The following is a 227,380-nucleotide window of genomic DNA, read 5'->3' as shown; positions in this document are numbered from 1 at the left end:
CCGGCGAAGACAGGCTGAGGGCGATGCCAGGCATCAAGGCCGTCTACGAGGGGCCCCTCAAGACCCTGGACCAGCTGGGCCAGCAGCTGTCCTTCTACCTGCGCGCGCTGGCGTGGACGCCGCGCGCGGTGCGGCGTTACTTCAAGGAGATCCTGCGGATCCTCGCCGAGGTCACCCTCGGCTCGGGCTCGCTCGCCGTCATCGGCGGCACGGTGGGCGTGATCACCGCGATGACGTTCTTCACCGGCACCGAGGTCGGCCTGCAGGGGTACGCCGCGCTCAACCAGCTCGGGACCGCCGCCTTCTCCGGCTTCGTCTCGGCCTACTTCAACACCCGCGAGATCGCCCCGCTGGTCGCCGGCATCGCGCTGGCGGCGACGGTCGGCTGCGGTTTCACCGCCCAGCTCGGCGCGATGCGGATCTCGGAGGAGGTCGACGCGCTCGAGGTGATGGCGATCCCGTCCCTGCCCTACCTCGTCACGACCCGGATCGTCGGCGGCCTGATCGCGATCGTGCCGCTCTATGTGCTCGGCCTGCTGTCCTCCTACTTCGCGACGCGCTTGACGGTGACCCTCTCCTACGGCCAGTCCACCGGCACCTACGACCACTACTTCAACGAGTTCCTGCCTCCCGCCGACGTGCTGTGGTCCTTCGGCAAGGTGCTGATCTTCGCGATCGTGGTGATCCTGATCCACTGCTACTACGGCTACAACGCCTCGGGCGGCCCGGCGGGCGTGGGCACCGCCGTCGGCAAGGCCGTGCGCACCAGCATCGTCGCCGTCAGCGTCATCGACCTGTTCCTGTCGATGGCGATCTGGGGCGCCTCCACATCGGTCAGGCTGGCGGGCTGATGGCGAGTGTGCTCGGCCGGCAGAAGTACCGGGCCCTCGGGATCGCGTTCCTGGCGCTGATCCTGGTCGCCCTGTACCTGGTCTACGCCGTCTTCACCCAGAAGTTCACCCACTTCGACAAGGTCACCCTGCAGACCGACACCATCGGCCTGGAGCTGCCGCAGCGAGCCGACGTGAAGATCCGCGGCGTGCTGGTCGGTCAGGTGCTCGACTTCAAGGCCACGGCCGCGGGCGCGGAGGTGACGCTGGGGATCAACCCGAAGGACATCGACACCATCCCGGCCAACGTCACCGGCGCGATCCTGCCCAAGACGCTCTTCGGGGAGAAGTACGTCGCCCTCGACGTGCCGACCCAGGCCGCCAACCAGCACCTGCGCAGCGGCGCGGTGATCACCCGCACCGCCGTCGCGACCGAGGTGGAGAAGGTGCTCAGCGACGTCTACCCGCTGCTGCAGACGATCCAGCCGGCCCAGCTCAACACCACCCTCAACGCGCTGGCGACCGCACTCGACGGCCGCGGTGAGCAGCTCGGCGAGACCCTGACCACGCTCGACGGCTACCTGAAGAAGATCAACCCGCAGCTGCCGCTGCTGATCACCGACCTCGAGCAGACAGCGCAGGTCGCCGGCACCTACAACGACGTCCTGCCGCAGGTCGCCGACATCCTGCGCAACACCATCACCACCACGACGACGCTGGAGAACCGCTCCACCCAGGTGCACGAGCTGCTCACCAACGTGACCTCCTTCTCCAACACCGCCAACGCGTTCCTGGCGGCCAACGGCGACAACCTGATCCAGCTCGGCAAGGTCAGCGAGCCGGTCGTGGGGACCCTCGCGCGCTACGCGCCGGAGTTCCCCTGCCTGCTCGGCGGGATGGACAACCTCAGCAAGCGCGTCTCCAGCGCGTTCCGCAACTACACACTGCACATCGACCTGATCACGCTGCCGCGCCAGCCGCGCGGTTACACGGCGAAGGACGCGCCGACGTTCAACGAGGACCGCGGCCCGGCCTGCGGCCACCTGCCGAGCCCGCCGTGGAGCCCCAGCAAGCCGCTCAAGCTCGTCCCGAACCTCGCCGACGGCGTGAACACCCCGACCGGCAAGGGCACCGACCGCTCCGCGGTCGGGTTCGGCAGCAGCGCCTCGACGGCGTCGACCGGTGGCAGCGCCCTCGGGTACGCCGGAAGCCCCGCCGAGACCAAGGTCCTCGACTCGCTGATCGCGCCCGCGCTGGGCACGACGGCCGCCGACGTACCGGACCTGGGCGGTCTGCTCGTCGGACCGATGGCCAGGGGAGCGACGGTGAGCCTGCAGTGAAGCTCTTCGACAAGCGCACCACCGGTGACCTGGTCAAGCTGTTGGTCTTCGTGGCCGTCACCACCCTGTGCACCGGCCTGCTGGTGCTGATCATCGGCAACGTCTCCTTCGGCGGCTCGAAGCAGTACAAGGCCGAGTTCTCCGACGCCACCGGGGTCAACAAGGGCGACGACGTCCGGATCGCCGGCGTCCGGGTCGGCACCGTGAAGAACGTGCAGATCGTGCACCGCACCCACGCGTTGATCTCGTTCACGGTGGCCGACGGGACCTCGCTGGACAAGGCGACCCATGCCACGATCAAGTACCGCAACCTGGTCGGGCAGCGCTACCTGGCGCTCAGCGACGAGATCGGCGACGGGGGCCTGCTCAGGCCCGGCGCCACCATCCCTACCTCGCAGACCACGCCGGCCTTGGACCTGACGGTGCTGTTCAACGGCTTCAAGCCGCTCTTCGAAGCGCTCTCGCCCAACGACATCAACGCGCTCTCCTACGAGATCGTGCAGGTGTTCCAGGGTGAGGGCGGCACCCTGGACGACCTGCTGGCGCACACCGCGTCGCTCACCCAGACGCTCGCGGACCGGGACCAGGTGATCGACTCGCTGATCGACAACCTCAACGACGTCCTCGTGCACGTCGGCAGCCGCGACACGCAGCTGTCGCAGCTGATCGAGACCTACAAGACCTTCGTGCACGGCCTGGACCAGGACAAGCAGCCGATCCTGGACTCGCTGGACCACATCTCCGCACTCTCCGAGCAGACCTCCGACCTGGTCTCGGGGATCCGCTCCCCGTTCGTGGAGGACATCAAGCAGTTGCGCACCTTCGCCGGCCAGCTCGCCAGCCAGCGACAGGGCCTCGACGCCGACCTGCAGATCGAGCCGCAGAAGCTCAACAAGATCGGCGCCACCGCCACCTACGGCTCGTGGTTCAACTTCTTCCTCTGCGGCCTCAACGGCAGCGTCACGCTGCCCGGCAAGGTGAAGATCCCGGTCGGCCTCAACGTCACGGCAGCGAGGTGCAACCTAGGATGATCCCCTTCCGCGAGCGCAACCCCGTCAGGGTCGGTGCCGTGAGCATCGCCGTGCTGGCCCTGATCGTTCTGGCCGCCTTCAAGGCCGACAGCCTGCCGCTGATCGGTGGCGGCACCACCTACTCGGCCGACTTCTCCGAGGCCGGCGGACTCAAGGCCGGCGACGCCGTGCGCATCGCCGGTGTCCGGGTCGGCAAGGTCTCCAAGGTCGGGCTCGCCGACGGCCACGTGAAGGTCGACTTCAAGGTCAAGACCGACTCGGCCTTCGGCACCCGGACCGGTGCAGCGATCAAGGTGCAGACGCTGCTGGGCCAGATGTTCCTGGACCTGCAGCCCGCGGGGTCGGGCCAGCTGGCCAAGGGTGCCGAGATCCCTGTCGCCCGGACGACCTCGCCGTACGACGTCGTCAAGGCGTTCTCCGGCCTGGCCGACACGGCGGGCAAGATCGACACCGACCAGCTCGCCTCGGCGCTGACCACCCTCTCGGACCTGACCCGGACGACGCCCAAGTCGTTCCAGGCCGCGTTGACCGGGGTGGCCGCGCTGTCGAAGAACATCGCCGCCAAGGACGAGCGGATCAACACCCTGCTGCAGAACCTCGACAAGGTCACCGGCGTGCTGGACCAGCGCGACCAGGACATCGTCGACCTGATGAAGGACTCCGCCTCGCTGTTCACCGCCCTGGAGGCCAAGAAGCAGGCCATCCACACGCTGCTGACCTCCACCACGACGCTGTCCCAGCAGCTGTCGAAGCTGATCGACCAGAGCAGCGCCGACCTCAAGCCGACGCTCGCCAGCCTGCAGACGGTGATCGACGTCTTCACCAAGAACGACGACAACCTCGACTCCACGCTGCGGCTGATGGCGCCGTTCTACCGGGACTTCTCGCAGGTGCTCGGCAACGGTCCGTGGTTCGACAGCTACATCCAGAACCTGCCCCCCGTCCCGTCGTTGGGAGGCTGACATGGCTGCCGGGATGAATGCCACCATGCGCCGCTGGGCGGTGCCGCTCGTCATCGCGCTGCTCGTGCTGGCGACGGGCATCACGCTGCTCTCCCGCGGCAGCGGCGACCGCACCCTGACCGCTCACTTCCCGCGGACCATCTCCATCTACACGGGCAGCGACGTGCGCGTGCTCGGAGTGCCGGTGGGCAAGGTCGACAAGGTGACCCCCGACGGGACCGACGTGATCGTGACGATGCACTACGACAAGGACGTCAAGGTGCCGCAGGACGCCCAGGCGGTCATCGTCGCGCCGTCGGTCGTCGGCGACCGCTACGTCCAGCTCACGCCGGTCTACACCTCCGGGCCGACGCTCAAGGACGGCGCGGTGCTCCAGACCGACCGCACCGCCGTACCGCTGGAGCTCGACCAGATCTACGGCAGTCTCGACCAGCTGGTCACCGCGCTGGGCCCCAACGGTGCCAACAAGGAGGGCGCCCTGACCGACCTGCTGCAGCAGACCGCCGCCAACTTCGGTGGACAGGGCGAGCAGGTGCACCAGACCATCGGGGACCTCTCCCAGCTGACCAAGACCCTCGACGACAACAAGGACGCGCTGTTCGGCTCCGCGAGCCAGCTGGAGACGTTCGTCAACAAGCTGGCGCAGAACGACGGCACCGTGCGTGACTTCAACACCGCCCTGTCCGGCGTGTCCTCGACGCTGGCCGACGAGCGCACGGACCTGGCCGCGTCGCTGCACAACCTCCAGGTGGCGCTGGGCAAGGTCGCCGACTTCGTCAAGACGAACAAGGATGCGCTGGGCAGCAACCTCAAGGGTCTCAACCAGGTCCTCGGGACCGTGGTGAAGAACCGCGACAACCTCAACGAGATCCTCAAGGCGGCGCCGGTCGCGCTGTCGAACCTCTACCTCGCCTACAACCCCGACGTCGGCACCCTCGACACCAACGCCAACCTCGGCGAGCTCGCCCACCAGCTGACCACCAACCCGGCGCAGGTGCTGTGCACCCTCACCGACCAGCTCCCCAGCGGCAAGAGCCTGTGCAGCCTTGTCGACAAGATCCTGCCGCGCAGCGCCGCCCTCGGGAACGGGCTGAGCGGAGCAGGCACCGGCTCGTCGTACGGCGTGAAGTCGGACCCGACCCTGGGCGGCCTCGTGACCGCGGCGGGGGGTTCCCGATGAGCCGACTCCTCAAGACCCTGGTCGTCCTCCTCGTCGGCTGCGTCGCGCTGTCGGGCTGCAGCTTCTCGGTCTACGACCTTCCCCTGCCCGGCGGTGCCTCCACCGGCAAGGATCCGATGACGCTGCACGTGCAGTTCCGCGACGTGCTCGACCTGGTGCCCGACTCCACGGTCAAGCTCAACGACGTCACCGTGGGCAAGGTGGAGAAGATCCAGCTGACCCGGGGCATCGCGGACGTCACGCTGAAGGTCCGCAAGGACACCAAGCTGCCGGACAACGCCACCGCGGAGATCCAGCAGACCAGCCTGCTGGGGGAGAAGTTCGTCGCCCTGCAGTCGCCCTCCGAGCCCAGCGGCACCCTGATGAAGAGCGGTGACACCATCCCGCTCGCCCGCTCCGGCGACAACCCGGAGGTGGAGCAGGTCCTCGGCGCGCTCAGCCTGATCCTCAACGGCGGCGGCGTGGCGCAGTTGCACACGATCTCCACCGAGCTCAACAAGGCGCTGTCCGGGCATGAGGACGCCGCCCGCTCCGTGCTGACCCAGGTCGATGTCTTCGCCAAGAACCTGGACGAGCACAAGCAGGCCATCACCGACGCGCTGGACGCGGTCGCCAAGCTCTCGGCCAGCGCGAAGGCGCAGGAGAAGACCATCGACTCCACGCTGCAGGAGCTGCCCGGTGCCTTGAGCAGCCTCGACTCACAGCGTCAGGACCTGGTCACGATGCTCCAGGCGCTGAGCAAGCTCGGCGACACAGGCGTCCGGGTGATCAACGCCTCCAAGCAGGGCACGATCGACATCGTCCGCAACCTGCAGCCGGTGCTGACATCGCTGGCCAAGTCGGGCGACCACTTCGTCAACGCGTTCAACACGCTGCTGACCTACCCCTTCGTCGACGCCGCTGTCGGCGGGACGCCTCAGGCGGCCCGCAACCTGCACATGGGTGACTTCGTCAACCTGAACATCACGCTCAACCTGGACTTCTCCGACATCCTCTCCGGCGGCCTGAACAACCTGGTGCCCAGCGACATCGCACCGGGTCACGTGGTCGGCGAGGTGGTCAAGTGCCTGACCTCGGGGAGCCTGACCAGCCAGGCCTGCATCAACGTGCTCGCCTCGGTCAAGGCGCTCACCCAGCTCAAGAGCGAGTGTCTCAAGACAGCGAACTCCGGCACCGCCGTGTGCAAGGTGCTCAACATGATCCCGGGGCTGCCGAACCTCTCCACCATCCTGCCCAGCCAGCTGGCCGGCCTCCTGGGCGGCATCCTCGGCCAGGGCAGCAGCGGCTCCGGTTCCGCCACCCAGCCGAGCTCGGGCTCCAGCGGCCTGCTCGGCCTGGGGACGTTGGGCCTGCGCCAGCAGGCGGGCTCGGCGGCCGACCCGGCCGCCCAGGGTGCCGAGCGCGCCTCGCTCCAGCTCCAGACCGGCCCGAAGGGCCCGACGTACGGCGAGCTTGCGGCGCTCTACGATCCGGACCTGGTGAGTCTGCTGGTTCCGGGGCTCGACACCTCGACCGGTACGAAGGGAGGAGCCAAGTGATCACCCGGCGTACCCAGATCCAACTGGCGGTCTTCGCACTGATCACCCTGCTCGGGGTGAGCTTCACCGGCGCGCGCTACGCGCACCTGGACCGGCTCGTGCACGCGACCACCTACACCGTCGTCGCCCACTTCCCGGACTCCGGCGGCATCTACCAGGGCGGTGAGGTCTCCTACCGCGGCGTGAAGATCGGCCAGGTCGGCAAGCTGAAGCTGACCAGCGCGGGCGTCGACGTCTACCTCGACATCGACAAGTCGCAGAAGAACATCCCGGCCGACACCCTCGCGGTGGTCGGCAACCGCTCGGCCGTGGGGGAGCAGTACGTCGAGCTGCAACCCCAGACCAAGACGGCGCCGTACCTGAAGAACGGCTCCACGATCGCCCAGCGCGACACCAGCATCCCGATCCCGACCGACAAGCTGCTCGGGGACGTCACCACCACGGTCGACTCGGTGGACCAGAAGGCCCTGCAGACCACGCTCACCGAGCTCGGCACCGCGTTCGCCGGCACCGGGCAGGAGCTGCAGACGATCCTGGACAGCGGGACGGCGTTCATCGACACCGCCGACAAGAACTTCGACGTCACCACGGCGCTGCTCAAGGACGGCAACACCGTGCTGAAGACGCAGACCGACACCGAGAGCTCGATCCGGTCGTTCGCGAAGAACCTGTCGCTGGTCAGCGACACCCTGGCAGCGTCCAACCAGGATCTGGTCAAGCTGCTGGCCAACGGCTCCGCCGGCGCCAGCGAGCTGCGCGACTTCCTCGACCGCAGTGGCGTGGACCTCGGGCAGGTCATCTCCGAGGCGCTCACCACCGGGCGGATCGTCCAGTCCAACCTGCCCGGTGTGCGGTACGTGCTGGTGGTCTATCCCTACGTCACCGAGGGCGGCTTCAGCGTCCTGGCGAAGAACGACGCCGGTCAGTACGACGCCCGATTCGGCCTGATCCTCACCACCCAGGCGGTCTGCCACGACGGCTACCAGTCGACGAAGCAGCGGGCGCCGCAGGACACCACGCCGCGGGACATGAACACCGCGGCCCAGTGCACCGAACCGATCACCAAGAGCAACGCGCGTGGAGTGCAGAACTACCATCAGCGGGCAGCGGCCGCCTACCGGGCGCCGGTCGTCGCGTCGTACGACGAGAAGACCGGCAAGCTCGCCTGGGGCGACCCGACCGCCGCTGAGACCCCCGCGCCTGGGAAGGACACCTGGAAGTGGCTCTACCAGTAGCCCCTGACAGCGACGAGCGCGACGGCGCCGAGGACCCGGACACCCCGACGGGTCGCGAGGCCACCGGCGCGCGCCCCCTCGACGAGAGCGACGGACCCGGGTCCGCCGGCCGCGGCACCGGCGCGCCCCGCGCCTCGGCGGCGGTCAGGTGGGGCGTGCTGGGACTGCTGATCGTGGTCATCCTCGGCTCACTCGGCTACCTGGGCGCCCGCGTGGTCGGCGACGGCACCGGCTCCGGCTGGGGCAGGGTCACCAGCGCCTTCTCGGGCAGCGACAGCCTCCAGTCCGAACGCGACGACGCCATGTCCCAGGCGCGTCAGTTCGCGCTGCGCGTCAACGCCTACGGGCCGGACCTGCTGGATGCGAAGACCGGCCAGATGCCGAAGTACCGCCAGCTCGTCGAGGCAGTGGTCACCGCAAAGTTCCGCACCGACTTCGAGAACAACGGCGTGCCGTTCGCGGAGGCGAGCGTCTCCCAGACCGGCGTCAAGCGGACCACCGAGGTCTACTCGACCGGAGTGGCGACGATCGACTCCGACACCGCGACGGTGCTCGTCGCCGGTTCCTTCACCAACTCCTACCCGAAGAAGAAGGGCTCGACGACCTACGTGACCGGCACGCCCGAGCCGTACCGCTTCGAGGTGAGCATGGTGAAGACCGGGGGGAAGTGGCTGGTGGACGCGTTCACGCCGGCTGAGGCCTCCGACACGGGCAGCTCGGGCAGCTCGGGTAGCTCGGGCAGCACCGGTGGGACGACGGGAGGCACGCCGTGAGCATGCCCAGCCCGACCTGGTACGACCTGCTCGGCGTCGAGCCGAGTGCCGACGCCGCGCAGATCCGTACGGCGTGGCGCAACGCGATCGCCGACCTGGATCCGACCGAGCGCCGCTTCGCCACCCTGAACGAGGCAGCCGCGGTGCTGCTCGATCCCGCCCGGCGCTCGGCGTACGACGAGCAGCTCGGCCTCACGCCCGAGCCTGCCGTCGAGCGGACCGAGGAGCCTGCTGCCGAGCGTGTCGAGCCAACCGAGCCGGCGGACGAGTCCACGCCCGGTCCGGTGGACGAGGAGACGAGCGACGGCACCTCGACAGGCTCGGCACGCTCGGCGCCGTTCCTCGTGCCGGGGTGGGTGCTCGCCGTGGTCGCCGTCGTCGCGCTCGCCACCGCCGTGCTCGCCGGGGTGCTGTCCACCCGTCACCCCGCCGACCGCATCGTGCAGGCCGACACCCAGCTCTCCGGCGGCTCGAAGGTGACGCAGATCGAGGACCGGGCGGTGGCGGCGCAGGCGGCCGCGAAGGAGGCGATCGTGCCGGTGCTCTCCTACGACTACCGCAAGCTCGACGCGGATCAGAAGACGGCCGAGAGCTACCTGACCGACTCCTACCGGAAGACCTACGACAAGACCTTCGCCCTGATCAAGAAGAGCGCCCCCGGGGTGCAGACGGTGGTCACGACGAAGGTCGTGGACACCGGCATCATCCGCGTCGACGACGACCGGGTCCAGGTGCTGCTCTTCGTCGACCGGCCGACGACCAACAAGGCGACGACCACCGCCATCCCCTACCAGGACCAGGTCACCGCCACCATGGAGAAGGTGGGCGGCGACTGGCTGATCGACAACCTGGTGACGACGCCGATCGCGCCCTGACCGGCGAGGTCGGACCGGCCGGGACGTCCCGGATCGCGGGGAACTTGCCGCGCGTTGCTTGACCTGGGCGCCGCGGAGGCGCATGATCGTCGCGACGCAGCCGCCTGACCGCGTCCGGGTATTGTGGCGGCCGCCTTTCTGCGCTATCGTTGCTCTTTGCGCATGCCCTCATATGCCCTTCTGCCTGCCCGGTGGTCGAAGGATGGTGGGCAGCGACTTCAGCCAGCGATACCCGCAAGAAGGATTCCTCTTGGCCGCGCGCAGCACCACCGCCTCCGGTAACCCTCGCCGCATCTCGTTCGCAAAGATCCAGGAGCCGCTCGAGCTCCCGCAGCTCCTCTCCCTCCAGACCGACAGCTTCGACTGGCTCGTCGGCAACGACGTCCACAAGGAGCGCATCGCCGCCCGCAAGGCCGCCGGCGACGATGTGTCGGAGAAGTCGGGGCTGGAGGAGATCTTCGAGGAGATCTCCCCGATCGAGGACTTCTCCGAGACGATGTCTCTCTCGTTCGACAACCCGGTCTTCTACGACCCCAAGTACACCGTCGACGAGTGCAAGGAGAAGGACTTCACCTACTCCGCTCCGCTCTACGTCTCCGCCGAGTTCACCAACAACGACACCGGTGAGATCAAGGGCCAGACGGTCTTCATGGGCGACTTCCCGCTCATGACCGACAAGGGCACGTTCGTCATCAACGGCACCGAGCGTGTCGTCGTCTCGCAGCTGGTCCGCTCGCCCGGTGTCTACTTCGAGCGCACCGCCGACAAGACGTCCGACAAGGACATCTTCACCGCCAAGCTGATCCCGAGCCGCGGCGCTTGGCTCGAGTTCGAGATCGACAAGCGCGACCTGGTCGGCGTGCGTCTGGACCGCAAGCGCAAGCAGAACGTCACCGTCCTGCTCAAGGCGCTCGGCTGGACCAACGAGCAGATCCGCGAGGAGTTCGGCGAGTACGAGTCGATGATGCTGACCTTGGAGAAGGACAACATCGCCGACCAGGACGCCGCGCTGCTCGACATCTACCGCAAGCTCCGTCCGGGCGAGCCGCCGACGCGCGAGGCCGCGCAGACGCTGCTGAACAACTACTACTTCAACCCCAAGCGCTACGACCTGGCCAAGGTCGGTCGCTACAAGGTGAACAAGAAGCTCGGTCTGACCGAGGCGTTCGATCAGCAGACGTTGACCGTTGACGACATCGTCGCCGCGATCCGCTACATCGTCGCGCTGCACGACGGCCGCGAGCAGGTCGAGGCGCCGATCGGCGCGCTCGACATCGCCGCCGACGACATCGACCACTTCGGCAACCGCCGCATGCGCACCGTGGGCGAGCTGATCCAGAACCAGCTCCGCACCGGCCTGGCCCGGATGGAGCGCGTGGTCCGCGAGCGGATGACCACCCAGGACGTCGAGGCGATCACGCCGCAGTCGCTGATCAACATCCGCCCGGTCGTCGCGGCGCTGAAGGAGTTCTTCGGCACCTCGCAGCTCTCGCAGTTCATGGACCAGACCAACCCCATCGCGGGCCTGACCCACAAGCGCCGTCTCTCGGCGCTGGGTCCGGGCGGTCTGTCCCGTGACCGTGCCGGCATGGAGGTCCGTGACGTCCACCCGTCGCACTACGGCCGGATGTGCCCGATCGAGACCCCCGAGGGTCCGAACATCGGTCTGATCGGCTCGCTGGCCTCCTTCGGCCGGATCAACCCGTTCGGCTTCGTCGAGACGCCCTACCGCAAGGTCGTCGAGGGCAAGGTCACCGACAAGATCGACTACCTCACCGCCGACGACGAGGACCGCTACGTCATCGCGCAGGCCAACGCTGCCCTGACCGCCGACAACACCTTCGCCGACGAGCGCGTGCTGGTCCGCCAGCGCGACGGCGAGGTCGGCGAGGTCCCGGCCGCCGAGGTGGACTACATGGACGTCTCGCCGCGCCAGATGGTCTCGGTCGCCACCGCCCTGATCCCGTTCCTCGAGCACGACGACGCCAACCGGGCCCTGATGGGTGCCAACATGCAGCGCCAGGCGGTTCCGCTGGTCCGCAGCATGGCGCCGCTGGTCGGCACCGGGATCGAGTACCGCGCTGCCGTGGACGCCGGTGACGTGGTCACCGCGACCAAGGCCGGTGTGGTCAAGGAGGTCTCCGCCGACCTCATCGAGTCGATGAACGACGACGGCACGTACACGACGTACAAGCTCGCCAAGTTCCAGCGCTCGAACCAGGGCACGTGCATCAACCAGCGCCCGCTGGTCAGCGAGGGCGACCGGCTCGAGGTCGGTACGCCGATCGCCGACGGCCCGTGCACCGACGACGCCGAGATGGCCCTGGGCCAGAACCTGCTCGTCGCGTTCATGCCCTGGCAGGGTCACAACTACGAGGACGCGATCATCCTCTCCCAGCGCCTGGTGCAGGAGGACTACCTCACCTCGATCCACATCGAGGAGCACGAGGTCGACGCCCGCGACACCAAGCTGGGTCCGGAGGAGATCACCCGGGACATCCCGAACGTCTCCGAGGAGATGCTGGCCGACCTCGACGAGCGGGGCATCATCCGCATCGGCGCCGAGGTCACCACCGGTGACATCCTGGTCGGCAAGGTCACCCCGAAGGGCGAGACCGAGCTGACCCCCGAGGAGCGCCTGCTGCGCGCCATCTTCGGTGAGAAGGCCCGCGAGGTCCGCGACACCTCCATGAAGGTGCCGCACGGCGAGGAGGGCACCGTCATCGGTGTCCGCGTCTTCGACCGCGAGGACGGCGACGAGCTGCCGCCGGGTGTCAACCAGCTGGTCCGCGTCTACGTCGCCCAGAAGCGCAAGATCTCCGTCGGTGACAAGCTCGCCGGCCGACACGGCAACAAGGGCGTCATCGCCAAGATCCTGCCGATCGAGGACATGCCGTTCATGGAGGACGGCACCCCTGTCGACGTGATCCTCAACCCGCTCGGCGTTCCGCGCCGGATGAACATCGGTCAGATCCTCGAGCTCCACCTCGGCTGGCTCGCCCAGCAGGGTTGGGACCTCAACCTCACCGGCGACAAGCTCGACACCGAGTGGGCCCAGCGGCTCATCTCGATCGGTGTCGACAAGGCCGCGCCGGGCACGAAGGTCGCCACGCCGGTCTTCGACGGTGCCCGCGAGGACGAGATCACCGGTCTGCTCGGCGCCACCATGCCGAACCGCGACGGCGTCCGCCTCGTCGGCGAGGACGGCAAGGCGCGGCTCTTCGACGGTCGCTCCGGCGAGCCGTTCCCCGAGCCGGTGGCCGTGGGCTACAAGTACATCCTGAAGCTGCACCACCTCGTGGACGACAAGATCCACGCCCGCAGCACCGGCCCGTACTCGATGATCACGCAGCAGCCGCTGGGTGGTAAGGCGCAGTTCGGTGGCCAGCGCTTCGGCGAGATGGAGGTCTGGGCGATGGAGGCGTACGGCGCCGCCTACGCCCTGCAGGAGCTGCTCACGATCAAGTCCGACGACGTCCCCGGCCGGGTGAAGGTCTACGAGGCGATCGTCAAGGGCGAGAACATCCCCGACTCGGGCATCCCGGAGTCGTTCAAGGTTCTCGTCAAGGAGATGCAGTCGCTGTGCCTCAACGTCGAGGTGCTCAGCCAGGACGGGTCCAGCATCGAGCTGCGCGACGCGGAGGAAGACGTCTTCCGTGCCGCCGAGGAGCTCGGCATCGACCTGTCCCGGCGCGAGCCCAACTCGGTCGAAGAAGTCTGAGCGTGAGGGCAGTACGCCGGGATCCCGGCGTACTGCCCCCGCTCGGTCCCTCAAGCCACACAGAATTCGAAAAGTACGAGGAAAGCAGCCAAAGTGCTCGACGTTAACTTCTTCGACCAGCTTCGGATCGGCCTGGCCACCGCGGACGACATCCGCACCTGGAGCCACGGCGAGGTCAAGAAGCCGGAGACGATCAACTACCGCACGCTCAAGCCCGAGCGTGACGGCCTCTTCTGCGAGAAGATCTTCGGTCCCACCCGGGACTGGGAGTGCTACTGCGGCAAGTACAAGCGCGTGCGCTTCAAGGGCATCATCTGCGAGCGCTGTGGCGTCGAGGTCACCCGCTCCAAGGTGCGCCGCGAGCGGATGGGCCACATCGAGCTCGCCGCCCCCGTGACCCACATCTGGTACTTCAAGGGTGTGCCGTCGCGGCTGGGCTACCTGCTCGACCTCGCCCCGAAGGACCTGGAGAAGGTCATCTACTTCGCGGCGTACATGATCACCTCGGTCGACGAGGACGCGCGTCACCGCGACCTGTCCTCGCTCGAGGCGAAGGTCGACCAGCAGCGCAAGATGCTGACGAACCGGATGGACGTGGCGATCAACGACCGCGCCAAGAAGCTCGAGGAGGACCTCGCGGCCCTCGAGGCCGAGGGTGCCAAGGCCGACGCCAAGCGCAAGGTCCGCGACGGCGCGGAGCGGGAGATGAAGCAGCTGCGTGACCGCAGCGAGCGCGAGATCGCCCGTCTCGACGAGGTCTGGGACACGTTCAAGAGCCTCAAGGTGCAGGACCTCATGGGCGATGAGCTCCTCTACCGCGAGATGAAGAACTGGTTCGGCAAGTACTTCGAGGGCCACATGGGCGCCACGGCGATCCAGAAGCGCCTGCAGACCTTCGACATCGAGGCCGAGGTCGAGAACCTGCGCGAGACCATCGCCACCGGCAAGGGTCAGCGCAAGGTCCGCGCCCTCAAGCGGCTCAAGGTGGTCGACGCGTTCCGCAAGACCGGCAACAGCCCGCAGGGCATGGTGCTCGACGCCGTCCCGGTCATCCCGCCGGACCTGCGTCCGATGGTGCAGCTGGACGGTGGCCGCTTCGCGACCTCCGACCTCAACGACCTGTACCGCCGCGTGATCAACCGCAACAACCGCCTCAAGCGCCTGCTCGACCTCGGTGCCCCCGAGATCATCGTGAACAACGAGAAGCGCATGCTGCAGGAGGCCGTCGACTCGCTGTTCGACAACGGCCGCCGTGGTCGTCCGGTGACCGGGCCGGGCAACCGTCCGCTGAAGTCGCTCTCCGACATGCTCAAGGGCAAGCAGGGCCGCTTCCGTCAGAACCTGCTCGGCAAGCGCGTCGACTACTCGGGCCGTTCGGTCATCGTGTCGGGGCCGCAGCTCAAGCTGCACCAGTGCGGTCTGCCCAAGCAGATGGCGCTGGAGCTGTTCAAGCCGTTCGTGATGAAGCGCCTCGTCGACCTGTCGCACGCGCAGAACATCAAGTCGGCCAAGCGGATGGTCGAGCGTGCTCGCCCGGTCGTGTGGGACGTCCTCGAAGAGGTCATCACCGAGCACCCCGTGCTGCTCAACCGCGCGCCCACCCTGCACCGTCTCGGCATCCAGGCGTTCGAGCCGCAGCTGATCGAGGGCAAGGCCATCCAGCTGCACCCGCTGGTCTGTGGCGCCTTCAACGCCGACTTCGACGGCGACCAGATGGCTGTCCACCTGCCGCTGTCGGCGGAGGCCCAGGCCGAGGCTCGCATCCTGATGCTCTCGACCAACAACATCCTCAAGCCGTCGGACGGTCGTCCGGTGACCATGCCGTCGCAGGACATGATCATCGGTCTGTTCTTCCTGACCGCCGACCGTGACGAGCAGCCGGGTGAGGGCCGCGCCTTCGCCTCGCAGGCCGAGGCCGTGATGGCCTTCGACCGCCGCGAGATCACGCTGCAGTCGAAGATCAAGATCCGGCTCGACACCGGCGAGGTGCTCGACACCACGCTGGGCCGCACGATCTTCAACGACACCCTGCCGGCCGACTACCCCTTCGTGAACTACGAGGTGGGCAAGAAGCAGCTCGGTGCGATCGTCAACGACCTGGCCGAGCGCTACACCAAGGTCGAGGTCGCGGCGTCGCTGGACGCGCTGAAGGACAACGGCTTCCACTGGGCGACCCGTTCGGGCGTCACGGTCTCGATCGACGACGTCACCACGCCGGCGAACAAGGCCGAGATCCTGGGCGAGTTCGAGTCCAAGGCCGCCAAGATCCAGAAGCAGTTCGAGCGCGGTCTGGTCACCGACGAGGAGCGGCGTCAGGAGCTCGTGGAGATCTGGACCGAGGCCGCCAAGGTGGTCGGCCAGGCCATGGAGGACGCGTTCGACAAGAAGAACCCGATCTTCATGCAGGTCACCTCCGGTGCCTCGGGTAACTTCAACCAGATCCGTCAGGTCGGCGCCATGCGAGGCCTGGTGGCCAACCCCAAGGGCGAGATCATCCCGCGTCCGATCAAGGCCAACTTCCGCGAGGGCCTCTCCGTGCTCGAGTACTTCATCTCGACCCACGGTGCCCGCAAGGGTCTGGCCGACACCGCGCTGCGTACCGCCGACTCGGGTTACCTGACCCGTCGTCTGGTGGACGTCTCGCAGGACGTCATCATCCGCGAGGAGGACTGCGGGACCGAGCGTGGCCACCTGGTCGACATCACGTCCGAGGACGTGGAGACCACCGCCTACGCCCGCACCGCCGCCGAGGACGTCGTCCACCCGACCAGCGGCGAGGTTCTCGCCCCGGCCGGCTCGGACATCGGTGACGTCAAGATCGCGGAGCTGCTCGAGGCCGGTGTCACCGAGGTCAAGGTCCGTTCGGTCCTGACCTGCGAGGCGAAGACGGGTACCTGCGCCAAGTGCTACGGCCGCTCGCTGGCCACCGGCAAGCTCGTCGACATCGGCGAGGCCGTCGGCATCATCGCGGCCCAGTCGATCGGTGAGCCGGGCACGCAGCTGACGATGCGTACCTTCCACACCGGTGGTGTGGCTTCGGCGGACGACATCACGCAGGGTCTGCCCCGCGTGGTGGAGCTCTTCGAGGCCCGTACGCCGAAGGGCGTCGCCCCGATCTCGGAGGCCGCGGGCCGGATCGAGATCGAGGAGACCGACAAGGCCCGCAAGGTCCTGGTCAAGCCCGACGACGGCTCCGACGTCATCGAGTACGTCGTGTCCCGCCGCTCGCGACTCAACGTCGCCGACGGCGAGCACATCGAGGTCGGTCGCACCCTCACGGTCGGTACTCCCGACCCCAAGGAGGTCCTGCGCATCCTCGGCGTCCGCGCCACCCAGCAGCACCTGGTGGACGAGGTCCAGTCGGTCTACAAGAGCCAGGGTGTGTCGATCCACGCCAAGCACATCGAGATCATCGTGCGGCAGATGCTGCGCCGGATCACGGTGCTGGAGTCCGGTGAGACCAACCTGCTCCCGTCCGACCTGGTGGACCGGGTCAAGTTCGAGACCGAGAACCGTCGCGTCGTCTCCGAGGGCGGCAAGCCGGCCTCGGGTCGTCCGGAGCTGATGGGCATCACCAAGGCCTCGCTCGCCACCGAGTCGTGGCTCTCGGCGGCCTCCTTCCAGGAGACCACCCGGGTGCTCACCGACGCGGCGATCAACGGTCGTTCCGACAGCCTGCGTGGCCTGAAGGAGAACGTGATCATCGGTAAGCTCATCCCGGCCGGCACCGGCCTCGAGCGCTACCGCAACATCCGGGTCGAGCCGACCGAGGAGGCCCGCGCCGCGGCCTACTCGGTCACCGGCTACGACAGCTACGACTACGACTTCAGCAACACCGGGTCGGGTCAGGCCGTCGCACTGGACGACTTCGACTTCGGCTCCTACCAGAGCTGAGCGAAGCGAGGCTTTGGCCTCGCTCCGGATCTGTCGAGACGACGCCCCCTCCGCGCCCGCGCGGAGGGGGCGTCGTCGCCTATCCGCACCGGTGGCGCAGGGTGGCGCGCCGAGCTCGCGCCGTGTGAACGTCGCAGAGCGGGTACCGGGCCGACGTCAGTCTCGTCGCTGGAGGGGGTAGGACCATGAGCCCGAGCAGGATGATCCTCGGTGCCGCGCTCGCCGGAGGGATCGCCTCCGGCGTACTGACGGCGCTTCCGGGCACGCCCGCGGGAGCCGCCGTACCGGAGTGCTCCAACGCGGACCTCGCGATCACGTTCCGCGTGCACGGCGCCGCGGCCGGCAGCATGTTCGGCACGATGCGCTACAAGAACACCTCCGACCACTCCTGCCGCACCGGTGGGTATGGCGGGCTCTCCTTCGTCGGTCACGGCAACGGCACCCAGGTCGGAGCGGCCGCGACCCGGGCGCCGGGCACGCCGGTGCGCTCCTTCGTGCTGCGGCCCGGTCAGCGCGCCACGAGCCGCGTCCAGATCGCGCAGACCGCCAACTACGACCGCTCGCTGTGCAGGCCCAGGAAGGTCGACGGCTTCCGGGTCTTCGTCCCCGACTCCTACGCCGGCACCTTCGTGCCCTACCGGACCCGAGCCTGCTCGCGGAAGGTGATCGCCAGCTTCAGCCCGCAGCTGAGTCACCAGGCCTTGCGGAAGAAGGGCTGAGCGAGCCCGGGTAGCCTTCCGGTCATGACCGCTGCCGTCCCGAGTGCCGTCCCGCGGTCGACCGACGTGCTCGTCGTGGGTGCTGGTCCGGCGGGATCGGCCGCGGCGGCCTGGCTGGCCCGCGCCGGTGTCGACGTCGTCCTGGTCGACGCGGCGGTGTTCCCGCGCGACAAGACCTGTGGCGACGGGCTGACCCCGCGCGCGGTCGCGGAGCTCAGCCGGCTCGGCCTGGCGGACTGGCTCCGCGCCCACACCGTCAACCACGGGCTGCGAGCGCACGGCTTCGGCCAGACGCTGGAGCTGCGCTGGCCCGGGGGCTCGCTCCCAGACTGGGGCTCGGCGGTGCCGCGCACCGAGCTGGACGACCACCTGCGCACCACCGCCATCAAGGCGGGTGCGACGGCGGTCGACGGGTTGCGTGCCGTCGACGTACGGATGCGTGGTGGCAGGGTCGAGGCGGTCTCGTTCACGCGTGTCGGGTCCGAGGAACCGGTCGAGATCGCCTGCCGCCGGGTCGTGGTCGCCGACGGGGTGCGCTCGCCGTTGGGCAAGGTGCTGGGCCGGGAATGGCACCGCGACACCGTGTACGGCGTGGCGGGCCGCTCCTACGTCACCTCCGAGCGCAGCGACGACCCGTGGATCAGCTCCCACCTCGAGCTGCGCGATGCCGAGGGAGCCGTGCTCTCCGGCTACGGCTGGGTCTTCCCCCTCGGCAGCGGCGAGGTGAACCTCGGGGCGGGCACGCTGGCCACCGCCAAGCGACCGGCCGAGGTCGCGATCAAGCCGCTGATGCGGCACTACGCCGAGACCATCCGCGCCGAGTTCGCTCTCACCGGCGAGCTGCGGGCCCAGGCCTCGGCGCTGCTGCCCATGGGGGGAGCCGTCTCGGGAGTCGCCGGACCCAACTGGGCGCTGATCGGCGACGCGGCCGGCTGCGTCAACCCGCTCAACGGCGAGGGCATCGACTACGGCCTGGAGACCGGCCGGCTCGTCGCCGACGTCCTGGCCTCGACGCGGCACGCGAGCCTGGAGGCGCTCTGGCCCGAGCTGCTGCGCGCGCACTACGGCGACGCGTTCGCTATCGCGCGCCGGCTGGCGGAGGTGGCCACGAACCCGCGGGTCGTCGCCGCGCTCGGTCCCCTCGGCATGAGGTCGACGCTGCTGATGCGGCTCGCGCTGCGCTGGATGGGCAACCTGGTCACCGACGAGGACACCGACCTGGCCGCGCGCATCTGGCGCCGGGCAGGCCGGATCACCGCGCACCGCGACGAGCGGCCACTCTTCGCCCCAACGGTCTAGACCAGGCGGCGCCTGACCGGCGATCGGCTGGACGAGGGTGCCCGGAACCGATGTACTGAGTAAAGAGCTCGCCACCGTGCGGGAGTGTTGCTGGGGGTCGACTTTCGGGAGTGCCCTGTGAAGATCAGTACCGTCCTCGCCACCTGCACGCTGCCGATCGCACTCGCGCTCGCGGGTGCGCCGGCGTTCCTGGCCCCCGCGGCAGCGGTGTCCCTGCCGGCCGGCTGCACCGACAGCGCTGGCGAGGTGACCTGCGTGTTCACGGCGACCGGAGCGGAGCAGACCTTCTCGGTCCCGGCCGGTGTCGCCACCGTGGACGTCACAGCGACGGGCCAGGCGGGCGGAGCAGGCGGGATGTTCGGCTCCCCCGGAGGCCACGGCGGGACCGCCACCAGAACCCTGACGGTACGGCCCGGCGACACGCTCTACGTCGAGGTGGCCTCGGGCGGTGGCGCCGGGGGTAGCACGAGCGACGCGGCCTCCGGCGGCAACGGCGGCGGCGCCTCCGACGTACGGACCGTCCCGGCGGCGACCCCCGGCTCGCTGGCCTCGCGACTGCTGGTCGCCGCGGGTGGCGGCGGCGGTGGCGGCTCCAACGGCGGTGTCGCCGCCGGTGTCGGGGGTGACGCCGGCTCGGCAGGGGTGACGGGCGGCTGTGCAGCGGCCGGCGGTCAGCCCGGCGGAGCGACGACGGGCGGGGCGGCCGGCACGGGCGGTTGCTACGCGACGGCGACGGCGGCCACCGACGGCGCGCTCGGCACCGGCGGCGCTGGCGGCAGCATCTTCGGCGCGGTCAACATGGGCGGTGGGGGCGGCGGGGGAGCGGGTTACTACGGCGGCGGTGGCGGAGCGGCGAGCGCCGACGGCGGTGGTGGCGGCGGCGGTTCGAGCTACGCGCCCGGCGGCACCGTCGGTCTCAACACCGCCGATGCCTCACCGTCGGTGGCGATCAGCTACGCCGCCGCGCCGCCGACGATCGTCACGGCCGCGACCACCACGTTCGGGGTGGGCCAGGCCGGATCCTTCACCATCAGGTCCACGGCCGTTCCCACCGCTGTCGTGACCGAGGCCGGTGCGCTACCGGCCGGCGTCACGTTCACCGACAACGGTGACGGGACCGCGACGCTGGCGGGGGTTCCCGGCGCCGGTGCGATCGGGAGCTATCCGCTCGACATCACTGCTTCCAACGGCGTCTCGCCCGACGCCACCCAGGCGTTCACGCTGGTGGTCGCCACGCCCGCGGCGCCGACGGTGACGGTGCGGTTCGACTCCGCCGGCGGGACGCCGGTGGCCGCCGAGACCGTGCCCGAGGGGTCGCCGGCGCCGGCCCCGTCGTCGCCGGAGCGGGTGGGCTACACGTTCGGGGGCTGGACCCTGAACGGTGCCCCCTACGACTTCGGGCACGCGGTCACCAGCGACATCACCCTGACGGCGCGATGGGTCGCGCCGCTGTGCGACGGCCGTCGGGCCACCATCGTCGGCACGCCCGGCGACGACCAGCTGCGGGGGACCTCCGGTCCCGACGTCATCGTGGGACTCGGCGGTGACGACACCATCCGTGGCGGCGGCGGTGCCGACCTGATCTGCACCGGCTCCGGGGACGACCGCATCTACGGGGGCGGTGGCGACGACCACGTGGTCGCCGGCGGTGGCGACGACCACGTGTGGGGCGGCGCGGGCAATGACGTGGTCGACGGCGCCGGCAGCCGGGCGCTGCTGCACGCTCGAGCGCACGGCGTGCGGACCAACGACGTCCTGCGCGGCGGCGCAGGCGACGACGACCTGTACGGCGGGCCGGCCCGCGACCGTATCTACGGCGGCCCGGGCGACGACCGGCTCTGGGGTGAGGGCGCCCCCGACCTGCTGGTCGGCGGCTCCGGGCACGACCAGCTGCACGGCGGATCGGGCGCCGACGTCCTGCGTCCCTGAGGAGGCGGCGAGGTCCGCCGCGCGTCTGGGGTGATCTGGGAGACTGCTGGGGTGCTCCCTTCGTCCCCGCTCGGCCGCCGTCGATGAGCAAGCCCGCCCGACGGCTCCCGCGGCGCCAGCGGGTGGCGGCGTACGCGATCATCCAGCGCGTCGCGGCTTCGGGTGACCCGGAGATCCTGCTCAGCCGGCTCTCCGAGCTCGTCACCGACGAGGAGGTCTGGAGCCTGCCGGGCGGCGGCCTCGACCACGGCGAGGACCCGCGCGCGGCTGTCGTGCGCGAGGTGCGCGAGGAGACCGGTCTGGAGGCGTCGGTGGGGGAGACCGCCCGGGTGTTCAGCCACCACGGCGAGCGGCGCTGGCGCGGTCATGCCGTCGACACGCACGCGCTCCGCATCGTCTACGACGGCTGGGTGGCGGCCGACGCGCCCGAGCCGCGCACGCTCGAGGTCGGCGGCAGTACGGCGGAGGCCGCGTGGCGGCCACTCGCGGCGGTGCTGGACGGCACCGTCCCGACGGCGCCGCTGGTGCTGGACGCGCTGGCCGCGCACCGTCCGGTGCAGGTGCAGCGGATCTCGGCCTACGCGCTGATCGGTCGGGAGACAGCCGACGGCACCGAGGTGCTGCTGTGCCGCAACTCCCCGCGCGCGCCCCACGCGGGGCAGTGGAACCTGCCGGGCGGCGGCATCGACTTCGGCGAGTCCCCGGTCGACGCGCTCGTGCGCGAGGTCCGCGAGGAGACCGGCCTGACGTGTGTGCCGGGCGCCCTGCTGACCGCCGACGACATCGCCTTCACCGGCACCGCGCCGAGCGGCCGGCACGAGGAGTTCCACGGGATCCACCTGATCTACACCGCGACCGTCGACGTCGACGCCGAGCCGCGCGTCGTCGAGGTGGACGGGACGGTGGACGCGGTGGCATGGGTGCCGGTTCGTGGGATCTCGGACGGCTCGGTGGCGGTACGGGACGTCGTGCTGGCCGCCCTCGCCCGGCGCGGAGCCTGAGGGGCGAGGGCCGGCAAGGGTGCGGGCGCTAGGTTGGCGGGGTGACTGAGACCGTCTTCACCTATGCCGCGCCGGCGCTGAAGTTCGGGGCCGGAGCCTCGGCCGAGATCGGGTACGACCTGAGCCGGTACGGCGTCGCCCGGGTGCTGCTGGTGACCGACGCCGGTGTCGCCGCGACGGGGCACCCGCAGCGGATCGCGGAGCAGATCTCCGGCGTCGGCATGAGCGTCACGCTCTACGACCGGGTGCGGGTCGAGCCGACCGACGCCTCCTTCGCCGACGCCATCGACTTCGCCCGCAGCGAGGGGCCGTTCGATGCGATCGTCGCGGTCGGGGGCGGATCCTCGATCGACACCGCGAAGGCGGTCAACCTGCTGCTGACCAACCCCGGCGAGCTGATGGACTACGTGAACGCGCCGGTGGGCAGGGCGTTGGCGCCGAGCAAGCCGCTGCTGCCGCTGGTCGCCGTACCGACGACGACCGGGACCGGCGCCGAGTCGACGACCGTCTGCGTGCTCGACGTGCTGGCGCTGAAGGTCAAGACCGGGATCTCGCACGCTGCGCTGCGGCCGACGCTGGCGGTCGTCGACCCGACGCTGACGCTGACGCAGCCGAGCATGGTCACCGCGAGTGCCGGGATGGACATCCTGTGCCACGCGCTGGAGTCCTACACCGCCCGGCCCTACGACGCGTTCGACAAGAAGTCGCCCGAGCAGCGCGTCCCGTACTGCGGCGCGAACCCGATCGCCGACATGTGGTCGGAGCGGGCGCTGGGCCTGCTGGCGAGCTCCTTCCGCAGGGCGGTGGCCGAGGGGTCCGACGTACGCGCCCGGGAGGAGATGGCGACGGCCGCCACCTTCGCCGGACTCGGCTTCGGCAACGCCGGGGTGCACATCCCGCACGCCGACGCCTACCCGATCGCGGGTCGGGTGCGCGACTACGTGCCGGCCGGCTACCCGGAAGGACATCCGGTCGTCCCGCACGGGATGTCGGTCGCGCTGACGGCGGCCGAGGCCTTCCGCTTCACCTTCGACGCCGCTCCGGAACGCCACCTGCGCGCCGCCCGCCTGCTGGACCCGGACGCGACGGGTGCGGACGCCGACACCCTGCCGCGCGTGCTCACCGCGCTGATGCGCGACATCGGCATCCCCAGCGGCCTGGCCGAGGTCGGCTACACCGCCGGCGACGTCGACGACCTGGTCCAGGGCGCGCTCAAGCAGGAACGCCTGCTCTCGATCGCGCCGAAGCGTCCCACCGAGGAGGACCTGGCGAGGATCTTCCGCCGCTCGATGGGAGAATGAGGCGGTGACGCTGACCGCTGGTGACCTGGCCGCTGCCGATCTGGCGGCCGAGCTGCGGGGGCGAGGTCTGCGCGGGGTCGACGACTCCACCCTGGCCCGCGCCCTCTACTCCTCCGACGCCTCCCTGTACCGGGTCGTCCCGCAGGCGGTCGTCAAGGCCACCCACGTCGAGGACCTGCTCGCCGTGCACGAGGCCTCCCGGGCGCTGGGCGTTCCGGTCACCCTGCGCGGCGCCGGCACCTCGATCGCCGGCAACGCGGTCGGTCCCGGCATCGTGGTCGACACCCGCGGGTTCAACCGCGTGCTCGAGATCGACCCGGACGCGCGGACGGCGCGGGTGGAGCCCGGTGTGGTGCACGCCGACCTGCAGCGGGCTGCCGCGCCGTACGGGCTGCGGTTCGGTCCCGACCCGTCGACGCACACCCGCTGCACCATCGGCGGGATGATCGGCAACAACGCCTGCGGCTCCCGGGCGCTGGGGTACGGCCGCACGGTGGACAACGTCGAGTCGCTGGACGTGGTGTTCGGGAACGGGGAGCGGGCGCTGCTCGACGTATCCACGAGGTCCGGGGCGGACGGCGTGCACCGATCGACCGCAGCGCAGTTGGGCGACATCGCGGATCGCCACCTGGCACACGTCAGGACCGAGTTCGGCCGGTTCGGCCGCCAGGTCAGCGGCTACAGCCTGGAGCACCTGTTGCCGGAGCGACGCCGGGTCGACAGGTTCCTGGTCGGCACCGAGGGCTCGCTGGCCACGGTGCTGGAGGCCACGGTCCGGCTGGTGACCGACGAGCCCGGCCGGCTGTTGCTGGTGCTGGGCTACCCGAGCATGGCCGAGGCCGCCGACGCCGTACCGGCGTTGCTCGCGGCCGCTCCCGGGCGGCTGATCGCGTGCGAGGGCATGGACGCACGGATCGTGGACCTGGTCCGCTCCCGGAGTGGTGCCGTGCCGGACCTGCCCAAGGGCGGCGGCTGGCTGTTCGCCGAGGTCGCCGGAGCCGACGCCCGCGAGGTGACGGATCGGCTCGCGGCGGTCGGCGGCGCGCTCGCGACCCGGCTGGTGACCGACGCCGGCGAGGCGGCCGCGCTGTGGCGCATCCGGGAGGACGGCGCCGGCCTGGCCGGTCGCTCGCTGGAGACGCCGGCCTACAGCGGCTGGGAGGACGCGGCGGTTCCCCCCGAGCACCTGGGGGCGTGGCTGCGCGACTTCGACGCGCTGATGGGCGAGTTCGGGCTGCACGGCTTCCCCTACGGGCACTTCGGCGACGGCTGCATCCACTGCCGCATCGACTTCCCGTTCGAGGCCGGCCGGCCGGAGAGCGCACAGCTGTTCCGGGAGTTCATGACCGCTTGCGCGCACAAGCTGCGCGACTACCGCGGCACGCTGTCCGGCGAGCACGGGGACGGCCGGGTGCGCGGCGAGATGCTGCCGTTCATGTACGACGAGACGTCCCTGGACCTGTTCCGGCAGGTCAAGGCCGTCTGCGACCCCGAGAACCTGATGAACCCGGGCATCATCACCGCACCCGACGGCGGTCCGCGCAACGGCGCGGCGAGCATCACCGACGACCTGCGCCCGGTCCGGCCGCGCGCCACCCCGCGCCCGGCGCTGCGACTGATCCACGACGAGGGCGACCTCGGAGCGGCGGTGCACCGCTGCACCGGCGTGGGCAAGTGCGTCGCACCGCGGACCAACGGCGTGATGTGCCCGTCCTACCTGGCGACCAAGGACGAGAAGGACTCCACCCGCGGCCGCTCCCGGGTGCTGCAGGAGGCGCTGGACGGCGGCCTGGTCAAGGGGCTCGCCGACCCGGCGGTGGGGGAGGCGCTCGACCTCTGCCTGGCCTGCAAGGGCTGCTCCTCGGACTGCCCCAGCGGCATCGACATGGCGACCTACAAGTCCGAGGCGCTCTACCAGAAGCACAGCGTCGAGAAGATCCGTCGCCCGCGCTCGCACTTCGTCCTGGGCCAGCTGCCGAGATGGGCACGGCTGGCGGCGCCGTTCGCGGTGCTCCTCAACGTGCTGGTGAAGCTGCCGCCGTTCGGGGCTCTCGCGAAGTGGATGGCCGGCATCGACCAGCGGCGCTCGGTGCCGACGTTCGCCACCCGGACGCTGCGCAGCGCCGCCGACGCCCCCCGACAGGGCCGGGGACCGCTCGGGGCCACGCCGGCCGAGCCCGTCGACGTGCAGCCCGACGTGTGGATCTGGGCCGACTCCTTCACCGACCACTTCTTCCCGCGCTCGGGTCTGGCCGCGATCCGCTACCTGGAGGCGCAGGGCCTGCGGGTCAGGGTGATCCAGGACGACGCCTGCTGCGGCCTCACCTGGATCACCACCGGCCAGCTGGACAAGGCCAAGGCGATCGTGGGCCGCACCGTCCGCACGCTGGCGCCGTACGTCGCCAGCGGCGTGCCGGTGATCGGCCTCGAGCCGTCGTGCACCGCCACCCTGCGCAGCGATGCGCTCGAGCTCAGCGACGCTCCCGAGGCGCAGCTGGTCGCCGACGGGCTGCTGACCTTCGCCGAGCTCGTCACCCGGCTCGACCTGGAGCTGCCCGACCTGCGGGGGATCGAGGTCGTCGCGCAGCCGCACTGCCACCAGAGCGCCGTGCTCGGCTGGAGCGCCGACCAGCGACTGCTCGAGCGCGCCGGGGCGACGGTGACCAAGGTCGCCGGCTGCTGCGGTCTGGCCGGGAACTTCGGCGTCGAGCAGGGGCACTACGAGGTGTCGGTGGCCGTCGCCGAGACGCACCTGCTGCCGGCGGTGCGGTCGCAGCCGGACGCCGTGGTCCTCGCCGACGGCATGTCGTGCCGGGTGCAGCTCGACGACCTGGCGCACGTGCCCACGATGCATCTCGCGGAGTTGTTCGCTTCTAAGATCGAGGGGTGAACCCCCGCCACCGCCGACTCGTCATCCCGGCGGCCCTGGTGGTCCTGCTGCTCATCGTGCTGATCACCCAGCTGGTCAAGGGATGAGCGAGCCGACCACGACCAGCGAGCCGCTCCTGCGCGCGCTGAACCGGATGCGCTCGGTGCTGCTGGACCCGGAACGGCTGGTCAAGGCGGTCGCCAGCGGCCGGCAGCGCGGCACCCAGCCCGCCTGGCGCCGGGCCGAGCTGCGCTACGTCGACCTCAAGAGCGGCACGCACCTGCAGATCACGACCTACGACGAGACCCAGGCCTTCACCTCCAACCACCTCCTGGGCGATCCGACAGCGCTCGACGACCTGCTCGAGGTGCCGTTCGCGAACTGGCACGTCGACACCGTGGCGGAGCGCTACGAGCTGCTGGTCACCAAGCCGACCACCGCGCGGGTCAGAACCACCCCTCTCGCCCTGCCCGCCGAAGGCGGGGGAACGAAGGCTGACGCGCCCGCGACCACGTTCCCCCACGACCAGGCCAAGCAGCGACTGCTGCCCGAGGACGATCCGGTCTTCGTCGCGCTCGGCCTCTCCGACAAGGACGGCCGGCTCAAGCCGAGCCGGCAGGCGAAGTACCGCCAGGTCGAGGAGTTCCTGCGTCACCTGGCCACCGCCATCGACGACGCCCGCACCAAGGGCCGGCTGCGCACCCCGACCGCCGAGGAGCCGCTGCGGATCGTCGACCTGGGCTGCGGCAACGGCTACCTGACCTTCGCCGCGCAGCGCTACCTCACCGAGGTCCGTGGGCTGCCGGTCGTCGTCACCGGCGTGGACGTCAAGGAGCAGTCGGCCCGGCACAACACCGAGGTCGCCTCGCGGCTCGCCGAGACGATCGGACACTGCGACGCCGCGTTCGTGGTCGGCACCATCGACGGCGTCGAGCTGGAAACGCCGCCGGACGTGGTGCTCGCCCTGCACGCCTGCGACACCGCCACCGACGACGCGCTCGCGCGGGCGATCGCCTGGGAGGCACCGCTGGTGCTCGCCGCCCCGTGCTGCCACCATGACATCGCCGCCCAGCTGCGCAGGACGCCGACGCCCTCGCCGTACGCGATGATCACCCGGCACGGCATCCTGCGCGAGCGGTTCGCCGACACGATGACCGATGCGGTGCGCGCGTCGCTGTTGCGGCTCAGCGGCTACAAGGTCGACGTGGTGCAGTTCGTGGAGAGCCAGCACACGCCGCGCAACACGCTGCTGCGCGCTGTCCGCGCCAGCGGGCCCGTCACCGGCGGGAGCGTGAAGAAGGAGTACGACGAGCTGGTCGCCACCTGGGGGATCCGGCCCAAGCTGGGCGAGCTGCTCGGGCTGTGAGGGCGTCGTCCGGGAACGCCCGCGTCCGCGCCGTGCTGACGGCGACTGCGTTCCTGGTCGCGGGCGTGGCCGGGGGTGTGGTGGCGGGGCCGGCGCATGCCGATGGCGACGGGCAGCAGGTCTTCTCCTTCGCCGACAGCCGGATCGACGAGGCCTCGGCGCTGGTCGTCCTCCCGGGTGGTCTGTTCGCGACGACCAACGACAGCGGTGACACCGGCCGGGTCTTCGTGGTCGACGGAGGTGGCCGAACCGTCGGGGTGACCAACTGGGAGCGGTCCCCGCGCGACGTCGAGGCACTGGCGCCCGCTCCCGACGGCGAGGTCTGGGTGGGCGACATCGGGGACAACGCCGCCTCCCGCCCGCACATCCAGGTCGCCGAGGTGCCGGTCGGGCCGACCGACCGGACCGTGCACCCCACGGTCTACACCCTGGTCTACCCCGACGGCGCCCACGACGCCGAGACGCTGCTGTGCGACCCCAGTACCGGTCGGCTCTACGTCGCCACCAAGGGATGGCTCGGTGGCCGGTTGTACGCCGCGCCCGAGCACCTCTCGACGACAGGCGAGAACCGGCTGACCGCTGTCGGCGCCGTGATGCCGATGGCGACCGACGGCGTCTTCCTGCCGGGCGGGCACGCGGTGCTGATCCGCGGCTACTTCGGCGCGACCACCTACGCCTGGCCCTCGATGGACAAGATCGCCTCCTTCCGGCTGCCCGACCAGCCGCAGGGCGAGGGCGTCGGCGTCCGTCCCGACGGGACCGCCTACCTGTCGAGCGAGGGCCTGCACGCACAGGTGCTGAGGTTCGAGCTGCCGGCGGCAGCGCTCGCCGGGCCGAGTGCGTCCGGGCCGGGTGCGTCCGGGCCGGGTGCCTCTGGGTCGAGCGCACCCGCGCCCGTCGAGGCGCATCGAGCCGGGCCTGACGCCTCCGGCCGGCAGTGGTGGCCCTGGGCCGTGGGCGGTGTGATCGGCCTCGCTGCCCTCGGCGTACTGGTGCGGTCATTGCGCCGGCGCTGACGGGGTACCGCCGCTCATGGTCCGACTGCGACGCACCTCTCCCGAGCAGCCGGGCTGGTCGCGCAAGCGCACCGGCCGCGGATTCGCCTACCTCGACGCGAACGGCGAGCGGCTGGGCGCCGAAGAGATCGCGCGGGTCAAGGCGCTGGTGATCCCGCCCGCGTGGGAGGACGTGTGGATCACGCCCTACCCCAACGGGCACCTGCAGGCCGTCGGCACCGACGCGGCCGGGCGGCGGCAGTACCTCTACCACCCGGACTGGCGCACCCGCCGCGACGCGGAGAAGTTCGACCGCGTGCTCGAGTTCGGCCGGGCGCTGGGCGAGGCGAGGGCGCACGTCCTCACCGACCTGCAGCGCGAGGGGATGCCGCGGGAGCGGGCGTGCGCCGCGGCGGTCCGGCTGCTCGACCTCGGCTACTTCCGGATCGGCAACGACGTCTATGCCGACACCAACGGCTCCTTCGGGCTGACCACGCTGCAGCGGCGGCACGTACGCCGCATGCAGGACCGGCTGGTCTTCACCTTCACCGGGAAGTCCGGTGTCGACCACCGCATCGAGATCGACGACGCGATGGTGCGCGAGGCGCTGGACGTGATGCGGCGCCGGCGCGGGGGTCAGGAGCTGCTGGCCTACCTGGAGAGCCGGCGGTGGAGGGCGATGCTGCCGCAGCTGGTCAACGATTACGTGCGAGCGGTGACCGGCGTCGATGCGACAGCCAAGGACTTCCGCACCTGGCACGCCACCGTGCTGGCCGCGGCGGCGCTGGCCGAGGCCCCCGCTGTCAGCTCCGCGACGGCCCGCCGCCGCGTCGTCGCCGCGGCGATGCGCGAGGTCTCGGAGTTCCTCGGCAACACCCCGACGCTGGCGCGCAAGTCCTACGTCGACCCGCGCGTGGTCAGTGCCTACGAGGAGGGCAGGACGATCGCCGCCGCCACCGGGCGGACGTATGCGACGCCCGATGAGCGGCAGCTGGCACTGGAGCTGGCGACGCTGGATCTGATCGCTGGCGAGTAGACGTTCATTCGGGCCTCCGTCCGGGTTGAGTGGGGCCTGCGTCTGGGTTGAGTGGGGCCTGCGTCCGGGTTGAGTGGGGCCTCCGTCTGGGTTGAGTGGGGCCTCCGTCCGCTTCAACGGGGACGCAGGCCCGGTTCAACGGGGACGCGGGCCCGGTTCAACGGGGACGCAGGCCCGGTTCAACGGGGACGCGGGCCCGGTTCAACGGGGACGCAGGCCCGGTTCAACGGGGACGGAGGCCCGATTCAACGGGGACGGAGGCCCGATTCAACGAGTCCCTGGCGACGGGCGATGGCGGCGGCCTCGGTGCGACTCGAGGCGCCCAGCTTGGCGAGGATGTTGGAGACGTGGACCGAGACGGTCTTGGTGCTGATGAACAGCTGCTTGCCGATCTCGCCGTTGCTCCGGCCGTCGGCGACCAGGGCCAGGATCTCGCGCTCGCGGGTGGTGAGCGCCACGACGCTCGCGGCGTCGCTCGGGGCCGCCGCACCCGACACCTCGCCCAGGGTCGTCAGCAGCGGCCGGGCGCCCAGGGCGCGCGCGGCCGACCGCGCCTGGTCGGCCAGGGCACGGGCGGCGTCGAGGTCACCGGTCGCGCGCAGCATGTCGGCGTACGTCGCACGCACCAGGGCCAGCTCGTGCACGTGGCCGAAGGTGGTGAACGCCCGCTCCGCCGCCCGCCAGGCCTCGATCAGCTCGGTGTCGGCCACGGCCGCGGGATCGAGCAGCCGGCGCAGCCGAAGCTCCTCGGCGCGAAGTCGAGCCTCCCAGGCCTGCCCCTCCGGACCCCACTGCTCGGGCTGGTGTCGTACGGCGTGGACGGCGTCCGCGACCAGACGGTCGATCACGGCGGCGAGCCAGTCGCGCTCGACCGGACCGGTGATCACCTCGGCCAGCCGGCCGAGCGTCGTCGCGGCGATCCGCAGCCCGGCGGCGAAGCCCGGGTTCCAGGCGCGGTTCAGCGCATCCATGACGTCGTCGTACGCTTGGAGCACCGCTGCCGGGGTCGACGAGCCGCGGATCTCGGTGGCGGCGGCGAAGACGGCGACGATCCCGTCGACCTCCCACTGCGAGCGGTGGATCCGTAGCGGCACCGTCTCGCCGCGCGCCTGCCGGATCGAGAGTCGGATCGAGTCCAGCGCGGCGTAGGGGAGGGCCGGCGCGCCGGGGACGGCGATCTCCAGCAGCGCCAGCGCCTCGGACCAGCGGCCCGCGACGTAGTACACCCAGGCGAGCTGGTGACGGGCCTCGAAGGCGTACGGCGCCCACGGCCGCCCCAGCTGCGCACCGCGTGTCACCACCTCGGTGAAGGCGCGCTCGGCGGCCGGCCAGTCCGCCTCGTCCTGGTAGGACCGCGCCAGGATGAAACGGGCCTGCAGCTCGGCGCCGATGTTGCCGCTGGCGACAGCGCGCTTGATCGCGGCGGGCATCATCGCGCGGAACCGCTCCGGCGAGGTCCGGCTGCGGTCGGCCGAGCTGAGCGTGGTGACGACGGCCGAGGCGATCCGCGGCAGGTTGTGCCGCTCGGCCATGGCGAGCGCCTCGAGGCCGAACTGCTCGGCCTCCTCCTGCCGGTCGACCCAGGACAGGATCTGGGTGTGGTTCGCCAGCACGCGTGCCCGCAGAGCGGGCTCGGCCTGCTCGCTGGTGGCCACCGCCTCGGTGGAGACGCTGACCGCGTCGTACTGGGTGTGGTCGAGGATGCCGAGGCTGACGGCCTGGGCGGTGAGCAGCCGGGCGCGCTCGCTCGCGGAGCCGTCGGGCAGCCGTTCCAACGCCTCCTGCGCCACGCGTACGGCGCGCTCGGTGTGCCCGGCGGCGAGCAGGGCCTCGACCGTCGCCTCGGCGACCCGCACCGGCGACTCGCCGTCGGGCAGCGGGCGCTGCGGGTCGGCGAGCAGCTGCAGCGCGTACTCCAGGTGCATCGCCGCCTCCTCGGGGCCGCCGATCGCCGCAGCCTCGTCACCGGCGCGGATGCTGGCGCTCAGGGCGGTGTCGAGGTCGTGCGCGAGACGGGCGTGCCGGGCGAGCTCGGCGGCGGTCCCGGGCGCGCTGCCCGAGCCGAGCGCCGCCACGTAGCGGGCGTGCAACCGCACCCGCTGCCCGGGCAGCAGGTCGTCGTAGACCGCCTCGCCGAGGAGCGCGTGCCGGAACCAGTAGTCGCCGTCGCCGGCCACCAGCACGTGCGACTCGACGGCCTGGCGCAGCGCCGCGTCGAGGGCGTCGTCGGACAGCTCGGTGACGGCGGCGAGCAGGGGGTGGGTGACCTTGCGCCCCGCGGCGCTCGCGGTGCGGACCAGGTCGCGCACCGACTCGTCGAGCCGGTCGAGCCGGACCAGCAGGACGTCGGCGAGCTCGTCGGGCACCCACCGGTCGGGCCCGCTGACGGCGCCGACCAGCTCCTCGACGAAGAACGCGTTGCCCTCGGCGCGCGCCACGATGTCGACGGTCTCCTGCTCGGTCGCGGCCGGGTCGAGCGCCGCCACCAGGGTCCGTACGTCGTCGTCGCCGAGCGGACCGATCCCGACGCGGGAGACCCACTGCAGCCGCGACCACTCCGCTACCTGGCGACGCAGCGGGTGACGGCGGTGGAGGTCGTCGGTGCGGTAGGAGGCCACGATCGCCACCGGCCCGCTGAGCGGCCGGGTGAACAGGAACGTCAGCAGGTCGCGGGTGGACTGGTCGGCCCAGTGCACGTCCTCGACGATCAGCAGCAGCGGGGTCTGCGCGGCGACCGCCTCCAGCAGCGCGTGGACGCCTTCGAAGAGCTGGATCCTGTCCGCGTCGCCGGTCTCGGGCGCGGTGGCGCCGAGCACCCGGCGGACCGGCTGCAGGCGGCCCAGGTCGGGGTAGGCGCGGCCGACCTGCTCGACCAGCTCGGGCAGGTCCGAGGCGAGCCGGTCGAGGAGCTCGGAGAAGGGCAGGTAGGGCAGCGCGCTCTCGCCGAGGTCGAGGCAGTGACCGACGTACACCTGCCACCCGGCGCTCTCGACGCGGTCGGTCAGCTCGAGCAGGAGCCGGGTCTTGCCGACGCCGGCGTCACCGGAGAGCAGGACGTGCACGCCGGAGGTGGGCCGGCCGCCCGGATGCGCAGCGACGCCGAGCAGGGAGGAGAGCTCCTCCAGCTCGGCGTCGCGTCCGACCAGGATCCGACTCGTGTGCGCCACATCCGACATGATTCCCGGTGGCGTCGCGGGCCGCATCACGATTCCCAGGTGGTGATCCCCTTCCTGAGCCTGCTGCGCTGCCTGCGCAACCGACTCGCCTCGCGCCGGCCGACGATCTGCTCGCGCAGCTGCGCCGCCCGGTAGGCCTGCTCCGCCTTGATGTAGCTGGTGTCGTGGTAGCTCATGACCACGACTCTGGGCCTCTGAGGTAGGCCGGGACATCGGGAGTCCTCCCGAACTGCTACCTCAGATCGGCGGCGTGACGCTCACCGTGACCGGGGGATCACGGTGAGCATCACACGGCTCAGAGGCGCTCGACGACGTAGTCGATGCAGCGCGTGAGGGCGGTGACGTCGGCGGCATCGACGGAGGGATACATGGCGATCCGCAGCTGGTTGACGCCCACGCCGCGGTAGGCGTCGACGTCGACGATGCCGTTCTCGCGGAGGTGGTCCATGACCGCCACCCGGTCGATGGCCGGGTCGAGCTCGACGGTGCCCACGACCAGCGACCGATGGGCGGGGTCGGCCACGAACGGCGCGGCGTACGGCGAGGCCTCCGCCCAGGTGTAGAGGGCCTCGGCGCTGGCGGCGGTGCGCTGCACCATCCCGGTCAGGCCGCCGGCGGCGTTCATCCAGTCCAGCTGCTCGGCCATGAGGTAGAGCGTGGCGACGGCGGGCGTGTTGACGGTCTGGTCGAGGCGCGACTGCTTGATCGCGTCGACCAGGTTGAAGAACGCGGGGATGTGCCGATCGCCGGCGAGCTCCTCGGCGCGGGCGATCGCGGCCGGGGACATCAGCGCGATCCACAGGCCGCCGTCGGAGGCGAAGGACTTCTGCGGCGCGAAGTAGTAGACGTCGCTCTCCCGCACGTCCAGGGGCAGACCGCCGGCCGCGGAGGTGGCATCCACCAGCACCAGCTGGTCCGGCGTCGCGCCCTCGGGCCGCAACACGGGCGACATCACGCCGGTCGAGGTCTCGTTGTGCGTCCAGGCGTAGACGTCGACGTCCGCCTCGAACGACGCCAGCGCCCGCGCGCCGTGCGGTGCGCCCACGATGGTCGGGTCGCGGAGCCACGGCGCCGCTGTCGCCTCGGCGGCGAACTTCTTGGCGAACTCGCCGTACACGACGTGCTGGCTGCGCTCCCGGATCAGGGCGTAGGTCGCGAGCGAGAAGAATCCGATCGAGCCGCCGTTGCCGAGCACGACCTCGTAGCCCTCGGGCAGGTCGAAGAGGGCTGCCAGGCCGTCGCGGACCCGGCGGACCAGCTGCTTGACCGGAGCCTGCCGGTGCGAGGTGCCCATCAGGCCGGCACCGGTGGCGGCCAGTGCCTCGAGGCGGCCGGCGGGGACCTTGGAGGGGCCCGACCCGAAGCGGCCGTCGGCGGGGAGAAGGTCGGCGGGGATCGCGAGGCGCATGGTCCCTATCCTCTCAGTTGCCCACCCGATCCCTGCCCGGAGTTCCGCATGCTCGAGATCCGCCCCGTCCCGCTCGACCACCCCGACGCCCAGCGGCTGGTCGGCCGCGCCCTGGCGTTCTACGTCGAGCTCTACGGTGGCGAGGGTGACACCGACCCGATGGACACCGGTGCGTTCGCGGCGCCGAACGGCGCGTTCTACGTCGGCTATCTCGACGGCGTCCCGGTCGTGACCGGTGGATGGCGCTCGGTGGACGTCGAGCGGCTCGGCGCGACCCGTGCGGCCGAGATCAAGCGGATGTACGTCGCCGACGAGGCCCGCGGGCTCGGCCTGGCCCGCACCATGCTGGCCCACCTCGAGACGACGGCGCGAGCGGCGGGCTGCGACGTCCTGGTGCTCTCGACCGGGGCGCCCCAGGTTGCTGCCGTCGGGCTGTACGCCTCGGCGGGCTATGAGCCGATCGAGCCGTTCGGCTACTACGCCGACTCACCGAACGTGCGGTGCTTCGGCAAGCGCCTCTGAGGCCCAGGGTGCTCGGGCGGTCGCGGTCGGGGGCCGCGAAGTGTCACCGTGACACTTCGCGGCCCTGACGTCATGGCGCCGACTACTTCCCCCAGGCGGCGTTCCAGCCCTCCACGGAGTCGGCCGGCCGCGGGGAGGGGCCGGTGTAGACGGCGGAGGGCCGGATCAGTCGTCCGGTCCTGACCTGCTCGAGGATGTGGGCCGACCACCCGCCGGTGCGCGCGCAGGTGAACATCGAGGTGAACATGTGCGAGGGGATCTGCGCGAAGTCCAGCACGATGGCGGCCCAGAACTCCACGTTCGTCTCCAGGACGCGGTCGGGGCGGCGCTCGCGGAGCTCGGCGAGGGCTGCCTTCTCCAGCGCCTCGGCCACCTCGAAGCGGGGTGCGGCGAGCTCCTTGGCCGTACGTCGCAGCACGCGTGCGCGCGGGTCCTCGGCACGGTAGACGCGGTGACCGAAGCCCATCAGCCGCTCACCGGAGTCGAGCAGACCCTTGACGTAGGCGGTCGCGTCGCCGCTCTTCTCGACGTCCTCGATCATGCCGAGCACGCGCGAGGGCGCGCCACCGTGCAGCGGACCGCTCATCGCGCCGATCGCGCCGGAGAAGGCCGCCGCCACGTCCGCGCCTGTCGAGGTGATCACCCGGGCGGTGAACGTCGAGGCGTTCATGCCGTGCTCGGCCGCGGAGGACCAGTAGGCGTCGATCGCGTGGGCGTGCTTCGGGTCGGCCTCGCCGCGCCAGCGGATCAGGAACTTCTCGGCCAGCGTGCGGCCCTCGTCGACGAGCTTCTGAGGCACCACCGGCAGGTGGATGTCGCGCGCCGACTGGCCGGCGTAGGAGAGCACCATCACCGCGACCCGGGCGAGGTCCTCGCGGGCCTGCTCGGGGGTGATGTCGTAGGTCTGCCGGAAGCCGAACGCCGGCGCCAGCATCGCGATCGCCGCCTGGACGTCGACGCGGACGTCGCCGGTGTGGACAGGCAGGTTGTACGCCTCCGCGGGCGGCAGACCCGGCGTGTACACGCCGTCGATCAGCAGGCCCCAGACGTTCTCGAACGGCACCCGTCCGACCAGGTCCTCGATGTCGACGCCGCGGTAGCGCAGCGCGGAGCCTTCCTTGTCGGGCTCGGCGATCTCCGTCTCGAACGCGATCACGCCCTCGAGCCCGTGGTGTACCTCGGTCATCTCTGCTCCTTATCTCCGTCCGGCATTGTGCCCGACATGCGGCTCGAGCAGCAGGGGCCGACGATGCCGGATATCTCACGTGCCGGGGGTGGTTAGGCTCGGAGCCATGGATCTGGCGGCGGCGCGCGAGGAGTACAGCAGGGGCGGTCTGAGCGAGTCGGACCTTGCTCCGGACCCGGTCGGGATGTTCGAGCGCTGGTACGTCGAGGCGCGTGACGCCGGCGTCCGCGAGCCGAACGCGATGGTGGTGGCGACCACCGACCCCGACGGCGCGCCCTCGGCCCGGTTCGTGCTGCTGAAGGGGTTCGACGAGCGCGGGTTCGTCTTCTACACCAACCAGGCCTCCCGCAAGGGGCAGGCGCTGGCGGCGGAGCCGCGGATCGCGCTGCTCTTCCCCTGGCACGACCTGGAGCGGCAGGTCCGGGTGGAGGGCGTGGCCGAGTCGCTGTCCCGTGCCGAGGTCGAGGCGTACTTCGCCGTACGGCCGCGCGGATCGCAGCTCGGAGCCTGGGCCTCCCACCAGTCGCGGCCGGTGGCCGGGCGCGAGGAGCTGGAGCAGGCGTACGCCGACGTCGAGCGCCGGTTCGCCGGTGTCGATCGGCTGCCGGTGCCCGAGGAGTGGGGCGGCTACCGCGTCGTTCCCGCGACGGTCGAGTTCTGGCAGGGCCGGATCGGCCGGATGCACGACCGGCTCGTCTACACGCGCGCCGGCGACACCTGGGCCACCTGCCGCCTGGCGCCGTAAATCGACTTGTGAGTGAGTGCTCACTCATTTACCGTAGGTGACATGGTCCGTGCTGCCCCGATGACGCCCGAGGAACGCCGCGAAGCGCTCGTCCGGGCCACCGTGCCCCTGCTCTACCAGCACGGGCGCAACGTCACCACCAAGCTCATCGCCGAGGCGGCAGGGGTCGCCGAGGGCACGATCTTCCGAGTCTTCGACTCCAAGGACGCGCTGGTCGACGCGGCGATCGCCCGGGCGTTCGAGCCGGGCCAGGTCCTGGCGCGGCTCGACGACGTGGACCCGGCATGGCCGCTGGAGCAGCGCCTGGTGAAGATGGTGAGCATCCTGCAGCAGCGCCTGCTGGCCGTCTTCGGTCTGATGCGGGCCTGCGGCATGGTCGCGCCGCCGACCGACCATGACCACCACCGCGAGGAGCACCTCGCCGCCCGAGAGGTGCTGGTGAGCCGCATGCTCGCGCTGGTGGAGCCGGACGCGGAGAGGCTGTCGGTGCCGCCGGGCAGACTCCTGCACCTGCTCCGCCTGCTCACCTTCTCGGCGAGCCACCGCGACATCGCCGAGCAGGACCTGCTCAGCCCCGAGGAGATCGTCGGCGTCGTGCTCCACGGCGTCCTGAAGAGGGAGACCGCCTGATGCTGCTTCGCATCCTGCGCACCTACCTGCGCCCCTACCGGCGCTGGCTGACCGGTGTCGTGGTGCTGCAGTTCGTCAGCACCGTGATGGCGCTGCTGCTGCCGAGCATCAACGCCGACATCATCGACAACGGCGTGCTGGTCAACGACAACGGCTACATCCTGCGCCTCGGCGGCGTGATGCTCCTGGTCTCGCTGCTCCAGATCTCCTGCTCCATCGGGGCGGTCTACTTCGGCGCCCGTACGGCGATGGCGTTCGGCCGGGACCTGCGTCGCGACCTGTTCCACCGGGTCGGCGGCTTCAGCGGTCGCGAGGTCAGCGGCTTCGGCGCGCCCTCGCTGATCACCCGCAACACCAACGACGTGCAGCAGGTGCAGATGCTGGGCCTGATGACCTGCACCATGGCCGTGACCGTCCCGATCATGATGATCGGCGGCGTGCTGATGGCGATGCGCCAGGATCTGGAGCTGTCCTGGCTGCTGGCCGTCGTCGTACCGGTGCTCTTCCTCGCCGTCGGTCTGGTGGTCAGCCGGATGGTGCCCAACTTCCGTCAGGTCCAGGTCCGCATCGACGGTGTCAACCGGGTGCTGCGCGAGCAGATCACCGGCATCCGGGTGGTGCGCGCCTTCGTGCGGGAGCCGCTGGAGACGGCGCGCTTCGCTGAGGCCAACGACGGGCTGACCTCGGTCTCGCTCGCCGCCGGTCGCTGGCTGGCGATGATGTTCCCGCTGGTGATGCTGATCATCAACGGCGCCAGCGTCGCGGTGATGTGGTTCGGCGGCCACCGGGTCGCCGACGGCATGCAGGTGGGCCCGCTGACGGCGTTCCTGTCCTACCTCATGCAGATCCTGATGTCGGTCATGATGGGGACGTTCATGCTGATGCAGATCCCGCGATCGGCCGTCTGTGCCGACCGGATCGCCGAGGTGCTCGACACCGTCTCGTCGGTGGTGCCGCCGACCGACGGCGTCACCGAGGTGCACGGCCGTGGGCGGCTCGACCTGGAGAATGTGTCCTTCACCTACCCGGGCGCCGAGGCGCCGGTGCTCTCCGACGTGGGCTTCCAGGCGCGCGCCGGGCAGACGGTTGCGGTGATCGGCTCGACAGGTGCGGGCAAGTCCACCCTGCTCAACCTGGTGCCACGGCTCTTCGACACGACCGCCGGCCGGGTGATGGTCGACGGCGTCGACGTTCGGCTGCTCGACCCGGGCACGCTGCACAGCCGGCTGGGCCTGGTGCCGCAGCGCGCGTTCCTGTTCACCGGCACGATCCGCTCCAACCTGCTGCACGGCAAGCCGGACGCAAGCGAGGACGAGCTGTGGCACGCCCTCGAGGTGGCCCAGGCGCGCGCCTTCGTGGAGGAGCTCGGCGAGGACGGCCGCAGTGGGCTGGATGCCCCGGTCGTCCAGGGCGGTACGAACTTCTCCGGCGGTCAACGCCAGCGGCTCGCGATCGCGCGGGCGCTGGTGCGCCGACCCGAGATCTACCTGTTCGACGACTCCTTCAGCGCCCTCGACCTGGCCACGGACGCCCGCCTGCGGGCGGCGCTGGAGCCGGAGACGCGCGACGCGACGGTGGTGATCGTGGCCCAGCGGGTCTCCACCATCCGCGACGCCGACCTGATCCTGGTCCTGGAGGACGGCCGGGTGGTCGGTCGCGGGACCCACCACGAGCTGCTGGCCACGTGCGAGACCTACCAGGAGATCGTCTCCTCCCAGCTGAGCGCCGAGGAGGCGGCCTGATGAGCGAGCAGAATCCCTCGACCGGCTCGAGGACAGGCACGCCCAAGGGGCAGCTGCAGGTCACCGAGCGGGTGGTGCGGCAGCACGGACCGGGCCCGATGGGCGGGGGCATGGTCGGCCAGAAGGCGCACGACTTCACCTCGTCGTCGCGCCGCCTCGTCCGCCGCCTCACCCCGCAGCGCAACGCCGTCCTCGGTGTGCTCGCGCTGGCGATCGTCTCGGTCTTCCTGATGTCGCTGGGTCCGCGGCTGCTCGGCCACGCCACGAATGTGATCGTCGCCGGCTGGGTCAGCATGCGTGCCGGCGGCCCCGGCATCGACTTCACCGCGCTGGCGCACAAGCTCGAGCTGGTCTTCGCCGTCTACGTCCTCGGCAGCCTGCTGTCGGCCTCCCAGGGATGGCTGCTCAACGGCGTGGTGCAGCGCACCGTCTGGCAGCTGCGCGCCGACGTCGAGGACAAGGTCAACCGGCTGCCGCTGGAGTACTTCGACCGGCAGCCGCGCGGCGAGCTCCTAAGCCGGGTCACCAACGACATCGACAACGTCAGCCAGACCCTGCAGCAGACGATGTCGCAGCTGCTCACCTCGCTGTTGACGGTCGTCTTCGTGCTGGTCCAGATGTTCTGGATCAGCCCGCTGCTCGCCCTGGTGGCCCTGGTGTGCGTGCCGATCGCGATGCTGGTGACCGGCAACGTCATGAAGCGCTCGCAGGGCCAGTTCATCGCCCAGTGGCGGCGGACGGGCGCGCTCAACGCCCACATCGAGGAGACCTTCTCCGGGCACGACCTGGTCACCGTCTTCGGTCGGCAGGAGGAGGTGGAGGAGACCTTCCGGGAGCAGAACGAGGGGCTCTACGAGGCGTCGTTCAAGGCGCAGTTCGTCAGCGGGCTGATCATGCCGCTGATGATGTTCGTGGGGAACCTGCAGTTCGTCGTGGTCGCCGTCGTCGGCGGCCTGCGGGTCTCCAGCGGTCACATCACGGTCGGCGACCTGCAGGCGTTCATCCAGTACTCCCGGCAGTTCACCCAGCCGCTGACCACCGTCGCCTCGATGACCAATCTGCTGCAGTCCGGAGTGGCGTCCGCCGAGCGGGTCTTCGAGCTGCTCGACGCCGAGGAGCAGCTGCCGGACGTGGCCGGTAGTCCGGGCGAGGGTTCGGCATGGTCCGCGATCCAGGTCGCGTCCGGCGTGGGGGAGCCCTCGGTTCGGGGCGCCACCGGGGACGGTGAGGTCCGCTTCGAGCACGTCGGCTTCCGCTACGACGAGGACAAGCCGCTGATCGAGGATCTCTCCCTGGTGGCCAGCCCGGGGCAGACGGTGGCCATCGTCGGCCCGACCGGTGCCGGCAAGACCACCCTGGTCAACCTGATCATGCGGTTCTACGAGCTGCGCGGGGGCCGGATCACGCTGGACGGCGTCGACATCACCGCGATGCCGCGCGCCGCCCTGCGCAGCAGGATCGGGATGGTGCTGCAGGACACGTGGCTCTTCGAGGGCACCATCCGCGACAACATCGTCTACGGCCGGCCCGACGCGACCGAGGAGGAGATGCTCGCCGCCGCACGGGCGACGTTCGTGGATCGGTTCGTGCACTCGCTGCCCGACGGCTACGACACGATGATCGAGGGCGACGGCGGCAAGCTGTCCGCCGGCGAGCGCCAGCTGCTCACCATCGCGCGCGCCTTCCTCGCCCAGCCCGACCTGCTGATCCTGGACGAGGCCACCTCCAGTGTCGACACCCGCACCGAACTGCTGCTGCAGCAGGCGATGGCCGCGCTGCGCACCGATCGGACGAGCTTCGTGATCGCCCACCGGCTGAGCACCATTCGCGATGCCGACCTCATCCTGGTGATGGAGGACGGTTCGATCGTGGAGCAGGGCGATCACGAGTCGCTGCTGGCCGCGGGTGGCGCCTACGCCCGGCTCTACCGGTCGCAGTTCGCCGGTGCGGTCGGCGAGGAGGTCGTGGCCTGACGGCGCGTCCCGGCCGCCCGCGAAAAATCGCTTGGCCGGGGCGCCGTCGCGACGTACGGTCGTCGTACACGGGAAAGGAGGTGATCCGAAGAATGAATTCTTCTTGGACGCGTGAGGTGGCTGTCCGCTAGGCAGTCCGTCATCTTGTGACGTCGACTGTTCGGCGAATACCCCACAGTCACCCGATCCGCAGGCGCCCGGCCACGTCCCCGGGGCGGTCCTTCAAGGGCCACGCCTGCGGATCGCTCATTTCTCGACGTGTGGTGCAGTGCACACACCTACAAAGTTGTCGTGGTCAACCATCTTGGAATATAGTTGATCTTAACAACCTTCTAGGTACGTAACCAGACACCGTCCGCACGAAAGATTCGAGATCCGAGAAGCATGTCCCAGGACGCAACCCTCGCCCAGGCTCCGGCCCAGGCACCCATGACCCACAAGGAGATCCTCGAGGCACTCTCGGGTCTCCTCATCGCGATGTTCGTCGCGATCCTGTCGAGCACCGTCGTGACCAACGCGCTGCCGACCATCGTCTCCGACCTGCACGGCACCCAGACCGGCTACACCTGGGTACTCGTCGCCACCATGCTGGCGATGACGGCGACGACCCCGATCTGGGGCAAGCTCGCCGACCAGTTCAGCAAGAAGCTGCTGATGCAGATCTCGCTGGTCGTCTACGTGTCCGGCTCCGCTCTCGCGGGCCTGGCGCAGTCGATGACCTGGCTGATCGGAGCGCGCGTCATCACCGGTCTCGGTGTCGGCGGCGTCATGGCCCTGATCCAGATCATCATCGGCTCGATGGTCTCCCCGCGTGAGCGTGGGCGCTACTCCGGTTACATCGGCGCGACCTACGGCCTGGCCACCCTGCTCGGCCCGCTCGTCGGCGGCGTCATCGTGGACAGCACGCTCGGCTGGCGCGGCTGTTTCTACGTCAGCCTGCCGTTCGCGATCCTCTCGCTGATCGTGCTGCAGGCGAAGCTGCACCTGCCGACGGTCAAGCAGGAGGTCAAGATCGACTTCCTCGGCGCGACCCTGCTCATGGGCGGCGTCAGCATCCTGCTCATCTGGGTCTCGCTCGGTGGCCAGCAGTTCGCCTGGGCCTCGGCCACCACCGTCTACATGGTCGCCGGCGGTCTGATCGTCCTCGCCCTGGCCGCACTGGTCGAGGGCAAGGTCGCCGCCCAGCCGATCATCCCGCTGCAGCTGTTCAAGGACCGCACGATCGCGCTGGCGACCATCGCCGCCATCTTCGTGGGCGTGGCCCTGCTGACAGCGACCACCTTCCTCTCCGAGTACTTCCAGGACTCGCGCGGCATGAGCCCGACCAACGCCGGCCTGATGTCGCTGTCGATGGTCGCCGGCCTGATGGGCACCAGCATCATCTCGGGCCGGATGATCAGCTCGACCGGTCGCTGGAAGGTCTGGCTGTCCTGGGGCATGCTCGCTGTCGTCGTCGGTACGGCGCTCCTGGCGACCATGGACCACAGCACGCCGCTGTGGCTGATCGGGCTCTTCATGTTCATCCTCGGCGGCGGTCTCGGCGCGACCCAGCAGAACCTGGTGCTCTCGGTGCAGAACAACGTCGACCAGGCCAACATCGGCGCGGCCAGCTCCGTGGTGGCGTTCTTCCGGACCCTCGGCGGCGCGATCGGCGTCAGCGCCTTCGGCGCGGTGCTCTCCCACCGGGTCGCGGCCCAGGTCGCCGACGGCATCGCCCCGCTGGTCCGGACCGGCCAGGTCACCCTGCAGCAGGCCAAGGCGCTCGGTGGCGGCGACGTGCCGGCGCTCTCCAGCCTGCCGGCCCCGCTGCGCAACCTCTACGAGGTCGCCTTCGGCGGCGCCACCGGTCACATCTTCCTGTTCGCGGTGCCGTGCACGGTGGTGGCCCTGATCGCGGTGCTGTTCATCCGTGAGACCCGGCTGCGCACCACGCTCGACAAGATCGAGGAGCCGGAGGTCGCCCTGGACCTGGCCGCGGAGCTGCAGGTCGGTGGCGCCCTGGAGGGTGCCAAGTGACCGAGCGCGCCGACGCGTTTGAGGAGATCGCGGCGCAGATGCGGGTGCTGGGTCGTCGGTTCAAGACGATGATCGCCGAGCGGGCTGCCGAGGTGCACCCGCAGCTGCAGCCGTCCTCCTACCACATCCTCGTCTTCCTGATCGAGAACGGACCGACCCGCGGCAGCGCCCTGGCCTGTCAGTTCGACATCGACAAGGGCGCTATCAGTCGCCAGATCCAGCATCTCCTCGACCTGGGCCTGGCGGAGCGGACCGCCGATCCCGACGACGGCCGGGCCCAGCTCGTCTCGGCGAGTGCCCGGGCGCGGGAGGTGCTCGACAGGGCCCACGTCCAGCAGCAGCTCAACTGGCAGCGCCGGCTGGAGGGATGGTCGGCCGAGGAGCTGCGGAGCTTCGCCGACCAGCTCGGGCGGTTCAACGGCGATCTCACCTGAGGTTCGTGGGAGCAGCTCGTCCGGCCGGTCGACCGCGGGTCGCCGGCCGGACGAAGCTGTCGGTGAATCACCGTAGGATGGTGCTGTGAGCGATCTGATCGACACCACGGAGATGTACCTGCGCACCATCTACGAGTTGGTGGAGGAGGGCATCGTGCCCCTGCGTGCCCGGATCGCCGAGCGACTGCACCAGTCCGGCCCCACCGTCTCGCAGACGGTCGCCCGGATGGAGCGCGACGGCCTGCTGACCGTCGAGGGTGACCGCCACCTGCAGCTGACCTCCGAGGGCAACCGGCTCGCGATCCGGGTGATGCGCAAGCACCGGCTCGCCGAGCGCCTGCTGACCGACGTGATCGGTCTGGACTGGGAGCTCGTGCACGAGGAGGCGTGTCGCTGGGAGCACGTGATGTCCGAGAACGTCGAGAAGCGCCTCCTGGAGCTGCTCGGCAGCCCGACCTCCTCGCCGTACGGGAATCCGATCCCGGGGCTGGACGAGCTCGGCTCCGTCGCGATCGGCGAGGAGTTCATGTCCGACGTCGAGCCTCTCTCCAAGGTCGCGGCCGACGAGAAGGGCACCGTGCTCGTCCGGCGCATCTCCGAGGAGATGCAGAAGGACGAGACCCTGATGTCGGCACTGCGTCGCGTCGGCGCCATCCCCGACCACACCGTCACCGTCGTCGCCACGTCGGAGGGCATTCTCGTGGGTTCGGGTGGCGAGAGTGCAGAGATCGTGCCCGAGGCTGCCGATCACATCTTCGTCAAGAGGATGTAGCGAGGGCTACATACATCGCCACCGGCCTCGCGGTGGACAGCAGGTAGATAGAGGGGCATCCGTTGGAGCTGGTGCACGTCCGCCTCACCATGGCGGACCTGGTGAGTCCGGGTCGCGTCGTGCTTCCGCACACGCGCACCGGCCTCTCCCAGCCCCTCGACGTCGGGGACGAGCTGGTCGTCACCGACCAGGACGGCGAGTTCCACGGCGCGACCGTGATCGCGGTGGGCGGTGACGGCGCCGACCCGCAGTACCACCTCAAGATCGGGTCGCGACTACCGCTCGACCTCGCCGCCCAGCGGATGACCGACGTCGACCTGGAGCCTGAGAACGCCGGCCTGCACGAGGTCGTCGACCTGCTGGGCGAGCTGCGCGGCATGTTGCGTCACATCGACAGGACCTGAGAGCCCGTCTCCTCGTCGGTCTGAGCCCGGCGCCTCGCCAGAGCGGTGAGGAACTCGCTGGTGCCGGTGTCGACCCGGTACGTCGCCAGCGGGTCGCCGCGGGTGACGCCACGGTTGACGATCACGACCGGTGTACCCGCCTTGGCCGCGCGCCGCACGAACCGCAGCCCGCTCATGACCGTCAGGCTGCTGCCGGCCACCAGCAGCGCACCGTCCTGCTCGGCGAGCGCGTCCACCGCTGCCATGCACCGCTCGACCCGCTGGCGGGGGACGTTCTCACCGAAGAAGACGACATCCGGCTTCAGGACGCCGCCACACACCTCGCAGGCCGGCACCACGAAGCCGTCGGTGTCCTCCAGGTCGACGTCGCCGTCCGGCCGCACGGTCACCTCGGCGTGCCGCTCGGCCCAGCCCGGATTGAGCTCCTCCAGCCGGCGCTGCAGGTCGGCGCGCTGGCTGATCGTGCCGCAGGAGAGGCAGACGACCTGGGAGATGCGGCCGTGCAGCGCCACCACGTTGCGACTGCCGGCGGCCTCGTGCAGACCGTCGACGTTCTGGGTGATGAGCAGCTCGGGATCGATCGCCGCCAGGGCACGATGGCCCGCGTTGGGCTCGGCGACCTTCATCCGGGACCAGCCGAGGGCCGAGCGTGCCCAGTACCGCTGCTGCGCGGTCGGGCCGGAGACGAACTCGCCGTACGTCATCGGCATCCGCGCCGGCGCGTTCGGGCCGCGGTAGTCGGGGATGCCGGAGTCGGTGGAGAGACCGGCACCCGTCAGGGCCACCAGCGGGCGGCCGGCCAGCAGGGCCAGCGCCTGCCCGCTGTCGGTCTCCCGGGTCGGCTCGGGGTGCGTCACCGTGCGTACCGGGTGGCGGCGCGCGCCTTCGCCTTGGCAGCCTCGACCTCGCGGTCGCGCTTGGGTGCGTGCGTGACGAGGTCGTCGAGAAGGTGCTGGGTGGCGTGCGCGATCGTCGCCACGGCCCGGTCGAACGCCTCCTGGTTGGCCTGCGAGGGCCGCACCGTGCCGCTCACCTTGCGGACGTACTGCAGGGCGGCGGCGCTCACCTCGTCGGAGGAGGCGGGCGGCTCGAAGTTGTGCAGGGGTCGGATGTTGCGGCACATGTCTCCAGCGTAGGTCGCCGCGGCCAGGAACGGGGCCGAGGGCCGTCGGAGGACCGGCCCGATCGGACCACGGAATCGCCGACCCCCAGCCCGGGCGAAGCGGGTGTGGAGACCCGGGACGGTCACTACCATGGTCCCTCGTGGTCACCGCAGCGGAAGGGCGCCACCGCGCGCCGCAGCCCGGCTCGCCGGGTGATGCTGCCGACCCCTCGGCGAGGTTCTCCGCGCCGGTCGAGCTCCTGATCGAGGCGCTCCTGGCTGTCTCCGCCGACCTGGAGCTCGACGGCGTGCTGCGCAGGACGCTCGAGGCCGCCTGCGTCCTGACCGGCGCGCCGCACGGCATGGCGGCGATCTCGGGCGAGCGCGCGATCCTGTACGGCGAGAGCGCTTCCGCCGAGCCGCTGAGCGCCGGACGCGCCGGTCTGATCACCACCGTGCTGGTCGGGCGCGTGCCGTACGCGCGCCTGCACCTGGCCGCACGCGCCGACGGCAGCGACTTCGACTCCTGCGACGAGCTGATGCTCGGCCGGCTGGTGGCCGCCGCGGGTCAGGCGATCGGCAACGCCCTGGAGTACCAGCACGCCGGGGCCGCTGAGGCTGCTGTCAGCGCCGAGCGCGATCGGATCGCGCGCGACCTGCACGACACCGTGATCCAGCAGCTGTTCGCGACCGGGCTGCAGCTGCAGGCGCTGCGCCGTACGCTCGGCGAGGAGGCGGGCGCCGGCGTCACCGCGGCGATCCGTGACCTCGACACCACCATGAAGGACCTGCGGGTCACCATCTACGGTCTGCGTCGCCCGCGACGCGCCACCATGCTGGGTCAGGTGGAGGCGCTGGTGGAGGAGTACGCCGCCGGTCTGGGCTTCCGGCCGCAGCTGCAGCACAGCGGCCCCGTCGAAGCGCTGCTGGAGGGGGACCTCGGCGACCACGTCCTGGCGACACTGCGCGAGGCGCTGTCGAACATCGTCAAGCACGCCGGAGCGAGCGCCGCAGACGTGGAGCTGCACGTCTCGCCGGCGTGGACGATGCTGCGCGTCCGCGACAACGGCGTCGGCATCCCGCCGGGGGAGAGCGGCGTGCTCGGCAGTGGGCTGGCCAACCTGCGCACCCGCGCGGAGCGGCTGGGCGGGTTGCTGCGGATCTGCGGCACCCGCCTGGACTGGATCGTCCCGACCGGACAGTGACCCGGCCGTTGCCGGGTCCGGCCCTGCGAAGCTCAGACCGGGTCGGCGAACGGATCGGCGTCGAGGTCCAGCGGGGCCAGGTCGCCGAGGTCGTCGAGACTGCCGAAGTCCGCGAGCCCGGCGTCGAGCCCGGCATTCAGCCCGGTGTTCAGCCCGGAGTCGAACCCGCCGGGTGTCTCCGGGTCGCCGCCGAAGGGCGCGTCGAGCGCCAGCGGTGACTCCGCAGCACTGGGTGCGTCGTACTCCGCGAAGCCGTTGCCGAAGTCGTCGTCGGCGGTGCTCGTGCCGTACCCGGCAGCGCGCATGGTGGTCGCCCGGCTGGAGGCCGGGGCGGCGGCACTGGCGCCGTCGGCGAGCGTCGGCACGGCGCCGAGCGCCCCGCCCTCGCCCAGCCGTCGGACGAGCTCGGCGAGCAGAGCGCAGGTCAGCAGCACGATCAGGAAGCGCTCCAGGAGCACGCCGGCCGGAAGGGCGCGCTCGACGAGAGCCGTCCAGACGGCCGGCATGCTGAGCAGCGCGCTGACGGTGACGACCTCGGGGGTGAGGCCCGCCGTCGACGGCGCGGCATGGTTGACGCTCGGCAGTGGCATCGTCGTCACGCACCCACCACCGAGAGATTGGCTCCGCCGTCGACGCGGCTACCGGCGACGACGCCGATCGAGTGGACGCTCGAGGCGCCGCTGATCTCGGTGTAGGACAGGATCGGGAGGCGCGGCAGCGCCGGAGCCATGAGACGGCGTACGGCGGCGCGCAGCTGCGGCGCGCAGACCAGCACCGCCCGGACGTTGTTGTCCTCCCCGACCTGGACGAGCTGGGCTGCGCGGGTCAGGACGTTCTGGGCGGTATCGGGATCGAGCGCGAGCACCGCTCCCTGCTCGGTCGCCCGCAGCGCCTCGAGCATTCCCTGCTCGAGCATCGGCTCGAGACTGATCGCGGAGACCGCGCCGTCGGTGAGGTACGGCGCGACGATCGCCGGGCCGAGCGCGGCGCGCGCAGCCTCGACTAGCCCGTCGAGATCCTTCGAGACCGGTGCGCGCAGCGAGAGCGCCTCGAAGATGCGCACCAGGTCGCGGACCGAGACGTTCTCCTCGAGGAGTGCCCGCAGCACCCGCTGGATCTCGCCGAGCGAGAGCTGGGCGGGTGTGAGCTCCTCGATCACGACCGGATGCGTGCGCTTGACCACGTCGGTGAGCAGGCGGACGTCCTCGCGGCCGAGCAGGCGACCGGCGTGGGCGGTGACCACCTCGGAGAGGTGGGTGGTGACGACCGAGGCCCGGTCGACGACCGTCGCCCCGCCCATCTCGGCCTGGTGGCGCAGTTCGGCCGGGATCCACTTCGCATCCAGGCCGAAGACCGGCTCGCGGGTGGCCTGACCCGGCAGCGAGCCGAGGAAGTCGCCGATCGCGAGGACGCAGCCCCGCGGCGCCTCGCCGCGGGCCACCTCGACGCCGAACAGCGTGATCGCGTAGAAGCGCAGCGGCAGGTCGAGGTTGTCGCGGGTGCGCACCGGCGGGATGACGATGCCCAGGTCGGTGGCGATCTTGCGGCGCAGCGCCTTGACCCGGTCGAGCAGGTCGCCGCCGGCGGCGGGGTCGACGAGATCGATGAGGTCGGCGGAGAGCTCGAGGCCGAGCGGGTCGACCAGGATGTCCGCGGCGAGCTGCTCGGGGGCGTCCGGGTTCTTCGGCGGCGGCGCGTCCAGCAGCGGGTCGAGCGCGGCGGCCGCCGGCGCCTCCTGCACCCGGGTGGAGGCCAGCAGCAGGGCCCCACCGGCGATGATGAACGGGATCTTGGGCAGCCCGGGAATGATGCAGATGGCGAGGGCGGCGAAGCCCGCGACGCGCAGCGGCGTACGGCGTGCGCCGAGCTGGCGCAGGATGTCCGAGCCCATGTCCTCGTTGCCCGCGGCGCGGGTGACGATCAGACCGGTGGCCACCGAGAGCAGCAGGGCCGGGATCTGCGAGACCAGGCCGTCACCGATAGAGAGCAGCGAGTAGGTGTTGATCGCCTCGCTGAAGCTGAGGTGGTTCTGCACCATGCCGATCGCGAACCCGCCCAGCAGGTTGACCAGCGTGATGATGATGGCGGCGACCGCGTCACCCTGGACGAACTTGGACGCACCGTCCATGGCGCCGTGGAAGTCGGCCTCGGCGTGCACCTCGGCGCGGCGCTGCTTGGCCTCCTCATCGTCGATCAGGCCGGAGTTCAGGTCGGCGTCGATCGACATCTGCTTGCCGGGCATGGCGTCGAGGGTGAAGCGGGCACCGACCTCGGCGACGCGGCCCGCGCCCTTGGTGATCACCACGAACTGGATGATCAGCAGGATCGCGAAGACGATGAGGCCGACGATGAGCGAGCCACCGACGACGAAGTGGCCGAACGTGTCGATGACCTTCCCGGCGTACCCGTGCAGCAGCACGAGCCGGGTGGCGGAGACGTTGAGCGCGAGCCGGAACAGGGTCATCACCAAGATGACCGAGGGGAAGGATGCGAAGTCGAGCGCGCGGGTGATGAACATCGTGGTGAGCAGCACGAGCAGCGCACCGGTGATGTTGGCGGCGATCAGCAGGTCCAGCGCCGCGGCCGGAAGCGGCACGACCAGCATGACCACGATCAGCACGATGCCGATGGGCACGCCGAGCTTGGCGTAGGACTTCACAATCAGGTGCCTCTCGAGGCGATCTGGCTCGTGCCGTCCGTGGCACCACAGGGGTGGCACCGTCCTGGTACCGGTGGGCCTATCGGCCGTGGTGGCGCGTGGGTGAGGGTTCTCGTTGAGTCGGGCCTGCGTCCGGGTTGAGTCGGGCCTGCGTCCGGGTTGAGTCGGGCCTGCGTCCGGGTTGAGTCGGGCCTCCAGCGCGACTTGGTGTTCGGGGTCGGTGCAAGGAAAAACGAAAGGCGTGGGCCAGTCCCAGCGTGGCCCGGTGTCTTGGCTGGGTCGGGAGCCTTCCCTACGGTTGCGTCGGGCCACCATGGCTGTGATCCAGTACGACGAGATCTCACGCTGGTCCGGTTGTGAGAAGAGGGTTGACCACACACATCCGACCCCCTAGGCTTCGAACATGCGTTCGAACTGATCTCTCTCGGTGGTGGTCCTCATGCATCAGATCCAGACGGCACTCGCCACGATCACTGCTGCCCTCGACCAGGCCACGGACGCGAACCCGGTCTTCCTGGGAACGAATGACAAGAAGGACGTGCTCGCCGCGCTGATGCGGTCCCGGACGCGGCTCGAGGAACTGTACCTGCGGGTGGTCGCCTCCGCCGACGATGTCGCCGCCGAGCTCGGTGCCCGCGATGTCGCGGCCTGGCTGACCGCGCAACACCGGGTCGAGAGTCCCGCCGCGCACACCACCCTTCGGTTGGCCCGGGAATTAGAGGCCCGGCCGGTGGTCCGGGCGAGGCTCGCGCAGGGTCGGTTCAGTCTCGAGCACGCCCGCGTGATCCTCCGTGGCTTGGACGACCTCCCCGACGACCTACCCGCCGAGGTGCTGGCGCGGGCGGAGGTCACCCTGTGCGACCTCGCGAACGAGCACCGCCCCAAGGACCTGCGCCGCGTCGCCAGCCATCTGTTGGAGGTCATCGCCCCCGACATTGCGGAAGCCGCCGAAGCCGCAGCGATCCAGCGGCTCGAGGAACAGGCCCACGCGAGAGCGACGCTGTCGATCACCGACCTCGGTGACGGGACGACCCGCATCCACGGCATCGTGCCCGAGGTCGTGGGTCATCGGTTGCGGACCTACCTGCAGGCCTACACCCAACCCCGCATCGCCGCCCTGGAGGCCGACGGCAGGGTCCAGCCCAGGAGCCGGCTCCTCGCCCATGCGTTCGCCCAACTCCTGGAGAACACCGACCCCACCCGACTCCCCGCCCACGGGGGTGATGCGACCACGGTGGTGGTGACCATGACCCTGGACCAGCTACGGGCCGGTCTCGGTGTTGGGTGGCTCGACGACGGCACCCCCATCAGCACCGGGGAGACCCGCCGACTCGCGTGCACCGCCGGGATCATCCCCGCCGTCCTCGGCGGCAACTCCGAACCCCTCGATCTGGGCCGCACCCGACGACTCTTCACCCCAACCCAGCGCAAGGCACTTGCGCTACGGGACAAGCACTGCCGCACCGAGGGCTGCACCGTTCCCGCCGCGTGGTGCGACGCCCACCACGACCAACCCTGGTCAACCGGCGGCCACACCGACCTGAATCACGGCTCCCTCCTCTGCGGCCACCACCACAGACGCGCCCACGACCCCACCTACCAAACCACCCGACTACCCGACGGCCGATACCGCTTCCAACACCGAACCGGGACCGTCCTGCGCCGGTGAGACGGCTACTCCTCGTCGAGCAGCTGCTCCGCCGCGCTGAGCGGCACGTTGGCGGCGCGCGCCGGACGCGCCGCGCGTTCGGCGCGGCGACGCCTGCTCGCTGTCGGCACCTCGGGCAGCGCTTCGAGGACGGTGCGCGGGGTGGTGTGCTCGCCACCCTGGTGCCCGTGGCCCCGCCGCGAGATCACGAAGGCGAGGACCTGTGCGACGGCGGCGAACAGCTCGCGCGGGATCTCCTGCCCCACCTCGCAGGAGCGGTAGAGGGCACGAGCGAGCGGGACGTCCTGCACCAGCGGCACCTGCGACTCCGCCGCCTTGGCGCGGATCCGGGCGGCGATCGCGCCGGCACCGCGGGCGATGACGCGGGGGGCACCCTGCTCCGGGTCGTACTTGAGGGCGACGGCCACGTGGGTCGGGTTCACCAGCAGGACGTCGGCGTCAGCGACGCTGTTGATCATCCGGGAGCGGGCCATGGCCAGCTGGCGCGAGCGGATCGCGCCCTTGACCTTCGGGTCGCCCTCGGCCTGCTTGTGCTCGTCCTTGACCTCGTCCTTGGTCATCTTCATCTGCTTGTCCATGCGGCGCTTGGCCATCATGTAGTCCGCGGCGGCGAGGACGAGGCCGACCACGGCGACTGTGCGCAGCAGGTTGATCGCCTTGCCCTGCACGGTCCCGATCACGGTGCTCATCGGCATCAGGCCGCCGATGAGCGGCATGATCGAACGGATCGCCAGATAGCCGATCAAGGCCACCACGGCGCTCTTGAGCAGGATCTTGGCGCCCTGCCACAGCGTCTGCGGCCCGAAGAGTCGCTTGAAGCCGCTGATCGGGTCGAGCTTCTTCAGGCTGGGCTTGGCCGCCTTGGGGGCGAACACCATCCCGCCCTGCGCGACGGCGGTGACCACCCCGATGACCAGCACGATGCTGCCCAGGGTGATGATCGCCATGAACGCGTGCCGCATCGCCGAGCCCATCAGATCCAGCGCCTTGGCCGGCTCGGGATCGGAGATCGAGCGCAGCGAGGCCTCGAAGATGTCCTGCCAGGTGCGCAGCTCCCGCGTGAGCAGTGGCCCGACGAGCGCCGAGACCACCAGGATGGTGAGCCACTGGCCGAACTCGGGCGTGCGAGCGACCTGCCCCTTCTTGCGCGTCTCGCGGCGGCGTTTGGCTGTCGGCTTCTCGGTCTTCTCCCCGGCCATCAGGAACCGCCGGCCATCGTGCTCATCGCCTGGTTGATCAACGTCGTCAGCCGGTCGAGCGCCTCGGGCAGCACCGGGAAGGACAGCCCGACCAACAACAGGGTCAGCCCGATCTTCGCGGGGAGCATCACGTTCATCGCGTTCAGCCCCGGGGCCACCTTCGTCAGCAGCGCCAGCGCCAGGTCGGCGATGAACAGCACCGCGACCATCGGCAGCGCGATCTGGATGGCGATCGAGAAGAACATCCCGAACGCGGTGGTCAGGACGTTCGCCCAGGTCGAGACGTCCGGCGCCGACATGAGCGGCAGGTAGTGGAAGGTGTTGAGCAGGCCGCCGACGATCAGGAGGTCACCGCCGGAGGCGAACAGCAGCATCACCGCGAGCATCTCGTGGAAGCGGCCGAAGACGCTGTTGTTGTTCATCGACAACGGGTCGTACGCCGCGGCGATCTGGAAGCTGCCGAAGAGGTCGATCAGCGACCCTGCTGCCTGGAGCGCCGAGAACAGCAGCTGGCAGGCGAACCCCATCGCCGCCCCGATCAGCACCTGCGTGCCGGTGACCAGCAGCAGCTCCGGCGTCGTACGGGGCAGCGCAGATGCCGCCAGCGTCGGCGAGATCGCGAACGCGAGACCCATCCCCAGCACGCCCTTGGCCATGGGCGGGATGGAGCGGTTGTTGAACGGCGGGGCGAAGGAGAGCCAGGCGATGATGCGCACCGAGGCCAACAGGTACGCCGTCAGCGCGGTGCCGTCGATCGAGATGGTCATCGTCGGCTCAGTTGAGGAGCGAGGGGACCTGCTCGAACAGGTGCTGGGTGAAGCTGATCAGGGTGTGCAGCATCCAGTTGCCACTGATCAGGAGCACGATCCCGACTCCGACCACCTTCGGCACGAAGGCGAGCGTGACCTCCTGGATCTGTGTCATCGACTGGAACAGCGAGATCACGAAGCCGATCGCCAGCGAGGTGAGCAGGATCGGCGCCGACAGCTTGAGGCACACCAGCATCACCTGGAGCGCGAGGTGCATGACCTGGGTGTCGGTGATCAGTGGGAGGGCGTCAATGCGCATAGCTGCTCACCAACGATCTGATGATCAGCGCCCAGCCGTCCACGAGCACGAACAGCAACAACTTGAACGGGAGGGACACCATCACCGGTGGCATCATCATCATGCCCAACGCCATCAACGCCCCGCTGACCACCACGTCGATGATCAGGAACGGGATGAAGATGATGAACCCGATGATGAAGGCATCCTTCAGCTCCGAGAGCACGAAGGCCGGGACGAGGGTCGCCAGTGAGACGTCGTCGCGGTTCTTCGGCAGGTCGCGGTTGGCGACGCTGGTGAGCAGCTCGAGCTCGTGGTCGTCGGTGTTCTTCAGCATGAACGTGCGCAGCGGCTTGATGCCGGCGTCCCACGCCTGCGCAGCCGTCTTGTGGCCGTGCAGGTAGGGCTGCACTCCCGCGTCGTTCACCTGCGAGACGACCGGCGCCATGATGAACAGGCTCAGGAAGAGGGCGAGCCCGGCGAGGACCTGGTTCGGCGGGGTGGTCTGCAGGCCCATCGCGTTGCGGGTCAGGCCGAGGACGACGAGGATCTTGGTGAAGCTCGTGCAGGTCAGCAGGATCGCCGGGGCGACGCTCAGCAGCGTCAGCGCCAGGATGGTGACCAGCGACGTGGACGGCTTGTTGGCCAGGCCGCTGAGGTCGACGTTCACGGTGCTGTTGGAGGGGCCGCCCGGTCCGGTCGGGCCGGTGGGGGCCGCGAGCGCTCCGGTGACGGTGGTCAGCACGACGATCGTGGTCAGGGTGACCAGGGTCGCCGTACGCCGCAGAAGCGTGCGGGCGCTCATGAGGCGTCGCGCGAGGTCCCGCGGGCGACCCTGAGCGCTTGGCGCCAGGTCTCCGGGGACAACACCGAGCCGGCCAGCGGACCATCCTTGGTCTGCTGCGAGGCGGCGCGGTGGGTCGGCACGGCACGGACGCGCGGTTCCTCCGCGGCCGTGGCGTGCTCGAGGTGCTGCGTGAAGCCGTGCGGCTCGAGCTCTTCGGGCTCGAGCTCGGTGAGCAGGGTGACCTGGTGCTCGGTGGTCCCGAGCACCAGCACCCGATCGGCGATCGTCACGACCGCCACGCCCGATCCACGGGAGAGCGGCTGACGATGCACGACCTGGATGGCCGCGCCGGCCTTGCCCTGGAACCGTCGTCCGGCGAACCGCGCGAGCAGCAGCAGCAGGCCGACGACGATGGCCAGGGAGAAGACCAGTCGGATGAGCAGTTCAGTCACGTGAGGATCTCTCGCTGCCTCAGGCGATCGCGGCGTCGTCGAGGATCTCGGTGACGCGCAGGCCGAAGTCCTCGTCCACCACGACGACCTCACCGCGAGCGATCAGGCGACCGTTGACCAGCAGGTCCGCGGGGCTGCCGGCGGCCCGGTCAAGCTCCAGGACGGCGCCGGGGGAGAGGGCGAGCAGGTCGCGCACGGTCATCCGGGTGCGACCGAGCTCGACCGTCACCTCCATGTCGACGCCGTGCAGCATCTCGATGCCGCGCGCGGCGGTGCCCAGCGCGCCGGGGTTGACCACGCCGCCCTGGGGCGGGAGGGGCTGACGCTGCTGCGGGACCGTGCGGGTGCCGGTCGGCGCACCGCTTCCCGGGGGTGCCTGGAGCGGGGTGTCGAAGCTGACCGGCGCGGCGACCGACGCCGCCGTGGCGCCGGCCGGACCGCCGATGGGGGCAGCGGCCGGAGCGGGCGTCTGGATCGGAGCGCGCTCGAGGTTCGGGCGGGCCTGCTGGAGGGTGCTCACCGGGACCAGTACGGCGGCGGCGATCCCGGCGCCGATCAGCGGCACGGTGGTGAACTCACCGCCCAGGTCGCCCACGACCAGGGAGAGGTCGACCTGGGTGGCGGGACGCGCCCAGCCGCCGAGCACGTTGGCGGTGGCCTCCAGGGCGGGCTGAGCCGCTGCCGCCAGGTCGAGACCGCCCAGCGGCGACTCGGCCAGCGCGTCGACCAGGTCCTTGCCGACCAGCACCGCGACGCGACCGGGGACCGGGCCGTCGAGCTCGGCGACAGCTGCGCCCGCGAAGGCGGCGGTCACGTGTACCGAACCCGGCTGGGCGGGGCCGGCCGTCAGCGGGGTCGCGGAGGGCAGCACCTCGGCGGCAGCCTCGGCGGCGGCCGCGGCGAGGTCGTCCAGGGTGAGGTCGCCGAGCGACGAGGTCATGAGTTCTCCTTGGGGGTGTCCACGATCAGAGCGGCGAGCCGCTGGCCGCGAGCGCCGGGTGTGGCGTGCGCGAAGGTGCTGCCGTCGACGGTGACGTCGAGCGGCGCGGAGGCGGGGTGGGAGAGCCGCAGCACGTCGCCGACCTGCAGCTGGCTCAGGTCGATGGGGCCGACCTGGGTCGTGCGGAAGCGGATCGCGACAGCGACCGGCACGTGGTCCATCTGCTGCCGCAGCAGGTCGGCGGCCTGGACGCGGGCGGCGCGCTCACGGTCGGAGACAGGCCCGGGGTGCGAGGCGTTGCTCAGGTACGGGTGCAGGCCGCTGAAGGGCAGGCAGATCGTCATCCGGTGCGGGCGGTCCGCGATCCGCAGCTCGAAGTCGGCAACCACCATGACGTCCGCCGGGCTCGCCGCCTGGGCGAACTGCGGGCTGTACTCCACCGCCGCAGCGACCGGCTCCAGCGGCAGGATGGTGGCCATCGAGTAGCGCATCTCGCCGAGGAGGCGGTCGATGAAGCCCTTCACCACGCCGCCCTCGATCTCGGTCAGGGGCCGGTCGGGCTGGTCGTTGCTGCCGGGGCCGCCGAGCATGTGGTCGACGCACGACATGATCGCCGGGATCGGCATCTCCAGGACGCCGAGGCCCGGCATCGGGTCGGCGGCGAACAGCGTCATGTAGGTCTGGCTGCCCAGCGACTCCACGTACTCGTTGTAGGTGCGCTGCTCGATGGTCTGCAGCGTCACCTGGCACACGGTCCGCAGCGACGAGGTGAAGACGGTCGTGGCCTGCCGTGCGAAACCGTCGAACCCCAGCATCAGGATGCGCTGGTGCTCGCGCGAGAGCTGGATCGGCCGACGGAAGTCGTACGGCACCGGCTCCGTGTTGCGGGCGCGTCGGCGCGAGCGGGATCCGGCGTGGCCCGGACGCAGGCTCGGCGGAGGGGGAGCGATGGTCACGATCCCGGGATCGGCGCTGCGCCGGGTCACCTGAGACGTTCGGCCTTGGCCGAAGGTCCTGACCTGCTAGTCAGAACGGGCCAGGGGTGGGCGCTTCGCGGAGGCTCGCCGGACGTACGCCGTCAGGTCACTGCGTGACGAACTCCGTGAAGTAGACGCCCATCACGTCGCCGTCGTACAGCTCGGTCAGCTTCTGGCTCAACTTCGTCTTGAGGTTGTTGCGCGGCTGGCCCTGGTCGAGGTTGGTCATCGACTGACCGCTGAACAGGTTGATCGCCGCGTCGAGGGCCTTGCTGCCGTCGATCTCCTCGCCGGCGCCCTTGCGCAGTTGCAGAGCGATACCGAGGCGCAGGTAGTGGCCGCCGGCCAGGTTGATCTGGATCGAGTCGAGCGCCTCGACGGTGCCCGGCTCGGGCTTGGTCGGGCCGGACGGCTTGAGCACGAAGAAGTAGGCGCCGCCGGCGAGCAGGAGCACGACCACCAGCGCGATGATGATGGTGCGGCCGCGACGGCGCGGCTTCTTCTCCTCGGCCTCGGTGGTGGGCATGGCGGTGACGGTCACGGCTGCACTCCGGTCTGGTTCTGGGTCTTCTGCAGGTCCTGCTGGACCTGCTGGTAGAGCGCCCGGGTCTCGGCCGGGGCCTGGGAGAGGACGACGATGTCGACCCGCTTGTTGATCTGCTGGGAGCCCTTGATCGAGGGGTCCTCGAGGGGCTTGGTGTGGCCGAAGCCGGACGCCTGGAGCCGCTTGGCAGGGATCTTGTCGACGTCGGCCAGGCGCCGCAGTGCCGAGAGCGCACGGGCGGTGGACAGGCCCCAGTCGTCGGGGTAGTACTTCGGCTTGACCTTCACCTGGTTGGTGTGACCGTCGACGTCGATCGGCTCGGTGATGCCCCTGAGCACGGGGGCGACCGTGTCGATGATCTCGTCACCGCGCGGGGTGAGGTCGGCGAGGTTGGCACGGAAGACGACGTGGCGCGAGACCAGCGAGACGACCAGCCCGCGCTCGTCCACCGTCGCCTGTACGTCGTCGGCGAGCCCCTTCTTGGCCAGGGCCTGCTGCATCTTCTTCCACAGCCCGAGCAGCGACTTCACCTGGGCCTCGGCGTCGGCGTACGCGCGCTGCTTGGCCTGCATCTGGGCCTTGTCGACCTGATCCTTGATCGCCTTGGTCTCCTGCGCCGGCATGTTGGTGATCAGGCTGTTGTCCATCACCTCCGAGCCGCTCGAGGTCGGGCCCTGGTCGTCCAGCAGCGGGCTCGAGCCGGAGAGGATCTGGGCCGAGCGACCGAAGCCGTTCGCGAGACCGTCCTTGAGCTGGGCGTACTTGGTCGAGTCGACGGTGGACATGGCGAACATGACGATGAACAGCACCATCAACAGGGTCACCATGTCGGCGTAGGTGACCAGCCAGCGCTCCGAGCCGCCCTCGTGCTCCTCGTGCTCGTCGTCGCCCTTCGGACGCCGTCGTACCGGCTGCGGGCGACCCTTGCCGCTCATCAGGCGGCCTCTTCGACGGTCTGCTGGTCGGAGGGCAGGAGCGAGCGGAGCTTCTCGGCGACCAGGCGCGGGTTCGAGCCGGACTGGATCGCGGAGACGCCCTCGATCGTGAGCTCCATCCGGGCCGCCTCCAGCGCACCGAGGCGGCGCAGCCGGTTGCTCAGCGGCAGCCACATCACGTTCGCGGACAGGACGCCCCACAGGGTCGCCACGAACGCGCCGGCGATGAGCGGACCGAGCTTCTCGGGCGTGGACAGGTTCTCCAGCACGTGCACCAGGCCCATCACGGTGCCGATGATGCCGATGGTGGGGGCGTAGCCGCCGGCGTCGGCGAAGAACTTGGCCGCCTGCCGGTCCTCGCCCTTCTTCGCGTGCACCTCGGCCTCGAGGATCTCGCGCAGCTCCTCGGGGTCGGTGCCGTCGATGGCCATCGTGACGCCCTTGACCAGGAACGGGTCGTCGATCTCGCGCAGGCCGTCCTCGAGGGCCAGGAGGCCCTCGCGGCGGGCGCGCTCGGCGAGGCTGACGATCGCGGGGACCAGGTCGGAGGCGGGCTGGACCTTGCCGGTGAAGGCGCGCTTGATGGACTTCACCGCGGTCTTGGCGTCGACCATGGTGCCGCCGGCGACCGTGACCAGGAGCGTGGTGCCGAACACCAGCAACATCGGCGGCAGGAGGAACAGGCTCATCGGGTGGCCGCCCTCCATGATGTTGGCGACGATGATGACGATGAAGCCCAGGACGATCCCGATCGGGGTTGCGGCGTCCATCAGTCCTCGTTTCCGGTACGGCGGGGATGGGGCGAGGCGAACTCGGACACGGTCGCCAGCTTCGGCTGGCCCTGCTCGGGCACGTCGGTGACCTTGCGGTGCAGGTAGGGGTGGACGGCGTCGAGCAGCGAGCCCAGGGCGACGACCTCGCCGCGGAAGGCGACGACGGCGTCGAGCACCTCGGACATGGTCTCGGCGACGACGTACTTCTTGCCGTCGACGAGGGTGATGATCGTGTCCGGGGTGCTGTCGACGCGCTCGATCAGGTCGGCGTTGAGCAGGAACACCGAACCCGAGAGGCGGGTGAGCGTGATCATTCGGTCGCACCGTCCTTGTGCGGGATTTTTCGCGGTCTGCGGCCGGCCATCCGTGGCCGGTCACAGTGCCTGATCGGCGTGGGTGCCCGGGACCTGAGACAGTCCTGATGCCATGCCCCGGACGAAACGGCGAGCGACACGCCGTACGGCGCGCGCACTTGTCGGGGGCGAACGACGTCGGCGGGCCGCCCCGCGAGGGTGCGGCCCGCCGACGTGCGGGGCGCTGGGTCAGCGCTTCATGTTGATGAGGTCGTCGAGGATCTGGTCGGAGGTCGTGATGATCTTCGAGCTGGCCTCGAAGCCGCGCTGGGCCAGGATCAGGTTGGTGAACTCGGTGGAGAGGTCGACGTTCGACATCTCCAGCGCGCCGGTGGTGATCTTGGCGTTCTGGCCGTAGTCGGTGACCTCGCCGGCGGCGGCGTACTCGATCAGGCCGGAGTTGGCGCTGGCGACGTACTCGGAGTCGCCGGACTTCTCCAGGCCCTGGGGGTTCTGCACGTTGGCCACGGCGATCTTGCCGATCGCCAGCTTGTCGCCGCTGGAGTAGGTACCGGTGATGGTGCCGTCGCTGCCGATCTCGTAGGACTGCAGGCTCGGGTAGGCCACCGAGCCGGCCGGCGTGCCGGGCGTGGTGCTGTAGACGACCGCCGGCGTCGCGGCGGCGCCCTTGGTGTCGAAGTACTTCTGCAGCGCGCTCTTGGTCGCCGGCGCGACGACGGCGTCGTTCATCTGCTGGGTGATCGTCTCCAGGCCCGTGCCGGTGGTGTCGGTCGTGGCCGGCTTCTTGCCGTAGGTCGGCGTGCCGTCGGCCGCGTAGCCGGTGACCGCGTAGCCCTGCACGAGCTTGCCGTCGGGGGCGGTCAGGTTGCCGTCCTGGTCGAAGGAGAACGCGCCGGCGCGGGTGAGATACTTGTTCGATCCGTCGCCGACCACGAAGAAGCCGTCGCCGCTCAGCATCATGTCGGTGGGCACGCCGGTGGTCTCGTTGGCGCCCTGGGTGAAGTTGGTCTTGACCGCGGCGAGCTGGGTGCCGAGGCCGATCTGGATGGCGTTGGTGCCACCGAGGCTGCCGTTGCTGGCCGGGGCGGACGCGGCGGTCAGCATCTGCGACAGCGTGTCGGAGAAGACGGTCTGCGAGCTCTTGAAGCCGACCGTGTTGGCGTTGGCGATGTTGTTGCCGGTCACGTCGAGCATGGTCTGGTTGACGCGCAGGCCGCTGATGCCGGCGAAGAGTGAACGAAGCATCGCGTTGTCCTTTGTTCGGTGGTGGAGGGGATCAGGCGGTGGTGCCGGAGGTGGAGCCGGTGCTGTTGCTGGTACTGCCGGTGTCGGACCCGGAGCTGGTGCCGGCGCTGCCGGAGATGTCACCCACGGCGCCGATCGAGTTGAGCGAGACCTGCTGGTCACCGACGGTGACGACGGGTCCCGAGGTGGTGTAGGAGACACCCGAGACGGTGCCGGACTGGGTCTTGCCGTTGGCGTCGACCCAGCTGACGTTCTTCCCGATCATCGCCGCGGAGCCGAACGCGAGCTGGCTGGAGAGCACCATGCCCATCTCGCTCTGCATCTCCTGGATCGCCTGGACCTCGGTGAAGGTGGCGTTCTGGGTGAGCATGGTGGAGGTGTCCGTCGGGTTCATCGGGTCCTGGTACTTCATCTGCGCCACCATCAGCTGGAGGAACATGTCCGAGTCCTCGCTGGTGGAGCTGCTGCCGCTCGCCGACGAGGCGGCGTTGGCAGCGAAGATGCCGTTGTCGCTGCTGATCGGGGTCACGCTCACGGGATGTCTCCTCTGGTCAGATCAGCTGGTCCACGCCGGAGCTGGCGCGACGAGCGGTCGGGACGGACGGGTCGGACGGGTCGGACTCGAGTGCGGCGGGGGCGTCGCGCACGACGGGCTGGTCGGAGGAGCCGTACGACGCCGCGCGGCCGCGGCCGCCGCCGCTCGTGTCGGCCTGGGCCTGGGCCTGGGCCTGCGCTTGGGCCTGGGCGAAGGACTGCTGCCGGCCGCCGTCGGTGGCACTGCCGGTACCACCGTTGCCGGTGTTGGTGAGCGTCGCGCTGGTGCCGAGGTCGCGGAACCGCACGTCGGCGTCGGTGCCCACCGCCTCCAGCAGCCGGCGCAGCTCGGGTGCGCCGTGCTCCAGGGCGGTGCGGGCAGCGCCGTTGATGGGGTCGGTGGCGACGTCGACCTGGACAGAGCCCGCCCGGACGACGACGGTGACCCGCACCTCGCCGAGCTCCTCGGGGTGCAGGGTGATGGCGAGTCGGTGGGTGCCCGGGCTGCCGCCGGCGACCCGGGTCACCTCGGGGAAGACCTGGCGAAGCACGGCAGCGGTCTGCTCGGGCTGGGGGTCCGCCACCGAGCCGGCGGTTCCGGCGGCGGCGAGAGCGTCGGCGCCGGCCGCGGTCGCCGCGATGGAGGCGAGGGCATCGGCGGACACCGCCGTGGCCGCCGGACCGACGGTGAGCGACGCCGGGTCGGTCGCCGAGGTCGCCGAGGTCGTCGTTGCGTCGGCCGACCCCGACGACGCGGTCGACCCGCTCGACAGCGCGTCGGCGGCGTCGCCGGTCTTCGCCGAGCCGGTCGCCGTCACCGCCTGAGCGCCGTGGCGATGCGATGTCGTCTGTGGGGCAGTGGTGGTCAGCTCGCCGGTCAGCTGGGCGGCCAGCTGGGCGGTCAGGGTGCCGGCATCGCTCGCGGGGGTCTGAGTGGGCGTCGCCGAGGTGGTCGTCGCGGCACCGTTGGCAGGGGCGGCCGCGTCGTCGGAGCCTGATCCTGTCGCACCGGACTGCGCGGGAAGGCCGCCGGTCAGCCGGGTCAGCATCGACGCACCGGCCTGCTGAAGCGCCCCGGTGGTCATGCCGGTGGTGATGCCGGTGGTGATGCCTGGCGTGCCGCCGGCCTGGGCCGACGTCGGGTCGCCGGACGCGGGCGGCGCGGCCTGCGGGCTGCCGGTCGGGGTCTGCGCGACGGCGAGGGCCGCCGCGCTCGCCGTACCCGCTCCAGTACCGGTCGCGCCGGGGACGCCCGTGGGCATGCCGGGGACGGCGAGGTTCTGTCCCAGCGGGCCGACGCTGCCGACGGCGGCGGCGAGCTGCGCCAGGAAGCCGAGCGCGCTGTCGGCGCCGGCGGGGGAGCCCTGGCCGTTCTGGCCGCCCTGGCCGTGCTTGCCGAGGGCACCGGCGGCCTTGTGACCCGTCGAACCCGTCGAACCCGTCGACCCCGTCGACGTGGTCAGGAAGGGGGTGATGCTCACGTGGCCTCCGTCAGGGCGAGGACGTTGCGGACGTAGCTCTGCGTCTCGGCGTACGGCGGGACGCCGCCGTACTTGAGCACGGCGCCGGGACCGGCGTTGTAGGCCGCCACCGCCAGCGTGGTGCTGCCGCCGAAACGCTTCAGCAGGCTGGCCAGGTAGTCGGCGCCGCCGTTGATCGACTGGGTGGCGTCGAGCGGGTCGGTGACACCGAGCCCCTTCGCGGTGGCCGGCATCAGCTGCATGATGCCCTCGGCTCCGGCCCGGCTGACAGCGCTGGCGTTGAAGCCCGACTCCTGCTTGGCGACGGCGGCGATGAGGTCGGCCGGCACGCCGGTGCGCGCCGCGGCGGCGTTGATCACCGACGCGTACGGCGTCGCGCTGCCGACGCCGCTCGAGCCACCGGCCGTAGCCGTTGCGCCGAGCGCCGGGACCCGGGCTGAGGTGTCGGCGGAGGTGCCGAGCACGCGCTGGATCTTCGAGACCGGCTCGCCGAAGTCGGCGACCTTGATCTCCTTGACGCTCTGGCCGGTGTGCGGGGCCTCGATCATCATCCCGTCACCCTCGTAGATGGCGACGTGGTAGATCGGGGAGCCGAAGAAGAGCAGGTCGCCGGGCTGGGCGTCGGCGAGGCTGCCGACCGACGTACCGACTCCTGCCTGGTCGCGCGAGACGCGGGGGAGGTCGATGCCGAGGTCGCCGTAGACCTGCTGGACCAGGCCGCTGCAGTCGAGCCCCTTGCTCGGGTCCGTCCCGCCCCACAGGTAGGGCACACCGAGGTAGCGGCGGGCGTCGGTGACGACGTCGCTGCCGGTGGCACCGCTGGAGGTGCCGTAGCCCGGGGGCGGGGCGATGCTGGTGCCGTCGTTGGTCGCGACCAGACCGGTGCTGGCGGTGCCGGTGCTCGTGGTCGCCGCACGCAGCGCGGTGGAGAAGTCGGAGGAGGTCGTATCGGTGGTGGCGGCGGTCGTGGTCGTGCCGCTCAGGGCCGCGAGCTGGCTCTGGATCTGCTCGATCCGGCTGCTGATCTCGCTCAGGCCGCTGGCTTCGACGGTCATGCTGCTCATCGCCGTGCCTCCCGGGCCCAGCGCACCGACGCGAGGTCGTCGAGCTCCTTGGCCTCCGCCTTGGCCCGCTCGGCGCGGCGGCGGGCGGCCCGGCGCTCCAACAGGTTCTCCACCGCCGAGAGCTGGGCCTTGTCGGCGTGCCAGCGGTCGCGGGCACCCTCGACCACCGCGTGGTGGGAGGTGGCCTCGTCGCGGGCATCGCGCAGGTGGGCACCGAGCGCGGAGGCGCCGGACCGGAGGACCAGCAGCTCGGCCGGCGTGCGTGCGCCGTCGCCCGGAAGTGCGGCCAGTCGGTCGTGCAGCGTGCTCACGCGCTCCTCGAGCGCCTGCTGCTCGGCCAGCGCCAGCTGCAGACCCAGCCGGCTGTCGTGCTCCCGCACGCCGCGCACCCGCGCGACGGCGCGCAGGCCGCGATCGGCCGCGGAACGGGTAGCACTCAAGGCACGGGACTTTCTGGTGATGACACTGTGCCGATCCGTCGGCTCCGGTCTTGAGCGTTCCTTGCTCACCGGCTCCATCGGCGGACCGCCGGGGGACCTGAGCCGGTGTGCGAAGGAACGGAGAAATCCCCCTCAGCCGGAGCGGCACGGTGACGGTGCCGGCAGCTGCACAGCAGCCCAGAGGCCCCCGATCTCCGTGAGATCGAGGGCCCCTGGGGTCGTCTTCGCCGCTCAGGCCTCCAGCGCGGAGGCCGGCGTCGGCCGCTGCAGGTTGGCCAGCACCTCCGGCCGCAGCACCTCGGCCAGCTGTCCGGCATCCATCAGGCCGCGCTCGACGACCAGCTCGGCGACACCGCGGCCGGTGACGAGCGCCTCCTGGGCGATCTCGGTCGCGGCGCGGTAGCCGATGTAGGGGTTGAGCGCGGTCACCAGGCCGATCGAGTTCTCCACCGCCAGGCGGAGCACCTCCCGGTTGGCGGTGATGCCGTCCACGCACTTCTCCGCCAGCACGATCATCGCCTGCCGCATCCGCCACAACCCGGCGGAGAGCGAGTAGCCGATCACCGGCTCGAAGGCGTTGAGCTGGAGCTGGCCGGCCTCGGCCGCCATCGAGACGGTGACGTCGAAGCCGATCACCTCGAAGGCCACCTGGTTGACCACCTCGGGGATCACCGGGTTGACCTTGCCCGGCATGATGCTGGACCCGGCCTGGCGGGCCGGCAGGTTGATCTCGCCCAGACCGGCGCGCGGACCGGAGGAGAGCAGCCGCAGGTCGTTGCAGACCTTGCTGATCTTCACCGCGACCCGCTTGAGCACGCCGGAGAGGTGGACGAAGGCACCGCAGTCCTGGGTGGCCTCCACCAGGTCGGCGGCCGTCACGAGCGGAAGCTCGGTGATGCGGGCGAGGTGGGCGCGGGCCGCCTCGACGTACCCGGCGGGGGCGTTGAGCTGGGTGCCGATCGCCGTCGCGCCGAGGTTGATCTCGTAGAGCATCGCGACGGCCTCGGCCAACCGGGCGCGGTCCTCGCCGAGCATGACGGCATAGGCGTTGAACTCCTGGCCGAGCGTCATCGGTACGGCGTCCTGCAGCTGGGTGCGACCCATCTTCAAGACGTCGTGGAACTCCTCGGCCTTGCGGGCGAAGCTGGCCTCGAGCTGTGCCATCGCCTCGAGCAGCGCGTAGGTCGCCTTGACGATCGCGATCTTGACGGCGGTCGGGTAGACGTCGTTCGTCGACTGGCTGAGGTTGACGTGCTCGTTGGGGTGCAGCACGTCGTAGCTGCCCTTGGGGTGACCCAGCAGTTCGAGCGCCCGGTTGGCGATGACCTCGTTGGCGTTCATGTTGGTCGAGGTGCCGGCTCCGCCCTGGATGACGTCCACGACGAACTGGGAGGCCAGCGCCCCGCCGCGGATCTCCGCGCACGCCGTCTGGATCGCCGCGAACCGCTCGTCGTCGAGCAGGCCGAGGTCGTGGTTGGCGCACGCGGCCGCCTCCTTCACCGAGGCGAGTGCCTCGGTCAGGTAGGGGCTGGAGCCGATCGCGATGCCGGTGATGGGGAAGTTCTCCAGGGCCCGCAGGGTGTGCACGCCCCAGTAGACCTCCGCGGGAACTTCCCGATCGCCGAGCAGGTCGTGCTCGATGCGGGCTGCCTGCGTCTCCGTGTCGGTCATCGGCTCAGCTCCAGTCCACGCTGAGGTACTGCGTCTCGGTGAAGGCGAGCAGGCCCTCGCGGGCACCCTCGCGACCCAGGCCGCTCTGCTTCACGCCGCCGAACGGCGCGGCCGGGTCGGAGACCAGGCCGCGATTGACGCCGACCATGCCCGCGTCGAAGCGCTCGGCGAGGCTGATCGCCCGCTTGAGGTCGCCGGAGAAGACGTACGCCGCCAGGCCGTACTCGCTGCCGTTGACGTAGGCCAGCAGCTGCTCGTCGTCCTCCCAGGTCACCACCGGGGCGATCGGGGCGAAGAGCTCGTCGTTGACCACCGCGGCAGCGGGGTCGACCTCGGTGAGCAGCGTCGGTGCGAGGAAGTGGCCGGGCAGGTCCGGCAGCTGGGCCTGGGCGGCGATCCGGGCGCCGGCGTCGACGGCGGCGTCCAGGGTCGCGGTGGTCCGCTGCAGCGCCCGGGCCGTGATCAGCGGGCCGATCTCGGCGCCGTCCATCGCGCTGCCGACGGCGAGCTTCTCGATCGCGGCGCCGAGCCGGGCGGAGAACTCCTCGGCGACGGCGCTGTGCACGTAGAGCCGGTTGGCGGCGGTGCAGGCCTGCCCGCCGTTGCGGAACTTGGCGATCATCGCGCCCGCCACCGCAGCATCGAGGTCGGCGTCCTCGGCGACCACGAACGGGGCGTTACCGCCGAGCTCCATCGAGGCGTTGACGACGCGCTCGGCGGCCTGCTTGAGCAGCTGCCGGCCGACCCCGGTCGAGCCGGTGAAGGAGATCTTGCGCACCCGGGCGTCGTTCAGCCAGGCGCCCACGACGTCGGGGGCGTTGGTGGTCGGGACGATCTGCAGCGCGCCCTCGGGCAGACCCGCCTCGATCAGCAGCTCGCCGATGGCGAGCGCCGTCAACGGGGTCTCCTCGGCCGGCTTGAGCACGGCGGTGCAGCCGGCGGCGAGCGCCGGACCGATCTTGCGGGTCGCCATGGCGGCCGGGAAGTTCCACGGGGTCACCAGCGCCGCCACCCCGACGGGACGGTGGGTGACGATGGTGCGGGTGCCGCCGGCGGGGGACTCGCCGTAGTCGCCGCCAGGACGGACCGCCTCCTCGCTGAACCAGCGGAAGAACTCGGCGGCGTAGGTGACCTCGGCGCCTGCGTCGGCGAGCGACTTGCCGTTCTCCCGCGAGATCAGGGTCGCGAGCCGGTCCCGATCGCGCAGCATGAGCTCGAACGTCTTGCGCAGCACGTCGCTGCGCCGGCGGGGTGCCGTGGCGGCCCACTCGCCGAAGGCGGCGTGGGCGACGTCGACGGCTCTGACGGCGTCCTCGACGCCCAGGTCGGGGACCTCCTCGATCGGCTCGAGCGTTGCCGGGTCCTCGACGGTGAAACGCTTGCTCACGCGAGGTCACCCACGATCTGCTCGAGGATGTCGAACGCCTCGTGGAGCAGGGCGTCACTGATGCTCAGCGGCGGCAGGAACCGGAAGACGTTGCCGTAGGTGCCGCAGGTCAGCACGATGACGCCGGCCTGGTGGGCGGCCGAGGCGATCGCCTTGGTGAGCTCGGCGTCGGGCTCGGTGGTGCCGGGCTTGCACAGCTCGACGGCGACCATGGCGCCGCGCCCGCGGATGTCGGCGAGGGCGGGGTGCTCGGACTGCAGCTTGGCGAGGCGGCTGGTGAGGATCTCCTCGATCTCGCGCGCCCGGGCGTTGAGGTCGTGCTCCTTCATCTCGGCGATGGCGCCGAGGGCCGCCGCCGCCGCGACGGGGTTCCCGCCGTACGTGCCGCCCAGGCCGCCGCCGTGGACGGAGTCCATGATCTCGGCGCGGCCGGTGACCGCCGCCAGCGGCAGGCCGCCGGCGATGCCCTTGGCGGTGGTGATCAGGTCGGGGACGACGCCCTCGTGCTGCACGGCGAACCACTCGCCGGTGCGGCAGAAGCCGGCCTGGATCTCGTCGGCGACGAAGACGACGCCGTTCGCGGTGCACCAGGCGGCGATGGCCGTCAGGAAGCCGTCGGCGGGGACGATGAAGCCGCCCTCGCCCTGGATCGGCTCGATCACGACGCAGGCGACCTGGTCGCCGCCGACCTGCTTCTCGATCACGTCGATGGCGCGGGCCGCGGCCTCGGCGCCGGACAGGCCGCCGTCGCGCAGCGGGTAGGACATCGGGGCGCGGTAGACCTCGCCGGCGAAGGGACCGAAGCCGTGCTTGTAGGGCATCTGCTTGGCCGTCATCGCCATCGTGAGGTTGGTCCGGCCGTGGTAGGCGTGGTCGAAGACGACGACCGCGTCGCGCTTGGTGTAGGCGCGGGCGATCTTGACGGCGTTCTCGACGGCCTCGGCGCCGGAGTTGAACAGCGCCGACTTCTTCGCGTGGGTGCCGGGCGTCAGCTCGGACAGTGCCTCGCAGACCTCCACGTAGGCGTCGTACGGCGTCACCATGAAGCAGGTGTGGGTGAAGGCGTCGAGCTGCGCCTTCGCGCGCTCCACGACGGCGGGCGCCGAGCTGCCCACGGTCGTGACGGCGATGCCCGAGCCCAGGTCGATGAGGTGGTTGCCGTCGACGTCGACGACGATGCCGCCGGCCGCACGCTCGGCGAAGACCGGCATGGTGGTGCCGACGCCGGCGGCCACGGCCGCCTGCTTGCGGGCCATCAGCTCGGTCGAGCGCGGACCCGGGAGGTCGGTGACGAGGCGGCGCTCCTGGGCCACCCCGTTGAGGGTGCTGGTGTCGGTGGAGGTGGTCATACCGCCAGTCTGCGCCGGGCCTCCTATGCTGTCCAATACTTCTTCCGACTCCTTCCCATGCCCAGGAGGCATGATGCAGCTGCGCCACCTGCACTACCTGGTCGCCGTCGCCGACGCGGGCAGCGTCAGCGCGGCGGCGGAGCGGGTGCACGTGACCCAACCGGCGCTGTCCCGCCAGCTTCGCCAGCTGGAGGACGAGCTCGGCGTCGAGCTCTTCGAGCGGGGCGCGGGGCGGCTGCGGCTGAGCAGGACCGGTCGCGAGCTGCTGCCCGCCGTACGCCGTCTGCTCGCCGACGCCGCGGCGCTCGAGGCGACGGCGGCCTACCACGCGCAGGGTCGGATCTCGCGGCTCCGGGTGGCGGCGCCGATGGTGACGATGACCGACGTGGTCTCGCCCTTCGTGGCGACGATGGCGCCCGACGAGCCGGTCGTCGACGTGGTCGCGGGCGACGGGCTCTCCACCACCTCGATGCTGGAGGCGGGCGCCGACCTGGCGATCGGCACCGATCGGCCGGGCCGGCCCTACCGCTGGCTGCCGCTGGCGGTCCTGCCGGTGCTGGCCTACGTCCGCGCCGAGGACCCCTGGGCGACCCGCGTCCGGGTCCCGCTCGAGGAACTCGTCCAGCGCCCGCTGATCGGATTGCCTTCGACGTTCACCGCGCGGGAGTCGCTCGACGCGGCCTTGGTCTCCTCAGGTCTCTCGGCGCCGGACTTCGCCGAGGTCGCCAACGGCACCGTCGCCCAGGCGCTCGCCGCCTCGGGGCGCGGGGTGGCAGTGGTCTCCGACGACGCCCGGTTCGGGCTGGTGCCTCTCGCCATCGGGCTGCGCGGGCAGCAGGCGGCGGACCTCAGCGTGCGGCTGGTGGCGGCCTGGGACGGGCGCAGCGTGGCGACGTACTCGCTGCAGGCCATCGCCGTACGGCTGAGCGGCTGGGCGACCGCGCACTACGGCGTGCCGCGCGAATAGCTCGAGACGTCAGGAACGGCGGGTCGAGACGTCAGGAATGGCGGGTCGAGACGTCAGGAACGGCGGGTCGAGTGCCCACTCGACCCGCCATTCCTGACGTTTGAACCCGCCGAAAGTGACCTCTCGCGGGATCAGCTGACCAAGTCGGCCATCGCGTCGGCGTTCTCGGTGCTCCGGCGCAGGGCGCCGACGACCAGGCCGACGACCAGGCTGATCGCGGGCAGCAGGACCAGGAACCAGCCGAGCGTGCTCAGACCGAAGGACTGGGTGGTCGGGTCGACGCCCTTGGCGACGGTGCCGGCGAGCAGGCCGAATCGGGCCATCACGAGGTAGAACGCCATGCCCAGCCCGATGATCGAGAGGACCGGCGCGAGGATCGTCTTCCACCAGTGCGGCGCGTTGCGGAAATAGACGATCACCGAGAGCGAGACCAGGGCCTCGACCAGCAGGATCGCCAGGACCGTCATCGAGCTGAACCAGCTGAACATGTTCAGGAACGGGTCCTTGTGGGCCGCGGCGAAGATCACGATCACCGCGCCCGCGACGACCGAGGTGGCGACGGCGCCGTAGACCGGGGCACCGTGCCGGTTGACCCGGTCGAGCGCGCGCGGGAGGACCCGGGCGCGGCCGAGGGCGAAGAAGTAGCGTGCGGCGCTGTTCTGGAACGCGAGCAGCCCGGCGAAGAGCGAGCTGAGCACCAGCCAGCTCATCAAGGTGGCCATCCAGCCGCCGACGAACTCGCGGGCCACGGAGTAGACCACCTCGGCCGGGTTGGCCAGGCCGTCGGAGATCTTCATGACGTTGTCGACCGGGTGGTCGCTGCCGATGCCGCTGACGATCGCCCACGAGGTCAGGGCGAAGAGCGCGGCGATGAGCACGATCGCGGTGTAGGTGGCGATCGGGACCGCCCGCTTGGGATCCTTCGTCTCCTCGGCGTAGATGGCTGTCGCCTCGAACCCGATGAAGGAGGCGAAGGCGAAGGCCAGCGCGATCCCGGCGCCGCCGTTGAGCCCGCCGGCGAAGACGTGGCTCGGGGCGAACGAGGCGGCGAGGTCGAGGCCGTCGGGGCCGCCGCCCTGGAAGATCACGGCAAGCGCCGTGACGAAGAGGGAGAGCACCTCCAGGCCCATCAGCAGCCCCAGCACCTTGGCGCCGATGTCGACCTGCAGGATCGAGAGGGCCGTGACGACGGCCCAGGCGATGAGGCACCACACCCACCAGTGGAAGTTGGTGCCGAGCTTGTCGTTGAGCTGCGTGGCGGCGACGGAGCCGAAGAACCCGTAGATGGCCAGTTGCACGGCGAGATAGGCGACCAGCGAGACGAAGGCCGAGCCGACGCCTGCGACGCTGCCGAGTCCGCGGCCGACGTAGGCGTAGAACGCGCCGGCGTTGCTGACCTCGTGGCTCATCGTCGAGTAGCCGACGCTGAAGAGGAGGAGCACGATGCCGGCCACCAGGTAGGCGCCCGGAGCGCCGGCGCCGTTGCCGAGGCCGATGGCCACCGGTACCGCGCCGGTCATGCCGACGAGCGGTGCTGCGGCGGCGACCACGAAGAAGACGATGCCGGCGATGCCGAGGCGGTTGGCGGCCAGGCTCTCGCCGGTGTCGGAGCCGGGAGCGGCAGGCTCAGTGGGTGCGGTCATCGGGAACCTCCTGGGGCGGTGACGCACGGGTTTGTGATGTAGCGCACGCACAGTAGTTTGCTTCCAAACGACCTGTCGAGAGGTTCTGGGAAAAATGTTTGTTGCCAAACGATTGCCTTGACCACCGCGGTCCCGAGCAATACGTTTGGATCCAAACGATCGTGGGGGCGCAGTGCCGCGCCGCTGATGGAGGAGCCATGGACCTGCCCAGGAATGAGCACATCGCCACCGTCGAGGGTGTCGATGTCGATGTCCGCCACTGGATCGGCGGCGAGCGCGTCGCCTCGGACCGGACCTTCGACGACATCTCCCCGATCGACGAGACGGTCATCGCGCGGGTGCACGCCGCCGGCGCCGACGAGGTGGACCGGGCCGTGGCGGCCGCTCGGGCTGCCTTCCCGACCTGGGCCGCGCTCGGCGTCGCGGGGCGCGCGGCGATCCTGCGACGCGTCGCCGAGGGCATCGAGGCGCGGATCGAGGATCTCGCCCGGGTGGAGACGCGTGACAACGGCTCGCTCATCCGCAGCCACCGCCGCGGCGTCATGCCGCGGGTGGCGATGAACTTCCGCGCCTTCGCCGACTTCGCCGAGCACAAGCTCTCCCACCCGGACATGGAGGTGCCGGGTCGCGGCCACCGCCAGCGGATCAGCTACGACCCCGCCGGGGTGGTAGCGATCATCACGCCGTGGAACGCACCGCTGATGCTCGCCACCTGGCGGATCGGCCCGGCGCTCGCTGCGGGCAACACCGTCGTCGTCAAGCCGCCGGAGTGGGCGCCGCTGACCGCCAGCCTGCTGGCCGACATCATGCACGAGGCGGGCGTCCCCGACGGTGTGTTCAACGTCGTGCAGGGCACCGGCGCCGAGGCTGGTGCACCGCTCACCGCGCACCCCGGCATCAACCGGCTCGCGTTCACCGGCTCGGTGCCGACCGCCGGCGTGATCGCCAAGGCTGCGGCGGAGAACATCGTGCCCCTCTCCTACGAGCTCGGCGGCAAGTCGCCGCTGGTCGTGCTCGAGGACGCCGACCTCGACCTCGCCGTCGAGATCGCCGTGGAGCAGTTCGACAACGCCGGCCAGGTCTGCCTCAAGGCGGCTCGGATGCTGGTGCACTCCTCGCTGGTCGAGGAGTTCACCGCCCGGGTCGTGGCCGGTGCCGAGAAGCTGGTCCAGGGTGATCCCCGCGAGGAGGGCACCGACGTCTCCGCGCTCATCTCGCGCCGGCACTTCGACCAGATCAGCGGCTTCGTGGACCGGGCCCTGGCCGACGGTGCCACGGCGCTGCTGGGCGGCGGCCCGAACGAGGATCTCGGCGGCCTGTACTTCCGGCCCACGATCCTGGTCGGCGCGCCCGAGGACGCCGAGATCATGACCGAGGAGGTCTTCGGGCCGGTCGTCACGATCCAGTCCTTCGAGACCGAGGAGGAGGCAGTGGCCAAGGCGAACGACACCCGCTTCGGGCTGGCCGCCACGCTCGTCACCGGGAGCAAGGAGGCGGCGGAGCGGGTCTCGGCCCAGCTCGACGCCGGGACGGTCTGGGTCAACTGCTTCTTCGTCCGCGACCTGGAGGCCCCCTTCGGCGGCAACGGCAAGTCCGGCATCGGTCGGGAGGGCGGCCTGTGGTCCTTCGACTTCTACACCGACATCAAGAACAGCGTGTTCAGCCCCGGCGGCTGGAAGGAGTGAGTCATGGGTGAGGTGGTGGGCGCCGGTCTGCTGGCGCACGTCCCGACGATCGTCCTGCCCGAGGAGATCCGTCGCGAGCTCAACAACGGTGAGGACAGCACCCTGGTCTCGGGCCTGCACGAGCTGCGCCGCGAGGTGTTCGACACGCTCGACTACGACACCGTCGTCGTCCTCGACTCGCACTGGGCCACGACCGTGGAGTTCGTGGTGACAGCACAGGACCGGCGCAGCGGCCTGTTCACCTCCGAGGAGCTGCCGCGGGGGATGGAGCGGCGGCACTACGACTTCGCGGGCGACCCGGAGCTGGCCAAGGCGATCGCTGCCAAGGCGCCGGAGAACTCGACGTGGATCACGGCGATCGAGGACCACTCGCTGCCGATCTTCTACGCCACCACCAACCTGTGGGAGTTCCTGGGCCGAGGCCTGCCGGAGAAGCGGTGGATCTCGATCGGCGTGTGCCAGACCGCCGACGCCGAGGACTGCTACCGGCTGGGCCGCGCCCTCGGCCAGGCCATCGCGGAATCGGACCGCAAGGTCCTGCTGATCGCCTCCGGTGCGCTCTCACACACGTTCTGGCCGCTGCGCAAGCTGCGCGACCACGAGGCTGCCGGGCACGAGCACATCTTCAGTCCCGAGGCGCTGGCGGCCGACCTCGAACGGATCGAGTGGTTCAAGGCCGGCGACCACGAGCGTGTGCTCGACACGATGGACGAGTTCTACCGCTACAGGCCCGAGGCGAAGTTCATGCACTACCTGATGATGGCTGGGGCGTTGGGCGAGGAGGCCTGCACCGCCCCCGCGCGCCAGTACGGCGAGTACGAGAACTCGGTCGGCACCGGCCAGGTGCACCTGTGGTTCGACCGGCCCGAGGGTGGCTTCCCTGCACCCAAGCGGACCCCGCCGGACCCCGAGTTCGCTCGTCAGACCGGCCTTGCGGGCGCCGACGTGCCCGCCGCGGGCTGACCTCCTCACGACCACCCGAGAAGAAAGAGACCTCCCGATGACCCTGCGCGAGACCCGCCGCATCCTGCTCGACGGCAACGCCGTCGACGTCGTCCGTGACGGCGAGGACCTGGTCGCGGGCGACGGCCGCGTCGTCGCCATCGCCGACGCGATCCACCTGCCGCCGGTCACCCCGCAGAAGATCATCTGCGTGCACCTGAACTACTCCAGTCGGGTCGAGGAGTTCGGCACCACGCTGCCGCCGGCGCCGACGTACTTCCACAAGCCGGTGACAGCGCTCAACGCTCACGACGCCGCCGTGGTGCGCCCCGAGGGCTGCCAGTGGCTCAACTACGAGGGCGAGATCGCGATCGTGATCGGCAGGACCGCTCGCAACATCTCTCCGGCAGAGGCGGGGGACTACATCCGCGGCTACACCGTCGCCAACGACTACGGCCTGCACGACTTCCGCGACACCGACTCCGGGTCGATGCTGCGGGTCAAGGGCGCCGACACGCTGTGCCCGGTCGGGCCCGGCGTGATCGAGGGCTGGGACTTCCGCGGCAAGCGGATCCGCACGCTGGTCAACGGCGAGGTCAAGCAGGACGGCACCACCGACGAGATGGAGTGGGACATGCACTACCTCGTCGCCGACATCGCGCGCACGATCACCCTGCACCCCGGTGACCTGCTGCTGTCGGGCACGCCGGCGATCTCTCGCACCGTCTACCCCGGCGACGTCGTCGAGGTCGAGGTCGAGGGTCTGGGCACGCTGCGCAACCACATCGTGTCCGGACCCACCCCGATCCGCACCGACGTGGGCGCCCAGCCGACCGAGTCCGAGGAGGTCCTCTCCACGGCCAAGGGCGGCGACTGGGAGTTCCGCGGGATCCGCAAGCCGCAGCCGCCGACGCATTGAGCAGGGGCAGCGATGAGCACCGCTGAGACGATCGGCCGCCGGCCGAGGATCGTGATCCCGGCTCGGTTCTCGCAGAGCGCCTCGGCGCTGCGGTACGGCGCCGAGGTGACCTCGCGCAACCTCCTCGAGGGGGTCTGGGCCGCGGGAGGTGAGCCGCTGGTGCTGCACCCGCACGCGCCCGGCGGCGTCGCCGACCTCGACGAGGTGGCGGCGCGACTCGAGCTGGCCGACGGCGTACTGCTGCCCGGTGGCGGGGACCTCGCCGCCCACTGGACGGGCCAGCAGCCGCACCCGACCCTCTACGACGTCGACGAGGAGCAGGACGCCTTCGACCTCGCGCTCGCGCGCGTCGCGCTCGAGCGGGGGATCCCGCTGCTCGCGATCTGCCGGGGGCTGCAGGTGGTCAACGCCGCCCTCGGCGGCACCGTCGTGCAGGACATGGACGGCGCGTACGGCGAGGGTCGCCACCACCGTCATCGCGTGCACGCGACGGCCGTCGACCCCGACTCCGCCCTCGCCGGCGCGCTGGGGGAGAAGCTGGACGTCAGCTGCTACCACCACCAGTGCCTGGCCACCCTCGGCGCCGGCCTGCGGGTGGTGGCGCGGGCCGCCGACGAGGTGATCGAGGCGGTCGAGCTGGACGGTGCCCGGGGCTGGTTCCTGGGGGTGCAGTGGCATCCCGAGGACACCTGGGCGCAGAACGACGCCCAGCTGGGGGTGCTGCGGGCGCTGGTCGACGCCGCGCGCTGATCGTGGAGGGTGGAGCGCACCAGGTGCGCACAACCCTCCACGCTAGGGGACGCCGACCGCGCAAGCCGGTCCGCACGCCAGCGGCGTGCCGCGCCAGCCGCGCTGTTGCAGCACCGTAGCGACACGCTGAGCAGTCGCACATGGGGTGCCGAAGACCTGGCGCCAGCGCAGCCTCAGGGTGACGATCGCCGCTGCCGCGTCGGCCAGATCACGGTCGGCGTCGCGGTTCTGTGCCTCCCACGAGGAGTGCCCCAGGACCCCGTCGAGCTCCACCACGACGGCGTAGTCGAGGTACTCGACATCGCGGTACTGGTTGCCTCCGGGCGTTCGTCGCTGCACCTGTCGCGTCGAGGATGGCAGACCATGCGCACGTTCGACGCGGGTGAGGTAGCCGTGCTCGAGGACCGAGTGCACACCCGAGGCGACATCCTCCAGGAGCGCCGCGACGAAGGCGCGCCGCCGCAGCCGCCGACGTCTGCCCAGGGCTGACACGAGCCGGTCGACACCGATCTCCCGCGAGCGGGCGGCATCGGTGAGGAGACGGACGACGTCCAGCTCGGTGGCCGCGACGTCGACGAGCATCAGCACAGCATCTTCGCGGCGCATCCGCGGCGGTTCAGCCTTCCACTGCGCCACCGCGTCCAACCCGCGCACCCGATGCACTCGCACTCCATCGGGGGCGGCGACCCGGCGCGATGCGTCGATTGCGACGTCGACGAGCTCGGCCGCTGGATCCGGCGCGATCAGGGTCCGTCCGCACACGACCGCAGGCGCGATGGCGAGCACCGCCGCCCAGACTCGTTGGTCGAAGGTCAGCTCACCGGTGTGATCGACGTACACCGTGCGGTGGATCTGTCGCAGGCTGCGGCGACGCACCAGGCGGTCGATGTCGGAGCGGTCCAGCCCCGCCGCGCGCAACTCTCCTCGGGTGACCACGCCGTGGCGGTGGAGCATCGTGAGCCCGATCCGGGTGGCGGCGAAGTCCGCGGCGCGACGCTCGGCGGCGTCAGTGAGACGGGACGCCTTGGTGCGAGCGAGCTCCTCGGGAGTCATGCCGGGAGGATCCCCGCGCGACGACCTCGCGAACCCGCCGTTCAGGCGCCTGTGGAAATCATCGTGGAGGGATGCGCGCACCAGGTGCGCACAACGCTCCACGATGAGCCGAGCGATGGCGTCAGTACCGCTCCGAGGACTCCACCAGCGTCCGCAGCGCGTCGGTCATCGTGTCGAGCTGTGCCTGGTCCAGGTCGGCGACCACCGTCGACTCGGTCTTGTTGAACTCCGGATAGATCTGCTCCATCAGCCGCACCCCCTCGGGGCTCAGCTTGAGGGTGACCAGCCGCCTGTCCACCGTGCTCGGGATGCGCTCGAGCAGGCCGCGGGAGATCAGCGTCTTGGAGACGCCGGTCAGGGTGCCCTTGCTGATGCCGACCGACTCGGCGACCTCGCGGGTCTCCATCGAGTCCCAGATCCACAGCGTCCACAGCACCAGGAACCCGGTCCAGGTCAGGTCGTTGGGCCGCAGCACGGCGTTGGTCAGCCGGCCCCGTACGGCGTTGGCGGCGCGATAGAGACTCAGCAGGGCGTGCGACGCGGTGAAGTCCAGCGGCAGGTGCTGGACTCGTTCGCGCGTCGCGCGCTCGACCTCGGCGAGCGAGTGCTGATCAGGCATGCACGCACCTTAGTTCGCTGGCACCCAGGAGCCGTCGGCGGTCTGCCGTGCCAGCGTGTTGCCGCCGTCCCAGATGACGCCGACCTGCCGGTAGTAGCCGCCGATGATCTCCTCGACGTGCAGGTCGGCGAGCTCCTCGGTCGGTGACTCGAACAGCTTGAGATCGACGTCGCCCGACCAGGCCGGGCCGGCCTCGAAGGAGGAGGCGCCCGAGGAGATGAGCTCGGCGTACGCGTCGCCGCCTCCGGCGATCGCCGGCAGGACCCGGTGGTGCGCCATCGGGTGCCCGTTGACGAAGCCGTTGGTCTCGGACTCCTCGCGCAGGGTCAGCACGACCTCCGCGAGCCGCCGGTCACCGGCGGCCAGCGAGGCGCCGAAGACCCCGCCGGGGCCGATCTGCGGGGCCGCCTGGCTGAAGGGGTGCGGGCGGGTCTGCCACATCGAGCCGAGCTTCTTGGGGTAGCCCTGGTGCAGGCCGCGGCCGATGGCGAAGTCCTTGTCGACCCAGATGTAGACGCAGCGCGAGTAGGTCACGCCGCCGAACGAGCACCGTACGACGACGAAGGCCTCCTTGTACTGCGAGCGGATCGGGTCGAGGAGCTCCTCGCGGCTGCTGGAGCAGGACTGCCAGTCGGCCCAGATCAGTGCGACGGCGCCCGGGTCCTCGGGGGCCAGTTCGAGCGGCTCGGGAAGCAGCGCCCTCACCTTGGCCGGATCGGTGCGGTACTCGACCGTGAGGAGGTCGCCGGAGTACTGCCACGGGGGCCGGGGGATCAGGGTCGCGCGGCCGGTCTCGGTGCGCGGGAAGAGGAAGCCGTTGAGCTCGGGCACAGTGCACTCCTGAGGATCGTTTGGATCCGTACGATACGAGAAGGCCGCTTCCCCCACAAGGGCGGAAGAGGGGGTTGTGTGGGCCGGGCCACACGATTATTGTTCGGACCCAAACGATTGGAAGGACATCTCGTGAGCCACTTCGACACGTCCGGTCTCCCGGGTACGCAGGACAAGCTGGCGACGGACGGCATCGACGTCGTACGTCTCGGCTACTCCGACATCATCGGCGTCGACCGTGGCCGCGACGTCCTGGCCAGTCACTTCGCCCGGACCGTCGGCGGCGGGGTGGCGTTCTGCAAGTCGGTCTACGCCACCACCCCACTCGGTGGCGTCGTCGACTTCGACGGTGGCATCTCGGCCGGCCTGCCCGACATCATCGCCTTCCCGGATCTGGCCACGCTCCAGCCGGTGCCGTGGGAGCCGGGCGTGGCGCACTGCATCGCCGACCTCTACAACGCCGACGGGACCCCGTCGCAGGAGAGCCCGCGCACCGTCCTGCGCCAGGTGGTGGCCCGGTTCGGCGAGCTCGGCCTGACGCCGATCGTGGGGCCGGAGCTGGAGTTCTACGTCCTGGAGCGCGACGCGGCGGCGGCCTCGGGATGGAAGCGGTACGGCGAGAGCTTCGGCCACGTCTACACCACCGGCCGCAAGGGCGACCCGGAGAACACCCTGCTGGAGTCGCTGCGCCACCTGGGCAACTACGGGCTGGACGTGGTGGCGGCCAACCACGAGTTCAGCTCGGGCCAGTACGAGATCAACATGTGGCACTCCGAGGCGCTCGATGCCGGCGACCGCGCGCATCGGTTCAAGGACGCGGTCAAGGAGCTGGCGCGACGTCGCGGCCAGCTGGCCACCTTCATGCCCAAGCCGTTCGACGACGAGGGCGGCTCGGGCTTCCACCTGCACTTCTCCGCCGTCGACGCGGACGGCGCATCGCTGTTCCACGACCCGAGCGCGCCCGACGGCCTCTCCGAGCTGTGCCGCCACGCCATCGGCGGCATCCTCGCGCATGCGCCGGCGATCGCCGCCGTGGCCAACCCGACGATCAACTCCTACAAGCGGTTCGGCCCCGACACCCTCGCGCCGTGGCTGATCGACTGGGGGCTGGACAACCGCAGCGCGATGCTGCGCATCCCGCCGGAGCGCGGCGCGGCCACCCGCCTCGAGCTGCGCCTGGGGGATGCCAGCGCGAACTCCTACCTCGCCATCGCGGGGATGCTCGCCGGCGCCCTGCTCGGCATCCGCAACAAGATCGAGCCGCCGGAGGCCCTGGTGGGCTACGGCTACGACCCGGAGCGCTCGCAGATGCTGCCGCAGAGCCTGGGCGAGGCCCTGGACGCCCTGGAGAAGGACGAGGAGGTCGGCGAGCTGCTGGGTGCGCCGTTCGTGAGCACCTTCCTGGCCTACAAGCGCGACGAGCTGCAGCGCTTCGGGGCGGCCGTGACCGACTGGGAGTTCCGCGAGTACGCCACCCACCTCTGACCTCCGACCCTCCGACCAGCTCCGTCGAAAAGGAACACGCTCATGCCCCGTCACGCCCCGGTCCCGCTCTCCGAGGTCGACCTCGCCGACATCGACGGCTTCGCCGACGAGCGCGGCTACGCCCAGTTCGACACCCTCCGGGCCGAGGCTCCGGTGCACTGGAACCCCGAGCCCGACGGCCAGGGCTTCTGGAACGTCACCCGCTACGAGGACGTGTGGACCGTCGACCGGGACCCGGAGACCTTCACCTCGACCAGGTTCGTCAACCTCGAGGACATCGACGACGACCTGGCCGACGCCCGCCGGTCGCTGCTGGAGACCGACGGTCAGCGCCACCAGGCGCTGCGCCACCTCATCCACCGCGAGTTCAGCCCGCGCAACCTGATGAAGAACTACGAGGCGTTCCTGCGCGAGCTGACCAAGCAGACCGTCGACCGGGCCTTCGCCGCCGCACGGGAGAACGACGGTGAGATCGACTTCGTCAAGCTGATCAGCGCCGACTTCCCGATCCAGGTGCTCGCGCGACTCCTCGACGTACCCTCCGAGCAGACCCCGCAGCTCATCGCCTGGGGCAACGAGATGGTGGCCAACACCGACCCCGACTACGCCAAGGTCCGGCTCGACGACCCGGAGTCGGAGAAGTACAAGCACCTGCCGTTCCGTTCGCCGACCGTGCTCGACGTGTGGGCCTACGGCAACGAGCTGCGCGAATCGCGCGTAGGCGGGGACGGCGGCGATCTGATCTCCATCCTGGCCAACAAGATGCCGCAGGACGGCGTACCGCTCTCGCAGCTGGACTTCAACAACTACTTCTCGCTGCTGGTCATCGCCGGCAACGAGACCACCCGGCACGCGATCAGCCAGTCGATGCTCGCCCTGCTCGAGCAGCGCGACCAGCTCGAGCTGCTGGCCGCCGACCCGGCCCTGATGGAGACCGGCGTGGAGGAGCTGCTGCGCTGGGCCTCGCCCGTCTACCACTTCCGGCGGACGGCCACGCGCGACGTCGAGCTCAACGGCACCGAGATCAAGGAGGGCGACAAGGTGGTGATGTGGTTCGCCTCGGGCAACCGCGACGAGCGCGTCTTCGCCGACCCCTACAAGCTCGACGTCACCCGCACCAACGTCGACCACATGACCTTCGGCAAGGGCAGCCCGCACCTGTGCCTGGGCAACAACCTGGCGCGGTTGGAGATCAAGCTGATGTTCCAGGAGCTGCTGCCGCGTCTCGCCGAGATCGAGCTGGTCGGCGACGTACGGCGGGTTCGCAGCAACTTCGTCAACGGGATCAAGGGCTTTCCGGTGCGGATCAGGGAGAACTGACCCCGCGGCGCCGCTTCGAGGCGCTGCATCCGACGTCGGTCACCACCCGACCCCGGTCCCTCTGTGGGCCGGGGTCGGGTGTTGATGCGGCTGTGCGGCTGGGACGGGGGCGTCGGGGGTACGGTGCGACACATCGTCGGCGTACGGACCGCCCGTCCGCTCTGCGCAAGGAACAGGGGTGGCCGCGTTGCCGAGCCTGCACGACCTGGTCGGGGCCATCGTCGTGGTCGGGGTGTTCGTCCTCGGGCTGCTCACCGCCGTCCGTGCGATCACCCGGCCCAACCGGGAGCCGGCGTCACGGATCGCCTGGGTGGCGGTGATCATGTGCCTGCCGGTGGTCGGGATCGTCGCCTACCTGTTCCTCGGCGAGACCAGCATCGGTCGCGAGCGCCTGGAGCGGCTGCGCCGGGCCGAGGAGCGGCTGGCCCACCCCGCCGGCTCCCCGGCGACGGTGTCCGACCGGGTGGACGCATCGGTCGCGGACCTGTGCTCCTCGATCAACGACTACCCGCCGGTGGCGGGGAACCGGGTGGTGCTGCTCGGTGACCCGGACGCGCCACCGGCATCGCCCGGCATCGACTCGAACCTCGCCGTCGACGCGCTGGTCGAGGCGATCGGCGGCGCGCGCGAGCACGTCCACATCAGCTTCTACATCTGGCTCGAGGACCACAACGGCGTCCGGGTCGCCGAGGCCGTGGCGGCGGCCGCTCGTCGCGGGGTGGTCTGCCGGGTGATGGCCGACGCGATGGGCTCGCGGGACTTCATCGGCGGCCGGCGCTGGGACGAGCTGCGCGAGGCAGGGGTCCAGCTGGTCTCGACACTGCAGGACATCCCGCGGCTGGGTCACTTCGCCCTGGGCCGGGTCGATCTGCGCAACCACCGCAAGATCGTGGTGATCGACAACCGGGTGGCGTTCTGCGGCAGCCAGAACTGCGCGGATCCCGAGTTCCGGGTCAAGCCGAAGTTCGCGCCCTGGGTCGACGTACTCCTGCGCTGCGAGGGACCGGTGGTCCGGCAGGCACAGCACCTGTTCCTCACCAGCTGGATCGCCGAGACCGGCGACGGCGAGGGCGCCGAGGAGCTCTACCCCCTGCCCGGTGCCGGGCCCGCGCCGGAGACCTTCGAGCCGGGCGTCGTCGCGCAGATGTTCGGCACCGGCCCCACGACGCACGGCAACGCGATGTCGGACGCGTTCGTCGCGACCCTGTACGCCGCCCAGCACGAGCTGATCATCACCACGCCGTACCTCGTCCCGGACGAGGCGATGCTGCGCGCGCTGTGCGCGGCGCCGCGGCGCGGCGTGGAGACGACCCTGATCGTCCCGGCCCGCAACGACTCGCCTCTGGTCGCCTCCGCCTCGCGCAGCACCTATCCGGACCTGCTCGCCTCCGGTGTGCGGGTCCACGAGTACCCGCTCGGTCTGCTGCACACCAAGTCGATCACCGTCGACCGCCGACTGGCGCTGGTCGGCTCGGCGAACATGGACCGGCGCAGCCTCGAGCTCAACTTCGAGAACAACCTGCTCCTCCTCGACCCCGCGCTCACCGAGGTGATCCGGCAGCGGCAGCTGGGCTACCTGTCCCAGTCGATCCCCGTCGAGGCCGGCGCCGCCGAACGCTCGTTCCGCCGCCGGCTGGTGGACAACGTCGTCGGGATGCTCTCCCCGCTCCTGTGAGCCCGTCGGGGTGGGCACGACGGCCGCCGACGCCTACCGTCGTGACCATGCGCCCCACGCCCCGGACCGGCCTGACGGTCCTGACCGGCCTGGTCCTGCTCCTGACCGGGGTTCTTGCACCCCCGGGCGCCGCCGCACCCCCGGGCGCCGCCGCGACCCCGGGCGCCGCCGCGACGCCGGACGGCTCGCGGGGTGCCGCGCCGGTGCCGGTGCCGAAGCAGGCGCACGCCGTCACCGGCAGGGCCACCCGGTACGTCGGCCACGGCACCGCTGCCAGCTGCACCTCCGCGGCGGTGGTGCGCGCCGTGGCGCGGGGCGGGCTGATCCGCTTCCGCTGTGCCGCCGCTCCGGTGACGATCCACATGACCGCGACCGCCAAGGTCGTCAACACCAGCCGCCGGGTGGTCCTCGACGGCGGCGGCAAGGTCACCCTCGACGGTGGCGGAAGACAGCGGATCCTCTACCTGAACACCTGCGATCCACAGCAGACGTGGACGACCTCGCACTGCCAGGACCAGGCGTCCCCGCATCTCGTGGTGCAGCACCTCACGCTCGCCCACGGGTTCAACGGGGATGACCTCGGTGCCGACGGCCAGGGTGGGGGCGGCGCCATCTATGCTCGCGGGGGTCGGCTGAAGATCGTCGACTCCACCTTCGTCGGCAACCGGTGCAGGACCTCGGGCCCCGATGTCGGTGGCGGCGCCGTCCGCGCCCTGAGCCAGTTCCGGGGGCGGCCGGTCTACGTCGTCGGCAGCACCTTCCGCAGGGGGCGGTGCAGCAACGGCGGGGCGCTGAGCAGCATCGGCGTCTCGTGGGCGATCTACAACAGCGTCTTCCGCAACGACAGCGCCGTCGGTCACGGCGCGAACCCGGCCCGGGCCGGCACGCCGGGGGGCGGCAGCGGCGGGGCGATCTACCTCGACGGCAACCACTTCACGCTCACCCTGGCCGGCACCCGGCTGGAGCACGACAGCGCGAACGAGGGCGGCGGCGCGGTGTTCTTCGTCAGCAACGACCGCACCGGCACCATGACCGTACGCCGCTCGACGCTGCGGTCGAACCCGAGCAGGGGCTTCGAGAACTATCCCGGCATCTTCTTCCTCGGGCACGGCCGGCCGCGCTTCACCCGCTCCATCGTCCGCTGAGAGCCGCGGGACCCGTCACGGGGCCGCCCGGTGCCGCCGTGCCTGGACGGCGACGAGCAGCACGGCGATCGCGATGGCCAGGTACGTCGAGTAGTGGTCGATGCGGTCGATCACGTCGACCGCCGGCCTGCCCACGGCGTACCCCAGCCCGACGATCGGTCCGACCCACAGCACGGTGCCGAGCAGGTCGAGGACCAGGAAGGTGCGCAGTCGCATCCCCGACAGGCCGGCGCCGACGTAGACCAGCACCGAGGGGACGGGCAGGTAGTAGGCGAGCACGACTGCCACCGGCCCGAACCGTTCGGCCAGCCGCTCGAACCGGGCGACGCGCGCGTCGCGTCGGGCGGCTCCCCGCGGGGACCGGTCGCCGCCCAGCACCAGGTGCAGGGCGCGGTCGCCCCACCGCCGGCCCGCCCACCAGAAGACCCAGTCGAACATCATCGTGCTGGGCACGCCGGCGAGCACTGCCCACCACAGCGGCAGCTCGCCCAGCCGGCTGTGCGCCCCGACCGTCACCTCGGCCAGCGTCGACCCGCCGACGATCTCGAGCAGCAACGGGTGCGACCCGATCAGCGCCGGGACGAGCGGCCACAGCGCCAGCGAGTAGACGACGCACAGGCCGATCAGCAGCGCGATCGCGACGTCGGTCCTCCCGGCGCCGTCGCCCCACGGCAGGGGCCCGCGGTGGGGCGCCTGCGGCTCCGGGTCGTCCGAGGCGAGCGTCATCGCCGTCGAGTCTTCCACCCGTGAGGTGACGACCCACCCGTCGAGCGCGTGCGCGGCGGCGGCGGATCAGGCGTCGAGCACCAGGCGGGGGCCCTTGCACCGGGAGACGCACACCATCATGCAGTCGTTGGCAGCCTTCTCCTCGGCGTCCAGCACGCTGTCGCGGTGGTCGACCTCACCCTCGACGACCATCTGCTCGCAGGTGCCGCAGGTGCCCTCCTGGCACGAGCTCAGCACGTGCAGGCCTGCCTCGCGCATCACCTCGAGCACGGTCTGGTCAGCGCCGACGGTCAGGGTCTTGCCGGAGCGCTCGAGCACGAGCTCGAAGGCCGTGTCGCCGGAGGTGTCGATGTCCAGGGCGTCGAAGCGCTCGAGGTGCAGCGCACCGACGGGCCAGCGCTCGCACTGCGCCTCCACCGCCTCGAGCAGCGGCTCGGGTCCGCAGCAGTAGACCAGGGTCCCGGCGGCAGGGGTGCTGAGGATGTGCGGCAGGTCCAGCAGGCCCTGCTCGTCCTGCGGCACCAGGTGGACGCGATCGCCGTACGCCGCCAGCAGATCGGTGAAGGCCATCGAGGAGGCCGTGCGGCCGCCGTAGTGCAGCGTCCAGTCGGCGCCGCGCGCCTCGGCCTGCGCGATCATCGGGATGATCGGGGTGATCCCGATGCCGCCGGCCAGGAAGACGTAGCGGGTGCTGGGCTTGAGTGCGAAGTGGTTGCGCGGTCCCCGGATGGCCACCTCGTGGCCGACGTCGAGCGCGTGGACGGCGAGGGAGCCGCCCCGGCTGTCGGGAGCGAGCAGCACGCCGACCTGGTAGGTGCTCAGGTCGGCCGGGTCCCCGCACAGGGAGTACTGCCGGACCAGGTCGTCCCCGAGGAGGAGGTCGATGTGCGCCCCGGGGGCCCACGCAGGGAGGTCCGAGCCGTCGCGCGCCCCGAGGGTGAGCAGGACGACGCCGTCAGCCGCCGGCTCGGCGGCGAGGACGACAGCGTCGATGTCCACCTCGGTCGGGGTGGGGGATTCGGCGAGTGCCTGACTCATGTGATGCCTCCAACACAAATCGTTTGTATCCGAACGATATGCCGAAAACCGGCCCAGGTCCAGAGCTGGTCAGGCGGTGGCGACCCGGTCGAGGAACGCGTCGACCAGCGCGGCGGCTCGCTGCTCGTTGCGCGCGGCCAGCAGCTCCGTCTCCTGCACGAGGCGCTCGGGATCGAAGCCTGCCGCGCGCGCACCCGCGTCGCCGCCGTTGTCGAGCCAGCCTGCCAGCGAGGAGGGTGTCAGCTCCGGATGGAACTGCACCGCCAGGTTGCGCCGCAGCACGAACGACTGCGGCGCGGCGGCGTTGCTCGCGACCGGCCGGGCCTCCGGCGGCGTCGTCCAGCGGTCGAAGTGCCACTGGAACCAGGGCCCGGACGCCACCAGCTCCTCGTCGGTGCTGGCCACGTCGGCCCAGCCGATCTCGGGCCGCTGGGCCCGCTGCACCGACCCGCCGTGGGCCTGGGCGAGCAGCTGGCCACCGAAGCAGATCCCCAGCACGGGTACGCCGGCGGCGTCGGCCGCCTGCACCTGCTTGATCTCGTCGTGCACCCAGGTGCCGATCGTCGCGTCGTCGTAGACCGACCAGGGAGCGCCGAGCACGACGACGGCGTCGTACGACGCGAAGTCCGGGAAGGCGGTCGTGACGGCCGGGGTCGCGTACTGCTCCGCACCGACGACGACGAAGTGCTCGAGCCGGTAGCCCCGGCGCTCGAGCTGGTCGCCGATCGGGCCGACGGGGGAGACGTGGTCGTGGGCAACGACGAGGGCGCGCATGGGCGTCATGCTAGCCGTTCATTTGGATCCAAACGAGAGGTCGCGACGAGAAACCTCCGGCGTACCTCACCGGGCGATCGAGGCCAGCTCCGCCCACGTCCGCTCGGTGGGCGACACCTCGTCCATCCGCTGCTGCAGGAAGCGCTCGATGTGCACCATCCGGGCGATGGCGGCGTCGGCCACCGGGTCCGAGCCGGTCACGTAGGCGCCGATCTCCACGAGCTCCTTCACGCCGCGGTACGCCGCGAGCATCCGGCGTGCCGACCTCGCGTCCTGCTGCTGCTCGGGCGTGCAGACGGCGGAGGTCAGTCGGGAGATCGACTCCAGCACGTCGATCGAGGGGAAGTGGCCCGAGGTGGCCAGCTCGCGGGAGAGCACCACGTGCCCGTCCAGGATCGAGCGCGCCGTGTCGCCGATCGGGTCCTGCAGGTCGTCGCCCTCGACGAGCACGGTGTAGAGCCCCGTGATCGAGCCCGACGGCGAGGTGCCGGCCCGCTCCAGCAGGCGGGGCATCAGGCCGAAGACCGACGGCGGATAGCCGCGCGTCGCCGGCGGCTCGCCTGCGGAGAGGCCGATCTCGCGCTGCGCCATCGCCACACGGGTCAGCGAGTCCATCATCAGCACGACGTGCTTGCCGGCGTCGCGGAACCACTCCGCGATGCGGGTGGCGACGAACGCCGAGCGCAACCGCTCCACCGCCGGTGCGTCCGAGGTGGCGACCACGACGACCGAGCGCGCCAGGCCCTCCGGGCCGAGGTCGTTCTCCAGGAACTCGCGCAGCTCGCGGCCGCGCTCGCCGACCAGCGCGATCACCGACACCTCCGCCTCGGTGCCGCGGGCGATCATCGAGAGCAGCGAGGACTTGCCGACGCCGGAGCCGGCCATGATGCCGATGCGCTGGCCGCGTCCGCAGGGCACGAGCGCGTCCAGGGCCCTGACGCCGAGACCCAGCGCCTCGGTGATCAGCGGCCGCTGCAGGGCGTTGGGGGTCTCGGCGTCCACGCTCACCGACTCCAGCCCGAGAGCCTCCAGCGGCGGGCCGCCGTCGATCGGCCGGCCGAGGCCGTCGAGCACCCGCCCGCGCAGGGCCTCGCCGACGAGCACCCTCAGCGGCCCACCGGTGTGCCGGACGTGATCGCCGATCCGGACGCCGTGCAGGGTGCCCAGGGGCAGGCAGACGGCGCCGTCGGTGCGCAGCGCGACGACCTCGGCGAGCAGGTGCCGCGCCGCGGACGGGACGGTGGGCGACCCACCGGCCACAGTTCTCGGCCGGTCCGGTGAGCGGTGCACCTCGACCAGGTCGCCGACCGCCACGGGCAACCCGGTCACGATCAGGTGCAGGCCGGCGAGCTCGACCACGGTGCCGAGCGTTCGGTGCCCGGCGGCCGCCAGGGCCCGCTCGCGCAGCTCGGGGGAGAGAGCCGTCACGCCAGCACCCGGCGGACCCGTTCGATCGCCTCGGCGATGCGCAGGTCGGCGACGGAGCCGTCGCACTCGACCAGCGCGTCGGCCCGGCCGAGCGACGGATCGGGGATCACGCTCAGGCCGGTGCCGCGCAGGGCGGCCACCGCGTCGGCGTCGGCGGTGGCCGGATGCAGCCGCACCGTGGCCACGCCGGTCTCGGGCAGCACCTGGAGCACGCGGCGGACCACGTCGGCGTCGTCGGCCACGGCGAGCTCACGCTCGACCAGCGTCGAGGTGAGCTCCCAGGCCAGGGTCGTCGCCTGCTCCTCGACCCGCGCCGAGAGCGCCACCAGCAGGTCGCGTACGTCGTCGGCGGCCTTGCCCAGCGCCGCGATCGCGGCGGCGTGCTCCTCGGCCCGGCGCTGCTCGGCCTCGGCGTTGCGGGCCGCCACCTCGCGGGCGACCGCCGCTGCCTCCTCGGCCACGGCGGCCTGGGCGGCACGGCTGCCCTGCGACCATCCCACCGAGTAGCCCTGGGCCTGCGCGGTCGACCGCACCTCGGCCGCGACCTGGCCCAGCAGGGACTCGGTCACGTGATCGCCGTGGCTGGTCCACGCTCCCGAGCGCAGCTCCGGCGTCGGCAGCGGGTCGAGCTCGCCCACCTCGTGGCGGGGGAGCACGGCCCCCTGGTGGGTCGCCCCGAGGGCGGGGCCGGCGTGCGCGAGCTGGCGCAGGGGGCCGGCCGCCTCAGACGACGAACTCATCTTCGTTCCCGCGCCGGACCATGATCTGGCCCTGCTCCTCCAGCTGGCGGATCGTGCGGATGACCGACTGCTGGGCCTCCTCGACCTGGGCCAGGCGCACGGCACCGAGCAGCTCGACCTCCTCGATGAGGTTCTCCGCCGCCCGCTCGGACAGGTTCGAGGTGATCTTGTTGCGCACGGCCTCGGAGACGCCCTTGAGGGCCAGCGCGAGGTCGCCGGCATCGACCTGGCGCAGCACCTGCTGCACCGAGCGGTCGTCGAGGCCGATGATGTCCTCGAACATGAACATCCGGCTCTTGACCTCGTCGGCCAGCTCGGGATCGAGCCCCTCGAGGCCCTCCACGATCTGGCGCTCGGTCGGACGGTCGGAGCGGTTGATCACGTTGACCAGCGAGTCCACGCCGCCGACGCGCGACATCTCGGCCGGCTGCAGCATCGAGGAGAGCTTGCGCTCCAGGATCGACTCGACCGTGCGGATGATGTCCGGGTTGGTGCGGTCCATCACCGCGATCCGGTGGGCGACGATCGCCTGCTGGTAGGACGGGAGCCCGGAGAGCAGCAGCGAGGCCTTGTCGGGCGTCATGTGCGCGAGTACCAGGGCGATCACCTGCGGGTGCTCGTCCGCGATGAACCCGCGCAGCTGTGCGGGGTCGGCGCGGTGCAGGAACTGGAAGGGCATCTGGACGGCGGCCGCATGCAGCCGCTCCATGATCTCCTTGGCCCGCTCGGCCCCCAGCGACTTCTCCAGCAGCGACTCGGCGAAGGCGAAGCCGCCCTGGCTGATGTGCGCGTGAGCGGTGGCCAGGTCGCGGAACTCGGTGAGCACCGACTCGGTCTCGGAGGAGGAGATCCGGTCGAGCCGTGCGATCTCGGCCGAGATCATCTCCACCTCGCCGTCGGTGAGGTGTTCCATCACCTGCGCGGCGCGCTCCTTGCCGAGCTGGATCAGCACGATCGCCGCCTTGCGCACGCCGATCTGCCCGAGTGCGCTCGGGGTGGGCATCAGTGTCATCGCGGTCGCTCCACAAGCCAGCCGCGCAGCAGCGTGGCGACGTCCTCAGGCTGGGAGTCCACCAGCTGGTTGAGCTCCTGGCGCAGGTTCTCCGCCTCGGTCTCCTCGGCAGCCTCCAGGGCGGCGACGGCCGGGTGGGAGACGGCCTCGATCGCGGCGGCGCGCGCCTCGGCATCGGCCCGGAGCTGCTCGACGACGTACGACGTGGCGTCCTCGCGGGCCTTGGCCCGGCGCCGGGAGCGGAGCCAGGCGAGCAGGATGATCAGCGCCACGACGGCGCCGATCCCGAGGTCGCGGTACAGCTTCATCCGCTTCGCGTGGTCGGCGGCCGCCTGGGCGGCGGCCAGCTCCTTGGCGGCGGCCGCGGCGGCCGTCTTGTTGAACGGCATCGTGGTGACGTCGATGGTGTCACCCCGAGCGGCGTTGATGCCGATGGAGCTGGAGATCAGCTGCTGCACCTGCGCCGGCGGGATGGTGCCGACGGCGGCTGAGTCCATCACGACGCCGACGTGGATGTTCTGCACGGCCCCGGGCGCTGTCACGATGTGCTGCCGGATCTGGTCGACGCCGTTGTCGGAGGTGGTGGACTCCTTCTTGTACGTCGAGTTGCCACCACTGGTCGTCGTGCTCGAGTCCATCTGGCCATCGGGGCCGACCACGCCGGAGGCGGCGGCGCTCGCGCCGCTGGCCGGACCGGAGTAGGTCTCGGTCGCCTTGCTGTCCGACAGCGAGGGCACTGTGGTGGCCTTGCCGTAGGTCAGGGTGTCGGTCGTCTTCTGGTCGTAGTTGAGGTTCGCCGTGACGTTGGCGGTGGCGTTGCCGACGCCGACGACCTTGTCGAGCACCTGCTGGACCTCGGACTGGATGTCGTTCTCGAAGTCCTCGGTCTGCTGGGACTGGGTGCTGGCGGCGCTGGTGCCATCGGCGTTGGCCGGCGCACTGAGCACGTTCCCGTTCTGGTCGGTGACGGTGACGTCGCCCGGGTCCAGGCCGTCGATGCTGGAGGCGACCAGGTGCACGACCGCCTGGACCTGCTGAGCGCTCAGCGTCGTCCCGGTCTCCAGCTGCAGCAGCACCGAGGCGGTGGTCGGGTCCTGCTGGTCGGAGAAGACCTGCTTCTGCGGGATCGCCAGGTGCACGACGGCTGTCTGGATGCCGGTCATCGCCTCGAGGGTCTTGTCGAGCTCACCCTCCATCGCACGCTTGAAGTCGGTCTGCTCCTGGAAGTCGCTGGTCGACAGGCTCTGGCTGTCGAGCAGGCCATAGCCGTCGGCGTCGCTGTTGCCGGCCGGCAGGTTCTTGCCCGAGAGCGAGATGCGGGTGGAGTAGACGGCGTTCTGCGGCACCTCGATGGTGGAGCCGTTGGCGGCCAGCTTGTACTTGACGCCCTCCTTGTTCAGCTCGTCGATCACCGAGGAGGCGTCCGAGCTCTGGAGGTTGGTGTACAGCGGCGCGTACGTGGGGGCCGACACCCACCGGAACACGAGGAAGGCGGCCAGCAGCAGTGCGCCGGAGCCGACGATCGCCACGGCCTTCTGGCCGTTGCTGAACTCGCCGAACGCGCGCCGGTAGCGCGTCAGGAGCTGGGTCAGGTTCTCTCTCACGGCTCAGCCTCAGAGCTGCATGTTCATGATCGAGTTGAACGCCTGGAGGCCGGTGTTGCGCAGGGAGACGGCGAGCTGGGTCGCGGTCGAGGCCTCGGCGGCTGCGATCGTGTAGTCGTGGATGGCGGTCGAGTCGCCGGTCGCCGCCTGCACCGACAGGTTGTCGCTGGTGTTCTGCAGGCCCTGGAGACGGTCGATGCCGTCGGAGAGCAGGTTGCCGAACTCGACGCCGTTGGCGCTCTGGGCGCCGGTGGCGGCGGTGGTGTCGGTCGCGCCGGAGACGGCGCCGGCCGCGGCGCTGCTCGCCGTACCGGTGAGGCCGCCGGTGATGCCCGCGGCGTCGGTCGTGCCGGTGGTGGGCATGGCGGGCATCGCCGGCAGGGCAGCGCCGATCGCTTCGATTCCGGAGACGGTCATGAGATCACTTCTGTCCGATCGAGAGGGCAGCGGTGTAGATGTCCTGGGCCGACTTGGTGACCTGCACCGAGGCCTCGTAGCCGCGCTGGGCCATGATCAACTGGCCCATCTCGCTGGACATGTCGATGTCGGGGGCGCGCACGTAGCCGTTGGCATCCGCGAGCGGGCTGTCGGGCATCGAGACCTCGCGGCCCTGCGGGTCGCCCTCGGCGACACCGGCGATGCGGACGCCGCCCGAAGGGTCCGCCTGGAAGATCGGGTACTGCGCCTGGAACGCGTTGCCGCTGGTCGGCTCGTAGGTGTTCACGTTGGCGATGTTGTTGCCGACGGCGTCCATCCAGGTCTGGTGCGCACCCATCGACTCGTCGGCCACCCGCAGGAGGTTGAAGGCGCCGCTCACGTCACATCACCGCCGCGCTCTGCATGAGCTGGTAGTGGTTGCTGATCGCCTGGCCGAGCACCTGGTACTGGTACTGGGTCTGGATCATCGCCACCTCCTCCTTGCGGAGGTCGACGTTGTTGTTGTTGGCACCCACGGGCGTGTCGGTCGGCGTCGTCGTGACGTCGATCGAGGGCGTCGCGTTGTCCGTCACCTGGCCGGAGTCGATGGCCTCACGCAGCGAGGTCTCGAAGTCGATGCTCGACGCCCGGAAGTTAGGGGTGTCGATGTTCGCGATGTTGTTGGCCGTGACGTTCTGGCGCATCGTGAGGCCGTTGAGCGCGGTGTGGAGCACCTCGCTGACAGCGTCGGATACGGCGAAGGACACTGGAGCCTCCAGTCGGGGGAGTACTGCAGGAAACGATGCCGATCCGTCGGCGGGGGCTGAGCTGTCCTTGCTCGCCTAGTCCTTCGGCCGCCCCACAGAGGACCTGAGTGCGCCGTGGGTGAAATGCCAGAAACTGGCAGCGGAGCGCCCGCCCGAGGGCGGAGGTGCGCTTCGCTGCCAGTTCCCGGGCAGGGTGAGGGGCGCTCAGGCCACGAGCACCACCGAGACGTGCCCGGCGCCGTACCCGGCGATGTCGATGTGGAAGTCCTCGCGTCGGCCGAGGGTGAGCGCCATCGACCACACCTGCGGCGGCAGCGGCTGACCGGCGGCGTGCACCTCGTGCAGCCGCAGGTGCTCGGCGCCGGGAGCGTTGAACATCGAGGCGGCGATGTTGAGCACCTCGTAGAGGTTCTCCTTGAGCACCTCGCTGAGCGCGCCCTCCTCGATCGCCGTCTCCGCACCGGCCACCGGGACGAGACCGAGCGCGGCGCCGGCGTAGGCCGACAGCTCGAGGTCGCAGATCATCAGCGCGCTGATCCGCAGATAGTCGTCGACGTAGGTGGCGATCGTCGTCGGCGTCTTCGGGCCCGGAGCCTGCGGCGCGGACGGCGTGAGGGTGATCTCACGGTCGAGCAGGTCACCGAACAGGTCCCGGATCTGCTTGGGGACGGGCAGGTGGGTGGGCATCAGAGGATGCCGCCCAGGTGCTCCTGGAAGGTCTCGGCGGTGAACGGCTTCGCGATCAGGAACAGCGCCCCGGCCGAGGCGGCACGGGTGCGCATCTCCTCGGAGCCCTCGGAGGTGACGAAGCCGAACGGCGTCTGGTTGCCGCCGCTGCGCAGGGCGCTGAGGCAGTCGATGCCGTTCATCTCCGGCATGTTCCAGTCCGACAGGATGAGGTCCGGTGACTCGGCCAGCGCCTTCTCCAGGCACACGCGGCCGTTCTCGGCCTCGATGACGTCGTGCCCGGAGTAGCCCGCCTGGCGGAGGGTGCGCACCACGATCTGGCGCATGACCTTGCTGTCGTCGGCGACGAGGATCTTCGACATGGGGAATGACCTTCTAGCTGAGATTGGTCAGGACTGAGGTGCGTGGACGCTGACGCGGACGGGCTCGCCGTGCCACGACGCGTCGAAGCGCGCCACCTCCGTCAGCTCACTGCTGTGAGCGGCACGGCCGGCCGCGACGACCGGAAGGGTGAGCGCCGAGGGGCCCGGCATGAGGCTCTTGACGTTGCCGCCGACCATGTTCACCAGCTCGCCGACCGCGTCGGCGACATCGGCGTCGTCCAGGGGCTCGTCCTCCATCGCCAGCATCAGTCGGGTCAGGGACTGCGCCACGCCCGAGGAGAGCTCGACGGTGACGGTGCCGGTCCAGCCGCCGTGCACGCTGACCGCCGCCGACCACACCGTCTCGGCCGGGAAGAAGGGCTCGGCGTCGAAACGCGGCAGCAGCGGCTCCTCGTCTCCGAGGAAGCTGCTCCACACCTGCTCGGTGATCGCGTGTACGTCGGCCAGCTCGGGGCCGCTGGGCTGGGTGATGGTCATGCGGGGACTCCCTTGCTGACGAGACCGAGCAGTTCGAGCTTCTCGACGATCGCGTCGGGTGTGAACGGCTTGATCACGTACTCGTGTGCTCCGGCGGCGAGCGCCTTGACGATCTGGCCCTGCTCGGACTCGGTGGTCACCATCATCAGCGTGATGTTGCGCCACTCGGGTCGCTTGCGGACTTCGGTGATGAACGTGTAGCCGTCCATCACGGGCATGTTCCAGTCGATGAGGCACAGGTCCGGCGCGAACCCGCCCTCCATCTGGTCGAGCGCCTCCTGGCCGTGCCCGGCCTCGGCGGTCTCGAAGTCGAGGCTCTGGATGATGCGACGCAGGATGCTGCGCATCGCCCTGGAGTCGTCGATGATCATGGCGCGCTGCGTCACCGGGCTCTGGGTCATGGTCGAACTCCTGTCAGGGCGGCCGAGATGGCGGGTGAGAACGGTCGCGGAACGCTCACGGCCCCGGCCGGGCGGTGGGCCTGGACACGGCCGATCTGCTCGCGGTCCCACATCGCGTGGAGGTCGGCGGGCAGGTCGAGGGTGGTCTCCGAGGAGCCGAGCAGCAGGTAGCCGTCCGGAGCCACGTGCTGGTGCATGCGGCGCAGGATGCCGTGCTTGGTGGGCTGGTCGAAGTAGATGAGGACGTTGCGCAGCAGCACGAGGTCGAAGGTGCCGATCGCACCGAACGGCTCGGCCAGGTTGAGGTGACGCGTGCGCACCATCTTGCGCAGCGCGGGCACGATCTCCCACTCGCTGCCGGCCCGGGTGAAGTACTTCACCAGGCTGGTGGCCGGGAGGCCGCGGTTCATCTCGACCTGGCTGTAGCGGCCGTTCTCCACGCGGGTGAGCATCGCCGTGGACACGTCGGTGGCGAGGATGTCGGCGCTCCAGCCGGCCGGCAGGTGCTGGTCGAGCAGCATCGCGATCGAGTAGGCCTCCTGGCCGCTGGAGCAGGCCGCCGACCAGATCGACAGCCGACGCCGCTCGGTGCGGGCCGCGATCAGCGCCGGCAGCATGGTCTCGGTGAAGGCCTGGTACGGCGCGTTGTCCCGGAACCAGCTGGTCTCGTTGATCGTCAGTGCGTCGATCGCCTTGCGTCGCTCGACCGGGTTGACCGAGAGCATCTGCACATAGGCGTCGACGTTGGCACATCCGGCCTGCGCGGCGAGGGGGTGCAGCCGCGCCTCCACCAGGTACTCCTTGCGGGGCTCGTAGATGATCGAGGTCTCGCGGAGCACCAGGGCGGCGATCAGCTGGAAGCTCGCGGGTGCCATGGTCACGGGGATCCGGATCGGCAGGCCGTGCAGGTGCCTGAGCAATTGGTCGGTCAGTGGACACCGAACTGTTACCGGTTCTACCCCTAACCAAAGTCGTGTCGAGTCGTTGCGCTCAGTACCCCCGCGCTCTTGCCGCGCATCACTTGCTTGGGAAGGACCCCTCCGTGCAGACGACTCGTCTCGGACTTCGTGCCGGTGCCGTGATCGGTGCAGCGTCGCTCGCCGCGCTCGCCTCCGCCCCCGCGTTCGCTGCAGACCCGGCCTCGCAGGCCACCGCCCAGTCGCTGCACCTGACGGTCGCAGGCCAGTCCGGCGTCTCCCAGGTCGTCACCGCCACGAACGACGGCACCACCCAGTCGAAGAACGACGCGAGCACCATCCCGACCATCGCCGGGCTCCTCCCCGGCAACAACGCCCTCGGTGCCGGTGTGGCCCCGCAGGACGCCGGCGCCAACGCGGACGGCACGTCGTACGCCTGCGCCGGCATCGCCGGCACCGGTGGCGGGATCGTGCACACCGGCTCCACCGCCTGCGACATCGACGGGGCGCCGCTGACCCTCACCCTCGGCAGCCTGAACCTGGGCTCGGTCGCGCTGGACCCGAACAGCGCCCTGGGTGCGGCCCTGGCGCAGTACGGCAGCCCGCTGCTCTCCGGTCTCAACACGCTGATCTCCAGCGTGCAGTCGGCGCTGGTCGCGCCGGTGACCGGCGCGGTCTCCAGCACCCCGCTCAACATCTCCCTCGGCGGCACCGTGAGTGCGATCGAGGCCACCTGCACAGCCACGCCGGCCAGCGCGCAGGGCACCGCCCACCTGGTCGACAGCCAGGGCGGAAGCGCCAACACGCCCATCAAGGCGACCGTCGCGGGCCAGACGGTCACCGTGCTGGACCTGCCGGCCAACCCGCCGCCGAACACCCACCTGCTGACCAACCTGGACACGGTCAGCGCGACCCTGGTCAGCGCCCTCAAGACCGAGTTGAACAACTCCGCCCTCGGATCGGCCCTGCAGCCGCTCGTCGGCCCGCTCGGCACCACCCTCGACACGCTGCAGAGTGCCGTGGTGGACCAGCTCGTCAAGCAGCTCCAGCCGCTGCTCCAGCCGCTGCAGCAGAACGTCCTCGACGTGACGCTGAACAAGCAGGTCAGCTCGGAGGCCGGCCGCAAGATCGACGTCACGGCGCTCGACCTGCAGGTGCTCCCGGCCGCCTCGGCGTTCACCGGCAGCTCCCTGGTCTCCGGCCAGGTGGGCGAGGTGACCTGCGGTCCGGGCGCCGATCGAGCCGTGAGCATCCCGCAGGCCTCGACCCACCCGGCGGGCAGCGCCGACGGCGACAGCGACACCGGTCGCAACGGCTCCGCCGTACCGACCGCCGTCGACGCGGGCCTCTCCGGCGACGGCGGCCAGCACGGCCACACCGCGCTCGTCGCCGGCCTCGGCGGCCTGATCGCCGCGGGCGCTGCCGGTACCGCCTTCGTCCACCGTCGGCGCCTGTTCACGAAGTGACGCCTCGATGACCGAGGTCGAGCCCACGCCCGCCGGGCCCGGGTCCCCGCCGCCGGCGCGGACCCGGGTGCGGTGGGGGAGCGTCGCCGTCGCGACGGTGCTCGCCCTCCTGGCGGCAGCGTTCCTCTTCCTCCTCATCTCGCCCGATCGAGACGAGGCAGCCCCCGCCGACCGCGGTACGACGACGGCCTTCAAGCCGACGACCTACCACGTCGTGGTCCACTCCCTGGGCATCGATGCGCCGATCGTCTCGATCGCGATGTCCAGCCGGCGGGTGCTGACGCCGCCGTCGAACCCGCGCGACGTCGGCTGGTGGGACGCGAGCGCCAAGCCCGGGTCGGCGACGGGGCAGACGATCATCGCCGGACACACCGTCCACACCGGCGGCGGCGAGTTCGACCACCTCGGCACCATGAAGAAGGGTGCCCGGATCGAGATCGTGCGCAAGCGGCGCACGGACCACTACGTGGCGACGAAGGTCTTCACCCTCTCCAAGCAGCAGGTCTCCGCCCGTGCGCGGCAGCTCTTCGGCCAGGACCGCGCGAAGAACAGGCTCGTGCTGATCACCTGCGGCGACTGGACCGGCCACGAGTACCTCACGAACGTCTTCGTCTACGCCAAGCCGGTCAGGTCCGCGCACACCGTCCCGCAGCCTGGCTGAGGGCCGCCGCGCGTCCGCCGTCCGCAGGCCTCAGACACCTGGTCGGAGGGCCGATGGTCTCCGCGTGATTCGAGTGCTCGTGGTGGACGACTCGGCGCTCGTGCGTCGCCTCATCGTGACGGCGTTGGCCGAGGCCGACGACATCGAGGTGGTCGGCATGGCCCGCGACGGCGTCGACGCGATCGAGAAGGTCGACGAGCTCATCCCCGACGTGGTGACGCTGGATGTGGAGATGCCGCGGCTCGACGGCCTCGGCGCGCTCGCGGAGATCCGGGCCCGGCACCCCCGGCTGCCGGTCATCATGTTCTCCACGCTCACCGAGCGGGGTGCGGCGGCGACCCTGGAGGCGCTGTCGCGCGGCGCCTCCGACTACGTCACCAAGCCGTCGAACACCGGCTCGGTCGCGGAGGGCCTCGCCTCGGTCCGTGACCAGCTCGTGCCCCGGATCCGCGCTCTGGCGGGGATGCGCCGACTGGCACCGACCCCGCGGGTCGAGCGGCAGCGCGAGGTCGCCCCCGTCCGGCCTGCGCCGCGCCAGGCCGGTCCCGCCGAGATGCTGCTCGTCGGCTGCTCGACCGGTGGACCCGACGCGCTGGCAACGGTGCTGGCCCAGCTGCCAGCGAACCTCGCCGTACCCGTCCTGGTGGTGCAGCACATGCCGCCGGTCTTCACCGCGATGCTGGCGCAGCGGCTCGACAAGCTCTCGCCGCTGAGCGTGCGCGAGGCGGCGGTGGGCGACGTACCGACCGCCGGTGAGGTGCTGATCGCGCCGGGTGACTGGCACATGCGGGTCGAGACCCGAGCCGGACACGTGCAGGTCTCCCTCGACCAGGGGCCGCAGGAGAACTTCTGCCGTCCGGCCGTCGACGTCCTCTTCCGCTCCGCGGCGGCGGTGTACGGCGGGCGCTGCGTCGCGGCGATCCTCACCGGCATGGGCCAGGACGGCCTCGAGGGCGTGCGCCTGCTCGCCGAGGCGGGCGCGCCGGTGTACGTGCAGGACGAGGCCACCTCCGTGGTCTGGGGCATGCCCGGCGCGGTCGCCCATGCCGGACTGGCCACCCAGATCCTGCCGCTGGCGCAGATGCCCGCGAAGCTGGTCGCCGCCGTCCGCCGGTGAGGCCGGACCCGCTCAGATCTCGCCGCGCAGCACCTTGAGGTTGTGCGCGGCCAGGTGCGATCCGCGTCCGGCGACGGCACCGGGCAGGTCCGGGGTGTCGCCGAGCTCGAGGCACCTGCTCCACGCGTCCTCCGCCAGCGGCAGCAGCCGAGCCGCGTGTGCCGGATTCTCTGCGGCGTGGGTGAGCAGGACGTCGCCGACCACGAAGAAGAAGTCTGCCGAGTGGGTCCAGCGCGGCAGCTCGGCGTCGGCGACGTCGAGGGCGTCGCCGCTGCGGCCGGCCTGGCTGAGGGTGAAGAGGTGGCGCACGATCAGGTCGTGCCGCCACGGCGCGTCGAGCGGCGTCGCGGCGTAGGCGAGGTCGTAGTGCTGCGCGGCCTCGACATAGCGGCGGTGGACCTCGTGGTCCTTGCCGAGCTGGTAGCGCAGGTAGACGTCCGCCGGGTCGGCGGCGAGCGCGGCCTCCAGCAGCGCCCGGTTGCGCTCGGCCTTGACCGCCAGCTGCTCGCGCAGGTAGCCGTCGTGGCCCAGCACGATCCCGGTGCGGACCGCCGGCGAGCTCAGAACCGGCTGCTCATGGATCCGACCCTCGTAGCGCACGCCGCGGGGCAGGAGCCGCGGCAGCCACGCGGTGCTCTGCTGGCCGTTGGTCTGGTCGTTGCGCTGGACGACCGCACCGGCGGCGCTCGGCAGCCGTCCGGCGCGGAGGGCGGACAGCTCCTCGGCACCCTCGGCCAGCCACTCGTCGGCGTCGACGACCAGGCGCCAGTCGCCGGTGGCGGCGGCGAGAGCGGCGTTGCGCGCCGCAGCGAAGTCGTCGACCCAGGTGAAGTGCTCCACCCGCGCCCCGTGTGCGCTGGCGAGCGCGACGGTGCCGTCGGTCGACCCGGTGTCGAGCAGCAGGACCTCGTCGACGTGGTCGCGCAGCGAGTCCAGGCAGCGGACGATCGAGCGGGACTCGTCGCGGGCGATGATCACGGCAGACAGGGTGGCCACCGCTGTCCATCGGCGCGCCTGCTGCGCACCTGAGCGGCCCCCGGCCGGGCCGGCGGCTCCCGCTTCGTCAAGGTCTTGACCCTGATAGGACTCAAGCCCTGGGCCGTCCCTGCCGATGGGAGAGTCGTGACCTCCGCGACGACGCCCCGACAGGCCCCGGCCCCCTCGGCCGGGGTGGACTACATCGTCGTCCAGGCGGGCGGCAAGGGCACGCGCCTGGAGCACCTCACCGCGAACAAGCCCAAGGCGCTGGTCCCGGTGGAGAACCTGCCGATGCTCTTCCACCTGTTCCGGCAGTTCCCGGACAAGAAGTTCGTCATCATCGCCGACTACCACCGCGACGTGCTTCGGGAGTATCTCGCCAGCTTCGCGGAGGTCGACTACCAGGTCGTCGACGCGGAGGGCAGCGGCACGTGCGGTGGCGTGGGGCAGGCACTCGACCTCATTCCGGCCGACGTGCCCTTCATGCTGGTCTGGTCCGACCTGATCCTGCCGGCCACCTTCCAGCTCCCGGCCGAGCCCGGCGACTACATCGGCATCTCCCAGACGTTCGAGTGTCGCTGGAGCCACCGTGCGGGCGAGCTCGTCGAGGAGCGCTCGCGCGAGCACGGCGTCGCCGGCCTCTTCGTCTTCCGCGACGCATCGTCGCTCAAGGAGGTCCCGGCCAGCGGCGAGCTGGTCCGCTGGATGCAGCAGGAGGGGTTCTCCTTCACCGAGCTGGGTCTGGCCGGGACCCGCGAGTTCGGGCTGCTCTCGGAGTACCGGGCACTGCCGCAGCAGAAGGTCCGCCCCTTCAACCGGATGACCCTCACCGTCGACCGCGTGATCAAGGAGGCGATCGACGAGCAGGGCCGCGCGCTCGCCGCCGACGAGCGGGCCTGGTACCAGTACGCCGCCGGGCACGGCGTGACCGGCATCCCCGCGGTCCACGGCACCGATCCGCTGGTGCTGGAGCGGATCGACGGCGGCAACGTCTACGAGTACGGCGATCTCTCCCTCGACGCCAAGCGCGGGATCCTCGCCGACCTCACCGGAGCGCTCACCCGCCTGCACGAGGTCGGGTCGATGCCGGCCGACTCCTTCAGCGTCAAGGACGCCTACTTCGCCAAGACGATGAACCGCCTCAGCCGGATCCGTGACCTGGTGCCGCACGCCGACCGGCGCACGATCACCGTCAACGGCCGCGAGTGCCGCAACGTCTACTACTACCGGCGCGATCTCGAGCGGGCTCTGGACGCCCTGCGGTGCGAGCGCTTCTCCTTCATCCACGGCGACTGCACGTTCTCCAACCTGATGCTGCGCGGCGGTACGGAGCCGGTGCTGATCGACCCGCGGGGCTACTTCGGGCACACCAAGCTCTTCGGCGACCCGAACTACGACTGGGCCAAGCTCTACTACTCAGTCGTCGGCAACTACGACCGATTCAACCTGGGCGAGTTCCGCCTCGGCATCGGCGAGAGCGCTGTCGACCTCGACATCGTCTCGAACCGCTGGGAGGAGCTCGAGGACGAGCTCTTCGCGCTCAGCGGCGCCGATCCGCGCACGATCAAGCTGCTGCACGCGGTGATCTGGCTCTCGCTGACCACCTACGCGTGGCAGGACTACGACTCGGTCTGCGGAGCCTTCTACAACGGCCTGTACCACCTGGAAGGGGCGCTGGCATGAACCACTTCGACGAGACCATCCGGCTGCTGGGCGACGCGCTGCGCTCGGTCCGCGACGACGAGTACGAGGGCATGAAGGCGGACGCGCTGGCGACCGTCGCCGCCGGCGGCAAGCTGGTCTTCTCCGGGCTGGGCAAGAACGTCCCGATCTGCGAGAAGGTGGTCGGCACACTCAACTCCGTCGGGATCCCGGCCGCGTTCATGCACACCAATTCCGCCGTGCACGGCGACCTGGGCATCGTCCGCGACGGCGACCTCGTCGTGGTGCTGAGCAAGAGCGGCGAGACCTCCGAGTCGGTGCACCTCGTCGACCTGCTCAAGGCGCAGGGCCGGCGCTGCTCGACCTGGCTGCTCTCCTTCAGCCGCACGAGCACCCTCTACCGCGAGGTGCCGCAGCGGCTGATCCTCGAGCTGGAGCACGAGGGCGACGCGTGGGACATCCTGCCCAACAACTCGACGGTGCTGAACCTGCTGGTGCTCCAGCAGCTGGCGATGGACCTGGTCTCCACCCTGTGCGTGAACGTCGAGACGCTGCACCTGAACCACCCGGGCGGTGCCATCGGGGTGCGGTTGGACAACGCGCGCATCCCCGGACCGCGCTGATGGATCGCTCGTCCAGCGAGCTGGTGCTCTCGCCGCTGGGGCACACCTGGTTCATCGACCTCGACGGCACCCTCGTCCGGCACAACGGCCACCTCCTCGACGGCACCGACACCCTGCTCGACGGCGCCACGGAGTTCCTCGCCCAGATCCCCGCCGGTGACCTGGTCGTGATCGTCACCGCCCGGACCGAGGAGCACCGGGAGAAGACCGAGGCGTTCCTCGCCGAGCACGGCGTGCGCTACGACCACCTCATCCTGGCGGCGCCGTACGGCGAGCGGATCGTCGTCAACGACGCCAAGCCGTCCGGTCTGGTCACGGCGCTGGCGGTGAGCACCCCGCGCGACGTCGCGCCCGCGCTGACCATCGCCGTGGACGAGGGCCGGTGACCCGGGACCGGATCGGTGCGCGTCTGCTCAGTGCCTGGCGCGGCCGCGCCCTGTGGCGCCGGCTGTCCCGCTCCCACCAGCTGGACGCCGGCGCCTACGCGTTGCTGATGATCGAGGACGACGCCGAGCTCAACGAGCTGGCGCTGCGCCACGTCGAGGACCTCGTCCACGATCGCAGGGCGGCCGGGGTGGTCGTGCTCACCGACCGTGCCGAGGTGGCCCGATCGGCCCGAGACGGTGGCCCCCACGACTCCCACGTCCTCGGCGTCGTCGAGCTCTCGGCGCGGCAGGTCGACGACCTGCTCGCCCTGGCCGAGCTCTACACCTTCAGCGTCCGGCTGCTGGTGGTCTCCTGGCGACGCCCGTACGGCGCCGACCTGCGCACGGCCGTCGGGGTCCACGGCGTCACGGTCGAGGACGTGCTGTGCCTGTGCATGCTGATGATCCGCAGCTGGCCCGCGCAGGCGGCCCTCGATGGCTAGTCACGTCGAGGACGCTCGGCGACGTACCCGCCGGCTGGTGGCCGGCGGCGCGCTCGAGGGCCGCAAGGTGGTCCTCTTCGGCGCCTCCCTCCTCTCCGAGCACGTCAAGGACGAGCTCGACCGTGCCGGCATCACGCTCCACGCTGTGATCGACAACAGCCCGGACAAGGTCGGCCGGCCGTGGGCGGGGGTGAGCGTCGAGCGCCCGGACGCGGTGCTGCTGCCCCCCGACCCGCACCTCGTCGTGCTCGTCGTCTCGGCGGTCTTCGCCGAGGAGATGCTGGCCCAGCTCGCGGGTCTGGGCTACACCGGCGAGCCGCAGGTCCAGGTCGTGACACCCCCGGCGGGGCTCTCGGCGCGAGCGTTCGGCAGCCGGGTGTGGCGGCTGTGGCGCGGCCGCCGTGCCTACCGTCGGCTGATGGGTCGCCGGCCGGGGCCGCTCTTCGTCGCCCCTTACGAGGGCACCGGCGACCTTCACCTGATCGGCCTGTTCTTCGCCGAGTACGTGCGGCGCAACGGCATCGGCGACCACGTCGTCGCCGTCCCCAACCGTGCGTGCGCACGCATCGCCGCGATGGCGGGCATCGCGAGCGTCGTGGTGGCTCCGGCCGTGCTCAACGACATCGTCGGCTACGCGCGGTTCGTCAACGGTCGCGGCACCGACGTGGTGGTGCTCAACGACGGGTGCTGGCCGAGCGACGGCTGGCCCTCCGAGCGCACGCAGTGGTTGCGGGGCTATCGGGGCCTGGACTTCGAGAAGATGTTCAGGCACTTCGTCTTCGGCCTCGACGCGAGCGTGCCGCATGCCTCCCCGGCGAGCGCCGCCGACCCCGACGCGGTGACGGAGCTGATGGGCCGGCACGGCCTGGAGCCGGGCCGGACGGTGGTGCTGGCGCCGTACGCGAACACGCTGTTCGAGCGGCCGGACCCGGCCTTCTGGGAGCAGGCCGCGCAGGCGCTGACCGAGCGCGGCTTCACCGTGTGCACCAACTGCGCGGGTGACGAGCAGCCGGTCCGGGGCACCGTGGCCGTCGCCGTGCCCTTCGAGTCGATGGTCGCGTTCATGGACCGGGCCGGCTTCTTCGTCGGCGTGCGCAGCGGCCTGTGCGACGTGATCAGCGGATCGAGCTGTCGCAAGATCGTGCTCTACGACGCCGACGGACGCTTCTACAAGGCGTCGTTCCGCGAGTACTTCAGTCTGCGCTCGATGGGGCTGAGTCCCGACGCGGTCGAGCTTGAGTATCGTCGCGGTGACCAGGCGTCGCTGGTCGCCACGATCACGAGGGAGCTGGCATGAGCGCGGTGTACGCGGTGGTGTTCGCCGACGGTGCGGCCTTCGAGGACGCCGGGGGAGGGCTGCCGGTGGTGTTCCGGGACCTCGGCGGCGTGCCGGTCGTCGTACGGACCGTGCGGCAGCTGCTCGCGCACCCCGAGGTGGTGAGGGTCGTGGTCACCTGCCCGCCGGCGGCTGCCGACCGGCTCGCCGCGGTGCTGCGGGACGGCGACCTCGACGGCCCGGTGACCACGGTGGTCGCGCCGGTCGCCTCGGACGAGGCGATCCACGACGGTCTCGCCGCGCTGCAGGACATCGCCGCCGAGGACGACGTCGTGCTGATCCACGACGCCGCTCGGCCGCTGATCGACCAGGCGCTCATCACCGCCAACATCGCCGCCGCCCGCGAGCACGCCGCCGCCGTCACCGTGGGGCCCGCGACCGAGGGCGTGGCCCGGGTCGTCGGCGATGCGGTGGTCCAGGTGCACCCCACCGACGGCGAGATGCTCGTGCTGAAGGCACCGCAGACCTTCCGGTACGGCGTCGTCTGGGACCTCTACACCTGGGCCCACGACTCCGTCGGCGTGCACTCGACCAGTCCCGCTCACCTGTGCCGGTACTCCGGAGTGAAGCCGCGTGCGGTCCGGGGCAGCACGGCCAACATCAGGATCACCGACGACGTGGATCTCGAGGTGGGCGCCGTCCTGCTCGCCGCGGCCGGTGCCGACGTCGCAGGGGGACGGGCATGAGCCGCTTCGCTCCGATCTACCTGAAGGTCAACCGCAGGTCGAGAATGTCGCAGCGCTGCATGCGCTGGTGGGCAGCGTTCGCGGACGCCGTCGGGGCCGAGGTCCATCTCCTCTGCGACTGGGGACCCGAGGACCTCGCCACCTGGCTGCCCGAGAGTCTCGCCGGGGCGTCGGTGGTGCCCACCGACGCCGGATCCAGGGAGCGGGTGCACCACAAGGTCTCGCCGTTCTGGCGTCCCGCCGGTGCCGCCCAGATGGCCACCTTCGCGGACGCGGCCGAGCGCGGCTACCAGACCTTCTGGGCCATCGACGGGGACGACACCCTCTTCCTCGCCGAGCCCGAGGTCGTCGGGGAACGGCTGCTCGCCGTCCAGGACTGGGTCGAGGAGACCGGAGCCGACAGCGCCTCGCTCGACTTCTACCAGACCTACCAGAACCACTGGTCGTTCGGTGTCGCGTGCTTCCGCATGGAGGCCGACTACGTCGGGCTCCTCGAGGGCGTCGACCCCCGCCACGTCGCGGAGACGTACCCCTCCCAGGGGGCGGACCTGCAGACGTGGGGCACCCGCGATGCGACCGGCCGGTTCTACCCGGTCGCAGCGGTCCCGCTGCTCAACCTCGACGTGATCTTCCAGTACCTGCGCGACCAGGGCTCGCTGACGGCACGGTCGTTCTACCTCGAGGACGTGTACTTCCTGCACGCCGGCATGCCGCAGACGAACGCGACGGACCTCTCGGGCTTCACCCTGCGCGGGGTCTACCACTGGAAGAACGGGTTCTTGTGGGACGACCCGATCGATCCGGTGTGCCTGCGGTTCTAGCGGTCCCGCCGGGTCCGGAGAGCCGTCACTGCTTGCGGGCCCGCAGGACCAGGGTGTCGGTCTGGTCCCGGGCGGCGAGGAAGGCCGCGTAGGCGTCGTGGAGCGCCAGCTCGGTGGCGTCGTGCAGGTGGGCGCGCATGCCGGTCGGCCTGCCCTGGCCGAGCCAGGCGAGGTGGTTGCCCAGCGGGTAGCGCTGGACGCCGACGACCTCGGTGACCTGCCATCCCGCTGACTCGACCAGCGCGCGCAGCGAGGCACGGGTGTGCAGCACCAGGTGCTCGGCGGTGAAGGTGAAGCGCAGGAACGACTCGGGAGCGTTGGTCAGCAGCCAGTCGTTGGCGTGCACGCCCTCGATGACGAGCTCGCCACCCGGCGCCGCCGCGCGGTGGAGGTCGGCCAGCACGGCCGGCGCCTCGTCGATCTGGTCGATGGCGTGGAAGATGCTGATCACGTCGGGGCGGAAGTCCTCGACGTCCTTCAGCTCGGGAGTGACGGCGAAGCCATCGGCACTCAGCAGCGCCAGGTCGGCCTGGTTGAGCTCCACACCGAGGTGGGCGGCGGCGGTCCGGGCATCGGCGCGCAGCTGGTAGCCCGGGCCGCAGGCGAAGTCGACCCAGCGCCTCCCACTGATCAGGGGCGTGAGCAGCGCCGAGCGACGGGTGGCGTCGAGGACGTCGGTCTCGGTGCGCGGGTGCGCGACAGCTCCGGAGTCGCGCTTCGCGTAGTAGAGCTCGTCGAGCCCGGCCTTCGCGGGGTCGAGGAAGATCACTCCGCTGATCGGGTCGCGGTAGACCGGCACCTCGGCGTCGCGGCAGCGCTCGCTGACCAGGGCAGCTCGCTCGCGGTCGATGAAGCCGCTGTCGGCGAGGAACTCGAAGAGGGTCGGCACCGCGCTATTCAAGCATGGTCCGAAGGCCTGTCCGGGCGTCAGATCGGCACTAGGATCCTCTGCCATGAGCGAGATGCGCATCGGCGAGCGCCTAGTCGGCGACGACCATCCTCCGCTGGTGATCGCCGAGCTCGGGATCAACCACGGCGGCGACCTCGACGTCGCCAAGGAGATGGTCGACGCGGCCGCCCGGGCGGGCGTCGAGGTGCTCAAGCACCAGACCCACATCCCCAGCGACGAGATGTCCGGGGCCGCGCGCAAGGTCGTCCCGGGCAACGCGGACCGGTCCATCTACGAGATCATCGAGAGCTGCGCGCTCGACGAGGACGACGAGTTCGAGCTCATGCAGTACGTGCGGGACCGCGGGATCGAGTTCATCTCGACGCCGTTCTCGCGGGCGGCGGCCGACCGGCTCCGGCGCTTCGACGTACCTGCGTTCAAGATCGGCTCGGGCGAGCTGAACAACCACCCGCTGCTGGCGCACGTCGCCTCGTTCGGCAAGCCGATGGTGATCTCCACCGGGATGAACGACCTGGCCGCGGTGCACAAGGCGGTCGCGATCGTCCGCGCCGCGGGGGTCCCGTTCGCGCTGATGCATACGACCAACCTCTACCCGACCCCGCCCCGGCTGGTCAGGCTCGGGGCCTTCGCCCAGCTCCGGGACGCCTTCCCCGGCGTCCCCGTCGGCCTGTCCGACCACACCACGAACAACAACGCCTGCATCGCGGCGGTCGCACTCGGCGCCGCTGTCCTCGAGCGGCACTTCACCGACCGGATGGACCGGATCGGACCGGACATCGTGAACTCGATGGACGAGCGCGCCACCGCCGAGCTGATCACCGGTGCCCGCGAGGTCTTCGAGATGCGCGGAGGCACCAAGGAGGCGGCCCCCGAGGAGCAGGTCACCATCGACTTCGCGTTCGCCACCGTCGTCACGATCAGACCGGTCCGAGCCGGCGAGCCCTTCACCGCGGAGAACCTGTGGGTGAAGCGGCCCGGCACCGGCGCCTTCCGGGCCGAGGAGTACGACAGCCTCCTGGGTCGCGTCGCCGCCGTCGACATCGACGACGACACGCAGCTCACCGAGGAGATGGTCGGTGCCTGACCGCACGGTCAAGCGAGTCACGTTCCTGACCGGGACCCGGGCCGACTACGGCAAGCTGAAGCCGATCATGCTGGCCCTGGAGCACTCGCCGCTCTTCGAGGCGCAGGTCTTCATCACCGGCATGCACATGCATCGCCAGTACGGCGACACCTACGGCGAGATCCTCAAGGACGGCTACCGCAACACCCACCTGTACATCAACCAGCGCGGTGAGTCGCCGCCGATGGACATCATCCTCGCCAACACGATCCAGGGCTTCAGCGACTACCTGCAGGAGACCCGGACGGACCTGATCGTCGTCCACGGCGACCGGGTCGAGGCGATGGCCGGTGCCATCGTCGCGGTGATGAACAACATCACCCTCGCGCACGTCGAGGGCGGCGAGGTGTCCGGCACCATCGACGAGTCGATCCGGCACGCGGTCACCAAGCTCGCCCACATCCACCTGGTGGCCAACGACGACGCCCGCCGCCGGATCATCCAGCTGGGCGAGCGCCCCGACAGCATCCATGTCATCGGCTCGCCCGACATCGACGTGATGCTCGGTCCGGGGCTGCCGAGCCTGGAGACGGTGCGGACGCACTACGAGATCGGGTTCGACTCCTACGCCATCGCCGCCTTCCATCCGGTCACCACCGCCTTCACCGAGATGCCGTGGCGAGCGCGGGAGTTCGTCGACGCGCTGCTCGCCAGCGAGGAGAACTACGTGGTGATCTCGCCGAACAACGACAAGGGCCGTGAGTTCATCATGCTCGAGTTCGAGCGGCTCCGGGACCACCCCCGTTTCCGGGTGATCCCGTCGATGCGGTTCGAGTACTACCTCACCCTGCTCAAGAACGCCCGGTTCGTGGTGGGCAACTCCAGCGCCGGGGTCCGCGAGGCCGGGGCGTACGGCGTGCGTGCCGTCGACGTCGGGGATCGTCAGCAGGGCAGGTACGTGCCCGAGCCAGGCCTCGGACACGCCGACCACGACGCCGCGAGCATCCTCGCGACGATCGGCGAGGTGCTCGCCTCCGACCGCCGGCCGGACTCGCCCTTCGGCGCCGGGAACAGCACCGAGCTGTTCTTGCAGGTGCTCGAGGATCCCGCCTTCTGGGCGGTCTCGGAGCAGAAGGTCTTCCACGACCTGCCCGGCGGTCGCTGATGTTCGCCGGCCGGACCTTCGTCGCCGTGGTGCCCGCCCGCGGCGGCAGCAAGGGCATCCCGCGCAAGAACCTCGCGCCGCTGCTGGGCCGGCCCCTCATCGGCCACACCCTGGATGCGGCTGCCGCGTCGGCGTACCTCGATGCGGTGGTGGTCTCCACCGACGACGATGCCATCGCCGAGGTGTCGGCGGGCTACGGCGCGCACGTCGTACGGCGGCCGGCGGAGCTCGCCTCCGACACCGCCCGGACGATCGACGCGGTGCTCCATGCGGTGGCTTCGCTGGAGGTGGCGCCGGACAACGTGGTGCTGCTGCAGCCGACCTCGCCGCTGCGCACGGCGCGTGACATCGACGGCGCGATCGAGCAGTTCGCAGCGCACGGCGGGGAGTCCCTCGCCTCGGTCAGCCCGGTGCGTCAGCACCCGCTCTTCATGCGGACGATGTCGCCCGACGGTGCGCTGGCGCGGCTGCTGGACGAGGACTCCACCCGACGCCGGCAGGACCTGCCGGAGGTCCTGATCGTCAACGGGGCGATCTACATCGCCGCCGTGACCGGACTGACCAGGGAGACCAGCCTCAACGACAGCCGCCAGGGCTTCGTGATGTCGCCGCTCGCCGGCCTGGACGTCGACGAGCCCGACGACCTCCTCGTCGTCGAGGCGCTGGCACGCTCGCGACAGGAGGAGACGCGGTGAGCCTGACCATCGTCATGTACCACTACGTGCGCGACCTGCGCCGCTCGCGCTACCCGGAGATCAAGGGGCGCGACACCGAGGAGTTCCGCCGGCAGCTCGGGTGGCTCGCGGCGCACCACAGCGTGGTCTCGACGGCCGAGGTCATCGCCGCGTCGCGGGGCGAGGCGGAGCTTCCCCCCGACGCCGCCTGGCTCACCTTCGACGACGGCTACCTCGACCACTGGACGACGGTGTTCCCCCTGCTCCACGAACGTGGGTGGCACGGCGCCTTCTTCCCGCCCGCCCGACCGGTGCGCGACGGGGCCCTGCTGGACGTGAACCGGATCCAGTTCATCCTCGCCGCGTGCGCGGACCAGTCGGTCCTGGTGGACCGACTGCGATCGGCTGTCGCCGAGCACAGCGGCGAGGACGGGGTGCTGGCCTTCGACGACTACTGGCACCAGCTCGCCCGACCGTCGCGGTGGGACCCGGCGGAGACGATCTTCGTCAAGCGGATGCTGCAGCGGGCGCTTCCGGAGCGGCTGCGCCGCGAGGTGGCCCGCTCCCTGTTCGCGGAGTTCGTCAGCGTCGACGAGCGGGCCTTCTGCGCCGAGCTCTACGTGAGCGAGGACCAGCTGCGGACCATGATCCGCAGCGGCATGTACGTCGGGAACCACACCTCCTCCCATCCCTGGCTCGACTCCCTGTCCACCGAGGAGCAGGCAGCCGAGATCGACGACGCACTCGGCTTCCTCGGCGGCCTCGGCGCTCCGACCAGCGACTGGGTGATGGCCTACCCCTACGGCGGGTACGACGCGAGCCTGCTCGGCGTCGTCGCCGAGCGCGGAGCCGCGCTGGGGGTCACGGTGGAGGCCTCGGTCGCCGACGTCTCGACCGACCACCCGCTGACGCTGCCCCGCCTGGACACCAACGACCTCAGCGCCTGACCCGGCGCCGCCTACCCGGCGCCGCCTACCCGGCGCCGCCTACCGGGCGCCCGAACGAGGGGGCGGCCGCTACCAGTGCCTGCCCTCGGCGACCAGGCGCTCGTAGTGCTCCTCGTCGCGCCGTGCGAACGGCGTGGCCGGGTTGCCGCCGGCGATGGCCAGCCTCGGGATGTCCCGCACCACGACGCTCCCGGCCTGCACGATGGCGCCGTCGCCGATGGTCACACCGGGCAGGACGGTGACCCGCGTGCCGAGCCAGACGTTGTCGCCGATCGTCACGGTCGTCAGCACGCGCTGCGCGTCGTAGGGCAGGGCCTCGCCCCGGTAGTTGTGCGACTCGGTGAGGACCAGGCACTCCGGGCCGCTGTGGAAGTTGTCGCCGATGACCACCTCGCCGGCACCGTGCACGAACAGGCCGTTGGTGTGGAAGTTCTCCCCGAGGCGGACGTTGCCGTTGAGCAGCGACTCGTCGTTGACGCTGGCCTCACCTGCCGCGACCACCCCCGCCTGGGTCGCTACATCGGTCCAGAACGCCGTACGCCGCTCGTTCCACTCGGCGGTCGATGCGGGCCAGCCGCCCGTCTCGTCCTGGGCGCGCGCCGCGGTCTCCAGCCAGATCCAGCGCAGCCAGCGGGTCGAGGTCATCGCGACGATGCGCTTGAGGATCCGCGCCTCGTCCTGGGCACGCTCCAGGCTCGCCGCGAGGCCGTCCAGCCTGGCCTCCAATGCAGCGATCCGCGCCTCCTGGTCCACCGGGCCATGCTAGTGGGCCGCCGCGTTCGATCAGGCGAATGGCTCGGCAGCGCCTGCCGCGGGCCGATAGGACGGGGCGATGAACGAGGTGGACAAGTGACTCAGCCGCTGCGCGCCGGCGCCACGCGACCCGACAGCGGGCCGAGGGACACGGCGGCGGTCGTCGCGATGATCGCCTCACCCATCCAGGCGCTCAACGTGCTGGAGTACCTCGAGGCCACCGGCACCGAGCTGGACCTGGTGCTCATCGGTGACGGGGTCGCTCCGGAGAAGACCGTTCCCCAGATCCGCGAGGTCCTGGCCCAGCTGCCGCAGGTGCCCGTCCACGTGCGGCGCACCGACGGCTGGAGTGCCGGCCGCCCGCACTGGTGGGGCGAGATGTTCGCCGAACTGCTCCAGCAGGTGCTCGCCCTCGGCCGCCCGGTCCAGCGCTTGATCCTCGGCGACTTCCGGGTGCCGGCCGCCTTCCAGCTGGCCCGCGTCCTCGGACTCGCCCCCGAGCAGATCACCCTCGTCGACGACGGCATGGCGATGCTGTTGCTCGACCGCGGCCCCGGATCGGCGTGGGAGCGATCCCTCGAGCGCGCCTGGACCGGTCCCGTGCCGGACGACCGGATGCCGCGCGGGATCCACGTGTTCACCGCGCTCGGTCCCGCGCTCAGGCTCGCGGCCGAGGATCGGGTGAGTGAGAACCACTACGCCTTCCTCCGCTCCCGGCTGTCCGGTCTGCGGGTGGACCCCGGGCTCGTCGTGGTGGTCGGATCGCCCTTCACCGTCCCGGGCAGCGACATGTCGCCCGCGCGCGACCTCCAGGTCGCCCTCGAGCTCGTCCGCGCCGCTCGGGAGCGGTTCCCCGGCAGCCACGTCGTCTACGCCCCGCACCGACGGGAGACGGAGGCCAAGCTGTCGGTGCTGCGGGCCGAGGTCGAGGTCCGCGAGTTCTCCGTCCCCTTCGAGATGGCACCGATCGAGCTGGGCGCCGTACCCGCTGCCGTGATGGGCTTCCAGTCCTCTCTCCTGGCCAACCTGCCGCCGCTGTACGCGGACTTCCCCGAGGTGCGGATCCTGTCCTTCAGGGCGCCCGAGGAGCTCTTCAACCCCGACCGTGCGCAGCTGCGATCCGACCAGTTCCGCTTCTTCGAGGAGCACACCGGGGGCAGGGTCGCGGTGGAGCCGCTGGTCCTGCAGTCCGACGGCGCCGCGCGCCGGGTGCCACTGCCCTGGCCGTCGGGCTCGGCGTCGCTCTCGCTCCCGCTCGGTGAGCTGGACGCGGCGATGGCCCACCCCCGCCCGGAGTACTTCGCCCGACTGCTCGCCACCACCAGCAGCGACGCCGACGCGTTCCTCCTGGCTGGCGGGGCACGCCGGTGGCGCCCGTGGCTCGGCGAGGTCGTGGCTCCGCAGGTGCGGGTCCTGACGGACTCCTCGGCCGACGTCGCCGACGACCTCCTGGCCGTCGACAAGGTCGTCGTCTACGGAGGCGGCACCCTCGACGTCGATCTCACCGCGTTCGACGGATGCCCCGACGTCAGGATCTTCTGGGAGGAGGCCGACGCGGCGGTCCAGGAGGAGCTCCTGCGTCGGCACTTCCGGCTCTACGCCGTCGACAGCGACTCCTACCGCTGGGAGCAGGTCGCGTCGCCGGAGCGTGCCGTCGGCCTGCTCTACGGCGTGCGGAAGGCCGAGGCGTGCACGATCTCGATCGTCACGCACTGGGGCGGCGTGATGGGCGGCCAGCGCTCCCACGTCGAGATGGTGGAGAGCCTGGTCCGTCAGGGACACATGGTGGACTCCCTCTTCCCCTCCGACGAGGGGCTCGGTGCACTGGTGAACAGCGCTGGCGGCTCGGTGACCCTCGTCGGTCCGCTGCCCTGGTGGTACCACCGTCCCGAGGAGGGAGAGATCCCGCCGCACGCGCCGCGTCTGGACGACCTCGGCGCACCGCAGGCCGTCCTCGTCCAGGAGCTGCGCAGGCGGCGCCCCGACGTCGTGCTCACCCAGTGCGCCCTCACCCCGCAAGGGGCCCTGGCGGCCGCTGCGGTGGGCATCCCGCACGTCTGGTACCTGCGCGAGTTCGGTGACCTCGACCTCGGCTACCGGCTGCCCGGCACACCGGCGGAGGTCGGGGCGAGGGTCGCGGAGCTGTCCGCGCGGGTGGCCGCCAACGCCGAGGGTGTGCGCGACTACTTCTTCCCCGACGACAGCGAGCGGGCCACGGTGGTCTACCCCGCCCCGTCGGTACCCGGCCCGCACGCGGTGCGGACGAGCTGGGCCGAGCGGGTTCCGGGCGTGTTCACCGTCGGCGTCCTGGCGAGTCTGCAGCCGGGCAAGGGCCAGCTGAGCGTGATCGAGGCCGTGGCGCTGCTGCGCGACCGGGGCGCCGCGGCCCGGGTGGTGCTGTACGGCCAGGGCTCGCCCGCCTACCGGCGCACCCTGGAGGAAGCCGCCCGTGCGTACGGCGTGAGCGCCCTGGTGGACTTCGCCGGGCTCGAGCCGAGCAGGCTGCGGATGTTCACCAGCCTGGACGCCGTGGTCGTCGCCTCGCGGGCGGAGGCCTTCGGCCGGGTGGCCTTCGAGGCGGCCGCCTTCGACGTACCGATCATCTATGCCGACGCTGCCGGTCCCGCCGAGTACATGCGTGACGGGGTGACAGGTCTGGCCTTCCCGCCGGGTGACGCCGACGCGCTCGCGGACGCCATCGACCGGCTCGCACAGGACCCGTCGCAGCGTGAGCGGCTGGCCGTCCAGGCACGGCTCGACCTGGTCGGGGCGCACCGCCGGCGCGTCCACGACGCCCAGGTGCACGAGCTGGTGACCTCCGCCGTCCGGTCGCCCGGACCGGCCGCGGGACTCCAGGTCCGGCGTGCGGAGCTGATCGCCCGGCTGGCCGAGAGTCTCGGCCTGTCACCGGACGTCGTCGGTCAGGGTGCGAGGGGAGATAGCGTTCGATGGTGAGGTCCGTGGCGAAGCCGGTGACAGGACGACGGTTCTCCGTCGTCTTCCTGACGTACAGCGCGAGCATGTCGGATGCGCTGGAGACGATCTACCGTGAGATGAAGCGCAACCCGCAGGCGGACGTCTCCTGGGTGCCGATCCCTTACTACGAGCTCCAGCCCGACGGCTCGGTGGGCGAGATGCGGTTCGACGGGCCCGAGACCTACCCGGACTGGATCGAGTGCACCGACTGGCGCGAGCTCGACCTCGCCAAGAGCCGTCCCGACGTGGTCTTCACCTTCGCGCCCTACGACGGCAACAACCGGGTCACCCGGGTGCACGAGGACTTCTACTGCGAGCGGCTGAAGAAGCTGAGCGGCCTGCTCGTCTACGTGCCCTACTTCGTCGCCGTCGACGAGCTGGCCGAGCACTTCTTCCTGCAGGCCGGCTCGGCGTACGCCGACCTCGTCGTGCTGCAGTCCGCCCGGGTCCGCGACCTGTACCGGAACGCCTTCGCCAAGGAGTACGGCAACCGGTTCGGGAACGTGGAGGACAAGTTCGTCGCCCTCGGCTCGCCCAAGTACGACAAGGTCCTGGAGGCCACCCGCGACACCGAGGCGGTGCCGGCGGAGCTGGTCGCCGAGATCGGTGAGCGCAAGGTCATCCTGCTCAACACCACCCTCAGCGGCCTGTACGCCGGGAATCGCGACTGGGTGCGCAAGCTGCTCACCACCATGATCGCGTTCAGCGGACGCGACGACGTCTTCGTCTGGTGGCGTCCGCACCCGCTCACCGAGGCGACCCTGCAGAGCATGCGGCCGGCGTTGCGGGAGATGTACGCCGAGGTCCAGGCGGTCTTCGAGCGCCACGTCCGCGGGCTGTACGACGACACGCCCGACGTGCACCGTGCGATCGCGTGGAGCGACGCCTACTACGGCGACTGGTCGAGCCTGATCGCGATGTACACCGCCACCGGCAAGCCGATGCTGGTGGCCGACGCGGCGACCACTCCCAGCGAGCAGCGGCTGGCCTCCACCGGCAGCGCGGACCGGTCGCGCGCGGCCCGGGCGGCGTTCCTGCCGCCGCCGCACACCCTGCACGGTCCGAAGGACGCCGCGTTCTTCGAGACCGCGGGGGCCGACCTCGTCGACTTCCTCGACTTCGTCACCGATCCCGAGAACGACACCGACGAGCGGGCGCTGGCGGCATCCGAGCGTCGCCGGCAGATCTTCACCGAGAACACCGTGCACGCGGACGGCACGGCCGGCCTGGCGATCGCCAGCTACGTGCGCTGGCTGCTGCTCAAGCAGGGCATCGGACCCTGGCAGGGCTGAGGTCATGACGACCCAGGAAGCCGTCGACCGGCTCATCCGGATCCACCTGCTCGACGCAGCGACCGTCCTGCTCTTCGGCCACTCGAACGCGACAGCGGCCATCCAGCACCGGCTCGGCGAGGCAGGGATCGAGGTCAGCGCCTACCTGGACAACAACCCGATGAAGCAGGGCAGTTCCTTCGACGGCGTGCCGGTCTTCGGGCCGGAGCTGATCACTACCCTGACCGGGGGACGGACGGTCGTGCTCATCTCCTCGCCGCACTTCGGCGTGATGCGCGACCAGCTGCGCGCGCTCGGCTTCGAGGGCGAGATCGTCCGCATCCTCGGCAGGGAGGCGCAGGTCTCGCTGCCCTCGACCGAGGAGGAGCACGTCGTCAAGGCCCGGGCCAGCTACGGCGCCTCGCTCCTGCGCGACATCCGCACCCGGTTCGCCAAGCACCACCTGGTGCTCTGCCCCTTCGACGGGCTCGGCGACGTCTACTGGCTGATGTCCTACCTGCCCGCCTTCTGCGCCGAGAACCGGATCGGTCAGGCTGCGGCGGTGGTCGCGGGCAGGGGCTCGGAGCAGGTGGTGCGCACCGCCGGCGTGGACGTCGCCGCCGTGCTGACCCCGCAGGAGATGGACGACCTCATCCGGGCGGTGCTGCTCGACGGCGACGACCGGTACACGATCGGCTTCACGCCCGACCGCTCCGGCTCGCCGCTCATCTTCCAGGGCGAGTCGCTGACCCTCTTCGACTACTACCGCTCGGTGGTCTACGGGCTCGAAGCCTCGGTCCGGCCCGCGGTGCCGGCCTACCTGGAGGAGTTCGACAACACCGCCGGCCTGCGGCAGGGGCGGTCGGTGATCGTGGCGCCGTACGCCAAGAGCGTGATCGCGCCGCCGAGGAGCTTCTGGGACGGCATCGTCGCGACCCACCAGGCGCAGGGCCGGGAGGTCTACACCAACGTCGCCGGGGCCGAGGAGCCGCTGCCCGGGACCAGGCCGCTGCGGGTGCCGCTGGCGCAGATGGTGGCGGCGGTGGAGCACGCCGGCACGTTCGTCGGCCTGCGCAGCGGCCTGTGCGACCTCGTCCACACGGCCGCGGCCCGCAAGATCGCCGTCTACCCGGACGCCTACTTCAGCACGACCTCACACAAGGTCGCCGACTTCTTCGCCCTGCCCGGGTGGGAGGAGATCATCGTCCCGATCGGCTGAACGCGCGTGCCGTGACAGGCCGCTCCGGGCCCGTCAGGCCGAGGCGAGGGAGCGGTAGCGCTGCGCCTCGTCGGCGCGGCCGAGCGTCTCGTAGTCGTCGGCGGCCAGCAGTGCCGCCGTCACGCTCGCCCGCTGCGCCAGGACGCCGGCGTACTCGGCCCGGTCGCCGAGCTCCACGGCCCGGCGCCACAGGTCGAGCGAGGCCAGCACCAGCTGCTCGGCGACACCGCCGTGCTCCGGCGGCAGGCTGACCGCCAGGGCACGCAGGGCCTGACCGTAGACGACCTGGAAGTCGGCGGAGGCGCTCCAGCGCCCGGCCTCCAGCTCACCCACGGCCGTCGACTCGTCGTGGCGTCCCAGGGCCGTCAGCGCGATCATCAGCCGCAGGGTGAGCCGGTGCCACCAGGGCCGTTGCGGGGGAGCGGCGCCCTCGGACGACTCGGGATGGGTGAGGTTGAACGCCGTCACCAGGTGGGGGAGCGCCTCCTCGTACCGACCGCGGACGGAGTACTCCGAACCCAGCTGGTACCAGAGGTAGGCGTTGGCGGGCTCGGCCGCCACGGCGCTGGTCAGCAGCGCCACGTTGCGCCCCTCCTTGGCGGCGAGCGCATCGGCGCTGTAGCCGGAGTGACCGAGCAGCAGGTGGAGTCGCTGGGCGGCGATCTCGGGGGTCGGCTGCTCGTGGACCCGGCCGGTGTAGGTGACGTGGCGGGGGAGCAGGCGGCCCAGCTCGATCGGCTCGAGCGTGCGGTCGAGCCGGCCGTGCTCGTCGGCCTGGAACATGTCGACGAGGCCGAGGAAGTCGGGCCTGGCAGCGCCGACCCGGTCGAGGAGCTCGCGGGCGGCGTCGGGGTCGACGATCCACTCGTCGGCGTCGAGGACCAGTCGCCAGGGGTGGGTGGTCTGTTCGAGGGAGTAGGCGCGGGCGGCGCCGAAGTCGTCGATCCACTCGAAGTGGCCGACGGTGGCCCCGTAGGAGCGGGCGATCTCGACGGTGCGGTCGGTGGAGCCGGTGTCGATGACGACGATCTCGTCCACGACTCCCTGCAGCGAGGCGAGGCAGCGGTCGAGGACTGCTTCCTCGTCGCGCACGATCATCGCCACCGAGATCGGGAAGCGGCGCCGCCCCATCAGGCGCCGGCAGCCACGAGCTGCTCGCCGCTCGCGATCCTGCGGTAGCGCTCGGCGTCGGCGGGACGCTCGAGACTCTCGTAGTCGGTGACCAGCAGCCGGGCGGCCAGGACGGTGGCGCGTGTGCCGAAGATGCCGGTGTACTCCTGCCGGTCACCCATCTCCACGGCCTGCGTCCACAGGCCCGTCGAGGCCGCGGCCAGCTGCTCGGCGCGCTCCGGTTCCGCCTCGCGCACGCTCAGGGCGAGCTTGCGGACCGCGAGCCCGAAGGCGTAGAAGAAGTCGGCGGAATCGGGCCAGGCGAAGGCCTCGATCTCACCGACCTGGACCGCCTCCTCGAGCCGGCCCAGCTGCGTCAGCGTGAGCACCAGCCGGGTGGAGACCCGGTGCCACCAGCCGGCCTTGATCGGGGCGTCCGGACCGGGGTTCTGCGGGTGCAGCAGGTTGTAGGACTGCACCAGGTAGGTGATCGCCTCATCGGGCATGTTCCGGGTGAAGAACTCCGCCGCCAGCTGGTACCAGAGGTATGCGTTGTCGGGCTCGACCTCCAGCGACGCGATGAGCAGGTCGACGTTGCGACCGGCCTTGCGCTCCTTCGCCTCGTCGCTGTAGCCGTCGTGGCCCACCAGCAGGTTCAGCCGCTTGCCCGGGATCTCGGGGGTCGGCTGCTCGTGGACCCGGCCGGTGTAGGTGACGTGGCGGGGCAGCAGCCGGATGAGGGGCTGCGGGACGACATCGTCGTTGAGGGTGCCGTCCGGTCGCGCCTGGAGCATGTCGATGCTGCCGGCGAAGTTCGGCAGCCGCTGGCCGATGTCGTCGAACAGCTCGCGGGCGGCGTCGGGGTCGACGATCCACTCGTCGGCGTCGAGGACCAGTCGCCAGGGGTGGGTGGTCTGTTCGAGGGAGTAGGCGCGGGCGGCGCCGAAGTCGTCGATCCACTCGAAGTGGCCGACGGTGGCCCCGTAGGAGCGGGCGATCTCGACGGTGCGGTCGGTGGAGCCGGTGTCGATGACGACGATCTCGTCCACGACTCCCTGCAGCGAGGCGAGGCAGCGGTCGAGGACTGCTTCCTCGTCGCGCACGATCATCGCCACCGAGATCGGGAAGCGGCGCTTGGCGCGGGCGCGGGTGGCCATGGCGGGTCCTCTCCTCGAGCCGGGTCAGGCGGTGGTGTCGATGTAGATGGCGGAGCGTGTGCTGCTCGGACCGCGCCCGGTGCCGCTGACCTTGCGCGCCACGTCCAGCTGCCGGCGGGTGCGGGTGATCAGCCCGGGCAGCCGCTCGAGCAGGCGCTGCTGGCGCTCGGCCAGCGCGATGGCACGCTCGCCGAGCTCGGGCGGGAGCGGGTCCAGATGCGGCGCGCTCCAGTCGCTCAACGCGGCACCTGTGCCGGTGTCGGCGAGCTCCTCGGCAGCGGCCAGGTCGGCCTCCAGAGCGTCCAGGGCCGCCTCCCAGGCGGCGGCGCTGCTCATGAGGCGCCCTGGTCGACGAGCTGGGCCGCTCGCTTCCAGGTGTCGCGCAGGTGCCGGGTCAACGCGACGACCTCACGGCCCACCTTGACGTCGTGCCGGACGTTCGCCTGGATCAGGCGGCGCTGCAGGTAGGCGTAGAGCGCCATCAGCTCGCGTCCGCCGCTCCACCCCTCCGGATCCAGCGAGCCCTGCAGGTGCGAGACGATCGACTGGGCGTGGACGTACTGCTTGTTCGCCTCGAGGTTGTCGCGGGCCATGGTGGCGCGCAGCCCGCGCTCGCAGTCCAGCACCAACCGGTCGAAGAGCATCACCAGCAGGGTGCTCGGGCTCGCCGTGCCCACGGCGTTCTGGGTGTAGGCGGAGCGGGCGTTGCTCTGCATGCTCGTCATGGCGTGAATCCGATCAGTTGCCGCTGGTGAGGCTGTCCAGACCGGCGATCTGCGAGGTCAGCCAGTTGGACTGGGAGGTCATGTTGGACATCGCCGTCTCGAGGTTCGTGTACGTCGTCTCGAGGTTCTGCCTCTTCTGCGCGAGCCGCACATCCCATTGCGCGATCTCGTCGTTCTGCTGCTTGATCTGGGCGTTCAGGGAGTCGATGAGCATCGACAGGCTGCCCTCGGCCTTGTAGGTCTTGGTGTCGCCACCGGTGCCCACCACCTGACCGTAGGCAGGTGCGCTGGCGGCCGCCGCCGCATCCATCACCCGTGATACGAAGCCGTTCTTGCCCGTGAAGGCGTCCGCGACGGCCTGGGGATCCTTCTGGTAGGCGGTGGTGAAGGTGTCCTGGTCGAAGGTGATCTGGCCGTCGTTGTCGATCGAGATGCCCATGTTGCCCAGGGCGACGTTGTCGGAGCCGAAGATGGTGTTGGTGAGCGCCGTGGCCACCGAGCGCAGCGTCGAGTCGCCGGCGAGCACACCTCCACCCGAGAAGGACGCGTTGGTGGTGTTGTAGGTGCCGTAGGTGGTGTCGGCGGCGATCTTGGTGAGGATCGTGTTGATCTGGGAGACGAAGGCCGAGATCGCCGTCGCGCGCGAGGAGCCGTTGTCGCTCAGGGCGACCTGGCTCGTCTGCGGCTTGTCGGAGGTCACGCCGGCGGCGACGGTCAGCGTCACCCCGTTGAGCACGTTGGTGAACGTGTTGGTCCGCGAGTTGATGACCGTCGAGCTGCTGCCGAGCTTGATCTGCGCGTTCTTGCCGGCGTACTGCTCGGTGGGACCGCCCAGGAAGTCGGTGCCGGTGGTGCCGTCGGTGATGGCGATGTTGCCCGCGCCGGTCGAGGCCGAGGTCACCATCAGGCTGTAGCTGCCCGAGCCGTCGTTGACGGCGCTGGCGTTGATCAGCCGGTTGCCGTTCGCGTCCTTGAGCGCGTTGAGGTTCGCCACGATGGTGGAGAGCTTGCCGTCGCCGATGCTCACCTGGGCGGCGGTGCCGTCCGGCAGGGTGAGCTTGAGGACGTCCTTGGTCGCATCCCCGGTCGGGGTGACGATGACCGCGCTCGTGGCGGTGGCGACGCTGCCGTAGTCGTTCTCCGCGGCCGTCGCGCTCTGCAGCGCGGTGACCTGGAAGCTCCCGGTGTTGGCGCCGGCGGTCGCCGCGGCGGTGATGGCCGCGTTGGAGGACGTCGCGTTGATCTGGGTCCAGGTGCTGCCCCCGGCGAAGCTCGACGCGCTGGTGATGAGGTTCTGCAGGGAGGTGTTGATGCTGCGCAGCTCGGTGACCTGCGAGGTCTCGGCCGTGACGGTGTTCTTCAGCGTCGTCTGCGGCTGGGACTCGATCGACATCAGCTGGCTGATGATGCTGGCCGTGTCGAGGCCGCTGGCGATGCCGCTGAACTGGATCGAGCTGGTCATGAGGTGATCCTCCGGGTGGGGCTGTCGAAACCGAACGGCGCCGGTGTGGCCGGAGGCCTCACCGGCGCCGTTGCGGGTGTTGCGTTGCTTCTACGCGGCCTGATCGCTCAGGCCCTCGCTCACTGGAGCAGCGAGAGGACGCTCTGCGCGGCCGAGTTGGCCTGCTTGAGCATCGACGTACCAGCCTGCGAGAGGATCTGTGTACGTGTGTAGTTGCTCATCTCGGCCGCCATGTCGGTGTCCTGGATGGAGCTGTTGGACGCCTGCAGGTTGGTCTGGGTGACCGACAGGTTGTTGATGGTGTGCTGGAAGCGGTTCTGCAGAGCACCCAGGTTGGCGCGCAGGGTGGAGACGGACTGCAGAGCGGTGTCCAGGTCGTCCAGGGCGTCCGACCAGGTCTTGGAGGCTGCGCTGCTGGTCAGGGAGCCGGCGGAGCCGAGCAGGTCGGTGCCACCGAGCTTGGTCGAGATGCTGACCTCGATCTGGTTGCCCGCGTTGGCCGACTCCGAGTTGGCGCCGACCTGGAAGTGCAGGTCCGCGTTGCCGTCGAGGAGCTTCTTGCCGTTGAACTCGGTGGTGTTCGAGATCCGGTCGAGCTCGGAGGAGAGCTGCTTGAGCTCGGTGGTGATCGCGGCCTTGGCGACGGAGTCGTTCGAGTCGTTCGCGCCCTGGACGACCAGGGTGCGAGCGCGCTGCAGGATCGACTGGACCTCGGTCAGGGCGCCGTCAGCGGTCTGGACGACGTTGATGCCGTCCTGAGCGTTGCGGACGGCCTGGCCGATGCCGTTGATCTGGGCGGTGAGGCCCTGGCTGATCGCGAGGCCGGCGGCGTCGTCGGCGGCCTTGTTGATCCGCAGGCCCGAGGACAGGCGCTCGATCGACGAGGACATCGAGTTCTGCGTCGAGCTGAGGTTGCGGTACGCGGTCAGCGCGTCAACGTTGGTGTTAATGCGGAGGCTCATGGTGATTCCTTCCTGGATTCAAGCCTTGGGGTCATGGCCCGTCCGTGGGCCTTGCGAGCACTCCCATCGGCGCTCGCAGGGAGCGCCTTAGCCGCGTCAGGGGAATTTTTCGCGACGGCTTGCGCGGCCCGTCGCCGGACCCGCCCGAAGGTACGGCACGACGGCGCGAAGGCTGCTGGGGGACGCCCGGCGACGCGGTCCGCCAACGCGACGAAGCCCGGTGCCCCGACCGAGCGGGAGCACCGGGCCTCGCCCAGGTGGGATCTGTCGAACGCGCCGGGAGGATCAGCCGGCCGCGTCGAGTGCGGGCGTCGCCGGCGCACGCCGGGAGCCGTCGGCGTGGCGAGCGGCCACGGCGGCGAAGTAGGCCTCGCGGCGGCGCGAGGCGCAGCCGTTCGGCTTGCTGGACGGCTTGACGAGCGCGGGGTCGAGCGCACTGTTCAGTGCGTCGCGCAGCAGCACCAACGCCTCGGCGCGCATCTGCGAGATCCGGGAGTCGGTGACGCCCAGGTCGGCCGCGATGTCGGCCATCGGCCGCTCGGCGAAGAAGTAGTCCTGAACCACGGTGCGCAGTCGCTCGGGAAGCTCGGTGATCGCCTCCATGAGGTACGTCAGCCGCTCCTGGTGCTCCAGCAGCTGCTCCGGGCTGGGAGCGCGGGTGGGGACCAGCTCGTCCAGCGACGCGGTCGTCGAACCCTGCAGGGAGAGCACCTGGGCGCGGGAGACGTCCTCGTCGTTGGCGGTCACCTCCTCGACGCTGAGCCCCGAGGCGGTGGCGACCTCGGCCACGGTGGGGGTGCGGCCGAGAGCGCCCGCCAGGCGGGTGCGGGTCTCCTCGAGGTCACGAGCGCGGCGGCGTACCGACCGCGAGGCCCAGTCGACGCTGCGCAGCTCGTCGAGGATCGCACCGCGGATGCGGGTCGCCGCGTAGCGCTCGAAGGGGACGCCGCGCTCAGCGTCGTACGCCTGCGCAGCCTGGACAAGAGCGGTGAGGCCTGCGGAGGTCAGGTCGTCACGGCTCACGTGGGATGGCACCCGGCCCATCGTCTCTCGGACGATGTGTCCCACCAGCGGCATGTGGCTGGTGATGAGTTCGTCGGCGCGGGGGTCGCCTGCTTGCTCGGTCACGAGAACGAAGATTGCCTGTCAACTGACCAACAAAGCGAGGCGAACCGGCGGGTAAGCACTCGTCGCTGTTGAAATCAGGACCTCGGTCCCGGGTGGGCCTAGTCCGTGCCAACTACTCCGTGCTCGTTCGCCGACTACGCAGGGATGGTTTGCGCTCCGATCTGTGAGTTTCCGCCGGTGGCCTCAAACGGCTCAGGAACGCTTCCTTCGGGGCGATGGGATCCACAGTGTGGGCGCAGGATGCTGCGCCCGACCCGAAGCCTGAGAGGTGGACCCGTGGAGAAGCTGTCGCTGATCCTCTGGCGTGAGCGCGAGCTGTTGGAGCGGCTGGCCTACAAGCTGGAGCTGGAGCAGCTCGTGCTGGCCAGCGGGCGGACGCGCTGGCTCGCCCACTCCACCAAGGAGGTGGAGGAGGTGCTCGAGGTCCTGCGCGAGACCGAGGTCCTGCGCGCCATCGCCTCCGACGAGGTGGCCGAGGAGCTCGGCCTCGCCGCCGCTCCCACCCTGGCCGAGCTCGCCGAGGCGGCGCCGGAGCCCTGGCGGGTGATCCTCGACGACCACCGGACGGCGCTCATCACCGCTACCCGCGAGATCACCGAGCTCTCCGAGTCCAACCGCGGCCTCATCACCGCCGGTTACCGATCGGCCCGCGAGACCCTGCTCGCCCTGGGCGGCGGCAGCGCCGACAGCTACTCCTCGACCGGTACCGCGGTGGTGGACACCCCGCGGCGACGCCTCCTGGATCGGAGCCTGTAAGACGATGACCGGGACCTTCAGCAGCCTCAACATCGCCAAGACCGGCCTGCAGTACCAGCAGGTCAACATCGATGTGGCGGACAGCAACATCGCCAACGTCAGCACCGACGGCTACGTCCGCCGGCGCGCCGTCGGGGCAGAGCTCGGCGGCACCGACAGCCCCACGATGTACTCCAGCTACACCGGCCACGGCGATGGCGTCACCACCCAGAGCGTGCAGCGCCTCACCGACCTGCTGCTCGCCAAGCGTGTCCGCAGCGAGAACGCGAACCTGTCCTCGTTGACCGTCCAGCAGAACTCGCTCGAGCGCCTCGAGGCCGCTGTCGACGAGCCCAGTGACCAGGGGGTGGCCAAGGCGCTGTCCGCGTTCGCCTCCGCCTGGCAGGACGCGGTCACCGCACCGGACGGTCCGGCCGCCCGACAGTCGGTGATCGCCGCCGGGCAGACCCTTGCCGCCGCCATCAAGACCCAGGCCACGGCGGTCGACTCCGAGGCCGACGAGCAGGGCGCGGCGGTGGCGCAGAACGTCACCACCATCAACGCCGACCTGCAGCAGATGGCGCAGCTCAACCACAGCATCTACCTCGCCCAGGCCAACGGCGCCGACGTGGGCGCGCTGCAGGACCAGCGCGACCAGCTCGCCCTCGACCTCGCCCAGAAGTTCGGGGCGGTCAGCACCGCCGACCCCGCCACGGGCCAGTACAACGTCACGATCGGTGGTGCCACCCTCGTCTCGGGCGGCAACGCCGGCTCGATCGAGGTCGACCAGACCCAGACCGACAACTCGACCACGCCGCCCACCACCACCACGACCACGCTGCCCAGCAGCGGCACGCTGGTCCGCAACGCCGACGGCACGGCGGCCACGCTGTCGGTGGTCGTGACGCCGGCCGGGAGCACGACCCCGCAGACACTGCAGCCCGGCGATGCCGGAGGCGAGATCGGCGGGTCGCTGACGCTGCTCAACCAGACCCTCAGCAAGTACCGCACCGACCTCAACAAGGTCGCCTCGGACCTGATCTCGGTGGTCAACACGCAGTACGCCGCCGGCTACGACCAGAACGGCAACGCCGCCTCCGGCGAGGTGTTCTTCACCGATGCCGGCAGCGGCGACTTCGCCGGCTCGATCGCCGTCGACACCACACTGGCCGCGGATCCGACCAAGCTCGCCGTGTCCGGCAAGCCGACCACCGATGCCAACGGCAACGCGACGTCGGGCGGCAACAACAACACCGACAACGCGGACGCCATCTACCAGGCCCTGATCGGCAAGGACCCCAGTGGCGGCCCCCTGATCGTCGGCGGCAAGCAGCTGAACGTGCAGAGCGAGTACCAGACCCTGGTCTCCGGCCTCGGGTCCACGGCGGCGGCGATCAACACCCAGACCGCCAACCAGACCCTGCTGACCAACCAGGTCAACGACCAGCTCGAGCAGACGGCTGGCGTCAGTCTCGACGAGGAGACCATCAGCCTCATGCAGGCGCAGCGTGCCTACCAGGCCTCCAGCCGCGTCCTGTCGGTGATGGACTCGATCCTCGACACCCTCATCAACCACACCGGAGCCTGATCATGATCACTCGCGTGACCCAGCGGATGATGACCGGCCGCGAGCTGTCCCAGCTCGGCCAGGCCTCGACGCGGATGGCGTCGGCCCAGGAGCAGATGACCACGGGCAAGAAGCTCAGCCGGCCCTCCGACGGCCCGGCGGACACCACGGTGGCGCTCAAGGCACGCGCCGGCGTCGACCAGCAGGCCCAGTTCACCCGCAACGCCAACGACGGTCAGGCCTGGCTGCAGACGATCGACTCCGCGCTGCAGGGTGCCAACACCCAGATCACCCGGGCGTACACGCTCGCGCTCCAGGGCGCGAACACCGCCACCAACGGCCAGACGGCCGAGAACGCCCTCGCCGACGAGATCGACCAGATCAAGCAGGGGCTGCTGGCGACCGCCAACAGCCAGTACCTCGGTCGACCCGTCTTCGGCGGCACCACCGCCGGCGGCAGCGCGTTCGCACAGGTCGGCGTGACGGACGCGAGCGGCAACCCGGTGCTGGACGCCGACGGCAACCAGGTCCAGCAGGTCCAGTACGTCGGCGACGGTGGCTCGGTCAGCCGGCGCGTCGGCGCCGACACCGTCGTCAGGGTCGACTCCGACGGTCAGTCGGTCTTCGGCTCCACGGCCGACGGCACCAGCATCTTCGACGCCCTGGACAAGCTCTCCGCCGCGCTGCGCAGCTCGGACTCGGACGGCATCCAGGCGGGCATCCAGGCGATGCAGGACGCGCGGACCAGGATCAGCGGTGCCGCCGCCGACGAGGGCGCCCGGATGAACCAGATCACCGCCGCGAGCAACGTCGCCAGCGACAACACGCTGGCGCTCAAGACCGTGCAGTCCAACGTCGAGGACATCGACATCGCCGAGGCGACGATCAACCTGGAGACCCAGACGACCGCCTACAACGCCGCGCTGGCAGCGATCTCGAAGACGAGCCAGCAGAGCCTCCTGGACTACCTGGCATGATGCTGGCCGTGGCGACGTACGACGAGGTGCGGTCCTTCACCGACCTGCCGGTGATCGAGCTGGTCGAGCCGATGCCGGGATTCCCCGAGGACCGGCGCTTCGAGCTGAGTCATGTCGACGAGTCAGGCGTCCTGGGGGCGCTGCGCTCGCTGGACCACGACGGGCTGCAGTTCCTCGTCGTACCCGCGGCACCGTTCTACCCCGACTACGAGCCGGTGGTCTCCGATGAGACCGTCGCCGCGCTCGGCATCGCCGACGTCGCCGACGTCCTGGTGCTGCTCGTCGTTCATGCCGGACCGGATCTGGCCTCCACGACGGTGAACCTGCGGGCGCCGCTGCTGGTCGACACCCGGAGCAACCGGGCCGCTCAGGTCATCCTCGATGACGTCGACCTGGCGGTCGCGGCGCCACTGCTGAGCTGAGCGCCGGTCCGAGCTCGTGGGTCGAGGCGATAGCGTGTCCTCATGCTGGTGCTGAGTCGACGTGTGGGTGAGAGCGTCGTCATCGGCGACGAGGTGACCATCACCGTCCTGGAGGTGCGTGGCGACGTGGTGCGCGTGGGCATCGACGCGCCCCGGTCGGTGAGCGTGCACCGGGCGGAGCTCCTGCAGGAGCTCGCCGACACCAACCAGGAGTCGGCCTCGCCGAGCCAGGACGCTGTCGCGTCGCTGGCCGAGGCCCTGCGCAAGCGGCGCTGATCCTCCTCCGCCTCGGCGGGCGGGCTGTTTTCGAGATCCGGACGGTGTTCTGGTCAGGCGGTGATCCCGGCCGCCGATTCCCCCCTCGCAGGAAGGGGTAGTCGATGGACGACGATGCCGAGATCATTGCCGAGTTCCTCGTGGAGAGCCACGAGAACCTCGACCAACTCGATCGCGACTTGGTGGAGCTGGAGCAGCACCCGGGGAGCCGGGAGCTGCTGTCGAGCATCTTCCGCACGATCCACACCATCAAGGGGACCAGTGGGTTCCTGGCGTTCGGCCGGCTGGAACGGCTGACCCACGTCGGCGAGACGCTGCTCTCGAAGCTGCGTGACGGCGAGTACGCCATGAACGATGCGATCGCCGAGGCGTTGCTGCGGATGGTCGACACCGTCCGTGCGCTCCTCGACGGGATCGAGCGTGTCGGCAACGACAAGGACCCCGCCGTGGACGTGGTGCCGGTCCAGGAGGCGATCGAGCTGCTGCTGGCCAACGGCGGCCAGCAGTCCGCGCCCGCGGAGCCGGTCGAGGCCGAGGAGCCGGCCGCGGTGGCCGAGGAGACCGCCGAGGCCACGGAGACCGTCGAGGCCGAGGAGACCGTGGAGGCCGCGTCGTCGGCCGTGGAGCCGGTCGCCGTGGAGCCGGTCGCCGTGGAGCCGGTCGCCGATGAGCCGGTCGCCGTGGAGCCGGTCGCCCCGCCTGCGCCCGTTGTCGAACCTCAGCCCGTCGCCGAGCAGACCGAACAGCCGGTCGCCGAGCCGGGCGAGCCGTGGGACGGCACCGAGCGCCGCTCGGTCGCCGACTCCAGCGTCCGCGTCGATGTCGAGCTGCTGGACAACCTCGTCCAGCTCGTCGGCGAGCTGGTGCTGACCCGCAACCAGATCCTGCAGCGCACCGAGTCGCAGGACGACCCCGAGCTGATCCGGGCCAGCCAGCGGCTCGATCTGGTCGCCAGCGAGCTGCAGGAGTCGGTCATGAAGACCCGCATGCAGCCGATCGGCCAGGTCTGGTCCAAGATGCCGCGCATCGTCCGTGACCTGGCCCGTCAGCTCGGTCGCGAGGTCGAGCTGTCGATGGACGGCCACGACACCGAGATGGACCGCTCGGTCCTCGAGGCGGTCAAGGACCCGCTGACGCACATGGTGCGCAACTCCATGGACCACGGCATCGAGCGCCCCGAGGAGCGCGTCGCCGCCGGCAAGTCCCGCGCGGGCAAGCTGACCCTGCGCGCCTTCCACGAGTCCGGCCAGGTCGTCGTCGAGATCGCCGATGACGGCAAGGGGATCGACCCCGACCGGATCGCCGCGGTGGCTCTCGACCGCGGGGTGGTCTCCCGCGAGCAGCTCGCCCGGATGGACACCAAGGAGATCGTCAACCTGATCTTCCGGCCCGGCTTCTCCACGGCCGAGACCATCACCAACGTCTCCGGCCGCGGCGTGGGCATGGACGTGGTCCGCTCCAACATCGAGCGCATCGGCGGCTCGGTCGACCTCACCAGCGAGGTCGGCAAGGGTTCGACCTTCCGCATCCGGATCCCGCTGACGCTGGCGATCATCCCGGCCCTGATCGTGGGGGAGGGCACGGAGCGTTACGCGATCCCGCAGGCGAACCTGGTCGAGCTGGTCCGGATCGAGGGCGAGGACCTCGACCGGCAGGTCGAGGACCTGGCCGGATCGCCCGTGCTGCGCCTGCGCGGTCGGCTCTTGCCGCTGGTCAACCTCGCCGAGGCACTGGGCGACACCATCGAGCAGCGCGACCACCTCACCGTCGTCGTGGTGCAGGCCGACGACGTCCGCTTCGGGCTGTGCGTCAACGAGGTGCACGACACCCAGGAGATCGTGGTCAAGCCGATCGGCCGTCAGCTCAAGGGCCTGGCGATGTACGCCGGCGCGACCATCATGGGCGACGGTCGCGTCGCCCTGATCCTCGACGTCCCCGGGATGGCGCAGGAGCAGGGCGTCGGCGCCGTCGAGCAGGAGCTGTTGGCCACCCGTGCCGCAGCCGTGGACGAGGAGGAGCGCACGGCGCTGCTCGTGCTCGAGGTAGCGGACGGCCGCCGTGCCGCCCTCCCGCTGGCCGCCGTCGCCCGGCTCGAGGAGTTCCCCCGCGACCGGGTCGAGCGCACCGGAGGCAACGAGGTCGTGCAGTACCGCGACGGCCTGCTGCCGCTGGTCCGGCTCGCGCCCGCGATCGGGCTGATGGACACCTCGGACCGCACCGAGCAGGTCTCGGTCGTCGTCCACGAGCTGGCCGACCGCTCGGTGGGCATCGTCATCGACCGGGTCCTCGACGTCGTCGAGACGGCGGTCGTCCTCAGCGAGGTCGGGCGCCGGTACGGCGTCACGGGCTCCGCCGTCGTCCAGGAGCACGTCACCGACCTGGTGGACCTCGAGGCCGTGGTGGCCCGGACAGGAGTCAGCGCATGAGCAACGCCGCCGCCACGGCGACAGTCGTGGATCAGTACTGCACGTTCTGGGTCGCCGGGCACTTCTTCGGAGTCTCGGTCAACGAGGTGCAGGAGGTTCTCCGGCACCAGCCGATGACACCGGTGCCGCGTGCCAACGAGGCCGTCCGCGGCCTGATCAACCTGCGCGGTCAGATCGTGACCGCCGTCGACCTCAGGGTCCGGCTGGGGCTCCCGCCCCGGCCGGAGGGCGAACTGCCCATGAACGTCATCGTGCGCAGTCGCGGGGAGGTCGTCAGCCTCCTCGTCGATGACATCGGCGACGTGATCGACACGGCCGGCCTCGAGTTGGAGACCGTGCCGTCAACCATGCCCGCGACGGTCCAGGACGTCGTGCTCGGCGTCCGGCCGATGACGGATGCGATCCTCCTGGTCCTCGACGCGGACCGGGCGGTGGACATCTTCGCGGGAGCAGAAAACACAGGGGGAATCCATGACCGCACTACTCAGGAAGCCGGGTCCGGAAAGCACGGCAGCCGGTAGTCCACCACGCACCACCTTCGACGTGGAGGGCTTCCGCCACGTCCTGGACGGCGTCAGGAGCCAGCTCCTGGTCGCCGACGCCGATCTGATCGTCCGCTACATCAACCCGCAGACCCGAGCCGCGCTCGAGAAGCTCCGCGAACAGCTGCCCTTCGCACCCGAATCGGTGGTGGGCATGCCGCTCAACATTTGCCTCGGCAACACCTTGGAGGCGGCGAGCCCCGGTGATCACTGGGGCGCCCTCCCGCTCGTCACCACGCAGATGGCCGGCCCTGAGACGGTCGAGTTCACCGTCGAGGCCCTGTACGGCGAGCGCGGCGAGCGGATCGGTGCGATCGCCACCGTCGAGAGCATCACCGAGCGGCTCGCGCTCGAGGCGCACAGCTCCATGCTCCAGTCGATGGTGGAGAACAGCCCGACGAACATGATGTTCGCCGATCGCGACCTCGTCATCCAGTACGTGAATCCGGCCTCGCTGGACACGCTGCGCGCGCTCGAGGCCCACCTGCCGGTGCGCGCCGACCAGGTGGTCGGCTCGAGCCTCGACGTCTTCCACCGGGACCCGGGCCACCAGCGCGGGATCCTGGCGGACGAGCGCCGGCTGCCCAGGCACGCCCACATCGAGGTCGGTCCGGAGACGCTCGACCTGCTCGTGAGCGCGATCCACGACCACGAGGGCGCCTACGTCGGCGCGATGGCGACGTGGGACGTCGTCACGGACAGGATCCGCGCCGAGCGGGTGACCGCCGAGGCCGCGGAGGACACCGCCGCGGTCAACAAGGTGCTGGTCTCGCTGCAGAGCGTGAGCAGTGCGCAGGAGGCCGTCCGGGTCGCGCTCGACACGGTCCGGTCCGCGTTCGGTTGGGCCTACGGGTCCTACTGGACCGTGGAGGAGGACCAACTGCTCCACTTCAGCCTGGAGTCCGGTGACGCCGGGCCCGAGTTCCGCCAGGTGACGCTCGCCACGACCTTCGCGGAGGGGGTGGGCCTCTCGGGCCGGGCCTGGGCGCAGCGTGACCTGTACTTCACCCGCGACATCGGGGAGATGACCGACTGCGTGCGCGCACCGGTCGCCCAGAAGGTCGGTGTCAGGTCCGGGGTGTGCTTCCCGATCATGGTCGAGGGTCGCGTGGTCGGCACGATGGACTTCTTCGCCACCGAGACCCTCGACCCGAGCCCGCAGCGCCTGGAGGCCCTGCGCAACGTCGGCCGGATGGTCTCCCAGCGGCTGGAGGCGCTGGCGCGGGACGCGAGCGACAGGGCGCAGGCCGAGGAGACCGCCGCCGGCGTGCAGCGCATCCTCGACACCGTGCGCGCGGCGGCCGAGGGTGATCTCACCCGGCAGCTGCAGGCCGACGGCGACGATGCCGTCGCCCAGGTGTCCCGGGCGCTGGACGATCTGATCGCCCAGTTCCGCGTGAGCCTCACCAACATCGGCGGCACGGCGGACAGCATCGGCGTCTCCGCCGAGCAGCTGACGGTGCTCGCCCAGGGGATGGGGGAGGGGGCCGCGCTCACCTCGGACCGGGCCGCGTCTGCCTCGGGTGCCTCGGTGCAGGTGTCGGCCTCGATCCAGACGGTCGCCACGGCCGCCGAGGAGATGACGGCCAGCATCCGAGAGATCGCCAAGAGCGCGACCGAGGCGGCGACGGTCGCCACCGACGCCGTCACCGTCGCCGGAGGGGCGCAGACGACGGTGGCCTCGCTGGGCGAGTCGAGCGCCGAGATCGGGCAGGTGATCAAGGTGATCACCTCCATCGCCCAGCAGACCAACCTCCTGGCGCTCAACGCCACCATCGAGGCCGCTCGGGCCGGCGATGCCGGCAAGGGGTTCGCGGTGGTGGCCGGTGAGGTCAAGGAGCTGGCCAAGGAGACCGCGAAGGCGACCGAGGACATCTCCCACAAGATCGAGGCGATCCAGAACGACACCCAGGGTGCCGTCGCTGCGATCAGCCGGATCACCGAGGTGATCGCCCGGATCAACGACATCCAGGCCTCGATCGCCTCGGCGGTCGAGGAGCAGACCGCCACCACCAACGAGATCGCGCGCTCCGTGACCGAGGCGGCCGCCGGAGCCGGCGGCATCGCGGAGGACGTCACCCAGGTGGCCAACGCCGCGGCGGACACCCAGCAGGGCACCCACCGCACGCTGCAGTCGGCCACCGAGTTGACCGACATCGCCACCGAGCTGCGCTCGCTGGTGGGGCGTTTCACGCTCTGAGGGGCCGGCGCGTCGCCCCGAGCATGAGCGGGAGCCATTGAGAACGGGGAGGCCGACATGGTCGGCCTCCCCGTTCCCCTCCCTCCCCAGGGCGGATCAGGTAGGGGTGGCGACGACGTCGCCGGCGAGGCCGGCCGTCGTCGCGTGACTCAGCGCGGAGCGCCGGAGGCGATCGACGTCTCGCTGCGTCGCGGTGCGGGCAGCCGAGGGGTGTTCCCGTCGCGGAGCCGGTGGGCCAGCACCGCCGCCTGGGTCCGGTGCTGGACGCCGAGGCGGGCCAGCAGGCCGGTGACGTGGTTCTTCACCGTCTTCTCGGCGAGGAACAGCTTCTCGGCGATCTGGCGGTTCGTCAGGCCCTCGGCGATCAGGAAGAGGATCTTGCTCTGCTGGGGGGTGAGCTCGGCGAGGACATCGAAGGCGCGGCGGTGGAACTGCACCTGCTGCACCACCCGGGAGGCGATGACCGGGTCGATCAGGGTGTGGCCGCTGGCGACCAGGCGGATCCCGCTGATCAGGCTGTTGCTCTCGATCTGCTTGAGCACGTAGCCCGCCGCCCCGGCCAGGATCGCCGAGGTGATCGCGTCCTCGTCGTCGAAGCTGGTCAGGATCAGCCCCCGGATGTCGGGGTTCACCGCCCGCATCTCGCGACAGATCTCGATACCCGAGCCGTCGGGCAGCTGGGCGTCGAGCACACAGACGTCGGGCTCGAGCTCCAGGATGGCCGGCAGCGCTTCGGCCGCCGTACCGGCTTCGCCCACGATCCTGATGTCGCCCTCAGCCTCGAGCATGCTGCGCACGCCGCGGCGCACGATCTCGTGATCGTCGACGAGGAAAACGCGAATCAGACCGTCCTGCATGGGCACCATTGTCCCCCGAGCGAGGCCGACCCAGGACCAGGCTGATGGTCACGAGACGGCATCCTCTCGGGCCCGGGTGGGCTAGTCCGTGCGGACTAGGCACGTCCGTCCGATCGGAGGATGCCGGCTCAGCGGTGTCGGGCGCCGGCCAGGTAGGGGCGCGCGGCGAGCGCGTCGCGGGCCTCCTGCAGCAGCGCGATGACCTCGCTCGCTCCGATCCCGCCGGCGCGGACGGCAGGCGCCTCCTCGACCAGCAGACCGGCACGGTCCGCGTCGACCTCGGCGCCCAGCTCCAGCCGGTAGTGGGTGTCGGTCAGCTCGAAGCTGATGTCCTGCACGGTGGCCAGCCGGTATCGCTGCGCTCCGTCACGGATCAGCAGCTGCTCGCCCGGCTCGAGGCCCCTGTCGAACCCGGCGTCGGTGTGCGAGACGAGCAGCGAGCCCGCACGCCGCGTGAACTCACTGAGCTCCAGATCCACTCGCTTCATCGCTGTCCCCCTTGTGCCGGCTCCCGAGTGAGAGCCTTCTACCCCTGTGCCTACCCAACGAAACATCCCCGTCGAGGTCACTCGGCGAGGCCCGGGTCGGTCTAGACCATCGCTCCCGCGGCCATGCCAGAGTGGGGCCATGACTGCGGCGCGTGACCTCGACCTGGTGCTCCTGGGAGCCACCGGCTTCACCGGCTCGCTGACGGCCTCCTATCTCGCAGAGGCCGTCTCCTCAGACGGTGGCCCACACGGCCTGCGTTGGGGACTGGCCGGCCGGGATCTCACCAAATTGGGGGAGGTCCGCGACCGGTTGGTGCAACGGTGGGGTCAGGCCGTCGCGGGCGTCGAGCTGCTGCAGGCCGACGTCGGCGACCAGGCCGGCCTGGATGCCATGGCCGCCCGCACCCGGGTGGTCATCACCACCGTCGGGCCCTACCTGGAGTACGGCGAGCCGGTCGTCCGGGCCTGCGCCGAGGCGGGGACCGACTACGTGGACCTGACCGGCGAGCCGGAGTTCGTCGACGAGATGTACGTGCGCTACCACGCGGTGGCCCAGCGCACCGGCGCCCGGATCGTGCACGCCTGCGGCTTCGACTCCATCCCGCACGACCTCGGCGCCCTCTTCGCCGTGCGGCATCTCGATGCCAGCGGGCCGGTGCGGATGCGCGGCGTGGTGCGGGCCAGCGGCATGCTGTCCGGCGGCACCTTCCACTCCGCGCTGGGCCAGTTCAGCCGCGCCCGGCAGATGCGCGCCGCCGCCGAGGCGCGCAAGCGAGCGGAGCCGCGGCCCGAGGGACGCCGTTCCCGAGCGGTGGCGGGCCGGCCACACCGCGACCCGGACCTGGGCTACTGGCTGGTGCCGCTGCCCACCATCGATCCGGCGATCGTGGCGCGGACGGGTCGAGCGCTGCCCGCCTACGGCCCCGACTTCAGCTACTCCCACTACGCCGGCACCAAGACGCTGCGCTACGCCGTCGGGGGTGCCGCCGGCCTGCTCGGTCTGGTGGCCGCGGCGCAGCTCGGGCCGGTACGGCGCTGGCTGGGCGCCAGGATCCCCCCGGGGGCGGGGCCGGACGAGGCCCGGCGCGCCTCCTCGTGGTTCCGGGTGGACCTGATCGCCGAGGGCGACGGACGCAAGGTCCATGCGCGCGTCTCCGGGGGCGACCCCGGCTACGCCGAGACGGCGAAGATGCTGGCCGAGTCGGCGCTGTGCCTGGCGCTGGACGACAATCCGCCCAGCGCCGGATCGGTCACGACCGGCGTCGCGATGGGCGCCGCGTTGACGGACCGGCTGCAGCGGGCAGGAATCCGGTTCGAGATCCGGTGAGTCCTCGCTCGTGCGCGGGGGTCAGCGCGGTCGCCAGGCAGAGCCTGAGCTGCTGAGCGAAGCGGTGAATCACGCCGTCGTCTGTACCCGCTCCTACCCCGCGCATGCGCGGGCGCACGCCCGTGGGTCCGCGGAGGATGTCGGCCCCGCCGAGGCGGGTACCGGGAGCCGGATGAACGAGCCGAGCGCCCGCCGCAGACGGACGACGTACGTGGTCCTGATGGGCGCCTGCGTCGTCCTGGTGGTGCTCGCCTGGAACGTGGTCCGGCTGTGGTCGGTGCCGGCCGCCGTGGCGATGTCGGTGCTTGCCGCTCCGCTGCCGCCGCTCGCGGTGATCCTGGCCAACCGCGGGCGCATGGGGGGATGAGGCTCGGTTACCTCACCGTCATGACCGGCCCCACGATCGGATACTTCCTCTCCAGCGAGGAGTACGCGCCCGCCCAGCTTGTGGAGCAGGCCGCACTCGCGGAGGAGGCCGGCTTCGACGCCCTGTGGATCAGCGACCACTTCCATCCCTGGAACGACGAGCAGGGCCAGAGCGCCTTCGTCTGGTCGACGATCGGCGCGATCTCCCAGGTGTGCAAGCTGCCGGTCACCACGGCCGTGACGTGCCCGATCATGCGGCTCTCACCGGTGATCACCGCGCAGGCGGCGGCGACCTCGGCGGTGCTCCTCGACGGCCGGTTCCGGCTCGGGGTCGGCACCGGTGAGGCGCTCAACGAGCACGTGCACGGGCACTACTGGCCGGGCGCCGACGTACGCCGGGAGATGCTGGCGGAGTCGGTCGAGGTGATGCGCCGGTTGTGGAGCGGTGAGGTCGTCGATCATCGCGGCGAGCACTACACGGTCGACAACGCGCGGATCTACACGCTGCCGGAGCAACCGCCCGAGGTGTGGGTCTCCGGCTTCGGGCCCGCGGCGACGCGCCTGGCCGGTGAGATCGGGGACGGCTACATCACCACGTCCGCCGACACCGAGCTGCTCGGTCTGTTCCGGGAGACCTCGGGCGGGAAGCCGGCCGCGGCCGGCTTCAAGGCGGCCTTCGCGCCGACCGAGGAGGAGGGACTGGATCACGCCCACCGACTCTGGTCGACCTCGGGGCTGCCCGGTGAGCTGGCGCAGATCCTGCCGACCCCGCGGCACTTCGAGCAGGCCGCGCAGCTGGTGACCAAGGAGGCCACCCGGTCGAGCCTGGTCTGCGGGCCGGACATCGACCGGCACATCGAGTCCTTCGGGGAGTACGTCGACGCCGGCTTCGAGGAGATCTACGTGGCCGACATCGGCCCGCACTACAGCGAGATGATCAAGCGCTTCGGCGCCGAGGTGCTGCCCGCCGTACGCGAGCGCGCGGCCCGTCGAGAGGAGGTGAGCGCCCGATGAGCGGACTGTGGATCGTCGTCGTGATCTTCGTGATCTTCGCGATCGGTGCGGGTGCGGTCCAGGCGTTCGCCGCGCTGGCCGACCGGCGCCGCGCCCGCGAGGTGGCGAACGACGACTCGCGCATCGAACCCGACGACGGGAGGAAGTGACATGCCGAACCCGAGCATCAAGAACGAGAAGCTCTACGAGGACCTGCGGGAGGACGGCGCGTCGAAGGAGAAGGCCGCCCGGATCTCCAACGCCGTCGCGAAGCGCGGTAGCAAGGCCGTCGGTCACAAGGGCGGGACGTCGGCACCCTACGACGATTGGAAGGTCGCAGACCTGCGCAAGCGGGCCAAGGAGCTGGGGCTGCACGGCTACTCCTCGAAGAGGAAGTCGGAGCTGATCTCCGCGCTGCGCAACCACTGAGCCGGGTCGTCGGGCGCTCCCGCGCGAGCGCCGGCTTCAACCTCGGTACGTGGAGGTGGCAGGATGTGCGCGCCGATCACGGCACGCCCCAGTAGCTCAGTGGATAGAGCAGCCGCCTCCTAAGCGAAAGGTCGCCAGTTCGACTCTGGCCTGGGGCACCATCTCACCCGCCGACACGGCTCCTGCCGCGGGCGGTGCGTCGACATTTTTGGCTTCTCGGCACTCGCCCGCACACTTGGAGGTCGCACGTAGGGTCAACGGCGCCCCCGCGACCATCCGAGACGAGTGACGGTGATCAATGTCCGACGCAGAGCAGCTGGAACCCACGGCTGCCCCGGGCATCGCTCCCGACCCGGTCCGGGGTCGACCGGTCGCCCCTGACGCCACCCGGCCCGTCGCCCGTCGGCGGACCAGCATCGCCGGCAAGCGCCGTGCCAAGGCGCGCACCCGGCACACGGTGCTGAAGGTGCTCGTCTCGACGGTGGTGGCGCTGGCACTGGTCACCGGGCTGTCGGCGGCGTACCTCTACCGCCACCTCAACGGCAACCTGCACGTCTACGACGCCGGCAAGGACATCATCGGCGACCAGCCGACGGCGCTCGCGGTCGCCGGCCCGAAGAAGCCGCTCAACATCCTCGTGATGGGCTCGGACAGCCGGGACTGCTCGGGCTGCGACGTGGACGGGCTCACCAAGGGTGGTCAGCGCTCGGACACCACCATCCTGATCCACCTCTCGGCGGACCGGAAGCGGGCGTACGGCATCAGCATCCCGCGCGACTCGATCGTCGACCGGCCGGCCTGCAAGACCTCCTCCGGCTCGGTGAGTCCGGCCGCGACGGCGCAGATGTGGAACGCCGCCTTCTCCGTCGGCGGTCCGGCCTGCACCATCTCCCAGATCCAGAACCTGACCGGGATCAAGATCGACCACTTCGTCGTGGTCAACTTCGAGGGCTTCAAGTCCATGGTCGACGCGATCGGCGGGGTGAACGTCTGCATCCCGAACACCTGGGACGACCGCGCGCACGGCATCTACCTCAAGGCGGGCACCCGCAAGATCTCGGGCAATCAGGCCCTGCAGTACGTCCGCATCCGGCACGTCCCGGGCACTGACGGCACCGACCTGGGCCGGATCAAGCGCCAGCAGGCCTTCGTCGGCTCGATGGTCAACGCGGTGCTGTCGTCCAACACGCTGACCAACCCGGTCAAGGTGGTCAAGTTCCTCGATGCCGCGACCAAGTCCCTGACCGTCGACCCCGGCTTGAAGAACCTCTCGAAGATCGCCGGGCTGGCCACCGAGTTCAAGGGCATCGGGATGAACAAGATCAAGTTCGTCACGGTCCCGTGGGCCTACTCCACCGCCTACCCCGGCCGCGTCGTCTGGCGGCCCGAGGCGGCCCAGGTCTGGAACGCGATCAAGCACGACAAGCCGCTCTCGCGCTCGCTGACGGCGGGCTCCATCAACGTCAGCAACCTCCCCGGCACCGCCACCGCGTCTCCGACAGCGGGTGCCGGCAGCAGCGCGAGCACCTCTCCCAGCGCCAGTGCCTCGCCCAGCGCGAGCGACTCGCCAAGCGGCAGCGCCAGCGGATCCGGTACGCCGTCGGGTTCCTCGACCCGATCCGCGCAGGACACGGCCGCGCTGGAGCAGGCCGGACTCTGCACGTGAGCGAGGTCAGCCCGGGTGGGGAGTCCGACCCCCAGCCGACCGAGCAGCCGACCGAGCAGCCGACCGAGGAGCCGGCCGAGCAGCCGGCCGAGCCGGAGTGGGTGCGCCGGCGACGCCTGGCCGAGATCTTCGGCGACGTACTGCCCGAGACCACGCGCGACGAGCGGGAGGAGCGCGGCGCCCCGCCCAGCTCCGACGACTGGCTGAAGGCACAGGTGCCGCCCCACCACGGCGGGTGAGACGGCACCGGTGAGGGCCGGTCAGTCGGTCACTGCCGCGCGGCGAGCAGGTCGCGGATCTCGGCGAGCAGGGACTCGGTGGTAGCACCCTCGGCGGCGGGAGGCGTCGGGAAGAAGCGCTCCTTGGCCCTGGTGTAGGGCACCACGATGAAGAAGTAGACGACCGCCGCCAGGATCACGAACGAGATCAGGGCGGTGATGAAGGCGCCGACGTGCACGCCGTGCGGGGTGTAGCTGGAGAAGTTGGGTGTGCCGCCGGCCTTGCCGATCAGGTCCATGATCACCGCCACCAGCGACTTGACCACCGTGGCGAAGGCGCCGCCGATGATGAAGGCGACGGCGAGGGCCACCAGGTCGCCCTGCAACAGGAACTTCTTGAAGCCGCTCATCTCACATCTCTTTCGAATCGTCGGAGGAGGGGAGATCTCCCCGAGAGGAAGCGCCTCGACCCTAGTGGGGGTAGGCATAGGTGAGGAAGTCCCTCACCGCTGCCGACGTGACGCGGTCGACCTCGCTCTCGATGACTCCCACGACCACGAGACGGCCGCCGAGCGCGCTCGTGACGCCGGTCGAGGAGGTTTTCGCCGCTGTCCCGTCGTCCGCAGCCGGAAGGGCGAGGACGAGCGCATCCTCGGCGACGGTGGTGACGGCCACCGGCGCGTCGCTGCCCTGGGGATCGGTGGCGAGCAGCCGGATGCGATCACCCACCCGGAGCAGGGCGGCCATGCCGGCGTCGGGCAGCCGGATCGGCACCGCCACCAGGTCGGGGTGTCCCTGGGTCAGTGCGGGTCCGACCAGCCGGAGATCGGTGAGCGGCTCCCCGCGGTGCAGCGGGGTGGCCAGGATGCGCCCGGCGGCCCGGCGCACCGTCCCGGCGGGAATCGCGTCGGGCGGCACCGCCACGCTCGTCAGGTCCGCGGCGCTCAGCACCGCGCCCGCCGGCAGGTCGTGCCGGGCGACGATCAGCGCGGCCGTCGCGGGCGGCGAGGGGCGCGCGGCCTGCAGGCCGAGCACCACGGCGGTCAGGGCCAGGCCGCCGGCCAGCAGCCGGCGGTGGGTCAGCACACGGCGACGCAGCTGTCGTGTCGTGCGGCGGAGGGTCCCGAGAATGGAGGTCACGCCACGACGGTAGGACGATCCGCCGGACCGTGCGTCGCGTCATCCACAGGCCCGGGCACCCGCACGCGGCGCCCGGTGGACGAAGGACTCAGTCGCTGCTGGCGGGCGAGGCGGCAGCGGTCGAGGAGCCGCCCGATGAGCTGCCCGATGAGCTGCCCGACGGGCTCGCCGACGAGCCGCCGGAGGAGCGGCTGTCGGTCCGATAGAAGCCCGATCCCTTGAACACGACGCCCGCGGCGCTGAAGACCTTGCGCAGGCGGCCGCTGCACTCGGGGCAGACGGTGAGGGAGTCCTCGGAGAAGCTCTGGACCTGTTCGAAGGCGTGGCCGCACTCGGTGCAGGCGTACTGGTAGGTGGGCACGACTCTCCCGTTAGCACTCGACGGATACGACTGCCAGTTTACAGCGTCGGACGCAGCCGTGTGATTCCCGAGGGGGTGACCGCCGCCGTCACCGGCCGGTCGTGCGGCTCGACGGGTACGTCGAGGCCGACCTCGGTGTCGTAGAGCAGCACGCAGGTGAACGTCCCCCGCGGCACCCGGCCCAGCGCACGGTCGTAGGAGCCGCCGCCGCGACCCAGCCGGAAGCCGCGGCCGTCCACGGCCAGCCCCGGTACCAGGACGGCGTCGGCGCCCGCGATCGCTTCCACACCCAGCGGTGGTCCGTCGGGCTCGAGGATCCCGCGAGGCCCGCGCTGCAGCGAGCCGGGTCCGGCGTACGCGCTCCATTCGAGATCGTTGTCGGGCAGCACGCGTGGCAGCAGGATCCGTCGGCCCGATGTTTGGAGCGCGTCGATCAGGGGACCTGTACCTGGTTCGTTGCCGACGGAGACGTAGGCCGCCACGGTCGCCGACCGGCGGATCTCGGGAAGCGCGAGCAACTGGCCGGCCAGGCCTCGAGCGGCTTCGCCGATCTGGGTCAGGTCCAGCCGGTGACGTGCCGTGAGCAGCTGATCGCGTAGCGCGAGCTTCGCCCATCCGTTGTGGTGCGGGGGACCAGAACCAGGAGGAGTTTGTGGATCAGCCACACCGCCAGCCTACGATCGACCCCATGGGTAGCCCTGGCCTGGCCGCAGCGGTAGCGAAGATGCGGGACGCGGGCGTCGACGAGGTCGCCGTTCAGACGTTCGCGCACTACTACCGGCAGCTCGAGCGCGGTGAGACCGGGAAGATCCCCGAGGAGTCGATCGAGCCGGTCGACATGCCGGCCCTGGCCGATGCGGAGGTCTCCGAGGAGGACGCCGCCGCCGCGATCCGCACCACCGCCGTCATCAAGCTCAACGGCGGCCTCGGCACGTCCATGGGCATGGATCGGGCCAAGTCGCTGCTGTGCGTGCGTCGGGGCATGTCCTTCCTCGACATCATCGCGCGGCAGATCCTCCACCTGCGGCAGAGCTACGGCGCGCCGCTGCCGCTGATCCTGATGAACTCGTTCCGCACCTCGGCGGACACGCTCGACGCGCTGGCCCGCTACGAGGACCTGCCGGTCGAGGGTCTGCCGCTGGAGTTCCGGCAGAACATGGAGCCGCGGCTGCTCGCCGACGGTCTGGTTCCGGTGAGCTGGCCCAAGGACCCCGACCTGGAGTGGTGTCCGCCCGGGCACGGCGACATCTACACGGCGCTGCGGGGCACGGGCCTGCTGGACACGCTGCTGGAGCAGGGGTTCGAGCGGCTCTTCGTCTCCAACTCCGACAACCTCGGCGCGGTGCCCGACGCCCACGTCGCGGGCTGGTTCGCCTCCTCGGGGGCGCCGTTCGCGATCGAGGCGGTCCGGCGTACGGCCTCCGACCGCAAGGGCGGTCACTTCGCCCGCCGCAAGTCCGATGGCAGGATCGTCCTGCGCGAGACGGCCCAGACCCTGCCGGAGGACCAGAAGGCGCTGCAGGACCTGAGCCGGCACCGCTACTGCTCGACCAACAACATCTGGTTCGACCTGCGCGCGATGAAGGAGGCCCTCGACGCCCGCGACGGCATCCTGGGCCTACCGCTGATCCGCAACGAGAAGACGGTGGACCCCAGCGACCCGTCCACCGCCAAGGTGATCCAGGTCGAGACCGCGATGGGTTCGGCGATCGAGGTCTTCGAGGGCGCCCAGCTGATCGAGGTGGGCAGGGACCGCTTCATCCCGGTCAAGACCACCAACGACCTGCTCGTGCTGCGCTCGGACGTCTACGAGATCCGCGACGGCTTCACCCTGGAGCAGGTCGCGACCGACGTTCCGTTCGTCGACCTCGACGGCGACTACTACAAGGTGGTCAGCGAGTTCGAGAAGCGCTTCCCCGAGGGTGCGCCGTCGCTGACCAAGGCGAGCGCCCTGCGGGTCAAGGGCGACTGGACCTTCGGCCCGGCCGTGCAGATCCTCGGTGACGTCAGCCTGGAGACCGACGCCGCCCAGCGGATCGACGCCGGTGCGGTCTTCTCCGACGACGAGGTCGCGAAGGCCTGACCCGGCACCAGTAGGCTCTCGTCACATGTCGGAAGCCTCGCCCATCGTCCCGGTCAGCCCCGACGAGCACTGCCAGCGCATCCTCGAGGCGGTCGAGCCGATGGCCGCGTTCCCGCAGCCGCTGATGGACGCCCTCGGTCTGGCCTGTGCCGAGGACGTGCACGCGTCCGTCTCGCTGCCCGGCTTCGACAACTCGGCGATGGACGGTTACGCCGTGCGCTTCGACGACGTCGCCGACGCCAGCCCGGAGGGTCCGCTCCAACTGCCGGTCGTCGGCGAGATCGGCGCAGGCACCGCCAGGGTGCACGCGCTCGCACCCGGCACGGCGGTCAAGATCATGACCGGGGCACCGGTGCCGACGGGCGCCGACACGATCGTCCCCTACGAGGCGACCGACCGCGGCGTGGGCCAGGTCCTGATCAGCGAGGCGCCGCGCGAGGAGGGCCAGCACGTGCGCCGGGCCGGCGGGGACGTGGCCGAGGGTGACCTGGTCGTTGTCGAGGGCACCGTCCTCGACGCCCGGCACCTCGGCCTGCTCGCCGCCGTCGGACGGGCCACCGTGTCGGTCCGGCCGCGCCCGCGCGTGGTGGTCATCTCGACCGGTTCCGAGCTGCGCGAGCCCGGCCAGCCCCTCGGCCACGACTCGATCTACGACAGCAACTCCTACCTCCTCGCCGCCGCGGCCCGGGCGGCCGGCGCGATCGCGTTCCGGGTGGGGATCGTGCCCGACGAGCCGCACGCGTTCCGGACGGCCCTGCACGACCAGCTCGTGCGCGCGGACCTGGTGATCACCTCGGGCGGGGTCAGCCAGGGCGACTACGACGTGGTCAAGGAGGCCCTGACCCCCGACGGTGTGTGGTTCGGTCCGGTGAGCATGCAGCCGGGCAAGCCCCAGGGCTTCGGGCTGGTCGGCGAGGATCGGGTGCCGATCTTCTGCCTGCCGGGCAACCCGGTCTCCTCCTTCGTCTCCTTCGAGGTCTTCGTCCGACCGGCGCTGCGCCGCCTGATGGGATTCCAGCCCTACCGGCGGCCGCCGATCCGGGCACGCCTGTCCGTGCCGATGAGCTCTCCGGCCGGTCGTCGGCAGTACATGCGGGGCAGGTACGCCGACGGCGTGGTGACGCCGATCGGCAACCCGGCCTCGCACATGCTGGGGAGCCTCGCGGAGTCCAACTGCCTCCTGGTCGTACCCGAGGAGGTCACCGCCGTGCCGGCGGGTGCCGAGGTCGACGTGCTGCTGATCGAGCACGGCCACGAGAACGGGCTCGGCTGATGGCCGGCGACCGGCTGACCCACCTCGACGAGAGCGGGGCGGCCCGGATGGTCGACGTGACGGCCAAGGGAGTGACGGCGCGCGCGGCGACCGCCTCGGGCCGGGTGCTCGTCTCGCCGGAGGTGGTGCGGCTGCTGCGCGGGGAGGGCGTGCCGAAGGGAGACGCGCTGGCGGTGGCCAGGATCGCCGGCATCATGGGCGCCAAGCGCACCCCCGACCTGGTGCCGCTGTGCCACCCGTTGGCGCTGTCCGGCGTCGCGGTCGAGCTGGCGGTGGCCGACGACGCCGTGGAGATCAGCGCCACCGTGCGCACCGCTGACCGCACCGGCGTGGAGATGGAGGCGCTGACAGCGGTCTGCGTCGCCGCCCTGACGGTCGTCGACATGGTCAAGGCAGTGGACAAGGCGGCAGTGATCACCGACATCCGCGTCGAGGCCAAGAGCGGCGGGAAGTCGGGGGACTGGGTGCGCGAGGACGGCGCCCGGTGAGCGGCTCGGCCGAGCATCCGGCGGCCCGGCCCGGCGGGGGCGTCGTCGTGGCGTCGAACCGGGCGGCGGCGGGGGTCTACGAGGACTCCACCGGACCGTTGCTGGCCGACTTCCTCGACGAGCTCGGGTTCGCCGTGGGCGCGCCCGTCGTCGTACCGGACGGCGAGCCGGTGGGCACGGCGATCGCGGCGTTCGTCGCCGGCGGCGCGCGCGTGGTGCTCACGACCGGGGGCACCGGGCTCACGCCGACCGACCTCACCCCGGAGGCCACCAGGCCATTGCTCGACCGCGAGATCCCCGGCATCGCCGAGGCGATCCGCGCCGCGGGGATCGCCAAGGGCGTCCCGACGGCGATGCTCTCCCGCGGCCTCGCCGGCTTGGCCGGATCCTGCCTGGTGATCAACCTGCCCGGCTCCCGAGGCGGCGTGAAGGATGCCGTCGAGGTGTTGCGGCCGGTGATCGAGCACGCGGTCGAGCAGTCCCTCGGGAGCGATCACTGATGGCGCTCCAGGGTGCGGTCCGGCGAGCCGGCCGCGCCTGGCCGGCGACGCTGCGCACCCGGCTGGCCGACGGTGGGGAGCTGAAGGTGCGCGCCCTGTCCCGCCGCGACAGCCGCGCCTGGCACGAGTCCCGGCGACGCTCGGCGGCCTGGTTGCATCCCTGGGACGCGACGGTGCCCCCGGGCGGCGACGCCCGACCCACCACCTTCCCGGCCCTCGTACGGCGCCTGCACCGGGCCGCTCGCGCCGGGGCGACCTACCCCTTCGCCATCGAGGTGGACGGCAGGTTCGCCGGTCAGATCACCGTGAACAACATCGTGCGGGGCTCGGCGCAGTTCGCCTCGATCGGCTACTGGATCGATCGCGACCAGGCGGGTCGCGGAGCGGTGCCTCGTGCGGTGGCACTGGTGATCGACCACTGCTTCGAGGCGGCAGGCCTGCATCGCATCGAGATCTGCATCCGGCCGGAGAACTCCAACTCGCTGCGGGTGGTGGAGAAGCTCGGCATCCGCGAGATCGGCTACGCACCCCGGTTCCTGCACATCGACGGCGCCTGGCGCGACCATCGGATCTATGCCGTGACCGTCGAGGAGTGTCCCGAGGGCATGCTCCGTCGGCTGGAGGCGTCGGAGCACTGAAATCACAGAAGTCACAGGAGTGGTTTTGCGACACACCTGTAGACATCCGCCCCATGGTGCGCTAGCGCTCCTAACCTTCCAGATGTGACCGCTCTGATCTTCCTCGCCGTGGCCGTGGCGTGGGCCGCCTACCTCATCCCCAAGGCGCTCGAGCACCACGACGTGGGCCTGCGCAACCGGACGGTCTCGACGTTCTCCCACACCATGCGGGTGCTGGCGCGTCGCGAGCCGGCCACGGACCGTACGACGCGGCTGGTGCCCGGGACCTCGGCCGGCCCGGCCGCTGCCCCGGTCGCTGCCCCGGCGACGTCCGCGCCTGCGGCCCCGGCGGCCCCGGCGGCCCCGGCGGCCGTGCGGCAGCGGAAGCGGCGCGGTTCGGCGGCGGCTCGGCGCCGCAACGTCCTGGTCGTGCTGGTGCTGGCGAACGCGGCGGTCGCGGCGGCGGCCGGAGTCGGGCGGCTGTCCTGGCAGTGGCAGGCTGCTCCGGTCGCGCTGCTCGTAGCCTGGCTGGTCGCCTGCCGGCTGATGGTCCGCCGCGAGCGGTCCGGACGCCGCGCCGTGCCGGTGCGCCCGGCGGCTGCCAGCCGGACGGCTCCCGACGCTGCGGCTGTCGAAGCGGACGCTCCAGCGCCTGCCGCCGAGCCGGGCGAGTCCCCGGTCGTGGAGGGCGCCGTGCTCGACGACGAGACCAGTGACATCCCGGTGGTCGCCGCGGCGAGCTGGGACCCGGTCGACGTACCGCTGCCGACCTACGTCTCCAAGCCGCCCGCTGCCCGGCGTACGGTCCACACGATCGACCTGGACTCCACCGGCGTGTGGAGCTCGGGCCGCAGCGAGTCCGACAGCGCCTTGGCCCGCGAGGCCGACGCTGCCCGCCGCGACGCCGGCGGGCAGGGCGAGCGCCGCGCCACGGGCTCCTGATCCACCCTGATTTCCGGCCCCGCCCGGGCTGGTGCTAAGTTTCATCTCGCGTCGGCGACGACGCACTGGGGCTGTGGCGCAGTTGGTAGCGCGTCTCGTTCGCAATGAGAAGGCCAGGGGTTCGAATCCCCTCAGCTCCACCAGGCGGTCGTTACTGGAACCATGGGAACTAGCAACAGCCGCTAGGACGACATCAAGGCATGCAAGGCCGCTCTTCGGAGCGGCCTTGCTGCGTTCTCGGGCGTGGTGGACGAAGGTGCGCTCGGTGGCGTCCTCGGCTGCGTCGATACTGCCGGTGGTCTCCAGCGTGCGGTCGCCTGCTTCGAGGGCAAGGAGCTCAGCGAGGGGCTCGTTCATCTCGTATCCGGTGATCGTGTCGTTGTAGACGTAGATCCTTTTGAAGATGGCCTGGTTGAGCTACCTGAGCATCAACTACGTCCCCGGCTCGCAGTACGGCTACGACGACAGCGGCTACCAGGGCACCGTCAAGATCGTTCAGAGCAGCCGCGACCCCATCGCGACCACCACACCCTTCAACCAGAAGGGTGCCGTCGCCGTTGCCATTACTCCCGGCCAACCGTGGACGATCAACCTGTCGCAATCAGCAGGGGAGAGTGCGCTCGACTTCTACCTCAACGGCTACGCCATGTGCGACAGCTCCAAGCCACTGACCTGGCACGAACAGGACCTCTTCTGATGGCCACCAACCGACAACGACCGCGCATCGCGACGGTCGGTGTCCTGGTCGCTGGACTTGCAGCTCTCACTGCTTGCGGCTCGAGTTCAACCGCGGGCACCCCGGATGACGGGTACGTCAGCGTCTCGGCAACGGCGTCGACCACAGCGCCTGCTGTCGCGACTACAACGTCGGCTGCTGCACCGATGGAGCCGACGACCTACAGCTTCAGCTACTCGGCGCTGGGCACCACCCTGAACGGCACTTTGCAGCTCGCTGGCCCGATGCGCGCGAACGACCCGGCGCTGGCCAGCACATGGTCAAGCATCGTGCCGTCCGCACCATCCAGCGTCGGCTGCGGATCCGACAGCAGCGACGCCGTCGTGGTCGGCGGCGTCACCTTCGACGTCCCGACCTACGCCGGCGGCAACCTGGCCTTCTCCATCCAGAAGCCCCAGGTCGGTGAACTCCTCGACATGGAGATGGACTTCAGCAACCAACCCGTCTCCTACTGCGACGGGCCCCAGTCCTTCCCGATCAACCCCACCATCCAGGGCAGCACGTGGGGACCAGTCCCGATCGCCTTCACCATCCCCAAGGCCTACGGCTTTGACGGACTCAACCAGGCCATCTACAAACAGGCAGCCCGCGGCCTGTGGTTCCGGGAGCAGAGGGTGACCAACTACGCTCAGCTCACCTACGCCGCCGGCCAGAACATGACCAGCAAGGGCGTGCTGCCGGATACCCTGAGCTTCGACCTCCCCGGGGTCAACTGACACGGCGACGGTGAACAAGCCCGCTGTTGGGCGCTGTCTGAAGGACTGATCGGCACTGGACGACTGGTCGCAGAAGTCGCGCCTGGCCGCGCTGCGCCTGTACGCATCCGACGCGTGGCGGACCGTCTCCCGCTACCTCCTGTTCTTCGCTCCGAAGTGGGTCGTCGCGATCGAGGTGACACGGGCCAGCAAGCCTTACCTGTTCGCAGCATTGGGCTTGCCGCGGTAACTGAGCGCCTGGACAGCTGCCGGGTTAGCTCAAGGGCCAGGCAGTGTCGTTGATCAGCCGGCCGGTGTGGTGCCGGCGGTTCAGCACACCGCAGCAGCCTCCGCGATCACAGCTTGGCCACGTGGAAACGCGCCGGGCCGGTACGACGTCAGTCAGGCGTTCAACATGCTGCGGTCAGAAAATTCTTCGATTTCACACAGGTAGCAGTCAGGAACGCGTAGCGTGCGGCTGACTGTCCCGCTTGGGGACAGATGCGGGCGACGAGCCCAGGCGAACCGGGGGGCTGACCATGCGAGATCGTCTCGTCTTCACTCGTAAGACCACGAATTCACCCAGTAATCTGTTCGGTGGCGTCCGCCGCAGTGCCCTTGCCGGCATCGCACTAGTGGTTGCTTCGGCATATCTTCCTGCAGCGGTGACGCCATTGACGGACGCTGCGGAGGCAGCGCCCGTAGTGCACGACGCTGCGGGGAAGGTCACGACCTCGCCGGACGAAGTGTCGGCGCGAGTGAATGCTCGGCGGCAGGGATCTAGAGTCGAGATCACGAGCGATCGCACTCAATACTCGACAGCCTGGGCCAACCCAGACGGCACTGTTACTGTCGAAACGGCAATCTCGCCCGTTCGCATTCTCGACGATCATGGCAGTTGGGTACCGGTCGATTACGATCTGGTCCCTACCGCCGACGGGAACTACGCGCCCAAGGCGTCGCCGGTCAATGTTGTCTTCTCTGGCGGTGGTGATGGACCGGCCGCTATGGCGACCAAGGGCGCAAAGGAATTGAGTCTATCGTTCGATAAGAAACTGCCCGTTCCTGTCATCAGTGGAAACAGCGCAACTTACAAAGTCAGCACCAACGTTGACCTGGTATTGAGTGCCACCGCCCACGGCATGGAAGAATCGTACGTCCTCGCCAACAAGCCAGCGAATCTCGCATCTCTCGATGGCCTCGCCCTGCAGATCGGTACCTCCGGACTAAAGCCAACGACCAGCGACAGCGATCAGCCAGGAGCGGTCGTTCTCAACGCGACAGCAGGGAAAAGCCGGGGGCAGACAGCGATGACTGTTACAGCGCCGGTCATCTATGACGCAAAGGTGGATCCAGACGGTACGCCCGTGAACTCTATCACCGTTGCGAATACTCTCACCCCTGGTGATACAGCCCAAAATGAGAGCACCAGTGAGGCAGCCGGGCCAACAACTCCTGGTAGCTTGAATCTCGGCATAACCGACGCATCAGGCGTTGCTCCGGAGAATTTGAAAAACTTTTTGAACGACCCCGCAACGGTCTACCCCGTCACGATCGACCCTGCCGTGAACATCACGCCCAGCCGTGATACTTGGATCCGGCAAGGTGATCTGACCTCACATGGCGGAGATTACAATCTCAAGTTTGGTGACGTTTCCGGCGACAAACGCCGCGCGCTGCTGAATTTTCCACTCAGCGCCGTTCCGAGCGGCAAGACAATCATCTCCGCGTCCCTGAGCATTTTTAACACTGTCTCCAACTCCTGCGCGTCGCAGCCGATGCTGGCCTATCCGATCACGTCGCTCTGGTACGCCACTGACGTTTGGGCTACGCAGCCGACTTATACAAGCTCTTACGCTGGATCGGCATCGTGGTCCCACGGCTACTCAAACAGCTGCCCTAACGCTTTCGGATCGATCGACGTCACCTCAATGGTTCGGGCGTGGTATGCCGGTACCCTCGAGAACGACGGTGTGATGTTGCGCGCAAGCGATGAGACTGCCGACATTCAGGATAAGACCTTCTGTTCGCACCAGCCCGACTCCAGTGCCCCAGCATGCAATTCCACGGGCCGCGTCCCGGCCCTGGCGGTCACGTTCAACACCGTCCCGAGCACGCCGACGGCGCCCACGGTAACTACAACCTCCACTCCCAGTAATGCCGGGTTTTCTACATCAACGACGCCGAAGCTCATGACCACTCTCACCGACTCCGATGGCAGCGTGCACGCGAACTTCACCATCAAGCAAGGCGCCGCAGTCGTGTGGACAGGCAGTACGGCCGCAGGCGCGCAGGGTGCTGCGTCGATCCAGGTTCCGGCTGGGAAGCTCATTGACGGGGGCACCTATTCGGTCACGGCAACAGCACAGGACCCGTATGTAACCAGCGCGCCTTCGGCAGCGACGACTTTCACCGTTGATACAAGCCCCCCGACGACGACTATCAACGCCGCCAAATATATCCAAGGCCAGTGGGACTCGACGGGGCCCGTCGCCGATACCTTTACGCTCACGGGCTCCGCAGACACGAAGACCTTCAGCTATACACTCAACGGCGGCGCGCCCGCGAGCGTCAGCGCCAACGCTTCCGGGGTTGCAACCTTCGCTTGGACCCCTACCAAAGGCGTCAACACAATCTTGGCAACAGCTACTGATAAGGCCGGAAACGTTGGAAAGAAAGAGACTTTCGGTTTCGGAGCGGGTCCAGCCGGAATGGACAGTCTAACTTCCGATACGGTTTCCACCGGCTCTTTTCCCATACAAGCCGACGGCCCCTCGGGCGCCGTTAGAGCTACCGCAAGCTGGCGATTCTCCGGGTCGACCTCGTGGATCCCGCTGGTCGCGGACCAGGTAACCGACGACCAACTAATCGACACGGAAACCGGCGGCGCTTGGCAAGGCTCCGTCGTGTCAGGCACAATCCCGGGAGGTCCTGAATCTACTTCAAACACGCCGCAACTAATCTGGAATGCAAGTGCTGAGACGTATGTGCCAAACGAAGGCGGGGCCCAAGAAAAACTGACAGCGCCCGCGCGTCTCGACATTCGAATTTGCTTCATCATGCCTGGCGACATCAGTAAGTGCGCTATAGAAAGCGGTGCGCAGCTCGTACCGACGGCTTTCGGCGGCGACTTCCCGTCCACGGATCTCGGGCCGGCGAAGGTCGCGCTGACGACGGGCGAAATGAGCCTGTCGGAACAAGACGCCGCCGATGCGTCGGCAGGTATTGGGCGGACATTCGATTCATACGATAGCTCGTCGCTGTCGGCCGGAGCGCGGACGGACCCGTTTGGCCCGGGTTGGTCGACGACTCTTCAGGCTCCGGGCGATGCTGCCGCAACCCTAGTGGACCGTCGTGATCAGGACCGAACTCTGGTCTTGGTTACGGCCGGAAATTCAACCCAAGAATTTGCGCCGGTCTCGAACTCTGACGAGGTTTCTGCGCCGACAGTTCCAATCGTCTTCAAGCCGGCCGGGCTTGACGATGGCTCGCGCCTCACGCTTGATCCAACAAGCGGGGGGACCACAACCCCCAGTGCAGGACCGTGGACAGCAACTCTGGTCCGAGCAGGTGCTGGAGGGGACGGCGGTGAGATCACAACATGGACGCAGGCGCTTACCGGGGAGACTGCAGGCACGTGGATATACGAGTCGTCTTCGGCGAGTGAGTCTAACAGCGATGATCCCGAGGTAGTGCTGACCGCAACCGCTGCCGGCGCACCCACCTGGATCGCACAAACCGATCCAGGTGACGCCACGACATGCACCGATGCAGTTCAAGAGGCAGGATGTCGTGGGCTGCGACTTGCCTACGGAACCTTCGGATCCGGTGCATCGGCAGTTCAACGCATCATTCGGATCGACCGCGTCGTCGCTGATAGCGAGCACGTGACCGTTGAGACCGCTGCGAGTTTCACTTACAGCGGGTCTGCGTCGCTCCTGGCGACTGCGTGTGGCCCTGACCCCGACGCTACCGATACTGGTAACGGGCCACTCGTACCACTGTGCACGGCCTACGAGTACAACACCACGACGGTCGAAGGCAGGACCTTGCTGAGCAAGGTGACTCCAGCTGGCCAGGCTTCTTGGACGTTCACGTACGACGCCGCGGGCCGCGTTACTCGTACAGCACGTGTCCTTGACTCTGCGAGCACAGATGGAAGCGGCCTTGCGACGTGGCGGGTTCTATACGGCCTGAACCCAGCCGCCACGGGAGTCGACTTTTCAGTGTCGAACGCGGCACGATGGGGACAGACAGTCTTGCCGATGGCGGCCGCTGCCGTATACACGCCTTCCGATGACAGTTCGACCGACATTACTAGAGCGAATCTATGGTTCTATGACGTCGCCGGCGCACTGACTAATACAGCGGTTCACGGAAACATTGATCCGAGCGGGTCTGGCTCGGGTACGTGGTTGGTCGATACGACTTGGTATGACGCCTACGGGAACGCATCTCGGGTGCTGAGCGCGGCCGGTCGCGCACGTGCGCTCAGTTCGTCGACTGACCCCGCGCAGCAGGCAGCGGTCGCAGAATTGGAATCAAAGTTCAACTACTACAATGATGACGGGGACGCCGACCATCAGGATGGCGACGGATCGCGGATCGAGGACGAATACGACCCCGCGGATACCTCCGTTCTTAAAGACGGTACGGTGGGCCTCTACCGCGCGCACACGACATACATCTACGACGGCGCGCAGGACGGGCCGCATTCATCTTCGTCACTCGGGGGACCGGAAAAGCCGGCGTACGCGGCGGACGAGAATACGTTCGGCCTAGTGGTGGAGGAACGTCGGTCTGCGGCTGACTCCCAAATGGCTCTGGGCTCTGCGTCCGCGGAGCATGATGTTGTAGTCACGCGGTACGGCTACGGCCCGATCGTGTCTGGGGACGGCAACGGCTGGACTCTTGGTGTTGCGACGACGACTAAGACCCAGCTCGCAGATGGCTCCTGGAACGTCGAGACAGACAGGTACGACGCGAATGGGCTTCAGATCGAGACGCGAAGTCCCGGCGGTGCCGCAGATCAGAATGGTGCGGGCAGCGATGCTCACAGCACCATTACCATCTATTACGGTGTCGGTTCGTCTGATCCGCGCTGTGACATCACAGGACATCCTGATCGCATGCGATGGGACGGGTTGGTCTGTATTGTCGAGGCGGCGATTCAGCCCCCAGGGCGGACAACTGTCGTACGACACTATGCGTCATACGACGCTGATCTGCAGCCCCTCATCGTGACGGAGACTGCAGGTGCCGCTACGCGGATGACCAGCACGACATATGACCGTGTGGGAAGAGTGACCCGTCGAGCAGTCTCAGTATCCGGCACCGGAGTCGACGTTGACATGCGCGTCACGACACTTACGTACAGTCCTACGACTGGCCTGCAAACGGAGTCGTCTGACGCCGGTAGTACGCCGGGAAGTGACACCAGCACGCTCGCGACCGGCTACGACTCGTGGGGGCGCGTCGTCTCCTATGCTGATAGCACCGGACTTGTATCGAAGACCCACTACACCGCAGATGGGGCTGTATCCACATTCTTTGACGGATCCGGCACGTACACCTATACGTACGACGAGCCCAGTGGTAATTCTGGTGAGCACCGCGGTCTGCTGACAGCAGTCGACGCCGGCGTCGTGGCGGGCGCTGATGAGACATTTGCGATTCGCTACGACGCTGCGGGTGCAGTTTCGGCGGTCTCTTACCCCAACGGCTTGCAGGCGGTCGTAGAGCATAACAATTCGCTCGCGGTGACTCGCCTCGACTACGTGTCAAAAAATGCATCGCAGCCTATGCTTAGCTTTGCGAACGCGGTGGATATCGATGATCGAGTCGTGACAGGCAATTCGGTCTCGTCGCGCCAAGGATATTCGTACGATTCGATCGGACGGCTCATCGAGGTGCGGACTTGGGACGGCTCTGCAGCAGGGGCAGGCGCCGTGGCAGGTGAGTGCTCGGTTCACCGATATCACTTCACCGCAAGTTCGGAGCGAGATCGCACCGACTACTTCGGACCGGCTTCCGATGGTTCGTGCCAGACAAGCATCGCGCAAAGCTCAACGTCGGCAACTTACGACGACGCCGGTCGGCGACTCGACTCGGGCTATACCTACGACGCGCTCGGCCGCACGCTGACGGTACCCGCCGAAGATTTGAACGACGTCGGGGGTTCCGAATCCAAGGCGACCTACTTTGCAGACGATAAAGTCAAGTCGCTTTCGGAGACGCCGACTAACCCCGAAGCCGATACTGCGGATATCTTGGTTTCGTACGGCGTAGACCCCGATGGACGGACGTCGACCGCGACGACGACGGAAGGCGGCGTCTCGACGGATCGAGTTCGCTATCAATTCAGCGACGTCACAGACTCGCCGAGTGGCATCGAGGAGTCTCGCGATGACGGTACGTCATGGATCCGAACAAGATATGTCAAACTGCCTGGCTTGGGCACGGTGGCGACCGTTACTGGCGACTCAATGACATATCAACTCACAAACATTCATGGCGATTTCGTCGCGACACAAGCGGCTGAGCTTGGGTCGGCGCAAATTGGCAGTTATGGTGAATACGACGAATTCGGAAACCCGATCCATTCTGGTGCTACTCGCGTGCGCTATGGGTTTCTAGGGAAGGACCAACGGGCTACGGATACTCCGGGTAATGCACTAATTATGATGGGCGCCCGAGTATACAATCCAAAGACAGGTTCGTTCTTGTCGGTCGACCCGGTTCCGGGTGGGAATGCCACGCCGTATGGTTATCCCGAAGATCCCATCAATAACACGGATATTAGCGGTCAAGCAAAGTGTCCAAGTAGCAGCTATTGGGTCGGTAAGCCAATCGTTGATTACAGCGGCTTTGTCGATGTTCCAAGTGCGTACTGCTATGACGGCGGGGCTTCGGGCTCGACTCATGACTATTGCACGATGTACCCTGACGGATATGGCGACGTCAGCTTCAAGGGTCCATGCGCATATCACGATATGTGCCTGGGATATGGTTGGGGGAACGCCCGGAGCGACTGCGATGGAATCTTCGGCTGGGAATTGAAGCGAAACTGCAATTGGTATTATGATCGCCACAAAGGTGGGCCGTTCCATGATCGGAGTGGCTGCGTGCGGCGAGCTCAAACGGCCCATGCTGCCGTCGTCGCGAAGACTAAAACGATCGGCAAGTATACAAGATCAATCAGCGTGCTATGCTACCTCTATTGGCGGAATGGAGCGGTGACGTGCAAGTGACGACAGTAAAGCCTTTAAGCGGTCGTTCGACCGTTCTTTTCGTTTCCGCATGTGTGCTTATCTTGGCATCTATCGCGCCGTGGGTGGTTGCGATCTTGGGCGGGCATGACGCGGAGGCTGATGGGATTGGCGGTTGGCCGGACGCCGCGATTTTGTTTGGCCCGGTGATCGCTTTTGTGGCCGCATTGGCAATGTTGAGGGCACTACGACCCGTCTACATGACTTCGATCTTGACGGTTATCGTTCTTTCGGGTTGCTATACCTGTTTGGCGGTCGCCTATGTTGCAATGGGTCCGAGTTCGGCCCTTGAATTCAGTTCGAACGTCACTCAAGTTCTACAGGCTCTACTACTGATGTTCATGATCGTTCTGCCATTCAGTGCAATAGTGGCCGCTGCGGCGTTGCTACTGCGGCAACGCGTGCAGCAGACGTAGGAGCAGGTTGCGCGAATTGATGTCGAATTGCCGCTTATCCTGCCAAGTGTAAGGTCGGTCTGCTAGTGGCGCGGATTTGAAGTTGTTGGACGGTTGGCCTTCTTGAGGATCGCTTCGGCGGTCTTGGTCCACACGAAGGGGTGGGCGCGTTTGTTCCAGCCCTCGATGTAGGCGCGGCGCTTGGCGTTGAGGTCGGGAACAGACTTGAAGACGCCGCGGCGGACGGCTTGGCGTTCGACCAGGCCGAACCAGACCTCGACGAGGTTCATCCAGGTGGCGTGGGTCGGGGTGAAGTGGACCTTGAACCGGGGGTGTTCGGCTAGCCAGGCGCGGACGTTTCGGTGCTTGTGGGTGGCGTAGTTGTCCATCACCAGGTGCAGCTCGACGGGCTCACCGTTCCCGTCGAGGGCGTCGCGGAAGGTCCGCTCGATCTGCTTGAGGAAGGCCAAGAACTCCTGGTGGCGGTGCTTCGGTTTCAAGGCCGCGGTGACCTGGCCGGTGGCGATCTCGAGTGCGGCGAACAGGGTGGTGGTGCCGTGCCGGTAGTAGTCGTGCGAGCGCCGCTCGATCCTGCCTTCTTGCATCGGCAGGATCGGCACCGTGCGGTCCAGCGCCTGGATCTGGGACTTCTCATCGACGCTGAGCACGATCGCGTTCGCTGGGCTGCCCCCGTCCGCCTGGCTGGCGCCGAGGTAGAGCCCGCAGATGTCGGTGACCTTCCCGACCAGCTCGGGGTCGGTGGAGAACCGGAACGACTCGGCCTTCCACGGCTTCACACCGTAGGAGCGCCATGCCCGAGCGATGGTGGTGTTGCTCGTGTCCAACCGTTTCGCCAGCAGGCGGCTCGACCAGTGCGTCACCCCAAGCTTCTTCGGCGGCGGTTTCAAGGTGGCGGTCACGATCGCGGCGTGGTCAAGCTCCCGGGGACGCCCAGAGTGCTCCTGATCCTCCAGGCCCGCGATCCCGCGTTCGGCGTAGCGGGCCCGCCACTGGATCACCGTCGTTCGTGAGGCGCTCACCCGAGACGCGATATCCTCTTTGGCCCCCCCATCAGCAGCCAGCAGGATCATCCGCGCCCGCTTCGCCAGCCCGGCGCGGACCGACCTCGACCGCAGCCAGCCCTCAAGCTTCTCCCGATCGCCATCACGCAACACCAACGCCGGGGCAGGACGATTCGCCATAACCCGATGATTTCAGAAACACAACCGTTCAGGAACTAACGCCACGCGCCACTAGCCAGATGCTACTAACTCGATACTAAACGACCGATAGACGCTTGCGAGGGCCGGCTGCTAACGTCCGTTCATCCATTGTCTTCGGCGGGCGTTCGCTGCATCTGACCGGCGATCAGCCCGACCAGACTGTACGTCATTCGAACGGCTGCAACGACACCGAGGACGGACGAATTCTTTCGTCCCGCCCTCGGTGGCATGACGACCCTAGTTGGCGGCCTCGATGGCCAGATCCGCGACTCGGACACGGTTGCCCCAGGCAACGACCCGAATCCGCCGCGCGACACGAAGTAGGTCTGTGTGACGACGTACCGGCCCATCTTGAAGGCCAAGCCGGGTGAGTTCCAGGCAATCGGCGAGCTCGGCCGGCCGGTCGAATCATCACTGCTCGTAATCTACGAGCTGTGCTCTGAGGCAGACGGCAACCATCTCGCCGGCTTATACAAGGCGCTCGGCAACGCGACGAAGTACTTGCCTGGCCTCACCACTCTGGCGTTCGGCTGCAGCCATGTTCCGCTCTTTCACAGCGGCACGACGATTCCCTTGGAGGTTAGCCAAGGGTTCGCCAACGCTGGTATGCGCATGCTTCCCGTCGTCGGTGTGAGCGACCCGGGGCCCACGCGGACCGCTCTCGCAGTCGCTGCGGCTATTCACGGACAGGGCGCGATCCTTCGGCACTCCGTTGGCGACATTGGCAGCGCCGTCCTCACCGCTGGCGACGTCGCTACCTTGTCGGCAGACCTTGGTGTTCCGGTGTCTCGGCTGCACTTGGTCATCGACTTCGCGGCTGCGGTCGACGCGCAATTGGCTCCGCAGACGATCACGGCGGCCAAAACGCAGGTGGCCGCAGCGGCGGTGCTGGGATCTTGGGCATCGATTACCGTCGCGTCGGGCGCCTTCCCTGTCAGTATCAGCAACCTGCAGGTCGGCGTCCGACACGATCTCCAGCGGCGCGAGGCTGATCTTTGGAGCGCGGTAATATTCAAAAGCAGATCGCAGGTGGCCTGCGTCCACCTCCTTACCCTTGGTAGCCATATGCAATTCATACTCATATTTCAATGGACGGGCGTCTCGGATAAAGATTTCGACGCGCTCGTTGACATGGAAGATTCGCTTGAGCTTCTCCTTGACTCGGACCATGGATATGTAGACGGACATGATTTTGGCGCCGGCGAGATGAATATATTTGTCTACACGATCGGCCGCTGGAGACATTTCGAGAAGCTCAAAATAATTTAGCGTCGCAGCCGGGATGGCCAGGTGTGCGGGCGGCGTACCGAGCAATTGACGGCGATAGGTACACGGTTGTTTGGCCGCCTGATCTTCGGGAATTTACAGTTTCCTAGACTGATATCAGGCCGAGCACTATTCGCTTCGCGCCGTTTATGTGACTAGGGCAATCTAGCGAGCTGTCCGTGCTGGGCTATCGAAAACCTGTTTTAGGAAGTGCGGCTGATGAAACATAAAGTCTGGTCTCGCGACACAGTGACTCGTCGGCTCGCCCACGAACCTCAGGGCTGGCGGCCAACGACTCTCGTGGTGTCGATCCGCCTCTACCGCTGCGCCGGCTGCGGTACATCGCCAGGACCTGCTTGAGACCGGCGGGTCCAGACCGCAGCTACACCGTCAAGTGGCGCGTTCGGCAGATCACAAGTAGCGCCAGTCATGCGGGCCGCGCAGACTGACACCCCGCTTCTTGAGCTGGTTGTGGATCGTGGCCTGATCAAACTTGAGGTGGTCGGCGATGCGAGCGGCCGACCAGCCGGCGACGTAGAGCCGGACTGCTTCGTCGACCTGAGCCGCCGTGATGCGTCGCGGTCGGCGGATCGACACCCCTTCTCGCCGCAACAACTTGCCGATCGTGTCGCGCTTCACGCCGTACTGCTGGGCCAGGCTGGACATGGTGGCGCCAGCCTCATAGGCCGCGACCACGGCTTGGCGCTGGTCAGCCGTGAAGCGAAAGGCACGTTTGGGCGGCACGGCCGGCGCCGAGCGGGCTGCAGGCGCCTCCGAGGACAGGACGTTGACCAGTCGCCAAAACTGTTTCGATCTTTGTCCCATCAGGACCACCAGATCGTGGCAACCGCGGCGCGACCCGGACCCCTATGGGGCCGGGTCGTTCTGCGTCGTCGGAGGGGAGTGCCGGCCGGCTCGTCACCCCGTGGTCGAGGCTCGCGCGACCAGGGTCGGGGTGAAGACCACCTGCTGGTGTTCGTGCTGGGGGTTGGAGCCCTCGTCGAGCACCAGCTCGGCGGCCGTGCGTCCCAGCTCCTGCCGTGGCTGGCGCACCGAGGTGAGCGGTACGGCGGCGGTCGCGGCGAACTCGATGTCGTCGTACCCGACCAGGGCGAGGTCGCCGGGCACCCGCCACCCTCGCCCGATCGCGTGCTGGAGCAGGCCGAGGGCGACCAGGTCGTTGGCGCAGAAGACGGCGGTGGGCCGACGGGCGCTGGGGATGCCCGCGAGCTGCTCGCCGACGGTGCGTCCCTCGGCCGCCGTGAGCGTCGTGCACTCCAGTGAGATCAGGTCCGCGGCGGGAAGGCCGGCGTCGGTCCAGGCCGCGCGGGCGCCCTCGTAGCGGTCGGCTACCTGCCCGACCGACATGGGGCCGCCGGCGAAGGCCACCCGCCGGTGACCGAGGTCGATGAGGTGCTCCAGCGCCAGCCGACCACCGAGGATGTCGTCGACGGCGACGGTGCACAGGTCCGCCGAGCCGCGGGTGCGGTCGACGACGACCAGCGGGGTGCGCTCGGCGATGGTCTGCAGCGCCGGGCTCTCCGGATCGACGGGCGTGATCAGGATGCCCTGGACCTGCCGCTCCTGCAGCTGGGAGAGCAGGGCGGTCTCGCGTGTGGCCCGGTTGTCGCTGTTGCACAGGAACAGGGTGTGGTCGAGCGCCTCGGTGGCCAGCTCGATGCCGTGCGCGACGTCGGTGAAGAACGGGTTGCGCGAGTCGAGCATGACGTAGGCCAGCGTGCTGCTCCGGCCGGTGCGCAGCGACCGCGCGGTCTCGTTGCGCACGAAGCCGAGATCGGCCATGGCCCGCTCGACGCGCTCGCGGGTGGTGGTGCTGACCAGCTCGGGGCGGTTGAGCACGTTGGACACCGTGCCGAGCGACACGCCGGCTGCCGCGGCCACGTCCTTCACCGACGACCCACGTCGGCTGCCGTGCTGCTTCGCCATGTCCCCACCCCCGGTTCATCGTTGAAACGCTCAAAACCCTGCGAGGAGTTAAGCAGACTTCGTCGCTTCGCACCGTGCGAGGCGGAAAGTTGAGGAAGGTGCTTGACGACTGTGATCACAGTCACCTACAGTCGAGCCCGTTGTTTTGAAACCTTTCAAAAGGAGCGGTCAATGCCTGGACCGAACCCCGAAGTGGTGCTTGAGCTGCGCGACGTGGCCAAGTCCTTCGGTTCCGTCGTGGCGCTGCGCAGCAGCAGCCTGACGGTGGAGCGCGGGTCCATCCACGCCCTCGTCGGCGAGAACGGCGCCGGCAAGTCGACGCTGATCAAGATCGTCGCGGGCGTGCACCGCCGCGACGCCGGGACCTTCCGTTTCCGCGGCGAGGACGTGGACTTCGCCTCGACAGCCGCCTCGAAGGCGGCCGGCATCGCGGTGATCTACCAGGAGCCGACGCTGTTCCCGGACCTGTCGGTCACCGAGAACATCTTCATGGGTCGTCAGCCCCTGGGCCGTGGTCGCCGGATCGACCGGGCGGCGATGTACGCCGAGGCCGAGGCGCTGTTCAAGCGCCTCGGGGTCCGCATCGATCCGCGTCGGCCGGCCCGCGGACTCTCGATCGCCGACCAGCAGATCATCGAGATCGCCAAGGCCATCTCGCTGGACGCCAGCCTTCTCATCATGGACGAGCCGACCGCGGCGCTGTCGGGTGTCGAGGTAGAGCGGCTGTTCGCCGTCGCTCGCAGCCTGCGCGACGAGGGCCGCGGGCTGGTCTTCATCTCGCACCGCTTCGACGAGGTCTTCGACCTGTGCGACACGGTGACGGTGATGCGCGATGGGGAGTACATCTCCACCGACCCGATCGCCGAGACCTCGGTCGAGGAGATCGTGGCCCGCATGGTCGGGCGTGAGGTCGCCGAGCTCTTCCCGAAGACGCCGGCGCCGATCGGCGAGCCTGTCCTCGAGGTCACCGGGCTCAACTCCGCCGGGGTCTTCCACGACGTCAGCTTCACCGTCCGCGCCGGCGAGATCGTCGGTCTGGCGGGCCTTGTCGGGGCCGGACGCAGCGAGATCGCCCGCGCGGTCTTCGGCGTCGACGGCTACGACTCAGGCTCGGTGCGGATGCTCGGTCGCGAGGTGCCGCGGCGCAACGTCCGCGCGGCGATCAAGGCCGGCCTCGCCTTCATCCCCGAGGACCGGCGCAAGCAGGGCCTGGTGGTCGACTCCTCGGTGGCCCACAACGTCGCCGCGGTGATCCGCACCGGGCTCGCCAAGGCGGGGGTGCTGACGACCGCGGCCGAGAACCGTGCGAGCGGACCGTGGGCGAGCCGCCTGGAGGTCAAGACCTCGGCGCTCGACATGGCCGCGAGCACCATGAGCGGCGGCAACCAGCAGAAGGTCGTCATCGCCAAGTGGCTGGCCACCGAGCCGAAGCTGCTGATCATCGACGAGCCCACCCGCGGCATCGACGTCGGCACCAAGTCCGAGGTGCACCGTCTGCTCTCCGACCTCGCCGGACGCGGCGTCGCGATCCTGATGATCTCCTCCGAGCTGCCCGAGGTGCTCGGCATGGCCGACCGCGTGCTGGTCGTGTGCGAGGGCGAGATCACCGCCGACATCGCCCGCGACGAGGCGACGCCGGAGAAGGTCATGCACGCCGCCACCCGGTCCGCACGCCCCAACGACCTGCCGACGACATCGGTGGAGGTGTCTGCATGAGCGCCCTGACCCTGAGCCCCAGCGAGATCTCGCCCGTACGGCGGATCCTGGGCGGCGCCCTGCGCTCGCGAGAGATCGCCGTCGCGGTGGTGCTGGTGCTGGTCATCGCGGTGACCACCGTGAAGAACTCGCACTTCCTCTTCGGCGACAACAGCTGGCGCGACCTGCTCCTGACGCCGTCCATCCTGCTCATCCTCGCTGTCGGGCAGGCAGCGGTGATCATCACCCGCAACGTCGACCTGTCGGTCGGCTCCGTGGTCGGCCTCACGGCGTACCTGACCGGCCGGATCTTCATCGCCCACCCCGGCACACCGGTCTTCCTCGTGTTCCTGATCGGGCTCGGCTTCGGCGCGGTGCTCGGCCTGGTCAACGGGGTGCTGGTGGCCTGGGGCAAGGTCCCCGCGCTGGTGATCACGCTCGGCACGATGTACATCTACCGCGGTATCTTCCTGTCGTGGGCCGGGAGCAACCGGGTCAACGCCTCCGACATGCCCGACAGCTTCCTCAACCTGGGCACCAAGCAGATCGCCTCCATCCCGGTGCTGTTCCTCCTGGCGGTGGTGGTGCTGGCGGTCGTCGGCTACTACCTCTACACCGCCCGCGGCGGTCGTGAGCTGTACGCCATCGGCTCCGACCCCGACGCGGCCGACCTCTACGGGCTGAAGGTGACGCGCCGCATCCTCGCGGCGTTCCTCCTCTCCGGGGCGATGGCCGGCCTGGCCGGTGTCGCCACGGCGGCCCGCTACGGCACGGTCAGCTCCAACGCCGGGCTGAACCTCGAGCTGCAGGCCGTCGGCGCCGCGGTCATCGGCGGTGTGGCGATCTTCGGCGGCAGCGGCACCGTGTGGGGCGCCGCGATCGGCGCCTTCCTGCTCGTGACGATCAACCGCGCGCTGCCGGTGCTGGGAGTCCAGGACTTCTGGCAGCAGTTCGTGGTCGGCGTCCTCATCATCGGCTCCATCGTGCTCGACCGGGTGCTCTCCGTCCGGCGTGACCGCAAGATCATCGAAGCGAGGGACAACGCATGACCTCCGCGACCGTCGGCGACACCGCGCCGACCACCCGCACCTACCCGGCCTACAGCCGGCCGCTGTGGCGACGGGTGCTGCTCACCCGCGAGTTCGCGATCATCGCGCTGCTCGTCCTCGTCTTCGCCTGGGCGGCCGGCAACGTGGCCAACTTCAACAGCCCGCTGACGATCTACTTCCTCGGCCTGGACAACGCCGAGATCATGCTGATCGCGCTGCCGATGGCCCTGGTGATCATCACCGGCGAGATCGACCTCTCCGTCGCCAGCGTCGTGGGTCTGTCCAGCGTGATGGTGGGCATCCTGCACCAGGACGCCGGACTGTCGATCCCGCTGGCGGGGCTGATCGCCATCCTGGTCGGTGTCGTCGCCGGGGCCCTCAACGGGTTCCTGGTCGCCTACGTGGGGCTGCCGTCCCTGGCGGTCACGATCGGCACGCAAGCGCTGTTCCGCGGTCTCGCTGTCGGCCTGCTCGGCACCACGGCCAAGACGGACTTCCCGACGAAGTGGACGAACCTCGCCCAGCAGCACATCGGCAACACCCGCTACCCGGTGATCGTGATCCCGATCCTGGTGCTCCTGGTGATCTTCGTGTGGCTGCTGCACTTCTCCTCCTTCGGCCGCGGGGTCTTCGAGATCGGCCTGAACGACGAGGCGGCCCACTTCAGCGGCGTCAACGTCGCCCGCACGAAGTTCATCCTGTTCATCCTCACCGCTGCAGTCTCGGCGGCTGCAGGCATCTACATCACCCTGCGCACCGGCAACGCCCGCGGTGACAACGCCACCGGCGACGAGCTGAAGGTGATCGCAGCGGTCCTGCTCGGCGGTGTGTCGATCTTCGGCGGCCGCGGTGCGCTGCACGGCGTCGTCGCCGGCGTCCTGCTCATCGGCGTCATCCAGAGCGCGATGCGCCTGGAGAACCAGACGGTCAACGTCATCAACATCGTCATCGGCGCACTCCTGGTGCTCTCGGTGATGTCCACCAGCGTCCTCGCCTGGCTGTCCAAGCAGTCGGCCCGGCGGACGGGTCTCGGAACCCTCAGGCGACGGCAAGCGGTCGCCTCTTCATCCAGCACCACAGAGAGGTAAGAACAATGAAGTTCAGCACTCGACGGCTGTCCGCCCTCGCGGCAGTTGCCGTGACGGCCACGCTGAGCCTGACCGCTTGCGGCAGCAGCGACAACAACAGCGCGAGCGGCGGCGGCAACAGCAGCGGCGGCAGCGGCGGCAGCGCCTCGGGCACCACCGTGACGTTCATCCCGAAGAACCTCGGCAACCCCTACTTCGACGCCTCGGACAAGGACGGTGGCCAGAAGGCCGTCAACGAGTTCAAGGGCAAGTACCAGGAGGTCGGCCCCGACACCGCCACCCCCGACGGTCAGGTCTCCTTCATCAACACCGCCGCCCAGCAGGGCGTCAAGGCGCTGGTCATCTCGGCCGACGACCCGAAGGCGCCGTGCAGTGCGATCAAGCAGGCGATGTCGGCCGGCACCAAGGTCGTGACCTTCGACTCCGACACCAGCGCCGACTGCCGCGACCTGTACATCAGCCAGGCCTCCGCCGAGGGCATCGCCAAGACCCAGGTCGACCAGATCGCCCAGCAGATCGGCGACTCGGGGGAGATCGCGATCCTCTCGGCCGCTGCGAACGCGACCAACCAGAACGCCTGGATCGATCTGATGAAGAAGGACCTGGCGGCCGATCACCCGAACATCAAGCTCGACGGCGTGGTCTACGGCAACGACGACGACCAGACCTCCTTCGACAAGACCGCCGCCCTGCTGCAGGACCACCCGAACCTGAAGGGCATCATCTCGCCGACCACCGTCGGCATCGCGGCCGCGGCCCGCTACCTCGACACCTCCTCGGCCAAGGGCAAGGTCGCGCTGACGGGTCTGGGCACCCCCAACCAGATGCGCAAGTACGTCAAGGACGGCACCGTGACGTCCTTCGCGCTGTGGAACCCCAGCGACCTGGGCTACCTGGCGGCGTACGCGGCCAAGGCCCTGGTCGACGGCACCATCACCGGCAAGCAGGGTGACACCTTCACCGCCGGCACGCTCGGCAAGTACACCGTGGGCGCGGACGGGACCGTCCTGCTGGGCGACCCGACGGTCTTCGACAAGTCGAACATCGACAAGTTCAACTTCTGATCCATCCCCCCCTCCGCCCGGGTCCGGCCGCGCATCCCCCATCGCGGCCGGACCCGGGAACCTCCCGCATCGATGAGGACGTCCCCGTGCGTGTCTGCTTCCAGCTCCAGGTCAAGCCCGATCGGCTCGAGGAGTACAAGGCCCGGCACCGGGCCGTGTGGCCCGACATGCTCGAGGCGCTCGCCGCCAGTGGGTGGTCCAACTACTCCCTGTTCCTGCGTCCCGACGGCCTGCTCATCGGCTACTTCGAGACGACCTCGCTCGAGGAGGCCGTCTCGGCGATGAACCGCACCGACGTCAACGAGCGCTGGCAGGCGCAGATGGGCGATTTCTTCGTCGACCTCGACGGCCGCGCGCCGGACACCGGATTCCTCCGACTCGAGGAGGTCTTCCACCTCGAGGACCAGCTCGAGCGGACCCGCTCGACCCCCAGCGCCACTCCAGAAGCCACCGCAACACGAGAAGCGAACTGACATGACGACCTTCCAAGAGATCGCTCCCCTCCTCGAGGGCCAGGCGATCGAAGTCCCCTCCTGGGCCTACGGCAACTCCGGGACCAGGTTCAAGGTCTTCGGCACTCCCGGCACCCCCCGCACGGTCGAGGAGAAGATCGCCGACGCCGCCACGGTGCACCGCTACACCGGTCTTGCACCGACCGTCGCGCTGCACATCCCGTGGGACCTGGTCGACGACTTCGGCGCCCTGCGCCGGTACGCCGACGACCTCGGCATCGGCCTCGGCACGATCAACTCGAACACCTTCCAGGACGACGACTACAAGCTCGGCGCCCTGACCCACACCGACCGTCGCATCCGGCAGAAGGCGATCGACCACCACCTGGCGTGCATCGACGTCATGGACGCCACCGGCTCGCGCGACCTGAAGATCTGGCTGGCCGAGGGCTCGAACTACCCCGGTCAGGCGGACATCCGCGGCCGCCAGGACCGCCTGGCCGAGAGCCTGCAGACGATCTACGACCGGCTCGGCGAGGACCAGCGCCTGGTGCTGGAGTACAAGTTCTTCGAGCCGGCGTTCTACCACACCGACGTCCCGGACTGGGGTACGTCGTACGTCCAGGTGGCGGCGCTGGGGGAGAAGGCGATGGTCTGCCTCGACACCGGGCACCACGCGCCGGGCACGAACATCGAGTTCATCGTCGCCCAGCTGCTGCGGTTGGGGAAGCTCGGCTCCTTCGACTTCAACAGCCGCTTCTACGCCGACGACGACCTCATCGTGGGTGCGGCCGACCCCTTCCAGCTGTTCCGGATCCTGGTGGAGTGCGTGCGCGGCGGTGCGTTGGAGGCCGACAGCGATGTCGCCTTCATGCTCGACCAGTGCCACAACATCGAGGACAAGATCCCGGGCCAGATCCGGTCGGTCCTCAACGTGCAGGAGATGACGGCGCGCGCGCTGCTCCTCGACCGCGCCGCGCTGACCAAGGCGCAGGAGAGCGGCGACGTGCTGCTCGCCAACGAGATCTTCATGGACGCCTTCTACACCGACGTCCGAGCCGACCTCGCCGCCTGGCGCGAGGGCCGGGGGCTGCCCGCCAACCCGATGCGGGCCTACCTGGAGAGCGGCTACCAGCAGCAGATCGAGGCGGACCGCGTGGGCGGTACGCAGGCAGGATGGAACTGAACCAATGACCTCGTATAACGGGACGGCAGCCGAGCTGATCGCTCGCTCCAACCGCCTGGGCGCCGACCCGAAGAACACCAACTACGCGGGTGGCAACACCTCGGCCAAGGGCACCGAGACCGACCCGGTCACCGGCGAGCCCGTGGAGCTGGTCTGGGTCAAGGGCTCCGGCGGCGACCTGGGCACCCTCAAGGAGTCGGGCCTGGCCGTGCTCCGACTGGACCGGATGCGCGCACTGGTCGACGTCTACCCGGGCGTCGAGCGCGAGGACGAGATGGTCGCGGCCTTCGACTACTGCCTGCACGGCAACGGCGGCGCCGCGCCGTCGATCGACACCGCGATGCACGGCCTGGTCGACGCCGCCCACGTCGACCACCTCCACCCCGACTCCGGCATCGCGATCGCTACCGCCGCCGACGGCGAGGCGCTGACCGAGAAGATCTTCGGTGACAAGGTCGTCTGGGTGCCGTGGCGCAGGCCCGGCTTCCAGCTGGGGCTGGACATCGCCGCGATCAAGGAGAAGAACCCGCAGGCCATCGGCTGCATCCTCGGCGGCCACGGGATCACCGCGTGGGGCGACTCCAGCGACGAGGCCGAGCAGAACTCGCTGTGGATCATCGACACCGCCGCGGCGTACATCGCCGAGCACAGCAAGGCCGAGCCGTTCGGTCCGGCCCTCGAGGGGTACGGCGCCCTGCCGGACGCCGAGCGTCGCGCGAAGGCGGCAGCACTCGCGCCGACCATCCGCGGCATCGCCTCGGCGGACCGCCCGATGGTCGGCCACTTCAACGACTCCGACGTCGTCCTGGACTTCCTCGCCGCCACCGAGCACCCGCGGCTGGCCGGTCTCGGCACCTCCTGCCCCGACCACTTCCTGCGCACGAAGGTCAAGCCGCTCGTGCTGGACCTGCCGGCGTCGGCGAGCGTGGAGGAGTCGATCGCGCGGCTCAAGGAGCTCGCGGTGTCCTACCGCGAGGACTACCAGGGCTACTACGACCGCAACGCCACACCGGACTCGCCGGCGATCCGCGGCAAGGACCCGCTCATCGTGCTGGTCCCGGGCGTCGGCATGTTCAGCTTCGGCAAGGACAAGCAGACCGCCCGGGTGGCAGGGGAGTTCTACGTCAACGCCATCAACGTGATGCGCGGTGCGGAGGGGCTCTCGACGTACGCGCCGATCGACGAGGCGGAGAAGTTCCGCATCGAGTACTGGGCGCTGGAGGAGGCCAAGCTCCAGCGGATGCCGAAGCCGAAGCCGCTGGCGACCCGCGTCGCGCTGGTCACCGGTGCCGCCTCCGGGATCGGCAAGGCCACCGCCAAGAAGCTGGCCGAGAACGGCGCCTGCGTCGTGATCGCCGACCTGTCGCTGGAGAAGGCGCAGGAGGCGGCCGCCGAGCTGGGCTCGACCGACGTCGCCGTCGGCGTCCAGGTCGACGTCTCCAGCGCCGACGCGGTCCAGGCCGCCGTCGACGCGGCCGTGCTGGCCTTCGGCGGGGTGGACCTCATCGTCAACAACGCCGGCCTCTCGCTCTCGCGCTCGCTGCTGGAGACCACCGAGAAGGACTGGGACCTGCAGCACGACGTGATGGCCAAGGGCTCGTTCCTGGTCTCCAAGGCGACCGCCAAGGTCATGATCGAGCAGGAGCTGGGCGGCGACATCGTCTATATCTCCTCGAAGAACTCGATCTTCGCCGGCCCGAACAACGTCGCGTACGGCGCGGCCAAGGCCGACCAGGCCCACCAGGTCCGGCTGCTCGCGGCGGAGCTGGGGGAGCACGGCATCAAGGTCAACGGTGTCAACCCCGACGGCGTCGTCCAGGGCTCGGGCATCTTCGCCAGCGGCTGGGGAGCCAACCGTGCCGCCGTCTACGGCGTGGAGGAGAAGGACCTGGGCAAGTTCTACGCCCAGCGCACGATCCTCAAGCGCGAGGTCCTGCCGGAGAACATCGCCAACGCGGTCTTCGTGCTCTGCACCGCCGAGCTCAGCCACACCACGGGCCTGCACATCCCTGTCGACGCGGGCGTCGCGGCGGCCTTCCTGCGATGAGCATCGCCTCCTCGGGGCCGCTGCGCGTCGCGGCGGTCGACCTCGGCGCCACCAGTGGTCGGGTGATGGCCGCCGAGGTAGGACCGGACGTGCTGCGCCTCGAGGAGGTGCACCGCTTCCCCAACGGCGGCGTGCCGATCCGCTCCTCGCTCTTCTGGGACGTCGTCGGCATCCATCGTGAGGTGCTGGCAGGGCTCCGCAAGGTCGCCCTGGCAGGGCGCCTCGACGGCATCGGCATCGACTCCTGGGCGGTCGACTACGGCCTGCTCGACCGGGACGGCGAGCTGCTCGGCAACCCCTACTCGCACCGGGACGCCCGCACCGTGGGTGTCCCGGAGCGGGTGGCGAAGGTCGTCGACCCGGCTCACCTGTACGCCGTGACGGGCCTGCAGGAGCTGCCGTTCAACACCGTCTTCCAACTCGTGGCGGCGCGCGGCACGGCCGCCCTGGAGTCGGCGCAGACCCTGCTGCTGCTGCCGGACCTGCTCACCTACTGGCTGACAGGGGAGATCGGTGCCGAGCGCACCAACGCCTCGACCACCGGCCTCTACGACGTCAGCGCCCAGGCGTGGTCGGTCGATCTCGCCAAGCGGCTCGGGCTGCCGTGGGCGGCGCTGCCGGCACTGCGGGACCCGGGTTCGGTGGTCGGGCCGGTCCTGCCGGCCATCGGCCAGGCGATCGGCACGAGCGGAGCCGGCGAGCCGGAGGTGCCGGTCATCGCCGTCGGCTCGCACGACACCGCGTCGGCGATCGTCGGCGTACCTGCCCAGGAGGAGGAGATCGCCTACATCTCCTCGGGGACCTGGTCGTTGGTGGGTCTCGAGCTCGACAAGCCCGTCCTCACCGAGGAAGCGCGGCTGGCCAACTTCACCAACGAGGGCGGCGTCGACGGCACCATCCGGTTCCTCAAGAACGTGATGGGTCTGTGGGTGCTCTCGCAGGCCGAGCGCACCTGGGCGGCGCAGGGTCTGACCGCCGACCTGCCCACGCTGCTCGCCGGTGCCGCGCACGTCGCGCCGCTGCGCACGGTCGTCGACATCGACCATCCCTCGCTGCTGCCACCCGGCGACATGCCGGAGCGGTTGCGGGCACTCGCCCGGGCGAGCGGCGAACCCGTGCCGGAGACACCGGCCGAGGTCGTCCGCACCATCCTGGACAGCCTGGCCCTCGCCTACCGCCGCAACCTGCGCCAGGGTGCCGCGCTCGCCGGTCGCACCCTGGAGCTCGTACACGTCGTGGGTGGCGGCTCGCAGAACGCGCTGCTGTGCCAGCTCACCGCCGACGCCTGTGGGCTGCCGGTGCTGGCCGGCCCCGCTGAGGCGGCGGCGCTCGGCAACGCGCTGGTGCAGGCCCGCACCCTGAGCCGGATGCGCGGGGGCGACGACCTGCCGGACCTGGCCGCGATGCGGTCGCTGGTGCGGCGTACGCACGACCTGCGGCGCTACGAGCCACGCTCGGGCGCGGACTGGGACACAGCGGAGAGGCGCCTGTCGCGCTGATCCACCGCCATCACAACTCGGGAGACATGATGAGTGAGCAGCACGCGCACCACGCGCAGCAGGACCCGTCCGGCATCCGCCGCCGCGCGCTCTTCGGCGCCGCCGCGGCGGCGGCCGGCGTCGCCGTCCTGGCCGGAGCGCCCGCACAGGCGGCCGCCGCAGGCGGTGTCGGCCGAACCTCGTCCGCCCGGGCCTCGGGGGCCGAGGTCCTGGCCGGCTTCCGGCGGCCGGGGAAGCGGACGGCGGCGGGCTTCCGCTGGTGGTGGCCGAACGGCGACGTCACCGCGGCCGAGGTGGCCCGCGAGGTCGACCAGGTGGCGGCGGCCGGCTTCGGCGTGCTGGAGGTGGCCGACGTGACGCACAGCCTTGCCGCCCGCGGCATCACCATGGACCTGCAGCGCTTCGGCTGGGGCACCGCGTCGTGGGTGGCCGGCGTGAAGGCGGCGCTGGCCCAGGGAGCGCGGCGCGACGTACGCATCGACATCACGATCGGCCCGTCCTGGCCGGCGGCGGTGCCCACGATCACCCCGGACGACGACGCCGCGTGCACCGAGCTCGCCCACGGCCAGGCACAGGTCGCCGGCGGCGAGGTCTACGACGCGGCGGTGCCCGAGCCGCTGGTGGCACCGGCCGGCGGCAGCACCGTGCGTCACCTGGAGGCGGTGCAGGCGTTCCTCACCGTCGGCGCCCCGGTCAAGGGCGTGCAGACGCTGGACCCCACGACGTACGTCGACCTGACCGACCGCGTCGTGGACGGCCGCCTGACGTGGACCGCCCCGGCCGGCGGCACCTGGCTGGTGCTGTCGTACTGGCGCCGCGGCTCCGCGCAGGAGCCGGAGGCGGGGCCGCACACCGATCCGCGGGCCTACGTGGTGGACCACTTCAGCGCTGCCGGGTCCAGCGCCGTGATCGACTTCTGGAACGAGCGCATCCTCGACCGCGAGATGCGACGCCTGCTGCGTCAGGCAGGTGGCTACCTCTTCGAGGACTCGCTGGAGATCGAGAGCGGCGCGACCATCTGGACGCCGCTGATGGTGCACGAGTTCGCCGAGCGCGCGGGCTACGACCTGCTGCCCTACTTGCCGCTGGTGGTCGAGGTCAAGGAGAAGTACGTCTTCGCCTACGACGCTGTCACCACGACGCGGGTGCGCGACGACTTCAACCAGGTGATCTCCGATCTCTACCGCGATCACCACCTGCTGAGGATCCAGGCGTTCGCCCGCGGTCTGGGCATGGGGCTGCGGGTGCAGCCGTACGGGCTGCAGACCGACACCGTCGAGCACGCCTCGCTGCTCGACATCCCCGAGACGGAGTCGCTGGGCTTCAAGAACCTCGACGACTACCGCGTGGAGGCGGGCGGTCGCGACATGGCCGGGCACACGGTGATGTCGTGCGAGGCGATCTGCTACGCGGGTGCGGCCTACCAGACCACCTGGGACCGCGCGCTGCAGACGCTCAACAGCGTGTACGTCGCCGGTGTCAACATGGCGATGATCCACGGCTTCGCCTACGCCACCGCGCCGGAGGTGACCTGGCCCGGCTTCGCCGCGTTCTCGCCGTACTACAGCAACGCGGTGGGCTACGGCGACGCCTGGGGACCGCGCACGCCGCAGTGGCGCCACATCCCCGACGTCGCCGACTACCTCAATCGCACCCAGCTGGTCCTCCAGACCGGGACGCCGCGCTACGACGTGGTCTTCCTGCGCCAGAAGGGCTGGACCTCGACCGGCATCGGGGCGCCGTGGGCGACCAACAACGGCATCCCGATCGGCTGGACCCACTCGTTCGCGACGCCGGCGCTCCTGGACCTGCCGAGGGCGAGGGTACGGCGCGGCCGGCTGGCCCCCGACGGTCCGGCGTACAAGGTGATGATCATCGGGCCGGACCAGTTCCGTGGCGGCGAGTGCACGATCGCCGAGGCGACAGCGCAGCGCGTCCTGGAGCTTGCGCGCGACGGGCTGCCGGTGATCTTCCTCGGCGATTGGACGACGGCCGCCCCCGTCGGGCTCGCGCAGCCCGGCGAGACCGACCGCGTCCGGGCGCTGGTGACCAGGATCCAGGCGCTGCCGACGACGCGGACGGTGGCGCTCGAGACCGACATCCCGGCGGCGCTGGCCGATCTGGGCATCACCCCGGACGTACGGCACGACAGCTCGACGGCGATGACGATGCACCGGGTGGTCGGCGACACCGATCTCTACTACGTCGCCAACGCCAAGCACGCCGAGAACCGCAAGCTGGTCCGCGTCACCCAGGATCTGTGGCTGACCGCGAGCCGCTCCGACGCCGTGCCCTACCTGCTCGACGCATGGACCGGCGCCACCAGCCCGATCGCGCTCTGGGAGCGGCAGGGGGACCAGATCCGCGTGAGCGTCGACCTGCTGCCGGGACAGTCCAGCGTGGTGGCGCTGGCGAGGCCGCACGGTCGGACGCCGTCGGCGACGGCCGTCTCCGCCGGGTCGCTCCGGGTCGAGGGGAACGCCCTCGTGCTGCGGGCGAGCGCCGCCGGCACTGTCAGCGTGACGACCGGCGGCCGGACGCGCTCGGTCACCATCGACCGGGTCCGTGACCCGATCGCGCTCGCCGCCTGGGACCTGGCGGTGGAGGACTGGCAGCCCGGCGCGAGCGCCACCGAGACGATCCGGCCGGTGCGCCGCGTCCACCTGGACACGCTGGCGCCCTGGTCGCAGATCGCCGGGCTGGAGGACGTCTCGGGCGTCGGCACCTACACCGTCACCGTCGACCTGGGCCGCGACTGGACGGGTGCGGACGGCGCCGTCCTCGACCTCGGCGAGGTGAACGACACCTTCCGGGTGCGGGTCAACGGCCGCCGGGTGCCGCCCTGCGACGTCCTCGACACGGCCGTGGACGTCGGCGACCTGCTGCACGCGGGGCGCAACCTGATCGAGGTCGAGGTGGCCAGCACGCTGATCAACCGGCTGCGCACCGTCACGCCGGCGGTCTACGGCGTGGTGCCGCGGCAGGCCTACGGGCTGGTCGGGCCGGTGCGGCTGATCCCCTACACCGAGCGGACGGTGCGCTGAGCCGAGCCGCGTCGGTTCGCCGAGCTGTGCCGGGTCGACCGGCGCCGCCCTGGCGGAACCGGCCGGAGGAGTGACGGTTCGGCTGCCTGCCTTGCCGAGCCATCGCCGACCTCAGTCGAGGGCACCGGGCAGCCAGCGACTCGTCCCGCGGATGTGCGTCTCGACCTCGTCGGCGGCCGCCCCGGCGTCCCCGGCGAGGATCGCGTCGTAGAGGCGACGGTGCTCGTGGCGCAGGTCGGCGCAGACCTCGGTCCAGGAATCGCCGAGCCCCTCGAGGCCGCGCAGGATCGGGCGCCGGGTGGAGTCGCGGATCGCGATCGTCATGTCCGCGACCAGCCGGTTGCCGCCCGCCTCGGCGATGGCGATGTGGAAGTCGGTGTCGAGGTCGTTGAACCGCTCCCGGTCGATGCCGGTGTCGTCCATCGCCTCGAGCAGCGCCAGCAGGTGCGCCAGCCGCGCCTCGTCGGCGTGGGCTGCGGCGAGGGTGGCGGAGAACCGCTCCAGCATCACCCGCGCCTCGACGACGTCGCGCATGGGGAAGTTCGCCAGCGCGACGTGCAGCCGCAGGAGCCGGTTCAACGCCTCGGACGGTACGGCGGAGACGACGGTGCCGGCGTCCGGCCCAGACCCGACCGAGGAGCGCACCACCCCCTGGGCCTCCAGCGTGCGGATGGCCTCGCGCACCGCCGCCCTCGACACCTCCAGCCGCGCGGCCAGCTCCCGCTCACCGGGCAGGCGCTCACCGACGCGCAGCGATCCGGCCAGGATCTGCTCCTCGATCTGGTCGACGACCAGCTCGTAGGCGCGGCTGCGGGCGACGGGTCGCCAGGCGGCCTCGGTCACGGGGGTGCTCCTCGCTGCGGGTCGGCGACCTTGACGCCGGGTGACGGTCACTCTACAGTCGCCGTGTGTGGTCAGACCACACAATGGTCAACGCAGGAAGGCGGAACCCGAATGACGGTCGGCCCGATGCGCGTCGCCCTGATGGTCACCTGCATCAACGACGCGCTCTACCCCGGCACCGGACAGGCGGTGGTCCGCCTGCTGCGTCGCCTCGGCGTGAAGGTGGACTTCCCCGCCGCGCAGACGTGCTGCGCTCAGCCGATGGTCAACACCGGCTACCTCGACGAGGCGGTGCCGGTGGTGCGCACCTTCGTCGACGCGTTCAGCGGATACGACGCCATCGTGACCCCTTCCGGCTCGTGTGCCGGCTCGGCTCGTCACCAGCACGGACTGGTCGCCCGCCGCTCCGGCGACCCGGGCCTGGAGCGGGCCGTGGCGGAGGTCTCGCCGCGGGTCTACGAGCTCTCGGAGTTCCTCGTCGACGTCCTGGGGGTGACCGATGTGGGCGCCTACTTCCCGCACACCGTCACCTACCACCCGACCTGCCACTCGTTGCGCATGCTCGGGGTGGGGGACCGGCCCCGGTTGCTGCTGGAGAGCGTCCGCGGGCTGACGTTGCTCGACCTGCCCGGTGCCGACCAGTGCTGCGGCTTCGGCGGCACGTTCGCCGTCAAGAACGCCGACACCTCGGTGGCGATGGGCACCGACAAGGTGCGTCACGTCCAGGAGACCGGTGCGGAGGTGCTGGTGGCCGGCGACAACTCCTGCCTGACCCACATCGGCGGTCTGATGAGCCGCCAGCGCGCCGGTGTCCGGACCGTCCACCTGGCCGAGATCCTGGCCTCCACCGAGGGCGCCGTCCTCGGCGTCCCCACGACCGCAGGAGCCCGGCGATGAGCGGCACCTTCGTCGGGATGCCGGTCTTCCCGACCGCTGCGCGCGAGGCCCTCGGCAACGCCCAGCTGCGTCACAACCTCGCGCACGCGACCGGCACCATCCGCGGCAAGCGCTCCCGACTGGTCGAGGAGGTCACCGACTCGATCACCGGCGACTCCGGCTGGGAGGACCTGCGCCTCGCGGGAGCCGGCGTCAAGGAGGCGGCGCTGCTCGGGCTGGAGCGGGAGCTGCTGCGGCTGGAGGAGACCCTGACCGCCAACGGCGCGACGGTGCACTGGGCTCAGGACGCCGCCGAGGCCAACCGGATCGTGACCGGGATCGCCCGCCGCCACGGCGTCGACGAGGTGGTCAAGGTCAAGTCGATGGTGACCCAGGAGATCGGGCTCAACGAGGCGTTGGCCGCCGAGGGCATCGCCGCCTGGGAGACCGACCTGGCCGAGCTGATCGTCCAGCTGGGCGACGACCTGCCCTCGCACATCCTCGTCCCCGCCATCCATCGCAACCGCGCCGAGGTGCGCGAGATCTTCCTGCGTGCGATGAAGGAGGTCGGCCGGCCCGCGCCGGAGGACCTCACCGACGAGCCGGCCGTCCTGGCGGCCGCCGCGCGCGAGCACCTCCGGGAGAAGTTCCTGCGGGCCAAGGTCGGGGTCTCGGGCGCCAACTTCGCCGTCGCCGAGACCGGCACCCTGGTGGTGGTGGAGTCCGAGGGCAACGGCCGGATGTGCCTGACCCTGCCCGAGGTGCTCGTCTCGGTGGTGGGCATCGAGAAGGTCGTCTCGCAGTGGGAGGATCTCGACCCGCTGCTGCGCCTGCTGCCGCGCTCCTCGACGGGTGAGCGGATGAATCCCTACACCTCCACCTGGTCGGGCGTCACCCCGGGCGACGGGCCGCAGGAGGTGCACGTCGTGCTCCTCGACAACGGGCGCACGAACGCCCTGGCCGACCGGACCGGGCGACAGGCGCTGCGCTGCATCCGCTGCTCGGCCTGCCTGAACGTGTGCCCGGTCTACGAGCGCACCGGCGGGCACGCCTACGGCTCGGTCTACCCGGGCCCGATCGGCGCGATCCTCAACCCGCTGCTCAAGGGCATCGGGACCGACGAGCAGGTCGACTCCCTCCCGTACGCCTCCTCGCTCTGCGGTGCCTGCTTCGAGGCCTGCCCGGTCCGCATCGACATCCCCTCGGTGCTGGTGGACCAGCGTGCCCAGGTCGTCGACGCCCGCCGCGGCCACGGGGTGAAGTCCCTCGGCTCCGGACATGCCGCCGAGGCGATCGCCTTCAAGGGCGCGGCGGTGGCGCTGTCCGATGCGCGCAAGCTCGGCTTCGGAGAGCGGTTCACCCGGGTCGGCCTCGGTGCCGCCCGACGGCTGGGCTCGCTGCCGGTCCTGAGCAAGTGGGCCGGAGCACGCGACCTCCCGCCGGCCCCACCGGAGTCGTTCAGGTCGTGGTGGGAGCGGACCGATGGCGGCCGCTCGGAAGGAGAGGGACGATGACGGCTCGCGAGCAGATCCTGGCCCGGGTGCGGTCGGCGCTGGCCGACGTCACCGACGTGCCGGCAGCGCCCCCCGCCCCCCGCCGTACGCCGGTCGAGGACGTCGTCGGACACTTCGCCGAGCGGGTGGCCGACTACCGCGCCGCCGTCGTGAGGAGTACGCCGGAGGATCTCGCGGCGGCCGTCGCTGCGGCGGTGCCCGCTGGCGCCTCGGTGGTGGTGCCGGCCGGCCTCGGGGTCGACGTCCCGGGCGCGACAGTCGACGACGGCAGCCTGACCGCCGCGGACCTCGACGGGATCGACGTGGTCGTCACCGAGGCCGTCGTGGGCATCGCCGAGACCGGGACGATCGTGCTCGACCACGGTCCGGGCCAGGGCCGTCGCGCCATCACCCTGGTGCCGGACACGCACGTCTGCATCGTCACCGTCGACCAGGTGGTGCTCGACGTGCCCGACGCGGTCGGGCTGCTGACCGCGAGCGTGCGTCAGGGCCGGCCGCTGACCTGGATCAGCGGACCGTCGGCCACCAGCGACATCGAGCTCAGCCGGGTCGAGGGCGTGCACGGTCCGCGCAACCTGCACGTGATCGTGGTCGGACCGGCGACCGGAGCCTGACCTCGGCGACGCCGCTGCGCGGCGGGCGGGTCAGTTCCGGCCGGGAAGCCGGACCACTGTCACGAAGAACTCGTCGATCTGCCGGACGGCGGCGATGAACTGGTCGAGGTCGACCGGCTTGGTCACGTAGGCGTTGGCGTGCAGCTTGTAGCTGCGCAGGATGTCCTCCTCGGCCGAGGAGGTGGTCAGCACCACGACCGGGATCAGGGAGAGGTCGGCGTCGGACTTGATCTGCTGCAGCACCTGGCGCCCGTCGTACTTGGGCAGGTTGAGGTCCAGCAGGATCAGGTCGGGCCTCGGTGCGTCCGCATGCTCGTTGCGTCGGTAGAGGAAGTCGAGCGCCTCCTCGCCGTCGCGGACGACGTGCAGCGTGTTGGCGATCTTGTTGTCCTCGAACGCCTCGCGCGTCATCAGCTCGTCGCCGGGATCGTCCTCGACGAGCAGGACCTCGATGGGCTGCGTGGGGCCGGTCATGAAGCGATTCCCTCCGTGGGCTTCGCCGTCGCGCGGTCACGCTCGGCGGACTCCGTCGGTAAAGTGAAGCAGATCCGGGTGCCGCCCGTGTGCTCGGTGTCGATCCAGATCCGGCCGCCGTGGTACTCCACGATCTTGCGGCACAGCGCGAGCCCGATCCCGGTGCCGGCGTAGGCCTCGCGGCTGTGCAGCCGCTGGAAGAGCACGAACACCTTGTCGGCGAACTCGGCCGGGATGCCGATGCCGTTGTCGGTCACGGCGAACAGCCAGCCGGCGCCGTCGGCCCGGTCGGGGTCGGGTCGGCAGGTGAGCGTGACGACGGGCGGGCGGTCCGCGGCACGGAACTTGATCGCGTTGGCGACGAGGTTCTGCCACAGCATCGCGAGCAGCGTCGGGTCGCCGCTGACCTCGGGCAGCGGGACCGGCCGCGAGACGAGGGCGCCGGTCTCCTCCACGGCCGTCGCCAGGTTGGCCAGGGCACGGTCCACCACGGCGTCCAGGGGCACCGACGCCTGCTCCTCGCTGATCCGCCCGACGCGGGAGAAGGTCAGCAGGTCGGTGATCAGGACCTGCATGCGCTTGGCGCCGTCCACGGCGAAGTCGATGTACTGCTGCCCGCGCTCGTCGAGGACGCCGCCGTACCGCTTCTCCAGCAGCTGGCAGAAGGAGGCGACCTTGCGCAGCGGCTCCTGCAGGTCGTGCGAGGCGACGTAGGCGAACTGCTCCAGCTCGGCGTTGGAGCGCCGCAGCTCCAACGCCTGCGCGTCCAGACTGGCGGCGAGCTCGGACATCTCGCGCTCCTGCCGGCGAGCGGTGTCCAGGTCCTCGGTGATGCGGTGCCGCATGCGGTCCACGTCTCGGGCGAGGGCGCGCAGGTCGCCCGGGCCGCCCTGGGAGATCGGGTGCTCGAAGTCGCCTCCGGCGATCCGGCGGCTGGAGGCCCGCAGCGCCTCCAGCGGCCGGATCACCAGGCCACGGACGAGCACGATCATGAGCGCGGCGGTGAGGAAGAAGAGCACGAGCATCGTCACGAACACGCCGTCGCGGACCTGCCGGGCGTGGCGCAGTTCGGCGAGGCTGGCATCGCGGACCTGGAGGAGGTGCTCGTTCTGGGCGGTGAAGAGGCCGCGCAGCTGGTCGAAGGACGCCTTGGCCCGGATCGCGGCGGTCTCGTCCGGCTGCCGCGGATGGCCCGGCGTGACCCCGGCGATGAGGGGATCGGCGAAGTCGTGGCGCCACTGCGCCGCGGCCGACTCGACGCGGTCGAGGTCGGCGAGCACCTGCTCGTCGTGCGGCAGCAGCGCCCGGATCTGCGCCACCAGCGCGCGCTCGCTCTTCTGCCCGTCCTCGTACGGCGCCAGGAACTGCGGGTCGGCGGTGAGGGCGTAACCACGCTCGCCCGTCTCCTGGTCGATCAGCGTCGCCTGCAGCTGGGACGCTGCCACCCGCGCGGGCTGGATGTGCTTGATCAGCCGATCGGAGTCCCTGGTCGTCTGGGCCAGCAGCTGGGCACCGATGACGGCCCCGAGAGCGACCAGCACGGTCATCACCCCGAGCGTGAGGTAGATCCAGCGCTGCACCGTCATCCGGCCGCGCCGTCGCTCCGCGGGGGCGCTCATCGCCGTGCCTCCGTTCCCTCGTGCCATCGCAGGTGCAGGAGGGCCAGATCGTCCTCCAGGCCGCCGTAGCCCTCGGAGAAGCGCTGGGCGTGCTCCACCAGGCTGTCGACGAAGTCCTCGGAGGAGGCCGCTGTGAGCTCACGCCCCACCGTCAGCAGCCCGTCCTCGCCGAGCCGGTTGCCGGCGAGGTCGGTGCGGCCCTCGAAGAGGCCGTCGGTGAACAGCACCAGCCCCCAGGGGGCGCCCGGCATCACCAGCTCGGCCGCCTCCCACTCCGAGTCGGGGAGGATGCCGATGGCCGGACCGCCGGAGACCTCGATCAGCTCCAGCGAGTCGGCGGTGCGCACCATGAGGCCGGGGTGGCCGGCGCGCACGACCCGCACACGCTGCCGATCGGGCAGCATCGTCACGCAGGTCAGGGTGGCGAAGGTGTGCTCGGCGGGCCGCTCGGCGATGAGGATCTGCTCGAGGCGCCCGACGCGCTGGTCGGCCGGGATCCCGCTGAGCACGAGCGTGCGCCAGGCGATGCGGAGCGCGACCCCGAGGGCAGCCTCGTCCGGCCCGTGACCCGACACGTCTCCGATGAGCACCTCGACCGTGCCGTCGGACAGCTGGATCACGTCGTAGAAGTCCCCGCCCAGCAGCGCCTGGGCCCGGCCGGGCTGGTAGCGGCTGACGACCTCCAGGGCGTGGGTGGTGCCGATCAGCGGCTTGGGCAGCAGCCCGCGCTCGAGACGCGCGTTCTCCTGGGCGAGCAGCTGGCTGGCGTGCAGGGCGACCGCCGAGCGCTCCGCCTCCTTGCGCTGCATCGCGTACCGGACGGCGCGGCCGAGCCACTCGGCGTCGACGTGGCCCTTGACGAGATAGTCCTGGGCGCCGGCGGCCATCGCCGCCAGGCCGATCTCCTCCTCGCTCTGACCGGTCAGGACGACGACGGCGATGGTCTCGGCCGAGTCCTGGATCACCGTCAGCGCGTCGAGACCCTGCGCATCGGGGAGGTGGAGGTCCAGCAGGACGCAGTCGGGTCGCAGGTCGGCGAGCAGCGCGGTGGCCTCGGCGAGTGAGCTCGCGTGCCGCAGGGACATCGGCGGATGGCAGTCCGCGACGAGCTCCTCGACCAGCAGCGCGTCGCCCGGGTCGTCCTCGACCAGCAGCACCGTCGGGTCCGACCAGTCCCAGCCGGACGCACGTGCGGGCGCCGGCGCCGTGACCTCGCGAGGGGCCGCCAGGGGCTCGTCGGAGGTTCCTGCCTGGGTCACTGTCTCCTCATCACCTGCGGCCGGCCCTGAGCGTCGGGTCGTCGTCGGGTCCGGAGGGAAGGATAGCGACTCGCCTCCGCGAGCTGTCGGGTGCCGCCGCGCCGACCCTCACCCGGGCGACCCGCCCGAGCGAAGGGAGACCTGTCACCCTGGGCGCATGTACTTCGTGGGAGTCGACCTGGCCTGGGGCGAGCGCAGGCCGACCGGGCTGGCGGTGCTCGACGAGGCCGGGCGGCTGGTGCACGTGTCGCAGGCGATCGACGACGATGAGATCGTCGAGACGCTCGCGCCGTACGTCGAGGGCGACTGCCTCGTCGCCATCGACGCGCCCCTCATCGTCACCAACGCCACCGGGAACCGCCCCGCCGAGGCACTGCTGAACGCCGACTTCGCCCGGTTCGACGCCGGCGCCCACCCGTCGAACACCGGCAAGCCCGAGCTGAGCGGCCAGCCCCGCGGAGCACGGATCGCGAGCCGGCTCGGCCTGGACATGAACCCGCGGTCCGGCCGTGGCCGGCGCGCGATCGAGGTGTACCCGCACCCGGCGACCGTCGCGCTGTTCCGGCTAGGCCGGACGCTGAAGTACAAGAACAAGCCCGGCCGCGACTTCGCCCGGCTGCGCGCCGAGCTCACCCTGCTGATGGACCTGCTGGAGTCGCGGGCGAGTGCGGAGCCGCCGCTCATCCTCGACGGCGCGGCGGCCGACCCCGCGGGCGCCCGCTCGTGGCGGTCGCTGTCCCACGCGGTGAGGGACGCGATCCGCAAGAGCGAGCTGCGGGTCGTCGAGGACCAGGTGGACGCGGTGGTGTGCGCATACGTCGCCCTGTTCGCCACCCATCGGCCCGAGCAGACCACGACGTACGGCGACTTCGAGACGGGCTACATCGTCACGCCGACGCTGCCCGAGGACCTCACTCCGACGCCGCGCCAGCGGACCGCGTCGATGACCGATCCGGACGTCGCCGTCCGCGAGTACGCGCGGACCCAGCCGCAGCGACAGCGGGCGACCGAGGAGTTCGTACGGCTGGTGACAGGGATCCTCGACGACGCGGGCATCAACTACCTGACGGTCGGCGGACGGGCCAAGTCGGTCTCCTCCTTCGCCGCCAAGGCCGCCCGCACCCTCGACGGGCGGCGCATCTACCGCAGGCCGCTGGAGGAGATCACCGACCAGATCGGCATCCGCGTGATCACCTACGTGCACAGCGACGTCCAGGCGGTCGTCGATCTGCTCGGCGACGAGGTGGTGGTGCACGACGACCGGGACATGGGCCGGGAGACCGCCGACGAGGGCCGCTTCGGCTATGCCAGCCGGCACCTGCTGGTCGGCCTCGACCCGGACCGCGAGCCGCCCGCCGGCTACGAGCTGCTGGCGGGTCGCCAGGCGCAGGTCCAGATCCGGACGGTGCTGCAGCACGCGTGGGCGGAGTTCGAGCACGACATCCGCTACAAGGGCACCATCCCGGCCGAGCACGTCTCGGAGTTCGACCGCCGGTTCACGCTCGCTGCCGGCCTGCTCGAGCTCGCCGACCGGGAGTTCTCCACGATCCGCGACCGTCTGCGGCTCGGCCTGCACGACACGGTGCTCGAGGCGGCCGACGACGACCCGCGGATCAGCCCGCGCGAGCTGGCGGCGTTCCTCGCCGGACAGTATGCCGACGCCGGCTGGTCGCGGATCGACCACTATGCGTGGATCGCCAGCCTCATCCTCGAGCTGGGCATCACCTCGCTGACCGAGCTCGCCGCGGCGCTGCGCCCGGTCGACGAGGAGACGGTCGCCCGGCGGATGGCCTACCGCTACCCGCCCGGGGCCGTCCGTCGCCTCGACGACGCGCTCCTGTGGGCGTACGGCGACGCCTACGTCGACCTCGCCGGCAACGCCCACCGAGCCGATGCGCTGCGCGACCGGCTGGCGAAGATGCGCGCGGCGACGGTGTCGTGAGCGACGACGGCGAGGCGCCTCTCAGGCCGCAGCGCGGCGGCCGGCCAGCCAGCCCGCGACCAGGCGCCAGCCGAGCATCGTCAGGCTGAGGAAGACGATGGCCACGATCAGGAAGCCCACGGCGATCCCCCGGCCGCTGATCAGCCGCAGCACCATCCCGAGCACGTACGTCGCCGCCAGCACGACGATGCCGGCGGGGCGTACCTGCCGCGGGTCCCACCCGCGGCGCGCGACGTACGCCCACCCCAGCAGGCACGCGACCGCGTAGGGCCACGCGATCCGGACGACCACCCACCACGTCGACGACTCGTCGTGCGCGTCCTTGCCGCCGGCGGCGAACGCGACCACGCACACGAGGTCGAGGGCCAGGGCCCACCACACGATCCGGCTGCGCATCAGATCCACCTCTGGAACCAGATGCGGTCGAGCCACTGCGCGCGGCTCAGCAGGCCGTTGGTGTAGATGGGCCAGAACCAGGCGAAGTTCACCAGCACGAGCAGGAAGAACGCCCCGGAGACGATCACGCCCACGGTGCGCTGGGGCGTGGAGACCCGGGCGGTGCCGATCATCCGGCCCATGCCCAGCACGATCGCCACGATGATGAAGGGCAGCATCGAGATCGCGTAGTAGCTGAAGATCGGCCGGTTCGCGTACTGCAGCCAGGGCAGCCACGTCGACAGGGCGCCGACGACGGCGACGCCGTAGCGCCAGTCGCGGGCGCCGATCCACAGGATGCCCGCGGCGATCAGGGCGATAGCACCGCCCCACCACAGCACCGGCGTGCCCAGCAGCAGCACCTGGCGCAGGCAGGTGTCGCCCGCGGCGGCCTTGCACGTCTGGCCACCGTCGGTGGCGCCGGGCTGGATGCCGTTGTCCGCGGCGACCCCGACCGGGCGGTTCAGCAGCGGCCAGCCCGCGGGCTGGGAGGCGTAGGGATGGGTCGCGCACTGCAGGAAGTTGGTGTGGAAGGTGTAGACGTCCTGGTGGTAGTACCACAGCGACTTCAGTGCCTGCTCGACGCCGGCGAGACCGTGCTGGTCCGGCTCCTTCGCCGTCGACCACCGGGCCGAGGTGTCCGGGTCGTCGGAGACGTAGGTGTGGTTGTCGGTCCCGCCGCAGTGGCCCTTGCCGGTGTACTGCGTGTACTGGGTCGAGGACAGCGACTGCTCGTAGACGTGATGGTGGATCAGCCAGCCGGTCCACGAGGTCACGTAGACGACCGCTGCCACCACGACGAGGTGGACGAACGCCGTCACGCCGTCGGCCAGCAGCGACTTGACTCCCGCCCAGGAGACGCCGAACATCCGGCGCGCCCCGGCGCACCAGGCGAGGGAGAGCAGCGCGAAGCAGGCCAGCGGGTAAGCGGCGTCCCACTTGGTGCCCAGCGCCAGGCCCCAGGTGAGCCCCGAGGCGAGCAGCCACGGCCGGAACAGCAGTCGGCGGACGGGACCGAAGGCTGCGCCGTCCTGCTGGTGGCGCAGCACGTCCTGCTCGGTGACCAGCCGGGCCATCTTCGCGCGGAACCAGTCCCGGTCCATGACCATGAAGTGCACAGCGAGCAGGATGAAGAACGCGCCGAAGATGTCGAGCAGGGCGAGCCGGGAGAGCACGAACTCCAGGCCGTCGAAGCACATCAGGAGGCCGGCCACGGCGCCGAGCAGGGTGGAGCCGGTCAGGCGTCGGACCAGCCGGATCAGCACCAGGATCATCAGGGCGCCGATCACGGCGGACGCGATGCGCCAGCCGAACGGGTCCATCCCGAAGGCCTTCTCGCCCAGCGCGATGAGCCACTTGCCGACCTCGGGGTGGACGATCATCTCCGCGCCGTCGGGGCTGAAGACCTTGGTCGGGTCGGTGGTGCCGCCCAGGATCAGCTTGTCCGCGTCGGTGACGGCGTTGCGGGCGTAGCCGTAGTGCAGCAGCGACCACGCGTCCTTGGCGTAGTAGGTCTCGTCGAAGGCGAAGACGTGCGGCGAGCCGAGATGCCAGATCCGCAGCAGGAACGCCATCACGGTGATGCCGATCGAGACCACCCAGCTGATCACCGGGTCCTCGTCGCTCATCCGAGCCGCCGCCCGTCGCCACGCGGAAGGAACCGGCCGTCCCAGCGCGGTCCTGCTCAGCGTGCGGCGCACGAGCGGCGCGTCCGGGCGAGGCTCGCGCGAGGGTGCGGAGGCAGGTGGCGCGGTCGTCACGATCGTGAACTCTACGATGGGGCCGTGTCCTCCGGAGATGGTCCAGGCGTGTTGGTGCTGGCGGCGACCCCGATCGGCCGGGTCTCCGACGCCCCGCCGCGGTTGGCCGAGGAGCTCGCCGGTGCCGACGTCATCGCCGCGGAGGACACCCGGCGTCTCAAGCGCCTCACCACCGAGCTCGGGGTGAGCGTCTCGGCCCGGGTGGTCTCCTACTTCGAGGGCAACGAGAGCGGCCGTACGCCGCAGCTCCTGGAGGCGCTGCTCGGCGGTGAGCGGGTGCTCCTGGTCACCGACGCGGGCATGCCGTCGGTCTCCGACCCGGGCTACCGGCTGGTCGCGGCATGCGTGGCGGCCGGTGTCGCCGTGACGGCCGTGCCCGGCCCCTCCGCCGTACTGACGGCGCTGGCGGTCAGCGGTCTGCCGGTCGACCGGTTCTGCTTCGAGGGCTTCCTGCCGCGCAAGAACGGCGAGCGCTCGCGCCGACTGGCCTCGCTGGCGGCCGAGGAGCGCACGATGGTCTTCTTCGAGGCCCCGCACCGCACGCCGGCCGCCCTGGCGGCGATGCGCGACGCGTTCGGTGAGGACCGGCCGGCTGCGGTGTGCCGCGAGCTGACCAAGACCCACGAGGAGGTACGTCGCGGTCCGCTCGCGGAGCTGGTCGCCTGGGCGGAGGACGGCCTTCGCGGCGAGGTCACCATCGTCGTCCAGGGGGCCGTCGGCGCAGCCGCTACGGTGGCGGATGACGACGCCAGCCTGCGGGCCGCCGTCGCCGAGGAGGAGGCTGGCGGACTGACCCGCAAGGAGGCGATCGCCGAGGTCGCCCGGCTGGCGGGCCTGCCGAAGCGGCAGGTCTACGACGCGGTGCACAAGCAGCCGACGTGAGACGACGAGCGCAGGGAGCGGACGCACGATGACGGAGCGGATCACGCAGTACGAGCGCGACGGGCTGGTCTTCGACGTCGCCGACACCGGCCCCCTGGACGGTCCGGTCGTGGTGCTGCTGCACGGCTTCCCCGAACGGAACACCTGCTGGCGCGACGTCGCCCCGCTGCTGCACGCCCAGGGGTTGCGCACCCTGGCGCCCGACCAGCGCGGCTACTCGCCGGGTGCCCGTCCGCCGCGCCGCCGGGACTATGTCCTGCCCGAGCTCTCCCGCGACGTCGCGGCGCTGATCGAGGCTGTCCGGGGCCAGGGCGGCGACGTGCCGATCCACCTCGTCGGGCACGACTGGGGTGCCATGGTCGGCTGGCATCTCGCCGCCAAGAGACCCGAGCTGGTCGCGTCGTACACGGCCTTCTCGGTCCCGCACCCCGCCGCCTTCGTCCATGCGCTGCGCGGGCGTCAGGCGCTCAAGTCCTGGTACATGGCCGCCTTCAACGTGCCGCTCCTGCCGGAGTGGCTGGGTGAGACCGGCCGGATGCGGCGGATGCTGCGTGGCGCCGGCATGACCCGGGCGGACGTCGCCCGCTTCCAGACCGAGATCGTCGAGTACGGGGCGCTGCCCGGTGGACTGGGCTACTACCGGGCGCTGCCGTTCTCGCTGGGCGGGCTGCGCGACGACCTGACCGTGCGCGTGCCGACGACGATGGTGTGGAGTGACGGCGACACGGCGCTGGACCGCAAGGGCCCGGAGGAGACGGCGGAGTACTGCACCGGGCCCTACGAGTTCGTCGAGCTGGTCGGCGTCTCGCACTGGATCCCCACGCACGCGCCGCAGGAGGCCGCCGAGGCGATCCTGGGCCGGATCGGGGACGCGTGAGCTTCGCACCGCTGCCCGAGCCGCTGCCCGCACCGGTCGTGGACAACCACTGCCATGTCGACATCGTCCGGGGTGAGGACGAGCTGCCGGTGGCCGAGGGACTGGCGAAGGCTGCCGCCGTCGGGGTCACCCGGATCGTGCAGATCGGCTGCGACCTGCCCTCCGCACGCTTCGCCGAGCAGGCGTCGCGGGAGTGGGCCAACGTGATCGGCGGAGCGGCGCTGCATCCCAACGACGCGCCCCTGCAGCCGGATCTGGAGGCCGCGCTCGCCGAGATCGAGCGGCTGGTGGCGGCGCATCCGAAGATGCGGGTGGTGGGGGAGACGGGGCTCGACTTCTTCCGTACCGGGGAGGACGGCCGGGCGGTGCAGACCGAGTCGTTCCGCCGGCACATCGATCTGGCGAAGCGGCACGACAAGACGCTGCAGATCCACGACCGGGAGGCGCATGACGCGGTGCTCGCGGTGATCGACGAGGAGGGCGCGCCCGAGCGCTGGGTGATGCACTGCTTCTCCGGCGACGCAGCCTTCGCTCGCGCCTGCCTGGATCGGGGCGCCTACCTCTCGTTCGCCGGCACCGTCACCTTCAAGAACGCTTCCTACCTGCGCGAGGCGCTCGCGATCACGCCCCGCGACCGGATCCTGGTCGAGACCGATGCGCCGTTCCTGACCCCGCATCCGCATCGCGGCGCGACCAATGCGGCGTACATGGTCCCGACCACGCTGCGAGTGATGGCCGAGGTGCTCGAGGAGGACCTCGAGGCGCTCTGCCTGGCCGTCGACGCGAACACCGACAGGGCGTACGGCGCCTGGTAGGCGGTCTTCCGCGAGCGTCGTCGTGCGCCTGGTGCCGCGGCGGTCATCGACGTACAGTGGGGGTGTACGGGCGTCGGAAGGGGATCGGGCATGACGATCGTCGAGTCGCGCAGCCGCGACCTCGGCAACGCCGTGGTCTCCAGCCGCCTCGAGGGCGTGGAGCCGACCGAGGAGTTCCTGGACGTCGCGCGTGAGTACGCGGCCGGTCGGGCGACCCTCGAGCAGATGCTCGCCGCCGGGGATCGCCGCTGGCCCCCTGCCCGTGACTGAGTCCTCCTTCTATCCCGGCACGACCGTCCTGCGGAACCGCCGGGGCATCACCGACAAGGAGGAGCTGGCCCGCGCGGAGGCCTACTTCGTCGGCGTCCGCCTCGCCACCATCGGCCTGGCGCCGGTCGAGCGCACCTTCACCGCCGCCCACCTGCGCGCGCTCCACGGCTGGCTGTTCGGTGACGTCTACGACTGGGCCGGGAACTACCGCAGCGAGGACTTCAGCAAGGGCGGCACGCACTTCTGGCCGCACGATCTCATCGACGCCCGGCTCACCAAGGTCCTCGTCCGACTCCACGAAGGGCCGCTCCTGAGCGAGGTGGTCGAGGACGAGGTCTTCCTCAGCGGCCTGGCGCTGCTCTACCTCGACCTCAATCACGTCCACCCCTTCCGGGAGGGCAACGGGCGTGCGCAACGCAGCTTCCTGGCCGACGTGGCGCAGGTGTCGGGCCGCTCGGTCGACTGGACGTTGCTGGACAAGGACCGCAACGACAGAGCCTGCGCTGCCGCGACGCGGAGCCAGAACCCCGCCCCGCTGCGAGCGCTGCTCGAGCCGCTCATCCTCGCCCCCGGCGACCCCGGTGGCCCCGCCGCTGCTCGGCTGATCTACGCGTTCCGCGATGCGGCGGCGACCGCCGGCGCTGCAGGGGGTCGGTCGCGACGGGGGAGTACGCCCCCGCAGGAGGAGCGGGACCGCGACCTGGTCCTCAAGGCGATCGAGGCGGGCCTCGAGCTGACGCGGCTGAGCGAGCAGACCCGAGAGCTGGCCGACCGGCGGCGGGCCTACGTCCGGGAGCTCGCGGCCAACGGGCGGACCATGGAGTGGATAGCGCTCCGCCTGGGCATCACGAAGTCGGCGGTGCAGAAGATCCTGGGGCGTCCCTGAGCAGATGCCGGTGGGACTCCTGTGACACCTGAGGCGAAATATTGAGACCATTCTCACGATCGCCCGCCAGATCCGAGCCCTCGAGTTGAGTTTCGCCGCGAAACTTGTTGCCCTGGGACGCTGACGGCCGGGATCGGAGACGTGATTTCGCCGCTGGCTCCCAAGGCTCCCGTGCGGAGACCTGCCCCGGTCCCACAGCCCGGGAGGAGGAGCCGGCACCGAGGCCCGGGGAGTTCGAACATCGGAGAACCGTGCAGTTCCGCACGCTCACACAGCGCCTCAACACCCGCAGAAATCTGATCGTCCTCGCCGCTGTCGGCGCCCTCGCCGTGGCGGGCACCACCGCCGGCTACGCCTCCCTGAACCACGACGTCACCCTGACCGTCGACGGCAGGACCAAGCACGTGGACACGATGTCCTCGACCGTGGCCGGCGTCCTCAAGGCACAGCACATCTCGGTCGGTCCGCACGACGAGGTCGCCCCCGGTCTCTCGGACAAGGTGGGCGACGGCAGCCAGATCGACGTCCGGTTCGGAAAGCCGCTGAACCTCGACGTCGACGGTCACAAGCAGACGTACTGGGTCACCGCCGACACCGTCGACGACGCCCTCGACGAGATCGGCAGCAACTACCGCGCCGCGGCCCTCTCGACCAGTCGCAGCGCCAGCATCGGCCGCGAGGGCATGGCGCTCGAGGTCACCACCCCGAAGACGATCACCGTGCAGCTCGCCGGCGCCAAGCCCGAGGTGCGTACCGTGGCCGCCGGCACCGTCGGTGAGGCGCTGACCCAGCTCGGCTACGACCCGCACGGTCGCGACGTGGTGCACCCGGCCGTCGACCGGCCGCTCGTGGACGGGGATCGGGTGGTCTTCACCGACTTCAGCACCACGACGAGGTCGGTCGAGGGTGAGACGGTGCCGGCGCCGACGGTCGAGCACCAGGACGCGTCGCTGCCCCAGGGCACCCGCAAGGTGACCACCCCGGGCGTCGACGGCAAGCGCGACGTCGTCTACCGGCTGATCTACCGCAACGGCGACCTGGTCAGGAAGCGGGTCGTCTCGCAGAGCGTGCTCAAGCAGCCGACCGCCGAGGTCGTCGCCGTCGGGACGAAGGCGCCCACGGCGAACTACGCCGGTGGCAGCAGCGTCTGGGACCGGATCGCCCAGTGCGAGTCCGGCGGCAACTGGGCCGCCAACACCGGCAACGGCTACTACGGCGGCCTGCAGTTCAACCTCGGCACCTGGCATGCCTACGGCGGCACCGGGCTGCCCTCGCAGGCCTCGCGCTCCGAGCAGATCGCGATCGCGACCAAGGTCCGCGACGCCTCGGGCGGCTACGGCGCCTGGCCCGTCTGCGGTCGCGGGGCCTAGCCGGCCCTCCAGCACCGCGCGACCGACGTCCGCCGAGCTTGTCGAGGCACCTCGACGGGTCGGCGGACGTCGGCGACCGCGGCGCCGACGGGCCTCCCCGCTAGCCTGTCGCCCATGCCCGACCTCCGCCTGCTCGGACCCGCCGAGGTCCGCGCACTCGCCGCAGAGCTGGAGCTGCGACCCACCAAGCAGCGCGGACAGAACTTCGTCATCGACGCCAACACGGTCCGCCGGATCGTGCGGGAGTCGGGCGTGGGCGCCGGGGACGTGGTGGTCGAGGTGGGGCCCGGGCTGGGCAGCCTGACGCTGGCGATCCTGGAGACCGGTGCCGAGGTGACGGCGATCGAGATCGACCCGCTCCTGGCGGGCCGCCTGCCGCAGACGATCCGCGAGCACGCGGCCGATGTCGCCGACCGGTTCCGGCTGGTCAACGAGGACGCGCTGAAGGTCTCCGACCTGCCGGGACCCGCGCCGACCGCGCTGGTGGCCAACCTGCCCTACAACGTCTCGGTGCCGGTGCTGCTGCATCTGATGGCCCTGCTGCCGACGCTGCGGAAGGGCCTCGTGATGGTGCAGGCCGAGGTCGCCGACAGGCTCGCCGCCGCACCCGGGTCCAAGGTCTACGGCGTCCCGAGCGTCAAGGCGGCCTGGTACGCCGACGTCCGCCGGGCCGGTGCGATCGGGCGCAACGTCTTCTGGCCCGCTCCCAACGTCGACTCCGGACTCGTCGCCTGGGTGCACCGGCCGCCGCGGCCCACCACCGCGACCAGGCAGCAGGTCTTCGCGGTGGTCGACGCCGCCTTCGCCCATCGCCGCAAGGCGCTGCGCGGTGCGCTGCGCGAGCTGGCCGGCTCCGCGGAGGCGGCGGAGGCGGCGCTGACCGGCGCCGGCATCGATCCGATGGCGCGCGGGGAGATGCTGACCGTCGACGACTTCATCGCGATCACCGAGAGGCTGCACGCATGACCGTGACCGTCCGGGCCGCGGCCAAGATCAACCTCCATCTCGGCGTGGGTCCCGTGCGGGCCGACGGGTTCCACCCGCTCGCCACGGTCTACCAGGCGGTGGGGCTCTACGACGACGTCCTCGTCGCCGATGCGGAGGAGTGGGTCGTGACGGTGACCGGCGAGGCCCACGTCGCGCTCGCGGAGGTGCCGCAGGACGGGTCCAACATCGCCATCCGGGCCGGCCGGGCACTGGCTGCCCACCACAGCATCGACAGGGCGGCGCGGATCGAGATCCACAAGGGCATCCCGGTGGCAGGGGGTCTCGCCGGCGGGTCCGCCGATGCCGCCGCGACCCTGCTCGCCCTGGACCGGCTGTGGTCGCTGGGGACGACCGACGAGGACCTGCTGCGGATCGCCGGCGAGCTCGGCTCCGACGTACCGTTCGCGCTGCTCGGCGGTGCCGCCGCCGGGCACGGGCGCGGAGAACTGGTCGAGCCGCTCGAGGACCACGGCGCCTGGTGGTGGGTGGTCGTCGGCAACGCGGTCGGGCTCTCCACCCCTGCCGTCTACCGGCACTTCGACGAGTTGACCCCCGCTGCCACCGATCCGGTGATCCCCGACTCGCTCGTCGAGGCACTGCGCAACGGCGACCTCGAGCTGCTCGCGGCCAGCGTGGGCAACGACCTGCAGGAGCCGGCCCTGGACCTGCGCGCCGACCTGCGGCGTACCTTCGCCGACGGCGCCGAGGCCGGTGCGCTGGCGACGCTGCTCTCCGGGTCCGGGCCGACGGTGCTGCTGCTGTGTCGCGACGCTGCGCACGCGCGCGAGATCGCCGGGGCGATGCAGGCGGCCGGCCACGAGCACTGCTGGGCGGTGCCGGCGCCGGTGGCCGGCGCGCACGTCGTCAGCTACGACTGACCGGGGCGGTCGCGGCCACGACTGGGGCGTCTGACCGCCCGCCTGAGACAATGGAGGCGCGATGGCCAACCTCCTCAATCTCGAACACGTCTCCAAGTCCTACGGCATCAGGCCGCTGCTCTCCGACGTCTCCCTCGGCATCGGTGCCGGGGAGCGGATCGGGATCGTCGGCCGCAACGGCGACGGCAAGACCACGCTGCTCGAGGTGATGACCGGGATCGAGGAGCCCGACACCGGCCGGGTCTCGCGCAGCCGCGGCCTCGAGATCGCCTACCTGCACCAGGGCGACCAGCTCGTCGACACCCACACCGTCCGCGAGGCAGTGCTGCAGGGCCGCAGCGACCACGAGTGGGCGGCCGAGTCGCGCACCCGCGAGATCGTGGAGGTGCTGCTCGCCGGGATCAGCCTGGAACGGATCGTCGACGGACTCTCCGGCGGCGAGCGCCGCCGGTGCGCGCTGGCCCAGCTGCTGCTGGGCGAGCACGACCTCATCGTCCTCGACGAGCCGACCAACCACCTCGACGTCGAGGCGGTCGCCTGGCTGGCCGACCACCTCGTCGGCCGTTCCTCGGCGCTGGTCGTGGTCACGCACGATCGCTGGTTCCTCGACGCCGTGTGCCAGTACACCTGGGAGGTGCACGACGGCGTCGTGGACGCCTACGAGGGTGGGTACGCCGCGTTCGTGCTCGCGAAGGCCGAGCGTTCCCGGCAGGCGAGTGCTGTCGAGGCACGCCGGCAGAACCTCGCTCGCAAGGAACTCGCCTGGCTGCGCCGAGGTGCGCCCGCCCGCACCTCCAAGCCGAAGTTCCGGATCGATGCCGCCAACGCGCTGATCGAGGACGTCCCGCCGCCGCGCGACCGCTTCGAGCTGCAGCGCTTCGCCACCCAGCGGCTCGGCAAGGACGTGATCGACGTCGAGGACGTCGACCTGTTCCGCGGCGAGCGGCAGCTGCTCTCGCACGCGACCTGGCGGATCGGTCCGGGCGACCGGATCGGCATCGTCGGCGTCAACGGCGCCGGCAAGACATCGGTGCTCTCGCTGCTCGACGGCTCGTTGCCGCCGGCGGTCGGCAAGGTCAAGCACGGCCGCACGATCGCGCTCCAGCACCTGACCCAGCAGCTCGACGACCTCGATCCCGAGGCGCGGGTGCTGCCGACGGTCGAGTCGATCCGCCGGGTCTCCAAGACGCTGGACGGCCAGGAGCTCTCGGCGACCTCGATGCTGGAGCGGTTCGGCTTCACCGGCGACAAGCTGGTCACCCGGATCGGCGATCTCTCCGGTGGCGAGCGACGGCGCTTCCAGCTGCTGCGGCTGCTCCTGACCGAGCCGAACGTGCTGCTCCTCGACGAGCCGACCAACGATCTCGACATCGAGACGCTGACAGTGCTCGAGGACTTCCTCGACGGCTGGCCCGGGACCCTGATCGTGGTCTCGCACGACCGCTACTTCCTCGAGCGGGTCACCGACTCGATCTGGGCCCTGCTCGGCGACGGCCAGATCTCGATGCTGCCGCGGGGGGTGGAGGAGTACCTGGAGCGCCGCCTCCCCGCCGAGACGTCACCTTCGGGGACCCGAGAGGTCACGTCCGGTGGGTCGAAGGGTCAGGTTCCGCCGGCCGAGGCGTCAGTTCCTGCCTCGCCGAAGGCCAAGGCCGGCTCCGCAGAGGAGCGCGAGGCCAAGAAGACGGTGGCCAGGATCGACAAGCGGCTGGAGCGGATCGCGGCTCGTGAGGCGGAGCTGAACGCGGCGATCGCCGAGCATGCGGCGGACTACGCCCGGCTGGCCGAGCTCAGCGCCGAGCTCGACGTGCTCGCGGCGGAGAAGTCCGATCTCGAGCTGGAGTGGCTGGAGGCCGCCGAGGTCCTCGACTGACCACTCGACCGGCGAAAGGTGACGTCTCGGCTCAGCTGAACCGGACGAGCAGCTGCCGCAGCAGGTCGGCCAGCTGCTCCTGCTGCGCCTCGGAGAGCTCGGTGAGGAAGGTCGCCTCGGCCTGCAGCAGCGCTCCGAAGGCGCCGTCGACGGCCGTCTTGCCCTCCGGGGTCAGCCGGACCAGGACGCCGCGGCGGTCCTCGGGGTCGGGGTTGCGCTCCACGAAGCCGCGCGCGGCGAGCCGGTCCACCCGGTTGGTCATCGTCCCGCTCGTCACCAGCGTCTCGCGCAGCAGCCGGCCCGGCGAGAGCTCGTACGGCGTGCCCGCGCGGCGCAGTGCGGCCAGCACGTCGAACTCCCAGGACTCGATGCCGTGCCGGGTGAAGGCCTCGCGACGGGCCAGGTCGAGATGGCGGGAGAGCCGGCCGAGCCGGGAGAAGATCGCGACCGGGGACAGGTCGAGGTCGGGCCGCTCCCGGGCCCAGTCCTCGGAAAGGTCGTCGACCTCGTCCCTCATGCTGCCGACGCTAGCAGAGGTCGAGATTCTCGACATCGAGAGACCTGTGACGAGCCCGGGGCCCGTCGGGTCCGAAGGCCGGTCGTGATCGCGTGGAATCGCCGGAGGCCCGGATGGTTACCTGACCGCATGAGCGTCGAAGCAGGCCCGTCGAAGAACCCCGTCGTCCTCAACCGGGTGCGCCGGGCGCAGGGCCAGCTCGGCGGCGTGCAGCGCATGATGGAGGAGGGCCGCAGTCTCAGCGAGGTGGTCTCCCAGCTCAAGGCGGTCACCCGCGCGCTCGACAAGGCAGCCTTCACCCTTCTGGTGGAGGAGCTGCGCCGCAAGACCGCCGAGGGTGCGCCCCCCGAGGAGCTCGAGGAGCTGGAGCGGGTGTTCCTGGCGCTGGCCTGAGGAAGTTACCGACAAGTAGGATCTGCGGCATGTCGCAGTCGCAGCTCTACAGGCTCTGGAACACCACCTCCGCCATCCCGATCGTCGGCAAGCGGGTCTTCTCCTTCGCGTTCAGCCGCAAGGCGCCGTACTTCGGCTCGATCCACCCGCGGGTCAGCCAGTTGCGGCCGAACTACGCCGAGGTGGTGGTGCCCGACCGGCGCAGCAACCACAACCACATCGGCACGGTGCACGCGATCGCCGTCTGCAACGGCTTCGAGATGGCGATGGGCGCGCTCGCCGAGGTGACGATCCCCGCGAGCAAGCGCTGGATCCCGATGGGCATGGACGTGCGCTACACCGCCAAGTCCACCAGCGACATCGTGTGTACCGCCGAGACGGACCAGGCACAGTGGGACGACGCCGACGGCGAGCTCCAGGTGCGGGTCACCGGTACCCGTGCCGACGGCACCGTGGTCGCGGAGGGCGTCATCAAGCTCTGGGTGACGCCGAAGAAGGACAAGCGGGCCTAGCCGCGACGGCGCCGTCCTCGGCGCGCCCATCTCAATTTCGGACAGAAGCACACCAAGTCGCCAATCTCGATTATTCTGATCCGGATTGAGAGGGCAAGGGTGCTGTCCTCGGCAGGGCGTGCTCGTCCCTGCCCTCTCTTCGCGCATGCGTCGGTTCGGGCCGCGCAGGACCCGAGAGAAGGACGCCGATGGCAGCTGAGCCGACCCAGGCTCTCGCGGTGGTGCCCGCGGCAGGCCCGCCGACGCCGCCCGGGACCCAGCGACCGCGGACCGATCGGCCCGATGAGGGCCCCGAGCCGACGCCGCGGCGGATCGTCACCCGCTACTCCCGGCAGGACCGCGTCTTCCTCGAGGGCGTCCGGGCGGTCGGCCTGCTGGTCCTGGTCATCGTCGGCTCCATCGGCATCTTCCTCGGGTTGCAGGCCAAGCCGACCCTGAGCCACTACGGCTGGCACTTCTTCACCGAGTCACGCTGGCTGCCGAGCCAGGACATCATCGGGATCCGAGCGGTGCTGGTCGGCACCATCGAGGTCGCCGCGTGCGCGCTGGTGATCGCGTTCCCGCTCGCCTTCTTCACCGCGCTGTTCATCACCGACTGGGCGCCGGCCCGGCTGCGGCCGGTGCTGGTCCGGGTGGTCGATCTGATGGCCGCCGTGCCCAGCATCGTCTTCGGCCTCTGGGTGCTCTTCTACATCCAGCCGCACGCGGCCCAGATCGCGCACTGGCTGAGCAAGTACTTCGGGTGGATCCCGATCTTCAAGGTGCACACCGACGTGAACTACCCGATCTGGAACCAGTCGCCGGGCTACGCCGCCTATGCCGGCAGCGCGTTCATCGCCTCGATCGCGGTGGCGGCGATGATCTTCCCGATGGCCACCTCGGTGATGCGAGAGGTCTTCGGCGAGGCACCTGCCGGCGAGAAGGAGGCGGCGCTCGCGCTGGGCGCCACCCGATGGGCGATGGTGCGCACCGTGGTCATCCCGTTCGGCCGCAGCGGTGTCATCGGCGGCACCATGCTCGCGCTGGGCCGCGCGCTGGGCGAGACGATCAGCGTGCTCCTCATCATCAACCAGGCGTTCCAGGTCAAGATCAACGTCCTGGAGTCCGGTACGTCGACGATCTCGGCGCTGATCGCCACCAACTACGCGGAGGCGACCCCCGCGCAGCTGTCGGCCCTGCTGACCTGCGGGTTCGTGCTGTTCTGCATGACGCTGCTGGTCAACACCGTCGCCGCCCAGGTGGTCAAGCGCAGCCGCAGCGGACAGGGGACCGACCTGTGACCGCCCTGGAGTCCCGGCCCGCTACGCCGGACGGACCCGCCGACGGGACCGCCCGCCGGTCCGCTCAGCCCACCGCCGAGGAGCGCCTTCCCGAGGTCCGCCGCGAGACGCCGCGGCCGACCGGGTCGCGCCACCGCGACGACGTGCTGACCCTGGTGGGTGCGGCGCTGGCCGCGCTGGCGACCACGTGGGTGCTCTACGGCCAGGTGCTGCCGTTCAGCGGCACCATCGGCTTCGTCGTCTCGGCGTACCTCGTCTTCATGGCCTTCTACGCCGGCCTGACCGCGCTGACCCGGCCGTGGCCGGTGGTGCTCGACCGGATGATGACGACCGTCGTCGTCGCCGCGCCCGCGATCGTGGGCCTGGCCCTGGCCGACATGGTCCTGACGACCGTGTTCAAGGGCCTGACGGTGCTGGTGCACCCGAACTTCTACACCCATGACATGGCGGGCGTGCGGCCCACCGATCCCTACGACCGCGGCGGCATCCTGCACGCCATCGTCGGCACCCTGATCGAGGTCGCGATCTCGGTGTCGATCGCGCTGCCGCTCGGGGTGACCACGGCGGTGTACATGTCCGAGGTCGGCGGCCGTGGTGCCCGCGTCGTACGGACCGTGGTGGAGGCGATGACGGCGCTGCCCTCGATCGTGGCCGGCCTGTTCATCTACTCGGTGCTGATCATCCGGCTGCACATGCAGCCCTCCGGTCTGGCCGCCAGCCTCGCGCTCGCGGTGATGGGGCTGCCGATCATGGCCCGGGCCAGTGACGTGGTCCTGCGGGTGGTCCCCGGCGGGCTGCGCGAGGCGTCGTACGCGCTGGGGGCCGGACGCTGGCAGACGGTGTGGCGGGTGGTGCTGCCGACCGCGCGGCCGGGGCTGGCCACCGCGCTGATCCTCGGCATCGCCCGGATGGTGGGGGAGACCTCGCCGCTGCTGCTCACCTCGGGGGCGACGAACTTCCTCAACACCAACCCGCTGCACAACCCGATGACGTCGCTGCCGCTCTACGTCTTCACCGCTGTCAAGTCCGGCGAGCCCACGTTCGAGACGCGCGGGTACGCCGCCGCCACCGTGCTGCTCCTCCTGGTTCTGATGCTGTTCCTGCTCGCCCGTTTCGTCGCCAAGCAAAGGCCTTCCCGATGACTCGCCGACTTCTTGCCCTCGCCGGTGCGCTCGCATCGGCCTTCGCCATCGCGGTGATCGGGTTCTCCTCCGCCGCCGGCGCGGCCGACGCCCCGGTGAGCCACTCGCCGATCAAGGGCTCGGGCTCGAGCTGGGCGGCCAACGCGATCGCGCAGTGGCAGGCCGACGTCGCCACCAACGGCGGCCTGCACGTCGACTTCAACCCGAACGGTGCCGCGCTGGGCCGCTCCGACTTCGCGCACAACCTGACAGACTTCGGCGTCTCGGACATCGGCTATCAGGGCACCGATCCCTCGACCGGTCAGCAGGACTCCTCGCTCGGCCGCTCCTACGCCTACCTTCCGATCGCGGCCGGCGGCACCGCGCTGCCGTACCACGTGCAGGTCGCGGGTCAGCTGGTGCGCAACCTGCGGCTCTCGGGCCTGACCGTGGCCAAGATCTTCACCGGCAAGATCACCAACTGGGACGATCCCTCGATCACGGCGGACAACAACGGCCACGCCCTGCCCTCGATCCCGATCGTTCCGGTGGTGCACTCCGAGGGGGCCGGCGTGACCTACGAGTTCACCCGGTACCTCGCCAAGGAGTTCCCCGCGCTGTGGGGGGCCTGCAACGGTGGCAAGAACGTCGCCACGGAGTACTTCCCGACCAACTGCGGCGGCAGCGGCGCGATGAAGTCGTTCTCCGGCTCGGACGGCGTGATGAACTTCCTCACCAGCAGCGGTGCCAACGGCGCGATCGCGATCGAGGAGTACTCCTACCCGCTGGGCAAGAACTACCCGTCGGCCAAGCTGCTCAACAGCTCGGGGTACTACACGCTGCCGACGCAGTACAACGTCGCGGTCGCGCTGACGAAGGCGCAGATCAACATGAACCCGTCCTCCCCGGACTACCTGACGCAGGACCTGGACGACGTCTACACCAACGCCGACAAGCGGACCTACCCGCTCTCGTCCTACGTCTACGCGATCATCCCGACCTCGGCGAAGGACACGAAGACCAACACCACCGCCGCCCGGCAGACCGTCGGCGACTTCCTCTACTACTCGATCTGCGCCGGCCAGTCCGAGATCGGCCCGATCGGCTACTCCTCGCTGCCGGTCAACCTGGTGCAGGCGGGGTTCACCCAGATCGCCAAGCTCAAGGCCGCCGACAGCGGCGTCGTGCTGACCAACCGCAACGTCTCGACCTGCCACAACCCGACGTTCATCGCCGGGCATCCCAGTGAGAACTACCTCGCCCAGATCGCCCCGCAGCCGGCGGCCTGCGACAAGCAGGGGGCCGGACCGTGCACCGGCACCGAGGGCACCGCGAACGCCAACCCCGTGGACGGGAAGGCGCCGCAGAGCACCGCGACCAAGGCGGCCGGCGCCACCACCGGCACCGGCACCGGCGCCGGTACGGGCACGGGTGCCGCCGCGGCGGCCGGGTCGGGGGCCGCGGCCGGGCCGGCAGCAGGCAACGTCGCCGCGGGCGGCACCTCCGCCGCGGGCACCGGCACCGCCGCCGGCGGCACCGCGGCGACGGGCACCGTGGTGGCGACGACCCTGGCCGCCGACGACCACGCCGGTCCGTCCCGGCCGCTGACGGTGCTCGTCATCCTGCTCTTCGTGCTGGGGCTGGTCGTGCCGCCGATCCTCACCCGGCTGCTGCGGGGTGCCCGATGAGGCGCCGCTGGGCCGCGCTGGTCGTGGCCGGTGTTCTCCTCGTCGTCGCGGCGCTGACCGGCTTCGCCCTCACCCCGAGCGCCCAGGCCACCGGCACGCAGACGTATGCGAAGACGGTGAACCGGGTCTTCTACGGCGCGGACGGCACCACCACGCCGGCCGACCCCGCGAACCCCGACGGGTACGACGTGAAGCTCACCGTCTCCTCGACCCAGAACCTGCGCGGCAACCAGCCGATCACTGTCAGCTGGAGCGGCGCCCACCCGACCGGTGGTGTGGTGAGCGATCCCAGCTACGGGTACGACGGATCCGAGCAGGAATACCCCCTGGTCCTGATGGAGTGCCGCGGCACCGCGGCGACCGTCAAGCCCGAGACCTGCTGGACGCAGACGTCGGCGGAGCGGATCCAGACCGCGAACACGGTGACGAGTGCGCCGGTCTGGCGCGCCGACGGGGCCGCCGCGTCGGCAGACCGCGCGGCTCAGGTGGACCTGCCGACGGTGAACCGCCCGTCGACGTGTGCCACCCAGCGCTTCGAGCGCTGGGTGCCGCTGGTGGCGGCGAGCGGAACGACCTACTACGGGGGTGGTGTCGGCTGCTACGACCTGGCTCCGGAGGGATCGGACGAGCCGACCACGGGTGTCCCCGACAACACGACCTACGGCATCACCGGCACCGATGGCAAGGGTACGGCGCAGTTCGCGGTGTGGACCGCAGACGAGAACGCCACCCTCGGCTGCTCGGCCTCGGTGGCCTGCTCCCTGGTGGCGATCCCGGTCACCGGCATCGACTGCGACCCGAACTTCACCCAGGTCGACGCCGGCGACCCGATCATCCCGACCGCCGCCCAGCAGGCGCGCTACGCCACCTCCTGCGAGAAGCCGGACGTATACCAGCCCGGGCAGTCGGCGGACGGCTCCGGTGCGAACTTCAACCTCGCCACGTCAGGACGGCTGTGGTGGTCGGCCTCCAACTGGGACAACCGGATCGTCGTGCCCCTCAACTTCGCGGTCTCGGGGAGCACCTGCTCCCTGGTGAACAGCACGGCGCCGCTGCTCGCGTACGGCTCGATCCTGATGACCGACATCGCTGCGCAGTGGCAGCCGGCCTTCTGCACGACCAAGGGGTACCAGCCGTTCCTGCACGTGCAGGCCACCGACATCCAGGCGCGCTCGCTAGTCGACCAGCAGAGCATCAAGATCGGCCTGAGCTCCGATCCCCCCGACGGGGGCTTCACCGCACCGATCGCCCAGGCGCCGGTCGCGGTCACGGGGTTCGCGATCGCCTACAACATCGACGGTGCCGACGGGCAGCCGGTGACCGACCTCAAGCTCAACGCGCGGCTGCTCGCCAAGCTGCTGACCGAGTCCTACAACGGTGACCTGCAGGGACGCAAGGCGTATCCGGCGCTGGCGGGCAATCCGCGCACGATCTTCGCCGACCCCGAGTTTCACGCCCTGAACCCCGACGTCGACACCAGCATCCCTGGCGTCGCGAACGCCGCTGCCGCTCTCATCTCGCTGTCGAACGACTCCGACATGCTGACCGCGCTGAGCAGCTACATCCTCTCCGACTCCGACGCCAAGCACTGGCTCGACGGCGAGCGGGACCCCTGGGGAATGAAGGTCAACCCGGCGTACCAGCTGGACCTGCCGGCCTCTCAGAACCCCTCGAGTCCGCACCTCACGCTGCCGGTGAGCTCGTGGCCGCTGCTCGACGACTTCGAGCTGGACGGCACCGGGAGCAACGCCTGCATGAAGGACGTGCCCTACCTGGCGCAGATCGCGCACCCGCTCTCACAGGTCTCCACGATCGAGGAGGACCTCGAGTTCGCCATCTCGAACAGTCAGACGGTGTGCCCGACGATCACCGACGCGAACGACCCGAGCCAGTTGGTGCCCAAGACCGAGGGGCAGCAGCCCGTCGGCCACCGATTCGTCATCGGCGTCGTTCCGCTCACCGCCGTGAGCAGGTACGGGTTGCGCGCCGCGGCGCTCGAGACGAGCTCCGACATCGGTCCGGAGACGACGTTCACCGACGCCTCGGGCAAGACCTTCGCCTCACCCGACACCGCCGGCATGAAGACGGCCGTCAAGCTGCTCAGCGCCGACACCGACGCCGGAGCCTGGACGGTGGACTACGACGAGCTCGACTCCCAGACCGGCGCCTACCCCGGGCTGATGCCGGTGTACGCCGACGTCCCGACGAAGGGGCTCGGCTCCGCCGACGCCGCGCGGGTCGCGCAGCTCCTCGACTTCGCGGCCGGGTCGGGGCAGAGTGCCGGCACCGCCAACGGCCAGCTGGCGCCGGGAGCGCTGCCGATGACCTCGGCTAACGGCCTGGGCGCGGAGGCCGCCTACACGCGTTGCGTCGCCGTTCAGGTGCGCGCGCAGACGGGCGTGGTGCCGTCGCTGAGCGGAGCGTGCCCCGCCGTACCGAAGACGGCGAAGCCGTCGGCGACCGCCTCGGCCAACGCGAGCGCGACGCCCAGCGCCGCCGCCGCCACCGCGACGACGAGCACCGCCGCGGTGGCCGCCCCGCCGGTCCCGTCGGCGAGCGTCTCCCCGGCGCCCGCCACCTCCCCGGTGACCACCACCGCCGACTCGATCAAGACCGTCGGCGCGTACTCCCGGATCGGTCGCTTCGGCCTGCCGTTCGCCTTGATTGCCGGGCTGTGCCTCCTCGTCGCCGGCCTGGCACTGCGCTGGTGCGAGGAGATCGCCGCCGGCAGTCGCGTCATCGGTCGGTGGTCCGGTCCGTGGCTGAGCCGGACCTCGGCGCGACTGGCCCGGAGGCATGGATGAGCACGACCACACCGGCGCGGACCACCGTCCGGGAGGGGGCCGTCGACGCCACCCCCCTGGAGCGTGCGGACACCCGCCGGCTGCGGATCGGCGTGGGGCAGGCGATCCTGCTGCTCGCCGGGCTGCTCGGCTGGCTGCTCCTCTACGTCTACGTGCTGAGCGGCTTCAGCCAGGGCCACGCCCAGCAGCAGCTCTACGGACAGCTGCGGCAGGAGCTGGCGGAGGGTACGGCGCCCACCGTTGCCCCGATCGAGGCCGGTGCGCCCGTCGCGCTGCTCGACGCGCCGGCCCTCGGCCTCCACCACCTGGTGGTGGTGGAGGGCACCCGGCCGGCGCAGCTCCAGGACGGTCCGGGCCACCAGTTGGGCACCGTGCTGCCCGGTCAGGTCGGCAACAGCGTGCTGCTCGGCCGTGCGGTCTCCTACGGCGGCCCGTTCCGGCACCTGGCCTCGCTGAAGCCGGGCGCCGCGATCACGGTCACCACCGCGCAGGGAGTCTTCCACTACCGCGTCGACGACGTCCGTCGCAACGGTGACCTGCTGGCACCGCTCGCGGACGGCGCCAGCCGGCTGACGCTGGCCTCCGCGGCCGGCTCGGCCCCGCTGGCGCACTCCGAGACCGTCTACGCCGACGCCTCCCTGGTCGGTGCCCCGCAGCCGGCCAGCGCCGTGTCCGCCACGGACCCCGGCGGGAGCGCCATGGCGCGCGACGCCAGCGCGGGCACGCTCGCGCTCCTGGCGCTGGCGCTCGAGCTGCTGGTGGGCGGGCTCGTCGCGATCACCTGGGCGCGCTACCGCTGGTCGCGGCTGGCTGCCTGGATCGCGGGTCTGCCGGTGCTCCTGGCGAGTCTGTGGCTGGCCTCGATGGTGGCCACGCGGCTGCTGCCGAACCTGCTCTGAAGCGGACTCGCGAAAAGAAAGTCACGCAAATGGACAAAGTCGCCTAACTCGATCTGAAATCAGTTAATGTTCGGCCGTGGCTCGGTGCCATCTCAGTTCCACCGTCCTCGACCCCGGGGCCGGTCGTAGGTCTTCAGAAAGGCACATCATGTCGAAGCGGCATGTGGCGGTCGGCGCCTCCCTCCTCGGGCTGGTGGCTGCTGGCGCCCTCTCCTTCGGGCAGGGGTCGGCGAGCGCCGACATCGCCCCGCAGGCGCAGGACGTCGTCGGGGTCGGATCCGACGTGATCCAGAACTCCGTCGACTTCCTCGCCGACGGATCGCCCAGCGGCCTCCCCGGCTTCAACTCGGCGGGCAACGTCAACCGGCTCTTCAACTTCGACGCCTCGGCCGACGCCAACGGCCGCAACGCGTTCACCGACCCGAGCCTGGGCACGTCCGTCGCCCTGAACCCCTCGGTCGTGCTGCGTGCGGGCACCTCGCCCGTACTGCGGCCGAACGGCGGTGGCGCCGGCATCACGGCACTGGAGAAGGACACCGCGGGTGCGATCGACTTCGCCCGCAGCCCCAACCTGCCAAAGGCGGCGGACCAGACCACCGCCACCAGCAACCTCGGCTCGAAGCTCTACACGATCCAGTTCGCCGACGACAAGCAGTACATCGCGACCGCGGCGACGACCAACGCGCCCGCCGTCGGCCTCACGCCGGCACAGCTCGCCGGCATCTACTGCTCGAACGCAGCCAACGACTACACCACCTGGGACCAGGTCGGCGGCACCGGCACCTCGACGATCGTGGCCGAGCGCCCGCAGGACAGCGCCGGCGTGCTGAAGCAGTTCCAGGCCGTCCTCCAGGCTGGCAACGGCAACACCGCCTGCACCTGGAAGACGAGTGTGAAGGCCGTCCAGCAGAACGACCCGAGCACCGTGGCGGGTAACCCTGACGCGATCGTGCCGTTCCCGCAGAGCCGCTACAAGCTGCTTCAGCAGAACTACTTCCCGGACCCGTCCAGCGCGTCCTACACCGGCAGCGTGGCGAACGGCTCCGACGGTAAGACCACGACGCCGCTCAGCGCCTCGGGCATCACCCTGCAGGTGCCGGGCTCGAACGGCGTCAGCGCCAGCGCGTACGTCGCGGACCTGCCGTTCTACGTGATCTTCCGCGAGTCGGCTATCGACTCGAACAAGGCCTGGCAGCCGGGCAGCACGCTGAACTGGGTCAGGACGCTGTTCTACAACCCCGCCTACGACCCGGACGACGCCTCGGGCGCCCCCGCGCCGTGGATCGTCAGCGCGGCCGGTCAGCAGCTGATCTCCAGCCTCGGTCTGACCCCGTACTACCCGGGTGTGACGGCCAACGCCGTCGGCGTGAGCCAGCCGGGTGAGGGCACCAAGGGCTGACCCTTCCCAGGGTGAGCGACGAGGACATCGACGGAGAGGAGGACACGATGACCATGACCCAACAGCACCGCGAGCGCCAGCAGGCGTCGTGGCGAGACCGCCGCGGAACGATCGCGGCCGGCGTCGTCATCGTCCTCCTCGCCGTCGTCGCCGCGGTCTGGGTAGCGATCCGTCACCACCGCGAGGTGGGGTCGGCGCCGTACACGGACCCGGCCTCGGCGGGTGCCATCACGCTGTGTCGCGGCGGCCGTCCGATCACGTCGGGCAGCACCGTCGACCAGCCCTTCGCGACCGTCGCGGTCGGTGGCCAGGCGGCCGCCGGTGGCTATGCCAGCAACGGCACCGCCACCGTGTTCGCCTACCAGCCGCGACAGGGTGTCGGCCCCGAGAGCTGGAGCGGTCTTCAGCTGGGCCCGGCATCTCAGGTGACCGACCCGAAGGCGCCCGCGGCCGTGCTGGTCAAGGCGGACACGACCCTCGCACAGTTCGTCAACGCCTACCCGGCGCAGGACGGCGGCTGGATCCAGCTGCGGCTGATCCTCGGCGCTGCCGGGCAGGCGCCGCAGACCGCGTCGTACGCGACGCTCGACCTGCACATCGACGGCACCACCTGGACCGCCGTGGGTGCCGGCACCGCCGCTTGCCCGAGCTCCTGATCGCCCGAGCGATCCAACGACTTGAAGTTTGAGAGGACAACCATGAACAAGCGGGCCACTCGTGTCGCGGCGGTCACCGCCGTCGGCGCTGCCGCGCTCGTCGGTGCCGGGATCGTCGCGGTCTCGGCCTCGGGCGACACCACCGCCGCGCCGGACACCAACAATGTCGGCGCGATCACGCTCAAGGTCGGCGGCAACGCCGTCACCTCGGGCAGCCTGAGCGACGCGATCACCGCCGTCGGCGAGTCCGACGCGGCGCTGAGCGGATCGAAGTCGGTCGTCTACGGCTACGTCCACTCCGCCTACGCGTACGGCGGCCCGACGACCACCGCGGACCTGAGCGCCTACCAGCCGACCGCGGAGGGCACCTGGACCGGCGCCCAGCTGACCCAGGCCGTCGACACGAGCAGCCTGACGGTGCCGCTCGGCTCGAGTGTCACGCTCGAGCAGTTCCTCAACGCTTACCAGCCCGCGGCCGACGGCCTGGTCGAGCTCCGGCTCAAGACCATCAGCCCCGGTGCGGCGGTCTCGGCCGCCTATGACGCCATCGACATCTACGTCGACAGCGCCCACGGCACGTGGAGCACCAGCAGCACCGGCGTGACCGGCTCGCCCAGCAGCGGGCCGTCGACGACCGCCCCCGACTCGCCGAGCGGCACGCCGACCACCGGTTCGCCGACCCCGACGAAGTCGGCCACCACCGCCCCGCCCGTGGTCAAGAAGGTCGCCGCGACGGTGACCCTCAAGGTCGCCAAGAAGGTCAAGCACACCAAGAAGGTGCCACTCACCGTCACGGTGAAGGCCAGCAAGGCGGTGACCGGCGCGGTGACCGTGTACGACGGCAAGAAGAAGCTCGCCAGCGCGACGCTCAGCGGGGGCAAGGCTTCGATCAAGCTGAAGAAGCTGAAGAAGGGCAAGCACAAGATCAAGGCCACCTACGCCGGCTCGGCCACCGTCGCGGCCGCGAGCAGCAAGACCGTCACCGTCACCTCCAAGTGACGGTGTCCCAGACCGGCCGGCTGGCGGCGCAGCACCCGCGCCACCAGCCGGCCACCCTCCCAGCACCGGAGACGACATGACCGCTGTCCTGGACGACCAGGCCGCCACCGTCGCCGTACCGACGGCGACGCGGGCGGCGCGCACCTCGGCACTGAGTGCCGAGAACGTATCGGCGTGGTTCGGGCGTCGCAAGGTCCTCGACCGGGTGACGCTGGAGATGCCGGCGGGGCAGGTGACGGCCCTGATCGGCCCCTCGGGGTGCGGGAAGTCGACCTTCCTGCGGATCCTCAACCGGATGCACGAGCTGATCCCGACCGCGTCGCTGGCCGGCGAGGTCCGGCTCGACGGCGAGGACATCTACGACCGGCAGCGCCAGGTCATCGACGCTCGCAAGGCGATCGGGATGGTCTTCCAGAAGCCGAACCCGTTCCCGGCGATGTCGATCCGGGAGAACGTGCTCGCGGGGCTCTCGCTGACCGGCGCGAGGGTGCAGCGGGCGGCCCGCGAGCAACTCGTCGAGGAGTCGCTGCGTCGTGCCGGCCTGTGGAACGAGGTCAAGGACCGGCTCGACCAGCCCGGCGGCGCACTGTCGGGTGGGCAGCAGCAGCGGCTGTGCATCGCCCGGTCGCTGGCGGTGCGGCCCCAGGTGCTGCTGATGGACGAGCCCTGCTCCGCACTGGACCCGACCTCGACCCGGGTGGTCGAGGAGACGATCAAGGAGATCGGGCACGAGGTGACGATCGTGATCGTCACCCACAACATGCAGCAGGCCCGTCGTGTCTCGGACCGGTGCGCGTTCTTCCTGGCCGAGCAGGGCCAGCCCGGGGTGATCATCGAGCACGGGGAGACCGAGGCGATGTTCGAGGCACCCCACGACCAGCGCACGTCCGACTACGTGCACGGCCGGTTCGGTTAATCTCTTGACATCAAGATAATTCGGATCGATGGTGGACCCATGCCGAGCTGGGATCCGCAGCACTACCTGACCTACGCCGACGAGCGCGGCCGACCGTTCGTCGATCTGGTCGCCAGGATCGGAGCGGTGTCACCCGCGCGGGTCGTCGACCTCGGTTGCGGCCCGGGCAACATGACCCGGCTGCTTGCGCAACGCTGGCCGGGTGCCGACGTGATCGGGGTGGACAGCTCCGCGGAGATGGTCGCGCGAGCTCGGTCCGACCACCCCGAGCTGAGGTGGATCCAGGCCGACGTGCGTGACTGGCTCGAGCCGGCCGACGTACTGATCTCGAACGCGATGCTGCAGTGGGTGCCCGATCACCTCGCGCTGCTGCCCGCCCTCGCCGCGCTGGCGGGTGAGTGGGTCGCCTTCCAGGTCCCGGCGAACTTCGCCGAACCCTCGCACACGATCCCGATCGAGCTGGCAGCCTCGACCGAGTACGTCGAGCACACCGCCGCGGTCGAGCTGCCCGGCTCCCACGATGCCGCCACCTACCTCGCCGTGCTGCGCGACGACTTCGAGGTCGACGCCTGGGAGACGACGTACCTGCACGTGCTGGCCGGGGAGGACGCCGTCTTCGACTGGGTCAGCGGCACGGGCCTGCGACCGATCCTGCAGGCGCTGCCCGAGGACCTGCGGGAGCGGTTCGTCGAGGAGGTGAAGGTGCGCCTGCGGGCCGCCTACCCCGCACGTGACGGCGTGGTGGTGATGCCGTTCCGGCGCATCTTCGTGGTCGGGCGGCGCAGGTAGCCGCGGGCTCGGGTCATCGGCGGCGGCGTACGAGCAGGACGAGCCCGACCGACGCTGCACCGAGCACGATCCCGCTGAGCGTCGCCCGGGGCAGCGGCCCGTCGGCGCGGTAGGCCCGCACCGCACGACTGGCCTGGGCCGAGAGCACCGACCCGCTGCTCTGGTGGGAGAGCAGCGATCCGCCGGACTGGTTCGAGCCCCAGGAGGCGACCGACATCGAGGAGCCGAGCGAGAACGACGAGGCGAAGGACGCGACGCTGCCTAGCGAGGCCACCGAGCCGACGCTTCCGATCGAGAGGATCGAGCTGTCGGACCACAGCGAGAGCACCGAGTCGGTGGACCCGACCGACCAGCGGGAACCAGCGTTCGCCATGACCTCAGCCTCGCAGATTCCGGCGCCGCCCGCGCCCCGCCGTACGCTCTGATCTGTTATGGCTCGCACGTATGAGGTCCGCACCTACGGGTGCCAGATGAACGTCCACGACTCCGAGCGCCTCTCCGGGCTCCTGGAGGACGCGGGCTATCTGGCGGCACCCGCGGGGGAGCAGGCGGACGTGGTCGTCTTCAACACCTGTGCGGTGCGGGAGAACGCCGACAACAAGCTCTACGGCAACCTCGGCCACCTCGCCTCGGTCAAGCGCGAGCGGCCGGGCATGCAGATCGCGGTCGGCGGCTGCCTGGCGCAGAAGGACCGCTCGACGATCACCAGCAAGGCGCCGTGGGTCGACGTCGTGTTCGGCACTCACAACATCGGCTCGTTGCCGGTGCTGCTGGAGCGCGCCCGGATCCAGGAGGAGGCGCAGGTCGAGATCCTCGAATCGCTCGAGGTCTTCCCCTCCACGCTGCCGACCCGCCGCGAGTCGGCGTACGCCGCCTGGGTCTCGGTCAGCGTCGGCTGCAACAACACCTGCACCTTCTGCATCGTCCCCAGCCTGCGCGGCAAGGAGAAGGACCGCCGGCCCGGCGAGATCCTGGCCGAGATCGAGGCGCTGGTCGCGGAGGGGGTCTCCGAGATCACGCTGCTGGGCCAGAACGTGAACGCGTACGGCGTCGAGTTCGGCGACCGCCAGGCCTTCTCCAAGCTGCTGCGCGCGTGCGGCGCGATCGAGGGGCTGGAGCGGGTGCGCTTCACCAGCCCTCACCCAGCGGAGTTCACCGACGACGTGATCGAGGCCATGGCCGAGACGCCGAACGCGATGCCCTCCCTGCACATGCCCCTGCAGTCCGGCTCGGACCGGATCCTGCGGGCGATGCGGCGCTCCTACCGCCAGGAGAAGTACCTGGGCATCATCGACCGGGTCCGCGCCGCCATCCCGCACGCCGCCATCACGACCGACATCATCGTCGGCTTCCCCGGTGAGACCGAGGAGGACTTCGAGGCGACCATGGACGTCGTACGGCGGGCGCGGTTCTCCAGTGCCTTCACCTTCCAGTACTCGCAGCGGCCGGGCACGCCGGCGGCGACGATGGCCGACCAGGTCGCGCCCGCCGTGGTCAAGGACCGCTACCAGCGGCTGGTGGCGCTGGTCAACGAGCTGGCCTGGGAGGAGAACAAGGCGCAGGTCGGCCGCACCGTCGAGCTGATGGTCGCCGAGGGCGAGGGACGCAAGGACGGCGAGACGCAGCGGATGTCGGGCCGTGCGCCCGACAACCGGCTCGTCCACTTCGCGCCGACCGACGCCCGTCCCGGCGACATGGTCACCGCCGAGATCACCTACGCCGCCCCGCACCACCTGGTCGCCGACCGGGTGCTGTCGGTTCGCCGGACGCGCTCGGGGGACGCCTGGGAGCGTCGGCAGGACCAGGGCCCGGGCGAGCGCGCCGCCGCCGCGGTCGGGCTGGGCATGCCGGGCGTCGGCGCTCCCGCTCCGCTGCCGGCGGCTCCGGTCTGCGGGTGAGGGGACAGCTCGGCCCGGTGTGAGCGTCAGCCGCCCCGAGGCGTCCCGTCGGGCGGCTGACCGGCGCGGCTGACCGGCGGCGGGCTACTCCTCGAGCCCGAGCGCTTCCTTCGCCTTGTCCTTGCCCTTGTCGATCTGGTCGCCGTACTTCCCGCCGGTCTTGCCGTCGGCGAAGTCGGCCGCCCTGTCCAGCGCCTCGGCGACCTTGTCGGGGTGCTCGTGCACCGCGTCCTTGGCCTTGTCGAGCGCGTCGTCGAGAAATCCCACGGGTTCCCCCTCGGTGTCCGGCGGCGGCCCGAGCGGCGCCGCGTCCGGCTGCCACACTAACCACATGCCGGCGACCCCCTCGAGACCCGACGACGGCCCCGCGAGCGTCCCGCTGGTGGCGGTGGTCGGGGCGACGGCTGCGGGCAAGACGGCGCTCTCCCTCGACCTGGCGGAGCGGCTCGGCGGCGAGATCGTCAACACCGACGCCATGCAGCTCTACCGCGGCATGGACATCGGTACGGCGAAGCTTCCGGCCCGCGAGCGACGCGGCATCCCCCACCACCTCATCGACGTACTCGACGTCGCCCACCCGGCGACCGTCGCCGACTTCCAGGACCGGGCCCGCACGGTGATCGCGCGACTGCGGGCAGCCGAGACGGTGCCCGTGCTGGTCGGCGGGAGCGCCCTCTACACCCGTGCGCTGCTGGACCGGTTCGAGTTCCCGCGCACCGATGCGGCGGTCCGCGAGCGCTGGGAGGCGGAGCTCGACCGGGTCGGTGGCCGAGCGCTGCACCAGCGCCTGGCCGAGCTCGACCCGGTCGCCGCAGAGCGGATCGAGCCCGACAACGGCCGTCGCGTCGTCCGAGCCCTGGAGGTCATCGAGATCACCGGCGAGCCGTTCAGCGCACGGCTGCCGGTGCAGGAGTACGCCGATCCGCTGACCGTCCAGATCGGCGTCGACATCGACCGCGAGACCCTCGACGCCCGCATCCTGCAGCGGGTGGAGGAGATGTTCGCCGCCGGCTTCGTCGAGGAGGTCGCGCGCCTGCTCGAGGAGGGTCTCGCCGGCGCCCGGACCGCCAGCATGGCCATCGGCTACCGCGAGGTCGCCGCCCACCTGGCCGGCGACCTCACCCTGGCGGAGGCGAAGCTGCGGACGGCGGTCAAGACCCGCCAGTTCGCCCGGCGCCAGGACCAGTGGTTCCGCAAGGACCCGCGGGTGGTGTGGGTCGGCTTCGACGCTCCCGACCGGGTGGAGCGGGCGATCGCGGCCGTGCGCTCCTTGTAACGCGGTGTTCGGTTCTCTTCTGCGGTGCCACAGCACCGCAGAAGAGCGGTGGACACCGCGTTACAAGGCGTCTCCGCCGGGCACCCCCTACGCTGGTCCCGTGACGCCGATCGAGACCGTCGACGAGTTGCGAGCGCTGCTCGGCGAGCCCAACCAGCGCGCGGTGAACAAGGAGCGCACCCGGCTCCTCGACATCGACCGCGACTGGTTGGCCGCCAGCTCCTTCTGCGTGCTCGCGACCAGTGACGCCGAAGGCCGTTGCGACGCCAGTCCCAAGGGTGACCCGGCCGGCTCCCTCGTCCACGTCATCGACGAGACGACCATCGCGATCGCCGAGCGGCCCGGGAACCGTCGTGCGGACGGCTACCGCAACGTGCTCCTCAACCCGCATGTCGGCCTGCTGTTCATCATCCCGGGCCGCAGCGACACGCTGCGGATCAACGGCCGCGCCCGGCTGGTCAGCGACGCCGACTTCTTCGACGCGATGAGCGTGCGCGAGCGGCGGCCGGTGCTGGCACTGGTGGTCGAGATCGAGCAGATCTTCTTCCACTGCGCCAAGGCCTTCCTGCGCAGCGGGCTGTGGGACCACGAGACGTGGGCGCCGACCGAGACCATCCCGCGGCGGGCCGTGATCGCGAAGCAGTTCGAGAACGCGCCCGGCACCCTGGAGGAGCTCGACGCCTATTACGGCGAGGCCTACCGCGAGGGGCTCTACTGATGAGCGGATCCACCTACGACTTCGTCAAGGGCCACGGCACCGAGAACGACTTCGTCCTGCTGCCCGACCCCGACGGGTCGGTGCACGGACCGCTCAGCGACGAGCGCGTCCGGGCGCTGTGCGACCGCCACGCCGGCATCGGCGGCGACGGCGTCCTGCGCGTCATCCGTACGGCGGCGTACGCGGCCGACTGGCCGGGCGCGCCCGCCACCACCGCCGAGGGCGAGTGGTTCATGGACTACCGCAACGCCGACGGCTCGATCGCCGAGATGTGCGGCAACGGCACCCGCGTCTTCGCCGCCTACCTGCGGGCGCACCACCGCGCCGGCGAGGAGATCGTCGTCGCGACCCGCGCCGGCGACAAGAGGCTGACCTTCGACGGCGAGCTGTGGACCGTCGACCTGGGCGAGCCGCTGCTGCTGGGCTGGTCCGAGGTGTCGGTCGGCGAGAGCACCTGGAAGGCGCGCCACGTCGACATGGGCAACCCGCACGCGGTCGCGCTGGTCGAGGAGCCGGTGGCCGGCCTCGACCTGGGCCGACAGCCGGCCTTCGATGCGGCGATCTACCCGCACGGGGTGAACATCGAACTGGTCGAGCGCCTCGGCGAGGGTCGCCTGCGGATGCGGGTGCACGAGCGCGGCGTGGGGGAGACCCGGTCGTGCGGCACCGGGATCGGCGCCACGGCCGTCGCCACGATGGAGGCGGACGGGCACGTGGCGGACGGGGCGACGTACGTCGTCGACGTGCCGGGCGGCCGGCTCACCGTCACCTGGACCGCCGACGACCGGGTCCTGCTGACCGGCCCGGCCGCACTGGTCGCCACCGGCACCACCGGGCTGTGAACATCGGCTGACAGCCGCGCTGTTAGGTTGCGAGACATGGATCTCACCAACAGCACAGCCATCGTCACCGGCGGGGCGAGCGGCATCGGCGCGGCGTGCGTGCGCGGGCTCGCGGTCCGGGGCGCGACCGTCGTGATCGCCGACCTGCAGGCCGACAAGGGCGAGGCCCTGGCCGAGGAGGTCAAGGGCATCTTCGCGCAGGTCGACGTCACGAACACCGAGCAGATCACCGCGGCCGTCGAGCAGGCGGCCTCGATCGCGCCGCTGCGGGCGTGCGTGAACTCGGCCGGCATCGGCTGGGCACAGCGCACCATCGGCAAGGACGGCCTGCTGGACTCGGCCCACTCGCTGGAGGCCTTCGCCAAGGTCGTCGCGATCAACCTGATCGGAACGTTCGACGTGACGCGGCAGGCCGCCACGGTGATGAGCCGCAACGAGCCCGACGCGAAGGGGCAGCGCGGCGCCATCGTGAACCTGGCCTCGGTCGCGGCCTTCGACGGCCAGATCGGCCAGGCCTCCTACTCCGCCTCCAAGGGCGGCGTCGTCGGGATGACCCTGCCGATCGCCCGTGACCTCGCCGCCGCCGGCATCCGGCTCAACACGGTCGCCCCGGGGCTGATCGACACCCCGATCTACGACGGCTTCCCCAACCCGGAGGAGTTCAAGGCCAACCTCGGCCAGAACGTGCTCTTCCCCAGGCGGCTGGGCAGCGCCGACGAGCTCGCCTCGATGGTGCTCGAGCTGCTCACCAACGACTACATGAACGCCGAGGTCGTCCGGGTCGACGGCGGCATCCGGATGCCCCCGAAGTAACGCCGAGCGGGCCGAACGGCCGCCGAGCCTGCGTCCGAGACGCGGGCTCGGCGGCCATCGGTGCGTTCCCAGGAGAAATCCGCTGGTGTGCCGCCGTACTCTTGGACATGTATGACGAACGCACATGACTTCAGCCTCGAGACCGAGCTCGAGGAGACCACCGGCTGGGACACCCCCGGTGAGACGGACGAGCCCGAGGACCAGTTCGAGTCGGGCTACACCGACGAGGACCCCGAGGAGCTCGCCGACGAGCCGACGCTCGGCGCGATGGAGCTCGCCGAGCGGCACGCCCTGCGCCGGGTGGCGAGCCTGCGCACCGAGCTCGAGGACATCACCGAGGTCGAGTACCGACAGCTGCGGCTGGAGCGGGTCGTCCTGGTCGGGGTGTGGACCGAGGGCACCACCGCCGACGCGGAGAACAGCCTGGCCGAGCTCGCGCTGCTGGCCGAGACGGCCGGCTCGGAGGTGCTCGAGGCGATCTACCAGCGCCGGCAGTCGCCGGATCCGGCGACGTACGTCGGCCGCGGCAAGGTCGAGGCGATCGGTGAGATCGTCCGCGCCACCGGCGCCGACACCGTCATCTGCGACGGCGAGCTCGCGCCCAGCCAGCTGCGCAACCTGGAGGACCGGCTCAAGGTCAAGGTGGTCGACCGGACCGCGCTGATCCTCGACATCTTCGCCCAGCACGCCAAGTCCAGGGAGGGCCAGGCACAGGTCGAGCTGGCCCAGCTCAACTACATGAAGCAGCGTCTGCGCGGGTGGGGTGGCAACCTTTCCCGGCAGGTCGGCGGTCGGGCAGCCAACGGCGTCGGCATCGGTGGCCGCGGCCCCGGTGAGACGAAGATCGAGACCGACCGGCGCCGGATCAACGACAAGATCGCCAAGCTGCGCCGCGACCTGCGCGAGATGAAGGGCACCCGCGACACCAAGCGGGCGACGCGGCGGCGCAACCAGATCCCGGCGGTGGCGATCGCCGGCTACACCAACGCCGGCAAGTCCTCGCTGCTCAACCGGCTCACCGATGCAGGTGTCCTGGTCGAGAACGCCCTGTTCGCCACGCTCGACCCCACCACGAGGCGTACGACGACGGCCGACGGCCGCGTCTACACGATGTCCGACACCGTCGGCTTCGTCCGGCACCTGCCGCACCAGCTCGTCGAGGCGTTCCGCTCGACGCTGGAGGAGGTGGCCGACGCCGACCTCATCCTGCACGTCGTGGACGGCTCGCACCCCGACCCCGAGGGGCAGCTGAGCGCGGTGCGCGAGGTGTTCGCCGAGATCGGTGCCGGCCAGGTGCCCGAGCTGGTGGTGATCAACAAGGCCGATGCCGCCGACCCGCTGGTGCTGCAGCGCCTGCAGCGGGCCGAGCCGCACTCGGTGGTGGTCTCGGCCAAGACCGGCCTGGGCATCGCCGATGCCCTGCAGGCGGTCGAGGCGGACCTGCCGCGGCCCGGCACCGGCGTCCACGTCCTGGTGCCCTACGAGCGCGGCGACCTGGTCAACCGGGTCCACCAGCACGGGGAGATCGACCGGATCGAGCACACCGCCGAGGGCACCGAGATCACCGGGCGGGTCAACGCCGACCTGGCCGGCGAGCTGGCGCCGTACGCGATCTGATCGCAACCTGACCGGACCTGCCGGATTCTGCTGCGCACACCCGCTGTGCGACGCATCATGAAGGAGTGACATCGCTGGTCCTGGGGCGGTCCCGCCGCCTCTATCTGCTCCTCGCGCTGGTCCTGGTGCTGATGGTCGGCGCCGTGCTCGGAGGCGTCGCCTGGCATGACCGCGCGGCTGCCGAGGCGGTCCGCCACGCCCGCTGCGCGCGCTTCACCCACGACCAGCACTGGCGTGCCGCCCACACGACCGGGAGCGGCGCGAAGGTGGTGGTGATCGGGGACTCGTGGTCGGCCGGGTTCGGGCTGGCGAACCCCGGCCGGTCCTGGCCGGTCCGGCTCGCGGGACGCGTCCACGTCGACGGCTTCCCGGGGTCGGGGTTCAGCGAGGGCGACTCCAGCTGCCACCTGGTCTCCTACGCCGACCGCGCGAGCGCCGACGTACGCACCGGCGCCTCGCTCGTCGTGGTCGAGGGTGGGCTCAACGACTTCGACCAGCGCTCCGGCGCGATCGCCGCCGGCTTCGGCCGGCTGATGAGCGAGCTGCACGGCCTGCGGGTGATCGTCGTCGGGCCGGCGATGGCGCCCAGTCGGGCCGCGCAGGTGCCGCGGGTCGACCGGCTGCTGGCCTCGCTCAGCAAGCGGGCCGGCGTCCCCTACCTCTCCACCGTCAGCCTGAAGCTCGGCTACCAGCGGGACGAGCTGCACCCGACCCAGGCCGGCGCGGACGCGTTCGGCAACGCCGTGGCGGCCTTCGTCGCCACGCACCCGGCCACGCACCCAGCCACGCACCCGGCCACGCACCCGGCAGCGAGCTGACTCAGCGCTCCCAGGGCGGCTGGTCGCCCATCTTCCGGTAGTACTTCGCCAGGTGGCTCTTCACCCTCGCGACGTCCTTCTCCGGCAGGTTCACCCCACCACGGGCGCCGTCGACGACGTTCCCGGCCGCCATCACGCCGCGCGGGACCGCTACCAGCCTGCCGTCGACCACGTCGGCGATCAGCAGTTTGTAGGCGGTGAAGTTCTGCTTGCTGTCCGCGTCGTACCAGACGTGGGCGTCGCGGTAGCGCTGGTTGGGCTCGTCCTCGGCCTTCGCCCAGGCGCGCACCCGCTTCTCCGCCGCCGCTCCGTCCCACGGCCGGTCGCGGTCCGCGAGCGGCAGGTCACCGAACGCCGTGACAGCCATCGTGCTCTCCTCTCGCCCGACATCGGGCTGGGTCAGGGGGTGGTGACGCACGAGGTACCCGATCGGACAAGATGGGGCGCATGGACCAACGCACTCTCGGCACCACCGGCAAGGACGTCTCGATCGTCGGCCTCGGCACCTGGCAGCTCGGCGCAGACTGGGGCGATGTCAGTGAGGCCGACGCTCGCGCCGTCCTCGAGGCCAGCGTCGCGGCCGGCGTCACCTTCTTCGACACCGCCGACGTGTACGGCGACGGCCGCAGCGAACAGATCATCGGCACGCTTCTGAAGGCGTCCGGCGCGCTTTCGGACGGCGCACCGATCACGGTGGCCACCAAGATGGGCCGCCGGCTGGACCAGGTGCCGGAGAACTACACGCTCGACAACTTCCGCGCCTGGACCGACCGCTCGCGGCGCAACCTCGGCGTGGACACCCTCGACCTCGTCCAGCTGCACTGCCCGCCGTCGGCCACCATCGAGGACGAGGCGACCTACGACGCGCTGCGCACCCTGGTCTCCGAGGGCGCGATCGCTGCGTACGGCGTCAGCGTGGAGACGTGCGACCAGGCCCTCGCGGCGATCGAGCACGGCGCTGCCAGCGTCCAGATCATCCTCAACGCGTTCCGGCTCAAGCCGTTGGACGAGGTGCTCCCGACCGCTCAGGCCCAGGGTGTTGGGATCATCGTGCGGGTGCCGCTCGCCAGCGGGCTGCTGTCGGGCCGCTACAGCAACCAGACGGTCTTCGCCTACAACGACCACCGCAGCTACAACCGCCGCGGCGAGGCGTTCGACGTGGGCGAGACCTTCTCCGGGGTCGACTACGAGACCGGGTTGGCGGCGGCCGCGGAGTTCGCCGCCCTGGTCGCCGAGCACGGGCCGGAGGGCGCGACCCCTGCACAGGTGGCGATCGCCTGGGCCGCTCAGCAGCCGGGTGTGACGACGGTGATCCCGGGGGCGCGCAACGTCGACCAGGCTCGAGCGAACGCCGCGGCCGGCACGCTGCCCCCGCTGAGCGCCGAGCTCCTCGACGGCGTACGGCGGATCTACGACACCCACCTGCGCGCGGCCATCCACCCGCGCTGGTGATGCCGGCGCCCGCCCGCCGGGACTCGTAACCGGCGGGCGGGGCGCGTAACACCGCGCTCACACGAGGTGACGGAGCGCGCAACCGGCGCAAAGTAAAAACAGGGCTCTCGTCCTTCAATCGAGAGGTACCTGTGTTGTCTGCACTCTCAGCGCGGCCGTTCGCACGCCGCCGTGCCGTCGGACTCGTGGTGGCCGGATCGCTCGCTGCATCCGCCCTGGCCACGATCCTCGGCGCCTCCCCGGCCTCGGCCTACTCCGTCTACACCAGCTCCGACGGCGTCGGCTGGACCGTCAACGACGCCCGCCGCTCCGCCTTGGACACGGGCAGCCTGCGCGCGGTGACCAACTCCCGCGCCGAGGGGATGGGCAGCCTGTTCCTGCACGTCGACGAGTCCTCGGCGCCGCGGATGAACGACCAGATGATGCGCGGGTTCGGCCTGGAGCCGAGCGGCAACGGCAGCTATCTCTCGACCCGGTCGGTGCGGCTGGGCAACATCACGGTGACCCGCAAGCTGGACCTCGCGACCACCGCCGACACCGCTTCCTTCTTCGACACCTTCACCAACACTTCCACCGAGCCGGAGACGATCGAGGTCTCCTTCGGCGGCTCCCTGGGGTACGGCGATCCCGCGGACCTGGCCTCGGGCGGCGGTGCGGCGACCGCTGCCACGGTCTCGGCCTCCAGCGACGGCAACACGACCATCGACACCGACGACACCTGGGCCACCGCCACCTACCAGGGCGCCTCCTACCGGCCCACCGGGGTGGTGCTCGGCAGCACCGGGAGCAGCCACCTCGGCAACCAGCAGCTCGACCCGTTCACCTCGACGTACTCGACGACCGGGAGCGCCTCGAACAACCCCGGCTTCGTGCAGACGCTGACCATCCAGCCGGGCGCGACCAGCTCGCTGCTGCACTACGTGGTCGTGGGGGCGCAGGGTGACACCAGCACGATCAGCACCACCACCGCGGCGCTGGCGACTGCTCCCAAGGTGGGCAACCTGTCGGTCGACGAGCTGTGCACGGTCGCCAACTGGGATCGCACCAGCCTCGGCCTCAGCGACGCGATCTGCTCCGGCGCCGAGCCGCTCAGGCTGCCGGCCGCGCCCCTCGACCCGGCGACCGGTGCCACCACGACCGTCGGCTACGACGTGACGGGCAAGACGATCCAGCAGCTCCAGGCCGACCTGAGCGCCGGCAAGGTGACGTCGGTCCAGCTGACCAAGGCCTACCTCGACCGGATCCAGGCCTACGACCAGGGGCAGCTCGGCTTCCACGCCTTCATCACTGTCGCCAAGACCGCCATCGCCCAGGCGATGGCCGCCGACCAGGCGCGCGCGGCCGGCAAGACCGGAGACCTCCTCGGGATCCCGATCGCTGTCAAGGACCTCTACAACACCAAGGACATGCCGACCACCGGCGGCACGCGCGCACTGGAGGACTGGCAGCCTGCCACCGACGCCTGGCAGGTCGCGGACCTGCGCAAGGCGGGAGCGGTGATCATCGGCAAGACCAACCTGTCCGAGTTCGCCAACTCCGGCTCGTGGAGCGAGAGCGGCTTCGAGCAGACCTGGAACGCGCTCTACCCGTCCAAGTCGTCCTTCGGCTCCAGTGGCGGCTCGGCCGTCGCCGTCGCGACGGACATGGCGGCGGCGGCGATGGGCACCCAGACGGGTGTCTCGCTCTACGCGCCGTCCACCGGGAGCAGCGTCTACGCGTTCCGTGGCACCGACGGGCTCAGCAGCACCGACGGTGTCATGCCGCTGACCTGGGGCCAGGACTACGCCGGCCCGATCGCCAAGTCGATCCCGGACCTCGCCTCGCTGCTGGACGCGACAGCTACCCAGACGACGGGCAACGACCCCGACGACATCCTGACCTCGCGGGTGGACAACGCCAAGCGGCCAACGGAGTGGAAGACCGCGCTCAACGCCGACGCTCTGAAGGGCAAGGTCATCGGCTATCTGCCCAGCTCGTTCCAGTCCACGAAGATCGCCGACGACACCACCGGCGCGATCGCGCTGGCGCACGCGACGGCCGCCATCGAGGCTGCGGGCGGCACACTGGTCCCGATCACCACGCCCGTGCCCGCACAGCCGCCCCTGCTCGACGCGAACGGCAACCCCTACACGATCACCTCCGGCGCCGGCAGCAGCACCGAGGGCTGGTGGAAGTACATCGACGAGAATCAGGGCTTCCCGTTCGCGACGCCCGGCGACCTCAAGTCGTCGCCGGCGAACCTGCCCTACAACGTCTCGCGGCCGAGCACCTCGGTGCCGATGACCGACACCGACATCACGAACTACCTGGCCCGTCGTGACGCCTACAAGGCGGCGTACGACTCCTGGATGTCCTCGGCCGGCGTCTCCGCGGTCATCTACCCCGGCTTCCTGACCGGCGTGGGCAACAACGACGAGTCCTCGGACATCTTCAGCTCCGACCGCGGCACCAACGTGCCGACCTCCAACGTCGGCCTGCCGACGGTGATCATGCCGATCGGCGTGAACGCCAACGGTCAGTCCGACAACCTGCAGATCGTCGGTCCGTCGTGGAGCGACGCGCAGGTGCTCGGCTACGGGTACGCCGTCGACCAGCAGTCGCACGCGCGTCTGCACACCACGTTCGCGCCCGCCTTGGCGTTCGCCGGAGCGGCGGCGTCGACGACGGGTCTGTCGCTGGCGAGCACGGCGATCACCTACGGCTCGACGACCTCGGCGACGGTGACGGTCGCCAGCGACGCGAAGCCCACCGGGACCGTCACGGTGCAGGTCGCCGGCAAGACGGTCACGGGCACCCTCGCCGGCGGCAAGGCGACCGTGGCGGTGCCGGCCGGGATCGGGGTCGGCACCTACGTCGTGACAGCTACCTACGCCGGGTCGACGGAGGTCGCCGCCAGCACGGCGACGGCGACGCTGACGGTCCGGTACGCACGACCGAGCGTGACGGTGAAGCTGGCCAAGAAGAAGGTGCGGGTCGGACACCGGGCCAGGCTCACGGTGGGGATCTCCTCGACGGGCGCGGTCGCCGGCACGCACACCGTGCTGGTGTACGACGGCAAGAGGATCCTGACCTCGGCCACGCTCGACTCCGCCCACGGCTCGGTCAAGCTGCCCAGGCTCGCCAAGGGCAAGCACCGCATCAAGGTGTACGTCGCCGGTGACGCGTCGTACGCGCCGGCCACCAGCCGGGCGGTGGTGCTCAAGGTCGTCCGCTAGTCCGAAGGCACCGGCGGGGGCGTGGTCTGCGGGCCACGCCCCCGTCGTGCTCCAGCGAGCCCTTGCGGTCGGCGGGGGACGGGTCGGCGAGGATGGTGCCGTGGGAAGACGTCGCCGGCTGCTGCTCTGGCCCGGACTGGCGCTGGTAGCGGCGGGGCTCGCGCTGCTGGGCTACGTGGCGTGGGAGTTCTGGGGCACGACCTGGGTCAGCCACCGGCACCGCGACCAGGCGGTCGGCGCGCTCCGTCAGGCCTGGCACGACGGGGACGGATCGGTGCGCACCCGCTGGGGCGACGCCGACGCCATCATCCGGATCCCGCGCTTCGGCGCGTCCTACGCGGTGCCGGTGCTGGAGGGCACCTCCGATGCGGTCCTGGCCACCGGCTTCGGGCACTTCAGCGGCGCCGTCGGTCCCGGCCAGGTCGGCAACTACGCGCTCGCGGCGCACCGCATCACCCACGGCGAGCCGCTGCGCCGGATGCCGGACCTGAGGGTCGGCGACCGGGTGATCGTGCAGACCAGGGCCGCCACCTACACCTACCGACTCACCAGCGCTGGGGACGCGCTGGTGGTGCCGTTCACCTCGACCTGGGTCACGGCGGCGCTGCCGACCAACCCCGAGGGCGGCGTGGAGCCGGCCCAGCGGGCCGGACAGCGCCTGCTCACGCTCACCACCTGCAGCGAGCTGTTCCACACCGACAACCGGATGGTCGCCTTCGGCGTGCTGGCGTCGGTCAGCTGATCACGCCGGCCGCGCGGGCTGCGGCGCCGTACGCCTGGGCGAGCGAGGCGACCGTCTCGTGGGCGTTGAGGCCGCTCGGGTTGGGCACCACCCACAGCTCGGCCTCGCCGAGGGTCGTCGGCTGGCGGCCGAGGATCGCCTTCGGCAGGCCGAAGGCCGTCCGGTACGCCGTGATCCCGGCGACCGCCACCACCCGGGGCCGGCGCTCGATGACCAGGGCGGTGAGGACCTCGGCCCCGGCACGCAGCTCCTCCTTGCTCAGCTCGTCGGCACGGGCGGTGGCGCGGTGGGCGAGGTTGGAGATGCCGATCCCGCGACCGCGCAGGTGCTCGCGGTCCTTCTCGCTCATCCCGGCAGCGGGGTCGATCGGACGCGTGATGACGCCGGCCGCCAGCAGCGCCGGATAGAACCGGTTGACCGGGTGCGCGAAATGCGTCTGCGTCGCGGCTGTCCACAGCCCGGGGTTGATGCCGACGAAGAGCAGTCTGAGGTCCTGACCGGGGTGCGGGAGGAGATCGGGCACGCGGGCGTCGCGGAACGACTCGAGCTCGGCACGGCTGAAGCGGGGCATGCCTCACCCTCCCAGACCGCACGCCCCAGACGTCACCTACCGCGGCTCCAGTGGTCACCTATCGCCGGTCGAGTGGTCACCGGCAGGCGCCGCGCCCGAGCAGTGCGAGCCCCTCGCGGTCACCCGGCCCGAGCGTGGTCAGGCCGGTGTTCTCGGCCGCCATCAGCTGGTGCGGGTCCTTGACGTGGTCCAGACCGAGCACGTGGCCCAGCTCGTGCATGACCACCGCCTGCTTCTCGGCCCGGCTCACCTCGCCGGTGTCGAACCAGTCCGAGCGCAGCGCCACCATGCCCGTGCGATAGGCCCGGTGGCCGAAGCCGACGTCGTACGCCGTGCTGCCGCCCAGGCCGATGTGACCGCTCTCCACGCTCATGCCCTTGATCTCGCCCGGCTCGACGAAGCCGATCAGCACCGGATCACCGGCACTGCGGTGCTCGAAGTCGGTGTCCGCGGTGGTGCCGTCGTCCTGGAAGGCCAGTCCCGATGCCCGACTGACGGTGGCCACCGCCGCGGAGATGAAGGCGAGCGCGTCGGGCGGTCCGCCGGCCGGGTTCACGACGTACTCGATCCGCTTGCACGGGTTGTACGTGACCGGATCGTCGCTCCCGGGCTGGGTCTGCTCGAACGCGTAGGGGCCGTGCTCGGCCGGCAGCGGTACCGCCGGCAGGATCCGGCTGGGCTGACGGAAGTGGATCAACCCCCGGAACTGCTGGCCGACCGCCGTCGGAACGACCAGCAGGATGCCCACCGTGAACACGAGCGAGGCGAGCATCAGCGTCGGCGTCGAACGGGTCCACCTACCCATGTCCTCACTATGCCGGTGCGTCGCAACGCCGGCACGGCCCGGCCGCATAGGGTTCGGCATGTGCGGCCGTGGAACACCTTCATCGAAGGCGACAACCTCGACGTGCTGCGCGGGCTCGCCGAGGCGGGCGAGACGTTCGACCTCGTCTACATCGACCCGCCCTACAACACCGGCAGCGCCTTCTCCTACAGCGACGACCTGCGCGGCGCCGACGGGCGGCGCAAGGGCAGGCACGAGGCGTGGGTGGCGATGATGCGCCCCCGGCTGGAGGCTGCCCGTGCCGTGATGGCGCCCGGATCGGCGCTCTACGTCTCGATCGACGACAACGAGGTCGCCTACCTGCGGCTGCTGCTGGACGAGGTGTACGGCGAGGCCAACTTCCTGGCGCAGGTGGTGGTGAACCTCAATGCCAAGGGTCGTCAGCTCGGCAAGGGCTTCGCCACCTCGCACGAGTACCTGCTGGTCTACGCCCTCGACGCGCGCACCTGCGTGCTGGACGCCTCCTCGCCCGACCTGGTGGACGAGGCCGACTTCCGCCTCGTCGCCGAGGACGGCCGCCGCTACCGGCGGCTGCCACTGCGCAACACCAACAAGAAGTTCAACCCGGTCACCGCGCCGACGCTGCACTACCCACTGTGGGGCGACCCCGTCTCGGGTCGGGTCGACGTGGCGCCGTTCGAGGGCGCTGTCGAGATCAAGCCGGTCTTCGGCGACGGCTCCCCGGCGGTGTGGCGCTGGAGCGCGCCGCTGGTCGCGGCCCGGACCGAGGACCTGGTCTGTCGACAGCTCCTCGGCAGGCTGGGGGAGCGGATCGACGTCTTCCAGCGCGACTGGCTCGACGTGACCGGTGGCGAGGGGACGCCGCGGCGCAAGAAGCTGCGCACCATCTGGACAGCCGCCGAGGTGGGGTCCACCGACACCGCGGTGGCCGAGCTGAAGTCGCTGGTCGGGCACGTCTTCGAGTCGCCGAAGCCCACCGGCCTGCTGCGTCGTGTCCTGGGCACCATGCCCGCCGACGCGCGGGTGCTCGACTTCTTCGCCGGCTCCGGGACCACCGGTCACGCCGTGGCGCTGCAGAACCTCGCGGACGGCGGGCGGCGTACGTGCCTGTCGGTCAACCACGCCGAGCCCACCCGCGTCGGCTCGAACGCCGAGCGGGCCGGCCTGGCGACCGTCGCCGAGATCACCCGCGCCCGGCTGCGTGCCGTGGCCGAGACCGTCGGTGGGGGACTGGAGGAGCGGGATGCGGCTGCGCGGTGAGGAGGCGCGCGCGGCGTGGCGGCGGGGTCTGGCGCGCTGGAAGGCGCGGCGCTGGCAGGTGGCGCAGTGTGCCATCGCGGCCGGTGTCGCCTGGTTGCTGGCGCACGAGCTGCTGCACCACAAGGCGCCGGTGTTCGCGGGCGTGGCGGCGATCGTCTCGCTCGGCACCTCCTACGGCCAGCGGTTGCGCCGGGTCGCGGAGGTCACGCTCGGCGTCGCGCTCGGCGTCCTGCTCGGCGACCTGCTCGTCGCGTGGCTGGGCACCGGCCCGCTGCAGATCATGCTGATCGTCGCGCTGGGCATGTCCATCGCACTGTTCGTCAACGGCGGCCAGCTCTTCGTCAACCAGGCGGCGGTGCAGGGCATCTTCGTCACAGCGCTCGTGCCGAGCTCGGGCACCGCCTGGACCCGGTGGACCGATGCGCTCGTCGGCGGCGGGGTGGCGCTGGTCGCAGCGACGATCGTGCCGGCCGCGCCGCTGCGCCGTCCGCGGGAGCAGGCGGCGGTGGTGGTCGCCAAGATCTCCACCCTGCTGCGGGCGGCGGCGGAGGTGATGCGCGAGGCGGACGCCGTGCACGGCATGGCGGTGCTGGCCGAGGCGCGCAGCACCGACCCGCTCGTGCGCGAGCTGCAGGCGGCGGCGGACGAGGGCATGTCCGTCGTCGCCTCGAGCCCGTTCCGGGTCCGGCACCGCGCCAACCTCCGGGCGATGAGCGAGCTGGTCGAGCCGCTCGACCGGGCGCTGCGCTCGACCCGCGTGCTGGTCCGGCAGGTCGCGGTGGCCGCCTACCGTGGCCAGCCGGTGCCCGAGGAGTACGCCGAGCTCGCCCTGCGACTCGCGCTGGCCACCGACCAGATCGTCACCGAGCTGCGGGCGAACCGGATGGCACTCGCCGTGCAGCCGGAGCTGCTGGCCATCGGCGAGGCCACCGGACGGGTCCCGCGCTCGGAGGTCATCAACGCCGAGGGTGTGCTGCTGCAGCTGCGCTCGGTGCTGGTCGACCTGCTGCAGCTGACCGGGATGGGGCAGTACGAGGCGACGGACGCGCTGCCGGCGCTGGGGTAGTCCTGGACGAGATGGCCGGCCAGACGGCTCATCCGACAGCCGTTCCGCCAGGACCGCCCCGGCGATGCCGCCTCAACGCTTCGGCGGCATCACCTTGCGCGCGCCCAGCGCGATCAGGTCCTGGTAGCGCGAGCCGGTGAACTTGCCGAAGTTGTGGATGGCGTGCGCGTCCAGGCCGACCAGCACGCGAGCCTGCTTCCTCTCGATGCCGCGGATGATCACCTGAGCGGCCTTCTCGGGGGTGGTCTTAGCCAGCTTCTCGTCGAAGAACCGAGCGGTGGCCTCCTGGTCCTCCTTGGCCGAGGTGCGGGCCGAGCGCGCGATCGCTGTCTTGATCCCGCCGGGATGGACGGCCGTGACGCCCACCCCGGTCCGGGCGATCAGCATCTCCTCGCGCAGTGCCTCGGTCATGCCGCGCACGGCGTACTTGGCGGCGTTGTACATCGATTGGCCGGGCATGGAGACCAGCCCGAAGAGCGAGGAGATGTTCACCAGGTGGGCGTCGCCGGACTCGATCAGGGCCGGCAGGAAGAACTTGGTGCCGTGCAGCACGCCGTAGAAGTTGATGCCCAGGATCCAGTCGATGTCCTCCCACTCGAGGTCGACCAGATCGCCGGCCAGGGCGACGCCGGCGTTGTTGATCACCACGTTGACCACGCCGAAGTGCGCCACGATCTCGGCGGCGTACGCCTCGAACGCTGCCCGGTCGGCGACGTCGAGCCGGTCCGAGCGGACCTCGGCGTCGGCGGCCTTGACCGCCTCCACCGTCTGGGCGAGGCCGGCCTCGTTGATGTCGGAGAGCGCGAGCCGGGCGCCGCGGCCCGCGAAGTCGAGGGCGAGCGCTCGGCCGATGCCGGAGCCGGCACCGGTGATGACGACGACCTTGTCCTTGAAGTTCTTCATGCGGAGACTGCCTCCTTGGCGGTCGGCGTGCCCTTGTCGTCGGACACGCTGCTGAGTGCTGTGACGTCGTACTGCTCGGGATCGAAGCGGGCGAGGCGCCGGCGGAAGGTGAAGGTCTGACCGGGCCACAGGGTGGTGTTGTGACCGAACTGGTCCAGATACCAGCTCGCGCAGCCGCCGGTCGTCCACACCGTGCGCCGCATCCGGCGCTGGACGGCAGCGCTCCACTGCTCCTGGGCAGCGAGGGTCGGCTCGACGGTCGCCCACTCCTGGCGCCGCATCGTGGTGACGGCGTCGACGACGTAGCGCACCTGCGACTCGATGATGAAGATCATCGAGCTGTGTCCCAGCGCTGTGTTGGGACCGACGAGCTGGAACAGGTTGGGGAAGCCGTGGATGGTCGTCCCCTTGTAGGCGCGCATCCCGGTCTTGGCCCACACATCGGCCAGGGTGCGCCCCTCGCGCCCGGTCAGGTGCTGGGCGATCGGCGGGTCGGTGACGTGGAAGCCGGTCGCGATGACCAGGACGTCGACCTCGCGCTCGGTCCCGTCGGCGGTCACGATCCCGGTGGGCGTGACCCGCGCGATGCCGTCGGTGATCAGCTCCACGTTGTCCCGGTCCAGTGCCGGGTACCACTTGTTGGAGACCAGGATCCGCTTGCATCCGGCGCGGTAGGTGGGGGTGACCTTCGCCCGCAGCTCCGGGTCGGAGATGCCCTGGGCGATGTTGCGCTTGACCTGGGCCTCGACCGCCGCCATCGCCCTCGGGAAGCGGGTGAAGGCGGGCACGCGCGCTTCGAGCATCGCGTAGACGCCGGCGCGCACCGCGCGCTGGACGCCCGGAACATGCCGGAACAACGTCTTCTCCAGCGTGCTGAAGTGGCGCTCGTTGCGCGGGATGATCCAGTTCGGGGTGCGCTGGTAGACGTCGAGCCGGCCGGCCACCTTGGCGACCTCCGGGACGAGTTGGATCGCCGAGGCGCCGGTGCCGATCACCGCCACCCGCTTGCCGGTCAGGTCGACATCGTGGTTCCAGCGGGCGCTGTGGAAGGTGGCGCCGGCGAAGGACTCGATGCCCTCGATGTCGGGCAGGCTCGGCTCGGAGAGGCCGCCGCTGCCGGCGATCACCGTCCGGGCGGCGTACGTCGTGCGCGCCCCGCTCCCGACCGCGCTGGTGTTCACGAGCCAGCGCTGCCGGCCGGCGTCCCAGTGGGCGTCGTCCACGGCGGTGCCGAGCACGAACCGGTCGAGCACGCCGGCGCGCTCGGCCACCCGCTTGGTGTACTCCCAGATCTCCTGCTGGGGGGAGTAGACCTTCGACCAGTCCGGGTTCAGCGCGAAGGAGTAGCTGTAGAGCTGGCTCGGCACGTCGCACTCCGCGCCCGGGTAGGTGTTGATGTGCCAGGTGCCCCCGACGTCGCTGTCCTTCTCGACCACGACGAAGTCGCGCTCGCCGCTCTCGTCCAGCTTGATCGCCGCGCACAACCCGGCGAAACCGGCCCCGATGACCAGGTGGTCGACCTCGATCTCACTCATGTACCCGACGGTAGGTTGCTTATTGAACAGATGTCAATAGACTCTTTCGCATGGCCTCCCGGATCCGGTTGTCGCCCGCGCAGCGACGCGAGCAGCTGCTCGACCTCGGCGTACGGCTCTTCGCGCGGCGCTCGCTGGACGAGCTCTCCGTGGACGCCATGGCCCAGGAGGCAGGCATCTCGCGCGGGCTGCTCTACCACTACTTCGGTGACAAGCTCGGCTTCCGCGAGGCGGTGGTGCGCAGGGCAGCGGCCGACCTGCTCGCGAAGACCGCGCCCCCCAGCACGGGCGAGCCGCTGGAGCGGCTGCTGTGCTCGATGACCGCCTATCTGGACTGGGTGGAGGAGAACCACGAGGGCTACCTGTCGCTGGTGCGCGGCGCCGCCTCGGACCCCACCCTGCGGGAGGTGTACGACGAGGCCCGCGCGGCGCTGACCGACCGCATCTTCGTGGAGGACGAGACCGGCCTGCTGCCTGACACCGCGGCGGCTCGGCTGCTGGTCCGGGCCTGGGCGGCCTTCGCCGAGGAGCTGGTGCTCTCCTGGGTCGCGGATCCCGGCGGGGTCGGCCGCGAGCAGGTGGTGCAGCTGCTCGCCGGGTCGCTGCCGGCGCTGGTCGGCGTCACGCCATGACCATTCGACCCGCGGAAGGTGACGGCTCGACCCGCGGAAGGTGACGGCTCGACCCGTGGAAGGTGACGGCTCGACCGGAGGGCCGCAGAACCCGGTGGTGCAGTCGGGGAGAATGGATCCCGACATGGAGATCACCTACCCGCCGCAGCTTCCGGTCAGCGAGCGACGCGAGGACATCGCGGCCGCCATCAGCGACCACCAGGTCGTCATCGTGGCCGGCGAGACCGGCTCCGGGAAGACCACCCAGCTGCCGAAGATCTGCCTCGAGCTGGGGCGTGGCGCGGGCCGCCCCCACGGCGGTCTGATCGGGCACACCCAGCCGCGTCGGATCGCGGCGCGCTCGGTGGCGGAGCGGATCGCCGAGGAGCTCGGCACCGAGCTCGGCGACGTCGTGGGCTACCAGGTCCGCTTCACCGACCGCACCTCGGCGGCGAGCCGGATCAAGCTGATGACCGACGGCATCCTGCTCGCGGAGCTGCAGCGCGACCGCGACCTCAAGCGCTACGACACGATCATCATCGACGAGGCGCACGAGCGCTCGCTCAACATCGACTTCCTGCTGGGCTACCTCAAGCGGCTGCTGCCCCGCCGGCCCGACCTCAAGGTGATCGTCACCTCGGCGACCATCGACACCCAGCGGTTCGCGGAGCACTTCGCCGACCCCCGGACGGGCGAGCCCGCGCCGATCATCGAGGTCTCCGG

210 protein-coding genes, 2 tRNA genes and 1 pseudogene (2 of these 213 only partly in view) are annotated in these 227,380 nt (G+C 70.3%); 134 read left to right on the top strand and 79 right to left on the bottom strand.

Annotation, left to right across the window (positions count from 1 at the left end; genetic code table 11):
* From P5P86_RS18910 to P5P86_RS18810, 21 genes are all read left to right on the top strand, one after another.
* Positions 1-18: the end of an MlaE family ABC transporter permease gene (locus P5P86_RS18910; protein ID WP_280608998.1), read on the top strand. It extends 768 nt beyond the left edge of the window; the window shows 18 of its 786 coding nt (coding positions 769-786); its start codon lies beyond the left edge, outside the window; it ends in the stop codon at positions 16-18.
* Positions 19-23: 5 nt separating this feature from the next.
* Positions 24-851: an MlaE family ABC transporter permease gene (locus P5P86_RS18905; protein WP_280608997.1), complete on the top strand. Its 828-nt coding sequence runs from the start codon at positions 24-26 to the stop codon at positions 849-851.
* On the top strand, positions 851-2,170 hold the full coding sequence (locus tag P5P86_RS18900; RefSeq protein WP_280608996.1) for an MCE family protein: 1,320 nt from the start codon (positions 851-853) through the stop codon (positions 2,168-2,170). The genes P5P86_RS18905 and P5P86_RS18900 overlap by 1 nt, the downstream gene beginning before the upstream one ends.
* Entirely contained in the window at positions 2,167-3,201 is a 1,035-nt protein-coding gene (locus P5P86_RS18895; RefSeq protein ID WP_280608995.1) for an MCE family protein, read from the top strand. Before P5P86_RS18900 ends, P5P86_RS18895 begins: the two co-directional genes overlap by 4 nt.
* 38 nt (positions 3,202-3,239) lie before the next feature.
* Positions 3,240-4,163, top strand: coding sequence for an MCE family protein (locus tag P5P86_RS18890; protein ID WP_348537909.1), 924 nt, complete (start codon positions 3,240-3,242; stop codon positions 4,161-4,163).
* Between the two features lies 1 nt (position 4,164).
* Positions 4,165-5,343 carry an MCE family protein gene (locus P5P86_RS18885; protein ID WP_280608993.1) on the top strand — a complete coding sequence of 393 codons (1,179 nt, stop codon included), beginning with the start codon at positions 4,165-4,167 and terminating at the stop codon, positions 5,341-5,343.
* Entirely contained in the window at positions 5,340-6,881 is a 1,542-nt protein-coding gene (locus tag P5P86_RS18880) for an MCE family protein (protein WP_280608992.1), read from the top strand. The genes P5P86_RS18885 and P5P86_RS18880 overlap by 4 nt, the downstream gene beginning before the upstream one ends.
* Entirely contained in the window at positions 6,878-8,116 is a 1,239-nt protein-coding gene (locus tag P5P86_RS18875; protein WP_280608991.1) for an MCE family protein, read from the top strand. Before P5P86_RS18880 ends, P5P86_RS18875 begins: the two co-directional genes overlap by 4 nt.
* The gene (locus P5P86_RS18870) at positions 8,101-8,889 is read left to right on the top strand and encodes a hypothetical protein (protein WP_280608990.1); all 789 of its coding nucleotides are present in this window, start codon (positions 8,101-8,103) and stop codon (positions 8,887-8,889) included. Before P5P86_RS18875 ends, P5P86_RS18870 begins: the two co-directional genes overlap by 16 nt.
* 2 nt (positions 8,890-8,891) lie before the next feature.
* On the top strand, positions 8,892-9,764 hold the full coding sequence (locus P5P86_RS18865) for a J domain-containing protein (protein ID WP_280611289.1): 873 nt from the start codon (positions 8,892-8,894) through the stop codon (positions 9,762-9,764).
* Between the two features lie 250 nt (positions 9,765-10,014).
* Positions 10,015-13,485, top strand: coding sequence for a DNA-directed RNA polymerase subunit beta (gene rpoB, locus P5P86_RS18860; RefSeq protein WP_280608989.1), 3,471 nt, complete (start codon positions 10,015-10,017; stop codon positions 13,483-13,485).
* Between the two features lie 93 nt (positions 13,486-13,578).
* The gene (locus tag P5P86_RS18855) at positions 13,579-17,379 is read left to right on the top strand and encodes a DNA-directed RNA polymerase subunit beta' (protein WP_280608988.1); all 3,801 of its coding nucleotides are present in this window, start codon (positions 13,579-13,581) and stop codon (positions 17,377-17,379) included.
* 185 nt (positions 17,380-17,564) lie between these two features.
* Complete coding sequence (locus P5P86_RS18850) at positions 17,565-18,098, top strand: DUF4232 domain-containing protein (protein ID WP_280608987.1); 534 nt, start codon at positions 17,565-17,567, stop codon at positions 18,096-18,098.
* A 24-nt stretch (positions 18,099-18,122) separates the two neighbouring features.
* Positions 18,123-19,397, top strand: a complete 1,275-nt coding sequence (locus P5P86_RS18845) for a geranylgeranyl reductase family protein (protein WP_280608986.1) — start codon at positions 18,123-18,125, stop codon at positions 19,395-19,397.
* A 117-nt stretch (positions 19,398-19,514) separates the two neighbouring features.
* Positions 19,515-21,326, top strand: a complete 1,812-nt coding sequence (locus tag P5P86_RS18840) for an InlB B-repeat-containing protein (RefSeq protein WP_280608985.1) — start codon at positions 19,515-19,517, stop codon at positions 21,324-21,326.
* 83 nt (positions 21,327-21,409) lie between these two features.
* Complete coding sequence (locus P5P86_RS18835; protein ID WP_280608984.1) at positions 21,410-22,327, top strand: NUDIX domain-containing protein; 918 nt, start codon at positions 21,410-21,412, stop codon at positions 22,325-22,327.
* Between the two features lie 41 nt (positions 22,328-22,368).
* Positions 22,369-23,628, top strand: a complete 1,260-nt coding sequence (locus P5P86_RS18830; protein WP_280608983.1) for a hydroxyacid-oxoacid transhydrogenase — start codon at positions 22,369-22,371, stop codon at positions 23,626-23,628.
* A 4-nt stretch (positions 23,629-23,632) separates the two neighbouring features.
* A complete protein-coding gene (locus P5P86_RS18825) occupies positions 23,633-26,518 on the top strand; it encodes an FAD-binding and (Fe-S)-binding domain-containing protein (protein ID WP_280608982.1) in 2,886 nt (961 codons plus the stop codon).
* A gap of 82 nt (positions 26,519-26,600) precedes the next feature.
* The gene (locus tag P5P86_RS18820) at positions 26,601-27,863 is read left to right on the top strand and encodes a class I SAM-dependent methyltransferase (RefSeq protein WP_280608981.1); all 1,263 of its coding nucleotides are present in this window, start codon (positions 26,601-26,603) and stop codon (positions 27,861-27,863) included.
* A 32-nt stretch (positions 27,864-27,895) separates the two neighbouring features.
* The gene (locus tag P5P86_RS18815; RefSeq protein ID WP_280608980.1) at positions 27,896-28,879 is read left to right on the top strand and encodes a YjiK family protein; all 984 of its coding nucleotides are present in this window, start codon (positions 27,896-27,898) and stop codon (positions 28,877-28,879) included.
* Between the two features lie 16 nt (positions 28,880-28,895).
* Positions 28,896-29,894: a DNA topoisomerase IB gene (locus P5P86_RS18810; RefSeq protein WP_280608979.1), complete on the top strand. Its 999-nt coding sequence runs from the start codon at positions 28,896-28,898 to the stop codon at positions 29,892-29,894.
* A gap of 245 nt (positions 29,895-30,139) precedes the next feature.
* Here the strand turns inward: P5P86_RS18810 and P5P86_RS18805 are convergent, their stop codons facing one another.
* From P5P86_RS18805 to serC, 3 genes are all read right to left on the bottom strand, one after another.
* Complete coding sequence (locus P5P86_RS18805) at positions 30,140-33,061, bottom strand: helix-turn-helix transcriptional regulator (protein ID WP_280608978.1); 2,922 nt, start codon at positions 33,059-33,061, stop codon at positions 30,140-30,142.
* A 35-nt stretch (positions 33,062-33,096) separates the two neighbouring features.
* Positions 33,097-33,246 carry a hypothetical protein gene (locus P5P86_RS18800; protein ID WP_280608977.1) on the bottom strand — a complete coding sequence of 50 codons (150 nt, stop codon included), beginning with the start codon at positions 33,244-33,246 and terminating at the stop codon, positions 33,097-33,099.
* 119 nt (positions 33,247-33,365) lie between these two features.
* Positions 33,366-34,478: a phosphoserine transaminase gene (serC, locus tag P5P86_RS18795; RefSeq protein ID WP_280608976.1), complete on the bottom strand. Its 1,113-nt coding sequence runs from the start codon at positions 34,476-34,478 to the stop codon at positions 33,366-33,368.
* Positions 34,479-34,526: 48 nt separating this feature from the next.
* Between serC and P5P86_RS18790 the strand changes: the two genes are divergently transcribed.
* Positions 34,527-35,000 carry a GNAT family N-acetyltransferase gene (locus P5P86_RS18790; RefSeq protein ID WP_280608975.1) on the top strand — a complete coding sequence of 158 codons (474 nt, stop codon included), beginning with the start codon at positions 34,527-34,529 and terminating at the stop codon, positions 34,998-35,000.
* An 82-nt stretch (positions 35,001-35,082) separates the two neighbouring features.
* Here the strand turns inward: P5P86_RS18790 and P5P86_RS18785 are convergent, their stop codons facing one another.
* A complete protein-coding gene (locus P5P86_RS18785) occupies positions 35,083-36,186 on the bottom strand; it encodes a citrate synthase 2 (protein WP_280608974.1) in 1,104 nt (367 codons plus the stop codon).
* Between the two features lie 106 nt (positions 36,187-36,292).
* Here P5P86_RS18785 and pdxH point away from each other — a divergent pair, with 106 nt between their 5' ends.
* The 8 genes from pdxH to P5P86_RS18745 all read left to right on the top strand — a co-directional run bounded on the left by pdxH (position 36,293) and on the right by P5P86_RS18745 (position 44,902).
* Positions 36,293-36,931 carry a pyridoxamine 5'-phosphate oxidase gene (gene pdxH / locus P5P86_RS18780; protein WP_280608973.1) on the top strand — a complete coding sequence of 213 codons (639 nt, stop codon included), beginning with the start codon at positions 36,293-36,295 and terminating at the stop codon, positions 36,929-36,931.
* A 42-nt stretch (positions 36,932-36,973) separates the two neighbouring features.
* Positions 36,974-37,561, top strand: a complete 588-nt coding sequence (locus P5P86_RS18775) for a TetR/AcrR family transcriptional regulator (protein WP_280608972.1) — start codon at positions 36,974-36,976, stop codon at positions 37,559-37,561.
* Positions 37,561-39,303 (top strand): ABC transporter ATP-binding protein, encoded by a 1,743-nt coding sequence (locus tag P5P86_RS18770; RefSeq protein WP_280608971.1) that lies wholly within the window; start codon positions 37,561-37,563, stop codon positions 39,301-39,303. Before P5P86_RS18775 ends, P5P86_RS18770 begins: the two co-directional genes overlap by 1 nt.
* Positions 39,303-41,276 carry an ABC transporter ATP-binding protein gene (locus P5P86_RS18765; RefSeq protein ID WP_280608970.1) on the top strand — a complete coding sequence of 658 codons (1,974 nt, stop codon included), beginning with the start codon at positions 39,303-39,305 and terminating at the stop codon, positions 41,274-41,276. Before P5P86_RS18770 ends, P5P86_RS18765 begins: the two co-directional genes overlap by 1 nt.
* A 384-nt stretch (positions 41,277-41,660) precedes the next feature.
* On the top strand, positions 41,661-43,292 hold the full coding sequence (locus P5P86_RS18760; RefSeq protein WP_280608968.1) for an MDR family MFS transporter: 1,632 nt from the start codon (positions 41,661-41,663) through the stop codon (positions 43,290-43,292).
* On the top strand, positions 43,289-43,726 hold the full coding sequence (locus P5P86_RS18755; protein WP_280608967.1) for a MarR family winged helix-turn-helix transcriptional regulator: 438 nt from the start codon (positions 43,289-43,291) through the stop codon (positions 43,724-43,726). Before P5P86_RS18760 ends, P5P86_RS18755 begins: the two co-directional genes overlap by 4 nt.
* A gap of 85 nt (positions 43,727-43,811) precedes the next feature.
* Positions 43,812-44,498: an iron-dependent transcriptional repressor DtxR gene (locus tag P5P86_RS18750; protein WP_280608966.1), complete on the top strand. Its 687-nt coding sequence runs from the start codon at positions 43,812-43,814 to the stop codon at positions 44,496-44,498.
* 62 nt (positions 44,499-44,560) lie between these two features.
* Positions 44,561-44,902 carry a hypothetical protein gene (locus P5P86_RS18745; protein WP_280608965.1) on the top strand — a complete coding sequence of 114 codons (342 nt, stop codon included), beginning with the start codon at positions 44,561-44,563 and terminating at the stop codon, positions 44,900-44,902.
* Here the strand turns inward: P5P86_RS18745 and P5P86_RS18740 are convergent.
* Positions 44,884-45,759, bottom strand: coding sequence for an NAD-dependent protein deacetylase (locus tag P5P86_RS18740; RefSeq protein WP_280608964.1), 876 nt, complete (start codon positions 45,757-45,759; stop codon positions 44,884-44,886). The genes P5P86_RS18745 and P5P86_RS18740 overlap by 19 nt on opposite strands.
* Complete coding sequence (locus P5P86_RS18735) at positions 45,756-46,025, bottom strand: DUF2277 domain-containing protein (RefSeq protein WP_280608963.1); 270 nt, start codon at positions 46,023-46,025, stop codon at positions 45,756-45,758. Before P5P86_RS18735 ends, P5P86_RS18740 begins: the two co-directional genes overlap by 4 nt.
* Positions 46,026-46,165: 140 nt before the next feature.
* Between P5P86_RS18735 and P5P86_RS18730 the strand changes: the two genes are divergently transcribed.
* Positions 46,166-47,209 (top strand): sensor histidine kinase, encoded by a 1,044-nt coding sequence (locus P5P86_RS18730; protein ID WP_280608962.1) that lies wholly within the window; start codon positions 46,166-46,168, stop codon positions 47,207-47,209.
* Between the two features lie 32 nt (positions 47,210-47,241).
* Here P5P86_RS18730 and P5P86_RS18725 read toward each other — a convergent pair whose 3' ends face one another.
* Both P5P86_RS18725 and flhA read right to left on the bottom strand, forming a co-directional pair.
* Positions 47,242-47,808, bottom strand: coding sequence for a hypothetical protein (locus P5P86_RS18725; RefSeq protein ID WP_280608961.1), 567 nt, complete (start codon positions 47,806-47,808; stop codon positions 47,242-47,244).
* Positions 47,805-49,868: a flagellar biosynthesis protein FlhA gene (gene flhA / locus P5P86_RS18720; protein ID WP_280608960.1), complete on the bottom strand. Its 2,064-nt coding sequence runs from the start codon at positions 49,866-49,868 to the stop codon at positions 47,805-47,807. The genes P5P86_RS18725 and flhA overlap by 4 nt, the downstream gene beginning before the upstream one ends.
* Positions 49,869-50,307: 439 nt before the next feature.
* Here flhA and P5P86_RS18715 point away from each other — a divergent pair, with 439 nt between their 5' ends.
* Positions 50,308-51,537, top strand: a complete 1,230-nt coding sequence (locus P5P86_RS18715; RefSeq protein WP_280608959.1) for an HNH endonuclease signature motif containing protein — start codon at positions 50,308-50,310, stop codon at positions 51,535-51,537.
* 5 nt (positions 51,538-51,542) lie between these two features.
* Here P5P86_RS18715 and P5P86_RS18710 read toward each other — a convergent pair whose 3' ends face one another.
* The 19 genes from P5P86_RS18710 to gabT all read right to left on the bottom strand — a co-directional run bounded on the left by P5P86_RS18710 (position 51,543) and on the right by gabT (position 68,676).
* Positions 51,543-52,736 carry an EscU/YscU/HrcU family type III secretion system export apparatus switch protein gene (locus P5P86_RS18710; protein ID WP_280608958.1) on the bottom strand — a complete coding sequence of 398 codons (1,194 nt, stop codon included), beginning with the start codon at positions 52,734-52,736 and terminating at the stop codon, positions 51,543-51,545.
* Positions 52,736-53,503 carry a flagellar biosynthetic protein FliR gene (locus tag P5P86_RS18705; RefSeq protein ID WP_280608957.1) on the bottom strand — a complete coding sequence of 256 codons (768 nt, stop codon included), beginning with the start codon at positions 53,501-53,503 and terminating at the stop codon, positions 52,736-52,738. Before P5P86_RS18705 ends, P5P86_RS18710 begins: the two co-directional genes overlap by 1 nt.
* A 7-nt stretch (positions 53,504-53,510) precedes the next feature.
* Complete coding sequence (locus P5P86_RS18700; RefSeq protein ID WP_280608956.1) at positions 53,511-53,804, bottom strand: flagellar biosynthetic protein FliQ; 294 nt, start codon at positions 53,802-53,804, stop codon at positions 53,511-53,513.
* Positions 53,794-54,588 carry a flagellar type III secretion system pore protein FliP gene (gene fliP, locus P5P86_RS18695; RefSeq protein ID WP_280608955.1) on the bottom strand — a complete coding sequence of 265 codons (795 nt, stop codon included), beginning with the start codon at positions 54,586-54,588 and terminating at the stop codon, positions 53,794-53,796. Before fliP ends, P5P86_RS18700 begins: the two co-directional genes overlap by 11 nt.
* Positions 54,585-55,022 carry a flagellar biosynthetic protein FliO gene (fliO, locus tag P5P86_RS18690; RefSeq protein WP_280608954.1) on the bottom strand — a complete coding sequence of 146 codons (438 nt, stop codon included), beginning with the start codon at positions 55,020-55,022 and terminating at the stop codon, positions 54,585-54,587. Before fliO ends, fliP begins: the two co-directional genes overlap by 4 nt.
* Positions 55,023-55,041: 19 nt before the next feature.
* On the bottom strand, positions 55,042-55,962 hold the full coding sequence (gene fliN / locus P5P86_RS18685; RefSeq protein WP_280608953.1) for a flagellar motor switch protein FliN: 921 nt from the start codon (positions 55,960-55,962) through the stop codon (positions 55,042-55,044).
* Positions 55,959-56,948 carry a flagellar motor switch protein FliM gene (locus P5P86_RS18680; protein ID WP_280608952.1) on the bottom strand — a complete coding sequence of 330 codons (990 nt, stop codon included), beginning with the start codon at positions 56,946-56,948 and terminating at the stop codon, positions 55,959-55,961. The genes fliN and P5P86_RS18680 overlap by 4 nt, the downstream gene beginning before the upstream one ends.
* 97 nt (positions 56,949-57,045) lie before the next feature.
* Positions 57,046-57,465, bottom strand: coding sequence for a flagellar basal body-associated FliL family protein (locus P5P86_RS18675; RefSeq protein ID WP_280608951.1), 420 nt, complete (start codon positions 57,463-57,465; stop codon positions 57,046-57,048).
* An 11-nt stretch (positions 57,466-57,476) separates the two neighbouring features.
* A complete protein-coding gene (locus P5P86_RS18670) occupies positions 57,477-58,418 on the bottom strand; it encodes an OmpA/MotB family protein (RefSeq protein ID WP_280608950.1) in 942 nt (313 codons plus the stop codon).
* Positions 58,418-59,188 (bottom strand): motility protein A, encoded by a 771-nt coding sequence (locus P5P86_RS18665; protein ID WP_280608949.1) that lies wholly within the window; start codon positions 59,186-59,188, stop codon positions 58,418-58,420. Before P5P86_RS18665 ends, P5P86_RS18670 begins: the two co-directional genes overlap by 1 nt.
* Positions 59,188-59,505, bottom strand: a complete 318-nt coding sequence (locus P5P86_RS18660) for a flagellar FlbD family protein (RefSeq protein ID WP_280608948.1) — start codon at positions 59,503-59,505, stop codon at positions 59,188-59,190. The genes P5P86_RS18665 and P5P86_RS18660 overlap by 1 nt, the downstream gene beginning before the upstream one ends.
* 228 nt (positions 59,506-59,733) lie before the next feature.
* The gene (locus tag P5P86_RS18655) at positions 59,734-60,750 is read right to left on the bottom strand and encodes a flagellar hook protein FlgE (protein ID WP_280608947.1); all 1,017 of its coding nucleotides are present in this window, start codon (positions 60,748-60,750) and stop codon (positions 59,734-59,736) included.
* A gap of 31 nt (positions 60,751-60,781) precedes the next feature.
* Positions 60,782-61,285, bottom strand: coding sequence for a flagellar hook assembly protein FlgD (locus P5P86_RS18650; protein WP_280608946.1), 504 nt, complete (start codon positions 61,283-61,285; stop codon positions 60,782-60,784).
* A gap of 16 nt (positions 61,286-61,301) precedes the next feature.
* Complete coding sequence (locus P5P86_RS18645; RefSeq protein ID WP_280608945.1) at positions 61,302-62,765, bottom strand: flagellar hook-length control protein FliK; 1,464 nt, start codon at positions 62,763-62,765, stop codon at positions 61,302-61,304.
* The gene (locus tag P5P86_RS18640; protein WP_280608944.1) at positions 62,762-63,829 is read right to left on the bottom strand and encodes a transglycosylase SLT domain-containing protein; all 1,068 of its coding nucleotides are present in this window, start codon (positions 63,827-63,829) and stop codon (positions 62,762-62,764) included. The genes P5P86_RS18645 and P5P86_RS18640 overlap by 4 nt, the downstream gene beginning before the upstream one ends.
* Complete coding sequence (locus tag P5P86_RS18635) at positions 63,826-64,269, bottom strand: flagellar FliJ family protein (RefSeq protein ID WP_280608943.1); 444 nt, start codon at positions 64,267-64,269, stop codon at positions 63,826-63,828. The genes P5P86_RS18640 and P5P86_RS18635 overlap by 4 nt, the downstream gene beginning before the upstream one ends.
* A gap of 231 nt (positions 64,270-64,500) precedes the next feature.
* Entirely contained in the window at positions 64,501-65,940 is a 1,440-nt protein-coding gene (locus tag P5P86_RS18630; protein ID WP_280608942.1) for an aspartate ammonia-lyase, read from the bottom strand.
* Positions 65,941-65,944: 4 nt separating this feature from the next.
* Positions 65,945-67,327 (bottom strand): NAD-dependent succinate-semialdehyde dehydrogenase, encoded by a 1,383-nt coding sequence (locus P5P86_RS18625; RefSeq protein ID WP_280608941.1) that lies wholly within the window; start codon positions 67,325-67,327, stop codon positions 65,945-65,947.
* Positions 67,324-68,676, bottom strand: coding sequence for a 4-aminobutyrate--2-oxoglutarate transaminase (gene gabT / locus P5P86_RS18620; RefSeq protein WP_280608940.1), 1,353 nt, complete (start codon positions 68,674-68,676; stop codon positions 67,324-67,326). The genes P5P86_RS18625 and gabT overlap by 4 nt, the downstream gene beginning before the upstream one ends.
* A 73-nt stretch (positions 68,677-68,749) precedes the next feature.
* Between gabT and P5P86_RS18615 the strand changes: the two genes are divergently transcribed.
* A complete protein-coding gene (locus tag P5P86_RS18615) occupies positions 68,750-69,643 on the top strand; it encodes a LysR family transcriptional regulator (protein ID WP_280608939.1) in 894 nt (297 codons plus the stop codon).
* A gap of 131 nt (positions 69,644-69,774) precedes the next feature.
* On the opposite strand, the gene P5P86_RS18610 is transcribed toward P5P86_RS18615, so the two are convergent.
* On the bottom strand, positions 69,775-71,286 hold the full coding sequence (locus P5P86_RS18610) for an APC family permease (RefSeq protein WP_280608938.1): 1,512 nt from the start codon (positions 71,284-71,286) through the stop codon (positions 69,775-69,777).
* Positions 71,287-71,483: 197 nt separating this feature from the next.
* On the opposite strand from P5P86_RS18610, the gene P5P86_RS18605 reads away from it, so the two are divergent.
* From P5P86_RS18605 to P5P86_RS18590, 4 genes are read left to right on the top strand one after another with little or no spacing between them, the layout of a single operon-like run.
* The gene (locus P5P86_RS18605) at positions 71,484-72,971 is read left to right on the top strand and encodes an aldehyde dehydrogenase (protein WP_280608937.1); all 1,488 of its coding nucleotides are present in this window, start codon (positions 71,484-71,486) and stop codon (positions 72,969-72,971) included.
* A gap of 3 nt (positions 72,972-72,974) precedes the next feature.
* On the top strand, positions 72,975-73,934 hold the full coding sequence (locus P5P86_RS18600) for a DODA-type extradiol aromatic ring-opening family dioxygenase (RefSeq protein ID WP_280608936.1): 960 nt from the start codon (positions 72,975-72,977) through the stop codon (positions 73,932-73,934).
* A 37-nt stretch (positions 73,935-73,971) separates the two neighbouring features.
* Entirely contained in the window at positions 73,972-74,832 is an 861-nt protein-coding gene (locus P5P86_RS18595) for a fumarylacetoacetate hydrolase family protein (RefSeq protein WP_280608935.1), read from the top strand.
* A gap of 12 nt (positions 74,833-74,844) precedes the next feature.
* Positions 74,845-75,582, top strand: a complete 738-nt coding sequence (locus tag P5P86_RS18590; protein WP_280608934.1) for a gamma-glutamyl-gamma-aminobutyrate hydrolase family protein — start codon at positions 74,845-74,847, stop codon at positions 75,580-75,582.
* 42 nt (positions 75,583-75,624) lie between these two features.
* Here P5P86_RS18590 and P5P86_RS18585 read toward each other — a convergent pair whose 3' ends face one another.
* The 3 genes from P5P86_RS18585 to P5P86_RS18575 all read right to left on the bottom strand — a co-directional run bounded on the left by P5P86_RS18585 (position 75,625) and on the right by P5P86_RS18575 (position 78,085).
* Positions 75,625-76,635 carry a type IV toxin-antitoxin system AbiEi family antitoxin domain-containing protein gene (locus P5P86_RS18585; protein WP_280608933.1) on the bottom strand — a complete coding sequence of 337 codons (1,011 nt, stop codon included), beginning with the start codon at positions 76,633-76,635 and terminating at the stop codon, positions 75,625-75,627.
* Between the two features lie 121 nt (positions 76,636-76,756).
* Complete coding sequence (locus P5P86_RS18580) at positions 76,757-77,254, bottom strand: MarR family winged helix-turn-helix transcriptional regulator (protein WP_280608932.1); 498 nt, start codon at positions 77,252-77,254, stop codon at positions 76,757-76,759.
* A 9-nt stretch (positions 77,255-77,263) separates the two neighbouring features.
* Positions 77,264-78,085 (bottom strand): acetoacetate decarboxylase family protein, encoded by an 822-nt coding sequence (locus P5P86_RS18575; RefSeq protein ID WP_280608931.1) that lies wholly within the window; start codon positions 78,083-78,085, stop codon positions 77,264-77,266.
* Between the two features lie 132 nt (positions 78,086-78,217).
* On the opposite strand from P5P86_RS18575, the gene P5P86_RS18570 reads away from it, so the two are divergent.
* From P5P86_RS18570 to P5P86_RS18555, 4 genes are all read left to right on the top strand, one after another.
* Positions 78,218-79,570, top strand: a complete 1,353-nt coding sequence (locus tag P5P86_RS18570; protein ID WP_280608930.1) for a glutamine synthetase family protein — start codon at positions 78,218-78,220, stop codon at positions 79,568-79,570.
* 42 nt (positions 79,571-79,612) lie between these two features.
* Positions 79,613-80,890 (top strand): cytochrome P450, encoded by a 1,278-nt coding sequence (locus tag P5P86_RS18565; RefSeq protein WP_280608929.1) that lies wholly within the window; start codon positions 79,613-79,615, stop codon positions 80,888-80,890.
* A 178-nt stretch (positions 80,891-81,068) separates the two neighbouring features.
* Positions 81,069-82,565 carry a cardiolipin synthase gene (gene cls / locus P5P86_RS18560; protein WP_280608928.1) on the top strand — a complete coding sequence of 499 codons (1,497 nt, stop codon included), beginning with the start codon at positions 81,069-81,071 and terminating at the stop codon, positions 82,563-82,565.
* Positions 82,566-82,612: 47 nt separating this feature from the next.
* On the top strand, positions 82,613-83,710 hold the full coding sequence (locus P5P86_RS18555) for a hypothetical protein (RefSeq protein WP_280608927.1): 1,098 nt from the start codon (positions 82,613-82,615) through the stop codon (positions 83,708-83,710).
* A gap of 15 nt (positions 83,711-83,725) precedes the next feature.
* Here the strand turns inward: P5P86_RS18555 and P5P86_RS18550 are convergent, their stop codons facing one another.
* The 15 genes from P5P86_RS18550 to P5P86_RS18480 all read right to left on the bottom strand — a co-directional run bounded on the left by P5P86_RS18550 (position 83,726) and on the right by P5P86_RS18480 (position 95,039).
* Positions 83,726-84,436: a DedA family protein gene (locus P5P86_RS18550; RefSeq protein ID WP_280608926.1), complete on the bottom strand. Its 711-nt coding sequence runs from the start codon at positions 84,434-84,436 to the stop codon at positions 83,726-83,728.
* 66 nt (positions 84,437-84,502) lie between these two features.
* Positions 84,503-85,474, bottom strand: a complete 972-nt coding sequence (locus P5P86_RS18545) for a PDR/VanB family oxidoreductase (protein ID WP_280608925.1) — start codon at positions 85,472-85,474, stop codon at positions 84,503-84,505.
* 69 nt (positions 85,475-85,543) lie between these two features.
* A complete protein-coding gene (locus P5P86_RS18540; protein ID WP_280608924.1) occupies positions 85,544-86,248 on the bottom strand; it encodes a type 1 glutamine amidotransferase in 705 nt (234 codons plus the stop codon).
* Positions 86,249-86,314: 66 nt separating this feature from the next.
* Positions 86,315-87,676, bottom strand: a complete 1,362-nt coding sequence (locus tag P5P86_RS18535) for a FliI/YscN family ATPase (protein ID WP_280608923.1) — start codon at positions 87,674-87,676, stop codon at positions 86,315-86,317.
* On the bottom strand, positions 87,673-88,416 hold the full coding sequence (locus P5P86_RS18530) for a FliH/SctL family protein (protein WP_280608922.1): 744 nt from the start codon (positions 88,414-88,416) through the stop codon (positions 87,673-87,675). The genes P5P86_RS18535 and P5P86_RS18530 overlap by 4 nt, the downstream gene beginning before the upstream one ends.
* A complete protein-coding gene (gene fliG / locus P5P86_RS18525) occupies positions 88,400-89,428 on the bottom strand; it encodes a flagellar motor switch protein FliG (protein WP_280608921.1) in 1,029 nt (342 codons plus the stop codon). Before fliG ends, P5P86_RS18530 begins: the two co-directional genes overlap by 17 nt.
* Entirely contained in the window at positions 89,425-91,032 is a 1,608-nt protein-coding gene (gene fliF / locus P5P86_RS18520; protein WP_280608920.1) for a flagellar basal-body MS-ring/collar protein FliF, read from the bottom strand. Before fliF ends, fliG begins: the two co-directional genes overlap by 4 nt.
* Before the next feature lie 9 nt (positions 91,033-91,041).
* Complete coding sequence (fliE, locus tag P5P86_RS18515) at positions 91,042-91,449, bottom strand: flagellar hook-basal body complex protein FliE (protein ID WP_280608919.1); 408 nt, start codon at positions 91,447-91,449, stop codon at positions 91,042-91,044.
* 4 nt (positions 91,450-91,453) lie between these two features.
* A complete protein-coding gene (locus tag P5P86_RS18510; protein ID WP_280608918.1) occupies positions 91,454-91,849 on the bottom strand; it encodes a flagellar basal body rod protein FlgC in 396 nt (131 codons plus the stop codon).
* Position 91,850: 1 nt separating this feature from the next.
* The gene (gene flgB / locus P5P86_RS18505) at positions 91,851-92,216 is read right to left on the bottom strand and encodes a flagellar basal body rod protein FlgB (protein ID WP_280608917.1); all 366 of its coding nucleotides are present in this window, start codon (positions 92,214-92,216) and stop codon (positions 91,851-91,853) included.
* 204 nt (positions 92,217-92,420) lie between these two features.
* Positions 92,421-92,903: a hypothetical protein gene (locus P5P86_RS18500; protein ID WP_280608916.1), complete on the bottom strand. Its 483-nt coding sequence runs from the start codon at positions 92,901-92,903 to the stop codon at positions 92,421-92,423.
* Positions 92,903-93,265, bottom strand: a complete 363-nt coding sequence (locus P5P86_RS18495; protein WP_280608915.1) for a response regulator — start codon at positions 93,263-93,265, stop codon at positions 92,903-92,905. The genes P5P86_RS18500 and P5P86_RS18495 overlap by 1 nt, the downstream gene beginning before the upstream one ends.
* A gap of 27 nt (positions 93,266-93,292) precedes the next feature.
* Positions 93,293-93,763, bottom strand: a complete 471-nt coding sequence (locus P5P86_RS18490) for a chemotaxis protein CheX (RefSeq protein ID WP_280608914.1) — start codon at positions 93,761-93,763, stop codon at positions 93,293-93,295.
* Positions 93,760-94,164 carry a response regulator gene (locus tag P5P86_RS18485; protein ID WP_280608913.1) on the bottom strand — a complete coding sequence of 135 codons (405 nt, stop codon included), beginning with the start codon at positions 94,162-94,164 and terminating at the stop codon, positions 93,760-93,762. The genes P5P86_RS18490 and P5P86_RS18485 overlap by 4 nt, the downstream gene beginning before the upstream one ends.
* Positions 94,161-95,039 carry a CheR family methyltransferase gene (locus tag P5P86_RS18480; RefSeq protein ID WP_280611288.1) on the bottom strand — a complete coding sequence of 293 codons (879 nt, stop codon included), beginning with the start codon at positions 95,037-95,039 and terminating at the stop codon, positions 94,161-94,163. The genes P5P86_RS18485 and P5P86_RS18480 overlap by 4 nt, the downstream gene beginning before the upstream one ends.
* Before the next feature lie 167 nt (positions 95,040-95,206).
* Here P5P86_RS18480 and P5P86_RS18475 point away from each other — a divergent pair, with 167 nt between their 5' ends.
* The 3 genes from P5P86_RS18475 (at position 95,207) to P5P86_RS18465 (ending at position 98,325) form a co-directional block, all read left to right on the top strand.
* Positions 95,207-96,547, top strand: a complete 1,341-nt coding sequence (locus P5P86_RS18475) for a hypothetical protein (protein WP_280608912.1) — start codon at positions 95,207-95,209, stop codon at positions 96,545-96,547.
* Between the two features lie 7 nt (positions 96,548-96,554).
* Positions 96,555-97,208, top strand: coding sequence for a class F sortase (locus P5P86_RS18470; protein WP_280608911.1), 654 nt, complete (start codon positions 96,555-96,557; stop codon positions 97,206-97,208).
* Between the two features lie 64 nt (positions 97,209-97,272).
* Positions 97,273-98,325, top strand: a complete 1,053-nt coding sequence (locus tag P5P86_RS18465; RefSeq protein WP_280608910.1) for a protein-glutamate methylesterase/protein-glutamine glutaminase — start codon at positions 97,273-97,275, stop codon at positions 98,323-98,325.
* Between the two features lie 12 nt (positions 98,326-98,337).
* Here P5P86_RS18465 and P5P86_RS18460 read toward each other — a convergent pair whose 3' ends face one another.
* Positions 98,338-99,303 (bottom strand): glycosyltransferase, encoded by a 966-nt coding sequence (locus tag P5P86_RS18460; protein WP_280608909.1) that lies wholly within the window; start codon positions 99,301-99,303, stop codon positions 98,338-98,340.
* Between the two features lie 144 nt (positions 99,304-99,447).
* Between P5P86_RS18460 and P5P86_RS18455 the strand changes: the two genes are divergently transcribed.
* From P5P86_RS18455 to P5P86_RS18425, 7 genes are read left to right on the top strand one after another with little or no spacing between them, the layout of a single operon-like run.
* Entirely contained in the window at positions 99,448-100,986 is a 1,539-nt protein-coding gene (locus P5P86_RS18455) for a phosphotransferase (protein ID WP_280608908.1), read from the top strand.
* Positions 100,983-101,588, top strand: a complete 606-nt coding sequence (locus tag P5P86_RS18450; RefSeq protein WP_280608907.1) for an SIS domain-containing protein — start codon at positions 100,983-100,985, stop codon at positions 101,586-101,588. Before P5P86_RS18455 ends, P5P86_RS18450 begins: the two co-directional genes overlap by 4 nt.
* Positions 101,588-101,974, top strand: a complete 387-nt coding sequence (locus tag P5P86_RS18445) for a hypothetical protein (RefSeq protein WP_280608906.1) — start codon at positions 101,588-101,590, stop codon at positions 101,972-101,974. The genes P5P86_RS18450 and P5P86_RS18445 overlap by 1 nt, the downstream gene beginning before the upstream one ends.
* The gene (locus P5P86_RS18440; protein WP_280608905.1) at positions 101,971-102,456 is read left to right on the top strand and encodes a hypothetical protein; all 486 of its coding nucleotides are present in this window, start codon (positions 101,971-101,973) and stop codon (positions 102,454-102,456) included. The genes P5P86_RS18445 and P5P86_RS18440 overlap by 4 nt, the downstream gene beginning before the upstream one ends.
* The gene (locus tag P5P86_RS18435) at positions 102,449-103,753 is read left to right on the top strand and encodes a hypothetical protein (RefSeq protein ID WP_280608904.1); all 1,305 of its coding nucleotides are present in this window, start codon (positions 102,449-102,451) and stop codon (positions 103,751-103,753) included. The genes P5P86_RS18440 and P5P86_RS18435 overlap by 8 nt, the downstream gene beginning before the upstream one ends.
* Positions 103,750-104,478, top strand: a complete 729-nt coding sequence (locus P5P86_RS18430; protein WP_280608903.1) for an IspD/TarI family cytidylyltransferase — start codon at positions 103,750-103,752, stop codon at positions 104,476-104,478. Before P5P86_RS18435 ends, P5P86_RS18430 begins: the two co-directional genes overlap by 4 nt.
* A complete protein-coding gene (locus tag P5P86_RS18425) occupies positions 104,475-105,299 on the top strand; it encodes a hypothetical protein (RefSeq protein WP_280608902.1) in 825 nt (274 codons plus the stop codon). The genes P5P86_RS18430 and P5P86_RS18425 overlap by 4 nt, the downstream gene beginning before the upstream one ends.
* Positions 105,300-105,324: 25 nt before the next feature.
* Here the strand turns inward: P5P86_RS18425 and P5P86_RS18420 are convergent, their stop codons facing one another.
* Entirely contained in the window at positions 105,325-106,188 is an 864-nt protein-coding gene (locus tag P5P86_RS18420) for a methyltransferase domain-containing protein (RefSeq protein WP_280608901.1), read from the bottom strand.
* A 64-nt stretch (positions 106,189-106,252) separates the two neighbouring features.
* Between P5P86_RS18420 and P5P86_RS18415 the strand changes: the two genes are divergently transcribed.
* Genes P5P86_RS18415 through P5P86_RS18400 form a run of 4 tightly spaced genes read left to right on the top strand, consistent with a single transcriptional unit; the run spans position 106,253 to position 110,058 of the window.
* Positions 106,253-107,293, top strand: coding sequence for an N-acetylneuraminate synthase family protein (locus P5P86_RS18415; RefSeq protein WP_280608900.1), 1,041 nt, complete (start codon positions 106,253-106,255; stop codon positions 107,291-107,293).
* Positions 107,286-108,437, top strand: a complete 1,152-nt coding sequence (neuC, locus tag P5P86_RS18410; RefSeq protein WP_280608899.1) for a UDP-N-acetylglucosamine 2-epimerase — start codon at positions 107,286-107,288, stop codon at positions 108,435-108,437. Before P5P86_RS18415 ends, neuC begins: the two co-directional genes overlap by 8 nt.
* The gene (locus P5P86_RS18405) at positions 108,437-109,132 is read left to right on the top strand and encodes an acylneuraminate cytidylyltransferase family protein (RefSeq protein ID WP_348537908.1); all 696 of its coding nucleotides are present in this window, start codon (positions 108,437-108,439) and stop codon (positions 109,130-109,132) included. Before neuC ends, P5P86_RS18405 begins: the two co-directional genes overlap by 1 nt.
* Entirely contained in the window at positions 109,129-110,058 is a 930-nt protein-coding gene (locus tag P5P86_RS18400; RefSeq protein ID WP_280608898.1) for a polysaccharide deacetylase family protein, read from the top strand. The genes P5P86_RS18405 and P5P86_RS18400 overlap by 4 nt, the downstream gene beginning before the upstream one ends.
* A 138-nt stretch (positions 110,059-110,196) precedes the next feature.
* Here the strand turns inward: P5P86_RS18400 and P5P86_RS20130 are convergent.
* A pseudogene (locus P5P86_RS20130) lies at positions 110,197-110,331 on the bottom strand (DapH/DapD/GlmU-related protein); the annotation flags it as partial.
* 576 nt (positions 110,332-110,907) lie between these two features.
* On the opposite strand from P5P86_RS20130, the gene P5P86_RS18390 reads away from it, so the two are divergent.
* From P5P86_RS18390 to P5P86_RS18380, 3 genes are read left to right on the top strand one after another with little or no spacing between them, the layout of a single operon-like run.
* Positions 110,908-113,766, top strand: a complete 2,859-nt coding sequence (locus P5P86_RS18390; protein WP_280608896.1) for a glycosyltransferase — start codon at positions 110,908-110,910, stop codon at positions 113,764-113,766.
* Entirely contained in the window at positions 113,763-115,079 is a 1,317-nt protein-coding gene (locus P5P86_RS18385) for a CDP-glycerol glycerophosphotransferase family protein (protein ID WP_280608895.1), read from the top strand. The genes P5P86_RS18390 and P5P86_RS18385 overlap by 4 nt, the downstream gene beginning before the upstream one ends.
* Before the next feature lie 4 nt (positions 115,080-115,083).
* The gene (locus P5P86_RS18380; RefSeq protein WP_280608894.1) at positions 115,084-116,277 is read left to right on the top strand and encodes a nucleoside-diphosphate sugar epimerase/dehydratase; all 1,194 of its coding nucleotides are present in this window, start codon (positions 115,084-115,086) and stop codon (positions 116,275-116,277) included.
* Between the two features lie 33 nt (positions 116,278-116,310).
* On the opposite strand, the gene P5P86_RS18375 is transcribed toward P5P86_RS18380, so the two are convergent.
* The 7 genes from P5P86_RS18375 to P5P86_RS18345 all read right to left on the bottom strand — a co-directional run bounded on the left by P5P86_RS18375 (position 116,311) and on the right by P5P86_RS18345 (position 122,821).
* Positions 116,311-117,408: a glycosyltransferase family 2 protein gene (locus P5P86_RS18375; protein ID WP_280608893.1), complete on the bottom strand. Its 1,098-nt coding sequence runs from the start codon at positions 117,406-117,408 to the stop codon at positions 116,311-116,313.
* A complete protein-coding gene (locus P5P86_RS18370) occupies positions 117,408-118,544 on the bottom strand; it encodes a glycosyltransferase (RefSeq protein ID WP_280608892.1) in 1,137 nt (378 codons plus the stop codon). The genes P5P86_RS18375 and P5P86_RS18370 overlap by 1 nt, the downstream gene beginning before the upstream one ends.
* A gap of 24 nt (positions 118,545-118,568) precedes the next feature.
* The gene (locus tag P5P86_RS18365; protein ID WP_280608891.1) at positions 118,569-118,880 is read right to left on the bottom strand and encodes a hypothetical protein; all 312 of its coding nucleotides are present in this window, start codon (positions 118,878-118,880) and stop codon (positions 118,569-118,571) included.
* Positions 118,877-119,269, bottom strand: a complete 393-nt coding sequence (fliS, locus tag P5P86_RS18360) for a flagellar export chaperone FliS (protein ID WP_280608890.1) — start codon at positions 119,267-119,269, stop codon at positions 118,877-118,879. The genes P5P86_RS18365 and fliS overlap by 4 nt, the downstream gene beginning before the upstream one ends.
* A gap of 13 nt (positions 119,270-119,282) precedes the next feature.
* The gene (fliD, locus tag P5P86_RS18355; protein ID WP_280608889.1) at positions 119,283-120,731 is read right to left on the bottom strand and encodes a flagellar filament capping protein FliD; all 1,449 of its coding nucleotides are present in this window, start codon (positions 120,729-120,731) and stop codon (positions 119,283-119,285) included.
* A 119-nt stretch (positions 120,732-120,850) separates the two neighbouring features.
* Positions 120,851-121,693, bottom strand: coding sequence for a flagellin N-terminal helical domain-containing protein (locus tag P5P86_RS18350; protein ID WP_280608888.1), 843 nt, complete (start codon positions 121,691-121,693; stop codon positions 120,851-120,853).
* Positions 121,694-121,978: 285 nt separating this feature from the next.
* Complete coding sequence (locus P5P86_RS18345; RefSeq protein WP_280608887.1) at positions 121,979-122,821, bottom strand: sigma-70 family RNA polymerase sigma factor; 843 nt, start codon at positions 122,819-122,821, stop codon at positions 121,979-121,981.
* Positions 122,822-123,097: 276 nt separating this feature from the next.
* Between P5P86_RS18345 and P5P86_RS18340 the strand changes: the two genes are divergently transcribed.
* The 8 genes from P5P86_RS18340 (at position 123,098) to P5P86_RS18305 (ending at position 131,966) form a co-directional block, all read left to right on the top strand.
* A complete protein-coding gene (locus P5P86_RS18340) occupies positions 123,098-123,577 on the top strand; it encodes a flagellar protein FlgN (RefSeq protein ID WP_280608886.1) in 480 nt (159 codons plus the stop codon).
* A 4-nt stretch (positions 123,578-123,581) separates the two neighbouring features.
* Positions 123,582-125,144: a flagellar hook-associated protein FlgK gene (flgK, locus tag P5P86_RS18335; protein WP_280608885.1), complete on the top strand. Its 1,563-nt coding sequence runs from the start codon at positions 123,582-123,584 to the stop codon at positions 125,142-125,144.
* A 14-nt stretch (positions 125,145-125,158) separates the two neighbouring features.
* Positions 125,159-126,100: a flagellin N-terminal helical domain-containing protein gene (locus P5P86_RS18330; protein WP_280608884.1), complete on the top strand. Its 942-nt coding sequence runs from the start codon at positions 125,159-125,161 to the stop codon at positions 126,098-126,100.
* Complete coding sequence (fliW, locus tag P5P86_RS18325; protein WP_280608883.1) at positions 126,097-126,522, top strand: flagellar assembly protein FliW; 426 nt, start codon at positions 126,097-126,099, stop codon at positions 126,520-126,522. The genes P5P86_RS18330 and fliW overlap by 4 nt, the downstream gene beginning before the upstream one ends.
* Positions 126,523-126,564: 42 nt before the next feature.
* Positions 126,565-126,798 (top strand): carbon storage regulator CsrA, encoded by a 234-nt coding sequence (gene csrA, locus P5P86_RS18320; protein WP_280608882.1) that lies wholly within the window; start codon positions 126,565-126,567, stop codon positions 126,796-126,798.
* 104 nt (positions 126,799-126,902) lie between these two features.
* Positions 126,903-129,224 carry a chemotaxis protein CheA gene (locus P5P86_RS18315; protein ID WP_280608881.1) on the top strand — a complete coding sequence of 774 codons (2,322 nt, stop codon included), beginning with the start codon at positions 126,903-126,905 and terminating at the stop codon, positions 129,222-129,224.
* On the top strand, positions 129,221-129,745 hold the full coding sequence (locus tag P5P86_RS18310; RefSeq protein WP_280608880.1) for a chemotaxis protein CheW: 525 nt from the start codon (positions 129,221-129,223) through the stop codon (positions 129,743-129,745). Before P5P86_RS18315 ends, P5P86_RS18310 begins: the two co-directional genes overlap by 4 nt.
* A gap of 22 nt (positions 129,746-129,767) precedes the next feature.
* Entirely contained in the window at positions 129,768-131,966 is a 2,199-nt protein-coding gene (locus P5P86_RS18305; protein WP_280611286.1) for a methyl-accepting chemotaxis protein, read from the top strand.
* A gap of 149 nt (positions 131,967-132,115) precedes the next feature.
* Here P5P86_RS18305 and P5P86_RS18300 read toward each other — a convergent pair whose 3' ends face one another.
* Together P5P86_RS18300 and P5P86_RS18295 are read right to left on the bottom strand one after the other, a co-directional pair.
* Positions 132,116-132,823, bottom strand: a complete 708-nt coding sequence (locus P5P86_RS18300) for a response regulator (protein ID WP_280608879.1) — start codon at positions 132,821-132,823, stop codon at positions 132,116-132,118.
* A gap of 128 nt (positions 132,824-132,951) precedes the next feature.
* On the bottom strand, positions 132,952-133,311 hold the full coding sequence (locus P5P86_RS18295; RefSeq protein WP_280608878.1) for a hypothetical protein: 360 nt from the start codon (positions 133,309-133,311) through the stop codon (positions 132,952-132,954).
* 139 nt (positions 133,312-133,450) lie between these two features.
* Here P5P86_RS18295 and P5P86_RS18290 point away from each other — a divergent pair, with 139 nt between their 5' ends.
* The 8 genes from P5P86_RS18290 to P5P86_RS18255 all read left to right on the top strand — a co-directional run bounded on the left by P5P86_RS18290 (position 133,451) and on the right by P5P86_RS18255 (position 138,331).
* Complete coding sequence (locus P5P86_RS18290; protein WP_280608877.1) at positions 133,451-134,638, top strand: saccharopine dehydrogenase family protein; 1,188 nt, start codon at positions 133,451-133,453, stop codon at positions 134,636-134,638.
* A 172-nt stretch (positions 134,639-134,810) separates the two neighbouring features.
* Positions 134,811-135,005: a DUF3099 domain-containing protein gene (locus tag P5P86_RS18285; protein WP_280608876.1), complete on the top strand. Its 195-nt coding sequence runs from the start codon at positions 134,811-134,813 to the stop codon at positions 135,003-135,005.
* A gap of 20 nt (positions 135,006-135,025) precedes the next feature.
* Positions 135,026-136,018 (top strand): TIGR03557 family F420-dependent LLM class oxidoreductase, encoded by a 993-nt coding sequence (locus tag P5P86_RS18280; RefSeq protein ID WP_280608875.1) that lies wholly within the window; start codon positions 135,026-135,028, stop codon positions 136,016-136,018.
* Positions 136,015-136,167 (top strand): hypothetical protein, encoded by a 153-nt coding sequence (locus P5P86_RS18275; RefSeq protein ID WP_280608874.1) that lies wholly within the window; start codon positions 136,015-136,017, stop codon positions 136,165-136,167. Before P5P86_RS18280 ends, P5P86_RS18275 begins: the two co-directional genes overlap by 4 nt.
* A 1-nt stretch (position 136,168) precedes the next feature.
* Positions 136,169-136,426, top strand: coding sequence for a DUF7218 family protein (locus tag P5P86_RS18270; RefSeq protein ID WP_280608873.1), 258 nt, complete (start codon positions 136,169-136,171; stop codon positions 136,424-136,426).
* An 85-nt stretch (positions 136,427-136,511) separates the two neighbouring features.
* A tRNA-Arg gene (locus P5P86_RS18265) sits at positions 136,512-136,587 on the top strand.
* Positions 136,588-136,724: 137 nt separating this feature from the next.
* Positions 136,725-138,092, top strand: coding sequence for an LCP family protein (locus P5P86_RS18260; RefSeq protein WP_280608872.1), 1,368 nt, complete (start codon positions 136,725-136,727; stop codon positions 138,090-138,092).
* Positions 138,089-138,331, top strand: coding sequence for a hypothetical protein (locus P5P86_RS18255; RefSeq protein ID WP_280608871.1), 243 nt, complete (start codon positions 138,089-138,091; stop codon positions 138,329-138,331). The genes P5P86_RS18260 and P5P86_RS18255 overlap by 4 nt, the downstream gene beginning before the upstream one ends.
* Before the next feature lie 29 nt (positions 138,332-138,360).
* Here P5P86_RS18255 and P5P86_RS18250 read toward each other — a convergent pair whose 3' ends face one another.
* The 4 genes from P5P86_RS18250 to P5P86_RS18235 form a co-directional block, all read right to left on the bottom strand.
* Positions 138,361-138,720, bottom strand: a complete 360-nt coding sequence (locus tag P5P86_RS18250; protein ID WP_280608870.1) for an MscL family protein — start codon at positions 138,718-138,720, stop codon at positions 138,361-138,363.
* Between the two features lie 61 nt (positions 138,721-138,781).
* On the bottom strand, positions 138,782-139,450 hold the full coding sequence (locus tag P5P86_RS18245) for an SAF domain-containing protein (RefSeq protein WP_280608869.1): 669 nt from the start codon (positions 139,448-139,450) through the stop codon (positions 138,782-138,784).
* Between the two features lie 88 nt (positions 139,451-139,538).
* Positions 139,539-139,811 carry an FmdB family zinc ribbon protein gene (locus tag P5P86_RS18240; protein WP_280608868.1) on the bottom strand — a complete coding sequence of 91 codons (273 nt, stop codon included), beginning with the start codon at positions 139,809-139,811 and terminating at the stop codon, positions 139,539-139,541.
* A 38-nt stretch (positions 139,812-139,849) separates the two neighbouring features.
* Positions 139,850-140,476, bottom strand: a complete 627-nt coding sequence (locus tag P5P86_RS18235) for a 5-formyltetrahydrofolate cyclo-ligase (RefSeq protein ID WP_280608867.1) — start codon at positions 140,474-140,476, stop codon at positions 139,850-139,852.
* A 23-nt stretch (positions 140,477-140,499) separates the two neighbouring features.
* On the opposite strand from P5P86_RS18235, the gene P5P86_RS18230 reads away from it, so the two are divergent.
* From P5P86_RS18230 to P5P86_RS18180, 11 genes are all read left to right on the top strand, one after another.
* Positions 140,500-141,894 carry a UTP--glucose-1-phosphate uridylyltransferase gene (locus tag P5P86_RS18230; protein WP_280608866.1) on the top strand — a complete coding sequence of 465 codons (1,395 nt, stop codon included), beginning with the start codon at positions 140,500-140,502 and terminating at the stop codon, positions 141,892-141,894.
* Between the two features lie 25 nt (positions 141,895-141,919).
* A complete protein-coding gene (glp, locus tag P5P86_RS18225) occupies positions 141,920-143,167 on the top strand; it encodes a molybdotransferase-like divisome protein Glp (protein ID WP_280608865.1) in 1,248 nt (415 codons plus the stop codon).
* Entirely contained in the window at positions 143,167-143,655 is a 489-nt protein-coding gene (moaC, locus tag P5P86_RS18220; protein ID WP_280608864.1) for a cyclic pyranopterin monophosphate synthase MoaC, read from the top strand. The genes glp and moaC overlap by 1 nt, the downstream gene beginning before the upstream one ends.
* A complete protein-coding gene (locus P5P86_RS18215; protein WP_280608863.1) occupies positions 143,652-144,155 on the top strand; it encodes a MogA/MoaB family molybdenum cofactor biosynthesis protein in 504 nt (167 codons plus the stop codon). Before moaC ends, P5P86_RS18215 begins: the two co-directional genes overlap by 4 nt.
* Positions 144,155-144,793, top strand: a complete 639-nt coding sequence (locus P5P86_RS18210) for a GNAT family N-acetyltransferase (protein ID WP_280608862.1) — start codon at positions 144,155-144,157, stop codon at positions 144,791-144,793. Before P5P86_RS18215 ends, P5P86_RS18210 begins: the two co-directional genes overlap by 1 nt.
* An 84-nt stretch (positions 144,794-144,877) precedes the next feature.
* On the top strand, positions 144,878-145,714 hold the full coding sequence (gene sepX, locus P5P86_RS18205) for a divisome protein SepX/GlpR (RefSeq protein WP_280608861.1): 837 nt from the start codon (positions 144,878-144,880) through the stop codon (positions 145,712-145,714).
* 67 nt (positions 145,715-145,781) lie between these two features.
* A tRNA-Ala gene (locus P5P86_RS18200) sits at positions 145,782-145,857 on the top strand.
* Positions 145,858-146,117: 260 nt separating this feature from the next.
* Positions 146,118-146,411 (top strand): hypothetical protein, encoded by a 294-nt coding sequence (locus tag P5P86_RS18195; protein ID WP_280608860.1) that lies wholly within the window; start codon positions 146,118-146,120, stop codon positions 146,409-146,411.
* Positions 146,412-146,596: 185 nt separating this feature from the next.
* A complete protein-coding gene (locus tag P5P86_RS18190) occupies positions 146,597-147,166 on the top strand; it encodes a hypothetical protein (RefSeq protein ID WP_280608859.1) in 570 nt (189 codons plus the stop codon).
* Between the two features lie 518 nt (positions 147,167-147,684).
* Complete coding sequence (locus P5P86_RS18185; protein WP_280608858.1) at positions 147,685-154,395, top strand: DNRLRE domain-containing protein; 6,711 nt, start codon at positions 147,685-147,687, stop codon at positions 154,393-154,395.
* Entirely contained in the window at positions 154,386-154,829 is a 444-nt protein-coding gene (locus P5P86_RS18180) for a hypothetical protein (protein WP_280608857.1), read from the top strand. The genes P5P86_RS18185 and P5P86_RS18180 overlap by 10 nt, the downstream gene beginning before the upstream one ends.
* Before the next feature lie 62 nt (positions 154,830-154,891).
* On the opposite strand, the gene P5P86_RS18175 is transcribed toward P5P86_RS18180, so the two are convergent.
* The gene (locus tag P5P86_RS18175; RefSeq protein ID WP_280608856.1) at positions 154,892-156,010 is read right to left on the bottom strand and encodes an IS630 family transposase; all 1,119 of its coding nucleotides are present in this window, start codon (positions 156,008-156,010) and stop codon (positions 154,892-154,894) included.
* A 372-nt stretch (positions 156,011-156,382) separates the two neighbouring features.
* Here P5P86_RS18175 and P5P86_RS18170 point away from each other — a divergent pair, with 372 nt between their 5' ends.
* Complete coding sequence (locus tag P5P86_RS18170; RefSeq protein WP_280608855.1) at positions 156,383-157,300, top strand: beta family protein; 918 nt, start codon at positions 156,383-156,385, stop codon at positions 157,298-157,300.
* Between the two features lie 408 nt (positions 157,301-157,708).
* Here P5P86_RS18170 and P5P86_RS18165 read toward each other — a convergent pair whose 3' ends face one another.
* Complete coding sequence (locus tag P5P86_RS18165) at positions 157,709-158,122, bottom strand: terminase gpP N-terminus-related DNA-binding protein (protein WP_280611285.1); 414 nt, start codon at positions 158,120-158,122, stop codon at positions 157,709-157,711.
* Positions 158,123-158,215: 93 nt separating this feature from the next.
* Positions 158,216-159,244 carry a LacI family DNA-binding transcriptional regulator gene (locus tag P5P86_RS18160; RefSeq protein ID WP_280608854.1) on the bottom strand — a complete coding sequence of 343 codons (1,029 nt, stop codon included), beginning with the start codon at positions 159,242-159,244 and terminating at the stop codon, positions 158,216-158,218.
* A 171-nt stretch (positions 159,245-159,415) separates the two neighbouring features.
* On the opposite strand from P5P86_RS18160, the gene P5P86_RS18155 reads away from it, so the two are divergent.
* The 9 genes from P5P86_RS18155 to P5P86_RS18115 all read left to right on the top strand — a co-directional run bounded on the left by P5P86_RS18155 (position 159,416) and on the right by P5P86_RS18115 (position 172,368).
* Complete coding sequence (locus P5P86_RS18155) at positions 159,416-160,960, top strand: sugar ABC transporter ATP-binding protein (RefSeq protein WP_280608853.1); 1,545 nt, start codon at positions 159,416-159,418, stop codon at positions 160,958-160,960.
* On the top strand, positions 160,957-161,988 hold the full coding sequence (locus P5P86_RS18150; RefSeq protein ID WP_280608852.1) for an ABC transporter permease: 1,032 nt from the start codon (positions 160,957-160,959) through the stop codon (positions 161,986-161,988). The genes P5P86_RS18155 and P5P86_RS18150 overlap by 4 nt, the downstream gene beginning before the upstream one ends.
* Entirely contained in the window at positions 161,985-163,076 is a 1,092-nt protein-coding gene (locus tag P5P86_RS18145; RefSeq protein WP_280608851.1) for an ABC transporter permease, read from the top strand. The genes P5P86_RS18150 and P5P86_RS18145 overlap by 4 nt, the downstream gene beginning before the upstream one ends.
* A gap of 5 nt (positions 163,077-163,081) precedes the next feature.
* Positions 163,082-164,140 carry a rhamnose ABC transporter substrate-binding protein gene (gene rhaS / locus P5P86_RS18140; protein ID WP_280608850.1) on the top strand — a complete coding sequence of 353 codons (1,059 nt, stop codon included), beginning with the start codon at positions 163,082-163,084 and terminating at the stop codon, positions 164,138-164,140.
* A gap of 86 nt (positions 164,141-164,226) precedes the next feature.
* Positions 164,227-164,613, top strand: coding sequence for an L-rhamnose mutarotase (locus P5P86_RS18135; RefSeq protein ID WP_280608849.1), 387 nt, complete (start codon positions 164,227-164,229; stop codon positions 164,611-164,613).
* A 1-nt stretch (position 164,614) separates the two neighbouring features.
* Positions 164,615-165,778: an L-rhamnose isomerase gene (rhaI, locus tag P5P86_RS18130; RefSeq protein WP_280608848.1), complete on the top strand. Its 1,164-nt coding sequence runs from the start codon at positions 164,615-164,617 to the stop codon at positions 165,776-165,778.
* Between the two features lie 4 nt (positions 165,779-165,782).
* The gene (locus P5P86_RS18125) at positions 165,783-167,825 is read left to right on the top strand and encodes a bifunctional aldolase/short-chain dehydrogenase (protein WP_280608847.1); all 2,043 of its coding nucleotides are present in this window, start codon (positions 165,783-165,785) and stop codon (positions 167,823-167,825) included.
* Positions 167,822-169,324 carry a rhamnulokinase gene (locus tag P5P86_RS18120; RefSeq protein WP_280608846.1) on the top strand — a complete coding sequence of 501 codons (1,503 nt, stop codon included), beginning with the start codon at positions 167,822-167,824 and terminating at the stop codon, positions 169,322-169,324. The genes P5P86_RS18125 and P5P86_RS18120 overlap by 4 nt, the downstream gene beginning before the upstream one ends.
* A 29-nt stretch (positions 169,325-169,353) precedes the next feature.
* Positions 169,354-172,368: a glycosyl hydrolase gene (locus tag P5P86_RS18115; RefSeq protein ID WP_280608845.1), complete on the top strand. Its 3,015-nt coding sequence runs from the start codon at positions 169,354-169,356 to the stop codon at positions 172,366-172,368.
* A 111-nt stretch (positions 172,369-172,479) separates the two neighbouring features.
* Here P5P86_RS18115 and P5P86_RS18110 read toward each other — a convergent pair whose 3' ends face one another.
* The gene (locus P5P86_RS18110; protein WP_280608844.1) at positions 172,480-173,211 is read right to left on the bottom strand and encodes a FadR/GntR family transcriptional regulator; all 732 of its coding nucleotides are present in this window, start codon (positions 173,209-173,211) and stop codon (positions 172,480-172,482) included.
* 126 nt (positions 173,212-173,337) lie between these two features.
* On the opposite strand from P5P86_RS18110, the gene P5P86_RS18105 reads away from it, so the two are divergent.
* From P5P86_RS18105 to P5P86_RS18095, 3 genes are read left to right on the top strand one after another with little or no spacing between them, the layout of a single operon-like run.
* Positions 173,338-174,108: a (Fe-S)-binding protein gene (locus P5P86_RS18105; protein WP_280608843.1), complete on the top strand. Its 771-nt coding sequence runs from the start codon at positions 173,338-173,340 to the stop codon at positions 174,106-174,108.
* Positions 174,105-175,601, top strand: a complete 1,497-nt coding sequence (locus P5P86_RS18100; protein WP_280608842.1) for a lactate utilization protein B — start codon at positions 174,105-174,107, stop codon at positions 175,599-175,601. The genes P5P86_RS18105 and P5P86_RS18100 overlap by 4 nt, the downstream gene beginning before the upstream one ends.
* The gene (locus tag P5P86_RS18095; protein WP_280608841.1) at positions 175,598-176,215 is read left to right on the top strand and encodes a LutC/YkgG family protein; all 618 of its coding nucleotides are present in this window, start codon (positions 175,598-175,600) and stop codon (positions 176,213-176,215) included. The genes P5P86_RS18100 and P5P86_RS18095 overlap by 4 nt, the downstream gene beginning before the upstream one ends.
* A 30-nt stretch (positions 176,216-176,245) precedes the next feature.
* On the opposite strand, the gene P5P86_RS18090 is transcribed toward P5P86_RS18095, so the two are convergent.
* The 3 genes from P5P86_RS18090 to P5P86_RS18080 are packed head-to-tail and all read right to left on the bottom strand — an operon-like array spanning position 176,246 to position 179,567.
* Entirely contained in the window at positions 176,246-176,689 is a 444-nt protein-coding gene (locus P5P86_RS18090) for a response regulator (protein ID WP_280608840.1), read from the bottom strand.
* A complete protein-coding gene (locus tag P5P86_RS18085; RefSeq protein WP_280608839.1) occupies positions 176,686-178,308 on the bottom strand; it encodes a sensor histidine kinase in 1,623 nt (540 codons plus the stop codon). Before P5P86_RS18085 ends, P5P86_RS18090 begins: the two co-directional genes overlap by 4 nt.
* On the bottom strand, positions 178,305-179,567 hold the full coding sequence (locus P5P86_RS18080) for a PP2C family protein-serine/threonine phosphatase (RefSeq protein WP_280608838.1): 1,263 nt from the start codon (positions 179,565-179,567) through the stop codon (positions 178,305-178,307). Before P5P86_RS18080 ends, P5P86_RS18085 begins: the two co-directional genes overlap by 4 nt.
* Before the next feature lie 157 nt (positions 179,568-179,724).
* Here P5P86_RS18080 and P5P86_RS18075 point away from each other — a divergent pair, with 157 nt between their 5' ends.
* On the top strand, positions 179,725-181,509 hold the full coding sequence (locus tag P5P86_RS18075; RefSeq protein ID WP_280608837.1) for a DUF429 domain-containing protein: 1,785 nt from the start codon (positions 179,725-179,727) through the stop codon (positions 181,507-181,509).
* A 21-nt stretch (positions 181,510-181,530) separates the two neighbouring features.
* Here P5P86_RS18075 and P5P86_RS18070 read toward each other — a convergent pair whose 3' ends face one another.
* Positions 181,531-181,905, bottom strand: a complete 375-nt coding sequence (locus P5P86_RS18070; RefSeq protein WP_280608836.1) for a DUF3054 domain-containing protein — start codon at positions 181,903-181,905, stop codon at positions 181,531-181,533.
* Positions 181,905-183,572 (bottom strand): dolichyl-phosphate-mannose--protein mannosyltransferase, encoded by a 1,668-nt coding sequence (locus P5P86_RS18065; protein WP_280608835.1) that lies wholly within the window; start codon positions 183,570-183,572, stop codon positions 181,905-181,907. Before P5P86_RS18065 ends, P5P86_RS18070 begins: the two co-directional genes overlap by 1 nt.
* A 156-nt stretch (positions 183,573-183,728) precedes the next feature.
* On the opposite strand from P5P86_RS18065, the gene rsmI reads away from it, so the two are divergent.
* The 9 genes from rsmI (at position 183,729) to P5P86_RS18020 (ending at position 192,542) form a co-directional block, all read left to right on the top strand.
* Positions 183,729-184,586, top strand: coding sequence for a 16S rRNA (cytidine(1402)-2'-O)-methyltransferase (gene rsmI / locus P5P86_RS18060; RefSeq protein WP_280608834.1), 858 nt, complete (start codon positions 183,729-183,731; stop codon positions 184,584-184,586).
* A 28-nt stretch (positions 184,587-184,614) separates the two neighbouring features.
* Complete coding sequence (locus P5P86_RS18055) at positions 184,615-185,463, top strand: alpha/beta fold hydrolase (protein WP_280608833.1); 849 nt, start codon at positions 184,615-184,617, stop codon at positions 185,461-185,463.
* Positions 185,460-186,278, top strand: coding sequence for a TatD family hydrolase (locus P5P86_RS18050; RefSeq protein ID WP_280608832.1), 819 nt, complete (start codon positions 185,460-185,462; stop codon positions 186,276-186,278). Before P5P86_RS18055 ends, P5P86_RS18050 begins: the two co-directional genes overlap by 4 nt.
* A 90-nt stretch (positions 186,279-186,368) precedes the next feature.
* The gene (locus P5P86_RS18045) at positions 186,369-186,548 is read left to right on the top strand and encodes an antitoxin VbhA family protein (protein ID WP_280608831.1); all 180 of its coding nucleotides are present in this window, start codon (positions 186,369-186,371) and stop codon (positions 186,546-186,548) included.
* On the top strand, positions 186,541-187,434 hold the full coding sequence (locus P5P86_RS18040; protein ID WP_280608830.1) for a Fic/DOC family protein: 894 nt from the start codon (positions 186,541-186,543) through the stop codon (positions 187,432-187,434). The genes P5P86_RS18045 and P5P86_RS18040 overlap by 8 nt, the downstream gene beginning before the upstream one ends.
* A 251-nt stretch (positions 187,435-187,685) precedes the next feature.
* Entirely contained in the window at positions 187,686-188,804 is a 1,119-nt protein-coding gene (locus tag P5P86_RS18035; RefSeq protein ID WP_280608829.1) for a resuscitation-promoting factor, read from the top strand.
* Positions 188,805-188,918: 114 nt separating this feature from the next.
* Positions 188,919-189,770, top strand: a complete 852-nt coding sequence (gene rsmA / locus P5P86_RS18030) for a 16S rRNA (adenine(1518)-N(6)/adenine(1519)-N(6))-dimethyltransferase RsmA (protein WP_280608828.1) — start codon at positions 188,919-188,921, stop codon at positions 189,768-189,770.
* Positions 189,767-190,669: a 4-(cytidine 5'-diphospho)-2-C-methyl-D-erythritol kinase gene (locus P5P86_RS18025; RefSeq protein ID WP_280608827.1), complete on the top strand. Its 903-nt coding sequence runs from the start codon at positions 189,767-189,769 to the stop codon at positions 190,667-190,669. Before rsmA ends, P5P86_RS18025 begins: the two co-directional genes overlap by 4 nt.
* Before the next feature lie 61 nt (positions 190,670-190,730).
* On the top strand, positions 190,731-192,542 hold the full coding sequence (locus P5P86_RS18020; RefSeq protein WP_280608826.1) for an ABC-F family ATP-binding cassette domain-containing protein: 1,812 nt from the start codon (positions 190,731-190,733) through the stop codon (positions 192,540-192,542).
* A gap of 31 nt (positions 192,543-192,573) precedes the next feature.
* Here the strand turns inward: P5P86_RS18020 and P5P86_RS18015 are convergent, their stop codons facing one another.
* Positions 192,574-193,059 carry a MarR family winged helix-turn-helix transcriptional regulator gene (locus P5P86_RS18015; protein ID WP_280608825.1) on the bottom strand — a complete coding sequence of 162 codons (486 nt, stop codon included), beginning with the start codon at positions 193,057-193,059 and terminating at the stop codon, positions 192,574-192,576.
* A gap of 129 nt (positions 193,060-193,188) precedes the next feature.
* Here P5P86_RS18015 and P5P86_RS18010 point away from each other — a divergent pair, with 129 nt between their 5' ends.
* The 12 genes from P5P86_RS18010 to P5P86_RS17955 all read left to right on the top strand — a co-directional run bounded on the left by P5P86_RS18010 (position 193,189) and on the right by P5P86_RS17955 (position 206,515).
* Positions 193,189-193,452: a metal-sensitive transcriptional regulator gene (locus tag P5P86_RS18010; protein WP_280608824.1), complete on the top strand. Its 264-nt coding sequence runs from the start codon at positions 193,189-193,191 to the stop codon at positions 193,450-193,452.
* Positions 193,453-193,481: 29 nt separating this feature from the next.
* Positions 193,482-193,964, top strand: a complete 483-nt coding sequence (locus tag P5P86_RS18005; protein ID WP_280608823.1) for a hotdog fold domain-containing protein — start codon at positions 193,482-193,484, stop codon at positions 193,962-193,964.
* A gap of 188 nt (positions 193,965-194,152) precedes the next feature.
* Positions 194,153-195,244, top strand: a complete 1,092-nt coding sequence (gene pstC / locus P5P86_RS18000) for a phosphate ABC transporter permease subunit PstC (RefSeq protein ID WP_280608822.1) — start codon at positions 194,153-194,155, stop codon at positions 195,242-195,244.
* The gene (gene pstA, locus P5P86_RS17995; protein WP_280608821.1) at positions 195,241-196,386 is read left to right on the top strand and encodes a phosphate ABC transporter permease PstA; all 1,146 of its coding nucleotides are present in this window, start codon (positions 195,241-195,243) and stop codon (positions 196,384-196,386) included. Before pstC ends, pstA begins: the two co-directional genes overlap by 4 nt.
* Entirely contained in the window at positions 196,383-198,053 is a 1,671-nt protein-coding gene (locus P5P86_RS17990; protein WP_280608820.1) for a substrate-binding domain-containing protein, read from the top strand. Before pstA ends, P5P86_RS17990 begins: the two co-directional genes overlap by 4 nt.
* Positions 198,050-200,857, top strand: a complete 2,808-nt coding sequence (locus tag P5P86_RS17985) for a hypothetical protein (RefSeq protein WP_280608819.1) — start codon at positions 198,050-198,052, stop codon at positions 200,855-200,857. The genes P5P86_RS17990 and P5P86_RS17985 overlap by 4 nt, the downstream gene beginning before the upstream one ends.
* Positions 200,854-201,756 (top strand): sortase, encoded by a 903-nt coding sequence (locus P5P86_RS17980; protein ID WP_280608818.1) that lies wholly within the window; start codon positions 200,854-200,856, stop codon positions 201,754-201,756. Before P5P86_RS17985 ends, P5P86_RS17980 begins: the two co-directional genes overlap by 4 nt.
* A gap of 148 nt (positions 201,757-201,904) precedes the next feature.
* Positions 201,905-203,155 carry a hypothetical protein gene (locus P5P86_RS17975; protein WP_280608817.1) on the top strand — a complete coding sequence of 417 codons (1,251 nt, stop codon included), beginning with the start codon at positions 201,905-201,907 and terminating at the stop codon, positions 203,153-203,155.
* Between the two features lie 11 nt (positions 203,156-203,166).
* Entirely contained in the window at positions 203,167-203,811 is a 645-nt protein-coding gene (locus P5P86_RS17970; RefSeq protein WP_280608816.1) for a hypothetical protein, read from the top strand.
* A 42-nt stretch (positions 203,812-203,853) separates the two neighbouring features.
* On the top strand, positions 203,854-204,810 hold the full coding sequence (locus P5P86_RS17965) for an Ig-like domain repeat protein (RefSeq protein ID WP_280608815.1): 957 nt from the start codon (positions 203,854-203,856) through the stop codon (positions 204,808-204,810).
* Positions 204,811-204,886: 76 nt separating this feature from the next.
* Complete coding sequence (locus P5P86_RS17960; protein ID WP_280608814.1) at positions 204,887-205,726, top strand: phosphate ABC transporter ATP-binding protein; 840 nt, start codon at positions 204,887-204,889, stop codon at positions 205,724-205,726.
* Between the two features lie 39 nt (positions 205,727-205,765).
* The gene (locus tag P5P86_RS17955; RefSeq protein ID WP_280608813.1) at positions 205,766-206,515 is read left to right on the top strand and encodes a methyltransferase domain-containing protein; all 750 of its coding nucleotides are present in this window, start codon (positions 205,766-205,768) and stop codon (positions 206,513-206,515) included.
* Positions 206,516-206,528: 13 nt separating this feature from the next.
* On the opposite strand, the gene P5P86_RS17950 is transcribed toward P5P86_RS17955, so the two are convergent.
* Positions 206,529-206,888, bottom strand: a complete 360-nt coding sequence (locus P5P86_RS17950; protein ID WP_280608812.1) for a hypothetical protein — start codon at positions 206,886-206,888, stop codon at positions 206,529-206,531.
* A 58-nt stretch (positions 206,889-206,946) separates the two neighbouring features.
* Here P5P86_RS17950 and miaB point away from each other — a divergent pair, with 58 nt between their 5' ends.
* Positions 206,947-208,413, top strand: coding sequence for a tRNA (N6-isopentenyl adenosine(37)-C2)-methylthiotransferase MiaB (gene miaB / locus P5P86_RS17945; RefSeq protein ID WP_280608811.1), 1,467 nt, complete (start codon positions 206,947-206,949; stop codon positions 208,411-208,413).
* 84 nt (positions 208,414-208,497) lie between these two features.
* Here the strand turns inward: miaB and P5P86_RS17940 are convergent, their stop codons facing one another.
* A complete protein-coding gene (locus P5P86_RS17940; protein WP_280608810.1) occupies positions 208,498-208,680 on the bottom strand; it encodes an antitoxin in 183 nt (60 codons plus the stop codon).
* Positions 208,681-208,744: 64 nt separating this feature from the next.
* On the opposite strand from P5P86_RS17940, the gene miaA reads away from it, so the two are divergent.
* From miaA to P5P86_RS17910, 6 genes are all read left to right on the top strand, one after another.
* Positions 208,745-209,689 (top strand): tRNA (adenosine(37)-N6)-dimethylallyltransferase MiaA, encoded by a 945-nt coding sequence (miaA, locus tag P5P86_RS17935; RefSeq protein ID WP_280608809.1) that lies wholly within the window; start codon positions 208,745-208,747, stop codon positions 209,687-209,689.
* Between the two features lie 100 nt (positions 209,690-209,789).
* Entirely contained in the window at positions 209,790-210,407 is a 618-nt protein-coding gene (locus P5P86_RS17930) for a pyridoxamine 5'-phosphate oxidase family protein (RefSeq protein WP_280608808.1), read from the top strand.
* On the top strand, positions 210,407-211,249 hold the full coding sequence (gene dapF, locus P5P86_RS17925; RefSeq protein ID WP_280608807.1) for a diaminopimelate epimerase: 843 nt from the start codon (positions 210,407-210,409) through the stop codon (positions 211,247-211,249). Before P5P86_RS17930 ends, dapF begins: the two co-directional genes overlap by 1 nt.
* 36 nt (positions 211,250-211,285) lie before the next feature.
* The gene (locus P5P86_RS17920) at positions 211,286-212,062 is read left to right on the top strand and encodes an SDR family oxidoreductase (RefSeq protein WP_280608806.1); all 777 of its coding nucleotides are present in this window, start codon (positions 211,286-211,288) and stop codon (positions 212,060-212,062) included.
* Between the two features lie 111 nt (positions 212,063-212,173).
* A complete protein-coding gene (hflX, locus tag P5P86_RS17915) occupies positions 212,174-213,679 on the top strand; it encodes a GTPase HflX (RefSeq protein ID WP_280608805.1) in 1,506 nt (501 codons plus the stop codon).
* A gap of 65 nt (positions 213,680-213,744) precedes the next feature.
* The gene (locus P5P86_RS17910; RefSeq protein WP_280608804.1) at positions 213,745-214,497 is read left to right on the top strand and encodes an SGNH/GDSL hydrolase family protein; all 753 of its coding nucleotides are present in this window, start codon (positions 213,745-213,747) and stop codon (positions 214,495-214,497) included.
* Between the two features lies 1 nt (position 214,498).
* Here the strand turns inward: P5P86_RS17910 and P5P86_RS17905 are convergent, their stop codons facing one another.
* Positions 214,499-214,864 carry a hypothetical protein gene (locus tag P5P86_RS17905; protein WP_280608803.1) on the bottom strand — a complete coding sequence of 122 codons (366 nt, stop codon included), beginning with the start codon at positions 214,862-214,864 and terminating at the stop codon, positions 214,499-214,501.
* Between the two features lie 80 nt (positions 214,865-214,944).
* On the opposite strand from P5P86_RS17905, the gene P5P86_RS17900 reads away from it, so the two are divergent.
* From P5P86_RS17900 to P5P86_RS17890, 3 genes are all read left to right on the top strand, one after another.
* Positions 214,945-215,949 (top strand): aldo/keto reductase, encoded by a 1,005-nt coding sequence (locus tag P5P86_RS17900; RefSeq protein WP_280608802.1) that lies wholly within the window; start codon positions 214,945-214,947, stop codon positions 215,947-215,949.
* A 134-nt stretch (positions 215,950-216,083) separates the two neighbouring features.
* A complete protein-coding gene (locus P5P86_RS17895; RefSeq protein WP_280608801.1) occupies positions 216,084-219,164 on the top strand; it encodes an amidase family protein in 3,081 nt (1,026 codons plus the stop codon).
* 100 nt (positions 219,165-219,264) lie between these two features.
* Positions 219,265-219,906 (top strand): class E sortase, encoded by a 642-nt coding sequence (locus P5P86_RS17890; RefSeq protein ID WP_280608800.1) that lies wholly within the window; start codon positions 219,265-219,267, stop codon positions 219,904-219,906.
* On the opposite strand, the gene P5P86_RS17885 is transcribed toward P5P86_RS17890, so the two are convergent.
* The gene (locus tag P5P86_RS17885) at positions 219,899-220,477 is read right to left on the bottom strand and encodes a mismatch-specific DNA-glycosylase (RefSeq protein ID WP_280608799.1); all 579 of its coding nucleotides are present in this window, start codon (positions 220,475-220,477) and stop codon (positions 219,899-219,901) included. The two genes, P5P86_RS17890 and P5P86_RS17885, sit on opposite strands and share 8 nt — an antisense overlap.
* A 76-nt stretch (positions 220,478-220,553) precedes the next feature.
* Positions 220,554-221,282, bottom strand: coding sequence for a matrixin family metalloprotease (locus P5P86_RS17880; protein ID WP_280608798.1), 729 nt, complete (start codon positions 221,280-221,282; stop codon positions 220,554-220,556).
* 60 nt (positions 221,283-221,342) lie between these two features.
* Here P5P86_RS17880 and P5P86_RS17875 point away from each other — a divergent pair, with 60 nt between their 5' ends.
* Both P5P86_RS17875 and P5P86_RS17870 read left to right on the top strand, forming a co-directional pair.
* A complete protein-coding gene (locus P5P86_RS17875; RefSeq protein ID WP_280608797.1) occupies positions 221,343-222,542 on the top strand; it encodes a site-specific DNA-methyltransferase in 1,200 nt (399 codons plus the stop codon).
* Entirely contained in the window at positions 222,526-223,608 is a 1,083-nt protein-coding gene (locus P5P86_RS17870) for an FUSC family protein (RefSeq protein WP_280608796.1), read from the top strand. The genes P5P86_RS17875 and P5P86_RS17870 overlap by 17 nt, the downstream gene beginning before the upstream one ends.
* A 72-nt stretch (positions 223,609-223,680) precedes the next feature.
* On the opposite strand, the gene P5P86_RS17865 is transcribed toward P5P86_RS17870, so the two are convergent.
* Complete coding sequence (locus P5P86_RS17865) at positions 223,681-224,511, bottom strand: SDR family NAD(P)-dependent oxidoreductase (protein WP_280608795.1); 831 nt, start codon at positions 224,509-224,511, stop codon at positions 223,681-223,683.
* Entirely contained in the window at positions 224,508-226,046 is a 1,539-nt protein-coding gene (locus P5P86_RS17860; RefSeq protein WP_280608794.1) for a flavin-containing monooxygenase, read from the bottom strand. Before P5P86_RS17860 ends, P5P86_RS17865 begins: the two co-directional genes overlap by 4 nt.
* Before the next feature lie 50 nt (positions 226,047-226,096).
* Between P5P86_RS17860 and P5P86_RS17855 the strand changes: the two genes are divergently transcribed.
* Positions 226,097-226,678 carry a TetR/AcrR family transcriptional regulator gene (locus P5P86_RS17855; RefSeq protein WP_280608793.1) on the top strand — a complete coding sequence of 194 codons (582 nt, stop codon included), beginning with the start codon at positions 226,097-226,099 and terminating at the stop codon, positions 226,676-226,678.
* Between the two features lie 124 nt (positions 226,679-226,802).
* Positions 226,803-227,380, top strand: partial view of an ATP-dependent RNA helicase HrpA gene (gene hrpA, locus P5P86_RS17850; protein WP_280608792.1) — the 5' end (the start) only. Its footprint extends 3,334 nt past the window's final position; the window shows 578 of its 3,912 coding nt (coding positions 1-578); it begins with the start codon at positions 226,803-226,805; its stop codon lies beyond the right edge, outside the window.

Source organism: Nocardioides sp. BP30, assembly GCF_029873215.1.
GTDB lineage: Bacteria > Actinomycetota > Actinomycetes > Propionibacteriales > Nocardioidaceae > Nocardioides.
This window is presented reverse-complemented; position numbering and strand designations above follow the sequence as displayed.

Excerpts from the sequence above, each read along its gene's own strand:
- P5P86_RS18790 (WP_280608975.1), top strand. The coding sequence starts at position 34,527 with ATGCTCGAGATCCGCCCCGTCCCGCTCGACCACCCCGACGCCCAGCGG.
- P5P86_RS17880 (WP_280608798.1), bottom strand. The coding sequence starts at position 221,282 with ATGGGTAGGTGGACCCGTTCGACGCCGACGCTGATGCTCGCCTCGCTC.
- P5P86_RS18555 (WP_280608927.1), top strand. The coding sequence starts at position 82,613 with ATGCGCCCCACGCCCCGGACCGGCCTGACGGTCCTGACCGGCCTGGTC.
- serC (WP_280608976.1), bottom strand. The coding sequence starts at position 34,478 with ATGCGCCTCGCGATCCCCGCCGACCTTCTCCCCGCCGACGGCCGCTTC.
- miaB (WP_280608811.1), top strand. The coding sequence starts at position 206,947 with ATGGCTCGCACGTATGAGGTCCGCACCTACGGGTGCCAGATGAACGTC.
- P5P86_RS18120 (WP_280608846.1), top strand. The coding sequence starts at position 167,822 with ATGAGCATCGCCTCCTCGGGGCCGCTGCGCGTCGCGGCGGTCGACCTC.
- P5P86_RS18025 (WP_280608827.1), top strand. The coding sequence starts at position 189,767 with ATGACCGTGACCGTCCGGGCCGCGGCCAAGATCAACCTCCATCTCGGC.
- csrA (WP_280608882.1), top strand. The coding sequence starts at position 126,565 with ATGCTGGTGCTGAGTCGACGTGTGGGTGAGAGCGTCGTCATCGGCGAC.
- P5P86_RS18595 (WP_280608935.1), top strand. The coding sequence starts at position 73,972 with ATGACCCTGCGCGAGACCCGCCGCATCCTGCTCGACGGCAACGCCGTC.
- P5P86_RS18760 (WP_280608968.1), top strand. The coding sequence starts at position 41,661 with ATGTCCCAGGACGCAACCCTCGCCCAGGCTCCGGCCCAGGCACCCATG.
- P5P86_RS18415 (WP_280608900.1), top strand. The coding sequence starts at position 106,253 with ATGAGCGAGATGCGCATCGGCGAGCGCCTAGTCGGCGACGACCATCCT.
- P5P86_RS18615 (WP_280608939.1), top strand. The coding sequence starts at position 68,750 with ATGCAGCTGCGCCACCTGCACTACCTGGTCGCCGTCGCCGACGCGGGC.
- P5P86_RS18250 (WP_280608870.1), bottom strand. The coding sequence starts at position 138,720 with ATGAGCGGCTTCAAGAAGTTCCTGTTGCAGGGCGACCTGGTGGCCCTC.
- P5P86_RS18675 (WP_280608951.1), bottom strand. The coding sequence starts at position 57,465 with ATGCCCACCACCGAGGCCGAGGAGAAGAAGCCGCGCCGTCGCGGCCGC.
- P5P86_RS18005 (WP_280608823.1), top strand. The coding sequence starts at position 193,482 with ATGTCGCAGTCGCAGCTCTACAGGCTCTGGAACACCACCTCCGCCATC.
- P5P86_RS18380 (WP_280608894.1), top strand. The coding sequence starts at position 115,084 with ATGACGACCCAGGAAGCCGTCGACCGGCTCATCCGGATCCACCTGCTC.
- P5P86_RS18010 (WP_280608824.1), top strand. The coding sequence starts at position 193,189 with ATGAGCGTCGAAGCAGGCCCGTCGAAGAACCCCGTCGTCCTCAACCGG.
- P5P86_RS17905 (WP_280608803.1), bottom strand. The coding sequence starts at position 214,864 with ATGGCTGTCACGGCGTTCGGTGACCTGCCGCTCGCGGACCGCGACCGG.
- P5P86_RS18295 (WP_280608878.1), bottom strand. The coding sequence starts at position 133,311 with ATGAAGCGAGTGGATCTGGAGCTCAGTGAGTTCACGCGGCGTGCGGGC.
- P5P86_RS17960 (WP_280608814.1), top strand. The coding sequence starts at position 204,887 with ATGACCGCTGTCCTGGACGACCAGGCCGCCACCGTCGCCGTACCGACG.
- P5P86_RS18770 (WP_280608971.1), top strand. The coding sequence starts at position 37,561 with ATGCTGCTTCGCATCCTGCGCACCTACCTGCGCCCCTACCGGCGCTGG.
- P5P86_RS18885 (WP_280608993.1), top strand. The coding sequence starts at position 4,165 with ATGGCTGCCGGGATGAATGCCACCATGCGCCGCTGGGCGGTGCCGCTC.
- P5P86_RS18165 (WP_280611285.1), bottom strand. The coding sequence starts at position 158,122 with ATGGGACAAAGATCGAAACAGTTTTGGCGACTGGTCAACGTCCTGTCC.
- P5P86_RS18055 (WP_280608833.1), top strand. The coding sequence starts at position 184,615 with ATGACGGAGCGGATCACGCAGTACGAGCGCGACGGGCTGGTCTTCGAC.
- P5P86_RS18710 (WP_280608958.1), bottom strand. The coding sequence starts at position 52,736 with ATGGCCGGGGAGAAGACCGAGAAGCCGACAGCCAAACGCCGCCGCGAG.
- P5P86_RS18550 (WP_280608926.1), bottom strand. The coding sequence starts at position 84,436 with ATGACGCTCGCCTCGGACGACCCGGAGCCGCAGGCGCCCCACCGCGGG.
- P5P86_RS17855 (WP_280608793.1), top strand. The coding sequence starts at position 226,097 with ATGGCCTCCCGGATCCGGTTGTCGCCCGCGCAGCGACGCGAGCAGCTG.
- P5P86_RS18210 (WP_280608862.1), top strand. The coding sequence starts at position 144,155 with ATGGCGCTCCAGGGTGCGGTCCGGCGAGCCGGCCGCGCCTGGCCGGCG.
- pstC (WP_280608822.1), top strand. The coding sequence starts at position 194,153 with ATGGCAGCTGAGCCGACCCAGGCTCTCGCGGTGGTGCCCGCGGCAGGC.
- P5P86_RS18370 (WP_280608892.1), bottom strand. The coding sequence starts at position 118,544 with ATGGCCACCCGCGCCCGCGCCAAGCGCCGCTTCCCGATCTCGGTGGCG.
- P5P86_RS18260 (WP_280608872.1), top strand. The coding sequence starts at position 136,725 with ATGTCCGACGCAGAGCAGCTGGAACCCACGGCTGCCCCGGGCATCGCT.
- P5P86_RS18705 (WP_280608957.1), bottom strand. The coding sequence starts at position 53,503 with ATGACCATCTCGATCGACGGCACCGCGCTGACGGCGTACCTGTTGGCC.
- P5P86_RS18735 (WP_280608963.1), bottom strand. The coding sequence starts at position 46,025 with ATGTGCCGCAACATCCGACCCCTGCACAACTTCGAGCCGCCCGCCTCC.
- P5P86_RS18820 (WP_280608981.1), top strand. The coding sequence starts at position 26,601 with ATGAGCGAGCCGACCACGACCAGCGAGCCGCTCCTGCGCGCGCTGAAC.
- P5P86_RS18605 (WP_280608937.1), top strand. The coding sequence starts at position 71,484 with ATGGACCTGCCCAGGAATGAGCACATCGCCACCGTCGAGGGTGTCGAT.
- flgK (WP_280608885.1), top strand. The coding sequence starts at position 123,582 with ATGACCGGGACCTTCAGCAGCCTCAACATCGCCAAGACCGGCCTGCAG.
- P5P86_RS18090 (WP_280608840.1), bottom strand. The coding sequence starts at position 176,689 with ATGACCGGCCCCACGCAGCCCATCGAGGTCCTGCTCGTCGAGGACGAT.
- P5P86_RS18315 (WP_280608881.1), top strand. The coding sequence starts at position 126,903 with ATGGACGACGATGCCGAGATCATTGCCGAGTTCCTCGTGGAGAGCCAC.
- P5P86_RS18045 (WP_280608831.1), top strand. The coding sequence starts at position 186,369 with ATGACGATCGTCGAGTCGCGCAGCCGCGACCTCGGCAACGCCGTGGTC.
- P5P86_RS18145 (WP_280608851.1), top strand. The coding sequence starts at position 161,985 with ATGACCTCCGCGACCGTCGGCGACACCGCGCCGACCACCCGCACCTAC.
- P5P86_RS18530 (WP_280608922.1), bottom strand. The coding sequence starts at position 88,416 with ATGAGTTCGTCGTCTGAGGCGGCCGGCCCCCTGCGCCAGCTCGCGCAC.
- P5P86_RS17865 (WP_280608795.1), bottom strand. The coding sequence starts at position 224,511 with ATGAAGAACTTCAAGGACAAGGTCGTCGTCATCACCGGTGCCGGCTCC.
- P5P86_RS18905 (WP_280608997.1), top strand. The coding sequence starts at position 24 with ATGCCAGGCATCAAGGCCGTCTACGAGGGGCCCCTCAAGACCCTGGAC.
- P5P86_RS17990 (WP_280608820.1), top strand. The coding sequence starts at position 196,383 with ATGACTCGCCGACTTCTTGCCCTCGCCGGTGCGCTCGCATCGGCCTTC.
- P5P86_RS18865 (WP_280611289.1), top strand. The coding sequence starts at position 8,892 with ATGCCCAGCCCGACCTGGTACGACCTGCTCGGCGTCGAGCCGAGTGCC.
- fliN (WP_280608953.1), bottom strand. The coding sequence starts at position 55,962 with ATGACCTCGTCGCTCGGCGACCTCACCCTGGACGACCTCGCCGCGGCC.
- P5P86_RS18190 (WP_280608859.1), top strand. The coding sequence starts at position 146,597 with ATGGAGCCGACGACCTACAGCTTCAGCTACTCGGCGCTGGGCACCACC.
- dapF (WP_280608807.1), top strand. The coding sequence starts at position 210,407 with ATGAGCGGATCCACCTACGACTTCGTCAAGGGCCACGGCACCGAGAAC.
- P5P86_RS18365 (WP_280608891.1), bottom strand. The coding sequence starts at position 118,880 with ATGAGCAGCGCCGCCGCCTGGGAGGCGGCCCTGGACGCTCTGGAGGCC.
- P5P86_RS18655 (WP_280608947.1), bottom strand. The coding sequence starts at position 60,750 with ATGCTTCGTTCACTCTTCGCCGGCATCAGCGGCCTGCGCGTCAACCAG.
- P5P86_RS18800 (WP_280608977.1), bottom strand. The coding sequence starts at position 33,246 with ATGAGCTACCACGACACCAGCTACATCAAGGCGGAGCAGGCCTACCGG.
- P5P86_RS18900 (WP_280608996.1), top strand. The coding sequence starts at position 851 with ATGGCGAGTGTGCTCGGCCGGCAGAAGTACCGGGCCCTCGGGATCGCG.
- P5P86_RS18430 (WP_280608903.1), top strand. The coding sequence starts at position 103,750 with ATGAGCGCGGTGTACGCGGTGGTGTTCGCCGACGGTGCGGCCTTCGAG.
- P5P86_RS18310 (WP_280608880.1), top strand. The coding sequence starts at position 129,221 with ATGAGCAACGCCGCCGCCACGGCGACAGTCGTGGATCAGTACTGCACG.
- hflX (WP_280608805.1), top strand. The coding sequence starts at position 212,174 with ATGACGAACGCACATGACTTCAGCCTCGAGACCGAGCTCGAGGAGACC.
- P5P86_RS18640 (WP_280608944.1), bottom strand. The coding sequence starts at position 63,829 with ATGAGCAGCATGACCGTCGAAGCCAGCGGCCTGAGCGAGATCAGCAGC.
- P5P86_RS17980 (WP_280608818.1), top strand. The coding sequence starts at position 200,854 with ATGAGCACGACCACACCGGCGCGGACCACCGTCCGGGAGGGGGCCGTC.
- fliD (WP_280608889.1), bottom strand. The coding sequence starts at position 120,731 with ATGACCAGCTCGATCCAGTTCAGCGGCATCGCCAGCGGCCTCGACACG.
- gabT (WP_280608940.1), bottom strand. The coding sequence starts at position 68,676 with ATGACCACCTCCACCGACACCAGCACCCTCAACGGGGTGGCCCAGGAG.
- P5P86_RS18670 (WP_280608950.1), bottom strand. The coding sequence starts at position 58,418 with ATGAGCGGCAAGGGTCGCCCGCAGCCGGTACGACGGCGTCCGAAGGGC.
- P5P86_RS18375 (WP_280608893.1), bottom strand. The coding sequence starts at position 117,408 with ATGGGGCGGCGCCGCTTCCCGATCTCGGTGGCGATGATCGTGCGCGAC.
- P5P86_RS18545 (WP_280608925.1), bottom strand. The coding sequence starts at position 85,474 with ATGAGTCAGGCACTCGCCGAATCCCCCACCCCGACCGAGGTGGACATC.
- P5P86_RS18880 (WP_280608992.1), top strand. The coding sequence starts at position 5,340 with ATGAGCCGACTCCTCAAGACCCTGGTCGTCCTCCTCGTCGGCTGCGTC.
- P5P86_RS18610 (WP_280608938.1), bottom strand. The coding sequence starts at position 71,286 with ATGACCGCACCCACTGAGCCTGCCGCTCCCGGCTCCGACACCGGCGAG.
- moaC (WP_280608864.1), top strand. The coding sequence starts at position 143,167 with ATGGCCGGCGACCGGCTGACCCACCTCGACGAGAGCGGGGCGGCCCGG.
- P5P86_RS18600 (WP_280608936.1), top strand. The coding sequence starts at position 72,975 with ATGGGTGAGGTGGTGGGCGCCGGTCTGCTGGCGCACGTCCCGACGATC.
- P5P86_RS18845 (WP_280608986.1), top strand. The coding sequence starts at position 18,123 with ATGACCGCTGCCGTCCCGAGTGCCGTCCCGCGGTCGACCGACGTGCTC.
- glp (WP_280608865.1), top strand. The coding sequence starts at position 141,920 with ATGTCGGAAGCCTCGCCCATCGTCCCGGTCAGCCCCGACGAGCACTGC.
- P5P86_RS18500 (WP_280608916.1), bottom strand. The coding sequence starts at position 92,903 with ATGCCCACCCACCTGCCCGTCCCCAAGCAGATCCGGGACCTGTTCGGT.
- P5P86_RS18580 (WP_280608932.1), bottom strand. The coding sequence starts at position 77,254 with ATGCCTGATCAGCACTCGCTCGCCGAGGTCGAGCGCGCGACGCGCGAA.
- P5P86_RS18425 (WP_280608902.1), top strand. The coding sequence starts at position 104,475 with ATGAGCCGCTTCGCTCCGATCTACCTGAAGGTCAACCGCAGGTCGAGA.
- P5P86_RS18280 (WP_280608875.1), top strand. The coding sequence starts at position 135,026 with ATGACCGGCCCCACGATCGGATACTTCCTCTCCAGCGAGGAGTACGCG.
- P5P86_RS18660 (WP_280608948.1), bottom strand. The coding sequence starts at position 59,505 with ATGATCACGCTCACCCGCCTCTCGGGTTCGGTGTTCCTGCTCAACGCC.
- P5P86_RS18185 (WP_280608858.1), top strand. The coding sequence starts at position 147,685 with ATGCGAGATCGTCTCGTCTTCACTCGTAAGACCACGAATTCACCCAGT.
- P5P86_RS17985 (WP_280608819.1), top strand. The coding sequence starts at position 198,050 with ATGAGGCGCCGCTGGGCCGCGCTGGTCGTGGCCGGTGTTCTCCTCGTC.
- P5P86_RS18115 (WP_280608845.1), top strand. The coding sequence starts at position 169,354 with ATGAGTGAGCAGCACGCGCACCACGCGCAGCAGGACCCGTCCGGCATC.
- P5P86_RS18450 (WP_280608907.1), top strand. The coding sequence starts at position 100,983 with ATGAACCACTTCGACGAGACCATCCGGCTGCTGGGCGACGCGCTGCGC.
- P5P86_RS18590 (WP_280608934.1), top strand. The coding sequence starts at position 74,845 with ATGAGCACCGCTGAGACGATCGGCCGCCGGCCGAGGATCGTGATCCCG.
- P5P86_RS18285 (WP_280608876.1), top strand. The coding sequence starts at position 134,811 with ATGAACGAGCCGAGCGCCCGCCGCAGACGGACGACGTACGTGGTCCTG.
- P5P86_RS18020 (WP_280608826.1), top strand. The coding sequence starts at position 190,731 with ATGGCCAACCTCCTCAATCTCGAACACGTCTCCAAGTCCTACGGCATC.
- P5P86_RS18470 (WP_280608911.1), top strand. The coding sequence starts at position 96,555 with ATGACCGAGGTCGAGCCCACGCCCGCCGGGCCCGGGTCCCCGCCGCCG.
- pdxH (WP_280608973.1), top strand. The coding sequence starts at position 36,293 with ATGGATCTGGCGGCGGCGCGCGAGGAGTACAGCAGGGGCGGTCTGAGC.
- P5P86_RS18785 (WP_280608974.1), bottom strand. The coding sequence starts at position 36,186 with ATGACCGAGGTACACCACGGGCTCGAGGGCGTGATCGCGTTCGAGACG.
- P5P86_RS18350 (WP_280608888.1), bottom strand. The coding sequence starts at position 121,693 with ATGAGCCTCCGCATTAACACCAACGTTGACGCGCTGACCGCGTACCGC.
- P5P86_RS18105 (WP_280608843.1), top strand. The coding sequence starts at position 173,338 with ATGCGCGTCGCCCTGATGGTCACCTGCATCAACGACGCGCTCTACCCC.
- P5P86_RS18585 (WP_280608933.1), bottom strand. The coding sequence starts at position 76,635 with ATGACTCCCGAGGAGCTCGCTCGCACCAAGGCGTCCCGTCTCACTGAC.
- P5P86_RS18405 (WP_348537908.1), top strand. The coding sequence starts at position 108,437 with ATGTTCGCCGGCCGGACCTTCGTCGCCGTGGTGCCCGCCCGCGGCGGC.
- P5P86_RS18100 (WP_280608842.1), top strand. The coding sequence starts at position 174,105 with ATGAGCGGCACCTTCGTCGGGATGCCGGTCTTCCCGACCGCTGCGCGC.
- P5P86_RS18270 (WP_280608873.1), top strand. The coding sequence starts at position 136,169 with ATGCCGAACCCGAGCATCAAGAACGAGAAGCTCTACGAGGACCTGCGG.
- P5P86_RS18665 (WP_280608949.1), bottom strand. The coding sequence starts at position 59,188 with ATGGACGCCGCAACCCCGATCGGGATCGTCCTGGGCTTCATCGTCATC.
- P5P86_RS17965 (WP_280608815.1), top strand. The coding sequence starts at position 203,854 with ATGAACAAGCGGGCCACTCGTGTCGCGGCGGTCACCGCCGTCGGCGCT.
- P5P86_RS18490 (WP_280608914.1), bottom strand. The coding sequence starts at position 93,763 with ATGACCATCACCCAGCCCAGCGGCCCCGAGCTGGCCGACGTACACGCG.
- P5P86_RS18765 (WP_280608970.1), top strand. The coding sequence starts at position 39,303 with ATGAGCGAGCAGAATCCCTCGACCGGCTCGAGGACAGGCACGCCCAAG.
- P5P86_RS18480 (WP_280611288.1), bottom strand. The coding sequence starts at position 95,039 with ATGGCACCCGCGAGCTTCCAGCTGATCGCCGCCCTGGTGCTCCGCGAG.
- P5P86_RS18630 (WP_280608942.1), bottom strand. The coding sequence starts at position 65,940 with ATGACCGACACGGAGACGCAGGCAGCCCGCATCGAGCACGACCTGCTC.
- P5P86_RS17860 (WP_280608794.1), bottom strand. The coding sequence starts at position 226,046 with ATGAGTGAGATCGAGGTCGACCACCTGGTCATCGGGGCCGGTTTCGCC.
- P5P86_RS18150 (WP_280608852.1), top strand. The coding sequence starts at position 160,957 with ATGAGCGCCCTGACCCTGAGCCCCAGCGAGATCTCGCCCGTACGGCGG.
- P5P86_RS18540 (WP_280608924.1), bottom strand. The coding sequence starts at position 86,248 with ATGCGCGCCCTCGTCGTTGCCCACGACCACGTCTCCCCCGTCGGCCCG.
- P5P86_RS18300 (WP_280608879.1), bottom strand. The coding sequence starts at position 132,823 with ATGCAGGACGGTCTGATTCGCGTTTTCCTCGTCGACGATCACGAGATC.
- P5P86_RS18290 (WP_280608877.1), top strand. The coding sequence starts at position 133,451 with ATGACTGCGGCGCGTGACCTCGACCTGGTGCTCCTGGGAGCCACCGGC.
- P5P86_RS17955 (WP_280608813.1), top strand. The coding sequence starts at position 205,766 with ATGCCGAGCTGGGATCCGCAGCACTACCTGACCTACGCCGACGAGCGC.
- P5P86_RS17885 (WP_280608799.1), bottom strand. The coding sequence starts at position 220,477 with ATGCCCCGCTTCAGCCGTGCCGAGCTCGAGTCGTTCCGCGACGCCCGC.
- P5P86_RS18445 (WP_280608906.1), top strand. The coding sequence starts at position 101,588 with ATGGATCGCTCGTCCAGCGAGCTGGTGCTCTCGCCGCTGGGGCACACC.
- P5P86_RS18195 (WP_280608860.1), top strand. The coding sequence starts at position 146,118 with ATGGCCTGGTTGAGCTACCTGAGCATCAACTACGTCCCCGGCTCGCAG.
- P5P86_RS18485 (WP_280608913.1), bottom strand. The coding sequence starts at position 94,164 with ATGACCCAGAGCCCGGTGACGCAGCGCGCCATGATCATCGACGACTCC.
- P5P86_RS18075 (WP_280608837.1), top strand. The coding sequence starts at position 179,725 with ATGTACTTCGTGGGAGTCGACCTGGCCTGGGGCGAGCGCAGGCCGACC.
- P5P86_RS18230 (WP_280608866.1), top strand. The coding sequence starts at position 140,500 with ATGGGTAGCCCTGGCCTGGCCGCAGCGGTAGCGAAGATGCGGGACGCG.
- P5P86_RS17975 (WP_280608817.1), top strand. The coding sequence starts at position 201,905 with ATGTCGAAGCGGCATGTGGCGGTCGGCGCCTCCCTCCTCGGGCTGGTG.
- P5P86_RS18175 (WP_280608856.1), bottom strand. The coding sequence starts at position 156,010 with ATGGCGAATCGTCCTGCCCCGGCGTTGGTGTTGCGTGATGGCGATCGG.
- P5P86_RS18700 (WP_280608956.1), bottom strand. The coding sequence starts at position 53,804 with ATGCGCATTGACGCCCTCCCACTGATCACCGACACCCAGGTCATGCAC.
- P5P86_RS17950 (WP_280608812.1), bottom strand. The coding sequence starts at position 206,888 with ATGGCGAACGCTGGTTCCCGCTGGTCGGTCGGGTCCACCGACTCGGTG.
- P5P86_RS18070 (WP_280608836.1), bottom strand. The coding sequence starts at position 181,905 with ATGCGCAGCCGGATCGTGTGGTGGGCCCTGGCCCTCGACCTCGTGTGC.
- P5P86_RS18565 (WP_280608929.1), top strand. The coding sequence starts at position 79,613 with ATGCCCCGTCACGCCCCGGTCCCGCTCTCCGAGGTCGACCTCGCCGAC.
- P5P86_RS18085 (WP_280608839.1), bottom strand. The coding sequence starts at position 178,308 with ATGAGCGCCCCCGCGGAGCGACGGCGCGGCCGGATGACGGTGCAGCGC.
- rhaS (WP_280608850.1), top strand. The coding sequence starts at position 163,082 with ATGAAGTTCAGCACTCGACGGCTGTCCGCCCTCGCGGCAGTTGCCGTG.
- miaA (WP_280608809.1), top strand. The coding sequence starts at position 208,745 with ATGCCGGCGACCCCCTCGAGACCCGACGACGGCCCCGCGAGCGTCCCG.
- P5P86_RS17920 (WP_280608806.1), top strand. The coding sequence starts at position 211,286 with ATGGATCTCACCAACAGCACAGCCATCGTCACCGGCGGGGCGAGCGGC.
- P5P86_RS18275 (WP_280608874.1), top strand. The coding sequence starts at position 136,015 with ATGAGCGGACTGTGGATCGTCGTCGTGATCTTCGTGATCTTCGCGATC.
- fliS (WP_280608890.1), bottom strand. The coding sequence starts at position 119,269 with ATGACGAGCATGCAGAGCAACGCCCGCTCCGCCTACACCCAGAACGCC.
- fliW (WP_280608883.1), top strand. The coding sequence starts at position 126,097 with ATGATGCTGGCCGTGGCGACGTACGACGAGGTGCGGTCCTTCACCGAC.
- P5P86_RS18015 (WP_280608825.1), bottom strand. The coding sequence starts at position 193,059 with ATGAGGGACGAGGTCGACGACCTTTCCGAGGACTGGGCCCGGGAGCGG.
- P5P86_RS18775 (WP_280608972.1), top strand. The coding sequence starts at position 36,974 with ATGGTCCGTGCTGCCCCGATGACGCCCGAGGAACGCCGCGAAGCGCTC.
- P5P86_RS18095 (WP_280608841.1), top strand. The coding sequence starts at position 175,598 with ATGACGGCTCGCGAGCAGATCCTGGCCCGGGTGCGGTCGGCGCTGGCC.
- P5P86_RS18715 (WP_280608959.1), top strand. The coding sequence starts at position 50,308 with ATGCATCAGATCCAGACGGCACTCGCCACGATCACTGCTGCCCTCGAC.
- fliG (WP_280608921.1), bottom strand. The coding sequence starts at position 89,428 with ATGACACTGATGCCCACCCCGAGCGCACTCGGGCAGATCGGCGTGCGC.
- P5P86_RS18810 (WP_280608979.1), top strand. The coding sequence starts at position 28,896 with ATGGTCCGACTGCGACGCACCTCTCCCGAGCAGCCGGGCTGGTCGCGC.
- rhaI (WP_280608848.1), top strand. The coding sequence starts at position 164,615 with ATGACGACCTTCCAAGAGATCGCTCCCCTCCTCGAGGGCCAGGCGATC.
- P5P86_RS18065 (WP_280608835.1), bottom strand. The coding sequence starts at position 183,572 with ATGAGCGACGAGGACCCGGTGATCAGCTGGGTGGTCTCGATCGGCATC.
- P5P86_RS18160 (WP_280608854.1), bottom strand. The coding sequence starts at position 159,244 with ATGGCGAAGCAGCACGGCAGCCGACGTGGGTCGTCGGTGAAGGACGTG.
- P5P86_RS18435 (WP_280608904.1), top strand. The coding sequence starts at position 102,449 with ATGGCTAGTCACGTCGAGGACGCTCGGCGACGTACCCGCCGGCTGGTG.
- P5P86_RS17870 (WP_280608796.1), top strand. The coding sequence starts at position 222,526 with ATGCGGCTGCGCGGTGAGGAGGCGCGCGCGGCGTGGCGGCGGGGTCTG.
- fliP (WP_280608955.1), bottom strand. The coding sequence starts at position 54,588 with ATGAGCGCCCGCACGCTTCTGCGGCGTACGGCGACCCTGGTCACCCTG.
- P5P86_RS18125 (WP_280608847.1), top strand. The coding sequence starts at position 165,783 with ATGACCTCGTATAACGGGACGGCAGCCGAGCTGATCGCTCGCTCCAAC.
- fliE (WP_280608919.1), bottom strand. The coding sequence starts at position 91,449 with ATGACCGTCTCCGGAATCGAAGCGATCGGCGCTGCCCTGCCGGCGATG.
- P5P86_RS18155 (WP_280608853.1), top strand. The coding sequence starts at position 159,416 with ATGCCTGGACCGAACCCCGAAGTGGTGCTTGAGCTGCGCGACGTGGCC.
- P5P86_RS18850 (WP_280608987.1), top strand. The coding sequence starts at position 17,565 with ATGAGCCCGAGCAGGATGATCCTCGGTGCCGCGCTCGCCGGAGGGATC.
- rsmA (WP_280608828.1), top strand. The coding sequence starts at position 188,919 with ATGCCCGACCTCCGCCTGCTCGGACCCGCCGAGGTCCGCGCACTCGCC.
- P5P86_RS18495 (WP_280608915.1), bottom strand. The coding sequence starts at position 93,265 with ATGTCGAAGATCCTCGTCGCCGACGACAGCAAGGTCATGCGCCAGATC.
- P5P86_RS18835 (WP_280608984.1), top strand. The coding sequence starts at position 21,410 with ATGAGCAAGCCCGCCCGACGGCTCCCGCGGCGCCAGCGGGTGGCGGCG.
- P5P86_RS17900 (WP_280608802.1), top strand. The coding sequence starts at position 214,945 with ATGGACCAACGCACTCTCGGCACCACCGGCAAGGACGTCTCGATCGTC.